This window comes from Nonlabens sp. (genome assembly GCF_018401815.1).
In the GTDB taxonomy this organism is placed as follows: domain Bacteria; phylum Bacteroidota; class Bacteroidia; order Flavobacteriales; family Flavobacteriaceae; genus Nonlabens.
In genome coordinates this window covers 230,686-461,371 of the sequence record NZ_JAGYKG010000002.1, presented here as the reverse complement: position 1 = coordinate 461,371, position 230,686 = coordinate 230,686, and the positions used below count along the sequence as shown (strand labels likewise).

The 230,686-nt window shown below is 37.3% G+C and carries 214 protein-coding genes, 1 tRNA gene, 1 other RNA gene and 1 riboswitch (1 of these 217 cut by a window edge); of the genes, 103 read left to right on the top strand and 113 right to left on the bottom strand.

The features are described 5' to 3' along the window. Positions 1-316: 316 nt before the first annotated feature. From KG732_RS06415 to KG732_RS06385, 7 genes are all read right to left on the bottom strand, one after another. Positions 317-640 carry a translation initiation factor gene (locus KG732_RS06415; protein WP_213521624.1) on the bottom strand — a complete coding sequence of 108 codons (324 nt, stop codon included), beginning with the start codon at positions 638-640 and terminating at the stop codon, positions 317-319. A gap of 24 nt (positions 641-664) precedes the next feature. Further along, positions 665-1,216, bottom strand: coding sequence for a mechanosensitive ion channel family protein (locus KG732_RS06410; RefSeq protein ID WP_213521623.1), 552 nt, complete (start codon positions 1,214-1,216; stop codon positions 665-667). Continuing rightward, positions 1,213-2,130: a septum formation inhibitor Maf gene (locus tag KG732_RS06405; protein WP_213521622.1), complete on the bottom strand. Its 918-nt coding sequence runs from the start codon at positions 2,128-2,130 to the stop codon at positions 1,213-1,215. The genes KG732_RS06410 and KG732_RS06405 overlap by 4 nt, the downstream gene beginning before the upstream one ends. A 157-nt stretch (positions 2,131-2,287) precedes the next feature. Then, positions 2,288-3,649 (bottom strand): hypothetical protein, encoded by a 1,362-nt coding sequence (locus KG732_RS06400; protein WP_213521621.1) that lies wholly within the window; start codon positions 3,647-3,649, stop codon positions 2,288-2,290. Positions 3,650-3,859: 210 nt separating this feature from the next. After that, positions 3,860-5,860 (bottom strand): excinuclease ABC subunit UvrB, encoded by a 2,001-nt coding sequence (gene uvrB, locus KG732_RS06395; RefSeq protein ID WP_213521620.1) that lies wholly within the window; start codon positions 5,858-5,860, stop codon positions 3,860-3,862. Positions 5,861-5,931: 71 nt separating this feature from the next. Further along, positions 5,932-8,856 (bottom strand): T9SS type B sorting domain-containing protein, encoded by a 2,925-nt coding sequence (locus KG732_RS06390; protein WP_367271483.1) that lies wholly within the window; start codon positions 8,854-8,856, stop codon positions 5,932-5,934. Between the two features lie 209 nt (positions 8,857-9,065). Continuing rightward, positions 9,066-10,127, bottom strand: coding sequence for a branched-chain amino acid aminotransferase (locus KG732_RS06385; protein ID WP_213521618.1), 1,062 nt, complete (start codon positions 10,125-10,127; stop codon positions 9,066-9,068). A gap of 86 nt (positions 10,128-10,213) precedes the next feature. On the opposite strand from KG732_RS06385, the gene KG732_RS06380 reads away from it, so the two are divergent. From KG732_RS06380 to KG732_RS06370, 3 genes are all read left to right on the top strand, one after another. Continuing rightward, positions 10,214-10,765 (top strand): DUF4920 domain-containing protein, encoded by a 552-nt coding sequence (locus KG732_RS06380; protein ID WP_213521617.1) that lies wholly within the window; start codon positions 10,214-10,216, stop codon positions 10,763-10,765. Continuing rightward, positions 10,766-11,446, top strand: coding sequence for a tRNA (5-methylaminomethyl-2-thiouridine)(34)-methyltransferase MnmD (gene mnmD / locus KG732_RS06375; RefSeq protein WP_213521616.1), 681 nt, complete (start codon positions 10,766-10,768; stop codon positions 11,444-11,446). It abuts the gene before it with no gap. A gap of 104 nt (positions 11,447-11,550) precedes the next feature. Further along, positions 11,551-13,008 (top strand): aminoacyl-histidine dipeptidase, encoded by a 1,458-nt coding sequence (locus KG732_RS06370; protein WP_213521615.1) that lies wholly within the window; start codon positions 11,551-11,553, stop codon positions 13,006-13,008. A 200-nt stretch (positions 13,009-13,208) separates the two neighbouring features. Here the strand turns inward: KG732_RS06370 and KG732_RS06365 are convergent, their stop codons facing one another. From KG732_RS06365 to KG732_RS06350, 4 genes are all read right to left on the bottom strand, one after another. Then, on the bottom strand, positions 13,209-13,967 hold the full coding sequence (locus KG732_RS06365) for an ABC transporter ATP-binding protein (protein WP_213521614.1): 759 nt from the start codon (positions 13,965-13,967) through the stop codon (positions 13,209-13,211). Then, positions 13,967-14,974: an iron ABC transporter permease gene (locus KG732_RS06360; RefSeq protein ID WP_213521613.1), complete on the bottom strand. Its 1,008-nt coding sequence runs from the start codon at positions 14,972-14,974 to the stop codon at positions 13,967-13,969. The genes KG732_RS06365 and KG732_RS06360 overlap by 1 nt, the downstream gene beginning before the upstream one ends. Positions 14,975-15,394: 420 nt before the next feature. Next, positions 15,395-16,582 (bottom strand): TIGR03862 family flavoprotein, encoded by a 1,188-nt coding sequence (locus KG732_RS06355; RefSeq protein ID WP_213521612.1) that lies wholly within the window; start codon positions 16,580-16,582, stop codon positions 15,395-15,397. Between the two features lie 57 nt (positions 16,583-16,639). Beyond that, the gene (locus KG732_RS06350; protein WP_213521611.1) at positions 16,640-17,797 is read right to left on the bottom strand and encodes an ABC transporter substrate-binding protein; all 1,158 of its coding nucleotides are present in this window, start codon (positions 17,795-17,797) and stop codon (positions 16,640-16,642) included. Positions 17,798-17,960: 163 nt separating this feature from the next. After that, positions 17,961-18,185: riboswitch (cobalamin riboswitch) on the top strand. Positions 18,186-18,347: 162 nt separating this feature from the next. Between KG732_RS06350 and KG732_RS06345 the strand changes: the two genes are divergently transcribed. After that, on the top strand, positions 18,348-20,306 hold the full coding sequence (locus KG732_RS06345; protein WP_213521610.1) for a TonB-dependent siderophore receptor: 1,959 nt from the start codon (positions 18,348-18,350) through the stop codon (positions 20,304-20,306). Positions 20,307-20,412: 106 nt separating this feature from the next. Here the strand turns inward: KG732_RS06345 and KG732_RS06340 are convergent, their stop codons facing one another. Continuing rightward, complete coding sequence (locus tag KG732_RS06340; RefSeq protein WP_366508891.1) at positions 20,413-20,634, bottom strand: hypothetical protein; 222 nt, start codon at positions 20,632-20,634, stop codon at positions 20,413-20,415. Positions 20,635-20,688: 54 nt separating this feature from the next. On the opposite strand from KG732_RS06340, the gene KG732_RS06335 reads away from it, so the two are divergent. Next, positions 20,689-21,084, top strand: coding sequence for a nucleoside triphosphate pyrophosphohydrolase family protein (locus tag KG732_RS06335; RefSeq protein WP_213521609.1), 396 nt, complete (start codon positions 20,689-20,691; stop codon positions 21,082-21,084). A 105-nt stretch (positions 21,085-21,189) separates the two neighbouring features. Here the strand turns inward: KG732_RS06335 and KG732_RS06330 are convergent, their stop codons facing one another. Together KG732_RS06330 and KG732_RS06325 are read right to left on the bottom strand one after the other, a co-directional pair. Continuing rightward, positions 21,190-24,876, bottom strand: coding sequence for a T9SS type B sorting domain-containing protein (locus tag KG732_RS06330; RefSeq protein ID WP_300980348.1), 3,687 nt, complete (start codon positions 24,874-24,876; stop codon positions 21,190-21,192). A gap of 38 nt (positions 24,877-24,914) precedes the next feature. Next, positions 24,915-26,147 carry an NAD(P)-dependent oxidoreductase gene (locus tag KG732_RS06325; RefSeq protein ID WP_213521608.1) on the bottom strand — a complete coding sequence of 411 codons (1,233 nt, stop codon included), beginning with the start codon at positions 26,145-26,147 and terminating at the stop codon, positions 24,915-24,917. 701 nt (positions 26,148-26,848) lie between these two features. On the opposite strand from KG732_RS06325, the gene KG732_RS06320 reads away from it, so the two are divergent. The 14 genes from KG732_RS06320 to KG732_RS06265 all read left to right on the top strand — a co-directional run bounded on the left by KG732_RS06320 (position 26,849) and on the right by KG732_RS06265 (position 40,163). After that, a complete protein-coding gene (locus tag KG732_RS06320; RefSeq protein ID WP_213521607.1) occupies positions 26,849-29,188 on the top strand; it encodes a T9SS type B sorting domain-containing protein in 2,340 nt (779 codons plus the stop codon). Between the two features lie 114 nt (positions 29,189-29,302). Continuing rightward, positions 29,303-29,701: a transfer-messenger RNA gene (ssrA, locus tag KG732_RS06315) on the top strand. Positions 29,702-29,874: 173 nt separating this feature from the next. After that, entirely contained in the window at positions 29,875-30,096 is a 222-nt protein-coding gene (locus tag KG732_RS06310; protein ID WP_213521606.1) for a hypothetical protein, read from the top strand. Between the two features lie 199 nt (positions 30,097-30,295). Beyond that, on the top strand, positions 30,296-30,511 hold the full coding sequence (locus KG732_RS06305; protein WP_213521605.1) for a hypothetical protein: 216 nt from the start codon (positions 30,296-30,298) through the stop codon (positions 30,509-30,511). Between the two features lie 414 nt (positions 30,512-30,925). Next, positions 30,926-32,458, top strand: coding sequence for a hypothetical protein (locus KG732_RS06300; protein WP_213521604.1), 1,533 nt, complete (start codon positions 30,926-30,928; stop codon positions 32,456-32,458). Positions 32,459-32,460: 2 nt separating this feature from the next. Continuing rightward, positions 32,461-33,399 carry a hypothetical protein gene (locus KG732_RS06295; RefSeq protein ID WP_213521603.1) on the top strand — a complete coding sequence of 313 codons (939 nt, stop codon included), beginning with the start codon at positions 32,461-32,463 and terminating at the stop codon, positions 33,397-33,399. Between the two features lie 11 nt (positions 33,400-33,410). Then, complete coding sequence (locus KG732_RS06290) at positions 33,411-35,123, top strand: Hsp70 family protein (RefSeq protein ID WP_300980346.1); 1,713 nt, start codon at positions 33,411-33,413, stop codon at positions 35,121-35,123. Further along, entirely contained in the window at positions 35,035-35,574 is a 540-nt protein-coding gene (locus KG732_RS13060; protein ID WP_300980345.1) for a hypothetical protein, read from the top strand. Before KG732_RS06290 ends, KG732_RS13060 begins: the two co-directional genes overlap by 89 nt. 53 nt (positions 35,575-35,627) lie before the next feature. Further along, complete coding sequence (locus KG732_RS13055) at positions 35,628-35,933, top strand: hypothetical protein (protein ID WP_300980344.1); 306 nt, start codon at positions 35,628-35,630, stop codon at positions 35,931-35,933. 12 nt (positions 35,934-35,945) lie between these two features. After that, complete coding sequence (locus tag KG732_RS06285; protein WP_213521602.1) at positions 35,946-36,275, top strand: hypothetical protein; 330 nt, start codon at positions 35,946-35,948, stop codon at positions 36,273-36,275. Positions 36,276-36,633: 358 nt separating this feature from the next. Beyond that, positions 36,634-38,406, top strand: a complete 1,773-nt coding sequence (locus KG732_RS06280; RefSeq protein ID WP_213521601.1) for an AAA family ATPase — start codon at positions 36,634-36,636, stop codon at positions 38,404-38,406. 2 nt (positions 38,407-38,408) lie between these two features. After that, positions 38,409-38,948, top strand: coding sequence for a hypothetical protein (locus KG732_RS06275; protein ID WP_213521600.1), 540 nt, complete (start codon positions 38,409-38,411; stop codon positions 38,946-38,948). Next, complete coding sequence (locus tag KG732_RS06270) at positions 38,938-39,246, top strand: DUF6804 family protein (RefSeq protein ID WP_213521599.1); 309 nt, start codon at positions 38,938-38,940, stop codon at positions 39,244-39,246. Before KG732_RS06275 ends, KG732_RS06270 begins: the two co-directional genes overlap by 11 nt. Before the next feature lie 275 nt (positions 39,247-39,521). Beyond that, complete coding sequence (locus tag KG732_RS06265; protein ID WP_213521598.1) at positions 39,522-40,163, top strand: hypothetical protein; 642 nt, start codon at positions 39,522-39,524, stop codon at positions 40,161-40,163. Positions 40,164-40,381: 218 nt separating this feature from the next. Here the strand turns inward: KG732_RS06265 and KG732_RS06260 are convergent, their stop codons facing one another. The 8 genes from KG732_RS06260 to KG732_RS06225 all read right to left on the bottom strand — a co-directional run bounded on the left by KG732_RS06260 (position 40,382) and on the right by KG732_RS06225 (position 52,440). Then, positions 40,382-42,883: a DUF4268 domain-containing protein gene (locus KG732_RS06260; protein WP_213521597.1), complete on the bottom strand. Its 2,502-nt coding sequence runs from the start codon at positions 42,881-42,883 to the stop codon at positions 40,382-40,384. A gap of 52 nt (positions 42,884-42,935) precedes the next feature. Beyond that, complete coding sequence (locus tag KG732_RS06255) at positions 42,936-43,784, bottom strand: DUF2971 domain-containing protein (RefSeq protein WP_213521596.1); 849 nt, start codon at positions 43,782-43,784, stop codon at positions 42,936-42,938. An 11-nt stretch (positions 43,785-43,795) separates the two neighbouring features. Next, on the bottom strand, positions 43,796-47,167 hold the full coding sequence (locus KG732_RS06250; protein ID WP_213521595.1) for an N-6 DNA methylase: 3,372 nt from the start codon (positions 47,165-47,167) through the stop codon (positions 43,796-43,798). A gap of 910 nt (positions 47,168-48,077) precedes the next feature. Further along, on the bottom strand, positions 48,078-49,385 hold the full coding sequence (locus KG732_RS06245) for a DUF5906 domain-containing protein (RefSeq protein WP_213521594.1): 1,308 nt from the start codon (positions 49,383-49,385) through the stop codon (positions 48,078-48,080). Further along, positions 49,382-49,717, bottom strand: coding sequence for a hypothetical protein (locus tag KG732_RS06240; protein ID WP_213521593.1), 336 nt, complete (start codon positions 49,715-49,717; stop codon positions 49,382-49,384). Before KG732_RS06240 ends, KG732_RS06245 begins: the two co-directional genes overlap by 4 nt. Beyond that, complete coding sequence (locus KG732_RS06235; protein WP_213521592.1) at positions 49,717-50,034, bottom strand: helix-turn-helix domain-containing protein; 318 nt, start codon at positions 50,032-50,034, stop codon at positions 49,717-49,719. The genes KG732_RS06240 and KG732_RS06235 overlap by 1 nt, the downstream gene beginning before the upstream one ends. A gap of 162 nt (positions 50,035-50,196) precedes the next feature. Continuing rightward, complete coding sequence (locus KG732_RS06230; protein WP_213521591.1) at positions 50,197-51,171, bottom strand: hypothetical protein; 975 nt, start codon at positions 51,169-51,171, stop codon at positions 50,197-50,199. A 36-nt stretch (positions 51,172-51,207) separates the two neighbouring features. Next, complete coding sequence (locus KG732_RS06225) at positions 51,208-52,440, bottom strand: tyrosine-type recombinase/integrase (RefSeq protein WP_213521590.1); 1,233 nt, start codon at positions 52,438-52,440, stop codon at positions 51,208-51,210. 632 nt (positions 52,441-53,072) lie between these two features. Here KG732_RS06225 and KG732_RS06220 point away from each other — a divergent pair. Both KG732_RS06220 and KG732_RS06215 read left to right on the top strand, forming a co-directional pair. Beyond that, positions 53,073-53,360, top strand: a complete 288-nt coding sequence (locus tag KG732_RS06220) for a helix-turn-helix transcriptional regulator (RefSeq protein WP_213521589.1) — start codon at positions 53,073-53,075, stop codon at positions 53,358-53,360. A 5-nt stretch (positions 53,361-53,365) separates the two neighbouring features. Next, positions 53,366-54,616: a type II toxin-antitoxin system HipA family toxin gene (locus tag KG732_RS06215; protein ID WP_213521588.1), complete on the top strand. Its 1,251-nt coding sequence runs from the start codon at positions 53,366-53,368 to the stop codon at positions 54,614-54,616. Between the two features lie 394 nt (positions 54,617-55,010). Here KG732_RS06215 and KG732_RS06210 read toward each other — a convergent pair whose 3' ends face one another. The 4 genes from KG732_RS06210 to KG732_RS06195 all read right to left on the bottom strand — a co-directional run bounded on the left by KG732_RS06210 (position 55,011) and on the right by KG732_RS06195 (position 61,859). Beyond that, entirely contained in the window at positions 55,011-56,480 is a 1,470-nt protein-coding gene (locus KG732_RS06210) for a restriction endonuclease subunit S (RefSeq protein ID WP_213521587.1), read from the bottom strand. After that, entirely contained in the window at positions 56,473-58,095 is a 1,623-nt protein-coding gene (locus KG732_RS06205; protein WP_213521586.1) for an N-6 DNA methylase, read from the bottom strand. Before KG732_RS06205 ends, KG732_RS06210 begins: the two co-directional genes overlap by 8 nt. Positions 58,096-58,262: 167 nt before the next feature. Beyond that, positions 58,263-58,610 carry a GIY-YIG nuclease family protein gene (locus KG732_RS06200; RefSeq protein ID WP_213521585.1) on the bottom strand — a complete coding sequence of 116 codons (348 nt, stop codon included), beginning with the start codon at positions 58,608-58,610 and terminating at the stop codon, positions 58,263-58,265. A gap of 141 nt (positions 58,611-58,751) precedes the next feature. Further along, positions 58,752-61,859 carry a type I restriction endonuclease gene (locus KG732_RS06195; RefSeq protein ID WP_213521584.1) on the bottom strand — a complete coding sequence of 1,036 codons (3,108 nt, stop codon included), beginning with the start codon at positions 61,857-61,859 and terminating at the stop codon, positions 58,752-58,754. 311 nt (positions 61,860-62,170) lie between these two features. Between KG732_RS06195 and KG732_RS06190 the strand changes: the two genes are divergently transcribed. Then, positions 62,171-63,073 carry an endonuclease/exonuclease/phosphatase family protein gene (locus tag KG732_RS06190; protein WP_300980343.1) on the top strand — a complete coding sequence of 301 codons (903 nt, stop codon included), beginning with the start codon at positions 62,171-62,173 and terminating at the stop codon, positions 63,071-63,073. Positions 63,074-63,267: 194 nt separating this feature from the next. Here KG732_RS06190 and KG732_RS06185 read toward each other — a convergent pair whose 3' ends face one another. Beyond that, a complete protein-coding gene (locus tag KG732_RS06185) occupies positions 63,268-63,972 on the bottom strand; it encodes a hypothetical protein (protein ID WP_213521583.1) in 705 nt (234 codons plus the stop codon). Positions 63,973-64,124: 152 nt separating this feature from the next. On the opposite strand from KG732_RS06185, the gene KG732_RS06180 reads away from it, so the two are divergent. From KG732_RS06180 to KG732_RS06150, 7 genes are all read left to right on the top strand, one after another. Beyond that, positions 64,125-64,310: a hypothetical protein gene (locus KG732_RS06180; RefSeq protein ID WP_213521582.1), complete on the top strand. Its 186-nt coding sequence runs from the start codon at positions 64,125-64,127 to the stop codon at positions 64,308-64,310. Positions 64,311-64,321: 11 nt separating this feature from the next. Further along, positions 64,322-64,498 (top strand): hypothetical protein, encoded by a 177-nt coding sequence (locus KG732_RS06175; RefSeq protein WP_213521755.1) that lies wholly within the window; start codon positions 64,322-64,324, stop codon positions 64,496-64,498. A gap of 35 nt (positions 64,499-64,533) precedes the next feature. Continuing rightward, entirely contained in the window at positions 64,534-66,165 is a 1,632-nt protein-coding gene (locus KG732_RS06170; RefSeq protein WP_213521581.1) for a tetratricopeptide repeat-containing sensor histidine kinase, read from the top strand. 591 nt (positions 66,166-66,756) lie between these two features. Continuing rightward, entirely contained in the window at positions 66,757-69,408 is a 2,652-nt protein-coding gene (locus tag KG732_RS06165; protein ID WP_213521580.1) for a cation-transporting P-type ATPase, read from the top strand. A gap of 254 nt (positions 69,409-69,662) precedes the next feature. Then, positions 69,663-70,481, top strand: coding sequence for a universal stress protein (locus KG732_RS06160; protein WP_213521579.1), 819 nt, complete (start codon positions 69,663-69,665; stop codon positions 70,479-70,481). A 284-nt stretch (positions 70,482-70,765) separates the two neighbouring features. Beyond that, the gene (locus KG732_RS06155) at positions 70,766-70,903 is read left to right on the top strand and encodes a hypothetical protein (protein ID WP_213521578.1); all 138 of its coding nucleotides are present in this window, start codon (positions 70,766-70,768) and stop codon (positions 70,901-70,903) included. Between the two features lie 50 nt (positions 70,904-70,953). Then, on the top strand, positions 70,954-71,682 hold the full coding sequence (locus KG732_RS06150) for a MauE/DoxX family redox-associated membrane protein (RefSeq protein ID WP_213521577.1): 729 nt from the start codon (positions 70,954-70,956) through the stop codon (positions 71,680-71,682). 105 nt (positions 71,683-71,787) lie between these two features. Here KG732_RS06150 and KG732_RS06145 read toward each other — a convergent pair whose 3' ends face one another. Continuing rightward, positions 71,788-72,327, bottom strand: coding sequence for a CopD family protein (locus tag KG732_RS06145; RefSeq protein WP_213521726.1), 540 nt, complete (start codon positions 72,325-72,327; stop codon positions 71,788-71,790). A 372-nt stretch (positions 72,328-72,699) separates the two neighbouring features. Here KG732_RS06145 and KG732_RS06140 point away from each other — a divergent pair, with 372 nt between their 5' ends. Beyond that, a complete protein-coding gene (locus KG732_RS06140; RefSeq protein ID WP_213521576.1) occupies positions 72,700-73,455 on the top strand; it encodes a patatin-like phospholipase family protein in 756 nt (251 codons plus the stop codon). 63 nt (positions 73,456-73,518) lie between these two features. Here the strand turns inward: KG732_RS06140 and KG732_RS06135 are convergent, their stop codons facing one another. From KG732_RS06135 to KG732_RS06120, 4 genes are all read right to left on the bottom strand, one after another. Beyond that, complete coding sequence (locus KG732_RS06135; protein ID WP_213521575.1) at positions 73,519-74,148, bottom strand: carbonic anhydrase family protein; 630 nt, start codon at positions 74,146-74,148, stop codon at positions 73,519-73,521. 23 nt (positions 74,149-74,171) lie between these two features. Continuing rightward, positions 74,172-75,764, bottom strand: a complete 1,593-nt coding sequence (locus KG732_RS06130) for a SulP family inorganic anion transporter (protein ID WP_213521574.1) — start codon at positions 75,762-75,764, stop codon at positions 74,172-74,174. A gap of 102 nt (positions 75,765-75,866) precedes the next feature. Continuing rightward, positions 75,867-76,193 carry a hypothetical protein gene (locus KG732_RS06125; protein ID WP_213521573.1) on the bottom strand — a complete coding sequence of 109 codons (327 nt, stop codon included), beginning with the start codon at positions 76,191-76,193 and terminating at the stop codon, positions 75,867-75,869. Between the two features lie 153 nt (positions 76,194-76,346). Further along, positions 76,347-76,868, bottom strand: a complete 522-nt coding sequence (locus tag KG732_RS06120) for an OmpH family outer membrane protein (RefSeq protein ID WP_213521572.1) — start codon at positions 76,866-76,868, stop codon at positions 76,347-76,349. A gap of 333 nt (positions 76,869-77,201) precedes the next feature. Here KG732_RS06120 and KG732_RS06115 point away from each other — a divergent pair, with 333 nt between their 5' ends. Beyond that, positions 77,202-78,098, top strand: coding sequence for a DUF6263 family protein (locus KG732_RS06115; RefSeq protein WP_213521571.1), 897 nt, complete (start codon positions 77,202-77,204; stop codon positions 78,096-78,098). A 59-nt stretch (positions 78,099-78,157) separates the two neighbouring features. Here the strand turns inward: KG732_RS06115 and KG732_RS06110 are convergent, their stop codons facing one another. Then, the gene (locus tag KG732_RS06110) at positions 78,158-79,507 is read right to left on the bottom strand and encodes a DEAD/DEAH box helicase (protein WP_213521570.1); all 1,350 of its coding nucleotides are present in this window, start codon (positions 79,505-79,507) and stop codon (positions 78,158-78,160) included. A 380-nt stretch (positions 79,508-79,887) separates the two neighbouring features. On the opposite strand from KG732_RS06110, the gene rlmF reads away from it, so the two are divergent. The 4 genes from rlmF (at position 79,888) to KG732_RS06090 (ending at position 83,595) form a co-directional block, all read left to right on the top strand. Beyond that, entirely contained in the window at positions 79,888-80,721 is an 834-nt protein-coding gene (gene rlmF, locus KG732_RS06105; protein ID WP_213521569.1) for a 23S rRNA (adenine(1618)-N(6))-methyltransferase RlmF, read from the top strand. A gap of 19 nt (positions 80,722-80,740) precedes the next feature. After that, entirely contained in the window at positions 80,741-82,084 is a 1,344-nt protein-coding gene (locus KG732_RS06100) for an AAA family ATPase (RefSeq protein ID WP_213521568.1), read from the top strand. Then, positions 82,084-83,337, top strand: a complete 1,254-nt coding sequence (locus tag KG732_RS06095; protein WP_213521567.1) for a tetratricopeptide repeat protein — start codon at positions 82,084-82,086, stop codon at positions 83,335-83,337. Before KG732_RS06100 ends, KG732_RS06095 begins: the two co-directional genes overlap by 1 nt. Positions 83,338-83,430: 93 nt before the next feature. Further along, positions 83,431-83,595: a Lacal_2735 family protein gene (locus tag KG732_RS06090; protein WP_213521566.1), complete on the top strand. Its 165-nt coding sequence runs from the start codon at positions 83,431-83,433 to the stop codon at positions 83,593-83,595. A 196-nt stretch (positions 83,596-83,791) separates the two neighbouring features. Here KG732_RS06090 and argS read toward each other — a convergent pair whose 3' ends face one another. Beyond that, positions 83,792-85,576 (bottom strand): arginine--tRNA ligase, encoded by a 1,785-nt coding sequence (gene argS, locus KG732_RS06085; RefSeq protein WP_213521565.1) that lies wholly within the window; start codon positions 85,574-85,576, stop codon positions 83,792-83,794. A gap of 123 nt (positions 85,577-85,699) precedes the next feature. On the opposite strand from argS, the gene KG732_RS06080 reads away from it, so the two are divergent. The 4 genes from KG732_RS06080 to KG732_RS06065 all read left to right on the top strand — a co-directional run bounded on the left by KG732_RS06080 (position 85,700) and on the right by KG732_RS06065 (position 92,444). Next, entirely contained in the window at positions 85,700-86,125 is a 426-nt protein-coding gene (locus KG732_RS06080; RefSeq protein ID WP_213521564.1) for a hypothetical protein, read from the top strand. A gap of 204 nt (positions 86,126-86,329) precedes the next feature. Further along, a complete protein-coding gene (locus KG732_RS06075; RefSeq protein WP_213521563.1) occupies positions 86,330-87,229 on the top strand; it encodes an ABC transporter ATP-binding protein in 900 nt (299 codons plus the stop codon). A gap of 2 nt (positions 87,230-87,231) precedes the next feature. Further along, positions 87,232-90,918 (top strand): M1 family aminopeptidase, encoded by a 3,687-nt coding sequence (locus tag KG732_RS06070; protein ID WP_213521562.1) that lies wholly within the window; start codon positions 87,232-87,234, stop codon positions 90,916-90,918. A 98-nt stretch (positions 90,919-91,016) separates the two neighbouring features. After that, positions 91,017-92,444, top strand: coding sequence for an SDR family oxidoreductase (locus KG732_RS06065; RefSeq protein WP_213521561.1), 1,428 nt, complete (start codon positions 91,017-91,019; stop codon positions 92,442-92,444). A gap of 82 nt (positions 92,445-92,526) precedes the next feature. Here the strand turns inward: KG732_RS06065 and ctlX are convergent, their stop codons facing one another. The 38 genes from ctlX to rpsL form a co-directional block, all read right to left on the bottom strand. Then, positions 92,527-93,456, bottom strand: a complete 930-nt coding sequence (gene ctlX / locus KG732_RS06060; RefSeq protein ID WP_213521560.1) for a citrulline utilization hydrolase CtlX — start codon at positions 93,454-93,456, stop codon at positions 92,527-92,529. After that, on the bottom strand, positions 93,457-94,377 hold the full coding sequence (locus tag KG732_RS06055) for a dimethylarginine dimethylaminohydrolase family protein (RefSeq protein ID WP_213521559.1): 921 nt from the start codon (positions 94,375-94,377) through the stop codon (positions 93,457-93,459). 163 nt (positions 94,378-94,540) lie between these two features. Further along, positions 94,541-95,827: a citrate synthase gene (locus KG732_RS06050; RefSeq protein ID WP_213521558.1), complete on the bottom strand. Its 1,287-nt coding sequence runs from the start codon at positions 95,825-95,827 to the stop codon at positions 94,541-94,543. A 261-nt stretch (positions 95,828-96,088) separates the two neighbouring features. Continuing rightward, positions 96,089-101,317, bottom strand: a complete 5,229-nt coding sequence (locus tag KG732_RS06045; protein WP_213521557.1) for a reprolysin-like metallopeptidase — start codon at positions 101,315-101,317, stop codon at positions 96,089-96,091. A 217-nt stretch (positions 101,318-101,534) separates the two neighbouring features. Then, positions 101,535-102,821, bottom strand: a complete 1,287-nt coding sequence (gene eno / locus KG732_RS06040) for a phosphopyruvate hydratase (RefSeq protein ID WP_213521556.1) — start codon at positions 102,819-102,821, stop codon at positions 101,535-101,537. After that, on the bottom strand, positions 102,818-103,936 hold the full coding sequence (carA, locus tag KG732_RS06035; protein WP_213521555.1) for a glutamine-hydrolyzing carbamoyl-phosphate synthase small subunit: 1,119 nt from the start codon (positions 103,934-103,936) through the stop codon (positions 102,818-102,820). Before carA ends, eno begins: the two co-directional genes overlap by 4 nt. An 84-nt stretch (positions 103,937-104,020) precedes the next feature. Further along, a complete protein-coding gene (gene rplQ / locus KG732_RS06030; protein ID WP_213521554.1) occupies positions 104,021-104,491 on the bottom strand; it encodes a 50S ribosomal protein L17 in 471 nt (156 codons plus the stop codon). Positions 104,492-104,521: 30 nt separating this feature from the next. Further along, a complete protein-coding gene (locus KG732_RS06025; RefSeq protein WP_213521553.1) occupies positions 104,522-105,514 on the bottom strand; it encodes a DNA-directed RNA polymerase subunit alpha in 993 nt (330 codons plus the stop codon). Between the two features lie 23 nt (positions 105,515-105,537). Further along, positions 105,538-106,143 carry a 30S ribosomal protein S4 gene (gene rpsD, locus KG732_RS06020; RefSeq protein WP_213521552.1) on the bottom strand — a complete coding sequence of 202 codons (606 nt, stop codon included), beginning with the start codon at positions 106,141-106,143 and terminating at the stop codon, positions 105,538-105,540. 84 nt (positions 106,144-106,227) lie between these two features. After that, positions 106,228-106,617, bottom strand: a complete 390-nt coding sequence (gene rpsK, locus KG732_RS06015) for a 30S ribosomal protein S11 (RefSeq protein ID WP_169933370.1) — start codon at positions 106,615-106,617, stop codon at positions 106,228-106,230. Positions 106,618-106,629: 12 nt separating this feature from the next. Next, the gene (rpsM, locus tag KG732_RS06010; RefSeq protein ID WP_213521551.1) at positions 106,630-107,004 is read right to left on the bottom strand and encodes a 30S ribosomal protein S13; all 375 of its coding nucleotides are present in this window, start codon (positions 107,002-107,004) and stop codon (positions 106,630-106,632) included. 3 nt (positions 107,005-107,007) lie between these two features. After that, positions 107,008-107,124 carry a type B 50S ribosomal protein L36 gene (gene ykgO / locus KG732_RS06005; protein ID WP_213521550.1) on the bottom strand — a complete coding sequence of 39 codons (117 nt, stop codon included), beginning with the start codon at positions 107,122-107,124 and terminating at the stop codon, positions 107,008-107,010. Between the two features lies 1 nt (position 107,125). Continuing rightward, on the bottom strand, positions 107,126-107,341 hold the full coding sequence (gene infA / locus KG732_RS06000) for a translation initiation factor IF-1 (protein WP_013549436.1): 216 nt from the start codon (positions 107,339-107,341) through the stop codon (positions 107,126-107,128). Continuing rightward, positions 107,341-108,675: a preprotein translocase subunit SecY gene (gene secY, locus KG732_RS05995; RefSeq protein WP_213521549.1), complete on the bottom strand. Its 1,335-nt coding sequence runs from the start codon at positions 108,673-108,675 to the stop codon at positions 107,341-107,343. Before secY ends, infA begins: the two co-directional genes overlap by 1 nt. A gap of 9 nt (positions 108,676-108,684) precedes the next feature. After that, on the bottom strand, positions 108,685-109,137 hold the full coding sequence (rplO, locus tag KG732_RS05990; protein ID WP_213521548.1) for a 50S ribosomal protein L15: 453 nt from the start codon (positions 109,135-109,137) through the stop codon (positions 108,685-108,687). Between the two features lie 11 nt (positions 109,138-109,148). Then, complete coding sequence (gene rpmD, locus KG732_RS05985; RefSeq protein ID WP_213521547.1) at positions 109,149-109,328, bottom strand: 50S ribosomal protein L30; 180 nt, start codon at positions 109,326-109,328, stop codon at positions 109,149-109,151. 8 nt (positions 109,329-109,336) lie between these two features. Continuing rightward, positions 109,337-109,861 (bottom strand): 30S ribosomal protein S5, encoded by a 525-nt coding sequence (gene rpsE, locus KG732_RS05980; RefSeq protein WP_213521546.1) that lies wholly within the window; start codon positions 109,859-109,861, stop codon positions 109,337-109,339. Positions 109,862-109,879: 18 nt separating this feature from the next. Beyond that, positions 109,880-110,227, bottom strand: a complete 348-nt coding sequence (gene rplR / locus KG732_RS05975) for a 50S ribosomal protein L18 (RefSeq protein WP_213521545.1) — start codon at positions 110,225-110,227, stop codon at positions 109,880-109,882. 12 nt (positions 110,228-110,239) lie between these two features. Next, positions 110,240-110,782, bottom strand: a complete 543-nt coding sequence (rplF, locus tag KG732_RS05970) for a 50S ribosomal protein L6 (protein WP_213521544.1) — start codon at positions 110,780-110,782, stop codon at positions 110,240-110,242. 9 nt (positions 110,783-110,791) lie between these two features. Next, positions 110,792-111,190 (bottom strand): 30S ribosomal protein S8, encoded by a 399-nt coding sequence (rpsH, locus tag KG732_RS05965; protein WP_213521543.1) that lies wholly within the window; start codon positions 111,188-111,190, stop codon positions 110,792-110,794. A gap of 18 nt (positions 111,191-111,208) precedes the next feature. Further along, a complete protein-coding gene (gene rpsN, locus KG732_RS05960; protein WP_101013351.1) occupies positions 111,209-111,478 on the bottom strand; it encodes a 30S ribosomal protein S14 in 270 nt (89 codons plus the stop codon). Between the two features lie 6 nt (positions 111,479-111,484). Further along, positions 111,485-112,036 carry a 50S ribosomal protein L5 gene (gene rplE / locus KG732_RS05955; RefSeq protein ID WP_213521542.1) on the bottom strand — a complete coding sequence of 184 codons (552 nt, stop codon included), beginning with the start codon at positions 112,034-112,036 and terminating at the stop codon, positions 111,485-111,487. A gap of 2 nt (positions 112,037-112,038) precedes the next feature. Further along, entirely contained in the window at positions 112,039-112,350 is a 312-nt protein-coding gene (gene rplX, locus KG732_RS05950) for a 50S ribosomal protein L24 (protein ID WP_213521541.1), read from the bottom strand. A 9-nt stretch (positions 112,351-112,359) separates the two neighbouring features. Next, positions 112,360-112,728 carry a 50S ribosomal protein L14 gene (gene rplN / locus KG732_RS05945; protein ID WP_101013348.1) on the bottom strand — a complete coding sequence of 123 codons (369 nt, stop codon included), beginning with the start codon at positions 112,726-112,728 and terminating at the stop codon, positions 112,360-112,362. Next, positions 112,728-112,985 carry a 30S ribosomal protein S17 gene (gene rpsQ, locus KG732_RS05940; protein WP_213521540.1) on the bottom strand — a complete coding sequence of 86 codons (258 nt, stop codon included), beginning with the start codon at positions 112,983-112,985 and terminating at the stop codon, positions 112,728-112,730. The genes rplN and rpsQ overlap by 1 nt, the downstream gene beginning before the upstream one ends. A gap of 7 nt (positions 112,986-112,992) precedes the next feature. Beyond that, positions 112,993-113,175: a 50S ribosomal protein L29 gene (gene rpmC, locus KG732_RS05935; RefSeq protein WP_104515656.1), complete on the bottom strand. Its 183-nt coding sequence runs from the start codon at positions 113,173-113,175 to the stop codon at positions 112,993-112,995. A gap of 9 nt (positions 113,176-113,184) precedes the next feature. Continuing rightward, a complete protein-coding gene (gene rplP / locus KG732_RS05930) occupies positions 113,185-113,604 on the bottom strand; it encodes a 50S ribosomal protein L16 (RefSeq protein ID WP_213521539.1) in 420 nt (139 codons plus the stop codon). 12 nt (positions 113,605-113,616) lie between these two features. Continuing rightward, entirely contained in the window at positions 113,617-114,342 is a 726-nt protein-coding gene (gene rpsC / locus KG732_RS05925; protein WP_213521538.1) for a 30S ribosomal protein S3, read from the bottom strand. Between the two features lie 7 nt (positions 114,343-114,349). Next, on the bottom strand, positions 114,350-114,760 hold the full coding sequence (rplV, locus tag KG732_RS05920) for a 50S ribosomal protein L22 (protein WP_213521537.1): 411 nt from the start codon (positions 114,758-114,760) through the stop codon (positions 114,350-114,352). Positions 114,761-114,768: 8 nt separating this feature from the next. Beyond that, a complete protein-coding gene (rpsS, locus tag KG732_RS05915) occupies positions 114,769-115,047 on the bottom strand; it encodes a 30S ribosomal protein S19 (protein WP_169933355.1) in 279 nt (92 codons plus the stop codon). A 3-nt stretch (positions 115,048-115,050) separates the two neighbouring features. Continuing rightward, positions 115,051-115,875, bottom strand: a complete 825-nt coding sequence (gene rplB / locus KG732_RS05910) for a 50S ribosomal protein L2 (protein ID WP_213521536.1) — start codon at positions 115,873-115,875, stop codon at positions 115,051-115,053. 13 nt (positions 115,876-115,888) lie between these two features. After that, the gene (gene rplW, locus KG732_RS05905; protein ID WP_213521535.1) at positions 115,889-116,179 is read right to left on the bottom strand and encodes a 50S ribosomal protein L23; all 291 of its coding nucleotides are present in this window, start codon (positions 116,177-116,179) and stop codon (positions 115,889-115,891) included. Positions 116,180-116,182: 3 nt separating this feature from the next. Continuing rightward, positions 116,183-116,812: a 50S ribosomal protein L4 gene (gene rplD, locus KG732_RS05900; protein WP_213521534.1), complete on the bottom strand. Its 630-nt coding sequence runs from the start codon at positions 116,810-116,812 to the stop codon at positions 116,183-116,185. Next, positions 116,812-117,429: a 50S ribosomal protein L3 gene (gene rplC, locus KG732_RS05895; RefSeq protein ID WP_213521533.1), complete on the bottom strand. Its 618-nt coding sequence runs from the start codon at positions 117,427-117,429 to the stop codon at positions 116,812-116,814. Before rplC ends, rplD begins: the two co-directional genes overlap by 1 nt. Positions 117,430-117,520: 91 nt before the next feature. Continuing rightward, entirely contained in the window at positions 117,521-117,826 is a 306-nt protein-coding gene (gene rpsJ / locus KG732_RS05890; RefSeq protein ID WP_008992279.1) for a 30S ribosomal protein S10, read from the bottom strand. A gap of 11 nt (positions 117,827-117,837) precedes the next feature. Then, positions 117,838-119,979 (bottom strand): elongation factor G, encoded by a 2,142-nt coding sequence (gene fusA / locus KG732_RS05885; protein WP_213521532.1) that lies wholly within the window; start codon positions 119,977-119,979, stop codon positions 117,838-117,840. A gap of 2 nt (positions 119,980-119,981) precedes the next feature. Continuing rightward, positions 119,982-120,458, bottom strand: a complete 477-nt coding sequence (gene rpsG / locus KG732_RS05880) for a 30S ribosomal protein S7 (RefSeq protein WP_213521531.1) — start codon at positions 120,456-120,458, stop codon at positions 119,982-119,984. A gap of 68 nt (positions 120,459-120,526) precedes the next feature. Continuing rightward, positions 120,527-120,901: a 30S ribosomal protein S12 gene (gene rpsL / locus KG732_RS05875; protein ID WP_006795815.1), complete on the bottom strand. Its 375-nt coding sequence runs from the start codon at positions 120,899-120,901 to the stop codon at positions 120,527-120,529. A 172-nt stretch (positions 120,902-121,073) separates the two neighbouring features. Here rpsL and KG732_RS13155 point away from each other — a divergent pair, with 172 nt between their 5' ends. The 5 genes from KG732_RS13155 (at position 121,074) to rlmB (ending at position 128,941) form a co-directional block, all read left to right on the top strand. Beyond that, positions 121,074-122,717 carry a BamA/TamA family outer membrane protein gene (locus KG732_RS13155; RefSeq protein ID WP_213521530.1) on the top strand — a complete coding sequence of 548 codons (1,644 nt, stop codon included), beginning with the start codon at positions 121,074-121,076 and terminating at the stop codon, positions 122,715-122,717. 117 nt (positions 122,718-122,834) lie between these two features. Continuing rightward, entirely contained in the window at positions 122,835-125,891 is a 3,057-nt protein-coding gene (locus KG732_RS05865; RefSeq protein ID WP_213521529.1) for a SusC/RagA family TonB-linked outer membrane protein, read from the top strand. 12 nt (positions 125,892-125,903) lie between these two features. Next, positions 125,904-127,367 carry a RagB/SusD family nutrient uptake outer membrane protein gene (locus KG732_RS05860; protein WP_213521528.1) on the top strand — a complete coding sequence of 488 codons (1,464 nt, stop codon included), beginning with the start codon at positions 125,904-125,906 and terminating at the stop codon, positions 127,365-127,367. Between the two features lie 20 nt (positions 127,368-127,387). Next, a complete protein-coding gene (locus KG732_RS05855) occupies positions 127,388-128,116 on the top strand; it encodes a hypothetical protein (RefSeq protein ID WP_213521527.1) in 729 nt (242 codons plus the stop codon). 90 nt (positions 128,117-128,206) lie between these two features. After that, positions 128,207-128,941, top strand: a complete 735-nt coding sequence (gene rlmB, locus KG732_RS05850; RefSeq protein ID WP_213521526.1) for a 23S rRNA (guanosine(2251)-2'-O)-methyltransferase RlmB — start codon at positions 128,207-128,209, stop codon at positions 128,939-128,941. Positions 128,942-128,946: 5 nt separating this feature from the next. Here the strand turns inward: rlmB and KG732_RS05845 are convergent, their stop codons facing one another. After that, entirely contained in the window at positions 128,947-129,624 is a 678-nt protein-coding gene (locus KG732_RS05845; protein ID WP_300980340.1) for a rhomboid family intramembrane serine protease, read from the bottom strand. A 117-nt stretch (positions 129,625-129,741) separates the two neighbouring features. Here KG732_RS05845 and KG732_RS05840 point away from each other — a divergent pair, with 117 nt between their 5' ends. Then, positions 129,742-131,034, top strand: a complete 1,293-nt coding sequence (locus tag KG732_RS05840; RefSeq protein ID WP_213521525.1) for a replication-associated recombination protein A — start codon at positions 129,742-129,744, stop codon at positions 131,032-131,034. Here the strand turns inward: KG732_RS05840 and KG732_RS05835 are convergent. The 6 genes from KG732_RS05835 to KG732_RS05810 all read right to left on the bottom strand — a co-directional run bounded on the left by KG732_RS05835 (position 131,016) and on the right by KG732_RS05810 (position 136,359). Further along, entirely contained in the window at positions 131,016-131,714 is a 699-nt protein-coding gene (locus KG732_RS05835; RefSeq protein WP_213521524.1) for a YjjG family noncanonical pyrimidine nucleotidase, read from the bottom strand. The two genes, KG732_RS05840 and KG732_RS05835, sit on opposite strands and share 19 nt — an antisense overlap. Continuing rightward, positions 131,698-133,011 (bottom strand): hypothetical protein, encoded by a 1,314-nt coding sequence (locus tag KG732_RS05830; protein ID WP_300980338.1) that lies wholly within the window; start codon positions 133,009-133,011, stop codon positions 131,698-131,700. Before KG732_RS05830 ends, KG732_RS05835 begins: the two co-directional genes overlap by 17 nt. Continuing rightward, positions 133,008-133,709, bottom strand: coding sequence for a DNA repair protein RadC (radC, locus tag KG732_RS05825; protein ID WP_213521523.1), 702 nt, complete (start codon positions 133,707-133,709; stop codon positions 133,008-133,010). Before radC ends, KG732_RS05830 begins: the two co-directional genes overlap by 4 nt. A 60-nt stretch (positions 133,710-133,769) precedes the next feature. Then, entirely contained in the window at positions 133,770-134,531 is a 762-nt protein-coding gene (gene yaaA / locus KG732_RS05820) for a peroxide stress protein YaaA (RefSeq protein ID WP_213521522.1), read from the bottom strand. Positions 134,532-134,741: 210 nt separating this feature from the next. After that, entirely contained in the window at positions 134,742-135,782 is a 1,041-nt protein-coding gene (locus KG732_RS05815) for an RluA family pseudouridine synthase (protein ID WP_213521521.1), read from the bottom strand. After that, positions 135,775-136,359, bottom strand: coding sequence for a PASTA domain-containing protein (locus KG732_RS05810; protein WP_213521520.1), 585 nt, complete (start codon positions 136,357-136,359; stop codon positions 135,775-135,777). The genes KG732_RS05815 and KG732_RS05810 overlap by 8 nt, the downstream gene beginning before the upstream one ends. 142 nt (positions 136,360-136,501) lie before the next feature. On the opposite strand from KG732_RS05810, the gene KG732_RS05805 reads away from it, so the two are divergent. From KG732_RS05805 to KG732_RS05790, 4 genes are all read left to right on the top strand, one after another. Continuing rightward, positions 136,502-137,485 (top strand): D-alanine--D-alanine ligase, encoded by a 984-nt coding sequence (locus KG732_RS05805; protein WP_213521519.1) that lies wholly within the window; start codon positions 136,502-136,504, stop codon positions 137,483-137,485. After that, positions 137,482-137,934: a pantetheine-phosphate adenylyltransferase gene (gene coaD / locus KG732_RS05800; protein ID WP_213521518.1), complete on the top strand. Its 453-nt coding sequence runs from the start codon at positions 137,482-137,484 to the stop codon at positions 137,932-137,934. Before KG732_RS05805 ends, coaD begins: the two co-directional genes overlap by 4 nt. Positions 137,935-138,168: 234 nt before the next feature. After that, complete coding sequence (locus KG732_RS05795) at positions 138,169-139,935, top strand: M14 family metallopeptidase (protein ID WP_213521517.1); 1,767 nt, start codon at positions 138,169-138,171, stop codon at positions 139,933-139,935. Beyond that, on the top strand, positions 139,932-140,753 hold the full coding sequence (locus KG732_RS05790) for a hypothetical protein (protein WP_213521516.1): 822 nt from the start codon (positions 139,932-139,934) through the stop codon (positions 140,751-140,753). The genes KG732_RS05795 and KG732_RS05790 overlap by 4 nt, the downstream gene beginning before the upstream one ends. Here KG732_RS05790 and KG732_RS05785 read toward each other — a convergent pair. Next, entirely contained in the window at positions 140,733-141,344 is a 612-nt protein-coding gene (locus KG732_RS05785) for an NUDIX hydrolase (RefSeq protein ID WP_366508895.1), read from the bottom strand. The two genes, KG732_RS05790 and KG732_RS05785, sit on opposite strands and share 21 nt — an antisense overlap. Positions 141,345-141,351: 7 nt before the next feature. On the opposite strand from KG732_RS05785, the gene pyrE reads away from it, so the two are divergent. Further along, positions 141,352-141,993: an orotate phosphoribosyltransferase gene (pyrE, locus tag KG732_RS05780; RefSeq protein WP_213521514.1), complete on the top strand. Its 642-nt coding sequence runs from the start codon at positions 141,352-141,354 to the stop codon at positions 141,991-141,993. A 9-nt stretch (positions 141,994-142,002) separates the two neighbouring features. Continuing rightward, a complete protein-coding gene (locus tag KG732_RS05775; protein ID WP_213521513.1) occupies positions 142,003-142,389 on the top strand; it encodes an SRPBCC family protein in 387 nt (128 codons plus the stop codon). Here the strand turns inward: KG732_RS05775 and KG732_RS05770 are convergent. Continuing rightward, positions 142,386-143,093, bottom strand: a complete 708-nt coding sequence (locus KG732_RS05770; protein ID WP_300980336.1) for a biotin--[acetyl-CoA-carboxylase] ligase — start codon at positions 143,091-143,093, stop codon at positions 142,386-142,388. The two genes, KG732_RS05775 and KG732_RS05770, sit on opposite strands and share 4 nt — an antisense overlap. 85 nt (positions 143,094-143,178) lie before the next feature. Here KG732_RS05770 and rsfS point away from each other — a divergent pair, with 85 nt between their 5' ends. The 6 genes from rsfS (at position 143,179) to KG732_RS05740 (ending at position 148,034) form a co-directional block, all read left to right on the top strand. Next, positions 143,179-143,550, top strand: coding sequence for a ribosome silencing factor (rsfS, locus tag KG732_RS05765; RefSeq protein ID WP_213521512.1), 372 nt, complete (start codon positions 143,179-143,181; stop codon positions 143,548-143,550). A gap of 67 nt (positions 143,551-143,617) precedes the next feature. After that, positions 143,618-145,588, top strand: coding sequence for an ATP-dependent zinc metalloprotease FtsH (gene ftsH, locus KG732_RS05760; RefSeq protein ID WP_300980361.1), 1,971 nt, complete (start codon positions 143,618-143,620; stop codon positions 145,586-145,588). Positions 145,589-145,651: 63 nt separating this feature from the next. Continuing rightward, positions 145,652-146,269 (top strand): LUD domain-containing protein, encoded by a 618-nt coding sequence (locus tag KG732_RS05755; protein ID WP_213521510.1) that lies wholly within the window; start codon positions 145,652-145,654, stop codon positions 146,267-146,269. 3 nt (positions 146,270-146,272) lie between these two features. Next, a complete protein-coding gene (locus KG732_RS05750) occupies positions 146,273-147,112 on the top strand; it encodes a phosphatidate cytidylyltransferase (protein WP_213521509.1) in 840 nt (279 codons plus the stop codon). Then, positions 147,102-147,755: a phosphatidylserine decarboxylase family protein gene (locus tag KG732_RS05745; protein ID WP_213521508.1), complete on the top strand. Its 654-nt coding sequence runs from the start codon at positions 147,102-147,104 to the stop codon at positions 147,753-147,755. Before KG732_RS05750 ends, KG732_RS05745 begins: the two co-directional genes overlap by 11 nt. Next, a complete protein-coding gene (locus KG732_RS05740) occupies positions 147,756-148,034 on the top strand; it encodes an acyl-CoA-binding protein (protein WP_213521507.1) in 279 nt (92 codons plus the stop codon). Between the two features lie 289 nt (positions 148,035-148,323). Here KG732_RS05740 and KG732_RS05735 read toward each other — a convergent pair whose 3' ends face one another. Beyond that, positions 148,324-150,954, bottom strand: a complete 2,631-nt coding sequence (locus tag KG732_RS05735) for a valine--tRNA ligase (protein WP_213521506.1) — start codon at positions 150,952-150,954, stop codon at positions 148,324-148,326. A 116-nt stretch (positions 150,955-151,070) separates the two neighbouring features. Here KG732_RS05735 and KG732_RS05730 point away from each other — a divergent pair, with 116 nt between their 5' ends. Beyond that, entirely contained in the window at positions 151,071-151,469 is a 399-nt protein-coding gene (locus KG732_RS05730; RefSeq protein WP_300980334.1) for a DUF1573 domain-containing protein, read from the top strand. On the opposite strand, the gene KG732_RS05725 is transcribed toward KG732_RS05730, so the two are convergent. Next, on the bottom strand, positions 151,470-152,762 hold the full coding sequence (locus tag KG732_RS05725; protein ID WP_213521504.1) for an aspartyl protease family protein: 1,293 nt from the start codon (positions 152,760-152,762) through the stop codon (positions 151,470-151,472). It abuts the gene before it with no gap. A gap of 130 nt (positions 152,763-152,892) precedes the next feature. Between KG732_RS05725 and KG732_RS05720 the strand changes: the two genes are divergently transcribed. The 6 genes from KG732_RS05720 (at position 152,893) to gap (ending at position 158,865) form a co-directional block, all read left to right on the top strand. After that, entirely contained in the window at positions 152,893-154,083 is a 1,191-nt protein-coding gene (locus tag KG732_RS05720; RefSeq protein WP_213521718.1) for a pyridoxal phosphate-dependent aminotransferase, read from the top strand. Further along, entirely contained in the window at positions 154,083-155,111 is a 1,029-nt protein-coding gene (murB, locus tag KG732_RS05715) for a UDP-N-acetylmuramate dehydrogenase (RefSeq protein ID WP_213521716.1), read from the top strand. The genes KG732_RS05720 and murB overlap by 1 nt, the downstream gene beginning before the upstream one ends. Positions 155,112-155,195: 84 nt before the next feature. Next, positions 155,196-155,399 (top strand): membrane or secreted protein, encoded by a 204-nt coding sequence (locus KG732_RS05710; protein ID WP_213521503.1) that lies wholly within the window; start codon positions 155,196-155,198, stop codon positions 155,397-155,399. A gap of 9 nt (positions 155,400-155,408) precedes the next feature. Continuing rightward, positions 155,409-156,518, top strand: a complete 1,110-nt coding sequence (locus KG732_RS05705; protein ID WP_213521502.1) for a glycosyltransferase — start codon at positions 155,409-155,411, stop codon at positions 156,516-156,518. Between the two features lie 46 nt (positions 156,519-156,564). Further along, positions 156,565-157,437, top strand: a complete 873-nt coding sequence (lipA, locus tag KG732_RS05700; protein ID WP_213521501.1) for a lipoyl synthase — start codon at positions 156,565-156,567, stop codon at positions 157,435-157,437. A 402-nt stretch (positions 157,438-157,839) separates the two neighbouring features. Further along, positions 157,840-158,865, top strand: a complete 1,026-nt coding sequence (gene gap / locus KG732_RS05695) for a type I glyceraldehyde-3-phosphate dehydrogenase (protein WP_213521500.1) — start codon at positions 157,840-157,842, stop codon at positions 158,863-158,865. 275 nt (positions 158,866-159,140) lie between these two features. On the opposite strand, the gene lpxK is transcribed toward gap, so the two are convergent. Next, positions 159,141-160,109, bottom strand: a complete 969-nt coding sequence (lpxK, locus tag KG732_RS05690; RefSeq protein WP_213521499.1) for a tetraacyldisaccharide 4'-kinase — start codon at positions 160,107-160,109, stop codon at positions 159,141-159,143. A gap of 47 nt (positions 160,110-160,156) precedes the next feature. Here lpxK and KG732_RS05685 point away from each other — a divergent pair, with 47 nt between their 5' ends. The 3 genes from KG732_RS05685 to msrA all read left to right on the top strand — a co-directional run bounded on the left by KG732_RS05685 (position 160,157) and on the right by msrA (position 162,805). Beyond that, positions 160,157-161,248, top strand: coding sequence for a Nif3-like dinuclear metal center hexameric protein (locus KG732_RS05685; protein ID WP_213521498.1), 1,092 nt, complete (start codon positions 160,157-160,159; stop codon positions 161,246-161,248). Positions 161,249-161,251: 3 nt separating this feature from the next. Then, positions 161,252-162,031, top strand: coding sequence for a C4-type zinc ribbon domain-containing protein (locus KG732_RS05680; protein WP_213521497.1), 780 nt, complete (start codon positions 161,252-161,254; stop codon positions 162,029-162,031). 156 nt (positions 162,032-162,187) lie between these two features. Beyond that, complete coding sequence (msrA, locus tag KG732_RS05675) at positions 162,188-162,805, top strand: peptide-methionine (S)-S-oxide reductase MsrA (RefSeq protein ID WP_300980360.1); 618 nt, start codon at positions 162,188-162,190, stop codon at positions 162,803-162,805. Here the strand turns inward: msrA and KG732_RS05670 are convergent. Beyond that, positions 162,802-164,139 carry an NRAMP family divalent metal transporter gene (locus KG732_RS05670; protein ID WP_213521495.1) on the bottom strand — a complete coding sequence of 446 codons (1,338 nt, stop codon included), beginning with the start codon at positions 164,137-164,139 and terminating at the stop codon, positions 162,802-162,804. The two genes, msrA and KG732_RS05670, sit on opposite strands and share 4 nt — an antisense overlap. 217 nt (positions 164,140-164,356) lie before the next feature. Between KG732_RS05670 and asnB the strand changes: the two genes are divergently transcribed. The 23 genes from asnB (at position 164,357) to KG732_RS05555 (ending at position 185,166) form a co-directional block, all read left to right on the top strand. Further along, the gene (gene asnB / locus KG732_RS05665; protein ID WP_213521494.1) at positions 164,357-166,018 is read left to right on the top strand and encodes an asparagine synthase B; all 1,662 of its coding nucleotides are present in this window, start codon (positions 164,357-164,359) and stop codon (positions 166,016-166,018) included. A 194-nt stretch (positions 166,019-166,212) separates the two neighbouring features. Then, positions 166,213-167,622 (top strand): anthranilate synthase component I family protein, encoded by a 1,410-nt coding sequence (locus KG732_RS05660; RefSeq protein ID WP_213521493.1) that lies wholly within the window; start codon positions 166,213-166,215, stop codon positions 167,620-167,622. Positions 167,623-167,626: 4 nt separating this feature from the next. Further along, on the top strand, positions 167,627-168,127 hold the full coding sequence (locus KG732_RS05655) for a hypothetical protein (protein ID WP_213521492.1): 501 nt from the start codon (positions 167,627-167,629) through the stop codon (positions 168,125-168,127). Continuing rightward, entirely contained in the window at positions 168,120-168,689 is a 570-nt protein-coding gene (locus KG732_RS05650) for an aminodeoxychorismate/anthranilate synthase component II (RefSeq protein ID WP_213521491.1), read from the top strand. The genes KG732_RS05655 and KG732_RS05650 overlap by 8 nt, the downstream gene beginning before the upstream one ends. A 1-nt stretch (position 168,690) precedes the next feature. Continuing rightward, positions 168,691-169,683, top strand: coding sequence for an anthranilate phosphoribosyltransferase (gene trpD, locus KG732_RS05645; RefSeq protein WP_213521490.1), 993 nt, complete (start codon positions 168,691-168,693; stop codon positions 169,681-169,683). Between the two features lie 64 nt (positions 169,684-169,747). Then, on the top strand, positions 169,748-170,551 hold the full coding sequence (gene trpC / locus KG732_RS05640) for an indole-3-glycerol phosphate synthase TrpC (protein ID WP_213521489.1): 804 nt from the start codon (positions 169,748-169,750) through the stop codon (positions 170,549-170,551). A gap of 17 nt (positions 170,552-170,568) precedes the next feature. Then, entirely contained in the window at positions 170,569-171,186 is a 618-nt protein-coding gene (locus KG732_RS05635; RefSeq protein WP_300980330.1) for a phosphoribosylanthranilate isomerase, read from the top strand. Beyond that, on the top strand, positions 171,183-172,352 hold the full coding sequence (gene trpB, locus KG732_RS05630; RefSeq protein ID WP_213521487.1) for a tryptophan synthase subunit beta: 1,170 nt from the start codon (positions 171,183-171,185) through the stop codon (positions 172,350-172,352). Before KG732_RS05635 ends, trpB begins: the two co-directional genes overlap by 4 nt. A 145-nt stretch (positions 172,353-172,497) precedes the next feature. Beyond that, the gene (gene trpA / locus KG732_RS05625) at positions 172,498-173,262 is read left to right on the top strand and encodes a tryptophan synthase subunit alpha (protein ID WP_213521486.1); all 765 of its coding nucleotides are present in this window, start codon (positions 172,498-172,500) and stop codon (positions 173,260-173,262) included. A gap of 301 nt (positions 173,263-173,563) precedes the next feature. Then, entirely contained in the window at positions 173,564-174,415 is an 852-nt protein-coding gene (gene hisG / locus KG732_RS05620) for an ATP phosphoribosyltransferase (protein ID WP_300980328.1), read from the top strand. Then, positions 174,415-175,710: a histidinol dehydrogenase gene (gene hisD / locus KG732_RS05615; protein ID WP_213521484.1), complete on the top strand. Its 1,296-nt coding sequence runs from the start codon at positions 174,415-174,417 to the stop codon at positions 175,708-175,710. The genes hisG and hisD overlap by 1 nt, the downstream gene beginning before the upstream one ends. Positions 175,711-175,745: 35 nt before the next feature. Further along, on the top strand, positions 175,746-176,900 hold the full coding sequence (locus KG732_RS05610; protein WP_213521483.1) for an aminotransferase class I/II-fold pyridoxal phosphate-dependent enzyme: 1,155 nt from the start codon (positions 175,746-175,748) through the stop codon (positions 176,898-176,900). Positions 176,901-176,939: 39 nt separating this feature from the next. Continuing rightward, the gene (gene hisB / locus KG732_RS05605) at positions 176,940-178,049 is read left to right on the top strand and encodes a bifunctional histidinol-phosphatase/imidazoleglycerol-phosphate dehydratase HisB (protein ID WP_213521482.1); all 1,110 of its coding nucleotides are present in this window, start codon (positions 176,940-176,942) and stop codon (positions 178,047-178,049) included. Beyond that, positions 178,046-178,729 carry an imidazole glycerol phosphate synthase subunit HisH gene (gene hisH / locus KG732_RS05600; RefSeq protein ID WP_213521481.1) on the top strand — a complete coding sequence of 228 codons (684 nt, stop codon included), beginning with the start codon at positions 178,046-178,048 and terminating at the stop codon, positions 178,727-178,729. Before hisB ends, hisH begins: the two co-directional genes overlap by 4 nt. Before the next feature lie 166 nt (positions 178,730-178,895). Next, positions 178,896-179,654, top strand: a complete 759-nt coding sequence (gene hisA / locus KG732_RS05595) for a 1-(5-phosphoribosyl)-5-[(5-phosphoribosylamino)methylideneamino]imidazole-4-carboxamide isomerase (protein WP_213521480.1) — start codon at positions 178,896-178,898, stop codon at positions 179,652-179,654. After that, the gene (locus tag KG732_RS05590) at positions 179,647-180,180 is read left to right on the top strand and encodes a GNAT family N-acetyltransferase (RefSeq protein WP_213521479.1); all 534 of its coding nucleotides are present in this window, start codon (positions 179,647-179,649) and stop codon (positions 180,178-180,180) included. Before hisA ends, KG732_RS05590 begins: the two co-directional genes overlap by 8 nt. Positions 180,181-180,300: 120 nt before the next feature. Then, the gene (gene hisF, locus KG732_RS05585) at positions 180,301-181,098 is read left to right on the top strand and encodes an imidazole glycerol phosphate synthase subunit HisF (RefSeq protein WP_213521478.1); all 798 of its coding nucleotides are present in this window, start codon (positions 180,301-180,303) and stop codon (positions 181,096-181,098) included. Between the two features lie 152 nt (positions 181,099-181,250). Further along, positions 181,251-181,541 carry a DUF6364 family protein gene (locus tag KG732_RS05580; RefSeq protein WP_213521477.1) on the top strand — a complete coding sequence of 97 codons (291 nt, stop codon included), beginning with the start codon at positions 181,251-181,253 and terminating at the stop codon, positions 181,539-181,541. Continuing rightward, positions 181,538-181,954, top strand: a complete 417-nt coding sequence (locus KG732_RS05575; protein ID WP_213521476.1) for a PIN domain-containing protein — start codon at positions 181,538-181,540, stop codon at positions 181,952-181,954. The genes KG732_RS05580 and KG732_RS05575 overlap by 4 nt, the downstream gene beginning before the upstream one ends. After that, positions 181,944-182,564, top strand: a complete 621-nt coding sequence (gene hisIE / locus KG732_RS05570) for a bifunctional phosphoribosyl-AMP cyclohydrolase/phosphoribosyl-ATP diphosphatase HisIE (protein ID WP_213521475.1) — start codon at positions 181,944-181,946, stop codon at positions 182,562-182,564. Before KG732_RS05575 ends, hisIE begins: the two co-directional genes overlap by 11 nt. Before the next feature lie 47 nt (positions 182,565-182,611). After that, on the top strand, positions 182,612-183,331 hold the full coding sequence (locus KG732_RS05565) for a hypothetical protein (RefSeq protein WP_213521474.1): 720 nt from the start codon (positions 182,612-182,614) through the stop codon (positions 183,329-183,331). Then, positions 183,306-183,953 (top strand): outer membrane beta-barrel protein, encoded by a 648-nt coding sequence (locus KG732_RS05560; RefSeq protein WP_213521473.1) that lies wholly within the window; start codon positions 183,306-183,308, stop codon positions 183,951-183,953. Before KG732_RS05565 ends, KG732_RS05560 begins: the two co-directional genes overlap by 26 nt. A 97-nt stretch (positions 183,954-184,050) precedes the next feature. Next, positions 184,051-185,166 carry an alkene reductase gene (locus KG732_RS05555; RefSeq protein WP_213521472.1) on the top strand — a complete coding sequence of 372 codons (1,116 nt, stop codon included), beginning with the start codon at positions 184,051-184,053 and terminating at the stop codon, positions 185,164-185,166. On the opposite strand, the gene KG732_RS05550 is transcribed toward KG732_RS05555, so the two are convergent. Further along, on the bottom strand, positions 185,156-185,719 hold the full coding sequence (locus tag KG732_RS05550; RefSeq protein ID WP_213521471.1) for a TetR/AcrR family transcriptional regulator: 564 nt from the start codon (positions 185,717-185,719) through the stop codon (positions 185,156-185,158). The two genes, KG732_RS05555 and KG732_RS05550, sit on opposite strands and share 11 nt — an antisense overlap. A gap of 180 nt (positions 185,720-185,899) precedes the next feature. Here KG732_RS05550 and KG732_RS05545 point away from each other — a divergent pair, with 180 nt between their 5' ends. Next, on the top strand, positions 185,900-187,552 hold the full coding sequence (locus KG732_RS05545) for an aromatic amino acid hydroxylase (protein WP_213521470.1): 1,653 nt from the start codon (positions 185,900-185,902) through the stop codon (positions 187,550-187,552). Positions 187,553-187,654: 102 nt separating this feature from the next. Here KG732_RS05545 and KG732_RS05540 read toward each other — a convergent pair whose 3' ends face one another. Next, the gene (locus KG732_RS05540; RefSeq protein ID WP_213521469.1) at positions 187,655-188,299 is read right to left on the bottom strand and encodes a histidine kinase; all 645 of its coding nucleotides are present in this window, start codon (positions 188,297-188,299) and stop codon (positions 187,655-187,657) included. 147 nt (positions 188,300-188,446) lie between these two features. Here KG732_RS05540 and KG732_RS05535 point away from each other — a divergent pair, with 147 nt between their 5' ends. Continuing rightward, positions 188,447-188,749, top strand: a complete 303-nt coding sequence (locus KG732_RS05535) for a rhodanese-like domain-containing protein (RefSeq protein ID WP_213521468.1) — start codon at positions 188,447-188,449, stop codon at positions 188,747-188,749. Positions 188,750-188,843: 94 nt separating this feature from the next. Further along, the gene (locus KG732_RS05530; protein ID WP_213521467.1) at positions 188,844-189,677 is read left to right on the top strand and encodes an AraC family transcriptional regulator; all 834 of its coding nucleotides are present in this window, start codon (positions 188,844-188,846) and stop codon (positions 189,675-189,677) included. A gap of 14 nt (positions 189,678-189,691) precedes the next feature. Here the strand turns inward: KG732_RS05530 and KG732_RS05525 are convergent, their stop codons facing one another. Continuing rightward, on the bottom strand, positions 189,692-190,153 hold the full coding sequence (locus tag KG732_RS05525; protein WP_213521466.1) for a pyridoxamine 5'-phosphate oxidase family protein: 462 nt from the start codon (positions 190,151-190,153) through the stop codon (positions 189,692-189,694). A 539-nt stretch (positions 190,154-190,692) separates the two neighbouring features. On the opposite strand from KG732_RS05525, the gene KG732_RS05520 reads away from it, so the two are divergent. The 3 genes from KG732_RS05520 to KG732_RS05510 all read left to right on the top strand — a co-directional run bounded on the left by KG732_RS05520 (position 190,693) and on the right by KG732_RS05510 (position 194,429). Then, positions 190,693-193,821 (top strand): glycosyl hydrolase, encoded by a 3,129-nt coding sequence (locus KG732_RS05520; RefSeq protein WP_213521465.1) that lies wholly within the window; start codon positions 190,693-190,695, stop codon positions 193,819-193,821. A gap of 3 nt (positions 193,822-193,824) precedes the next feature. Beyond that, the gene (locus KG732_RS05515; protein WP_213521464.1) at positions 193,825-194,286 is read left to right on the top strand and encodes a hypothetical protein; all 462 of its coding nucleotides are present in this window, start codon (positions 193,825-193,827) and stop codon (positions 194,284-194,286) included. Between the two features lie 66 nt (positions 194,287-194,352). Beyond that, positions 194,353-194,429: transfer RNA gene (locus tag KG732_RS05510), tRNA-Arg, on the top strand. A gap of 283 nt (positions 194,430-194,712) precedes the next feature. Here the strand turns inward: KG732_RS05510 and KG732_RS05505 are convergent. Then, on the bottom strand, positions 194,713-195,012 hold the full coding sequence (locus tag KG732_RS05505) for a TM2 domain-containing protein (RefSeq protein WP_213521463.1): 300 nt from the start codon (positions 195,010-195,012) through the stop codon (positions 194,713-194,715). A gap of 393 nt (positions 195,013-195,405) precedes the next feature. On the opposite strand from KG732_RS05505, the gene KG732_RS05500 reads away from it, so the two are divergent. After that, positions 195,406-196,449 carry a glycosyltransferase family 9 protein gene (locus tag KG732_RS05500; protein ID WP_213521462.1) on the top strand — a complete coding sequence of 348 codons (1,044 nt, stop codon included), beginning with the start codon at positions 195,406-195,408 and terminating at the stop codon, positions 196,447-196,449. A gap of 107 nt (positions 196,450-196,556) precedes the next feature. Here KG732_RS05500 and KG732_RS05495 read toward each other — a convergent pair whose 3' ends face one another. Further along, positions 196,557-197,516, bottom strand: coding sequence for a sodium-dependent bicarbonate transport family permease (locus tag KG732_RS05495; protein WP_213521461.1), 960 nt, complete (start codon positions 197,514-197,516; stop codon positions 196,557-196,559). A gap of 24 nt (positions 197,517-197,540) precedes the next feature. Continuing rightward, entirely contained in the window at positions 197,541-197,834 is a 294-nt protein-coding gene (locus KG732_RS05490; RefSeq protein WP_213521460.1) for a hypothetical protein, read from the bottom strand. A gap of 368 nt (positions 197,835-198,202) precedes the next feature. Between KG732_RS05490 and KG732_RS05485 the strand changes: the two genes are divergently transcribed. Next, positions 198,203-199,126, top strand: a complete 924-nt coding sequence (locus tag KG732_RS05485) for a LysR family transcriptional regulator (protein WP_213521459.1) — start codon at positions 198,203-198,205, stop codon at positions 199,124-199,126. Between the two features lie 134 nt (positions 199,127-199,260). Here KG732_RS05485 and KG732_RS05480 read toward each other — a convergent pair whose 3' ends face one another. From KG732_RS05480 to mraZ, 18 genes are all read right to left on the bottom strand, one after another. Further along, positions 199,261-201,663 (bottom strand): glycoside hydrolase family 31 protein, encoded by a 2,403-nt coding sequence (locus tag KG732_RS05480; protein ID WP_213521458.1) that lies wholly within the window; start codon positions 201,661-201,663, stop codon positions 199,261-199,263. Between the two features lie 378 nt (positions 201,664-202,041). Further along, positions 202,042-203,943 carry a 1,4-alpha-glucan branching protein GlgB gene (gene glgB, locus KG732_RS05475; RefSeq protein WP_213521457.1) on the bottom strand — a complete coding sequence of 634 codons (1,902 nt, stop codon included), beginning with the start codon at positions 203,941-203,943 and terminating at the stop codon, positions 202,042-202,044. 3 nt (positions 203,944-203,946) lie between these two features. Then, complete coding sequence (locus KG732_RS05470; RefSeq protein WP_213521456.1) at positions 203,947-205,212, bottom strand: glucose-1-phosphate adenylyltransferase; 1,266 nt, start codon at positions 205,210-205,212, stop codon at positions 203,947-203,949. Between the two features lie 2 nt (positions 205,213-205,214). Continuing rightward, on the bottom strand, positions 205,215-206,621 hold the full coding sequence (locus tag KG732_RS05465) for a glycogen synthase (RefSeq protein ID WP_213521455.1): 1,407 nt from the start codon (positions 206,619-206,621) through the stop codon (positions 205,215-205,217). 466 nt (positions 206,622-207,087) lie between these two features. Beyond that, complete coding sequence (locus tag KG732_RS05460; RefSeq protein WP_213521454.1) at positions 207,088-207,534, bottom strand: GatB/YqeY domain-containing protein; 447 nt, start codon at positions 207,532-207,534, stop codon at positions 207,088-207,090. 162 nt (positions 207,535-207,696) lie between these two features. Further along, positions 207,697-209,655: a cell division protein FtsZ gene (gene ftsZ, locus KG732_RS05455; RefSeq protein WP_213521453.1), complete on the bottom strand. Its 1,959-nt coding sequence runs from the start codon at positions 209,653-209,655 to the stop codon at positions 207,697-207,699. A gap of 86 nt (positions 209,656-209,741) precedes the next feature. Further along, positions 209,742-211,073 (bottom strand): cell division protein FtsA, encoded by a 1,332-nt coding sequence (gene ftsA, locus KG732_RS05450; protein ID WP_213521452.1) that lies wholly within the window; start codon positions 211,071-211,073, stop codon positions 209,742-209,744. Positions 211,074-211,077: 4 nt separating this feature from the next. Beyond that, on the bottom strand, positions 211,078-211,794 hold the full coding sequence (locus tag KG732_RS05445; RefSeq protein ID WP_292891500.1) for a cell division protein FtsQ/DivIB: 717 nt from the start codon (positions 211,792-211,794) through the stop codon (positions 211,078-211,080). Continuing rightward, positions 211,787-213,148 carry a UDP-N-acetylmuramate--L-alanine ligase gene (gene murC, locus KG732_RS05440; RefSeq protein ID WP_213521451.1) on the bottom strand — a complete coding sequence of 454 codons (1,362 nt, stop codon included), beginning with the start codon at positions 213,146-213,148 and terminating at the stop codon, positions 211,787-211,789. Before murC ends, KG732_RS05445 begins: the two co-directional genes overlap by 8 nt. After that, positions 213,145-214,230: an undecaprenyldiphospho-muramoylpentapeptide beta-N-acetylglucosaminyltransferase gene (gene murG / locus KG732_RS05435; RefSeq protein ID WP_213521450.1), complete on the bottom strand. Its 1,086-nt coding sequence runs from the start codon at positions 214,228-214,230 to the stop codon at positions 213,145-213,147. Before murG ends, murC begins: the two co-directional genes overlap by 4 nt. Beyond that, the gene (locus KG732_RS05430; protein WP_213521449.1) at positions 214,217-215,419 is read right to left on the bottom strand and encodes an FtsW/RodA/SpoVE family cell cycle protein; all 1,203 of its coding nucleotides are present in this window, start codon (positions 215,417-215,419) and stop codon (positions 214,217-214,219) included. The genes murG and KG732_RS05430 overlap by 14 nt, the downstream gene beginning before the upstream one ends. A gap of 1 nt (position 215,420) precedes the next feature. Then, a complete protein-coding gene (gene murD / locus KG732_RS05425; RefSeq protein WP_213521448.1) occupies positions 215,421-216,782 on the bottom strand; it encodes a UDP-N-acetylmuramoyl-L-alanine--D-glutamate ligase in 1,362 nt (453 codons plus the stop codon). After that, entirely contained in the window at positions 216,782-218,014 is a 1,233-nt protein-coding gene (mraY, locus tag KG732_RS05420; protein ID WP_213521447.1) for a phospho-N-acetylmuramoyl-pentapeptide-transferase, read from the bottom strand. The genes murD and mraY overlap by 1 nt, the downstream gene beginning before the upstream one ends. 1 nt (position 218,015) lies before the next feature. Further along, positions 218,016-219,482 (bottom strand): UDP-N-acetylmuramoyl-L-alanyl-D-glutamate--2,6-diaminopimelate ligase, encoded by a 1,467-nt coding sequence (locus KG732_RS05415; RefSeq protein ID WP_213521446.1) that lies wholly within the window; start codon positions 219,480-219,482, stop codon positions 218,016-218,018. Next, on the bottom strand, positions 219,479-221,470 hold the full coding sequence (locus KG732_RS05410) for a penicillin-binding protein (RefSeq protein ID WP_213521445.1): 1,992 nt from the start codon (positions 221,468-221,470) through the stop codon (positions 219,479-219,481). Before KG732_RS05410 ends, KG732_RS05415 begins: the two co-directional genes overlap by 4 nt. Further along, positions 221,457-221,786: an FtsL-like putative cell division protein gene (locus tag KG732_RS05405; RefSeq protein ID WP_213521444.1), complete on the bottom strand. Its 330-nt coding sequence runs from the start codon at positions 221,784-221,786 to the stop codon at positions 221,457-221,459. The genes KG732_RS05410 and KG732_RS05405 overlap by 14 nt, the downstream gene beginning before the upstream one ends. Beyond that, a complete protein-coding gene (rsmH, locus tag KG732_RS05400) occupies positions 221,787-222,704 on the bottom strand; it encodes a 16S rRNA (cytosine(1402)-N(4))-methyltransferase RsmH (protein ID WP_213521443.1) in 918 nt (305 codons plus the stop codon). Further along, positions 222,679-223,146, bottom strand: a complete 468-nt coding sequence (mraZ, locus tag KG732_RS05395) for a division/cell wall cluster transcriptional repressor MraZ (RefSeq protein WP_213521706.1) — start codon at positions 223,144-223,146, stop codon at positions 222,679-222,681. Before mraZ ends, rsmH begins: the two co-directional genes overlap by 26 nt. A gap of 296 nt (positions 223,147-223,442) precedes the next feature. On the opposite strand from mraZ, the gene KG732_RS05390 reads away from it, so the two are divergent. Further along, the gene (locus KG732_RS05390; protein WP_213521442.1) at positions 223,443-224,207 is read left to right on the top strand and encodes an alpha/beta hydrolase; all 765 of its coding nucleotides are present in this window, start codon (positions 223,443-223,445) and stop codon (positions 224,205-224,207) included. An 80-nt stretch (positions 224,208-224,287) separates the two neighbouring features. After that, on the top strand, positions 224,288-224,887 hold the full coding sequence (gene yihA, locus KG732_RS05385) for a ribosome biogenesis GTP-binding protein YihA/YsxC (RefSeq protein ID WP_213521441.1): 600 nt from the start codon (positions 224,288-224,290) through the stop codon (positions 224,885-224,887). 34 nt (positions 224,888-224,921) lie between these two features. Here yihA and KG732_RS05380 read toward each other — a convergent pair whose 3' ends face one another. The 3 genes from KG732_RS05380 to gldB all read right to left on the bottom strand — a co-directional run bounded on the left by KG732_RS05380 (position 224,922) and on the right by gldB (position 226,686). Further along, complete coding sequence (locus KG732_RS05380; protein ID WP_213521440.1) at positions 224,922-225,173, bottom strand: DUF3820 family protein; 252 nt, start codon at positions 225,171-225,173, stop codon at positions 224,922-224,924. Between the two features lie 191 nt (positions 225,174-225,364). Next, complete coding sequence (gene gldC / locus KG732_RS05375) at positions 225,365-225,709, bottom strand: gliding motility protein GldC (RefSeq protein ID WP_213521439.1); 345 nt, start codon at positions 225,707-225,709, stop codon at positions 225,365-225,367. Further along, positions 225,709-226,686 (bottom strand): gliding motility lipoprotein GldB, encoded by a 978-nt coding sequence (gldB, locus tag KG732_RS05370; protein ID WP_300980326.1) that lies wholly within the window; start codon positions 226,684-226,686, stop codon positions 225,709-225,711. The genes gldC and gldB overlap by 1 nt, the downstream gene beginning before the upstream one ends. Before the next feature lie 54 nt (positions 226,687-226,740). Between gldB and nadE the strand changes: the two genes are divergently transcribed. Continuing rightward, positions 226,741-227,535, top strand: coding sequence for an NAD(+) synthase (nadE, locus tag KG732_RS05365; RefSeq protein WP_213521438.1), 795 nt, complete (start codon positions 226,741-226,743; stop codon positions 227,533-227,535). 95 nt (positions 227,536-227,630) lie between these two features. Further along, complete coding sequence (locus KG732_RS05360; RefSeq protein ID WP_213521437.1) at positions 227,631-228,254, top strand: response regulator transcription factor; 624 nt, start codon at positions 227,631-227,633, stop codon at positions 228,252-228,254. Here KG732_RS05360 and dnaG read toward each other — a convergent pair. Beyond that, entirely contained in the window at positions 228,247-230,238 is a 1,992-nt protein-coding gene (dnaG, locus tag KG732_RS05355; protein ID WP_213521436.1) for a DNA primase, read from the bottom strand. The genes KG732_RS05360 and dnaG overlap by 8 nt on opposite strands. Before the next feature lie 410 nt (positions 230,239-230,648). On the opposite strand from dnaG, the gene KG732_RS05350 reads away from it, so the two are divergent. Beyond that, positions 230,649-230,686: the start of a hypothetical protein gene (locus KG732_RS05350; protein WP_213521435.1), read on the top strand. The gene runs 199 nt beyond the window's last position; the window shows 38 of its 237 coding nt (coding positions 1-38); the start codon lies at positions 230,649-230,651; its stop codon lies beyond the right edge, outside the window.

Sequence of the window (230,686 nt, the reverse complement as noted above, 5' to 3'; positions counted from 1 at the left end):
ACAGTCAAGTACGAAAAACCAGTTGCAGAACGAGTGAACGGAATACTCAAACAAGAAGAGTTTGATGTAGCAAAAAAAAAGTCAAATCTTTAGAAATAAAGAAAGAGACTGGTGAAGAGCTGTTGGTATTTACAATAATATAAGACCACATTTATCAAACTATACTAACACCACAGCGGATGCACGAACAGAATAAACTTAAAATGAAACAGTACAAATCAAAAAATCTCATTGAAGCTAGCTTCAATGAGATTTAAATAATAAATTTAATCTTTAATAATCTGTATCGTTTATTTAGGACTACACAGATTTTAGATTACCCACCAACTCGTTTTACTTTAAATCCCTTTTCTTTAAGCATTTCCATAATCCGATCGCGGTAATCACCTTGAATAATGACTTGGTCATTTTTAAAACTTCCACCAACACCCAGCTGGGTTTTTAATTCTTTAGCAAGAATTTTAAAGTCTTTACTAGCTCCTGTGTATCCATCAATCACTGTATTAATTTTTCCTTTGCGCTTTTCAAATTTACATTCCAAAGGTTGATCTTGTAGCCACAGATTACTTTTTTCTGGTTGCTCTTCTTCTTTAAAGTCGTGTTCTGGGAAAAGGTTTTTAAGTTGGTCACTTAAGTCCATCGAGTATTTCTTTTTATCTTTTAACTATATGGTTCGATCTACATCTTCCTCAGGAGTGTCAAATATAGATTCTTTTTTCTCGTGTAGTATAGAAACTCCTTTTTGAAGTAACATATTATTAGGATAAGTAATGATTTCGCCTTCATCTGTAATAAGTAAGGTGTAAAAACCTTTTATATCACTAATAATAGCGGTTACGGGTAGGTCTTTATCGTGGATACGGATGCGATCGCCTATTTTAAAGGGAAATGTAAAGTAGAGTATAAAGCTAGCGGTAATATTACTTAGTATGCTCCAGTTAGCAAATAAAGCCACACCTACAACAGCAAATGTAGATCCTAATGCGACCCAAAATCCTTCGGTTGCATAGCCCCAAACAAGTATAATGCTTATGGCGCAAATGCTCCACAAAACATAACCTGTATACCGGTTTAAATATTGCTTACGCAATTCTGATCTAGAAACTTTTTTGGAAAACTTTAAAGCGCTCCAGATAATAAAACGGTGAATAATAAAGGTACAAAGCAGTAATGACAGGGTAAGTATTACTTCTGATTTTAAAAAGAAATCGCTCATAATCCTAGGCTATCTCTCATGACAGCATCTTTATTTGAATTCTGTCTCCAATAAGGAGTTGTTATGGTTTTTTTAAGTGTTCCAGTAGAAACCATTGGAGTAGCGCCATCTTTATAACGATCCATCCAAGATAAAATTCGGAAAGGAAATTCTTTTTCTGTTTTAAAGGCTATGGTTCTTCCAAGTTCAATAAATTGGACACTGTATAAATACCCGTCTGTGATCTCGCTTAATTTAGCAACCACATCATAAGGTTTTGTTGGTATATGCTTTAATCTCAAGTATTCAGTGCTCGGTATCATTTGCAGTTCACCTACAGGCATTTCTTTTGGGTTTAACCTCAATTGAATGGCTAGCTGATTTTCGGTGAACACGTTAGCTACTTTAAACTTCTTATTGCCTTCACTTTGAAAATAGGAGTGAAGTATTACATCATAATGCGCTCCACCTTGATTGAGTTGCATGTAAGTATGTCCGCACCATTCTTGAATAGAAGTAGCAATTTTAACAGCATTATCTTTTTTATCAAGTGGTAAAAAAGTACTGCTCATAATACGGTACGGGTAGATCCCTGTATTAAAATTTCTAGTAGCATTTAGTTTGAGTACAGGTCTGTTGCTTGGTTGATTTTGATCTGCTTTGATCTGGTTATTTTTATCAAAAGGTTCTGTAACAAATATCATAACGGCTGATCCCTCTCTCATTTCTCCATATCTGGCTTGACTTAATTCATAGCTAGAGATTTCCGCAGTACCGCTATACCAATAATCTTTAAATTCTTGAGAGAGTTCTCGGTCTTCCAATTGTGCCGTAAGATCTTCACCGATGCTAGTTTTACCGTCTTTTTCTATAGAAACTTTGGTGTTACAGGATTGAACTACCAAAATAAGAGCAACTAGCCGAACATATTTCATGAAACAAAATTTTTTCAAAGATAAAAGTTATGATGTTAAAAAGTGTTATAATGAAGTTTAAAGCTGCATTATTCCCAACTACGAGACTTCTCTTTTTTATCAATACGTCAAAAGACTATTTTTTAAGACGGTCTTGACCTCTTTTGTTATAAGGATTTCATAGTTGATAAATAGTAAAATAATTTTTTTCACTACTCCCATCAAATGTGGCGAAATTATCATTGAATCTAAATTCTAGAAACTCTCCTGCATTGAGATGTATAATATCAGTCAACGACCTATTGATTCGATCTTGTGAGGTTGATCCAAAATTGGTATGTTGTTTTAGGTCTAAAGAAACAAGGCTTACCCCTTTGTAAATAGCCAATCCATGTGTTGAATCTCCATCAAAGTCATTAGAACTAACCTGAATACTTACCATGTAGTAACCAGTTTGAGCTGCGGTAAATCTATTAGTAGTAGTATCAAATTCATTTTTAGTATCAATTGGATCATGATCAAACGGAATTTTTAAATAATCACCCGGATTTGAAGATCCTGTAGATGATTGCCAAAGAGTTCCTAAATGGCCTCTTACAATGGATTTATTTGCCTCTAAATCCTCCCAGTTTGCTACGCCAGTTCCGTCAATAGTGAGGACTTGTCCTGCTGTACCAGATAAAGTTGGCATTTCATAGCCGTCACTGTCCTCTTCATTTCTTATTGCAAAACGATCTCCTCTAAAATAGCCCGAGTATGACGGGTCTGTAGTAGTTGTGCCGTGTTGAGCATAGGCGTAGATGGCATAATTAGTACCACGTGAATTAGCACTACCTATTTCAGAGCGTAAACCATAGTTAATACTGCTCGTTCCATTTGTTGTGCCAACATCATTATTGATTCCAGTTAATGAAGTTGTTGCAGATCCGCTGTCATACACTTTATTTTCAATTCCAATATGATCACCAATACCGTCACTAGAAACATCATTCTTTATACCGTATTTATTTCCTGTTGTACTACTGGTATTTTCAGAATATATAGCATAAGTTGCAGTAAGACTGGTACTTACATTGGAATTATCTATACGTAATGCCGTTCTTGTTGCTACGGGGTCTGTAGATTCAATTTCAATATTTAATTTACCGGTACTTAAGCTTCCCCCTATATTTATATTGCCTTCTCTCTGCACATTTTCAGTCGTATTAGTAGCGGGTACAAAAGTTCCAATTTTATAAAAGGCAGGTGTGTTTATTGCGTTATCTGAAAGATTTTGAAAAGATGAACCATTAAAAAAATAAAAACCTTCCGAGTCAGTGCCGCTTTCCAAATATAAAATGAGTCCTTTTTGGTCAGTTGTTGGTGTAGGAAGAACGGCTACTTTAGGAATAATAATTCCATTAAACTCTCCAGGTCCAAGTGTCGTTTTAGAAACTATTTCTAGATCAGAGGTCGGTGTTGAAGTTCCTATACCGACTTGGGCAAAAGAAATAGAACTAAAAAATGTACCAATAACGATGCTGTAATATGAATTGAACATGATAGTATAATTAGTTAACTAATACTACCACAAGGTACCTCTTAGAATAAGATATAACGTGTAACATTCTCATTATTAAGGTTTAAAACAATTTTAATCGATTATTAGAGCTTATAGTCTAAAAGAAACGTTGATCGGCTATAAAACTCGTCAAATCAATTATCATAACTCCTGGCATCATTTTAATATCAGGATACAGAAGTGCTGATTTTAAACGTCTTTCACTTTTTCTTGCATCATTTTAATTTGATCTCGCAGTCTTGCGGCTTCCATAAAGTCTAATTCTTTAGCCGCTTTTTCCATCATTTTACGAGTATTGCGTATTTTTTTCTCTAATTCTGCTTTAGATAAGTATCCCGCTTCTTCCTCTGCCGCTTTTAATGTAAGTACATCTTCCAAAGCATAAGCAGCTGCTTTTTTTTGATATAGAGCTGTTTCTAATTTTTTCTTTATTGCCATAGGCTTTAAACCATTTGTCTCATTATAGGCAATTTGTTTGGAACGACGGTAATCGGTTTGATCAATGGTTTTTTGCATGCTAGCGGTAATTTTATCTGCGTAAAGAATCGCAAGTCCATTAATATTACGTGCGGCACGTCCTATAGTTTGTGTAAGTGAACGTTGATTACGCAAAAAACCTTCCTTATCCGCATCCAAAATGGCAACCAAAGATACCTCTGGTAAATCGAGGCCTTCTCTTAATAAATTGACTCCTATTAATACATCAAAAATTCCATGGCGCAAGTCTGACAAAATTTCTACACGCTCTAAAGTGTCTACATCGCTGTGAATATAGCGGCACCTGACATTGATACGAGTTAGGTATTTGGTCAGTTCTTCTGCCATGCGTTTGGTAAGTGTGGTGATTAGTACGCGTTCGTCACGTTCTTCTCTCAATCGTATTTCTTCTACAAGATCATCTATTTGATTCTGACTTGGGCGCACTTCGATAACGGGATCTAATAGTCCTGTAGGTCTTATGATTTGTTCTACAACAACCCCTTCACTTTTAGCCAACTCATAATCTGCAGGTGTAGCACTTACGTAAAGAACTTGATTTTGCATCGCTTCAAATTCCTCAAATTTTAGTGGACGGTTGTCCATAGCAGCTGGCAGGCGAAACCCATAATCTACTAAATTCTCTTTTCGAGACCTATCCCCGCCATACATAGCGCCTACTTGAGGAACGCTCACATGACTTTCATCAATAATCATAAGAAAGTCTGCTGGAAAAAAGTCCAGTAAGCAAAAAGGTCTTGTACCGGGTTGACGACCGTCAAGATAACGACTGTAATTTTCAATACCAGAGCAGTAGCCCAGTTCTCTAATCATTTCTAAGTCAAATTCGGTTCTTTCTTGCAGTCGTTTAGCTTCTAATGGTTTTCCTATTTCTTTGAAGTAATCGATTTGTTTTACTAAGTCTTCTTGGATAGCATGTATGGCACCTTGTAGAATGTCTGGAGAAGTCACAAACATATTTGCTGGATAGATCGTAATTTGATCAAAGCGTTCTAATACGCTTCCATTCACTGGATCAAAACGCTCAATTTCTTCTATTTCATCTCCAAAAAAATGAATTCTAAATGCAGTATCTGCATAACTAGGATATACATCTAGGGTATCTCCTTTTATCCTAAAATTACCTCTATTAAATTCTGCAGTGGTTCTGGAGTATAAGGATTGCACTAATTTATGAAGTAATGCTGTTCTAGCAATTACCTCGTCTTTTTTGATTCTGACAACATTTTTTTGAAACTCGACAGGGTTTCCAATACCATACAGACAGGAAACTGAGGCAACTACTATAATATCCCTTCTTCCAGAAAGTAGGGAAGAAGTGGTACTCAATCGCATCTTTTCTATTTCTTCATTAATAGAAAGGTCTTTCTCAATATAAGTTCCTGAGGATGGTATAAATGCTTCCGGCTGATAATAATCATAATAGGAAACAAAATATTCCACTGCATTATTTGGAAAAAAGTCTTTAAATTCAGAATACAATTGAGCTGCTAATGTTTTGTTGTGACAAAGTACCAAGGTTGGTTTTTGCACACCTTGTATTACATTTGCAGCCGTAAAGGTCTTACCACTTCCAGTAACCCCCAGAAGTGTTTGATATTTTTCATTAGCTTCGATTCCACTGATAAGCTTTTTGATCGCTTGCGGTTGATCTCCAGTAGGAGAAAATTCTGATACAATATTAAATTCCATGAACGGTAAAAATAGGTTTTTTAGCATTCCGCTTTCGCGAAAGCGAGGTTAAAATAATACCAACTACTTGATTATCTTTTGAGAGAGAAATGCCCCTTAAAACTGCGGCCATCTATTAATTCCACCAAGTACCAATAATCAGTACTAGGCATCGGGTTACCTTGATACATTCCGTCCCATCCCGGTCCTAATGGACTTATTTGTTTTAAAAGTTTTCCAAAACGATCAAAAATATAAATCTGTGCATTGGGCTCAGTTTCAATCGCGGTTACTTGCCAGTAGTCGTGGAATCCGTCTTCATTAGGAGTGAAATAAGGTGGTGCAGCGATAATGGTTGCTGGGGCGGTTACTAGGTCGCAGCCATTTACATCTCGTATATAAACCGTGTAATAACCTGGCAGTAAATCGGTAAAAACGTTACTTTCTTGAAAAATAAAATTATCAATGCTGTATTCAAAGGGGCCATCTCCGATAACGGACACTTCAATGCGGTTAGATCTTAAAGTAAATTGCTCAACTTCTACCGCGACAATCTGAGTGGTCTGGAAATTGGTCACTGTTGTGGAGCTGCTATCTTCACAGCCGTTTTGATCTGTTATAAGCACGGTATAGGTTCCCTCATCAGTAATACGAATACTGGATGTAGTTGCTCCAGTATCCCACAAATAAGTGTCAAAACCCGGAGTTGCCTCAATAATTCCCTCTTCGTTGATACATTTGGAGAAGTCGGCAGTAGTAGTCACTATAGGTTTTGGAAACACTTCTAAACGCAATGGCTGTACATCATAACAAATGGCCAGGTCATTGTTCTCTAGGCGTATCCATATAACTTCTTGATTCATGGTATTCGTATAAGAAGTGTTTAAGGGATTGTCATCTAATTCTGCATCTTGTTGTGAGCTGTGAAAGGTGGTTATAAGATTTCCAGGTTGTGTATTTTGAATAGAGGTTATCAAAGAATTCAAATCAAAAACTTCTACTAAATCTCTAGATTCATCATCACAAATGCTCACATCATTTATCACAGGAATTAGGGGTTGTGCGATGACATGAAGATGAAAAGAAACAACTTCATAGCAAGTGGTGTTGTTCACATTTTCATAACGTATAAAGATTTCTTCTTGAGCCATAGTATTGTCATAAGGGGAGCTAATGGGGTTCTGTCTCACATCTGCTTCATTTTGAAACCTGTAAAAGGAATAGTTCACTAGCACAGGGTCTTGAGTCCCTAAACCTTGAATGGCTGCAAGATCTAAATCAAATGATTCTATCCCATCGTTACTAAAATCGTCACACAAGATCAAATCATCTACCATCAATGCTACAGGAAGTGCATGAATAATCACGTCAAAAGAGGTAGTTACAAAACAACCATTTGACAATCGACTATCGATTCTTAAAAAATAAGTGCCGCTAGCAACCTGATCGTTATCAGCTATGGAATTAAAATCAGTTACCGCATCTTGTAGACTAGAATGAATAGTGACTTCAAAGTTGTTAGGGTTTTGAACACCTAAGGCGTTAATTCTTGTAGCAGTAAAGTCTATGGGTGCGATGCCGTCATTGGAACTATCATCGCATATGCTTATGTTATTAACGGTATTAGTATAAGGAGTATCGACTATCTGCACAATGCGGCTGGAATTAAAAATACCTGTGGGAGTTGTCAAAACAAGATTCACCGTATAGGTTCCAGCATTGGTATAGATATGAGTAGGGTTGATCAGTGTAGAACTATTAGCTGCACCACTGGCAACATCTCCAAAATCCCAACTAACGGAGCTATTAGGACAAGTGGCTATTTCGTCTGCAATGAATTGTGTGGTGGTATTGCTACAACCTTCATTGACAGAAAATGATGGATTGAAAAACGCATTGTAAAAAGGAGGCAACCCTTCATTGCTATTTGTCCCTGGGGTTAATGACAGGCCGTTGTATTGAAAGTTACATAAGGCACCTATGTTATTAGGGTTGTTGATTACTGCAAGCCATTCTTGCTCATCTCGGGAGTAGTAGATCTTATTGTCAGGAGCAATTTGTAACGCACCACGTGCCACGTCATCAGTAGCATCGGCGGAATCACTTTGATAGATCACTATCGGATTGTTTTCAAAATTAGGGGTTGTGGTATTGTATTGTAACAACAGTCGTTCGGCAGCTACAAGACCACTTCCTAGTGTATTGAGATCCACATACACCAGTCTAGAGTCCAAGGAAAACTCTGTTCCATAAGCTTGATAGCCGGCAGGAAAATTCATCCTTACCGGATTATTGACGAAACCGGTACGGTTGTCAAAATCAAATAACCAGGCACCTACACCAGATTCATCTGGGATGCTCGTATCCACATATAATTGAGTCATCATGGCTACTTTTGAGCCATCAGGAGATACTTTTAAATAACCCCGCTTATCTGTAGTGCGAGTTGCCTGACTGAGAGAATTTACACTGGCAGACAAATCCATCCCATTGGGCGTTAGTTTAAAAGCGTAAAACTGATTAAAACTTAAACTACCTGGAATACTTTCAGCATAAGTGACGATCCATGCGTCTTGACCATTTGCTGCAACTGCTGCAAATAACTTTTCAGTACTGTTAGCTAATAAGTTGATGTTTTTTTGGGTAACAATAACATCCCCAGTCCCATTATTTAAATTCATGTCTACAACCGAATAATACAGGCCAGTGGTAGCACCTATGGAAATGGAAAACACATAATAGAGATCGGGGTTGTTAGGTAACGGAATCACAATTGCAGACTGTGTGCTGGAGGGGTTTCCAAATAATCCATTACCATTTGGCATTACTAGGTGATTGCGATCCCAGATGCTACTACCATCGGTATAAAAGAGTAAGCTACCGCAGGCGTCTGAAATAGCCGAGCAGCCTTCAATAGTATTTAATTGTCCTATGTTATTAGGTACAGGAACGCCGGTGTTAAAATCAATTCCAGCATTAGAACCAAAAAACCACCAATCGGCTTGATTTTGTGACACAACAGGAAGGGCTAGAAGCAGCAGAAAGATGGAAATAACTATTCTCACGCTTTAAAAATATAGAAAGAAATCAATACCGAGGCAATTATTCATTTGAATTCATTTTTCTAATAATAAATTCTTGCTATACTTATCGCGGGTATAACCTATATCATTAAAAATGCCTACTGAATAGCAGGCATTTTTAATGATATCATATATTCTGATATTTAGATTTGAACTCTCCAACCGTGACGGTCTTCTGCACGATTGTATTGAATATCTTTTAAGGCTTTTATAAGCTTAGTTGCATATGAATCCGTATCCACTGGAAGTTCGTATTGGAACTCTTCATGTTTATATCCTTTGATAGGAACAATTACCGCAGCAGTTCCGCTACCAAATATTTCTTTAAGTTCTCCATTTCTGGCAGCCTCATTTAATTCCTTAACAGAAACACGTCGTTCTTCAACAGGAATACCATGATCTTTGGCCATTTGTATCACACTTCTTCGGGTAACCCCGTTGAGAATACGGTCATTATGAGGAGCAGTGAGCAAGGTATCACCTATTCTTACAAATATGTTCATGGTACCAGCTTCCTCTAGGTATTCATGAGAAGCGGCATCGGTCCAAATAATTTGTTGATAACCTTCTTTAATAGCGAGGTTATTTGGATAGAAACTAGCGGCATAATTTCCTGCTGCTTTAGCGTATCCTACGCCACCATTGGCAGCTCTAGAAAATTCTGAAGCGATAACAACACGTACATCTCCCTTGTAATATGCAAATGCAGGCGACATGATGATCATAAATTTATACTCTGTTGAAGGTGCTGCGGCAACACCATTCTCACTAGCAATCATAAATGGCCTTAAATAAAGTGAAAGTCCTTCACCGTATCGCACCCATTCTTTATCAAGATTGATAAGATTCTTAAGTCCTTCGATAAAAATTTCTTTTGGAACTTCTGGCATCGCAAGACGTTTTGCACTTTCATTAAAACGCAACCAATTGTCTTCCGGTCTAAAAAGAAATACTTCACCATGAGCATCCTTAAAAGCTTTCATCCCTTCAAAAATAGCTTGGCCATAATGAAATACTTTACAACTAGGTTCTATTTGAATAGGCCCATAAGGTTTTATTTTTGCAGTACGCCACGCTCCGTTACTCCAGGTACATTCCAACATGTGGTCTGTAAAAGTTTTTCCAAAAGTTAAATTATCAAAATCAATAGTATTGATTTTGGATTTTTTTACCTTTTCTATAACGATTTCGTGAGTAGGTATCATGGTATTGTAGTTTTTTTGCAAAGATACTCCATAAGGACTACTATTATGTCCAAACGAATTCCTAAATTTGTTTAAATTATAAACTTATGAAACAGCTGATTACAGGAGTATTTGCTATCTTTTTACTGCTAGGATGCAAAGAACAAAAACAAGAAGAAGAAATGCCAGCCATTAATGACGAGCAAGTTCAAGAAATAGCTTACATGAATTACGGTGCAGAGTTTTCTAACAATGACGTGATTGATGCCATGGAATTAGGAGCTATGTATAAGACTATGAAAGTAGGTGATACTACTGCAGTAAAAGTAAAAGGAACGATCGCAGAAGTATGTGTAAATATGGGTTGTTGGATTAAAATGCCAGTAGGTGACGCTTCTGTGACAGTTAAATTTAAAGACTACGGTTTTTTTCTTCCTAAGAATGGTCAAGGAAAAGAAGTTATATTAAACGGTAACGCATTTAAGAATATCACACCTGTAAAAGAATTACGTCATTATGCTGAGGATGCTGGGAAATCTAAGGAAGAAATTGAAGCAATTACAGAAGAGGAAGTTACTTTAAGCTTTGTTGCCGATGGTGCTCTTGTAGAGAAGTTTGACAACCCAGATGTAGAAGTAGCTGCCAAAACAGAAGAATAAATGAAGCGTGAGATCATGATGACAGGAGATGGATCCAAAACTATTCACATGCCTGATCTCAATGAACAATACCATTCTAAACACGGCGCCTTGCAAGAGGCGCTTCATGTTTTTATACAAACCGGGTTGGAATATTTTTTAGATGTCTCGCTTTCGCGAAAGCGAAACTTCCAACAAGAACCTCTTCAGATTCTAGAATATGGTTTTGGAACTGGTCTTAATGCCATGCTTACCGCTCAACATTCATCTAAAATACCTGTAGTTTATAATGCAGTAGAAGCCTTCCCTATTTTAGAAGAAGAAGTGCTGTCGATGGATTACGGTGAGCTATTAAAAGATCAGCTATTATATGAAGTCATGCATCAGTCAGATTGGGAGAAACATCAAGAGATCACTTCTCATTTTACTTTGTTTAAAAAGCAAAAAGCTTTTGAAAAAATTGCAAATGAGGATGAATTTGATTTGATCTATTTTGATGCTTTTGGTCCGCGTACTCAACCAGAATTATGGACAGAAGCTATTTTTAATGCCGCTTACAAGGCGTTGAAGAGCGGTGGTGTGTTAACCACTTATTGTGCTGCTGGGCAAGTACGGCGCAATATGCAAACTGCAGGGTTTATGGTAGAGCGTTTGCCTGGACCTCCAGGAAAAAGAGAAATGCTCAGGGCGACAAAAAAATAAAGCATCCCTCTCTTAAATCAGCAATCAAATCAATAATCTTTTAGCAAATACTTAAGGCGGCTACCCTGGATGTACCGCTATATTTGTACAAATCATAAATTACTATGTCTAAAGAAGTAAGAGAACAACAACCACAACTATTATGGAAGCATTTTGCAGATTTAAATGCGGTTCCTCGGCCTTCTAAAAAAGAAGAACGTGTTCGTGCGTTTATGGTAGCGTTTGGTAAATCACATGACCTAGAAGTGATAGAAGATGCTATAGGTAACGTGATCATAAGAAAACCTGCTACTTCAGGAATGGAGGACCGCGAAAGCATCATCATGCAATCGCACTTAGATATGGTGCATCAAAAGAATAATGATACCGACTTTGATTTCTTAACTCAAGGAATTGATATGTTTGTTCAAGGAGATATCATCAAAGCTAGAGGAACTACTTTAGGAGCAGATAATGGTATAGGAGTCGCTGCAATCATGGCAGTACTTTCCTCAACAGATATTGCACATCCAGCAATAGAGGCTCTGTTTACGGTAGACGAAGAAACGGGCATGACCGGAGCAAAGGAATTGGATAAAACTATTCTGACTTCAAAGATCCTATTGAACCTAGATACAGAAGAAGACGACGAGATTGACATAGGTTGTGCAGGTGGAGTAGATGTTACTGCTACCAAAACCTACCCGCTAGAAGCTGTTGATGGGAATTATATATCAAAAAAAATTACCGTAAAAGGTCTTAATGGGGGTCATAGTGGTATGGACATCATAAAAGGATTGGGTAATGCCAATAAAATGATCACGCGTCTTGTGGATGCCATGCAAAAAAGAGGTGCAGTACATTTTCAATCTTTAAATGGAGGTAGCTTAAGGAATGCAATTCCGCGAGAAGCGGTAGCAGTAGTTAGTTTACGCAAAAGCGATTGGGAGCAAATGTGGAACACGTTTAACAGGTGTAAAGATGCGATTCAAGACGAGTATGCGGCTTTAGAAGAGCATCTTAGCATAGCTATAGAGGCTATTGAAAACGCTGAAGTGCTTACCGAAAGCGACAGCCGTGAGTTGGTATATTGCTTATTGGGAATTCATAATGGTGTATACCGTATGAGTCCAGATATTGATGGTCTTGTAGAAACTTCTAACAATTTAGCTCGTGTAACTTTAGAAAACGGGGAACTGCAGATTGCTTGTTTAACAAGGTCCTCGGTAAAAAGTTCTAAGACGGATCTTTCTTCTAGTATTGTGGCTGTAATGAAGCTTGCACAAATGGACGCCAAACTCTCAGGTGATTATCCAGGTTGGCAACCTAACGCCAACAGTACTATGTTAGATATTATCAAAGCAAAATATACAGAACTGTTCGATCATGAACCTAGAGTAGTAGCCTGTCACGCAGGACTTGAATGCGGTCTTTTAGGAGAGCGTTACCCGGGGCTAGACATGATTTCCTTTGGACCAAATATAAGAAGAGCACACAGTCCAGATGAGTATGTAGAAATCACATCAGTACAGAAGTTTTGGAAACTTCTTTTAGAAGTATTAAAAGAGATTCCTAAAGCTTAATTTTATTTATAGAAAACTCTAAAGCTCTTGAGAAATCAAGGGCTTTTTCTGTTACAACATTAAAACAGAAACTACAGCTCCAACGTGTATTCATTTGATCTCCCAGAAAATTTGCTAGAATTAATACTTATTAAAGAAAAATGATGGCTTCAAATTGGTCTTTAATCTAACACTGCGATCTAAGCAGTAAAGGAGATTTGTTATTCAAACCTAAAGGCCATCGTTCCATTCTCAAAAATCACATTTTTGGAAGGAAAAATAGTTTCTAATCGGTTAGAATTCTGAAAGTCAACGGTAGGTTGATGAGCTATGATACCTTTATGTATACTGACCACTTCATCGCTTAAGGACAAGGCAAGTTGTATTTCGTGTGTGGCATAAATAATCGTTTTCCCCTTTTTATGACAGTAATCTCTTAGTAGCAGTAGCAAATCGGCTTTGTGGTTGATATCTAAGTGGCTGGTGGGCTCGTCCATCAGCAGGTATACTGTGTCTTGAACGATAGCTCTAGCAATTAAAACTCGTTGCAATTGGCCATCACTCAAGGTTCCTGCTCTTCGGTTTTCTAGATCTTTAAGATCAAAATTCTCTAAGACGTCATTGATAATTTCATGATCTACATCACTAAGGGTACCTATATAATTGGTGTAAGGTGCACGACTTAATTCCAATAACTCTCGAACACTTAAGAAGAAGCTAAAGGCTCTTTCGGTGAGGACTATGGAGATAAATTTGGATCGTTCTAATGCGGTATAATTCTTCCAGTTTTTATTTTCTACGACCACCTTTCCGTTGATGAGGTGCTGCCCACTAGCTATGGCTCTTAGTAAAGTAGATTTTCCTGATCCGTTGGCACCTATAAGGGAGATGAGTTTCGCTTTCGCGAAAGCGAGATCTCCAGCATGCTCTGCCACAACGCAATGACCATATCCTACCTGTATGTTTTCTAGTTGAATCATTAAAAATGCAAATTACGTTTTCTCAGGATGAGCCAGATGATCAGTGGTGCTCCTAGCAATGAGGTAACAGCGTTAATAGGTAAGGAATAGTTTGAAAATGGCAGTTGTGATACCAGATCGCAAAAGAGTAGGAGTGTAGCCCCCAATAATAAGGTCGTAGGGATTAATATTTTATGGTTCACTGTTGGTAATATCAGTCGCGCCAAATGAGGTACCGCTAAACCTATAAATGCAATAGGCCCAGCAAAAGCAGTAATACTACCTGCGAGAATACTGGTGATGATAATGATGATCCAACGTGCTTTTTTAATGTTGATACCTAGACTAAACGCATAGCTTTCTCCTAATAACATGGCATTCAATGGCTTGATGATCCAAAGCAATAAGAGCATAGCAAGAATAAACAACAAACCTATAATAAGTAAATCATCCCAATTAATGCTTCCTAAACTCCCTAAAGACCAAAAAACATAACGCTGCAATTCTTCACTACTGCTGAAGTAACTTAAAATTCCTACTACAGCGCTACTCAAACTACCTACCATCAAACCAACGATCAACAGCCCCATCGTGTCTTTGATCCTAAGCGACATGAGAATAATCAATAACAATACGGCTAGACTTCCTATCACACTTGCTGTAATGATCCCAAAACTGGAAATAGTACCTATTCCTAATGCTGTTGCGCCCATTATGACAAGTGCTACCCCTAAGCCTCCACCACTAGAAATACCTAAAACAAATGGACCCGCCAGCGGATTTCTAAACAGTGTTTGCATGAGTAAGCCAGCAACGGCAAGTCCAGCACCAGTAAATACTGCCATGACCGCACGAGGCAATCTCAAATCGGTGATGATGTACCTCAGTGCGGTGCTTGTTTCTGGGTTTTCACGACCTAATAAGGCATCCACAACTTGTTGAGGTTCTATATATACAGTGCCTAGACAAATGTCTGCAATAAAGAAGACAAGGAGCAGGTTGCTGAGTATGATGAATTGTTTTTTCAAAAGATTATTATAATCTTATTCTTTAAATAAAAAACGAAGGTACGGCAGAAAGGAGAATTAGACTTTTTTATTAGAGGTATTGTTCCTAATTCAAGAGGTCATCTTTTTAAGAGGGAGACCTTTCAATTTAGAACGATGTCTTTTACTGCACATTTTAAATCACTACTCAGTTAAAATAAAAGTAGCCTATTAGCTCAATTATGGGATGCTATTACGGAAGTGTTTACGATGAGTTCACTCCTATCTAGTCTTTTGAATAATAAAAAATCATTTAAGTATAGTTGTATTCTTAAATAATGAATCCTATTTATATACCAGTGACAGATAAGTATAAGATGATACCTTTCGCGCAAGCGTTCTCATAAATCAGTCTCAAATTAAATTTTTTATGTCAAATAAGAATTTAAACCAATACTCGATTTAATGAATTTTATTTAAATAAGCAGCTAAATAAACCCCTGTACTTGCACAAGCTTGTAACAAATAGCCACCAGTAGGTGCGTCCCAATCCAACATTTCTCCAATACAAAATTGATGAGGTATTTTTTTAAGTTCAAAGTGGTCTGATAATGCTTTTAGATCAATGCCACCAACAGTAGAGATGGACTCGTCTAAACTTGTTGTACGGATCAAATCCAAAGAGAATTTTTTAATATTTTTTGCCAAAGATTTGGTGTTTAAATAAGTTTCTTTGGACAGGTATGTTTTTAATAGATCTATGGCGGGAGTGCTTAATTTGAGCTCTTTTTTTAGAATATCCGAAGTTGTTCCAAACCTTGATAATTGTATTTTAGAAAGCACGTTTTCTAAAGTTAAGGAGGGTTTAAAATCTATGTAAACACTAGCGAAGGAATTTACTTGAAATTGTTTTCTTATTTGTGGACTTAGTCCATAGATCGCGTTTCCTTCGATACCGTATGAGGTAATGACCGCTTCCCCCTTTTGTATCACAGTATTACAAGTAATAGTAATGTTCTTTAAGGGGGCACCTTCATTCTTCTTTATAAAATTAGTGTTCCAATTAATATGATAGCCACAATTGGATGCTTGAAATGCATTGGTTTTGATTCCTTTTTTTGAAAAGGTATCCAGCCAGCTACCATCAGATCCTGTAACTTTCCAGCTAGAACCTCCTAATGAAAACACGGTATAATTTGCCGAAATGGATTGATTATTAATGATCACATTTCCACAAGAATCCCAATCAGAAAAGGTGTGTTCATATTTTAAGATTACGTTCTTTTCTTTTAAGTGTTGGAGAATCGCATGAAGTACTTCAATAGGTTTGATCCCTTTTTTTGGATACACTCTTTTACTACTTCCTCTATAAGTTGGAATGCCTATTTGATCAAGCCAAATTCTAAAATCTGTATTGTTGAAATGACAAAGGGCATTAGTCAAAAAATCGTCTGGTGTATATTTATGGATTAATTCTTTTACGGCTTCTGAATGTGTAAGATTGAAACCTCCTTTTCCAGCAACTAAAAATTTACGACCAGACGTCTTATTTTTCTCATAAATAGTCACCGAAAATTTGTCAGCATCCAAAAATGCAGCTAATAAAAAAGCTGCTGGTCCACCACCTATAATTGCAACATTTTTTTTCATTAGGGAACATTCTAGTTATTAGAATTTTGAAATATCTTACGTAATTCTAGTTAGAGTTTAATCTTTTAGGGGTTTAAAGAAGTACAATTCATGATAGGGAAGTAGCTCTGGGTGCAATATTTTAACTAGGTCTTTTAAAACCAGATCTGGTCTCATACTGGCTTCTTCGTAATAAGTAACTCCCCCTTTAGCACCTATAGTAAGCGCATGAGTATATACTTGTTTGTTTTTAAAGGCATCAAACAGCGCATAGGATTGATTGTCTGCAAGCATTTTAGAATAACTGGTATATTGTGCTGGCGCGATCCAATAAGTGGCTTTACGACCATCCATCAGTACTTTTTCTATGTTATAGGCGAGTGAACCATTTCCTTCTGTTGTTGCATAAATATAGTCTGCTCCTGCATCCTTTAAAATTTGTCCTTGCCAGGAGTTTCCATAAGGCAAATACCATTGATCGTTCCAAGTTGCGCCACTCAGCACCTGAGGTCTTTTAGCCTTTTCTATAAGTTTTAAGGTGTTTAAATATTCTTTTTCTATAGCATTAAAAATGCTATCGGCTTGCTTCTCCTTGCCGTATAGTACTCCAAAAAGCTTGATCCACTCTGCTTTTCCTAATGGATGTTGTTCTACCCATTCTCCATTATATAGCACAGGAATTCCCGCCTCTTCTATTTTTTGATAGGTAGGGTTGCTGTCATTGATACTAAAACCCATCACTACGTCTGGCTCAAGAAGTAGGGTGCTTTCCACATTTATGAGTTGGTTGGTTCCTAGTTCTTTTACTTTTCCGGTTTTTATTAAAGCTCTTACTTCTGGAGCGCTGATATAATAAGTACCTGGAAAACCAATCAAGGATTTTTCTTCTCCTAAAAAGACTAATGGCGGGATATGAGTAGTTGATGTCAGGACGATACTTTCTATAGGAATTGAAATGGTTACTGCGGCTCCTGTTCCTTTAACTAATGCCCCTCTTTGATCTTTAACCAATTGAAAAGAATAGTTCACAACACTTTCTGGCCATGGATTCATTATGGTTACTTCGTAACCAGTATCGGTGCTTTGAATCTGAAAGCCATGAGCATAGTTCACTTCGATATCTTGGTAGACAGAACGATCAGATTTCTCTACAGTATTTTCGGTAATCTTGTTTTCATTTTTACAAGATGGTAAAAGTGAACAACTAATAAGAAGGTATAGTAACGTCTTTTTCATGAGACTTCAAAAGTAGTTATAATGAAGGGTTTGAATGGACTTCTTTCTGATTTTGATAAAATTCTTAAGCTTCCTAGTTTATAGATACTATTTAATAGTATTTTCGCAACTTAAAATATGGTTTTTTTAGCTGGGGTAAAATGCCGCTTTCTTTTATTGATTAAAAAAAGGAGGTGGATATCGCATTCATTTCGACACGAAAGCAAAAAAATTAAAAGGGAATCTAGTGCAATTCTAGAACTGTTCCCGCAACTGTAAACAAAATGTCTCTTAAAATAGAGGCAACCTATCTAAGATAGGATAAAATCAAAAAGGCCACTGAGTATAGGACTTGGGAAGGCGATTTTATTTTGAAGTCAGGAGACCTGCCAAATTTTCAATTAAATTATTGTTCATCTTCGGGATAGAGATAACGATGAGTTTATACTAATGGCTGGTTGCGTCCTGAATTAAATTTTGTACAGGCTGCACCGATACCTTGTAATAAGGGTTTCTACATCATTACTGTACCTGCTCCTCCAATCTTCTTCCCGAGACTAAAAACCTAAAAATGAAAAAACAAATCATCGCCTTTGGCGCTATGATCGTCTTAGTTGTGTCGGGAAATGCACAAGTGGATACTACAGCAACAAAACTGGAAGAAGTAATCGTTACGGCTTCGTCAAAATTTGACTTACAACGCAAAGACAGCGGTAAACCAGTTATTAAAATCACAAGAGCAGACATCGAAGCACAGCGGGCCTCGAGTATTGCCGACCTTCTAAATCAGTACGCTGGAATAGAAATTAACGGTGCTCGCAGTAATGCTGGGCAGAATCAAAGTTACTTTGTTAGAGGAGGGAATAGCCGTCAGGTTTCTTTCTTAATCGATGGTGCACAAGTAAATGACCCTAGCAATATCGCTGGTGATTTTGATTTAAGGTTAATAGATCTAGATCAAATTGAAGAAATCGAAATTTTAAAAGGAGCTGCGAGTACACTTTATGGAGCTAATGCAAGTACCGCTGTTATCAACATCAAATTGCGAAAAGCACCTACATCTGGAGTGAGAGTGAACCTAGCTTCCTTTGTTGGGACCAATAAAAGCAGCCAGCAAAACACTTCTGGAATAGATGAGTACAACAATAGTGTACAACTTCAAGGAACCGCAAAAAATGGTCTTACTTACGGAGTAGGATTCAATCATCAAAGCACTGACGGACTTAGTGCCGCAGAAAGTGCTGATGAAAATGAAGACTTTGATGCAGACCAATTTAACCGGATTAATCTTTTAGGTCGCATAGGTTATAACAATCATAAGGACTTCAAATTGAGCAGTTATTTGTCTTTTGATGAGTACGTAGCCGAATTTGATAATGGAGCCTTTGCAGATGGCGATAATGAGACCTATAGCCGCCAAATACGCTGGGGAACCAACATGAATTGGAAGTACTCCAAAAAAGGAGAACTGGTTTATGCAGACGTCAGTACCCATACTCGAAGGGATAACAGGAGTAATTCCCCCTCTCTTTTCAATGCTGATGGATATTCCTTAGACCTTTATAATAAATACACTTTTGATTTATCTGAAGATGCTAGTTTAAAAACCATTCTAGGCTTTAATTTCAATAATCAGACCTATGAAGATTTTAGTATCCCATTCGGTGGTACTTCATTCGTTCAAAATGCAACTACAGATGAGGTGAATTTCCAGATTTATGATCCTTATTTTAATGTAGTTTATTTGAGTGGTACTGGTTTTAATGTCAATGCAGGAGCACGCTACAACTTGCACAGTAATTATGATGGACAATTGGTTTACAACCTGAATCCATCCTATAGATTTAATGTTGGTGATCACATCTTTAAGGCTTATGCCAGCTTTAGTACGGCATATATTACTCCGTCATTATTCCAATTGTATGCTAGCGGTTTTGGAAATGAAGACTTAACAGCAGAAGAAAATGCCACTTTAGAAGCTGGAATTTCATGGAGTAAAGACCAGACAAGTATAGGGGTTAGTGTTTTCCAACGAGAAGAAAATAACCTAGTTCAGTTCGTTACCATTGACCCAGTCAATTTTATATCTCAATATCAAAATGTGCAGGAACAATTGACCGCTAGAGGAGTGGAAGTTATGGCGCAAACTCTTTTGTTTGATAAATGGAATTTAACAGCTAATTACTCCTTCATTGAAAGAGATAATGTGCCTCAATTGAGGCGTATTCCTAAACATAAATTGAATGCAAGTGCGAGAATTGAGGCTTTTGAAGGAGCTTTTTTAACGGCAAGATACCAATACAATCATCAGCGTGCTGATGCGTTTTTTGACCTGAACACGTTTAGTACGCAAAACGTAGCTTTAGAAAGCTATCAATTAGTAGACTTGGATGTGACTTATAAATTGAAATCTACAGAAGTTAGCTTTTTTCTAGGGGTGTCTAATGTACTTAATGAGGATTTTCAAGAAGTTGTAGGTTTTCAAACCCGAGGGCGAAATTATAAGATAGGTGTGCGTTTAGGATTTTAAGCTTAAAAAGGATAATAAATAATTAGATAGCAGAAAAGTGCTTCCTGTGGTGTTAAAAAATGAAATCAACATTCAAATAGGCATTGGAATAAATTTTAGCAGTTATTTATTTTTGTAACCCCAATTTAATAGCCACTAGTAGCAAGATAAAAGAAATGAATCCTATTAGAACCCAAAATACTCCTTTATAATTTTTCTGGTGTAAATTTTTATCTTTGAGATACATGAATGAAATAATCACAACAAAAACGATAAAAAAACCTATTCCAAAATAAATTTGACCGCTACTAAACATAGGATCTTTTACAACTAGTGGAAATATATTCATATAAAACTTATTTTTACAAAATTACAAACCAATACTAGCAATAGCACCATAGATATGAAGAAACAAATAGAAAGTGTTCATAAATTTCATACAGCCTTTAAACTTGGTATAAATAGCAATCCCATTGCACATATATCAGAGCGTCGCAATCAATTGAGATTTGAATTGATGAAAGAAGAAAACGAAGAGTACTTACAAGCTGCCCAAAACAACGACCTAGTTGAAGTGGCTGATGCCTTGGGAGATATGCTTTATATTCTTTGTGGAACGATTATAGAACACGGAATGCAGGATGTCATAGAAGATGTCTTTGATGAAATCCAGCAATCCAACATGTCAAAACTAGGCGCTGATGGGTTGCCTATCTATCGTGAAGATGGAAAAGTGCTCAAGGGGCCATCCTATTTCAAACCTAATTTTGAAAAAATACTCCAGAATGCCCTTCAATAAGTAGCGTTTTTTTCGCTTTCGCGAAAGCGAAGCACCTGCAGTTACAAATACAAAAGCGAGTTATTGAAAAATAACTCGCTTTTATTAGTTAAGAAATCTGCTGTATTATCGCTTTAAAGCAAAGTGACCTCGGAAACTTCTTCCGTCAGCTAGTTCTACTAAGTACCAGTAATCACTGGACGGCATAGGAGCTCCATTATAAGTTCCGTCCCATCCCTGACCGGTAGCGCTTACTTGTTTTAATAACTTACCGTAACGGTCAAAAATATAGATACTGGCATCAGGAATCATTTCTACCGCAATGACTTGCCAGGTATCGTGATACCCATCTTGATTAGGAGTAAAATAAGGAGGCCCACCTATAATGACAGCATCCATAGATACGGTACCGCAGCCGTTTTTATCTCGTACATAAATCGTGTAAAATCCTGGATACAGGTTATTAAATCGCTGGCTGTCTTGATAAACAAAGTCATCTAATGAGAATTCGTAATCACCGCTTCCAGTGACAATTGCTGTCAGTGTGTTGGTGTTGACTTCAAACTGTCCTACATCAATGCGTTCTATTACAGCTACATCAGAGGCTACAACACTTACTGTTGCGGTGCTGTCACAACCATCGCTGTTGGTCACCCTTACCGTATAATCGCCACTAGAGGCCACATCAATAGTTTGTGTGGTTTCTCCAGTAGACCACAGGTAGCTAGAGAATCCTGGACCTGCGTCAATGGTTTCGGGAACGCCTGCACAAATAGTATAAGGTCCTTGGTTAGCAATAACAGGTCGTGCAAATACTTCTATTCTAAAAGTAGATACATCATAACAATCTTGATTGGAGGCATTTTCGATTCTTGCATAGATGGTTTGTGATCTAGAAGTGTTGGTATAAGGGAAGCTCAATGCATTGGTGTCGTTATCTGCATCTGTTAGACTGCTGTGATAGGTCACATTGAAGTCTGTAGTGTTTTGACCGTTATAGATGGCCGCATCTTGTGAGCTGAAGTCAAATTCTTCAAAACCATCGTTGCTGATGTCATCACAACCTACCACATCAGTGGCAGTTCCCACTGTAGGCTGCTCACTTACGGTTAAGGTAAAACTAGTCGTATCAAAACAAATAGGATTGGAGATTGCTTCTATTCTTACAAAGATGGTCTCTGGTGTGCTGGTACTACTTGCATAAGCAGTATCGTTCATTATTTGATCTGTTCCCATTCCAGTCATCGCACCGTTTGATGTCGTGTGGTAGGTAATAGTATAATCACCAGCTGTTTGACCATTTAAAACCTCGCTGTTTGCCATACGTAAATCAAATACCTCAGAACCGTCATTTCCAGGATCATCACAAGTGATCCTATCCATCACTGGATTTGCCGTAGGTGTAGGACTGATCACAAATCTAAAAGTAGTGGTCGTGTAACAACTATCATTAGCTGCATTATCGATTCTGGCAAATAAATTAGGTGTAGTGCTATTCACCGCATAAGGGCTGGACAATGGACTTGCATTAGCATCAGCATCTGCTTGAGAGGCGTGATAGCTCACATTAAAATTAGGATTGGTCTGCCCGTTAAGGATGGCGCTATCAAACTGGGATAAGTTCACGTCTTCTGTTCCGTCGTTAGAAGGATCATCACACACAATAATATCTGCTGGAGTTCCTGCAAGTGGTAACGGATCTACAAAAAGGTCAACTACAGCCGTGTCATAACAATTGGTGTTGGCATTGGTTTGTATTCTTACAAAAACTGTTGCAGTACCACTGTTGTATAAGGTAGGTAACGGAGTCGCTCCACCTACAGATCCTAAATCGGCATCTGCTTGTGAGGTAAAGTACTCTATGCTAAAGTTAGCAGCGTTTTGAGTTCCTAACACTTGACTGTCTTGAGTACTCAGGTCAAAATCTTCCAGCCCGTCGTTACTAGCATCATCACAGATACGGTATTCGGCAACGTTATTAGCCACTGCTTGCTCGTTGAGAATGATGGTGATAGGTGTGGTATCAAAACAAGTGGGATTAACTGTATTGTCTATTCTAGCTACAATGGTTGTGGTACCGGTGGTAATGGTAAAAGGACTCGTTAGTCCTGGAGCGTCAGCATCTGCATCTGCTTGATTTAAATGATAAGACACTACAAAAGTAGGAGTGGTTGGTCCATTTAAAACATCAGCATCAAATTGTGTCAGCGTGATATCCTCCGTACCATCATTACTGGCATCATCACAAATGAGTAGATCTGCAGGAGCTGTTGCTACTGGGAAGTCATCTACTATGATATCAAATGATGTGGTGTCATAACAGCTGGTATTGGCAGTATTTTCTATACGCGCATACATGATTTGGCCAGCACTATTGTATAGGTTGTTCACAGGAGTCGCTCCACCTACAGATCCTAAATCGGCATCTGCTTGCGAGGTAAAGTATTCAATAGTAAAATCAGCTGGATTTTGAGTGAGCAGAATTTCTGGAGTTCTAGAGACCAGATCAAAGACTTCAGAATTGTCGTTAGACGGGTCATCACACAACCTGTAGGTCGTTACTGGATTGGCTGCTGGTTGTGTGCTGACACATAATTCAAAATCTGCAGTGTCATAACAAGTAGCGCTGATTACCGATTCCAAACGCGCATAAATACGCGTGCAAATGGTGGTATTGGTAAAACTAGATGGTAAGGGATTCATTTGAGAGTCTGCATCTGCTTGAGAGGTGTGATACGATACTTGATATTGTGTCGGATCCTGAGTTCCTAGTAGGCTTGCATCTAATTGAGACAAGTCATAAATAATAAGTCCATCATTAGAGGCGTCGTCACAAACAGCAACATCCTGTATTAGGCTTGCAGTAGGAGGCGTTCCTACAGCTACAATAAAATCATCTTGAATAACATTTCCACAACTATTAATAATATCTACCGAATAAGTAGTGGTTGTAGTAGGGTTAAAAGTAGGGTTGGCGATAGTAGGATCACTCACTCCAGTTACAGGGGTCCATAAGTAACTCAAACCACCATTAATAGTAACATCAACATTAGAAACCGTATCTCCAACACATATAGCGGTATCATTAAGACTGCCTATATCGTTTGCAAAAGATATATAATCAAAACACACCCGTTGTAGATTTGCAGCACCACCAGTAGAACCCGTAAAACCAAAATAAGTAAAGACACTACCTGCAAAAACCTGATTAATTAAATCCCCTGTATAAGAAAGTCTTAAGCTACAATCAAAGTAAACGCTCATTGTTTCTGTAGCGCCATTCCACTCGATACGCACCGCATGCTCTTGACCATCTTCTACATTATTGGAAGTGGCAGACGCTACAACAGGTCCTGCCAGATTTTGAGCAACACTGTGATTGTTTATTCCTGCCGAAACCATGGCGATATGATCAAAAGTAGGATCACCTAATTGTCCGTTTTGCCACGTATCAAACTCTACTGCAAAAGAATTGGGGATTCCTTCATATCCCATACCGCCACCTAAATTACCAATTACAGGAGTTGGATTATTTTTCATTACAAAAGTGAGTCCATCAGCTCCATTTGCATCATTAGTTCCTAGATAAATTCTAAACTCTATAATAAAATTGGTAAGCATATTGATCCTGTCTGGAGACCACATGGCACCAGACTGACCATTTAAATTAGGTGTAATTTGATAACAGTCATTTCCTTGAGCTGTTGTATTACCTATTAAACTGGGATTAAATTGGGCCGTAACTGGTAAGGCCAACAACATCAAGAACAGAGTTGCTGCAAGCGGTATATTTATTTTAGCATTCATTTTCATACTAAGGGGTAATTTAATTTTGTACTAGTTGTTGCATTCTAAAATTTAGTTTGCTCACCATACACATAATTATGAAGGTAGGCAAATCGTTCTGTTAGCGTTCCATCGCTAGTGGTCATTTGAGCGCGTTCTAAAACGCCATTTTTATCTCCATTAAAGAACGCAGGAATTACGTGTTTTCCAAACATTTCGCCAAATCCTTCACTGGCATCTTTAGGCAATTCACAAGGCAAATTATCTACTGCCATTACCGTTATAGATCCTGGGGTTTTAAAAGGAACCTCTTTTTCGCCTTGAGCGTCGTAACCGTAGATAGGATCTGCTATGGCGCTAGGCCTTATGGTAGAAGCAATAGGGCCATCAATATCACAACTCACATCTGCCACTAGGCTGATTTTAAAATCGGGTTGTTTGGCATCTTCTCGGGTAAAAAGATATGGAGCTTCATTGCCATAAAAATGGCCTGTAATTAACATATCTGATATTTTGGCATACTTGAAAAAATCACTTACCAGCAATTCTGGATGGTTATAGCACTCCGTTTTAGTAGGTCGGTAACCATCCTTACGAGTGTAATAATGATGCACATCTAAAACAGTAAATGTAGTCTGTAAATTTTGAAAATGATCTAACTGCAGGTATTCCTTAGGTTTCAACTCCTTTATCCCAAGCTTCTCCAGCACTTCTCTTATACCTCCAGCTACTTTACCATTCCCTGTCATTACAATATGAATAGCCGGTAATTTGGTTTTGATCTGTGTCAATTCTGCTTTTAGAGCTTCATAATCGGTCAAGTCTTGTACTTTAGGTAATTCAAATAAGCCGTCTCGCAGGCCTAGTGCTCGGAAACCGTTATAAGCCCCTACTATTCCTGCATACCTCCCAAAACCTATCAATCTGGCACCTTTATTATTTACAATGGCTTCATGATCATACAATTCAATTTTTTTATCTAAAACAGCTCTTAATAACGCCTTGTTATACGGTTGCATTTTAATGGTATGGGAAAAGAAAAAGTATTTTTTATTGGGAATTAAGGCTTCTATAGGCACTTCTTTTACGCCTATCATCACATCAGCATCGGTAACGTCTTCCATAACTGCTATCCCATGAGATTGATACTGGCTGTCTGGAAATATTCTTATGGGTGAGGATTCTACTATGAATTCCGCTTTCGCGAAAGCGAGACCTAAGCGGCTCAATTGCTCGGGAGTGAACACCACCCTTCGATCTGGCGGATTCTTCCTTTCTCTTATGATGGCAATTTTCATAGCAACTAATTAAAGCGGCAATATAAGGAAATAGACCTTTAAAATAAACCCTTAATTCATTGGTAGTTCTCAATAATATTTATACTAGTATTACCATTGATTGAACCTCATGCCATCTTGACCTGTAACATTTAAAGAATACCGTCTAGTTAATCTAGGAATTCTCTTGGCAAGTGCAGGATTAAAAATACTCATATGGCCTTATCATTTTCTAGATGAACGTATTTCAAAGAGTTGAGGCGAAAGAATATCGATTATTAAGGGTGTTATTACAGCGCTAGCATTGTAGCCCGAACGCTATGCCCATCGAGAGGGGCTATAACACTACCAATAGAGGTATCAAAGGCAGAGCGAGCTAGCCTTATCAAAGTGGTCACCGTGGGCTTAAGGTTGCCCTACAGTTCTTATTTTAAAAGACCCTGATCATTCTCGTGCGTTTTAAAATTAATCTCACCTACTGCTATACTTAATAGTTCGCTGTATTTTTTTCAAGCAAGACATTTCTAATTCTAAATACGTTGAAGAATCGATGATTTCTTACCATGCTGCACGAACGATTTATAAAGGTTCAAGTGATCATGCAATTCTTAAAAAATATAGGGTGCCATTTTAAAAATTAAGATTTTATTCGGTACAACTTCATGCCGGAGTACTTATATTGGCGACTTTATTTTCCTGTACTTTTTTAAACTTGTAATTTTTTGGATCAAAAGCTTAAATGTACTATCCTTCTTATCTACCTATGTAGTTGGATTCCATTCCAGTCTTCTGGACAAGCAGAGCGTAACAATTGGTATTTTGGAGCATTAGCCGGCGTTAGTTTTAATGGAGGAGGTTTATCTTCATTAAACGATAATGGGATCCTACGCCCTATAGCTTTTGGACAAATTCAAGGTCCTGATAATATTGCCGTAGTTAATGACCCAGCAGGAAACTTATTATTCTATACCGAAGGAAGAGTCTTTAAAAATAGACTTCAACAAAACATGCCAAGTACTCCAACAGACGAGTATGCCTTTAGAGAATCCCAACAAGTGGTTACTCGCAATCCTGCAAATCCCGATCAATACTACCTATTTGTAATTATCCAAGACGGCTTAATGATGCGATTGAGCTATACCATAGTAGACATGTCGCTAGACAATGGATTAGGTGATATCTTATTAGAAAGTGCTCATACGATTGTATTGAACAATGTAGGGCAACAGCTGACTACCGCACAACATGCTAATGGTAGAGATATTTGGGTAATCTGTCAAGGTGATGGCACCTTTAATTCGTTTTTAGTTTCCCCTGGTGGTGTTTCTAGCGTCGCCATTAGGTCTGCTACAGGATTGAGTCCAGTGGACGGGAATTTTAACAATTTTGGCGCCCTACAAACCTCACCTAATAATGAATTAATCGCAGGTGTTTTTCCTGATTTGGGGAAGGTGTTGCTTTTTGAGTTTGATAATCTCACTGGCCAACTCAACGTTATTCATGAAGACGAACCTGTTATTGCGCAACCCTTGCCGCTTACAGGGGTAGAATTTTCTTTAAATAGCGAGTTGCTTTATGTCACCCATAACACAGAAGGCATACGGCAATATGATTTGAGCGATTTAAGTCAAATACCGGATTTTATTACTATAACTCCTCAAACTGGCGGACTGGCATTTTCACATTTAAAACGAGGTCCAGACGGAAAAATATATATAAGCAATAGAGGAACTTCTTTTTTAGGAGCTGTGAACGAACCCAACACCCTAGGTTTGGGATGTGATTATCAGAGAAATGTATTTAACTTCTCATCAGGTGCCCACCTGCTCGACTTACCTACCTTTTTATTGCCAGAGCGTCCAGAAGGAATTTCGTTTCTAAATATTTGTTTAGGAGAAACCACTGAATTGAGATTTGGTACCGATTTTTTTTCTACTAATTACGAATGGGATTTAGGAAATGGGACAACAATTATGGGGAGTGACACCATCAACTACACCTATCCTGTAGCTGGAACTTATACGGTCACCGTGCAAGGTCGGGATCAATTTGGCTCCCCTACTTTTTCTGACAGTAAGGAGGTTAGTATATATGACTCCCCAAACATTGCTCCTATAGAAGATCTTTACAATTGCCTTGAAGACACTGCCATATTCTTTGTTTATATGGAGGATGAAATTTTAGATGGTTTAGATCCTAGTGTATTTCAAGTAAGTTTTTATTTAAATGAGGAAGAAGCATTAGTAAGAGACAACAATGTTATTGAATATACCCCAGAAATAGGTTCTCAAAGGATATGGGTACGTATGGACAACAGATTGAATTTTCAGTGCTATGACATTACTAGTTTTGATATTATCACACCTGAATTTTTTACCATAGCTATAGATACGGAACAATTTATATGCGAAAATTCTGCTCTTACTTTAAGAGCACCTGATGGTTTTGTGAGTTATGAATGGAATACAGGCAGCACCGATCAAGAAATAACTATTAACACTACAGGCGATTACAGACTTACGGTAGTTAAAGATCTGGGGAATTTTACCTGTGAGGCTTCTATTGGTATTGATGTTTCTCAAGCCCCACTTCCTGTTATAGAAATGATCAACATTACTGACTGGACGTCGACTTCCAATTCTATTGAAGTGATTATGGAAGAAGCAGGTAGGTATGAATATTCTTTAGACAACCTTGTTTTTCAACATTCTAACATCTTTACAGAGTTACCTATAGACGATTATCAAGTTTTTGTAAGAGATATAGCTTGTGAAGAGACCGTATTTAGCGAGGAATTATTTCTGTTGTATTACGACAAGTTTTTCACCCCAAACAATGATGGTTTTAATGATTACTGGCAAATATTCAATTCTAAAAGAGAGACAGGTTTGCGCATTAGTATATATAATCGCTATGGAAAGTTAATTGCCATTATTGATCCTCAAGGATCAGGATGGGACGGCACGTACAATGGGATAAATGTACCTTCTTCTGATTATTGGTTTCTGGTAGAGCGACCTAGCGGCAAATCTTATAATGGGCATTTTACTTTAAAAAGATAAAATACTTTTGGCATAGTTTTTACAGTAGGTTTTACGGCAGATGATTATCTTTGTGCTCCATATTTTCAACGATAAGAAACATGGATTTTTTTGACGAGGTCAAGGAAAACAACTGGGGTCGACTGGTTTTGACAGCGAGATCGAGTTAATTGTAAGCATGTAGAGCGCTGGGAAACAGCTCTTAAATCTCATTTTTCAACTTTTTTAAACGGCGAGAATAACTACGCCCTAGCTGCATAATCCGAATCACAGTAGGATAGTGCCTCGGTCTACTAGGTAGACAAGCAGGAAATCTCTCAGAAGCCTTGATTTACGGCGGCTGATTTTGAGATTTCGTAAAAGTAAATCTATTCTTAACAGGGCTTTGATGTTGAGGAGAAACTCAATTGGAGACAAGCGTTACTTTGGTAGTTTCTGACCGGTGTAACGACTGAAATCAAATGGAAACTAAACATGTAGAAGGCCGTTAAATCGCTCGTTTGGACGAGAGTTCGATTCTCTCCGACTCCACAAAAGCCTCTTAATCAATTGATTAAGAGGCTTTTGTATTTTTGGTTGACAATCCAGTTGACAATTTTATAGAATTGTTTATAACATAGATTATCATCTACCACTTCAACGTATCGTTTACAAGATAAGACACAAATTCAATTCTCTACCCTTATCTTAGATCCAAAGAAAAATTTATGTTAACAGCTGAATCTGTCTATCAAATAGCAAAAGAACTTTCTCAAAAAGAACTTATTTTGCTGAAAGCTAAAATAGATACCCATCTAAAAAGCGCTGAAACCTTATCTGATGTTTCCAATAAAAAGAAACAATATTCTAAATCAGAACTCAAAGAAATAATGATATATCGAATCTCAAATGGTTTAGATCTAAAAGATATTATGGATGAATTTGGTTAATTATGAATTTAATTACCTCAATCATAAATCCCTCCTCTACTAACAATTTTCTCATCATAATATTTCATAGTTTTCGTAGCTGATCTTACACCTACCTCTAGCATTGATTTAACATAATTATGTCTCCCCATTATTATTCCATGCTCATAGATTCATTCACTCGATTCTTTTCATCTTATTTTAGACCCAAAGAAAATTTATGTTAACCGCTGAATCTGTATATCAAATTGCTAAGGAGTTATCGGACAAGGAAATGGGGAAACTTCATAAAATGCTAACTACCGATGTCCAATTATATCAATCGCTTAAAAAAGTAAAAAAGAAACCTTCCATATCAATTTCTAGAATTGAAATACGAAGAAGATTACTGACACAAGTTTTTCATGTTGATTTGGATAAAGACATCAGGGAATGAGGAAACCCGTAACCTAAATTAAATGAATAGCATTTTATTTGTTGACCCAATGAACTGTTCAAAATTCCATCAACAACAAAACAGGTATAGAATACTTTAACGAATATCAAGAAGGTTTATTCCTTGTGATAACAAATTGGAAAGGCTCCTATCGCGAAAAGTTAACTTTACCCATATAATATAGTAGGATATGTATTACATTAGGGTTCATATAAATAGTTGTGCGGCATACAAGAAAAGCCTACCGCACAAACAGCACATTTGGTTTTTGCCGACACGCAAAGCCAACGCTGAAAAACCAAAAGAGCTGTTTTTTGCCAACGCTCGACCGAAAATTGAACAGAATACGGGAAACCGTATAAAAAGAAATAGAATGAATAGTATTTTTAGGAACACAAAGCCAACCGAAGAAATATGGAGTTAATACAAAATAACCCTTATCGAATTGCAGGTATTCTCTCAAACGCAACGACAAAGGAACTTGAAAAGCAAAAAGGGAAAATCAAAGCCTACACCAAGGTTGGAAAAGAAATCAAATCTGATTTTGACTTTCATATTCTCGGGAGTATTGACAGAACGGAAGATTCTGTAAACAAAGCATTTTCAAATGTTGAGCAAAGCCAAGACAAAGTAAATTATGCCTTGTTTTGGTTCTTGAATGCAAGTCCATTTGACAACACCGCAATTGAGTATCTGAAAAATGGTGATGAAGCAAAAGCACTTGAAATTTGGGAAAAAGTAACTACTGACAAGGATGTTAATTCCAAAAACTTCTCTGCATTCAACAATTTAGGTACCTACAAACTTTTAAGCAGGGATAAATCTGATATTAAAACAGGGATTGAAGCAAAAATTAAGCTCATTGAATCAGAATACTTTGAAAGATTCGTGCATTCTGTTGCAGATGAAACTTATACAATTGACAATCAAAAACAATCTGAAAAATTGATTGATGAATTGTTGACGCAATTCAAAAATCAATATTCAAGTTCGGAAACAATGCAATTGTTCAACGGATGCAACGGAACTACTCAAAAGTATCTATCCAAAAAATTTACAGAAGAACCATTACACAAAATCGAAAGCCAAATTGAAAGCTGCAAAAAGAAACGAAAAGCAGACAAAGTGAATGCTTATGAATTTGGTTTAAGGCTTTTCACAAATACAAAGGACGACTTATCACTTTTAAAATCATTAATTGGCACTAGCGACTTAAAATACAAGGCAATTGCTGACCAATTGGCAAATGAAATAATGCAATGTGGAATAGATTATTTCAATAAAAGTCAAGAAAATGATTCGAGTGTAGATTTCTTAAAGCAAGCCCAAGAATTAAATGAGACAGCGTTGTCAATTGCGGTTGGAAAGTTAACAAGAGATAGGGCAAAAGATAGTCTTGCCACTCTTGAAGAAATGAAAGACCGAGAGATAGGAAACGCAATTACGCTATTACAATCCATAAAAGATGCTTACGAATCGAACAAGGCAAAAATTGAGGCACAGGTACTAGCAATGCCATTAGGTTACAATCAAACAATTAATTGGACAAAAGTTAATAAAATGATTGAAGAATCCATTGATTGGAATAAAGTAGTGGATATGGTTCTTGAAACAATACCGAAATCCAATGTTGATAAAATCAAACAAGTGACTGATGCTAGTAGATTGGATAAATACAAGTCATTGGTTGACTTCTTAATTGGCAAATTAGGGTTTTCCCAAACCAATAAGGTAAAGTACTTAGCTTATTGGAGAACAGAAGACGCTCTATCTAATGCACAGCTTACAGCAAAGTCATTGCCTATTTGGGCTAAATGGGCAGGCGGGATTGCAGTATTCCTTTTATTGGTCGGATTGATTTGGGGAGAAGAAGGTTTGGAAGTAGTTTTTGGAATATCTGCTTTTTTAGGTGTAATGTTCCTAATAGGATGGTTAAGAAATTTATAATTATGAAAATATCAATTTTAATATCATTATTGGTTGTTACAACTAATCTTTTTGCTCAACAACAAGATTCAATTTTGATTCAGGAAATACCAACCATAAAAGACAACGTATTTCAGCAACGGCAGGAGATTGATGCTTTAACTAAAAAGCTAAACAACCAAAGTTATACAATTGGAAAACAAAGCCAGACTATCTCAACTTTGCAGGAGCAAAATACCAATCTCAATGCATCCATTGATAGTTTAAGCCAGCTCATCCAAACCAACAGCCAAAACATTGTAACCAATTCCAAAGAGCTTGGAACTAAAATCCAAGAAACAGGACAAAAAGCGGACACTCAAATAGCCCAATTGGACAGTAGTGTAGAGAAAAACAGACTGTATTGGATAATTGCAACTTTGGCGACACTTTTATTAGGAGGTTTGATTTATTGGTTGTTGGGCAAACGTATTAATTCAAGTAAAACAGATGTCGAGACCCAAATCAGAAATACCAAAGCCTCACTTGAAGAAGAAAGTGTGAAGTTGGATAATAAATTATTGGAAGTTTTAGAAACTCAACTAAAACTAAAACAGGAAGAAAGCAAATCACAACCAAATATATCTTCTGAAAAAGCAGACCATTCGTTAGCCTTGAAAGTTGCAGACGAAATTGTGCGAATGCAAAAGAACTTAATCCAAATGGATGAAAAAACCAAAGGATTAAAACAATTGAATTCTTCTGTACAACGTATTCAAGACAACTTTGCAGCAAATGGATATGAATTAGTCGAAATGTTGGGTAAAGAATATAATGAAGGGATGAAAGTAACAGCAAATTTCACACCAAGTGAGGATTTAGAAACAGGAAAACAAATTATTTCAAGAATTATTAAACCACAAGTAAACTTTAAAGGCGAGATGATACAAGCAGCTCAAATTGAAGTTAGTGTAGGAGAATAAAAAATATAAAAATGGCAAGAACAAAAATTGACTACGGAATTGATTTAGGAACAACCAATTCCGCAATTTCAAGAATGGAAAATGGTGATGCAACCATTAAAAAAACGGACACTTTAAAAGATACAATGCCGTCTTCGGTTTATATCAATAAGAAGAAAGCAATACAAGTTGGTGATAGCGCCTACAATGCTCTGAAACGAGATAAACTCAAAGCAATGAAAACTTGGAATGATTCTGATTCCAATTCTTATATCGAGTTTAAAAGAACAATGGGTAGTGATAAAGCTTATTCAAGTTCAAACCTTGGTAAAGACTTGACTTCTGAAGAATTATCAGCAGAAGTTCTAAAAACTTTGAAATCTTTTGTAAAAGATGAAAATGTAAATTCTATTGTTATTACAGTTCCAGCAGCTTTTAAAAATAACCAAAAAGAAGCAACAAGAGAAGCAGCAAAATTGGCAGGCTTCAATCATATTGAGTTGTTACAAGAGCCAGTTGCTGCATCAATGGCTTATGGTTTAGATTCAGACAAAAAAGATGGTTTTTGGCTGGTATTTGACTTTGGTGGAGGAACTTTTGATGCTGCACTTTTGAAAGTTGAAGAAGGAATAATGAAAGTGATTGATACCGAAGGAGACAACTATCTTGGCGGTAAAAATTTGGACTTTGCAATTGTAGATGAAATCATTCTCCCTTATATCGAAGACAATTTTGTGATTGATTCTGTTTTAGCAGACGATACAAAAAAACAAATTTTGCGAAACGCAATGAAATTTTTTGCGGAAGAAACCAAAGTTGCCCTTTCTTTTAACGAAACTCATAATATTTTATCTGATTTAGGAGACCTTGGTGAGGATGATGAAGGAGAAGAAATTGAATTAGATATAACAGTTACACAAGAAGACATTACAAAAGCTCTTTCGCCAGTTTTTCAAAAAGCAATTGATGTAAGCAAAAAACTGTTAGAGCGCAATAATTTAAAAGGCTCGTCTTTAGATTCACTAATTCTTGTTGGTGGTCCAACATTATCTCCTGTTTTAAGAAAAATGTTGGAACAACAAATTTGCAAACCCGACACAAGTGCAGACCCAATGACGGTAGTTTCAAAGGGTGCAGCCTTGTATGCATCAACGGTAGATGTTTCAGAAGAAGTAAGAGAGCAAACCAGAGACAAAACAAAGATTCAATTGGAAATAGCCAATGAATCATCAACGGTGGAAACCGAAGAATTTGTTCCTATCAAGATTTTAGCTGACAAAACCGAAGGAGAGATTCCTGAAAAGGTATTTGCAGAAGTTACCAGAGGCGACAAAGCTTGGTCAAGCGGAAAAGTTGAAATTAATACAATTGGTGAAGTTGTAGAAATCCAACTCAATGAAGGAAAAACTAACGTTTTTGAAGTGGTTCTGTTTGACGACAAAGGAAATATTTTAGAAAGTGAGCCATCAAGTTTCAGTGTTATTCAAGGTTCTAAAATTGGAAGTGCAACATTGCCTTACAATGTTGGTATTGAGCTAAAAGATAAAACAACAGGCAAAGTTCGTTTCAAAACAATCAAAGGTTTGGAAAAGAACCAATCTATACCAGCAATCGGTACTAGAAATGGATTGAAGACCCAAAAAAATTCGTCCAGGAATGGATTCCGACTTCATCAAAATTCCTGTTTACGAAGGCGAACACGCATCCGAAGGAACAAGAGCAATCTACAACGAACACGTTACTGATATTAAAATAAGTGGTGCCGATTTACCTTCACTTCTGCCCGAAAATAGTGATGTGGATTTGACAATAAATATTGACAGGTCAGAAAAAATAACGGTTACAGCCTACTTCCCTTATTTGGATTATTCAACCGACATTGAAGTTGACAGTACTCAAACATCAATCGAAACATCTTGGTTGGAAAATGAAATCAAAAAAGCAAAAGGAAGTATTGCGGAATTGAAAGAAGATGGTAACTCTGATAATGGTCAATTAGCCAAAGTTGAAGCAGAATTAGAGCAAATTGAAAAATCGTTTGAGAATAACAAAAATGATGTGGACGGCAAACAAGAAGTTCTGACCAATTTGAGAAAGTCTTTAAAAACAATTGATGAACTCAACGACACCACCGAGTGGCCAAAATTGGAAGAGAACATTAAAAGAAGAGTTTTATCGCCTAGAAAAAGTAAATAACGACTTAGGGGAATGAAAAAACCACGCAAGTTGTCAATCAGTTCCGTTCACAATTGGATGAAGTTATTCGTGCTAAAGATGTTAAACTTGGAAATGTTCTATTAGAGGAAATCGAAGGATTCTTTATTAAACTGACATTCATTTATCAGTTAATAGGATTTATAAGAAGCCATAACGAGAATTTCGGCTCATTCCATTGGAAAGATAGCGGTAGAGCAAGAACACTTTTAAACAACGGATTACAAATTATTGGAGAGAACCCAACTGTAGATGAACTACATCCAGTTGTCATTTCACTAATTGACTTATTGCCAAATGATGAACGACCAAGTGGTGATGATTCTGTATTGGTTGGATAAAAAGATAAGGATATGAGATTAAGAACTAAATTACTTCTACCGCTCTTTTCTTTAGCTATAATTATTTCTTCCTGTGAAAGTGATGCAGAAAGAAAACAGCGTTTAGCAAAAGAAGAACAGCAAAGAATTGAATTGGAAGAAAAGCGAAAAGCAGAAGAAGCTGAACGTGCATTTCAATTAGAGCAAGAACGCATTGAACAAGAAAAGCGTGAAGAAAAAGAGCGTATTGCTAGAGAAGTACGTCTTGAAAAGGAAAGAAAAGAAAAAGCCATCTATGATAAGTATATCAACAATTCTTTGGCTACAGGATCTACGCGTTCCTCATTCGCGTTATTATGGTAGCAATTTACTTGTAATGATTACGGCTGTTCACAATAAAAGTAAGAACGAGTAACTCTGATGATTGTTACCATAAAAGAATGATAAAGTTGTTAGACACGCCTACATTAATTCAGGAAGCAGTTTTACGTTCTCATTTCCAAATGGTACTTACTAAACATTTTTTTACTACGGTAAAGGTTGGAATCCTGAAAAGAAATGAAAGGCGGTGAAATGAAAGGTGTTTTTTTATTAATAACGAAAGTTTTGGAAAGGATGACCCAATAAATCTTTGAGCAATAATATTTTAGAGCATGAACTGATTTTACAAGAAAATGGAAACTTCAGTACCCGACCTAGTAACCCAGATGAAGCGTTGTAAATGAATAAGACACTTTACATATTATCTAAAGGTCAAAATATTGACGCAAAATATAAGGTAACGTTCTTCCTCAAAAAAGGAAGCTATGCCGAAACTTATCGTGTAAAAGGCCAAGAAGGGAAAACCAAATTATTGAAGCTATTTGCTTACTCAAAATTGCACAGAACTCAATTTGATACAAATGGTGACATTTTAGAGATTCAGGTTTTAAAGAATACCAAGCACCCAAATTTGGTTAAATACTCTGATAGTGGCACACTTCTTTTAGATGGTCAAAAATATGCCTACGCAATTCTTGATTTCATCAGTGGTGAAACCTTGGCGGACAAATTAAAAAGAGAACAATGCATTAATCCGTATGAAGCTAAAGACATCATTTCAGGCGTTTTGAACGGATTGAACTATTTGCATTCTCTTCAAAACCCAATTATTCACAACGACATTACAAATTTGAATGTGATGTTAGATTTATCAGGTAAAGTTGCGATTCCAAAAATCATCGACTTTGGATATGCTCGTTTTTTAAATCAATCGAATAAGGACTTTTTAAAGGAAGGTTTAAATCCATTTTACCAAGCCAATGAAGCCTTCAACAAAGTATTTTCAGTTCAAAGTGATGTGTTTTCGGTTGGTGCATTATACTATCACTTGTTAGAAGGATTGCCACCTTGGTTCGTTGAAATTTCAAAATACAAGTCGGATTCCATAAAGTTGGAAGATGCTGTTATTGAAGAACGAAAAAAGCCTTTAAAGTTTTCGTCAGTTACAGACCAACAAACCCAAAACATAATCAACAAAGCATTACAGCCAAATGCTGAAAGTCGTTTTAATAGTGTCAAAGACCTCATAAAATCAATAAACGGAGAAATGAAAGTGCAACAGCTTTCATCACCGCAAGAAGTGTCAAAACCGAAATTAAAGGAAATAAAAAAGGGTAAAGGATTTTCAGCAATCGCAGGAATGCAAGAACTGAAAGATACAATCCAACTTGATGTAATTGATGCTTTAAACGAAAAAGAACGTTATGCAGAGTATGGCTTGACCATTCCAAACGGAATGTTGCTTTATGGCCCACCAGGTTGTGGTAAAACGTTCTTTGCAGAACGAATGGCAGAAGAGATAGGGTTTAATTTCTATCAGTTAAAGCCATCTGATATTCAGAGTAAGTATGTTAACGAATCACAGGAAAAAATCAAAAACCTTTTTGATGAAGCTCGTGAAAATGCACCAAGTATCATTTTCATTGATGAGTTGGATGCAGTTGTTCCCAATCGTGACAACTCGAATGTAAATCATATGAATACAAGTGCTGTTAATGAGTTTTTGGCACAAATGAATAATTGCGGAGATGATGGCATTTTTATTATCGGAGCAACTAACAGACCTAATTCAATTGACCCAGCCATTTTGAGAGCAGGAAGATTGGACAAAGTAATTTATTTGCCACCACCTGACCTTGAAGCTCGTGAGTTAATGTTTAAACTTTACTTGGAAAAAAGACCAAGAGAAGTTGGTTTAAACTACTCTGAACTTGCAAAAGCAACAGAAAACTACGTTTCAAGTGATATAAAATTCCTTTGTGATGAAGCTTCAAGAAAAGCACTGAAAATGAAATCAAGAATTTCAAAGGAAATTTTACTTGATACCATAAACAATAATAAGCCTTCAATTAAACTAGATGAATTACACAGCTATATTGCTATAAGAGCGAAAATGGAAGGATTATCAGAAAATAATAATGACCGACCAAGAATCGGTTTTAAAAACAATTAGATATGGAAACATTACATTTCAATAAACTATTGCTAAAGACTGCTTTTTCGTGTATGGCTTGTGATGGCGATATTGACAAACGTGAGGTCAAACTTATTAAGCAATTACAAAAGGAACGTAAAACCTTTGGAGAAATTGACATCAATGCCGAATTAGACACTTTGTTACTTGCTATCAATAAAGACGGTCAACAATTTTTAAAAGATTATTTCAATGAGCTTACAACTACTGAATTAACAGAAGCAAATGAACTGAAACTTATTGAAGTTGCAATTGACACAATTAAAGCAGACGATAAAGTTGAATACAGCGAAATCAAGTTTTTTAAAGTTATTCGTTCAAAGCTGAAAATTGACAACGAGCCAATTCTTGAAAAACATCCAGATTTTGAAGACTATTTGGAACAAGATATTATTACTGATTCATACTTATCAAGGTTACAAGACGACTTTTTTGACACTCATATATCAAATGAATTTGAGTTGATAAGTGAAATTGATGATGACATTTTTGATAACCTTAAAGACAGAAATGAAGAATAGTGAAGTTTTGATAAAAATTGCTTTATCAATTCTGATGTTTTTGTGCCTGTTGGATATGCCCTACGGATTTTATCAATTTGTCCGTTTTGTTGCCCTAATTGGTTTCGGAATTTTAGCATACAAAGCAAATGAACAGAATCAGAAAACAGAAATGATTATTTACGGTGGACTTGCCCTACTCTTTCAACCCTTTTTTAAAATAGCACTTGGAAGAGAAATGTGGAACATAGTTGACGTAATTGTCGGAATTGGATTAATTGGAAGTTTGATTATGAATAGAACGAAAAGCCAACGCTAAAAGCCATACACATTTGCAATTCGCACCAGCCGACACACAAGCCAAAAATTGCAAAAGAGTATGTCTTTGCCAACGCTGACAGACGACCGAAAAAAAGTACGACCGCACAACAATGTGTATAAGCAATAGCGGGTTTGGTGCTAAATTTAAAGGAAATGAATATTAATAAAGGTAAGTGTTTAACCGAAAAGTTTGTGGTTTTTAATCCGCTACTGCTCATACACTAGTCCGTTTTAGCACCAACATGAAAAACTGCATTTGATAAAATGAAAAGAATGAAAACCACCACAGAAAAACTATTAAAAGAAATTAAAGAAAATGGTGGTATTTCGTCAATTATATCTAAAGTTTGCGATATAAAAAATGATTCTATAGAGGAGAACACTAGGACATTATTAAACTACGGCTGGTATATTTCTGGTCAGATGAAAATGAAAAAAACATCTGAAGTTATTGAATTAATCAAATCTGAAAAAACAGTAGAGGCAGAAAGTATTTTGATGAATTTCTTCAGGGAAAATTTGACAAAAATCGAAGAACAATTAATCACAAAACATTCAGACAGAAAACCCATATTTGAAGAGGCTTTTAATGCTTATAAATCTAATATGTTCTATTCTTCTACGATTCTTTTCTTATCTCAAGGAGATGGAATTATAGATGGGAAAATTTTTCATAATAGAAAGAATTTAGATAAACATTTGGACAAAGAAAAAAATCCAAACTTTGTGAGTCTTTTAAAAGAAGATAGTTCTTTAAATGTTCCATCAAATAAGATTAATAAATCGAAATATTTCAGCAAACTGAATAGACACTCTGTTATGCACGGAAAATCGACTGACTATGGAACAGAAATAAACAGTTTGAAAGCACTTTCACTTTGTTGTTTTGTTAGTGATTGGTATAATAGATACTAACAATAAATACTGCTGCTAACAACTAAGTTTTCGTCGGGTGCATAGCACCAACTATGAAAAATAGTGTTGAACGGAACCTGCTGGATTCATCAACTACTTTTATAAAATGTCCTATTGGGTATGTCGATTTTTAGTTAGGGTTATTCGAGGATAGATACAAGTTTAAGATAACGAAATGCCAACAATACAAAAACTCATTACAATGTCGATTATTGATCCTATCTAATTTTAAGAATAACAGGCTGTAATGCCTTTTCAAACCGAGGTAAGTAGTTGGTCAAAAACTCATTCATAGCTTTCCAATCATTTTCATCAAATAAGTTTACGTTTACTAATTCGTATTTAATCCTACTCATTTTATAATCAGCTAGTTCTTCCCATTCTAATTCATTACCGAATTTAGTTTCTATTGCCTCCTTTTGAGCGAATAACTTTCTAAAGTATTCTTTGTTTTTCTCTTTGCTGGAAGAAGATATTGTGAGTTCAATACGGGCATATTTACCAGTAACAACAAATGAGTAAGCTAGACCACTTATACCAGCTCCTGATGACAACCAATGATCTTTTGTAGCATTAACATTTGAAAACAGATCAGTGCCTTTGATTAATGGTAATAATTGTTTCCAATATTCTCTACGAATACCAAAACGATTTGGTACTTTATTTTTATCACTGTCAGCATATTTTATAAGCAATTCATCTTCAAGTTCAAATAGTGTAAGCAGCTTTTTAAGAGTGCTAAATTTTGAATTGCTATCAATATTAGATTCTATAAAATAACCGCTTAATAACTCTTGTGGCGCTCTAAAATCAGATGATAAGCGTGTCATTTTGAAAATATCTTTTGCTTCTAATAGTAATTGTGCATTCTTCTCATATAATTTTTCAATTACATAAAAATACATTCTGGCAATCACCTCTTCATCAATCTTGGTATTTTCAAATATGAAATACTCCAACTTTTTATGTGTTGGAGATTCTGCATTGTATAAATTTTGTTCCTCAGTATTTTCAGAAACTGGTATAATAACATTAGGATATTCCCATATTTTTAAAAATCTATTAAAAATCAAATTGAAACGTTCATTATAGTTAACAATATTCCATTGATCAACTGATTTAAGGTAGTTGTTTAACCAAAGGCGGCTGTAGTTATAACCTTGCTCTGCCCCTTCGCGATTCATTGTTTGCTTATCCAGAAAAGACTTGTTACTTAATGCTCCATTATTACCTGACAAAGTAAGGTTTGCTATTGTGTTCACATATTTCTCCTTAAACATGAAATAGTCATCTGGTGAAATAGCTTGGCTCCATTCACCATTAGGGTTTTGAGGGAATATGTGTTCTATGGTTATATTTTCATTTGATGTATTTACATATTCTCTGTTATTGAAGTTTTCTAACAACTCAAACATATAATTCCTATTCTTAGATTGAATATTATATAAGTCTTTGTCTTTTAATGCTGTTTTCAAATCTTCATCAGTAGGGAATTTTGCACTACCCCGCTTCGTTATTAATGCTAGAGCGACAGATTCATAATAATCTTCCGTATCAACTTCCGAATACAAAGTCATAAATATTTTATTCAAAGCATTTGTAGCTAATCCCACTACAAATCTTCTCCATGTGTACGACTGAATTAGTTTTAATATTTTAACCAAATCATCACTTGATAATAAACCATTTTCTGCATCTTCAAATACTTGCAAAAGGAAAGGGTAAGCTACATTTATCTCAAGCCTTGATATATATTCTAATTCACTACGAAGATTAGGATTCTGTACTGTTGATGGATTAATAAATTTTTTATAATGAACAGAAAGGGATTTAATATTTTCCAGTTCTTGCGTATAGGTTTCATCTTTTTCTTTGTACAATTTCTTAAACTCGATATATACCTTGTTCTTGTTAGGTATTTTCTTATTTCTTAAGGTTAAGTAGTCTCTTATATAATCAGAGACTAAGGACTTTTGTTTAATTAAGTCCCTAGCATTTTCTTCAATAGGATTCCAAACTTGTTGAAATACTTTATTCTGATTTTTAGGATCTAAATCCATTAATATGTAGTTCCTTATTAGGTCAGATTGTGATAGATCAAGACCTGTAGAGTTGAGACTTTCAAATATCCTTTGTGGGTCATCTTTTCCTCTTTCTAGAGATATTTCTACAAATATTAATCTTTTTAAACCATTCAGGATTGTGTTGAAATTTTCAGCACTTATGACACTTTTAAAATAGCTAAAGTTCTCAATTACATTTGAATAATGATTAAATACGTTTTCCGTTCCATTCATTATTGCTTTAAAAGCTAAAGAGTTGGTGTCTGTTTGCTTTAATTTAAGTTTGCTTGATTCGTTCTGTACATATTGGTTGGTTAAGAACATATTTAATAACCTATCTGCCTCGTTCAGCATGTCATTCTCTTTAGCAAAACGATATAACGCAACGTATATAATATTAATAGTGGTTAACCGCTGTTGACCATCTATTATGACAAGTTCCTTTACTTCACTTGTACTATAGGTACCTTCATGAATAAAAACAATACTACCTATAAAGTGTGTGCCTCTATCGTACTGTTCTACAGCTATAATGTCATTAATTAACTCTTTACACTCACTTGTAGTCCAATCGTAGTTACGTTGATATACAGGTATTACAAACTGTACGTTAGGTGATTGTAAAAAATTTGTAATAGGTAGTTCGTTTGCTTTCATATAAAGTTTATAATTGGTTTAGATAAACCATGTGATCGTTTTCTTTTAAAACTTAAATATCTCGATAAGGAATCTTACTTTCTCTTAAATGAATTTTACCTTTTTCGCTGTTAAGGCTTAAACTTTGTTGTTTTTGACTTAAAAAAAGAGCTAAAGATGTTTTCATCTTTTCTAAACTTAAACCAGGAGCTAAAACAATTTCCGTTAGATATTCAAAAGGTATTGAAATCTCTTTGTAAGGTTTTAATAAACGATCACCGGGATGGAATTTTAATTGCTTGATGTCTGCTATTTTATTTGGGATAATTAATCGATACTCCTTTTCATATTCATAACCTTTATCTTTTAAAATAGGAAGGTATTTAAAGTGCGTATCAAGTATGTTGGAATCAAAATCCCGCGTAAAACCAATACTATATGAATTTACCGATGTACAATTGTGAAGTGTTTCAATGTTTTTATCTAAGAAATTTTCGTAGTCAGAAGTATCATACTCACATTTATCAAATCTAGAATATTCTAATTCTGATAATTTAGTTCTATCAAATCCTAATGCAACTCCTTTTGACTTATTTGCATAGGTATTCCACATGGCTAGGCTATCCCAGCATTCAGAAAAAGAGATGATATGTGGATACATTTCATCAAAGTTTTCATTCCTAAAAAATGATATTCTTTTATCATTAAGTTTTTCAGATAAACCTTTTGATTTTAATCCTTTAGAATCATCACAAGCAATAAGCTTTTCTTTCATTAAATTTATTGCTATGAAATGTTCTGTATAGTCATTTAAAAAATCAATATGTGTGGCTCTCAAAGTAATAAATTGTGTACAAGCCTGATTAATAATATGATATAAAGTTTCTAAGGATGTGTAATGATATACTGTATTTTCTTGCATTTGTTCTAATACTAACTATTCTCCACAATCTGAATCTCTTCATCACTCAAACCATACAATTCATAAACCATTTGATCTATTTCTTTCTCGGTTTGATTGATTTGTGATTGTAATTCTAGTACTTCTTTTTTCTTTTTTTCAAAAAGCTCCATCCATTCAAACTCGTCTGTTTTAGTGAGTTCTGGAATTACATGAACAGGTGTCGATTCTCTTTTTTCTCCTTCATTTTCCCCGAGATCTAAAACCGCATCTTTTGCAGCTTGTCTATTTTGGGATTTTATCGCTTTATTCAACTCTTTTATAAAATCAACGAAATCTAACTCGTGCCAGTTTTGAAGCTTTTTGGAGAGTTTATCTAGATTTAAACTTGCCTGAAAGAAATTAGAGAATTTAGCTATTTGTTTCTCCATATTTTCTGTAATTATCAATACTTGACTTACTTTTTTTGAATCTATTGTTTGATCATATTCCTCAACAGGAATAGTAAACGGTTCTAAATATTTAGTTTTAAAATAAAAGTATCCACCGCCGTATTCTGCGCTCGTAGCTTTTATAAAAAACCAAAGAAGCATACTATTAAGTATACCTAATAATGGCATAGTTTTATAACCTTTTGCAGGTATTAAAAGATATCCGCCCGCATCTGCATAAACATCTGTAGCCTTGATAGTAAAATTCGGTGTGTTTTGTAATTGTGGCGTGATTATATAGTCTTGCTCAAAAATTGAAATTTCCCTTGATCTGTGTAGTGAATACCAATGTTTAGGATTGGTTTTATATCTAATCTTTTTTTCAATTAAATGATCTTTAAAATTGAGTAAATATTTATAAGTTAGAGGATATGATTTAGAAAAATGCTCTTCCTCAATTGGAACAGTTTTGCCTTCTAGTTCAACATGAGGATATATTAAGAATTTATCAGATTCAAGTGGTAAATAACGTTTTATGTTATTTCCTTTTAAAACCTTCTTCATTATTGAAGATTCCAAAATAACTTCTTTATTTAGCTCTTTAGAAAAACCTGTGAATAGATTATTTTTGATTACGCCATCTAACATAAACATATCGTCACCAGTTGTTATCAATCCCTGATAAATACCCTCACAAATATCTTTTAGTTTTGTGTGGGCTATAATTTTATTCATTATTTTCAATTTCTTAGCACCTAATAGAGACCAAGGCTTTTCAGAAATATCTGAATGCTGAATAGTATCAAATATTATTTTATCGGTAATTTTTTCTGAACAAGTTTGCGAATAATTAATAATTTTAGATTTCTTTGAAAGCGTTATTATGCATGTGTAAGTTGCTGCATCTGAGAAAACAAGTTCTGATCCAAAGTGAACTATTTCTGAAATCGCTTTGTTTTTTGCTAAATAATTTCGAATTCCTCGACCGAAATCCGATACAATGAATTTATGTGGCAATATAAAAGATACTAATCCGCTCGTGTTTATTAAGTGATGTGATTTTTCCATAAATAAAGCATACAAATCATATTTGCCAGTTGCCGATATGTAATATTTATTCAAATGATCTACCTGTTTAGGGTAATTTGCTTGAAGGGTTTGGATCCTCACATAAGGAGGATTCCCAATCACCACATCAAAACCACCTTTTGCGAAAACTTGTGGAAACTCTTCTTCCCATTTAAAAGCCTTGTCGCCAGCGACGGCTTTTACATCTATCAAACTGTTACCACATTTTATGTTGCTGCTCAAGTTGTTGAGTTTCCTGCGTGGTTGTGCTGTGCGTAACCAAAGAGATAATTTTGCAATCTCTACACTTTCTTCATTAAGATCTACTCCGTAGATGTTATTCTCTAGAATAGTGTTTTCTATGCCTGAAAGCGCAATACTGCCGCCTAAAAGTCGCACTTTTAGGTCGTCTATGTAATTGTGCTCTGTGATAAGAAAGTCTAGAGCTTGGTTTAAAAATGCACCACTACCACATGCTGGATCGCAAATCGTCAATTGTAATAACCATGCTCTGTAATCATCTAATACTTTAAGGAGATTTTCTAGCGTAGATTTATTACGGTTTTTACGACCTCGATAGTATTCTTCTTCATGAAAACCTAGCTCGGTTTTTTTCTCTTCACATAGTTTTCCTACAGTATTATCTACTATGTATTTAGTAATGTATTTAGGCGTGTAAAAAACACCATCTTTTTTACGCTTACTGGTTTGTTTATCAAAGTCATCACCGTCTATCTCAGCATTAACGCTTTCTATCTCATTTAATGAGTTTTCAAAAATATGACCCAATATATTGACATCTACCTGCGATTCAAAATCATAGGCAGCTATTTTCTTAGTGTGTTTTAATAAAAGCTCATCATTTATAACGATGTTATCGAGAATAACATCTGGTTTAAAAAGACCGCCATTATAGGCGAAAATCTCACTTATCCCATCACCGCTTTTTCGGCCTTGATCTAGATGGTTAAAATGAAGTTTAAAACGGTCATAAAGCGATTCTGTAACTCCTAGTTTGCTCACCGTTTCCCATTCTTTAATGGTTTTTAATGTATAATTGGGTTGCAACAATCCACGATCTTCAGCGAAAAAGATAAATAGAAATCGATCTATAAGTTTTTGCGACTTTTTAAATAGCGTTCGCTTTACGTTTTTTTCTAGTCTAATAAATTCATCATCAGTTTCCGTCGCTATATCATCTATGATTTCCTTTTCTACACTTTTATGTTGTGCGACGAGCAGCTTTAATGGTATCAAATTGTTTTTTGCGAGATCTTTCCACAACTCTCGTTTAAAGAGGGAGTAATCTTTGTAAAATGATTTAGTGATTTTCTCTTCTTCTACAAGAGATTCTTCTTTAATAGTTTTGGGAGTATGCTGTAATAACTGTTCTTTATTGATGCACAGGTATAGCAATTCAAACTGCTTTCGCGAAAGCGAGAACAAATCAAACTCTTCATGAGTAGAAGCATCATCTATATAAAACCGTAGTTTTTCAAAATTTGAGGTGATGACATAATTACAGCCCGTATTAAAATTTTTATAATCAAAGGCTTGTTTTCTAATACTTTCTAGATCCTTAGTCTTGGTACCTTTTAATTCTATCACAGCAGTAACGGTATCACCTTTAAGAATGGCACCATCTGCCTTGCGCGAGTTCCCCTCGTTTTTTTGTTCAGTAACTAGGTTGTGATTCTTATCAGGAAATAGTGTGTAACCCATTATTTTAACAAACAACTCGTTAAGAAATGTTGCCTGATACTGTTCTTCTTTGGCAGTTTTGATATTCTCTTGAATCTTAGGGTCTAGAAAATATGTTGCAAACTGTTTATAGGCTTTATCAACTGCTTTTTGATCTAATAAGGCAATATGGCTCTTAAGAACCGATGGTTGGAAAATGGACATGAGGTAACTTCTGGTTATAAAACCTAAAGTTACGATATGCAAACCACTGGTTACTTGCGGGAACCCGTATTTTATGAGGTTTTATTAACTAATGGTACAACTAAAAAGGAGAGAGTAGTATTTAACGGACTATTAAAATGAAGATCAACGTACCATTGAAACAAGGCAACAACAGTTCGTTGTTAACTAGTGGTTAACGGAGCAAACCTTGTTTAAATACGATAGTAATCAGCGATATAACCTAAGGTTAATCTTGAAAAACCTTTATTTATGAGCTTTTATTAGCTAATGGTACAACCTCAGGTTGCAACCTGAGGTTGTAATATTTTAAGTGTGATTTAAGAGAAAAAAAGGGTAGTTAACCTGAGGTTAAACCTGAGGTTGGTGTTCAACGGACTGTTAGAATGAAGAGCAACATAGCGTTGAAGAAAACATCAACAGCTCGTTGTTAACTAGTTGTTATCTTAGAAAACCTTGTTTAGACACGAGAGACATTAGCTATGTAACTACTGGCTAATTGCAAGAATCCTTTGTTTATGAGCTTTTATAACTAACCACGTCTTGTATAGTATGTCAAAAACCTTAGGTTATTGTATTACAACCTGAGGTTATATTGTTTTGAGCATAGTTTAAGAGAAAAAAAGGTCTTTAACCTGAGGTTAAATCTGAGGTTGGATTACTAGTTTTATTAGTTTTCTCACTAATACAATAATGAGTGTATGGTAACCAATGTTTGCAACCTGTGATTGGGAGCAATATATTATCATAGTGTTGTTGATGTGTTGACAATGATGTTGAATAACTATTTAGGCTAGTATTCGTAGGTAGTTGAGTGATCAACAATTATATCAACGCAAAATTCTCCAGTTGATATATCTGAAGAATAATTTATGCTTAATGTGATGCTTTTTCAACCTGTGTCGTCCATCTGTTGAATGTCTGTTGACTGGTTTATACAAGTAGGAATAGGGTTTTTATTAATTGTCAACACATCAACAATATAATCTGCTCTTGCAAAAGTGAAGAATCTACCCTTTGATTTCTCAGTTGCTGTAAAAGTTTGATCTACAACACTGATATGATGGTATTTTGAATAACTACTATTCCTAGCTTTCAACTCAAACTCTTTCCTAAGAATTTCACTTACTCTAGAACTAGTTACTTCTCGATAACCATTATAGATTAAGATGTCCACAATATCTTTAGCAGAGTATTGTAGTTCATCTACCTCATACATTTCAAACAATTCTGTAATAATAAAGTGAATCTCGTCATAGAGCGTACTTCTAGAGCCTTTAATTAATACTTCTAACGCCTTAGTATGTAATTGCTCTTTTGTAAACCACATTCTAGTTACTTTAGGATTTACAATTTTTCTAGTACTTAAAAAATGAGTGAAAGCAGGAAGTTCTTGTTTTAATTCCTCTAACATATTAGGGTTGCCGTAATTATTACGATTGCCATTTTCCTTTGACTTAACTACATTTTCTGAGATACTAAGGGGTTTTACCTTTCTTACCCAAAATCTCATTTCTTGATCATCAGTTTTTATAAAACCTTCTTCATCGTTAGCATTTAAGATTAGTTTACCGAAGTACATTTTTTCGTTTTTATCCTTTCCTTTAGCTTCTGACTTAATAGATTTTGCTGTTGCTAGTTGCTTTAGTTTTTCTGTATGATGTTTACCGTTGAGCATCACTTCATCAATAGCTATAATCAATTTATTTGCCCAATCTGAATTGAATCTACTATCAAAATCTGCATTAGAATTGATAGTCATATTCTTTTCAAATATGAGTTTCATCCAGTTTAAAAAAGTAGTTTTACCAGTTCCTTTCTCTTTACTCACCAGTGCTAAAACAGGTAAAGTCTGAGCAGGATAACGCCATAAAATTGTAAGGTAATCCAAAGCAAGAATATAATGTCCTTCAAAAATGTGCTTGAGGAACATTTCAGTTTTCTCATGAATGCCCTCGGCTTTTTTATGGCTAAGTTTTTCATATTCGTTGTAAAACGAATCAATCACCTCTTTATAATTATCATGAGAAGGAATTAAACAAAATCCATCATACTTAGGAATTTTCTTTAAAAATTCCTTTCCGTGATCTAACTCTAGTTCTGATCTACTCCAGTTTATGAGTTTTTCTAATTTATCACCGCTGTGCATAGGTTCAACTACTTTTTTATGGTATCGTGTGCCGATTCTTAGATACTTCATTCTAATATATATATTTTAAAGGTATACCTAAAGCAGAGAATCCCATTGGAGTCTTTTTGTTCTATACGTTCTCCTAGTATCCGATATTTTGGTGAGTGATTAGCATCTCTTTCAATAGCTTCATCAATAGTATTTTTTACTTGATTCCAATCCTGTATATTTTGTATACGCAGATGATCTCGCAGGTAACAAAATTCGTTTTTCATTTTTTCAAAACAAACCTCTAATGCTCTTTCGTTTTTAACATACAATGGTACTTTGGCAATGTATACACCTAATTGTTCCATACGATAGAAAATACCATCATATAGGTTGTTGCGCTCATGTCCCATTATCTTTGGTATTTTAAAGATTTCACTTCAGATAATGCTTTGTCAATGGACGCTGTGTCTATAAGAATGCGATTGCCTACTTTGTGAGCCAGAATAATCCCCCGCTTAATGTAGTTTCTTACTGTTAAGGTGCTAACTTTTAATCGCTTGGCAGCTTCATGTACGGTGGTGTGAGGTTCTTTAGAATCTATTGATTCTTTTTGAGAATAATACTCAACAGTAGCATCGTATGCACCCTTATAGGATGCGGATACGATCAAGTCTGTCATACTTGTTTCTAAGTTTATATCTTGTTTTTTCATGGTGGCAATTTCCAACCACAAAGCGATTTTTGAATTATGAAACTTATGTGAAATTCATAAGTGATAGATACTTATCATAATGACAATCAGTACTTTAAAACTTTATTTATATGACAACTATATGATTAGCGAATTTCAATATTATCTAGGATACTAATTCATCATTATCTAATAATATCAAGTGGTATTTATTAGATTACTTAGCTGTTTTCTTTTAGTAAAATCATAGTATTTACCATCAGCTTTTTTCCAAATGAAAACATTTTCAATAAAGTCTATATAATTATAATCATGATTAAAATGAATTTTGAAATCACTAAATATCATTCCTACAACTTTATTGGGGACATTGAGATGAGTAGAATCTAAATGAATTTTTTGATTTATTGGAATATTTTCAGAGTTTGCCGTTAGCAAAATCAAGAATTTATCAAACTCTATATCAATCAAACTATTCTTGTCAAACGCCTTATATAATTCTTGAACACTATCTTTAAAGTTATTTATATATGGACTGTTATCTTTATAACCCCTAGAAACGCCTTTAGTAAGTAATCTAACATGTAAATTGTTCATCATATCAGATAAGTTTATCCCCAACTCTTTAATCTTATCGCTGTTAATGTTATTTAAATCAAACAATAATCTAGTTAGCGGTTCCCAATCTGGATGTCTCTCTTGATTTAATTGATTCATTTCAGCCTCTGAATCATCATTGATTATAAAAGAATAAAAAAAATGTTTTTCATAATAGAGTTCTAAATCTATAAAAAACTCATCTAAATTAACCGCCTCACCATAATTTATGTGCCAATTAATAAGATATTTTTTTAAGTCCGAAATCAAGTTGCTCAATTCTGTCCCATAAGGCATTAAAATGTGACTATGCATTCCGATTCCTAATTGCTCCTTTAGTCTGAGAGCTTCAGAATAATCATTCAATAGTAATTCAACAAAAGAATTAGCTAACTGTATATTATTTACGTCAAGTTCTTTAAAATCATCAATAAAATCTTCTGTTCTTTTTTCAAATCTCTTTTCTGTATTTGCTAGTAAACCTTTCACTCTATCTTCAAAATTATCAAAATAATTAGGATATGTAGAAGCTAAGAGTTTTATACTTTCAGTGTAATAATCTAATATATATTGCATGCTTGATTGTTTAATTTTAATTAAAATAAAAGAGCTTTAAAAACTAATATCAAAAACAGCATCCACCGCTTCTTTCTTTTCATCACTATCTACTTGATAATAGGAGTTCAATGTTTTCATATCTTTATGACCAGTTATTTTAGAGATCAACTTATCACTTTTACCTTCTCGTTTCATCATGGTTATAAAAGTTCTACGAGCCGTATGGCTACTTACTCTTTTATGGAACGACATCCCTTCTCTTAACACTTCCTTTCCTCTAGTGGTTATCTTCTGCACTTGGTGAGTAAATCCTGCTTCTTCAAACACATCTTTTATATATACATTGTGCTTTTGATTTGCGATCATGGGTAAATGATAATCGTATTTTTCTAGGATATGTAAAGCTACTTTACCAAGAGGAATGGTACGCATTTCCTTTTCAGAACCTTTCTCTTCTTTTAAATGAAAAGTAGTACCTATTATATTTTGCTTTGAAATAAATTTCAACTCTCCGAATCGCATTCCAGTTACCGCAGCAAATACGAATATGTCACGAGTACGTTCTAAAGATTTCAGTTTGAACTTATGACTCATTAATTTCCCTAACTCTTCCTTATCAAGTACCACTTGATTGGTTATAACTCTTTCTTTCTTCTTAAACTTTTTAAACTCGTCATTATAAGTGTACTTCTTATCAAGTGACCAAAAAAGAAATGTCTTTACTAAACCTAAATTACGAGCATAGGTATTATTGATATGCTTCAAATCACCCATACAATAATCGGTGAACTTGCTGTGAAACTTATTATTGATACTTGCAAAACTTAGCTTGTATTTTTTATCTTTTTCAAAATTCTTGAGCATTCTTTTGATATTCTCATACCGTGTGATCGTCGCAGCAGACCAATCTTGATTCATTTTCTTTTCTGTCACAAATTCATCATAAATACCGAAGAAATCTTTAGATCCTGATTCTACTTTTTTGAACTCTTTTTGAAAGAATGATTTCAAACTATTGCTAGTAAAATCCTCTTTAGTCAACTTATGTCGTTCTTCTGCTTTCATAAAAGCCTCAGAATAACGATTCAGTTGCATCCTTAATGAATTTGCCCCTGGAAACTTAGCACGGGCATTTGGTCCCTTAGATTCCTTATTCCAGTATTTAGATAAGATGGTTTCACCAGTAGAGTAAACGAACTTTTTCTTTTCGTTTTTAAAGTAGCAAGAAAATAGAATTAGAGATCCAGAATCTGAACTAGGCGATTTGAGATAAAAAGTATGCGTCAAAACATTAATTATTTAAGTACGCAAAGTAAATCATTGAACCTAGATAACAGTATTCTAGTTGACAATTTAGTTGACAATTTTACTTTTACTAGCTATTATTTGAAGAAAAATGCCATGATAAAAAAAACCTAACTATCTGTTTAAATGGCTAATATATAACTTACTAGCATAAAGCGGTGGTAAATTGTTCGATTCTCTCCGACTCCACTTTAAAAAAACCACCAGCTAGCGCTCGGTGGTTTTTTTTTGTGCAGGTCGGGAGAATCACGGCCAGCGCTGCAACTCGCACATTGCTCTCGCAATGTCGTTCTCCGACTCCACTTTAAAAAAACCACCTGCTTCGGCTAGGTGGTTTTTTTATGCAGTCGGGAGAATCACGGCCAGCGCAACAACTCGCACATTGTTCTCGCAGTCGTTCTCCGACTCCACAACTTAAATTAAACCTCTTTAGATCAATGATTTAAAGAGGTTTTTTACTTTTCTTCAAAATTCATCAAAGAGTTGTCACTTATAGAGTTATAGGTTCGAACTTTTTATAGTTACACAATTAAAAACATAAGTCTTTTATATTTTTACAAGAATGACGCTTATTAAATACATTAATACTATATTTGTTGCAAATAAGCGACTTAATGAACTCTAAGAAAACAATACTTCTTCCTAAATATCAAAAGATGTTTGAGCAAATAGGTGAGAACATCAAACTTGCTAGAAAACGTAGAAAGCTTACTACACAACAAGTATCGGAACGTGCTGGGATTCACAGAGCTACACTTTATCGGATTGAAAAAGGCGATCCTGCCGTTTCCATAGGTTTATATTTTAATGTTTTTAGAGTCCTTAACCTTCAAGATGACTTTTTAAAATTAGCTAGTGACGACGAGTTCGGCAGAAAACTACAAGATCTTGATTTACTATAGAAACTATGGGAACGGGCAAATTTGACATATATGTGTATGCAGACTGGATAGGACTAGATGCTCCTTCTTTAGTTGGAGTTTTATCAGCTCATTTTGCCAAAAGTAAAAAGGCGTTCAGTTTTGAATACGATCGCGAGTGGCTTAAAAGTAAATCGCAACACTTACTCGATCCAGATCTTGATTTTTTCTCTGGCGCTCAATACCCAACAAATAAAGAGAATTTCGGTATTTTTCTAGACAGCATGCCAGACACTTGGGGAAAAACCTTAATGAAACGCAGAGCAGCTCAAGATGCTAGAGCTAAAGGTGAAAAAGCTAAAACACTTTATGAAATAGATTATTTATTAGGCGTTTATGATCAGAGTAGAATGGGTGCTTTACGTTTTAAAACTGATTTGAACGGACCTTTTATCAATAATGATGAGCACAGTCCTACTCCACCATGGTCCTCTTTAGGTGATTTACAAGAAGCCGTGAATCAATTAGAAAACGACGACCATAATGAAACCATTAGAAAATGGATTGCTGTTCTTATTGCCCCTGGTTCTTCATTAGGTGGCGCAAGACCTAAGGCTAATGTATTAGACAATGATAAAAACCTATGGATTGCAAAATTCCCATCTAAAACAGATACCATTGATAAAGCTGCATGGGAATATCTAGCTTATAAATTAGCTTTGAATGCTGGTATAAATATGGCAGAATCTAAGATTGAAAAAATCAGTGGAGCTTACCATACCTTTTTAACACGCAGGTTTGACAGAGAAAATAGTAAAAGGATTCATTTCGCATCTGCCATGACGATGACAGGTAATAGCGAAGATAGCATTAAAGGAACAACTCCTAGTTATTTAGAAATAGTGGAATTTATTGAAAATTATGGAGTAAATATAGAAACAAATCTGCACCAACTATGGCGACGTATCATTTTCAATATCGCTATATCAAATACAGATGATCATTTACGTAATCATGGTTTTATTTTAACAGACGAAGGTTGGATTCTGTCGCCAGCATACGATTTAAATCCTTCTATTGAAAAGAATGGCTTATCCCTTAATATAGACATGGATGATAATGCATTGGACTTTGGACTGGCAAAAAGTGTAGGTTCTTATTTCCGCATACGCGAAAGCGAAATGAAAACCATCATTCAGGAAGTTTCACAAGCAGTCAAAGGTTGGAAAACCATTGCAAAAAAAATAGGAATTAAAAATGCTGAAATAGAATTAATGTCTGGAGCTTTTAGGTATTGAAAATCTCACATCCCGATACTAACTGATTTTGAAATAATTAATGAAATATCCTCACTCAAAAAGTTCGAACTCTTTCGCTCCAACCCACTTTAAAAAAACCACCAGCTAAGGCTCGGCGGTTTTTATTGTGCAGTCGGGAGAATCACGGCCAGCGCTACATCTCGCACATTGCTCTCGCAATGTCGTTCTCCGACTCCATTTTAATAAACCTTAATTCATTAAATACATATTAGTTAGGGTTTTTTTATGCTTTAAATTGTACGATTAATGTACGGTAACTTGAAAAAAGGTTGATCAGTCAACTTCATACCCTTGTAAGTATTAATAAAAAAAGATTGTTTTTAAGGCTGCATTTGGTGCATTATGCTAAATCAATATATAGTCACCCCTTTTCTTAGGACAGTTCCCCAGCAACCCTACCCAAACCACCATCCACAAGACCTGCATCATTCGAGTTCGAGTTCAAATTCGAGTTCACTTGATCCTGATTAACATCGGGACTCCCTACGGTCGCCTGCCCATTCATTAACATAGGCAACAACCAGTCGCGCAACTCCGTGAGCTTTTGGTTTTGTTTTGCATTCACTACAATTTGTTCATGTAACGGATCAGCTAATTTCTTAAACTTATTTACAATTACTTGTGGAGGAATTGAAAGCTGGAGTCCAAAAAGCTCAGATTTAGTAATTGATCCGAATGTGGTCCCAGTTGCATTACTCCGGTCAAATACTTGTTTAAAATATTCCATTTGACTCCAAAGAAAAGAATTAGATCCTGATTTTTCATTTAGAGCAGCGAGCCCACGCCCTATGCAACAACTTTCCGTTGCTTGGTTTAAAGTACCGACAGGCGCCCTTACAGATAATAATATATCATTTTCCGAAGCCATGCGAGATGGCTCAGTTGTATACTTTCTAACTGTTGGAAATCTTGAACCAAAATCTGTTGAGCCTTGATAAAAAACTGTTCCTAATCCTTCCTCATTATAAGAACTTCCCGCAGGCGATTGACCCATTGTTATATTGGCGATATCCGATAGCACTCCACTTTCCCACCCATCAGGAATCTCACGCTTCAATTCCTCATTATAAACCATTTTACCGCCAGCCGATTTATAGCCTTTAACCGCTGTCATGTCGAGCGCAGTTGAGACAGGTTCTTTGTTCTCGAATTCTAAATCGTTCTCGCTTCTCGACTCCGCTCGAAGTGACGCGCTCGAACTGACACTTGATGTGGCGCTCGAACTGACATTTTCGGTTGTCATGTCGAGCGCAGTCGAGACAGGGAAATCAAATTGTACAAACCAATAATCGTACAGCGTTTTTGCCATAGATTCTAACTGCTGGTTGATCTGGTTGTTGAGTTCTATTTTAGCATCGAGATCGGAAAGGACTTTGGCGATTTGTTTTTGGGTTTTAATTTCTGGAAGCCAAATCTTTATTTGCTTTAAAACATTAAATGTTATTTGAGGAAATGAACCTATTCTATTTTCTGCCTTTCGTTGTAGGTAATTTACGGTTGACTCAGCTGTAAGGAATTGATATAGATAATCGTTATCTAACAACTCTGATTTATTTCTCAAAACCATGAGCTTAGTTGAAACGACATAGTCTTCGGGATTTTCCAATTCTTTAACGTAAGCGTATCGCCTATTCTTAGGTCGAATCTCACTGTAAAGAATATCGCCGTTTTTGATAGTCTTTTTTGCTTGCCCTTTTAAGTCTTTAACCTTAGAATAATGATTGATTAAAATTTTTCCTTCTGAAACATCTGATGTGTTTAAAAAAACTAATTCCTCTTTGTCAAATTTGTGAGTCTTAGAAATAGAATCAATTAACTCTCCTAGTTGAACGTAATCATTCATAACGCACACCTTTCAAATTCGACTGAATCTCTTTTTCCAGCTCTTTAGACTCGACAAAAAGGCTTTCTAGATTGGTTTCAAAGTCATTCATTTTGGTGGCGAACTCATCAGCAGTGATGTCTACGTATTCTATTTTTACTTCAAAGTATTGTCCTGCGCTTAGGCTGTAATTTTTGGCAGCGATTTCTTCATAAGAAACGACTACAGAAAAATCATCTATAGCTTTCTTATCAGTAAATGTCTGTATGACTTGATCTTCTTCTTCTGGGCTCAACACCGTTTTTTGGTTTTTACCTTCTTTCACCATCGTTCCTAGATTGCTGGCATCCAGAAGCACCACATCTTTGTCATTGTTTTTATCTATAAATAGGATGCTCACATTTGTTCCTGTAGTAGCAAAAATATTGCTGGGCATGCTCACCACGCCTGCGAGCATTTTATCTTCTACTAGTTTTTCTCTAATGCGTTTTTCAATACCTGATTGTGCGGTAATGAATCCTGTCGGTACTACGATAGCGGCTTTTCCCTTTCGCGAAAGCGAAAACATAATATGCTGTATAAATAAAGGATAGATCGCCATTTTGTCCTTGGCTTTTTTAGGCACATTAGGCAATCCTGCAAAAAAGCGGTCCTTGTTGGTAGAGGCGCCTAACTTCTCTAAATCATCACTAAAATCCAGTTTAAAAGGTGGATTAGACACGATATAGTCAAATTTGCGCAGCTGTTGTCCCTCTTTATGGTAAGGATCTGTCATGGTGTTGCCCTGTATCACGTTCCCTATACTGTGTACCAGACCGTTTAACACCAGGTTGAGTCGCAACAGGTTAGATGACTTTTGAGATATGTCTTGTGAATACACGGTACAGTTCTCAGGACCTATGGCATGTGCCAGATTCATCAATAAGGTTCCTGATCCTGCACTAGGGTCAAAAATAGAAACGCTTTGATCGCCTTGTGGTGAGAGAATGGTTGCCATTATCTTAGACACCGCATGAGGTGTATAATACTCGGCATACTTACCCCCACTATCACTGTTATAATCTTTAATCAGGTATTCAAATATGGTAGAGAAAAAGTCAAAACCTTGATTCATGATATTCTCAAAGTTGAACTCTACCAGTTTGTTGATGATCGCTTTCGCGAAAGCGTCACGTTTACTAGCAACGTACTTCTCTACCACCCCCTCAAAGAGTTGAAGTTTCTGTCCATCTTCTGTACTTACGGCAAACAGTGCATTGTTGCTTGCGGCAATATCGATTAAGGTATCGTCAAAACGTTTGGCAAAATCTGCCTCATTCTGCTGATTGAATAGAAAACCTAAGGTTTGGTCAGTTCTTAAAAAAGCCGCATTCACATTGAGTTTAATGCTCAACATCTGGTATTCTTTTTCAGGAATGGCTTCTAGCGCTTCTTGAAAGTTTTCAGCTTCTGCCAATTCTGGTCGCATTTTTTTTACTTCATGCGAGAACTTATCGTTTAAAAACTTATATAAAAAAGATTGCAATATGATATTGAACTCCCCAGCGGTATTCCCTAATCCTGCTCCAGCACATACGGCCTTAAGCGAGTCTATGAGTTCTTTGGTTTGTTGTTTAAAGTTAGTGTCTTGGGTCAATTTGTTTGTTGTTAGTTGTTGTTATTTAATGTTCTCGACTGCGAATCGTTCTCGACTGCGAATCGTTCTCGACTGCGCATCGTTCTCGACTGCGCATCGTTCTCGACTGCGCATCGTTCTCGACTGCGCATCGTTCTCGACTGCGCTCGAACTGACATTAGAATTTTTTATGTCACATCGAGCGCAGTCGAGATGTCGTCATCAGTTGGTTGATATTTACTATGCGTCATATTTCTACACTCTGATAAAATTTGTATCATATCATAATCTCCATTTGCTAAGGCTCTTTTCTTTGCTGCACTCCATTTTTTAATTTTCTTTTCAAAGTATATACAATGTCTTACATCTGTAAATCGCTCTTTGTAAATCAACTTTAAAGGTCGCCTTTTAAAAGTAAATGCTCGTGGGTTTTTACCTGATTCATGTTCTTCAAAGCGTCTTTTCAAATCATTAGTAATACCAGTATATAGCAAGTCATCTGCACATTCTAGGATATATAAGTGATAGTACTTCATTTTTTAGTTTCATTTGTCAAGTCGAGCGCAGCGATCACTGTCATGTCGAGCGCAGTCATCACTGTCATGTCGAGCGCAGTCATCACTGTCATGTCGAGCGCAGTCATCACTGTCATGTCGAGCGCAGTCGAGACAGGTTAATTACGCCGTTCTCCCATAATACTCATCCATATATTCTTTTACAATAATATCAGTAATAAAAAGTGCAGTTTCTAAATCAATATCAACATTGCCACCTCTATCAAATTCTTTAACGACCAGTCCTGCGATCACTCGGCCAAAATAAGCCTCGTTTTGCAAGGTATCGCTTCGGTTTAAAATCGTGACATCAGTTTCATCTTTTACACGTTGTAGTGCTTCTATAATCTCGTTTTTTAACTTAGACGGTTTTCCTGCCTCTAGCAATCGTTTTTGAATACGCACATATTTTTTATCGCCTTTATACTTATCGCGTAAGGTTTCATTAATACGGTTCAGTTCTTTAACTCTAGTATAGATCTTTTCAAGATCCATGATATTGCGACGCATCTCATCTTGAGAAACCTCGTTGATGTTCTTGCTATTAAAGAGTCTTTTTAACTCTTCATAGAGCGTGATGTATTCAGGATCTTTAGGGTCAAAATTACTAGCAAGTCCTTCTCGTGTGCGTTTTAATGTGTTTTTAAGTTGGTCCCCTAATATCAATTCTTCTTCTCCTACTTTATGAAAATCAAACATGATGTCCTCTAGGGCTAGGTTTAATAGATTCCCAACTTCTTCATTATTTTGCATCGCATCTTTTGCATTAAGCAATTGGTGCCTGTTAGACGCCTCAATGCGCAAATCACTCAATGTGGTAAAGTCCATGGACTCTAGTAAATCATATTCACCCACCAGTCGTATCATATTGTATAATACCCGCACATCTTCCAGTGCTTTCTTAAGTTCGGCTACTTTATCTACATCACTTATTTGATTGATTTGTTGAGAGAACACCTCACGATTGGAGAGGTTATAATCTGCCAGCACTTCCTTAGCAGCGACTATGCGTTCTCGCATCTCATCACGAGACATGAACAAGTTGCTGTAATGTTCTTCTTCTGTCCCCAGAACATCTTGCAGTTCGTCAAAGTAGTCTTTATTGGTCTTATCAAACTCTTTACTGATGTCAGCAAAATCTACTACATAACCATATTTATAACTTTTATAAGCACGGTTAACTCTGGTAAGCGCCTGCAATAAATTATGACTCTTGATGACTCTGGTTAAATAGAGTTTTTTTAACCTTTTAGCATCAAAACCTGTAAGCAACATGTTATATACAAAGAGAATATCTACATCGCCATCCTTAAAGGACTCTCGCCAAGCCTTCAACTCGTCTTTGCTTCCACTATTATGTAATATCAGTTCAGCTCTTTTTACTTTATGGCTGTCAGCAAGTTTAGTGATATAGCTCGTTGGTTCTTCGGCTGCTATTAGTAATCCGTTTGTTTCTTCTTCTTGTTCCGCTTTCGCGAAAGCGGAATCATTCAAAGCGTACTTATCATTAAATATCTGGTATAACAAGGTCGCCTGTTCACTGCTATCACATATGACCATAGCACCTATACTGCTGTCATTCTCTGTACGGCGCATTTTTTCAAAATCACGCACCATATAATCCAGTAGTGGCTCCACATAAGAAGGATGAGCAGTCACCAATTTCTTATTACCAGAACCTTTTTTAAATTCCAGTTCATCGAGCGCTTTCTGTAAGGTCGCTTTATATTCGGTTTCTATTTCCTCACGTATGAGTTTAAGCGTATAACCGTCTGCAATACTTTTATTGTAGTAATACTTATGAATATAATCGCCAAAAAGGTATTTGGAACTCAAAGTCTCCCCTATTAAAGGAGTTCCTGTAAGGCCTATTTTAATCGCGTTTTGATCGCTTTGCTGTAGATTAGCTAGAAAACTACCTTTAGGATTGTAGCTGCGGTGTACTTCGTCAAGGAAATAAACTCGTTGCACATTTATATCATAATCAGTAGAAGTAGTTGCATTAGGGTCGTCCTGAAATTTATGGATATTAACCACTGTAATTTCTCTTAATCCTTTATCATTATCTACAGCACCAGCTTTTTTTAAATCCTTTGCAAAGGCCTCGCGGCTGCTAACTTTATGAACTTTTAAACCACGCTTAGTAAATTCATCACTAGCTTGTATGGCAAGATCTATTCGATCCACAATAAAGTAGAACTTTGCGATGACACCTTGTTTTTGAAAATAGTCTGTAAGAAAGTGAGTATTGTAATACGCCAGTGCTGTTTTACCGCTTCCCTGCGTGTGCCAAATGATTCCTTTACGTATTCCTTCATCCAGTTTACTTTCAATAGCCTTAGTAGCAAACAACTGCGGATAACGCATGATGTGTTTTTGTAAACCGCTGGTTTCTTTTACATAAGCCAGTCCATATTGCAGGATAAAAGCGAGACGTTCTCGGGATAGCATGCTGGATAGCATCGCATTTGTAATCGTATCTGGTTTTTTATTATCGGCAAATTCTGGTATGTATTTAAGAGTCTGGTAGTTGTTATCCTTAAGAACTAGATCTTCATCTATAGCATCTTCTGGAAGCAATAGCTGCTGTAAATTTAAAACTGTTTCCTCTCTAAAATAATTGAATATAGGATTTCCATAAGATGCTGATGCATAATAAGCGCCTTGCCATGGCTCTATCTCATTATCATCATATTCCATATTATTCGAGAATATCATAAACTGAGTAAGGTTAACGAACTTTCGGAAACGCTTATTCTTAAAACGATCATTAATTCGCGATCGCTCTGCAATGACGCCATTTTTATTATTTGGCTTTTTGACCTCTATAAAAACTAAGGGCATCCCATTAATCAAACAAATCACATCTGGTCGGAAATTATCCTCCCCATTTTTATAAGTGAGCTCTGTACATACGTGAAAAGAGTTGTTGGAGAAGTTTTCAAAATCAATCAATTTTTTTCCAGAGGTAGCCATCAGTGATTCAAAGAATACTTTACCTAAATCCTCATTTTCTAAGGTAAGTGCTACTTCTTTATACCACCTTTTTATATCATCATTACTTAAGCCAGGATTGATACGCGCTATAGATTCTTTAAATATATCTGTAAAGATGTTATTCTCTTCATCATATACCGCATCTTTTAAAGATACATACTCATAACCCAACCTCATTAAATGCAGGATAGCTGGAATCTTTACTCTGGTATCTTCGTTATGATTTTTACTCATAGGCTTAAATAGGCTTTGCTTTTGCAAATAAAAAAAACCTAAATCACACACCTCTAGTTTTGTAAGAAAAAGCATTGATTTAGGGATTGTGAATATAAGGAATGAAATTTAATTTTGCTTATGGTCTTAGGCGTTTATCTAAGATGCTCGTGGTTTTTAAACACTAGATCTCAGAAAGCAGTCCGTAAATTGACTTTCCATTTTTCAGTCTAATAATACGATAAGAAAGGGATGTTGGTGTACGGCTTTCCGTAACTCAGATTAAATAACTTATAAATACCTTTGTTCTTCGGTTTCTTTACTAAATCAAGATGGGAGGCCAACTAATTATGTTAGTGCCGCTTTCGCGAAAGCGGCATACCTTTACAACCTATTCTTATAAAAAATCTAATATGAGTGTCAAGCAGCTATTCCTTTTTCTAACCTTATTTTTATGCCTGTCCCACCTCAGCCTAGCTCAAGAGGAGATCTCTTTGGTTTCTTGGAACATCAGAGATTTTGGCAAGACCAAGTCTGCCGAGGAGATCGAACGTATGGCAGAGATTTTAAGAGATTATGACATCATCGCTATTCAAGAAGTGGTGGCTGGTTATGGAGGCTCGCAAGCGGTGGCACGACTGGCTGACGAGTTGAACAGAAAAGGGAGTAACTGGGAGTATGCCATTAGCAATCCTACCAGCAGCCCTGCCTACAAGACCGAGAAATACGCTTTTTTATGGAAAACCAGTCAAGTAAAAGTGGTAGAAAAAGCAACGCTGCTCGGTGTTCTTAAAGATTGCGTATATCGAGAGCCTTATCAAATTAAATTTAAAGTGAAAGGTAACCTAGTTACTATTCTTAACTACCACGCAAGAAAACAAAAGGAGCTGCCAGAAGAAGAAGTGAGCTGTATAAGCGACTACATCATGCATCATCAAACAGAACACATCATTCTGGCGGGTGATTTTAACTTATCCATGGATCACCAAGCCTTTGAAAAATTAAAAGAAGCTCAGTACGATACTTGCGCTACTGCTGGCAGCACTTCCTTAAAAAGAACTTGTAAAGACAACGAGTACCTGCATCAACCTATGGATCACATCATTTATGATTCTCAAAAAAACGTGGTGACTGATTGTGGCGCTATAGATTTTGTTCAAGAATGTGACCGACTAGAAAGCAGTAGAATGCTATCCGACCACTTGCCGGTGTATATGAGATTTATATGGAAGTAAGCTACCCCCTATAAGCCCAGTAGGTACGCTTCTTTAAAGCGTCCAGATAGCAAATGAAATAAGGCCCACTCTATTTTTATAATTACCTAGGATGTACGGAATACCATCTTGGAGCAAACGCCACCCATACTTAATAAGAACACCGATATATCTATAGGTGTTTTTTTATGTGCAAAAATTCTTTAGGGATTCTTTCAAACATACTTATCAATCATGCAAGGGGTGATAGGTTTCAGGGTGTTACCAGTTTCAGGATGTAGGCCTAAGTCTGTAAAAACCTCCAATTCTTTGTCGCTGTTTTTCCCGTACCAAAACCTCACACTTTTATCCTGGTTAAAGAAAATAGTTGCACAAGTTACCTCCACTTTTTTAAAGGATAAGATCCTTTCTTCTTTATAAGGCTGTAGTTGCTTCACACTATACTTTTTTACATCAAAATCAACCTCTACATAATGATCTTCCTGCCATACCATCCAGCGCAGTCTAGTGGAATAGTTATATATAAATAGGGAGATCAAAACCAACGCACTTACTGCAACTGCCATCCTCACTGGTGTAAAAAACTTAGTGCCTCTTTTAGGTGCTAAAGGCTGTATTTCAGTTCCTTCTCCACTGATTCTTTTTACAAATTCCTGATAATTATCGCAATCCAAATAGTTACATAGCCCGTTGATTACCGCGAGCTGCTTGATACTGATATCCTCACTTGTATCGTTCAATTTTTCTGCAGCTCCTCGATACATCCTCAAACTCTTTTCCCCTAGATTGAAGCCTTTTTCCTCCTCCAGGTAGTCAGACAGTTCGGTGGCCATTTGAACTAAAGAAGGCTTTGTAACCCCTCTTTTTTTGATTTCTTTTTCCGCTTTAGCGAAAGCCTGCAACACTAAAATTTTATTCATATAGCTGATATTCAGATTCATAAACTCTGGAACTAATTAGGAACTCATTTTCCAAATACGTTCCTAAAACATTCCTACTCTTTTCCAACCATCCTAGAACACAAATCTTTCATTTGTCCAAGAATTGATAACCGCTTTACTCGCAATAAGGCTTGCGAATATTGATTCTGCCGTGGAGCTGCAACGTAACAAGAGATGAGCAATTGGGAAGTACTGATCTCTTTTACTTCTGCCTCTCCATACTTCCCAAAGAAGAGGACGCTCTTCAAAATCCAGCAGGTGCTGCTGTAAACAAATCTGAAAAAATTTCGGACAGCAGCACTAGTGCCAAATTTTAAACACCTCAAATATGAAAAAATTAGTAGTAGTAATCCTTATGCTCGCCGTTTATTTCTCTTTATTTTCTTGTACCCCAGAAAGTTTTACCGATCCTATAGAAGGCGTACAAGCTTGCTGTAAAAATGAAGGAGGCGTTGAAACACCACCTCCACCTCTACCTCCTCCTTCAGATAATAATGGTAATTAATCCTACATTTTAAATTTAGGTAGTATTTTAGAGGAATGAAAGCACCCCTTATTTCATTCCTCTTTTTTTGTCTTTTATTTCTTTTAAGCTATACATCAAAAGCTCAAGAAACCGATAGTTTAGCTTATTACTCCAGCAAAATTAACAACCCCTTACAACCTAATGACCTGGCTAAAGCGTATCAATTCTTTACACAGCTTAGGATAGATAATTCTGAAAAAAAAGAACATAGAACCAGGTTGATTTATGCGATTCAAAACCTGGCGCGCATTCAAATGCAATTGGGCTATAACTCTGAAAGTGAGCTCTTACATCTAGAATGCATCGACCTTTTAACTGAGCTTGAAAATAAAACCGACTGGACCAAGTCCTGTTATACTACTTCCATTAGTGAGCTCGGCATAATTTATAGGGAAAGAAAGGATTATTCACAATCATTAGCTCTTTATGATGAAGCCTTAACCACCGCCAGCTTGCCTGTTGATATAGCGATCCTGTTGAATAACAAGGGATATGTCTACGAATTCAAAAACGAACTAGAAACCGCTTTGTCTTTTTATAAAGCCGCCTATAGCAAAGCCATAGAAAGTGCTAATACGGTAGAGATCGCTAGAACATTAAATAATTTGAGTTTTATTCAATCCCAACTCCATATACCCAAAGCAGAAAAAGGGTTGTTAGAGGCTTTAGACTTAAGATTAAAGGATAAATACCCCAATGGATTGATATCGAGTTACAACCGCTTGACTCGTTTTTATAAAGAAGCCAATGACAGCTTAAATATGAAAAAATATTCTGATAAGTTTCTTGAAATAGCTCGTATAACCAAAGTTCCTGAGCTTTTACAAAGCGCGCTGCGATTAAAAGTAGAATCTGGAGAATCTGAATACGCTTTAGCCTACATTGCGCTAAATGACAGTCTTAATAACCTGCAAGAAGAGCAACGCAATAATTTTAATTATTACGTTTATCAATACGATAAAAAAGAAAAAGACTTTCAAGATAGTCAACTCGATAAGGAGCGACTTCTTTACCTCTTGTTGTTTATAGCTTTAGCTTCCCTATCTATTTATTTTATCTTATCCTATCAACACAAAAAAGAAAAATTACAGGAAGTCTATAATACGGAAACTCGCATCTCTAGAACGATTCACGACGAGGTTGCCAATGATGTTTATCATGTAATGACCCAACTACAGACCGGTTCCAACAGCAGTATAGAATTATTAGACACCCTAGAAAACATTTATAAGAGAACCAGAGATATTTCAAAACAAAATAGTGCTATAGATCTCAACACTCCTTATACAGAGTTGCTTAGCGACCTTTTTTTAAGTTACCAAAATGAACAGATAACTATCCTAACCAAAGGGCTTCAACTCATGGATTGGAAAAACTTGAAAAATATTCAAAAATCTGGTCTTTATAGAGTGTTTCAGGAACTCTTAACCAACATGAGAAAACACAGCGAGGCTAGTTTTGTGTTCATCAACTTTAGCTCTATGGGAAATTCGATGACCATCACTTATAAAGATAATGGTGTGGGAACCACTCTTGTAAAAGGAAATGGCATTCACAATATAGAAAATCGGATGCATTCCATTTACGGTAACATTACTTTTGAATCCGAAATAGGGCACGGTTTTAAATCAACCATTAGAATTTAAAAGTCCATTTTAGCAGGTGATTGTGTTCTAGTAGTTGAGAATCTATTGATTTTAGCACCCTTAGAACATAATAGGAGCATTCCAACCGCTTCGATAGTCGGATGCCTAAAGTCGCCTATGTGAACGCTATTCCCTCATTAATATAAAAAAACAAGTCATGTTGTTCCATTCTATAAATCCAATGGACAAAACATCAATTGAAAAGCAGTCCCACTTGTGATAGCATCAATTTGCGGAAGGGATTTGAAGTAGTACTGTTGCTTGTAATGATTACTTGATCCAGGTCAGGCTTACGCAACAGAACTACATCAGCGTTTTGAAAAGGAATTATTTATTGGTAGACTCCTAAAACAGATGTTGCATTCGTCTCCTGCCTAAATAACCCCTGCCACAGGGATGTTTTTTTATCCAATCCGTTAACTATATAGTTTTTACAACAAGAGAATCGTAGCCAATAGATGAAAAAACAACTGTGTTTTTTTCAGATTAAGAGGGGTAAGTGTTATTTTAGTAGTGATGCAACTATTTTAAATACAAGTATTTACAAAAAATAGCTGTACCCATACAAGGACTCCAATAAGGTAACATAAAATGGAAAATGAAAACAACACCTATCCCATACCATTTCCTCATTCTGAGGACCTAGAAAAAATTACTCAACTTTTTCAAACGAATCGACAAAGCGGCCTAACAGGGCAACAAGTAGAACAAGGAATTAAAAATTACGGTTCCAATAGCTATAAAGAACAACAACAAAAAAGCATCTTTTTGGTCCTTCTTACCCAATTTAGAAGCCCGATCGTTTTATTATTGGTAGTAGCTGCCAGCCTTTCCTTTTTTTATGAACATTGGCTGGAGGGATTTTCCGTTATTGCGGTACTATTTATTACCGCGGCCTTAGGTTTTTTCATGGAGTTACAGGCACGCAGATCCATGAATGCTTTAAAACAGATGGATGTGAACATTTCAAAAGTTATTCGAGACTACAAAATAGCCGAAGTACCCTCTGAAAATCTAGTGCCAGGTGATATTGTGCTTTTAGAGGCTGGGGATATTGTACCTGCTGACGCTCGTATATTTGAAGTTCATCAATTAGAAGCAGATGAATCTGCTTTGACAGGAGAGTCGTTACCGGTAACCAAAAAGCTGGCGTCCCTTGAAAAAAACACTGCTATAGCCGAACAGGCTAACATGCTTTTTAAAGGCACAGCGATTGTAAATGGCAATGCCAAAGCCATTATAATTGGTACAGGAATTCACACGGAATTGGGCAACATCACCTCCCTAGTAGAAGCTGCAGCACAAAGTAGTACTCCTTTAGAAAAAAAACTACAGGACCTCACAAAAAAACTAATTTGGATCACAAGTATATTTGCTTCCATTTTTGTTATCACAGGAATTCTTCAAGGTAAGGAGCTCTATCTTATTATTGAAACAGCATTAGCACTAGCTGTGGCAGCTATTCCTGAAGGATTACCAATAGTAGCCACCATTGCATTGACCTATGGAATGCTGCGTATGGCCAAAAAAAATGTGCTGATCAAAAGATTAGCGGCTGTAGAAACTCTAGGGGGCATCACCACCATTTTTACTGATAAAACGGGAACACTGACGGAAAATAAGATTAAAGTCAGCGATCTTTATGTTTTTGAAGAATCCATAGCTGTAGAAAAAAATAAAATATGCAGTGACCACAACCAAGTTATTGTGGACCAGCTGCTACTAATCTCCACCTTATGTAACAATGCAGTAATCCAGAATGTAGGAATTCATAAAAAAGAACTGGGGGACCCCATAGAAATTGCACTGTTGCAATTTGTAGCTGATAACAACATCGATTCTGATCAACTCAACAAACAGTATCCACGTGTGACAGAGGAAGCTTTTAGCTCTGAAACTAAAGTAATGGGAACCTTGCATAAAAATGGCAGTACCAACTTTGTAGCCGCTAAAGGAGCTGTAGAAGTGCTTATAGAAAAATGCAGTACGTTTAGTAAGGAAAAGAAGGTAGAAAAATTAACCAAAAAAGAGAAAGAACTATTTTTACAAAGAGCAGAAGAACTACAGGCACAAGGCACACGAGTACTTGCTTTCGCCTTCAAAGAAGCTACAGATATTCCCAGCCATAAGTTTTTGCAGGATTTAACTTTTGCTGGTTTTATTGGATTTTTAGACCCTCCAAGAATAGAAGTAATAGAGGCCTTAGAATCTTGCCGGGATGCCGGTATAAAAGTAATCATGATTACCGGCGACCATCCTGCAACTGCACTTCACATCGCCGAAAAGATACAATTATCCAATAAAAAAAATATTGTTATTACTGGCGAGGAATTGAAAGGCTCCCCATCCAAAAACAGATTATTTGCTGCCACCATATTTGCAAGGGTTGACCCAAAACAAAAGTTAGATATGGTGAGCCTTTATCAAAAAAAAGGGGATGTTGTCGCCATGACTGGAGACGGTATCAATGATGCTCCAGCTTTAAAAAAAGCAGATATCGGTATTGCGATGGGGTTGAGGGGAACGCAGGTGGCAAAAGAAACCGCAGAGATGGTACTGAAAGATGATTCGTTTAGTTCTATTGTTTCAGCTATTGAACAAGGTAGGGCCATCTTTCAAAATATTAAAAAATTTTTAGTGTATTTGCTTTCCTGTAACTTGTCTGAAATTTTTATTGTCTTTGGTTATGGCTTGCTCAATTTCTCTTTCTCCATTCTCCCCATGCAGATTCTTTTTCTCAATTTAGTAACTGATATTTTCCCTGCACTAGCTTTGGGAATGGGAAAAGGCAATGAACTCACCATGAAAAATCAGCCGCGTCGTCCTGGTCAGGGCATTATTGTTAAAAAGGATTGGATCAGCATTATCATTTACGCCATTTTAATGGCCTTCCCTATTATGGGAGTTAGTTGGTATTGCCGTTATTACCTGAACTACGAGCTAAAGGTATGTAACAACATTACCTTCTTTAGCCTAGCACTAACGCAATTATGGCAAGTATTCAATCTGCCCTCAAATACAATATCATTTATTAAAAATGAAGTTTCCAGCAATCCATTTGTTTGGTACGCTTTGGCGCTTTGTATACTTATAATGGGTGTTTTTTACCAACTAGACCCATTAAATGAAATTCTTGGCCTTGTAAAAATAGACACCATTGTTTGGCTCTTGATCGTTGGAACCAGTTTGACACCTGTTGTATTCATTCAATTTTTAAAAAGAGTCTTAAAAGTCATTGACTAACTAGTATGTTTTAGTAATCACTGAACCTAACCCATCTATTGGAGCCACTATAGTAACTTTTTAAGAGCTTTCTTTATCAGGTATTCTTTAAATCGACTAAAATGTACCAATGAATACATCCAATACGTAATTTAGGGAAGTGCTTCAAGAAGTTCTCTTGACAAAGAAGATATAAAGCAACCCATCATGAATATCAATACCATTTAGAGGAGATTGGTTGTAGAATGAATTAAATTTAGACCAAACTATACCTCATGAACAACATTATCATTCCAGTAGACTTTTCAAAATATTCGGAATACGCTTTAGAGATAGGCGCCTTGCTAGCTAAAAAACACAACGCAACTCTACATGTGCTGCACATGCTCGAATTGTCAGACTCATTGATCACTCAATCGGATAGTGACAACAAGAATGAAATGATGTTTCTATTAGCTCTTTCTCAAAAGAAATTTAAACCGTTTTTAGATAAAGATTACTTAGAAGGAGTTGAAGTAAAAACCATGATCAAACACCACAAAGTATATAAAGAGGTAGATGAGTTGGCTCAGGATATTGATGCCGACCTAATTATTATGGGATCGCATGGTCTAATGGCACACGAAGGTATCTTTGCTGGATCAAATGCTGAAAAAATGGTTAGAAACAGCACCACTCCTGTCCTCACTGTAAAATCAAAGCCTAAAAACTTCAGCCTTAATAAGGTAGTTTTTGCAACAGATCTGACCGAAGAAAGTGTAACATCGTACAAAAAAGCTGTTCAACTATTTTCAACTTTAGGAAGTAAGTTACATGTGGTTTATATCAATAGACCTCATAGCGACTATATCAGCTCGAAAGAATTTAAAGAACTGACCACCCAATATGCTGCTGCCGGTGGTACTGATCAGGTAGCGTTTATTTCTGACTATACGGTGGAAGACGGATTATTACAATATGCCGAAGAGACTCACGCCGACTGCATCGCGGTAAGCACTCATGCAAGAAAAGGGCTTTTACACTTCTTTAAAGGAAGCATCACTGAAGATATCGCCAATCATTCCTCCCTTCCAGTAATGAGCTTTAAGATTTAATCAATAAAAATGCTGCGTTAACGATCGATTAAAAAAAGAATCTAAAATAATTATAAGCCTTCTTCCTATTGATTTTTTGTTCAACTACACCAGCTCATGGGACATGACTTAACCCATACCCTGATTGTCGTTAAGCTCCTCTTATATGATAAAACTAGGAGAAAAAACAAGTTAAATTCAATGGAGGCGTCCCTCAAAGGATTCTATTTTTTTTAAAGGAGAATAGGATATCTTTGAACTGGCTTAAAGATGTCAAAGTGCGTAGGTATAAAAGCCTTAGGTAAATGAAAAAAGGGTATGTTCAACAAGAGACATGTTTAAATGATAGGCTTATCGATAGAAGGATGTTAACCTTTACCTTTGCAGCAACTACTATATCTACCTGTATTACAACACCACAAGAACCTCCTGTAGCCAGTTAAATAGACTCACCTTTGAGTTTAGTTTTTAAATTTTATCTGCCAAAGAACTAATGAAACATACGTATCAAATAGCTGGAATGACCTGTAATGGCTGCCGCAGTGATGTGGAGAAAAGACTCAATGCTATCCCTAGTGTAAAGGAAGCCATGGTTACATTAGAAAATGAGCAAGCTGTAATTCTTATGGCTACTCATACAGGTATTAAAACCTTGCAAGAAGCATTGCCTAAGAAGTACGTCATTACGGCAATGACAGCAACAGAAGTGGCAGATTCCAGCTCGGGTCACAGCCCGACCATTAAAATGGAGACGTCTAAATGGGTGCAACTACTGCCCCTATTTCTTATAATAGGTTACTTATCGGTTGCAACGGTATTGCTCAACTATCAAAGAGAACACTGGGACGAAGCCATGCTGGATTTTATGGGCTTGTTCTTTATTGTTTTTAGCTTTTTTAAAATGCTAGACCTAAAAGGCTTTTCAATAAGTTTTGCTAGGTATGATCCCTTAGCTAAAATAACCTCAGTTTATGCTTGGGGGTATCCGTTCCTAGAAACCGCACTTGGATTGATGTTTTTGATGCGATTTGAAATAGATATAGCACTTATAGCTACGTTGATCCTTCTAGGAATCACTACTATTGGTGTGACTAAAACACTACTAGATAAAAAATCCATTTCCTGCGCTTGCTTAGGAACAGCTCTAAAATTACCCATGACGGAAGCAACCTTTATAGAAAACGCCATCATGATCCTTATGGCCATTTTCATGTTATTTTAAAGATTCTAAGGAGGCCTTTTTTGGTTGATCAGCTACCCTTTTTAATAGAGGAGTTAACTTTTAATCTCGCTTTCGCGAAAGCGGTAGTATTAATGCCTGATGCCCCTAATTTCTATCTCTAAACCTTTTGTAAAGCTTAAAAAGGAGCATCAAGATAACGGCAAAAACGAAAAGCCCTATCAGACCGTAAATCCAATTGATCGCACTCTTAACGATAACTAAAAAAACTACTGCAAACAAAATAAGGGTAGCACCTTCATTATAGATGCGCATGCCGTTAGAGGTCCATTTCACCACATCCTTTTGCAATTCCTTTTGTATAAAATGAGTTTTAATATGATAGATAATGAGAAGCAATACAAAGCCTAATTTAACTTGCATCCAAGCAGCCTGTAACCAGTAAGGGTTTAAGATGAGTAACCATACCGCAAAAACTGTAGTAAGAATAGCACTGGGCCAGGTAATGATATACCACAGCCTACTCGTCATGATCTTTAGCTGTTGAAGTAAAATGCTTTTTTCTGGCTCCGGCTTTGTATGTGCCTCGATCTGGTACACCAATAATCTTGGGATATAAAAGAGTCCAGCAAACCAAGTAACTACAAAAATGAGGTGCAGGGATTTTACATAAGGATAAAAGTCAATTTCCATAAAAGTGGTAACGTAAAGTATAAACACTAAGTGAGTCCACAAATTTAGGCATTAAATAACAAGATGCTGCAGCTCCATTTCTTTATTACAAAACATGAATGCTAATTCTAAATAAGTCTGGAAGTCACCAAGGTCATTCTTTATTTTTTTATCCTTTTAAAAAAAGCCATATGAAAATGGAGCAAGATTGTCCATCGCTTCTAGTTACTATCACCTTATAAACGCTATATTGTGGGTTGAGCATACCAAATGAAATCAGGTGTAGAAATGTTAGATCTAAAAAGTCACCCAACACGGGACGTCGCACCATTTTTTATTGATGAAAAACAGCCGTGCCACAGGATTAAAGAATAAGGAAGAAAAAAAATGAAAATAGGTTTAGCACTTTCGGGAGGTGGGGTAAGAGGTGTCGCACATGCTGGAGTCATAAAGGCTCTTCAAGAGCATGGTATTCTCATCAATCAAATCTCTGGAACAAGTGCTGGAGCCTTGGTAGGTGCTCTTTATGCCAAAGGAATAGAAATGGAAGAAATCTTTCATTTTTTTGAAAAGTCCACCCTTTTCGATCCTAGAAAAATCGCCTTTAAACAAGCTGGATTTATCAAATCTTCTGTTTTTACAGAACACTTAGCTTCCTATATCCCTGAAAATAGTTTTGACTCCTTAGAAATCCCACTAACGGTCGCAGCCACTGATCTTAATGCTGGAAAACTCAAAATATTTAAAGAGGGTGATTTGTACCTACCCATTCTGGCAAGCGCTGCTTTTCCAGGAATATTCACGCCAGTAGAAATTGAAGAAAATACTTATGTAGACGGAGGTGTTTTAAATAACTTCCCTATCAACTTATTAGAGGCTTGTGATCTTAAAATAGGCAGCTACCTGAACAAGGTGGATCTTTCAAAGCAAAAGTTCAAACACTCCTACGATGTCGCGGGTAGAGCTTATACCATCAATCAATACCAGCAGGACAAAGCAAAGTTTAGTCAATGTGATTTATTGATAGAACCTGATTTATTTAACTATGGTTTGTTCAGTTTTAATGCTATGAAAGATATTTTTCAAATAGGATATGAAACAGCCTCTCAAGGTTTAAAAAACACAACTATTTTTGATGAATAGCAAGCAACAAAGCCCTCCATTAAATGGAGGGCTTTGTTATTGTAAATCAAAATACAGCTGCTTTTAACTATAAAATTCAACAGCCCCAGTAGCAATATCATACATAGCTCCTATGATTTTAATATCTCCGTCCTCTTCCATCTCATTTAAAACTGGGCTTTCTTTGCGTATTCTATCAATAGTAAGCAGTATGTTTTTTGCAGAAACAGCATCCACAAAATCTAAATTTTTAGAGGTACGTAACGCTTCTTCCTTAGGCTCGATCACTGCATATACCGCAGGTTCAATCTTCTGAATAAGCTTAGTGAGATTTCCTAATCTGGCATGATCACAAGCCCCTTTTATAGCGCCGCAGCTGGTATGCCCTAAAACGACCACAAGCTTGGTACCGGCAAGTTTACAAGCAAACTCCATACTTCCTAAAATATCTTCATTTACAAAATTACCCGCGATACGAGCACTAAATATATCACCTAGACCTTGATCAAAAACCAACTCTGCTGATACACGAGAGTCGATACAACTAAGAATAGTCGCAAAAGGAAATTGACCATCACGGGTATCGTTTATTTGTTGTAATAAATTTCGGTTTGCTTTTAAGTTGTTGAGAAATCGCTCGTTACCTTCAATTAAAAACTGCAGCGCCTTCTCAGGCGTCATGGTAGCTTGTGATTCTTTAGTATGTACTTTCATTTAATTTTCTTTAAAATTTAATTTTACTTTTTAGACCTCCTTTTGAAGAATTCAGAAAAACTCTCTGGGTTCTCTTCTATACCCAGCTCAGAAATTAACAGGATATTGATTTCTCTATTAGCTGCTTTTTCTCTGAAATCATCTAGTATCTCAATCACATCGTGATCTAAATAATTGGTTTTGGTAACATCCAGTTCCAGATAGGTATTTCTGGGTAAGTGATCCAATTCTTTTAAAATAGTGGCCTTATTAAAAAAGGTGACTTCTTCTGCAAGGCTCATTTTAACTTTGTGCTTGCCTGTTTCATCACTTTCAGTGGCATGAAGGAAATGAGAGTTTTGATAACTTTGAAAAAGGGTGATCATAATTCCTATGGCCAGACCTACTCCTACCCCCAATAAAAAGTTGATTTGCAGTAATACAACCGTTACAATAAAAGGAATAAACTGTCGCCATCCTACTGTCCACATTTCTTTAAAAACACTTGGTTTTGCCAGCTTATAACCCACTATAAGCAATATGGCCGCGAGCACCGACAGCGGTATTTTATTCATTAAGGCTGGAATAATAATAATAGATCCCAATAATAAAAAACCGTGTAAAACAGTACTCATCTTTGTCTTTCCCCCAGACTGTATGTTGGCACTACTTCTCACAATCACTTGGGTAATAGGTAACCCACCTATAAATCCAGAGGCCATATTACCTACTCCTTGTGCTATCAATTCTTTATTGGTAGGTGCAACTCTTTTTAAAGGGTCTAATTTATCTGTAGCCTCAACCGATAGTAATGTTTCTAGAGAGGCCACTAAAGCAATGGTAAATGCAGTAATAAGCACATCTACATTACCTATTTGACTGAAATCCGGAAATCTAAATTGACCTACAAACGAATCAAAGTTCTCTGGAATAGGAACGTTTACTAAGTGTTCATCAGAAATATTCCAATAGGATAAATCGCTGGTAAACATATAGTAGATAATCCCAACCGCTACTGCAACTAGTGGACCTTGAATAACTTCAAATAGTTTTGATTTACCACTTAGAACATTGCTCCATAAAAGTAAAATTGCCAGTGCGATACAACCAATCAACGTAGCTCCTGGACTGATGTACGCTCCTATGTTTACGATCTCACTAAAGGTCGTTTCTCCATCAATCTGAAAATAATCCATATCGCCTTGTGGATCATTATCTAATCCAAAAAAGTGTGGGATTTGCTTCAGAAATATGATAATACCTATACCGGTGAGCATCCCTTTGATCACTGAAGAAGGAAAATAGTATCCTATAATCCCCAACTTTAATAAACCAAAAACAATTTGAATTGCTCCACTCACTACCACAGCAACTAAAAAGATTTCAAAACTTCCTAAATCTGTAATAGCCGTGGCTACTATAGCAGCCAGACCGGCAGCTGGACCACTTACTCCTAATTGAGAGCCACTTAAAGCTCCTACTACTATACCTCCTATTATTCCTGCAATAAGTCCTGCAAAAGGTGGTGCACCACTAGCTAATGCTATACCTAAACACAACGGCAAGGCGACAAAAAACACAACAATACTTGCTGGTATGTCTTTTTTTAAATTTTTAAACGGGTTTGATGAATTCATAAAATGGAATATCGTCCCTATAACTACAGGGAAATGAAGAATCAATTTGACTACAAATTAATACTTTGATGAAAAAAATTTGAAAATACTCTCGTGTTACTTCTAGGAAATGAATTCAGGAGGCGGAACCAATATCTCCTGAGAGCAATCAGACCAAAGATGTGGAATGAAATGAACCAAATGTACTTCAACAAAAGCAGCGTTTTTGGATTCAAAAAAGAATAACTCAGTAATCGTTTTTTGGTTTTCTAACTCGGTGTCTGTGTATTCTTCTTGATCAGATGATCCTTCTATATCAGTTTCCAAAATAGATACGTCATATTCCGTATTTAGACATACCTCAATAACAGGCTGGCCTAAAAATAAAGCAGCGATAAGCAACACAATTATGTTCCCTATTAAATGATGAGTTGCTAAAAAGTTTTTCAATGGAATTACTGCTTGTGATATATAAACAAATATAATGATTCCTATAAATGAATCTTATAGATCACGACTTTTTTATAAAAACTTTAGTTCACTACACCACAAAAAAAAATCACTCCGCTAGAAGTGATTTTTTTAAATAGTAAGGGTTACGTCTTATTCTTCAGGTATAGCGATACCTAATTCTAAAGCTACTGCTTTACTGATATTGGCATCTTCTGTCGCATAAGATACAGCGCTAATATCTACTATAATCTTATATCCTCTGGAAAGAGCTACTTTTTTAATAGCTTCGTTAAGTTTCTGAGAAAGAGGAGCCAACAATTTGTTTTGCTTCTCCCCTAGCTTTAACTCCGCTAGTTTTTTGCTGTTCATCAATTCATTCTCTAAAGCCGTAGCCTGAGACTTGTAGATCTCTAACTCTGCATTAAAAGCCGCTTCATCCGTCGCTGTCTGACGTAATTCTTGCACTTTAGCCTGAAGCTCAGCCATTTTTTCTTTTACATTGTTCTCGGCCTTCTGATCATCAGCTTTTAATGAAGCTGCTAGTTTGCTGATTTCCTGTTGTGCTGTTTGAAATTCTGGCACAGATTGTAAAAGAGCTTCAGAAGCTACATAACCTGTTTGTGCCATTGCCGTTCCTGCTGCAAGGAATACTACTAAAAGTAATTTTTTCATTTTTTATTTAAATTAAGGTGTGCAAGATAGTTAAGTTCGTTTAGATTTTAAGGCTTATACCCTGATCACTTTTCAACTTTTAAACCTCTTTTCTACCATTTAGTGTTAATTAGTGTTAGGATTACTTTTTATCTCGCTTTCGCGAAAGCAGCACACTACTAATTGGTAAAACTAGTTAGACCTCCTTAAGGGAGCAAGAACGCCTTAGATAAAATTTTTATACTGAAAATACCAAGAATAGCCCTGTTTTCAACCTTTACGTAACGTTAGAAAATCGTTAAAGTCACCTGTAAATCATTTGATGACCTTACATTTACCACTCAACCAAAAACTATGAAAAAGACTTTATTATTGATCGCTATATGTTGTGTCATGATCACAACAGCTCAATACGATATGGTTTACCAACTTGAAAAAGGTGGCGTTTACCCACAAAATCTAGTGGTTACTAGTGAACAAAATCAAGTTATTAACGGCCAGACTCAAGACATTACGACTGTCATTTCTACAGCGTCTGATTTTGTAGTTACCGATATTAAGGATGGTATTTATTCCATCGATATCATTGTTAAAAAGATGTCCAATAACACTAAAACCGCCATGGGAACTGAAACCATGTCTTCTGACGGAGCTGCTTCTAACCCAATGAATCAGATGTTTAAAAATATGATTAAAGACCCTATTAAAATTACCATGAACAATAAGGGCGTCCTATTAAGTTTTGATAATAGCGCGCAACTTGTGGGACTAACAGAGGGTATGGAATTGCCAGAAATGCAATTGCTGCAGATTGAAGGGGCTATGAAAAAAGAAATGAGTGCCGAAAAGCAATTAGATAGCTACCATAAAATTACTCAACTATTACCGAAAGAAGAGGTCAATATAGGTGATACTTGGGTTCAAGAAACTACTATTAACTCCATAGCTACTTTTAAATCAACCACCACATACCTCTTAGAAGCTGTAACAGATGAGTCGTACATCATCACCTCTTCTGCTATGGTAACAACCCCAAAAGATGCCACTACCGACTTAATGGGGATGAAAGCAAAGTATGATTTGTCTGGCCCTTTAAAAGCAAGTTACACCATAGATAAAAAAACCGGCTGGATCAAAAATGCTCGTATGGAGCAACGTCTAGATGGAGCGGTACTGATTGAAAAATCTGAAACCATGCCTCAAGAATTAAAAATGACCATGAGCACTACCACCACAACGCTTATTGAGTAAGCGGTATACCGCATCAAAAAAGCCGTTTAAGAAATGTTTCTTAAACGGCTTTTTTATGCTTATTTCTTATGGCGCCTATTCGCTCCTTTATCACCTCGAGTTTTAGGTTTTTTATACTTCGCTGCTATAATGCGGCGGTAACTACCGCCTTCATTGGTCTTAGAATTTTTCTCACTTCTATCGTGAAAAGCAGCACCTCGCTCGTCTTCGATCGCTTTATGCGGATTAAACATCTCGCGCACTATAGGTTTCTCTTCAGGCGTTTTTTGCTTGGAGACCTCTACTTCTTCAGGAAAAGCCAGTTCAGGAATCTTATAATTCATGAGTCCCTCTATCCTTTCTTTATCATCTTTTTCTTTCTCTGTGTAAAAAAGAATAGACCTACCCCTTTCTTCGGCACGACCCGTTCTTCCGATACGATGCATGTAGTTTTCTGGAAATGCTGGCACATCTAAATTGATAACATGAGAGATTTTATCCAGATCCAGACCACGAGCCATAACATCTGTAGCTACTAAAATGCGGCTTTCCCCCTTATCAAAAAGCTCAATAGATCGCAATCTATAATTTTGTGTCTTGTTGGAGTGAATAACAGAAATCTCGCTTCCGTAATGAGGACTCATCACTTCTTGAAGTCTATCGGCACTCTTTTTATTTCCTACAAAGACCAGTACTTTATGAAATTGCTCTTGATCACTTACTAAGTGCATGAGCAAATTTGCTTTGGTGTAGAAGTTTTCTACGGCATAACAAGACTGTTCTATATTTTCTAATCGCGTACCAGAAACTGCAATGGAAATCTTATCTGGGTTATAAAAATATACTTTTATAAAATCTTCTATTTGAGCGGTCATTGTTGCTGAGAACATGATGTTTTGACGTCGCTTAGGCAAATGATCAAAAATATTAGTCAGCTGAAATCTAAAACCTAGATCAAGCATCACATCTACCTCATCGATCACCACCTTTTTACAGTTTTTAAAGTTAACCGTCTGACTCACGATAAGGTCATATAATCGCCCAGGTGTAGCTACAAGAACGTCAACACCTTCTGCATAGGCTTTCTTTTGAGTATTGATATTGACCCCTCCGTAGATTCCCAATACTTTTAAATTCATATATTTAGAATACTCTTTGATGTTTTCTGTTACTTGCACTACCAGTTCTCTAGTAGGAACTAGAACTAACACTCTAGGATCATCAATCTGTGCGTATTTTAACTCGTGTAACAATGGCAGCATGTAACCCAAAGTTTTACCAGTTCCTGTTTGCGCGATTCCTATCATATCACGTCCAGAAAGAATGACTGGAAAAGCCTCCTCTTGAATAGGTGTCATGGTCTCAAAACCCAATTCTTCTAACCCGTTCTGCAAGGGCGTTTTGAGGTTCAGATCAACAAAGCTTTTCATAATCGAACATTTTTGCAAAGATACGTCTTTAAGATGACCATTATTAAACCCACCTACTTGTTAAAAATTGAAGTGCAACAACCCTAAAATCGCTTTTGCTGCAGCATAACTTAAAAACCAATACCGATACCCCCTTATTGACGGCTATTTAACGCCTTATAATTACGGATCTTCCAATTCCCACTTCTAGAAAGCCTTTGCTTGTAGGCCTTAAATTCACTGTAAATTAAAATGAACGTATACTCCCTCAAGTGTTAAAAGGTTGGTAAGGATGTTGAGTATGCACCCCTGCAAAATACCTTGGTCGATAACGCGGCAAAAAGGAACTTTTAAAGCTATAAAATCATCGAAAACAGCGCACTAAAAAGTATCTTTGCAGCATGCATTTAAGAAACATACACAGGTACGGTTACGACTTTCAAAAACTAATAGCTACGCATCCAGAATTAGGAAATCATCTTGTTGAAAGTCCTGCTGGTGCTGCGACTATTGATTTTAGTGACGCGGCTTCTATTTTGGAATTCAACACCGCTTTATTAAAACAACATTATAAAGTCACCTATTGGAAACTTCCAGAAGGTTCTCTTTACCCACCTATCCCTGGTCGTGCAGACTATATACACCATTTGGCAGATCTTGTTGGAAAGGGAAGTAAAGATGGCTTGGACATAGGTTGTGGCGCCAGTGCTATCTATCCTATTTTAGGGAATTCGATTTACGACTGGAAGATGGTAGGCTGTGATGTAGAGGATGAGAGTGTTGCTTTTGCGAAAAAAAATACCTCCAAAATGGACTCGATAGAAATACGCCATCAAATCGATAAAGGTCATATCTTTAAAGGGGTCATTCGAGAAGGAGAACGCTACGATTTCACCATGTGCAACCCACCCTTTTATGGGAGTGAAGAAGAAGCGGTAAAGGCTAACCTGTCCAAACAGAGAAAGCTAGGTACTTATGAAGAGCGACGCAACTTTGCTGGTCATGCTCACGAGCTTTGGTGTAACGGTGGGGAAGCCCTTTTTATCAAGCGCATGATTAAAGAATCCGTTGCTTATAAAGCTCAAATAGGATGGTTTACTTGTCTGCTTTCGCGTAAGCAACACCTAAAAAAACCCTTAAAGCAATTGGAAAAACTTCAGGCAGAAGTGAAAGTGATAGAAATGGCTACAGGAAACAAAGAGTCTCGATTTGTGGCATGGAGGTTTAAAAGTTAGAAAAGATTGAAGAAGAGAAATGGACGATAAGACAATTCAAAATTTACGAGAAGCTCTGGAGTTCTCTCCAGACAATATTCCTTTAAGGTTGCACCTTGCAGAATCCCTGCGTCTGGCAAACATGCTGGAAGAAGCCGAGGAAGAATACGAGATTATTTTACAATACCAGGCAGAGCCTAAGGCGAGAATAGGACTGGCACTTATTTCTTATAAACAGAAAAACTATTCTAAAGCCATTGTGATTTTAGAAAGTCTGATCCAAGAAGGAAATAAGGATCTCGATACGCATTTATTTTATACCAGGTCTTTAGTGCGATCTAACGATATAGAACAAGCTATAGATGCTTATCAAGACTTACTAAAATACCATCCTGAATTTAGTGATGACGAATTGGATAAGGAATTGAGGTTGCCTTCTAACGGCGCTGGAGATGACTACGATGAGGACGACGATTACGATGATGATTATGACGACGGATTTAATGAATCCAGTATTTTTATAGAAAAACCAGAAATCAGTTTTAAGGATGTAGGTGGCATGGAAAATGTCAAGCGAGAGATCGACCTTAAAATTGTGCAACCCCTACTACATCCAGAAATTTATAAAGCCTACGGTAAGAAAATAGGTGGTGGAATTCTACTGTACGGTCCTCCAGGATGTGGTAAAACCTATATTGCAAAAGCCACGGCTGGACAAATTAATGCCAAATTCATATCCTTAAACCTCAACGATATTCTGGATATGTGGATTGGTAATTCAGAAAAAAACCTACACCGTATTTTTGAAGTAGCCAGAAACAACACCCCTTGTGTTCTTTTTATTGACGAGATCGATGCACTAGGTGCCAGCCGTAGTGACATGAAACAAAGTGCGGGTAAAAACCTGATCAATCAGTTTTTACAAGAACTGGATGGTATTTCTAACGATAACGAAGGCTTATTAGTTTTAGGAGCCACGAATATGCCTTGGCATCTGGATACGGCATTCCGCCGTCCCGGAAGGTTTGACCGCATCCTTTTTGTACCCCCACCAGATGCTCCAGCACGGGAAGCTATTTTTGATCTAAAGCTAGAAGAAAAACCCACTACAGCTATAGACACAAAAGCACTGGCAAAAAAAGCTTTAGAGTACTCGGGTGCTGATATAGAAGCCGTGATCGATATCGCTATAGAAAATAAACTAGAAGACGCGATCAAGTCTGGTGTACCTCAACCACTGACGACTAAAGACCTTTTAAGATCCTTAAAACAACACAAACCCAGCACCAAAGAATGGTTTGTCACTGCCAAAAACTTTGCAGTGTATGCTAATGAATCTGGGCTATATGATGATATACTTCATTACTTAAAAATCAAAAAGTAATGACTGAAGCTTTATACGAAAGAGCCTATTTACTCTATCAACAAAGAAGGTATTCTCAGTCGGAAGACATTCTCAACCAAGCGCTGACTCAAGACCCCAACGACATCTCTTGTTTGCATCTTCTTGCCGAGGTCAACCTTGCTCAAGGCGACCCTAAAAAAGCAAAGCACTTTATTGATATCGCCATAGGGCTCGCTCCATCCATGGCCCAACTGTACGCTACTAAAGCGAAAATTATGTTGGATGTAGAGCGGTATGATGAAGCTGAAGAATTACTTAAAGAAGCTATAAGCCTGAATGCTCAAGAACCACAAAATTATGCCATGCTGGCTCATGTTTCGCTTTCGCGAAAGCGGTATAAAGACGCAGAGCAACTCGCCGAAAAAGCATTATCTCTAGATCCAGCTAACCTGCTTGCACTCAATGTAAAAAGCACTTCCCAACTCAAGCAAAATAAAAGAGCTGCCTCAGAAGAAACTTTAAAAGGTGCCTTGGGGGAAAACCCGGAAGATTCTTATACGCATACCAATTACGGTTGGAACAAACTGGAGATGGGCGATCACAAAGCAGCTTTAGAACATTTTAAAGAAGCCTTAAAGTACGACCCTAATAATTCTTATGCCCAAGCCGGGATGATGCAAGCTTTGCAAGCCCGATATTTTGTGTACAGATGGTTCTTGAAATATCAGTTTTGGCTGGGGAATATGGGCGCCAAATACCAGTGGTTTTTTATCATTGGATTTTATTTGGGAACTCGAGCCATTAGCTATGCAGCAGAAACAGTTCCCGCGTTAGAACCTTTTCTTACTCCAGTAGTAGTTCTTCTGGCTTTAATTGCCTTGAGCACGTGGGTGATAGGTCCTGTGTCCCAATTGCTATTCAGCTTTAATAAATATGCCAAGTTCCTGTTGAGTAAAAAAGAAAAACAAGCTGTTATTTTTACAGCTGTATGCATACTTATCTCCTTTTCGGGTGTGGCAGGATACCTACTCCTGGACGATTTCAGATTCTTAATGCTCGCTATAGCCGGACTTATTTTAATGATTCCGTGGAGCATGTTTTACATGGAAACTAAACCTGCTTTAATGATGCCGCTCGCTGCTGGAATCATGACACTGATCGCAGGAATTGCTCTTTACATTAGCTTTACTACAGAAGACGTTATGAATGTTTTTGTGACTGCCTTTTTGATCAGCTTTTTTGCTTTTCAATGGTTTGCAAATGCGGTGAGCATCAAAAGAAGTAATATTTGAGAATTAGGAACCTAACTTTCAGGAACTCTTTAGGGAGTGACAAGTTTTACGGAAAGTTGTTGGTATATTCTCGACTACTTAAAAAAGATTATAATGTTCGGATTATTCAAAAAGAAAAGTGAGATGGAAAAATTGCAAGAGCAATATCAAAAACTCATGAAAGAATACCACAGCCTTTCTACTACAGACCGCACGGCAAGTGATAAAGCCTACGCTGCTGCCGATGTGATTGCCAAAAAAATGGATGCGCTGAACTAAGATTTTAGTCGCTGTTTTCAATTCTCTTTTTCATTAGAAGGTCCGCTGTATCCAAAATGGATCACAGACATATTTCAGTGCTGTCACTTTGCTAGCATTTAAAAATGTGCTCTGAATTTTTCTGGAGGTAACCACCTATGGCATTCCAAAAGTTTTTCCTATAAAGACTCACCAACTCACCAGCTCAAAGACTAGCTTACATTTGCTCAGGAACTTCGATTCCCAATAAGGCACAAGCGCTTTTTACAACCGCTGCAGTTTTATAACACAACAACAAACGGAATTGCTTGAAGTCGGCATTTTCTTCTTCTACAATCTTAGGAACATTTTGATAAAAGGAATTGAATTCTTTGACCAGTTCGTACACATAATTTGCTATTAGCGCTGGACTGTATTTATCTGCCGCGCTCTGAATCACTTCTGGAAACTGTTGCAAAGACATGATTACTGCCGTGTCCTTGTCTGTCAATTCTAAATTGGTCGCGCTATTTAATTGGCTCGAATCAAATCCAGATTTCTGTAAAATAGATTGGATACGCGCGTGTGTATATTGAATAAACGGGCCTGTATTCCCTTGAAAATCTACTGATTCCACCGGATCAAACAGCATGCTTCTTTTAGGGTCTACTTTCAGCATAAAATACTTTAAAGCTCCTAATCCGATCATGTTGTAGAGTCGTTCTTTCTCCTGTTCAGAAAGCCCTTCTAGTTTCCCTTGTTCTTGCGCGATGGCTTTAGCAGTGGATGTCATTTCTTCCATCAACTCATCGGCATCAACTACAGTTCCTTCACGGGATTTCATTTTTCCAGAAGGAAGCTCTACCATTCCATAACTTAGGTGGAACAAGTTCTCTGCCCAATCAAAACCTAGTTTCTTTAGGATAAGAAACAATACTTTAAAGTGATAATCCTGCTCATTACCTACGGTATACACCATAGAATTAATGTCGTGATCTTTTACACGTTGTATAGCAGTTCCTATATCTTGGGTCATATACACCGAGGTGCCATCACTGCGCAGTACGATTTTTCGATCCAGTCCATCTTCGGTAAGGTCGATCCATACCGATCCATCAGGGTCTTTTTCAAACACCCCTTTGTCGAGCCCCTGTTGTACAACATCTTTACCTAACAAATAGGTATTGCTTTCGTAATACAAGCTATCAAAATCAACTCCTAAATTATGGTAGGTAGTTTTAAAACCGTCATAGACCCATGAGTTCATTTTTTCCCAAAGGGCTACTACCTCAGCATCACCTTGCTCCCATTTTTGAAGCATTTGTTGAGCTGCTAATAACGATGGAGCTTCTTTTTTTGCTTCTTCTTCGGTCTTGCCTTTTGAAATAAGCACGGCTATCTCTTTTTTATATTCTTGATCAAACTTAACGTAGTAGTTTCCTACTAGTTGATCTCCTTTTAAACCTGTAGACTCTGGTGTCTCTCCATTAGCGTATTGCTCCCAAGCCAGCATGGATTTACAAATGTGAATACCCCGATCGTTGATGATCTGTGTTTTATTGACTTTACGACCCGTAGCCTTAATAATACTAGCTACCGAATAACCTAACAGGTTATTTCTAACATGACCTAAGTGAAGTGGCTTGTTGGTATTGGGCGAACTGTATTCTACCATTACTCCGGGTTGACTTGCATCTACTTCAACTGTGCCATACTTCTCATTACTAAGTATGCGATTAAAATCGGTCAAGAAGGCTGTGGAGGAGACGCTAATATTCAAGAACCCTTTAATAACTTCGATATCGGTGATCAAGTCTGTATGTTCTTTTAGATAAATTCCAATTTGCTCACCTATTGCGGCTGGATTGCCTTTAATATGACGCAACATAGGAAATACCATAATGGTATAGTCTCCGTTTTGATCCTTTCGCGTAAGCGTAATCTCCACATCTTGCAGCTTAATAGAAAAAATAGATAGTACAGCTTCCTTCGTAGCCTGTTCTAGTTGTTGAAACAGCGTCATAAGTAAAAAATTTAAGCCCGCAAAGATAAGTATTATGAAAGGCTTTAGAGATTCAACGAACTAATTGGATCAAGCATTTGATTTTACTGAACTAATAACTGATCCAAGAACCCTACTTTTTTTATGCTGCATAACGTCTCTTATAACAACCCAAAAATTGATCGAGAAATTTCTAAGGAAGTAGGTGCCGTTCTCACCTTAAAAGAACGCTGGAAAATAAAAGGATCTGGATCCCCTAAGCTGTTGATCAATTCTTGCAGCATACAGATTCACAATTTAATGGTACTGGATAACAATGCCAATTCCTGCAATATCGAGATACGTGAAAAAGGAATCGTTCTTAGGTTCCGATCTTTATTAGAGACCTATGCACTACCAATCCCGTATTACAAACTTACGATCTACAAAGGTCGCGCTCAAGAATACAGTATTCACAGAGATAATTACTTTGTAAAAGTAAAAGCCGACCACAAACGCATTCATAAATTTTTTGAAAAGTTATCTCAATTAAAACTAGATCAAGGATTTGAATTTATTGATGATTTATAAAATTGTCAACTAGCAAAAATTAAAATTACTTTTATAGCATTGAAGATTACATTCTTCCTTTTTAAAACGTACCGTGTAGAACATGCTTTTTTTTGAATTTCACCTTTCCCTTTGGGCTGTGTGTGGTTTTTAACTTTTGTGCTATAAAGGTGTAACAAATTATGAAGAAGAGGTACTAACGTTGCAACCCTAAAATCCCATCACATGATTCTTAGCTTAAAGAATGTTTCCAAGACGTATTCTAATGGTGTAAAAGCACTTGATGATGTATCCATAGATATCCATGCAGGAATGTTTGGCCTATTAGGTCCTAACGGTGCTGGTAAATCTTCTCTGATGAGAACCATAGCTACGTTGCAGTCTCCTGATTCGGGCAGCATACATTTAGATGGTTTAGACATTTTAAACAACAAGATTGAGTTTAGAAAAACCTTAGGTTATTTGCCACAAGAATTTGGTGTATACCCTAAAATGAGTGCGAATGATTTGCTGCATTACTTTGCCAGTCTAAAAGGCGTTACCAGTAAATCAGAGCGCAATGCTATTGTAGCCAAAGCTCTAGAGGTTACCAACCTAACCGATGTTCAACACAAACATGTCGCAGGATATTCTGGAGGGATGAAGCAACGTTTTGGTATCGCTCAACTTTTATTGAACGACCCTCAATTAATCATTGTTGATGAACCTACCGCAGGACTTGATCCAGCAGAGCGCCACCGTTTCCTCAACGTATTACGGGAAATAGGAACCAACCACATCGTTATTTTCTCTACTCATATTGTAGATGATGTCAAGGAATTATGTACCGATATGGCCATATTGAACGGCGGGAAGATCCTGGCTCAAGCAACTCCTAAGCAAATGGTGGCTGCGCTTACAGGTAAAATTTGGACCACAACGGTAGCTAGAGATGCCATCGAACAACTGCAAAAAGACTTTAATGTCATTTCTTCTAATTATAATGAGGATAATACATTAAATGTTCGGGTTTTTGGGGAACAAAGCCCTGGTGAATCTTTCACAAAAGCACCAGCTTCGTTAGAAGATGTTTACTTCACCACCCTTAGTAATGATCAACTCATTGCCGAAACAGAAAAAGCCTAAATATGTTCTCTACTATATATTTACACGAGATAACAACTTGGTTCAAGAAACCACTTTTTTACCTATATACAGCCGTACTTTTTCTATTGTCTGTCACTATTTCTGCTATTGCGGTGGGTGTTTTTGACAGTGATAATGTGACTGTAACAAGTGCTATTCAACTTAATGGTGCTGTAGGAATCTACGGTTTGTTGGGCTTTTTTGCAATACTGTCTTATTTGCTTATTCCTTCGATTATAGGTGGCACCATGCAAAGAGATTTTAATAACAACATGCATCAAGTGTTGTACTCTTATCCACTAACTAAATGGAATTATCTCTTAGCCAAATTTAGTGCTGGAATGTCAATAAGCATTATAGTGGTTATTGCAAGCCTGCTCGGTATTACGTTAGGCTTTTACCTGCCTGGAGCAAATGAAGAGTTAGTAGGCCCTTTCAAGATCATGAATTACCTTCAACCATTTTTGATTTACATCATTCCTAATATATTTTTTTATGGGGCTATTGTATTCGCTATAACTGCATTTTTACGAAATGTGAATATAGGATTTATGTTGGTATTGGTGATCATCATCCTTCAGATCGCGGCTCAAAGCAGCGTACCAACAATGGATGACTCCTACTGGGTAGAATTGTTAGAACCTACAGGAGATAGTGCAACTTATGCACAAATCAAATACTGGACACCTGAAGAACAGAGCACACAATTGATTCTCTTAGAAGGAACCTTATTATACAACCGCTTGATATGGTTAGGAATTTCATTAATGGTATTCGTTGGAGTTCTATTTGGCTTCAATTTCTCTCAAAATCCTTCAAGCCTTTCTCTTACTAGGAAAAAATCACAACGTGTCATTAAGAAGAATTTCGGCACCATAGAAAAAGTAATCATGCCTCGTGTTAAGCAAGATTTATCATTTTTGGGACAGCTTAAAACTTCGTGGATTATTTCAAAATCAGATACTTCCTATATCGTTAAAGGATGGCCATTTATCATCATTGGTTGTGTAGCGTTTGCTTTTTCATTGCTCACAATGTTGATTACAGGACAACAATACGGAACAGATATTTTACCTAAAACATGGGTAATGCTGCAGTTTGCAGGTGGTATTTTTAGCACTTTCGCTTATTTATTAATCTATTTATACAGTGGTTTGATTATGGACCGTGCAAAAGCAGCACACATCAATCAACTCGTAGATGTAACACCTACTAAAAACTGGAGCATGTTGCTCTCTAAATTTATAGCGCTGTTATTTATGGTAGCTACCCTCCTGGTTATTGTTATCTTGAGTGGTGTGATCATACAGTTTTATAACGGATTTTTTGAGGTGGAGTTGCCTTTATACCTCTTTGATTTATACGTAATTAATATATGGGATTTCATTCCATGGATACTAATGTCCTTACTCATCCATACCTTAATTAAAAATAAGTGGGTAGGCTTAATTGTTTTATTAGTGCTGGCTTTAGGAGTACCTGCATTATTAAATGCGCTAGGTGTTGAGCAAGGTCAGTTTATATTCAATCAAGGTGCAGGAGCTCCAAGCCCAAGTGATATGAATGGTTATGGTGATGGACTCGCCCGTTATTTTACTTACAGAGTCTATTGGATTTTATTGAGTACGGCATTATTTTCGCTTTCGATAGTATTCTACCGTAGAGGTATGAATACCAATATTAAAGAACGTGTCGCTTTCGCGAAAGCGAGATTATCCAAACCAATAATAACCATATTAAGCATTTCTTTGATAGGGTTCTTTGCTATAGGGGGGTATATATGGAAGGTCAACAATATAGATAATGAGCAAACTTCAGGAAAAGAACAAGAAGTAAAACGCGTCAACTACGAAAAAGAGCTAAGCAAATTTGCAACAGCACCTCAACCCCGTCTAGTAGCCGTAACTACCTTTATGGACGTTTTCCCAGATACTAGAGATTTTAAAGCGGGTGCGACCTACACCTTAGTAAATCAAACATCCCTTGCCATAGATACCCTACATGTCAACTATCCCGACCGCCCAACTGCAATTGATCTAGATAGAACGACTAAAATTGTTTATGATCAAAAAGATTACTTCTATAGGATGTATCAATTGGAAAAACCTTTGCAGCCTGGTGATACCTTAATTATGAAGTTTACAACTGAGAATAAGCCTAATACCTTCTTTAACAATAATTCTCCGGTTGTTCATAATGGAACTTTCATCAACAACAGTATATTTCCATCTTTAGGGTACGACGAGCAAGGCGAAATACGCAATACACAAATACGAGAGAAGTACAACTTGCCTCCTAAAGACCGCTTACCTGATCCCGATGCTCCTGGCGCTAGAGACAACAATTACATAGGCGGTAATAGTGATTGGATCGATTTTGAAGCTACTGTGAGCACTTCAAGCGACCAGATTGCTATTGCACCAGGTTACCTAATTAAAGAATGGGAAGAAGGTGGAAGAAAATACTTTCACTATAAAATGGACTCTAAAATCTTAAACTTCTACGCTTTTTTAAGTGGTCGCTACGATGTAAGAAGAGAGGAACACGACGGAATAAAACTTGAAATCTATTACCATCCCGATCATATTTACAACATAGATCGCATGATGAATGGTTTAAAAAATGGATTAGATTATTATAACGATAACTACACCCCGTATCAACATAAACAAGTGCGTATTATTGAATTCCCTAGAACTGGTGGAGGCTTTGCTCAAGCCTTTCCAAATACCATTCCTTTTAGTGAAGCTATAGGTTTTATTGCAGACGTAGATGATGATGACAATGATAATGTAGATTATCCTTTTAGTGTCACGGCTCATGAATTGGCACATCAATGGTGGGCGCATCAGGTCATAGGTGCCAACGCAAAAGGAGCAACGCTTTTATCAGAAAGTTTATCGGAGTACAGTTCATTGAAAGTTTTAGAAAAAACCAACGGAAAAGAACAAATGCGCAAATTTCTTAAAGTGTCCATGGATGGCTATCTTTTAGGAAGAACCTTTGAGCAAATAAAAGAAAACCCCTTGATGTACAATGAAAATCAACAATACATTCATTATCAAAAAGGTTCTTTAGTGCTTTACGCCATGAGCGATTATCTCGGAGAAAAAAAATTCAATAATGTCATCAAGAGATTTGCCGAAAAGTATCAGTTCCAAGGTGCGCCTTATCCTGTAGCTACAGAATTTGTAGATGACATTAGAGCCGTAACACCAGACTCTTTGCAATATCTAATTACTGATATGTTTGAAACCATAACTTTATATGATAACAAAGTAAAAAAAGCAAGTTATACCGAATTAGAAAATGGCAAATATCTGGTAACTATAGATGCGATAGTTAGTAAGTATAGGTCTGACGAAAAAGGGAAATCTGTTTATAAGAATGCAGCAGGTAAGAGTATTTCTTATACTCCTGAAGGAAAAAATAAAGCCCTAAACTCATTACCCCTAGCTGATTATATTGAGGTTGGGGTTTTCGGTAAAGAAGAGGAGAAAACAGGAATAGCAAAAGTACTTTATTTAAAGAAAATAAAAATAACTGATATTTCTAATACTTTTGAGATCGAAGTAGACGATCTACCTGTTGAGGCGGGAATAGATCCTTACAATAAACTTATCGATAGAAGTAGTGATGACAATCGCTCTATTTTAAACAAAAAAATAAGGATCCTTAAACAACAATAAGAAATTATCACATTGTCTAAAACGCTATCTTCTAGATGGCGTTTTTGTTTTAACAAACTTATACCTTAGTTACAGCATTTGTATGCTATCTTTAACTTATGAAAGTATTACTTACAGGAGCAAACGGTTATATAGGCGTGCGCCTTCTCTATGAATTATTAAAAGAAGATCACGAAGTTGTTTGTGCGGTACGCAGTGCTGCAAGACTTTCTGTACCTCAAGAGATCAAAGACCAAATTGAAATTATAGAAATTGATTTTCTCAAATCGCCTGGAGATCACGCGCTACCTAAGGATATTGATGCCGCTTATTATTTGATCCATTCTATGTCTTCTAGTACGGATCATTTTGATCAAATGGAAGCTGATAGTGCCCATCGTTTTGTGGAGCTGATTCAGCAAACCAATTGTCAACAGGTCATTTATCTATCTGGGATTGTCAATGAAGCACAGCTAAGCAAACACTTGCTTTCGCGAAAGCGAGTAGAAGACATACTCTATACCGGTAATTTTCATTTGACCGTATTACGAGCAGGAATCATCGTAGGTAGCGGTAGCTCCTCTTTTGAAATTGTACGAGATCTTTGTGAAAAACTACCCGTAATGGTTACTCCAAAATGGGTCAATACTAAAACACATCCAATTGCGATACGCAATGTCATGAGTTTTTTAATGGGTGTTTTAGGGAGAGAAGATTGTTACGATCAGAGCTTTGACATAGGCGGAAAAAGCATACTGACCTATAAAGAAATGATGTTAGGATACGCTAGAAATAGGGGTTTAAAACTCTATATTTTTACTGTTCCAATTATGACTCCTAAACTGAGTAGTTACTGGTTGTATTTTGTAACTAGTACCAGTTATAAGTTGGCTCAAAATCTGGTCGACAGTATGGCGATCGAAGTAATTGCCTCAACAAATAGTTTAGCAGAAAGATTAGGTATTGAACTGTACAACTATCAAGAAGCACTGGATATGGCATTTGCAAAAATAGAGCAAAACCAAGTGGTAAGTAGCTGGAAAGACTCGATGGTGAGCAGCAGATTTAAACGCAGTCTCAATAAATATAAAAAGGTGCCTAGCTATGGATGCCTAAAGGATGCACAGCAACTAGAAACCTCAGATGCTGCAGCCGCTTTAGAGCGTATCTGGTCTATAGGTGGCAAAAACGGGTATTACTACGCTACTTTTTTATGGAAAATACGCGGTGCAGTAGATAAGCTTATTGGTGGTGTCGGATTAAGACGCGGTCGCACAAATGCAGACAAAATATACGCTGGAGATGCGCTGGATTTTTGGCGTGTACTTGTGGCAGATAAAGAAGAGAAAAGACTGCTGCTTTTTGCAGAGATGAGGGTACCTGGTGAAGCCTGGCTAGAATTTGAAATCGATAAAAACAACGTGGTGCATCAAACAGCTACCTTTAGACCTCGAGGTATTTGGGGTAGATTGTACTGGTATTCGATGCTGCCTTTTCACTATTTTATTTTTTCTGGAATGATCAGGCATATAGCGACCGGAAAATAATACCTACAAGAATAACGCATACCAACACTGTGCTCTCTAAAAAAGGCAGCATTAATGCTGCCTTTTTTAGAGAGGTATTAAGTTATGCCTTAGGTAAAAAGACCTCTGCCATCATACATCTTACCGAGCCACCACCTAATGTTTCTATGGTTGCAATAGAAGGATGAAGGATCTCGTTGTGCTTTTCTAATTTGGCAATTTGAGAAGCTGTAAGCGACTTATAAGCGCTATCACTCATTACTAGAAGGCGCTCCCCTTTATCATTGTGTACCTGGATCATATTACCCGCATAGGCCTCAACTTGATTTTCGGTAATAACAATGACTTCTTTACCGTCTTCTTTAAGGTGTTTCAGCACATTTTTAGCCTCTTTTTTATCATCTATACAGTCCAAGCAAATCACTGCGTAATTTTCTCCTAGAGCCATCATGACATTGGTGTGATAAATAGGCAGTCTTTTGTCTTCTACGCTTTGATAAGCGGTGAAAATTACTGGAGTGTATTCAAAATCCTCACAGAATTCGATCATCAGCTCTTCATCTGCTCTTGGTGAGATGCTGCAATATGCTTTGCGATTTACTCGGTCGAGCAATAAACTACCAGTACCTTCGAGAAAGTAACCTTCCTCCTCAGCACTGCTGTAATCAATGACATTGTTGATTTGAAAACCTTCTGCCTCCATCAATTCTATGGCATCTGGTCTTCTTTCTCGACGTCTGTTTTCTGCAAACATGGGATATAAGGCAATATCTCCATTTTCATGAGTAGAGATCCAGTTGTTTGGAAATATAGAGTCTGGAGTATCAAATTCTATCTGATCTTGTACAATTAAAACACGTATCCCTTTTTCTTCTAAAGCTGCTGCAAAAGCATCAAATTCATCTTGTGCTTTTTTATTAGGATCTAGGATCCTAATTTTACCATCTTGGTAATAATTATTTACAGCAGTTTCTTCGTTCAACCGAAACTGCACCGGGCGAACCATTAAAATAGTGTCGGTAATCTGTCTCATCTAGTCTCTAATTAAGGGTAAAGTAGAACATCTCAAAAGTCCTTCTTGTTTGGAAATCTCTGCATAAGGAACTTCTTCTACAGTTATTCCATGGCTGCGCAACCAAGCGTTTAATCTGGTAAAATTCTTTTCTGACACCACCACATCTGGAGCTATAGAAAAAATATTTGAATTCATGTGATACATCTCTTCTTGAGTAATTTCAAAACAGTTTTCACGTCCGAAGAATGCTACTAAATACTGGTATTCTTCTTCTATTAAAAAGCCGTTTTTGTGTATGATGCACTTGCCATCTCCTACTGGTTGAAAACAACAATCTAAGTGCAAGGCGTTATTATAAGGATCTAAATTATCTTTTCTCAAATCAAAAGAAACTACCTTTTTGTGAGGAAAGCTATCTTTAAGCCACTGTACTCCTTCGACATTGGTGCGGGCGATAATATGGTCTTTATAATCCTCTCCTCTATAGGTCCCAACAAATATATGATCGCCGTATAGCATGACGTCACCGCCTTCTATGTGCACTTCTTCTGGTGGTCGTATTACGTAATTAGGATCCATTTGATCAACTATATACTGAATAGCATCCAGTTCTTCTTCTCGATCAGGAAGAATATTTGCTTTTACAAATATATGGTCAATGACAAAACCTATATCTCTAGTAAAGATTTGGTTGCAATCTTCTAGTTGTTCTGGTCTAAAGACTTGAACATCATACTTTTCAAAAACGGCTGCTACAGCTTCCATCTCGTTGATCATGTCTTCATTTGTAGGATAGGTTCCCGCAATGATATGTTCGCGAGACTTAGGATCGTAAGCATCGTCTACAGATGGGACCGGACCATTGCTGCGTGCGGTTCCCAAAACGACACTTCTCAGCCGTGAAGTCTCGTCAGTTACATGAAGGTTTATTTTTTCCATTTTGCTAATTTAGTAATAAAAATATCCTGTTCATTTTGGCTTTACAGAATAAAATGAACAGATATGTGTTCAACCTTTTAATATAGACTCCAAATAAAAACTCCTAAAAAGCAAGCTTTTCAGGAGTTGTATAAGTCATCTTTTTTTTAAGAAATACAAGGATTTACCTGTTTGAAACTTCTTTGAATGCTCTGTGTTTTTCACCGGTATATACTTGACGTGGTCTTCCTATAGGTTCTTTGTTTTCTCGCATTTCTTTCCATTGTGCAATCCAACCTGGTAAACGACCCAATGCAAACATTACCGTAAACATCTCTACTGGAATCCCCATAGCACGGTAAATAATACCAGAATAGAAATCTACATTAGGATATAATTTACGGTCTACAAAATAAGGGTCATTCAAGGCTTCTTTTTCAAGACCTTTAGCAATTTCTAGGATGGGATCTTCTACACCTAATTTTTCTAGAACATCGTCTGCTGCTACTTTAATAATCTTTGCACGTGGATCAAAGTTTTTATATACTCTATGGCCGAATCCCATTAAACGGAAAGGATCATTTTTATCCTTTGCTTTGGCCATGTATTTCTTAGTATCACCGCCATCTTCTTTTATCGCTTCAAGCATTTCAAGAACGGCTTGGTTTGCACCACCGTGAAGTGGGCCCCAAAGTGCCGAAATACCAGCGCTTAAACTTGCGAAAAGACCTGCATGTGAAGAACCTACCATACGTACAGTGCTGGTAGAACAGTTTTGCTCGTGATCAGCATGAAGGATTAATAATTTATCTAGTGCATTAGAAACCACAGGGTCTATTTTGTATTCCGAATTAGGTCTTTTAAACATCATTTTAAGAATGTTATCTACATACCCTAAACTATCATCTCCATAATCAAGTGGTTGTCCTGTGCGTTTTCTTAATGCCCATGCCACAAGAACTGGAAACTTACCCATGATATTCACTATAGCATTATACATGTCTTCTTTGCTGTCGGCATTTACAGAAGCAGGATTAAAAGCAATCAGCGCGCTGGTCAATGAAGAAAGCACTCCCATAGGGTGAGCAGATTTAGGAAAACCATCAAGAATTTTCTTTATATCTTCATCTACATGAGATTTTGTCTTAATATCAGAATGAAATTTATTCAACTCCGCCTCAGTAGGTAATTCTCCAAAAATCAATAAATAGGCCACTTCGAGGAAATCGGCTTTATCAGCTAACTCTTCTATTGAGTACCCTCTATATCTCAGGACTCCCTCTTCTCCATTAAGAAAAGTGACTGCACTGGTACAACTTCCCGTATTTTTATAACCAGGATCAATTGTAGTAAGTCCACCAGTGGCACTTCTCAACGTTTTTATATCTATTGCCTTTTCACCTTCTGAGCCAGTAATTACAGGAAATTCATACTTCTTGCCCTCAAACTCTAATGTCGCCTTGTCTGCCATGTTACATTTTGGATTTTTATTTGCGAAAATACTGCACAACCATTGATTTTCATAGATTTTAGGATATGAAGTTCCATACTTTAATAAAATATTTAGTTTTAATAAACGGATAGTGTAATTTAAAACTTGAAAAGCCATCAAATTGACAAGAGCAGGTTGGAATTTCGCTTTCGCGAAAGCGAGATAAGCTGCTATTTAAAAACAAAACGACGACCAAAAAGTCGCCGTAATGCCATTTGCAAGATCCAAAACTAGCAACTATTATTTTACGATAAGTTGTACCGTAGCACTCTCTTCTCTTGTACTAACTTTTAATAAGTAGACCCCTGAACGGAGAACAACTGAAGGTTTGATCCTTTGTATATCTGTAAAAAAAGTAACCCTCTCATAAATATTCTGACCTAAGGCATTGTACATGCTCAGTTGCACCTCTTTACCAAGAAGGTACGTACTCGACACTTGGAAGCTATTATTCTCTATAGGATTAGGATAAACTGCTATAGAATTGATCAAGCTATTTTCTTCTACACTTAAGGTACCATCAGCATACTCTATTAAAAATCTATTATTCATACTTCCAGAAGCGCCTACACTAAAACTTAGGGCATTATGACCATCTTGTAATAGCCTTCGCGTTCCTAACTCTTGATCCACTAATATGGCAGTCAAACCCGCATTCAATGCAACTTCTAGATCCATAATATAAGAGTTACTTCTATAGTTAGAAAGGTAAATTGGGGTGATGTCGCCATCCATTGGCAGCTGCCGCCTTTCAATACTTAATTGGTCTGAACCAGTTGTAAAAGCAAGTGTTTCGTCTAGATTCACAAATTTTACTGCATCTTCTTGCGTGACGCTGTTGCTGAAACTACTTCCATATTGCATAGTTGCTTGATCAATCAGCTCTATGCCACTGGCATCTTTTAGCGAGATAGTGATGAAGTGATTTTGATGATACGCACCAAATACTGGAGTAATAGGCTGATCAACAGCTTTATGACTTTCTTTAAAAGTCCAACCAGAAACTCCTGTGGCAGGAACAAATACCGACTGCCCTGGTTGTAAAAACTTATTAGCAGCACTTGATCCTGGAAAAGCAGTACCATTAAGTGTTGACATATCTACGGTGGCATAAGCACCACGTGTGTTAAGTGTGGGATCCCAGACATAAACAAAGTTGGTATTTAAACCAGAAGTAGCAACGTCATTTAAAACGTTCTTAAAGTCAACAGCTGCCTGATAGGGATTAGAAACCATCGCAAACCCCCCATTTACAGTGGAATACGACCTTGAATAATCTCCTGTGTGAACTGAACCACTTGCTCTTAAAATGGTCACAGAAGGCTGCGCATTATTGTTTGTTAAATCTGTTGTGCGGTCACCTCTTACCATGATCCTTAAAGGAGCACCGATAACCAGTTGCTCTATATTGGTATTAGGGACCACGCTCCAAGTATAATTATCGTTATCAAATGTATATAAGGAATAGGCTCCTGAAGCATTGACGTCAAAACCGTTTGACGCACTAGGCCCTGTAATATGTGTTCCTAAGCCGGCAACTACTGCTCCATTTTCTTGCCAGTTCTCTCTAATCGTACCTGTCGAATTTACAGAAGAAGCTAGAAATCTAAAAGCACGTTTGGCAGGTATATAACGCTCTACTCTAACGCTACCGTTTATAGTTGCTGCACTAGCATCATCTAACTGCCCCGTTGTAGTGGCATTACTTTTAAATACGATAGTGTTAGTTGTGTTTAACACAGATGCTTGAGGCCTTAACACATAGTAAATATTGGTAAGGGCACCAAAACTTACTCCAGTAGGGTTGTTGACTTCTAAAATATGCAGCTCTAATGATCCCGCACCACTTATGCTTTGAGCCGAAGACCCGTTTAATCTCAAGGTACCCTGAGTACCATCTAGTTCTCCTACTACACTTAGATTTCCATTTACAGTAAGCACTGCGTTTGATGCTATAGAAAGTACCCCTGCCGTCACGGAAAGATCATTAATAGTGGCATCTACAGCAACAGGTGCCGTACCTGATACGACTTGCGCATTTAAACTTCCAGTTTCAGCATGAGGAGCAAATGGTGTCCAAACCCCAGCATCATAGATGAGCGTAGGATCTTCAATGTTAATAGTAAACACCTTCCCTAGCAAGACTGTATTGGCATTACCTAGGACGCTATACCCAAAGGAATCAGCGCTCACCAATTCTAAGGAAGTATGTACATATTGAATGCGATTGTTATCTATATCTCCTTGAGTAAAGGTATCACCTATATTTAGATCTACTCCATTAAGCTGGATTTGTCCAAAGTCCACATCATTGGTAACTACATAAACCAAGTTGGCAGCAGTAAAGCCTGCTTGTACTGATCTCAGTGAGCTATTATTAATCACATTAGTAGCGTTAAAGCTGGTGGTTAAACCCAAGTTTAAATCAGTTTCAATATCATTTACATATTGTAATCTTCCACAAACCGTTACCGAGAATTGATTGAATGTACCACCCGTACCAGCTGTTCTATCGGTCGCGAGCAACACCCATTCTCCTAAAGCACTTGCATCATTAAACCTAGTAAATGCTTGACCTGGTCGTTGATTACCCGTTAAAGCTCCTGTATAACCGGGCGCACAACCAAAATTTTGTGTGCCATCATCACTTACGACCAGATCAAAATTAACTCCGCTTGCACACTCTCTGTTGTATACTTCAGCAAACCTGCCTGTAGGAGCACTCAATTGCATTTTAATATGTCCTGTATCTCCGTGAGTGGCATTCATATAATAACTGAGTTTAGTGACCTCTATATCATCCGTAACTACCACTTTTGCAGCAACTGCATTGATACTGGTATTCCATTCGTCTTGTCGGTTTGCCGGTTGGGCTGTGTTCTCATAAGTTTCATTGTCGTAGGTGGTACAGACCTCTTGAGCGGTTTGAAATAAACTGATGGACGCCACTGTTCCAGAGGTACAATCATTAGAAGGAGTCACTCTCCAATAGTAGATGGCGCTATGCACCAGCGTTGTAGGCTGGTAGCTGTTTTGAAAAAAAACGGTATGGGACTCCGTGATGATTGAAAAATCACTATTCTCCGAAATCTCTACTAAATAACTAGAGGCACTGGCAAGATCCTCCCATTGAAGTAAAGGATTGGCTACTTGGTTTGCTGCCCCATTTACTGGAGCAATTTGTAAGATATTTCCTACTAAATTATCAAATAATTTAAAAGTTAGGTTTTTAGATAGGGTCACCGATGTGGATTGTGCTGCTACACTAAAATCATACTGATTAGCAGCTACAGCTGCGGTACCAGAGATACTAATGCTCACTGTGGCATCGGCAGTGGTAGAACTTGGTGTAAAGGTGGCTGTTAAGCCTGCTGGCAAACCTAGGGCACTAAAAGTAACACTTTCATTAAAGTCTGGTGCTGCATTGTATTCAAAAGTAGTAGTACCATCACTAGGCTGACAAACTGAAAAATCATCAGTTGTAGCTGTTAGTTCAAAGGAACCCTCTTTGATCTCAAAGGTTCCGTTGTTGACATTGTAAAAGTAATTTCCAACAGCTTCAACCAGGATTCTAGCATGAACGGTTTTAGCTCCAGTAGGTATGGTAACATTTACAGTACCTGAGTTAGGTACATTACTGGCTAACATTATTGGATAAGTATATCCGCCGTCTAGTGATAATTTTACATTTACTTGCTCTGCTAAGGCCGGCTGATTCGTATTTGCAACATCCCATGCAACTGTTTTGGTCTCTCCTTCATGCCAAATATCAGTTGCCACTGGTGCATTCACTCTGAAAGGACCAGCAGCTGTAGTAGGTTTCACAATTACTTCTGCTTGATCTGTTTGCCCTCCATTAAAGTTGTTGTCATAGATAGTAGCAACAAACGTCATCTCTCTAGTTACTGAAGAAAGTGTTTCCCAGATATCATCAGCTCCATTCAACACTTCCTCAAGATTAGGAAAATATCTAGTAGGATCAGTAGTGGCAAATTTCGATCTGAACATAGGTCCACTAGTACTCGAACTTAACGGAGGCTGGGTGGCCCCGGTTGCTGCGGCAGCACCAGTATCTAATTGATCCCAGCGATAGGTGTAAACCTCACCCGCATCTGGAGGAACGCTAGAACTTGCAGTTAACTTAAAAGGAGTAGCTATAGGCATGAATTTCTCTACTAAGTTTTGTGCATCAGGAGCCGTAGGATTATTAGAACCTAATGAAATCTGATCGTCACATGTATCTAATGCCATTGTAGCATGCATCTCTTGCAAACTAATCGCATGAAAATAAGCATCTGAATTATCTTGCACGTTAGGAGCACAAATACCTGCATATCCCATAATGGTAGAAGCACTTCCGGTTTCATAAGGTTGAGAAGAAGGACTACCTCCAAAACATCCATTGTAAAAGGTATGAGAAGCACCAAACTGGTGGCCTATCTCATGAGATACATAATCTATATCAAAAGGATCAAACTCTGGAGTTACAATACCAGTCACTCCTCTTCCTTTATTAAAATTATTACATCTAGAAGCGCTAGCAATTCCGCCACCACCAGTTGAGAATACATGACCTATATCATAAGCTGCACTACCTATTTGACCATTAATTATAGAAGTGTTTACACCTATCATTTGACCGCCACTATAGTTATCATATGGATCGGTATTTGAATCTGTATAAATTAAACTGCCATTATTACCTACCAAAGTGAATCTAATAGACATTTCTTTTTCAAATACAGAGTTGACTCTAGTAATTGTAGTTACTATACCGGCAATAGCGTCAGCTACAGCACTGCCATTTCCGGCATTTCCGTCGTCATGATAGGCTGTATACTCGGCAGTTGCTGCTACTGCTAATCTATAAGTTCTCAACTGTCTATCTCTAAAAGCTTTGGTTTCCATACCTGTAAACGAAGAGGTATTTAATAGATGCATGCCATCATCTACCCCACAACTGAAATCATCATCAGCGGCTCTAGAAAGATCTTTTCGATCGTAAGACATGATAATATTAGGAACACTCTTAGCATAAGGGTCCATGTAACTAATGTTCTCGCCGGTAATTAAACCTCTAAAGCCTTGAGGAGTTAAAGTGAAATAGATGGTGTTTAATGGGTTTTGCTGGCTTTTCCCTACATAAGATTTTATGTTTGGGTATTGAACTTGTAATTCCTTCGAAACCGTTCCCGAATTATAAACGCTGAAAGTTTCAAAGGTATCGGTTGCAGTAGGGAAGTCTATAGCTATTCCATTTGATGCCGAAAAACGGTCTTGGGCAACTACTAATTTATCAGTTAACGCCTGTGTGTTCAATCTAACTAAGTGGTAGGCCGACGGCTGAACCCCTCTTTCTTCAGAAGTTACTTTTGCTACCTCTTGTTGATCAACTGATTCCCAGATCACTTGAGCGGTATTAAAAAAGGGAAATAGTAAAAGACAAGTAAAAAATAGAATTCGATTCATCTAAATATGTTTTTATAACATAAATAAACAACTCTTTAACGTTGATTTAAAAATATTTTATATAATTCGTACTATTTAATGACAAAATGTGTTTTTAATCGATTAATTTATTTTTTAAATCGGTATTTTATAATCGTTTATTAAACAACAAAGCCATCTATTTCTAGACGGCTTTGTTGTGTGGCGCTTTCGCGAAAGCGAAATTCCTAAAAGGCTATTACAATTGAAACGCCTTTCTACCTGGATAATAAGCAGCATCTGCCAGCTCTTCTTCAATACGCAACAACTGATTGTATTTTGCCATACGATCAGAACGTGAAGCAGAACCTGTTTTGATTTGACCTGTAGCTAATGCTACGGCAAGATCTGCAATGGTATTATCTTCTGTTTCTCCACTGCGATGCGACATTACTGAGGTATAACCAGCTTTATGGGCCATAGTTACTGCTGCAATTGTTTCTGTAAGGGTCCCTATTTGATTGACCTTAATAAGAATAGAATTTGCAATATGGTTTTCAATTCCTCTAGATAAGCGTTCTACGTTGGTCACAAAAAGGTCATCACCTACTAGCTGTACTTTGTGGCCTGCTTTTTCTGTTAAGATTTTCCATCCGTCCCAATCGTTTTCATCCATACCATCTTCAATAGAAATAATAGGATATTTATCTGCTAATTCAGCAAGATAAGCCGCTTGTTCTTCAGATGATCTGATGACCCCTGAAGCTCCTTCAAATTTTGTATAGTCGTATTTACCGTCTACAAAAAATTCTGCAGCAGCGCAATCTAAAGCAATCATTATTTGTTTACCTGGCTCGTATCCGGCATTTTTGATGGCTAGTAATATGGTATCTAAAGCATCTTCTGTACCGTCTAATTTAGGCGCAAAACCACCCTCATCACCTACTGCTGTACTCAAACCTCTATCGTGAAGTACTTTTTTCAAATGATGAAAAATCTCTGTACCCATTTGCAAAGCATGAGAAAAGCTATCAGCTTCCACTGGCATCACCATAAATTCTTGAAACGCTATAGGAGCATCACTATGTGAGCCTCCATTTATGATATTCATCATAGGAACTGGAAGCATACAAGCGCTCATTCCTCCAATGTATTTATACAACGGTTGGTTGAGTTCCAATGCGGCTGCTTTTGCACAAGCTAAAGAAACTCCTAGAATCGCGTTTGCTCCTAACTTTGCTTTGTTAGGTGTACCGTCTAAATCAATCATTAATTGATCGATGTAAGCTTGTTCAAAAACAGATGTTCCTAAAAGCTCTTCAGCGATAACTGTATTGACATTAATTACTGCTTTACTTACCCCCTTACCCATATAAGATGTTCCACCATCTCTCAATTCGACTGCCTCATGTTCTCCCGTAGATGCCCCTGAAGGCACAGCGGCTCTACCCATAATCCCGTTGGATGTAAATACATCAACTTCGACGGTTGGGTTGCCTCTTGAATCAAATATTTGTCTGGCGTGTACTTCTATAATTGTGCTCATGCGGAAACTTTTTTGTTTGTTTGGATTAAATTAATAAATTGATCAAATAAGTAGGTAGCGTCATTAGGACCTGGGCCTGCTTCTGGATGATATTGAACAGAGAAACACGGCTTAGTTAGGTGTTTGATACCTGCTACAGTATTGTCATTTAAATGATAATGTGTGATTTTAATATGTGCATTTTGTTCTGTCTCTTCTCTATTGATGGCAAAACCATGGTTCTGAGAAGTAATTTCCCCTTTACCAGTTGCTACGTTCATAATAGGATGATTGATACCTCTGTGCCCATTATGCATTTTAAAGGTTGAGATACCATTAGCCAAGGCAATAATTTGATGACCTAAACAAATTCCGAATAAAGGAAAACCTGCATCAATGATATCTTTAGCAGTTTGAATAGCTGTTGTTAATGGAGCTGGATCACCAGGACCATTGGATAGAAAATAGCCATCTGGCTCAAAGGTTTTCATTTCTTCAAAAGAAGAATTATAAGGAAAAACCTTGATATACACGCCTCTATCTGCTAAGTTGCGCAAAATATTCTTTTTGATTCCCAAATCCAAGGCAGCTACTTTGATACTGGAATTTTGATCACCAAAATAATAAGGCTCCTTACAAGAAACCTTAGAAGCAAGCTCCAAACCTTTCATAGAAGGAACTCGAGATAACTGTAACTTTAATTTTTCCATATCTTCTAACTCTGAAGAAATGATAGCGTTTTGGGCGCCATGATCTCTGATATAAGAAACCAAGGCACGCGTATCTACGTCTGATAAAATCACTAACTTTTGCTTTTCAAGTAGCGTAAGCAAATCCCCATCAGCTGATACACGTGAAAATATTTCAGAAAAGTTTTTACAAACCAAACCTGCTATTTTAACAGAATCCGACTCCTCGTCTGTAGACACTACACCGTAATTACCGATGTGAGCATTAGTCGTCACCATTAGCTGTCCGTAATAAGACGGATCAGTAAAGATTTCTTGATAACCTGTAGTTCCTGTATTAAAACATATTTCTCCAGTGGCTGTACCACCAGTTCCTACTGCCTTTCCGTGGAAAATGGTACCATCTTCCAACAAAATAATGGCCTCTTTTTTTTCTAGATATCCCATAATCAATTTATATTCAAAAATAATTTAAAAAAAAAGGACCAATGAAATATTCATTGATCCTTTTTCTACAACTTATAAAGAAAATTATTCTTCTTCATTTGTTTTTGTTTCAGCAACTGGAGCATCAGCTGTTGATTTACTTTTTCGACTACGACGGGTCGTTGCTTTTTTAGCACCAACTTCTAACTTATACGTCTCATTAAAGTCTACTAGCTCGATCATTGCCATATCAGCATTATCACCAAGTCTATTTCCCATTTTAATGATTCTTGTATACCCACCTGGACGATCTCCCACCTTGGAAGCTACATCTCTAAAAAGCTCAGTTACTGCTTCCTTACTTCTAAGTTTAGCAAAAACTAACCTTCTATTATGAGTAGTATCTTCTTTTGATTTAGTGATCAGGGGCTCTACAAATTGTTTAAGAGCCTTTGCTTTTGCTACAGTAGTATTAATACGTTTGTGCTCAATAAGAGAACAACTCATATTAGACAACATTGCCTTACGGTGTGCTGTCTTTCTACTTAAATGATTTACTTTTTTTCCGTGCTTCATTTTCTGTTATATTCTTGAACTAGGATCAACCTAGTCACGGTCTAATTTATATTTTGCTAAGTCCATACCAAAGTTTAAGCTTTTGATATTTACTAATTCTTCCAACTCCGTTAGCGATTTCTTACCAAAATTTCTGAATTTCATCAAGTCATTTTTATTGTAAGAAACTAAATCGCCAAGTGTTTCCACTTCGGCAGCCTTAAGACAATTTAAAGCTCTTACTGAGAGCTCCATGTCTACTAACTTAGTTTTTAGAAGCTGACGCATATGAAGACTTTCTTCATCATAGGTTTCTGTCTGAGCTATTTCATCTGCCTCCAAAGTAATTCTCTCATCAGAGAACAGCATAAAGTGGTGGATTAATGTTTTAGCAGCCTCTGTAAGAGCATGCTTTGGATGAATACTACCGTCAGTAACGATTTCAAAAACTAACTTTTCAAAATCAGTTTTTTGCTCGACACGATAATTTTCAATGCTATACTTCACATTTTTGATAGGCGTAAAAATAGAATCTATTGCGATAGTGCCTATGGCAGCATTAGTATTCTTATTCTCTTCCGCAGGAACATATCCACGTCCCTTTTCTATGGTTAATTCTAGGTTCAAGCTGACACTGCTTTCCGTGTTACAAATAAGCATTTCGGGATTCAACACTTGAAATCCAGAGATGTGCTTTTGTAAATCACCAGCAGTAAATTGATCTTTACCTGAGAAGGATACATTTACTACTTCGCTATCTACTTCGTCGATCTGTCTTCTGAAACGCACTTGTTTGAAATTTAAAATAATTTCAGTTACGTCTTCCACGACACCTTCGATGGTAGAAAATTCATGATCTACACCTTCTATACGTATGGAGGTAATTGCAAATCCTTCTAATGAAGATAAAAGTACTCTTCTAAGTGCATTACCAACGGTGAGTCCGTAACCTGGTTCCAAAGGTCTGAATTCGAATTTTCCTTCGAAATCAGTTGAATCAATCATGATTACTTTATCCGGCTTTTGGAAATTTAATATTGCCATAAGATTACTTAATGAGTTGGTTATTATTTAGAGTACAATTCTACGATCAATTGTTCTTTGATGTTTTCTGGGATTTGTAAACGTTCAGGAACACTTACAAAAGCACCTTTCAAAGAAGCCTTATTGAAAGTAATAAAATCATAAACACGATCATTAGACGACAAAGCGTTATCTATAGCAGAAAGTGATTTTGATTTTTCACGAACAGCGACTTCATCGCCAGGTTTTAACTGGTAAGATGGAATATTCACTAATTGTCCATTTACAGTAATATGTCTGTGCGACACCAGTTGTCTTGAACCTCTACGAGTTCTAGCCAACCCCATTCTGTAGACTACATTGTCTAGGCGGGATTCACACAATTGAAGCAAAACTTCACCAGTAATACCTGTACTACGAACCGCCTTTTCAAACATAAGTCTGAATTGCTTTTCTAGAATACCATAGGTATATTTAGCTTTTTGTTTTTCTTTTAACTGAACTGCATATTCAGATTCTTTTCCACGACGTCTTGCGTTACCGTGCATACCTGGAGGATAGTTTTTCTTCTCCAAAGCTTTACTAGGGCCAAAAATTGGTTCTCTGAATCTACGAGCAATTTTTGCCTTAGGACCTCTATATCTTGCCATTTTTATAAATTTTGTGAGTGGTGTATCATGAATTCAGGTCTATATCCTTCAATGATCTTATAACTACTCGATATTAAAATTAAATTAAACTCTTCTTCTTTTTGGTGGACGACAACCATTGTGTGGTAACGGTGTAACGTCAATAATTTCGGTTACTTCAATACCTGCATTGTGAATCGAACGTATAGCACTTTCACGACCATTACCTGGACCCTTCACATATGCCTTAATTTTACGTAAACCGGCTTCGTGAGCTACTTTAGAACAATCCTCAGCTGCCAACTGTGCAGCATAGGGTGTATTCTTTTTTGAACCACGGAAGCCCATTTTCCCAGCAGATGACCAAGAGATCACCTCACCTTTCTTGTTTGTAAGCGAAATCAATATGTTATTGAACGATGAAGAAATGTGAGCTTCCCCAACACTATCAACGATTACTTTGCGCTTTTTAGCTACTGTTTTAGACTTTGCCATATCAGTTACTTATTATTTAGTTGCTTTCTTTTTGTTAGCAACAGTCTTACGTTTTCCTTTGCGTGTACGAGAATTATTCTTAGTACGTTGTCCTCTTAATGGAAGACCAGATCTGTGACGAACACCTCTATAACATCCTATGTCCATAAGACGTTTGATGTTAACTTGAGTTTCAGATCTCAATTCACCCTCTATGGTAAATTCACCAATAGCTGCACGAATTTTTCCAATCTCGTCATCATCCCAGTCGTTAACTTTTTTATCAAGGCTAACACCACTAGCAATAAGAACATCCTTTGCACGATTCCTACCTACACCGTAAATGTAAGTTAATGCTATTTCTCCACGTTTATTTTTAGGTATATCTACCCCTGCAATTCTAGCCATAGCTTAACCTTGTCTTTGTTTAAATTTAGGATTCTTTTTGTTAATGACGTATAGACGCCCTTTACGACGAACTATCTTACAGTCAACACTTCTCTTTTTAATTGACGCTCTTACTTTCATGTTAGTATCTATAAGTGATCCTTGCTTTCGATAAATCGTAAGGACTCATTTCTAATTTAACTTTATCTCCAGGTAATAATTTAATATAGTGCATACGCATCTTACCCGATATATGCGCAGTCACAACATGACCATTTTCCAATTCTACTCTAAACATAGCGTTTGAGAGAGCTTCTATGATGGAACCATCTTGTTCTATTGCTGATTGTTTTGCCATTATGCTACCGCTTTTCTATTCTTACCCGTCTTTATTAAACCGTCATAATGACGATTGAGAAGATAAGAGTTAATTTGTTGCATCGTGTCAATTGCTACACCTACCATAATTAAAAGGGACGTACCCCCATAAAATAATGCCCAAGACTGTGTAACACCCATTAGGGAAATTACCGCAGGGAAAATAGCAACTGCAGCTAGAAACAATGAACCAGGCAGCGTAATTTGTGACATAATGCGATCTAAATATTCAGAAGTTTCCGTACCTGGACGAATTCCAGGAATAAAACCACCATTGCGCTTTAAATCGTCTGCCATTTTATTAGTAGGAACCGTAATTGCGGTATAAAAATAGGTAAATACTATTATTAGCAAGGCAAAGGTTAAGTTGTACCAAAATCCAAAAATATCACTGTAGGCCGTGCCAATTGACTTTGCCCACGAAGAGTCCATTTGACCGATAGCCGAAGGAACAAACATTATCGCTTGCGCAAAGATAATAGGCATTACTCCAGAAGCGTTTAATTTTAACGGAATATACTGACGAGATCCAAAAACATTTTTCTCATACCCTCCTGTTGCAGATCTTCTCGCATATTGAACTGGGATCTTTCTAACACCCATGACAAGCATGATACAGGAAGCTATTACCAGTAACCAAATAACCAACTCAACTATAATCAGAAACCAACTACCAACTCCGTCAATACGGGAACCTACTTCCTGTATAAAGGCTTGTGGTAACGTGGCAATAATTCCCACCATAATTAATAATGAAATACCATTTCCGATACCCTTATCGGTAATTTTTTCTCCAAGCCACATAGCAAAAACACAACCTGTGACCAAAATAATGGTACTTAATAGTAAGAACAGCGTTTGTTGATCTTGCATCATAAATGCAGACTCAGGAACACCGAGAGAACCTAAAGAAAGCATGTAGCTAGGTGCTTGAATAAGACAAATACCTATGGTAAGCCATCTAGTAATTTGATTGATTTTCTTTCTGCCAGACTCCCCTTCCTTTTGAAGTTTTTGTAAATAAGGAATAGCGATACCCATTAATTGAACAACAATACTAGCAGAAATATAAGGCATGATACCCAGAGCAAAGACAGAGGCTTTAGCAAAAGCACCACCCGTAAAAGCATTAAGAATACCACCTATACCATCTTTAAAATTAGAGGCTAAACCGACCAATTGAGTTGAATCAATACCAGGTAATGTAATTTGAGCACCAAATCGATATACCAATAGTAAACTAAAGGTCATTATGATGCGATCCCTCAGCTCCTCTATCTTCCAGATATTTTTTAAATTATCAATTAACTTCATCTAAAAGAATTAAACTGTTTGTACTTGACCACCTACTTTTTCTATAGCAGCTTTAGCAGTTGCAGTGAATTTGTGAGCAGAAATAGTGACTGCAGCTTTAATATCACCACGACCTAATATCTTAACCAAGTCCTTCTTATGCACCAATCGTTCTGCAATTAAATCATCAATTGAGATCGTATCTGTGAAACGTCCAGCTTCATAATAAGCCTGGATGACATCCAAGTTTACTCCAGCATACTCTTTTCTGTTGATATTGGTGAAACCAAATTTAGGAACACGACGTTGAAGTGGCATTTGACCACCTTCAAAACCTACCTTTTTGGAATAACCCGACCTAGATTTTGCTCCTTTGTGACCACGAGTAGCGGTACCACCTTTACCAGATCCTTGACCACGACCAATAATCTTGGCAGCATTCTTAACAGAACCTTCAGCTGGTTTTAAATTATGTAAACCCATTATAATATTTTTTAAGCCTTCTCTACAGAGACTAAATGTTGAACTTTAGCTATCATACCTTGTATCACAGAAGTATCTTCATGCTCTACAACCTGATTCATCTTTCTTAAACCTAGAGACTCTAGTGTTCTTTTTTGTCTTGCCGTCCTATTGATGGCACTACGTACTTTCTTTACCTTTAATATAGCCATGACAATAATTATCCGTTAAAAACTTTATCTAATGAAATACCTCTTTGCTTGGCTACGGTCTCCGCGTTACGCAATTGTAGTAGCGCGTCAAAAGTAGCTTTCACTACGTTATGAGGATTGGAAGATCCTTGGTTCTTACTAAGAACATCGTGAACACCTACAGCCTCAAGAACCGCTCTAATAGCACCACCAGCTATCACCCCGGTACCAGCAGATGCAGGCATCAATAAAACCTTGGCACCACCAAACTTTCCTTTTTGCTCATGAGGTATAGTTCCTTTTCTCAAAGGAATACGAACTAGATTCTTCTTAGCGTCCTCAACCGATTTCGATATTGCCTCAGAAACTTCTTTAGACTTACCTAAACCGTGACCTACAACACCATTTTCATCACCAACAACCACAATTGCTGAAAATCCAAAGGCACGACCACCTTTTGTTACTTTAGTAACACGTTGAACACCTACTAAACGATCCTTAAGCTCAAGGCCACCTGGCTTTACCGTTTCTACGTTTTTATATTTTTGGTACATTATATTAAATGTTTCAAATTAAAATTTAAGACCACCTTCACGAGCTCCCTCTGCAAGAGACAGAACACGACCGTGATACAAATAACCGCCTCTATCAAAAGAAACCGTTTCCACACCAGCAGCTATAGCTTTCTCAGCAACAGCCTTACCCACTTCTTTAGCAGCTTCTGCCTTAGGACTGTTGGACTTAAGCTCACGTGATGAGGCCGATGCGATGGTCACTCCATCTACATCATTAATTACCTGAGCATAAATTTCTTTATTGCTTCTAAAAACAGATAACCTAGGACGGCTTGCCGTTCCATTAACCGTTTTACGAATACGCTTACGGATTTTTATTCTTCTAGCTGACTTTGAAATTGCCATAATAAATATAAATTATGCTGATTTACCAGCTTTTCTTCTAATTATTTCTCCTACAAACTTAACACCTTTTCCTTTATAAGGTTCTGGTGGACGGAAACCTCTGATCTTTGCGGCTACTTGCCCAACCAACTGCTTATCAAAAGAAGTCAATTTGATAACTGGATTTTTTCCCTTATCGGACACTGTTTCAATTTGCACCTCAGGGGCAATATTAAGAACAATGTTATGTGAAAAACCTAAAGCCAATTCTAGCTTTTGACCTTGACTAGATGCTCTATAACCAACACCTACAAGTTCCAATTGTTTGGTCCAACCAGTGGAAACACCTTGCACCATATTATCTATTAACGACCTGTAAAGACCATGTTTGGCTCTGTGATCCTTGGCATCTGAAGGACGACTAACAACTACATGCCCTTCGCCAACCTCGATACTAACATCTGCGTAAGGTTGTACTAACCTTCCAAGCTTACCTTCAACGATGATTTCCTTATTTTCTACTTTTACCGATACACCAGCAGGTATAGCCACCGGATTCTTTCCTATTCTAGACATAACTGTATATTAATAAACGTAACAAAGAACTTCACCACCAACATTTTCTGAGCGAGCTTGTTTGTCTGTCATAACACCCCTTGAGGTAGATATGATAGCAATTCCAAGACCGTTAAGAATACGTGGCAACTCGCTAGCACCAGAATACTTTCGTAAACCTGGTTTAGAGAGACGCTGTAAATCTTTAATAACGGATTCTTTAGTGTCTCGATCGTATTTTAAAGCGATCTTTATATTTTGTTGAGCCGAAGTCTCTTCAAACTTATAGCTAAGAATATAACCTTGATCAAATAAGATTTTAGTTATTTCTTTTTTTACTTTAGATGCAGGTATATCAACTACTCTGTGATTTGCTCTAACGGCATTCCTTATTCTAGTTAGATAATCTGCGATTGGATCTGTATTCATAATTATATCTTTAAGCTATTACCAACTAGCCTTTTTAACGCCAGGAATTAAACCTTGATTAGCCATTTGTCGAAACATTACACGTGAAACACCGAACTGTCTCATGTACCCTTTAGGCCGACCAGTTAACTTACATCGATTGTGTAAACGAACAGGAGAAGCATTTTTTGGAAGCTTTTGTAACTCTTCGTAATCACCTGCTTCTTTTAAAGCTTTTCTCTTAGCGGCATATTTATCCACTATTGCTTGACGCTTGCGCTCACGCGCTTTCATTGATTCTTTTGCCATCTCTAATTAGTTCTTTTTAAAAGGTAAGCCCAACTCTGCAAGAAGTGATTTTGCTTCTTTATCAGTATCAGCACTGGTTACAAATGTAATATCCATACCAGAAATTTTATTGACCTTATCTATATTAATTTCAGGAAAGATAATTTGCTCCGTTATACCTAAGTTATAATTACCTCTACCATCAAATCCATCTGCTTTTATTCCTTGAAAATCTCTTACCCTTGGTAGGGCAACAGTTACAAAACGGTCTAAAAATTCATACATGCGATCCCCTCGTAACGTTACTTTAACACCAATAGGCATTCCCTTACGTAATTTGAACGATGCTACATCTTTCTTTGAGAGTGTAGCAACCGCTTTTTGACCAGTGATTGTTGTAAACTCCTCTAAAGCATAATCAATCAATTTCTTATCAGCGACAGCACCACCTACTCCGCGACTAAGCACAATTTTCTGTAGCTTAGGAATTTCCATAACATTTTTGTATGAAAACTCTGCCTGTAACGCTCCTGCAATACGCTCTTTATATTCTCCCTTAAGTCTTGGTAAATACGACATGATTATATAACTTCTTTAGTTGTTTTAGCAATACGTACATTTTTACCATCCTTTGATTCATAACCAATTTTGGTACTCTTTCCATTCTTATCAATCAAAGAAAGGTTAGAGACATGTAACGCAGCTTCTTTTTCTTTTATACCACCCTGAGGATTAGTTGCACTAGGCTTCTCGTGTTTAGAAACCATATTAACCCCCTCAACGATAGCCTTATTTTTTACAATAAATACTTTAGAGACCTTACCCTCAGAACCTTTGTGTTCTCCAGCGATTACTCTTACTGTATCTCCTGTTTTAATTTTTAACTTTGCCATAATTTTTTATTATAGAACTTCTGGAGCTAGTGAAACAATTTTCATGAACTGTCGATCACGTAGTTCACGTGCAACAGGTCCAAAAACACGAGTCCCTCTCATGTCAGAAGTTGGGTTTAATAAAACACAAGCATTGTCGTCAAAACGGATATAAGAACCATCTGGTCTTCTAACCTCTTTTTTAGTACGAACAACGACTGCAGTTGAAACTGCACCCTTCTTAATATTACCATTAGGAGTAGATTCCTTAACAGAAACAACAATTTTGTCCCCTACAGAAGCATACCTCCTTTTAGTTCCACCCAGTACACGAATACAAAGAACTTCCTTTGCACCAGTATTGTCGGCTACTTTTAATCTAGATTCTTGTTGTACCATTACTTAGCTCTTTCTAATATTTCTACTAATCTCCAGTTCTTAGACTTACTCAAAGGTCGAGTTTCCATAATTCGTACGGTATCGCCTTCATTGCACTCATTGTTTTCATCATGAGCCACATATTTTTTTGTCTTTAGAACAAACTTTCCATACATAGGGTGTTTTTGTCTTTTGACTTCAGTAACGACAATGCTTTTATCCATCTTATTACTTTTAACAACTCCTACACGTTCTTTTCTTAAATTTCTAGTCTCCATAGTAGCACTATTTATTATTGATCGCCGTCTTGATTCTCGCAATAGTCTTACGCAGTTTAGTAATCTGTGAAGGATTATCTAATGGTGACATACTATGAGTTCTTTTTAAATCTCCGTAAGCAACTTGTGACTCCACAAGTTTATCTTTTAATTCCTCTAGGGAATATCCTTTAACTTCTGATTGTTTCATGACTCAAATCTATTCTTGATAATCGCGAGCGACTATGAATTTAGTTTTAACTGGTAGTTTTTGTGCCGCAAGACGCAAAGCTTCTTGTGCAACAGCATGAGGTACACCAGAAATTTCAAAAAGAATTCTACCTGGTTTAACAACAGCTGCCCAATACTCGACATTACCCTTACCTTTACCCATACGAACCTCAAGAGGCTTCTTAGTAATAGGTTTATCTGGAAATATCTTGATCCATAAAGAACCCTCTCTCTTCATATAACGAGTAGCCGCAATACGCGCTGCCTCAATTTGTCTTGAGTTAATGAAATTAGAATCTAACGATTTAATCCCAAAAGTCCCGTAGGCTAGCTGGTTACCGCGTCCGGAATCACCTTTCATGCGACCCTTTTGCTGTTTTCTAAATTTTGTTTTTCTAGGTTGTAACATTTCTAGCTATTATTATTTTCTGCGACGACGATTACCACCACGAGGGTCAGCACCACCACCATTATTTCCTTGTTGTTTCTTCGCAAGTCCTACAAGAGGAGAAAGATCACGTTTACCATAAACCTCTCCTTTCATAATCCATACCTTCACTCCTATTCTACCGTACGTAGTGTGCGACTCCACTAAAGCGTAGTCAATATCAGCACGAAAGGTAGAAAGCGGTATACGACCATCTTTAAATGACTCCGATCTCGCCATCTCAGCACCATTCAATCGACCTGAAATTTGAACTTTAATACCTTCTGCATTCATTCTCATAGCAGCAGTAATAGCCATCTTGATAGCACGTCTGTAAGAGATGCGATTTTCGATCTGTCTTGCGATGCTAGACCCTACTAAATGAGCATCTAATTCCGGTCTTTTGATTTCATGAATGTTAATTTGAACATCTTTACCAGATATTTTTTTCAACTCTTCTTTCAAACGATCTACTTCAGAACCACCTTTACCGATAATAATACCAGGTCGTGCCGTAGTAATAGTAACCGTAACTAGTTTCAGGGTACGCTCGATAATAATACGAGATACGCTGGCTTTTGATAAACGAGCGTGAATATACTTGCGTATTTTATCATCCTCTGCTAACTTATCTCCATAGTCATTTCCACCATACCAGTTAGATTCCCACCCGCGGATGATACCTAAACGATTTCCTATTGGATTTGTTTTCTGTCCCATAAATATATTAGTTAGCCTCTACGGTATTAGTTTGACCTAACACAAGAGTAACGTGGTTTGATCTTTTTCTTATTCTATGCGCTCTACCCTGTGGAGCAGGTCGCAATCTCTTTAACATGGCACCACCATCAACTCTTATCTCTTTGATAAAAAGTCCAGCCTCAGTAACATCGGCATCTTCGTTTTTGGCTTGCCAATTAGCAATCGCACTAAGTACCAGTTTATCCAGTCTTCTAGCCGCCTCTTTAGAAGAAAACTTGAGAATGCTTAACGCATCTTCTACCTTCTTGCCTCGGATAATATCGGCTACCAATCTCATTTTACGAGGTGAAGTAGGGCAATTATTAAGCTTTGCAAAAGCAATTTTACTTCTCTCTTCCTTTAGCTTTTCAGCCGTTTGTCTTTTACGAACTCCCATAGCTTAGCTTATTTTTTACCTTTGTTCTTTGCACCACCGTGACCTCTATAAGATCTAGTAGGTGAAAATTCACCAAGTTTGTGTCCCACCATGTTCTCTGTAACAAACACAGGAACAAACTGACGTCCATTGTGAACAGCGATTGTTTGACCGACAAAATCTGGTGTGATCATAGATGCACGTGACCAAGTTTTGATAACAGTTTTCTTTCCAGACTCAATGTTTTGAGCCACCTTAGATTCAAGTTTATGAAATACGTAAGGTCCTTTTTTAAGTGAACGAGCCATAATTTATTTCTTTCTACGTTCTATTATATATTGAGTACTTGCTTTATTCTTGTCACGTGTGCGATACCCTTTAGCAGGTATACCATTACGTGATCTTGGATGACCTCCAGAAGACTTACCTTCTCCACCACCCATTGGGTGATCAACAGGGTTCATCACTACTGGACGAGTTCTAGGTCGTCTACCTAACCATCTAGATCGTCCCGCTTTACCACCAACTACTAATTGATGATCACTGTTAGAGACGGCACCTATAGTGGCCAGACATTCTTGCAAAATCAATCTGATTTCACCAGAAGGCATTTTAATTGTAGCGTATTTACCATCTCTGGCCATCAATTGAGAAAAAGCACCGGCACTACGAGCAATAACAGCCCCTTGTCCTGGACGTAATTCAATACAACTAATGATAGAACCCAAAGGAATTTGAGAAAGCTTCATAGCATTTCCAACTTCCGGTGTGGCAGTTTCACCAGAAACAATGTTCTGACCAACTTTAAGACCATTAGGAGCTACGATATAACGCTTTTCCCCATCTTGGTAATTCACTAGCGCTATAAAAGCAGTACGGTTTGGATCGTACTCGATACTAGCAACTGTTGCAGGAACACCATGATGATTTCTTTTGAAATCGATAATACGGTAGCGTCTTTTGTGACCACCACCTTTGTAACGCATCGTCATACGACCACTAGCATTACGACCACCTGAACGTTTTATCGGAGCGAGTAAACTCTTCTCCGGCTTATCAGTTGTAATGGCGTCGTAGCCATTAACAACTCTAAATCGCTGTCCAGGAGTTACAGGTTTTAATTTTCTTACTGACATTAGTGTCTTTTAATTATAGATTACTATAAAGATCAATGGTTTCACCATCTTTAAGTTGTACAAACGCTTTTTTACGAGCACTAGTTTTACCAACTTGAATCCCTGATTTAGTATATTTAGTATTGCGATTAATACGAGTATTCATCGTTCTTACTTTTAGAACAGTTACCCCATAGGTCGCTTCTACTTCCTTTTTGATTTGAACTTTATTAGCCTTAGAAGACACTTCAAAACCGTAACGATTTAGAAGCTCACTATCTCTAGTTGCCTTCTCAGTAATAATAGGTTTTATTAAAATGCTCATGACTTATTTACTTAAAGTTTCTTGAATACCTTCTAGAGAACCTTCTAAAAGTATTAGATTTGTAGCGTTTAAAATCTTGTAAGTGCTTAATTCTGAGTTGGTTATAACATCAGAGCCCTTCAAATTTCGCGAAGACAAATATACATTATTATTTGATCCACCCAACACAAATAGAGATTTTTTATTATTTAGTCCTAAACCTTCTAATACTTCAATAAAATCCTTTGTTCTCGGCGCATCAAAATTGAAGTTCTCCACTACTCTAAGAGCGCCTTCTGCCATCTTCTGGCTTAACGCACTTCTACGTGCTAATCTCTTCTGACCCTTATTCAATTTGAATGAATAACTGCGCGGTACTGGACCAAATATACGACCACCACCTCTAAAAATAGGAGACTTGATAGAACCCGCACGAGCGGTACCCGTTCCTTTTTGTTTCTTGATCTTACGAGTACTTCCAGTAATTTCCGCACGTTGCTTGGCTTTATGCGTACCTTGACGTTGATTTGCCAAATACTGCTTTACATCTAAATAAATAGCATGCTCACTAGGCTCGATACCGTAAATATCATCAGATAACTCAACCTGACGGCCAGTTTCTTTTCCTTTTAAATCTAATACTACTATCTTCATTATTTCTGTACGATTACATAAGAGTTTTTATGACCAGGTATACAACCCTTCACCACTAAAAGATTCTTTTCAGAAACTACTTTTAATACTCTTAAATTTTGAACTTTTACTTTTTCGTTACCCATCTGACCAGCCATGCGCATTCCTTTAAAAACGCGAGCAGGATAAGATGCCGCACCGATAGAACCAGGAGCTCTTAAACGGTTGTGTTGACCGTGTGTCGCTTGTCCAACTCCACCAAAACCGTGACGCTTCACAACACCCTGAAAACCTTTACCTTTTGACGTTCCCGCCACATCGACAAATTCACCTTCTGTGAACATATCTACAGTGATCAAATCACCCAAATGGTACTCCTTATCAAAACGTTTGAATTCAGCAACTTTTCTCTTGACACCAGTTCCAGCTTTTTTAAAGTGCCCTTGAGCAGCTTTAGAAGCATTCTTGTCTGATTTGTCATCGAAACCTAATTGCAACGCAGAATATCCATCTACCTCTTCAGTTCTGACTTGGGTAACCACGCAAGGACCTGCCTCTATGATCGTACATGGCATGTTCTTGCCATTTTCGTCATAAATACTAGTCATTCCGATTTTTCTTCCTATTAACCCAGACATATTTATATAATTAATTGTTATTTAAACTTTTTAAAAAATACCGCTTTCGCGAAAGCGCTACTTATCAATTTTTTTTGCTTCAATAAGATGATTACACCTTGATCTCTACTTCTACTCCACTAGGAAGTTCTAGCTTCATAAGCGCATCAATAGTCTTTGATGAAGAACTATAAATGTCAAGAAGCCTCTTGTAGGAGCTTAATTGAAACTGCTCACGTGATTTCTTATTTACGTGAGGGGATCTTAATACTGTAAATATTTTTTTATGTGTTGGAAGTGGAATTGGTCCAGTGACAACAGCACCTGTACTTTTTACAGTTTTAACGATTTTTTCAGCAGATTTATCTACCAGATTATAATCGTAAGACTTGAGTTTAATTCTGATTTTTTGACTCATCGTTTGAAATATTAATTATTACCTTTTGTTGCTTTGATTACTTCTTCACTAATATTAGAAGGAGTTTCAGCATAATGTGAAAATGACATTGTAGATGTTGCACGACCTGACGAAAGTGTACGTAACGTAGTTACATAACCAAACATCTCAGACAACGGCACATCAGCTTTAACCACCTTAGCGCCATTACGGTCACTCATATCATTCACTTGACCACGACGACGGTTCAGGTCACCAACGATATCACCCATATTTTCTTCTGGAGTAATTACCTCAAGTTTCATAATAGGCTCAAGAATTACAGCACCTGCAGACTTTGCAGAAGCTTTATAACCCATTTTAGCAGCAAGTTCAAATGATAATGCATCAGAATCCACAGCGTGGAACGATCCATCAGTCAATGTTACTCTCATACTATCCATCTCAAACCCAGCAAGAGGACCTGCCTTCATTGATTCTCTAAAACCTTTTTCAATGGCAGGGATAAACTCCTTAGGAACATTACCACCTTTGATCTTGTTTATAAATTGAAGACCTTCAACTATTTTTCCGTCTTCATTAGGTTGAGCCGGTTCAATAGTAAATACAATATCTCCAAATTTTCCACGACCACCAGATTGCTTTTTATACGTTTCTCTGTGATCAGCAGATCTTGTAATCGCTTCTTTATACTCCACTTGTGGAGCACCTTGGTTAAGCTCTACCTTAAACTCGCGACGCATACGGTCAACGATAATATCTAAGTGCAACTCACCCATTCCAGAAATGATCGTTTGACCTGAAGCCTCATCAGTTCTTACTTGGAACGTAGGATCTTCTTCGGCAAGTTTTGCTAAAGCCATACCCATTTTATCTACATCTGCCTTAGTTTTTGGTTCTACTGCAATACCTATAACTGGGTCTGGAAAGTCCATTGATTCCAAAACAATAGGGTGTTTTTCATCAGTCATGGTATCACCCGTCTTGATATCCTTAAATCCTACTGCTGCTCCTATATCACCTGCTTCGATAAAATCGATCGCATTTTGTTTATTAGAATGCATTTGATAAATACGAGAAATACGTTCCTTTTTACCTGAACGGTTGTTAAGGATATAAGAACCTGCATCTAGACGTCCAGAATAAGCACGGAAAAAAGCCAAACGACCAACAAAAGGATCGGTAGCAATTTTAAATGCAAGAGCAGCAAAAGGCTCTTTAACATCTGGCTTTCTTAACTCTTTCTTTTCAGTATCAGGATTCACACCCCAAATACCTTCTTTGTCTGTAGGAGCCGGTAAATAACGACACACCGCATCTAATAGAAACTGAACCCCTTTATTTTTAAATGCAGAACCACAAATCATCGGAATAATAGACATATCCATTACGGCAGCACGAAGAGCAGCATGCACTTCATCTTCCGTAATAGAGTCTTCATCCTCCATATATTTCTCTAGCAAGTTCTCATCGTATGCAGCTACCTCTTCGATAAGCATTCCACGATATTTTCTTGCTTCTTCTTTCAAATCTTCAGGTATAGCGATCACATCAAATGTCGCTCCCTGAGTATCATCATGCCATACAATAGCACGATTCTTAACGAGGTCAATGATGCCTTTGAACTCCTCTTCATCACCAATGTTTAAAACGATTGGCACTGCATTGGATTTCAACATATCCTTTACTTGCTGACATACAGCGAGAAAGTTAGACCCTTGACGGTCCATTTTATTTACAAAACCTATACGTGGCACTTTATAGTTATCAGCAAGTCTCCAGTTAGTTTCTGACTGTGGCTCAACACCATCAACCGCACTAAACAAAAACACTAACCCGTCTAACACACGTAACGATCTATTCACCTCTACTGTAAAGTCAACGTGACCAGGAGTGTCGATGATATTAAAATGATAGTCATTGGTATCCGGCAAAGGTTCTGCATTTTCCATAGGGAATTTCCACGTACAAGTGGTAGCAGCAGAAGTAATGGTAATACCACGTTCTTGCTCTTGCTCCATCCAGTCCATAGTAGCTGCTCCATCGTGCACCTCACCTATCTTATGGCTTACTCCTGTATAAAAAAGAATACGCTCTGTCGTAGTGGTTTTACCGGCATCAATATGCGCGGCAATACCAATATTTCTTGTGTATTTTAAATCTCTTTGTGCCATTTTTAGAATCTAAAGTGTGAAAATGCTTTATTTGCTTCAGCCATCTTGTGCGTATCCACTTTTTTCTTTACAGCAGCACCCTCTTCCTTAGCCGCGGCTAAAATTTCAGAAGCCAATCGCACAGAAAAAGATTTTTCATTACGTTTACGAGAGTAACTAATCAACCACTTCATAGCCGTAGAAATTTTTCTATCTGGTCTAATTTGCATTGGAATTTGAAAAGTCGCACCACCTACTCGGCGGGAACGTACCTCTACGTGTGGCATAACGTTAGATAACGCATCTTTCCACACTTCTAGAGCAGTCTTTTCTTCATCTTGATTTTTTTCTTCTACGATATCCATGGCATCATAGAAAAGTTTAAAAGCTGTTGACTTTTTTCCGTGTAACATCATCATGTTAACAAAACGGGTCACTAGCTGGTCTTTAAAGCGTGGATCCGGAAGGATAGGACGCTTCTTGGCCTGTCTTTTTCTCATTTCTTCTTGTTGAAATTGTTAATTAAAAAAATACGAACAGCGTTTGTTCTTACTTTTTAAAATTTAGTTTACTTCTTAGGGCGTTTTGCACCGTACTTAGATCTTCGTTGTGTCCGGCCTGCAACACCTGCGGTGTCCAGTGCTCCTCGCACAATGTGGTATCTAACTCCCGGTAAATCCTTTACCCTTCCACCTCTAACCAATACTATCGAGTGCTCTTGTAGATTGTGTCCTTCTCCTGGAATGTAGGCATTTACTTCCTTACCATTGGTAAGTCTAACACGAGCTACCTTTCTCATTGCTGAGTTAGGTTTCTTTGGTGTTGTGGTGTAAACACGAGTACATACTCCACGACGTTGAGGACATGAATCTAAAGCAGCCGATTTACTCTTCTTGGTTATTTTGGCTCTTCCTTTACGTACTAATTGTGAAATCGTTGGCATATTGTTTTACGCTAATAAATTAATCCCTTTTTTAAGGGTCGGCAAAGGTATGAATAAATTTGACTTATTCAAACCTCAGTCTCAAATATTTAGTATATCTTTTTTTTAAGTACAAGAAATGAGCAATTTTATTCGTTTATTCATAGGTTTAAGCCTTAATAACAAAACTAAAGTGAAACATACTTGCGTCCTTATTATATACATGCTATTCTTTAATAACGTAAAGAGTCAAACCAACCGCCTACAAATAGCTTTTAAAAAAACAGCGACTAGTTCCATAGATTCTTTGGTGCTCCTTACTTCAAACGACAACAATAACCATTATACCGACAGCATCAAGGCATCCCTTTTGAAACAAGGATACCTCAACCTTCTTATAACGAAGCGCCATGAAATCAATGACAGCTTGCAGCAAGTACACCTAATAAGTAACCGGAAATATTCACATATTGAAATTAAAAAAGATACCCTACTAGGGTTGTATCCCACTGTAGCGTTATCGCTTTCGCGAAAGCGAAACGTTATTCCAATAAGCGAAATAGAAGGTTATTTATCTCAACTTCATAATCGCATCAAAGAAGAAGGCTATCCGTTTACAAAAATTCAACTAACTCATTTTAAATTCAAACAAAATGACACGTTAGAAGCATTATTAACCATCACTCAAAAAAAGAAAAGGTTCTTAAATCGCATTGCAGTTAGAGGATATGAACAGTTTCCAACCAATACTTTACAACACTTTATCAAAAAAAAGAACATTTACAATGACAAAACGATCGCAAGACTAGAAAAAAGCATTAAAAACATGCCCTTTGTAAAAAAAACAAGAGAGTCGGAAGTATTGTTCAAACAAGACAGTACAACAGTGTTTATTTACTTAGAGAAAATAAAAACAAATAGTATGGATGGCTTAATAGGCTTTAATAATTCAAACAATGGAACACTAGAATTAAATGGATATGCCCATCTGCAACTTCAAAATAACCTAAACCGAGCTGAAACCTTTCTTCTAGAATACAGAAACGACAATGGAGATCAAACACAATTTTCCACCAGTATAGACCTACCTTATTTATGGAACACCTCCTTGGGAGTTAACTCTAGGCTTCAAATACAAAGGCGTGATAGCACATACCAAAGAACCTTTATAAGCGCAGGACTATTTTACAAACCTAATTGGAGCAGCACATTAGGACTCCATTACATGAGCACCACCTCTACCGCAACTGGACAAGAAGCCAATGCAGCGGATTTTTCAAAAAATGGTATAGAACTGAGAGCAGGAATTAAAAAGCAAACTACCGACCTATTGATGCCTGAAAACATAATGTTTACAACGCATATTGGAATAAACGAGAGGAGTATAGGAAATGACATTGAAAGTCAATGGAGCATACACGCCACCTTTTTAAAATTATGGAATCTGAATTACAGAAGTAACTTTGTAGGAACATTAACCAGCAACTACTTAAATTCCAATAATATCCAATTCAACGAACTTTTCCAGTTTGGTGGTCTAGAGAGTATTAGAGGATTTAACCAAAACAGCATAGACAGCTCGTTCTACACCACACTGGCAACTGAGTATAGATACCGTTTAAATGATCAATTATACCTGCACAGCATATTAGATATGGGTATTTTTGAGAATTTTAACAGTAAAAAGATGGATAAACTATACAGCTTTGGCGGTGGAATAGCAATTTTAACAGAAGCTGGTATTTTAAATTTAAGCATCGCAAACGGCCGTTTTGAAGATGCTAAAGTGTCTCTATCCAGCACAATAGCTCACATTAACCTAAAAATAAACTTCTAGAATGTTAGCTTACTGTTAAGCTTATTTAAACAAATAGTGTAAATAGAGTCCATAAAAGTTGTTTTATTAACTTCTTTTTTTGATTTTTGGCATTGGCTAATTCAAATAAATCTAAACATGAAAACAAAATTAAATGGAATTTTAACGCTTTTACTAGCGTTAGTTGTGCAAGTAGCTTTTGCGCAGCAAACCGTTACCGGTAAGGTAACTGATTCAGAAGGTGGTCTCTTTGGGGCTGTCGTCTCTGTAAAAGGAGGAAGTGCTAATACCACGACCGACTTTGATGGAAATTACTCGATCCAAGCTAATCCAGAAGACACATTAGTATTTACTTATTCTGGTTACGACCAAGTAATGATCCTAGTGGGTAATCAAACTGTTATAAATACGGTAATGAAAACTTCTCTAGATCAAGTGGTCGTTATCGGGTATAGAACTACAACCGCTGTAAAAAGTAGTGTAGCCTCTAGTGTGGTAACTGACAAAACGATTAAGAATAGACCAAATGCAAACATTTTGCAAACTCTATCTGGTCAAGTAGCTGGTTTGAATATCAATACCACAAGTGGACAGCCAGGAGGTGACTCTACTATCAACTTAAGAGGTATTGGTACTATCAACGGGAATGGAGAACCATTGTTTATTATTGATGGTGCTTTTGTAGATGAAGACAACTTTCGTAGTTTAAATCCACAAGACATAAAGACAGTTAGTGTTCTTAGAGATGCTGCGGCAACCGCAATTTACGGAAACCGTGGTGCAAATGGAGTAGTTGTGATTGAAACTAGTCAAGGAAATTTTGACTCTCCATTAGAAGTTTCATTTAACTCGTTAACTACGTTTACTACATTACAAGACAACGACTACGGAATGATGAATTCTCAGCAACTACTTACTCTTGAAAGAGAAAGAGGCGTTGGTTTTGGTGGTGGTGTTTATCAAGGTACAGGTACTGCTTTAACAGATGCTGAGATTGCTAATGCTCCTTCAAATGACTGGAGAGAAGATTTCTTTAGAACTGGAGTAACTCAAAACAATACCGTAAGTCTTTCTTCTGGTGGTAAAAACTCACGACAGTTCACCTCTTTTGGTTATTTTGATCAAGAAGGTATCCTAGTGCAGTCAAGACTAAAGAGGTTCAACTTAAGAACGAATGTTTCTGGACGTACCGATAATGATAAATTTAACTATAAGTTGAATTTAACTGCTAACTATTCTGATAGTCAGGAACCAAATAGTATTGGATCTGGAGCGATCAACAGGAATTACGTATTAGCAGGATTTTCAGGTGTGCCATGGTTAACTCCTAACAATTATACCAATGGAGCAGCTTTATTAAGTCCTTTACTTTTTGCTAATACTCCTTTATTCCTTTTAGACCGTCTACAGACGTATAATAGAAAAGTAGAAGAGATAAAAGTAGTAGGAAGTTTAAACCTTAACTATAAGATCACTGATGATATTTCCTTAAACAGTACCTCAGGTATTGATTATCAGAACGCAGTATTAACTCGCGCTGAGGGTTCAAACTCTTTTAATGCTTTATTATTTGGTGGTGGTGCAAATCCTACTGCAGGTTTTCAACAAGGATCTACAGTTAGAGAATTCACATTCAACCAAACAACTTCTTTGAACTACAATAAAGTATTTGCTGAAAAACACAGTTTAAACGTAGGTGTATATACAGAATATTTTAAAGCGCATCTAAGAGGTTTTAACTATTTCGCAAATGGACTTGATGCTAGGACTTTCGCCTTTGGTGATGGTTCAGGTTTTGTAAGTGACCAACCTACCAATGATTTCTTTGTAGATACTATAGGTGCTGATAACAACAACTCTGGTTTATTCTCCTACTTTGGTAGTTTAGATTACAGTTATGACGACAAATACGGAATCTCTGGAACGGTTAGGCGTGATGCCTCATCAAGATTTGAAGGAGATAACAAATGGGGTTCTTTTTACGCCGTTTCTGCTTTCTGGAACATTCATAAAGAAAATTTCTTCGGTGAAGATTCGGATATCAATTTCTTGAAGTTAAGAGCTTCTTATGGTGAAGTGGGTAACCAATACGTAAACCTTGGGAACAACTTTGGCATTTTCGGCCCTAGTGCACAATTCACAGATTTAGGTCTTTTTAGAGATACCTTTGGTACAGGATCTGGTTATGCTGGACTTCAAACTGTTGGTGTATCTAACTTTGGTCTTAGCGGACTAAGATGGGAAACAACCAAAGAATTTAACGTAGGTTTGGATTTTGAAGCCTTTGAATCTAGATTAAGAGGAAGTTTAGATATGTACTATAGAGATACCACTGACTTGTTTACTAGCACAAACATATCAGCTGTAGCTGGAACTAATGGTTACACACTTCCAGGAAACTTTGGAATAATGACAAATAAAGGAATCGACTTATCTGTTAACTATGATGTAATAAGAAAAACAGAAAAAGGTGGATTTGCTTTAACAGTAGGTGCTGTTGCAAACGTTAATAAAAACATCATTAGAGATTTAAACACTGACGATTCCAATTCTATTATTGGTACCGGTAGAGAAGGTAACAGAGTATTTGAATACTATACGATCAGATACGCGGGTGTGAACCCAGCAAACGGTAATCTTTTATTCTTAGATGCTAATGGTGACTTAACTGAAAGCCCTAACCCGGACACTGACCGTGTGTGGTTAAATAAAGATTTGTTCCCAGAATTCACTGGAAGTTTTACTGTGAATATGGAATACAAGAATTTCTATTTAAATACGCAATGGAACTTTGCTACTGGACTGGATCGTTTTGACAATGACTTGGCAAACGTACAGGACCCAACTAGTTTAGGTCAGTTTAACGTTTCTACAGACTTGTTGGATGCATGGACACCTGACAACAGAAATACCGCAATACCATCATTGGACGCTACAAATATCAACACTTTTGCAAGTACCAGATATTTACAGTCTGCTGATTATTTAAATTTGAGATTTGTAACTTTAGGTTATAACTTTGACCAAGATGTTCTTTCTAAATTAGGGGTAAGTAGGTTAAATGTTTTCTTAAATGCAGAAAACATTCTTACTTTTTCAAAGTGGAGAGGATATGACCCATTAGCACAAACAAACGGATCAAGAGGATTCCCTACGCCAGTACAGTTCTCTATAGGTCTTGAATTAGGAATTTAATAAAAAAAAATAATGATGAAAAATATTAAAATAGTTTTTGGTTTAGCATTGGCCAGCTTAGTTTTTAGCTGTGAGGATGCAACTGATATTAGACAACCTGGTGTACTTGATGCATCTTCGGCTATACAGTCGGTAGATGACATGGAAGACGCCCTAATAAACGCCTATACAGGCATGTTTGTTACTGCAGAAATGCACTTTACTTCAGTTTTTACTGATGAAATAAGAATTGGATATGATAGTGGTGGACAAGGTCAATCATTATATCGATTTAACCTTGCCTCTAATAACTCTGGTCCTTCTAACGTATGGAGAAACAATTATTCAAGCATCAGAAGAGCCAATTTAGTGATTGAAGCTGCAAATAGTGTTGACGCAACTGGAGATGAAGCTAGAAGAGATAATATTGTTGGTCAAGCTCACGCAATAAGAGCATGGCAGCACCTTCAACTAGCAAGTCTTTATATAGTTGATATGTCAGATGACGCATCTTTAGGTGTGCCTGTTGTAGATTTTGTAACGGGAACTGATTATACAGCTCTTAGAAGCACTACTGGTGATACTTTTTCCTTAATCTATAACGACTTGGATACAGCAGTATCGTTGATTTCTGCAAATTCAGGTACTATATTTTTTAGTAAAGACGCTGCTAGAGCATTAAAAGCTCGAGCTGCTGCATATCGTGAAGATTATGCTACCGCTGCTCCAATAGCTCAATCATTAGCTAATAGCTACCCACTTGCTGGGACAGTAGCCTATGAAAACGTATTTAGAGATACGGACAATTCTGAAGTGATCATGAAGTTAGAAAGAACGATCAATGATGCTTTTGATGGACAAGGCAATACTGGTGATTCCTCCAACGGTGGATGGGCTGGAGCCAAATACGCCTTTACTGGACCTGGTGTTACTGGATCTCCTTATTACGAAGTGGCTACCGCATTGTACAATGCATTTGACGCAAATGATGTAAGAAGAGGAGTGAATGCGGAAGCTTACGAACCATTGCCTGCGGCAGGACGTAATGTGTACACCGTCAACAAATACAGAGGTTCACAAGGTAGACCTCTTATGAATGATCACAAGATATTGAGATCTTCTGAGATGGTTCTTATTCTTGCAGAAGCAAGAGCTCAGGCTAATGATCCAGCTGGTGCAGCAGGATTTGTTGATCAAATAAGAGATGCTCGTTTTGGTTCAGATCAAACGGCACCTTCTTACGGAAGTCAATCTGAGGCTTTTGGTGGAATTCTTGATGAAAGAAGATTAGAGTTTGCTTTTGAAGGTCATCGATATAAAGACCTTAGAAGGTTAGGAGCTAAAGGAAATAGAACCGTTGATAGAGATGCAGGAGACTGTACTCCATTCGGAGCTTGTACCATTGCTATCAATGATGATAGATTTACATGGCCATTGCCACTAGCGGAATTTAACGGAAACCCAGCGTTGAGAGCTCAACAAAATCCTGGATATTAATAAATTTAATACGTATTAAAATGAAAAAAATATTTATAACATTTAGCATAGTTGCATCAATCCTATTTACTAGTTGTGAGTATGATGCAGTTGTGTACGAAGGAACAGCTGTAGGTTTGAATGAAAGCTCTGCACAAGTTTCTGTTCCAGATACTGGATCTTCCGAAACATTTGCTGTGACTATAACGTCACCATCTAGTGAGGCAAGAACTTTTGGACTACAATATGTAGGAGATGCTCCTGCAGCAGGTGGTGTTACTTTAGGTAGCATCAACGTACCTGCCAATTCTTATGAAGGGACTGCAACTGTAGACTTTGATTTTAATGCTATCAACCTAGCAGATGGTGAAACTGACAGCTTTTCTATTAAAGCAACAAGTGAAACTACTGATGTGTTTGGTACTGTATTAGAAATCGAATACTTCAAAGCAGTGGTTTGTAACGATGCTACATTTACTATCAATACGGATTTGTGGGCTGATGAAACTGGTTTTTCCATTACTGACGATGCAACAGGAAACGTGGTTTACACGATGCCTGCATTGGCTAGAGGGGTGCAAACTTTCACAGCTGATGTTTTCTTAGCTGACGGATGTTATACTGCTACAATTACTGACTCTTATGGAGATGGCCAAGTAGACGGTACGGTAACTGGAAACTATGAAATCACTTGTTCTATATTGACATTTGCCTCAGGTGGTGGTAGCTTTGGAGCTTCTCAAAGTAGATCATTCTGTGTGAATCAATAATTATTGATTTCTCACAAAAATTTAAAACCCAAGCTTAGGCTTGGGTTTTTTTTTGCGCTAAACTCAACTAATTACACCTACATTTGCAACATGGAAAAGACTACATACATTTACGGGATCAGAGCAATCATTGAAGCCATAGAAAGCGATAAAGAAATTTCTAAAATCTACCTTCTTAAAGAAGCTGACGGGGTTTTAATGCACCAACTTCAAAACACCGCACGTAAAAATAACATTGCCGTTTCTTATGTTCCTAGTGAAAAACTAGACCATATTGCCAAAGGAGGGAATCACCAAGGAGCTGCAGCGAGTATATCTCCTGTAGATTTTCATGATCTAGAAAGCATTCTTGAAAATACCGATCTAGAAACGAATCCGCTTTTCTTGTTACTTGACGGAATAACAGATGTACGTAACTTTGGTGCTATTATACGAACTGCTGAGTGCACAGGTGTAAAAGCCATTATTGTATCCGAAAAAGGAAGTGCCCCTGTAAATGCGGCAACAATCAAAACAAGTGCTGGTGCCGTTTTTAACATGCCTATTTGTAAGGTAAACCACATCAAAGATGCTGTTTTTCTTTTACAAGCCTATGGAATACAAACCGCTGGAGCTAGTGAAAAAGCTACACAGTTGTTGTACGATATCGATTTAAACATTCCCCTTGCTCTTGTAATGGGTAGTGAAGACCGAGGTATCAACCCTTCTACTTTGAAAACGCTCGACCACATAGTGAAACTTCCTATGCAAGGTGATATTGCTTCTCTTAATGTATCGGTTGCTTGTGGAGCTATGCTTTATGAAGTCGTACGACAAAAGTTGTAGCGCACCTACTCCTCTTCATCTATAGATTCAATAAAGTTACCATTCTCGTCAAAATGACGCATAAATGGATCTTCCTCTTCTTTATACTGCTCACTTTCCCAAACATACTTTCTCTTTTCAGGAAGCTTATTGCGAGTGACTATAGCGAGAAACAAACCTGCAATGGCACCACTTAAATGACCCTCCCAAGAAATACCTTCTTTAATGGGCAAGACATACCAAATCAAACTACCGTAAAAGAAAGCTACTAAAAAACTTAAGGAGAGTAATTTATAATGACCTGTAAACACCCCTTTAAAAAACAAAAAGGCCGTCAACATATACACCACCCCACTGGCTCCTATATGGTAAGAAGGCCTTCCTAAAAACCAAGTGAAAACTCCAGTTAACAACATTCCTCCCACCAATACCCATAAACTCACTCTTCTATAAAAAAAGCTAAGTGCCATAATAAGAATAAAACAAGGAAGCGAATTACTCCATAAATGATTTAATCCAGAATGTATAAAAGGACTAAAAAAGACTCCTTGTAGACCAGAAAATTGCTGGGGACGTATCCCATTGTCCGTAAATCTAAAGTGAAATTTCACTTCTAGCCAGTACACCAGCCACATTACAAAGACAAAGATCACCGCCGGCACAACGGTAAACCCATCAAACTTAAAATATTCTGAATCTTTCATTAGTAAGTAGGTATCAAATAATAAGCCACTACAAATAAACGAAATCCTGTCATGACATCAGTGCAAATGACAGGAACTTAAATTGGACCTAAGAAAAAGAACCTTTAATTTAGCCCTATGCAATACACACCACTAGCAGAACGCATCCGACCTACTAATCTCGATGAGTATTTGAGCCAACAACATCTTGTAGGCGACAAAGGTAGCTTGAGACAACATATTCTAAATGGTACCACTCCATCCCTGATCTTGTGGGGCCCACCAGGAACTGGAAAAACAACTCTTGCTAACATTATTGCCCAACAGAGCAAACGCCCTTTCTACTCCCTTAGTGCGATCAACAGCGGTGTCAAAGACATACGTGAGGTGATCGAGAAAGCAAAGAATTCAGGAGGCCTATTTACAGCAAAGAATCCGATATTGTTTATTGATGAGATCCATAGGTTCAGTAAATCGCAACAAGATTCCCTTTTGGGGGCTGTAGAAAAAGGCTGGGTAACTCTCATAGGCGCCACGACAGAGAATCCAAGTTTTGAGGTTATCCCGGCACTTTTATCTCGTTGTCAGGTATATGTATTAGACGCTTTCGCGAAAGCGGACTTAGAAAACTTACTGCGTAGAGCTATTGAAATGGATGAAGTCTTATCTAAAAAAGATATTGACATTCAAGAAACAGAAGCACTCATAAGAATAAGCGGTGGTGATGCACGCAAACTATTAAATGTTTTTGAACTGGTAGTGAATTCTCAAACCACCGATAAAATAATCATCACCAATAAGCTGGTATTCTCACAAGTACAGGCTAATCCGGCACGATACGATAAAACTGGAGAGCAACATTACGACATCATCAGTGCTTTTATCAAGTCCATACGAGGCAGCGATCCCAACGCCAGTGTTTACTGGCTGGCTAGAATGATTGAAGGAGGTGAGGACTTAAAATTCATAGCCCGTAGAATGTTGATATTGGCATCTGAAGATATAGGAAACGCAAATCCTACGGCTCTTGTCATGGCAAACAATACCTTTCAAGCGGTTGCTACCATTGGTTACCCCGAATCGCGTATTATTTTAAGTCAGTGCGCTATTTATCTAGCGACTTCTTTAAAAAGTAATGCGAGTTATATAGCCATAGGCAATGCACAGCGGCTCGTAAAAGAAACTGGAGACCTGTCCATACCATTAGGGCTAAGAAACGCGCCTACAAAGCTTATGCAGGAGTTGGGATATGGTGAAGAGTACAAATATGCACACGATCATCCTGGAAATTTTGCGCACTACGATTTTTTACCCGCTGAGATCAGTAAAACAATAATCTACGAACCTGGCAATAACCCTAGAGAAAATGCACAAAAGGAATTTTTACAAAAACGATGGAAAGGCCATTACGACTATGACAATAAGGGGTAGATATCCCTAAGGTGGCGCACACATATTTCATCTTCTGGAACTACCTCATCTTTTATTTGAAACCAGATCGTGGATAGCCCGATACTTTGGGCTCCTTTGATATCGGCCTCATAGCTGTCTCCTATCATCAGACTATTTGCCACTTTTGCATCAGCCATTTGCAGGGCTTTATGAAAAATTTCTGGTGCCGGTTTCTTCATTCCTGCTGCTTCGGCAGTTAAGACTACATCAAAATACTTCTCTAAGCCAGAGTTCTTGATTTTATTTTGCTGGACACCATTAAATCCATTAGTAATCAAGTGAAGTCGGTAAGTGCCATGAAGCTGATCTAACAGCTCCAAACACCCCTCAAAAAGGTGGTTGTATTTGGGGAGGTACTCCATATATAAATCTGCAAAGAGATGGATTTTCTCGTCTTCTACAGCATAATTACAAGTGTCAAAAGCAGTTTTTAACCTTTGATATCGCAAGTTTTCCTTAGAAATCTTATTCTCCCTAAACATGCGCCAAAACTGCAAATTCAATGGTTCATAAATTTCAATGAACTTATCCAGCTCTAAAGTGAGTTGATGCTCTTCAAATATCTGTTTATAGGCCAACTTACTATTCAGATCAAAATCCCAAAGGGTGTGATCTAAATCAAAAAAGATGTGTTCTATATTGTTAAACTTCTTTGTCATATATATATTCTAAGATGGTAGTCGCATGACTTTTTAAACCTTGCTCAAATTGAGCATAATCATACATGACTATAAAATGGCCTGACACCTCTTCTACTCTTCTTTTTAATTGTTGTACTATTTGTTTCTGACCATTGAGCATATTGCTAGAAATGCTTTTGTAATGCAAGGCATAAGAATAAATAAGCAATGGAGTTTGCACTTCATAATCCAGGTCATAAAAGTAAAATGGATGACTGGTACTTGCTCTAAAACCAGGCATGGTTTCGTAACCCATACTGTAATCTTCTAATTTTTCTAAATCTACCAGTCGTTTGTAATGTCCTGGAGTAGCAATCTTAGAGTAAGCTGCCATAGTTTTACTCAGTGGCCTATTCGATATTTGTTCAAACTTCTTCCCTTGTGCCTTCACTTCATTATCATCACAAAAAAAAGTATACCGCAACCCTATATCGACATAATCCCCTATTTCTTTTATTGCTTCTCTATACTTTATGGACCTATGACTTATACCATTATCGGTAAGGTTGTATCTTCCTAGGTGAAAGAAAAAGATCATATGTTCTGTTGCTTTAAATGTTTTCCTCCCATGTTTCCATCTAGCTCTCATGGAATGAATCAAATACTGATAATTGTTATAAGGATCCATTTTTAAACCTAAAAGAACTAAGATCTGATTCCATAAGTAGCGCACTTTAAATCGTTTGATATGGCCGTATAACATGATGGCGTTATCGATCACACCGCGTCCTTGATACTTAAAAAACGAAGATACCTCAATAGTTACGGTAGTTTTGAGCTGCAATTCCCGTTTAATGCTCGTATCAAAATTCCTGTTTAAAAGAATGAGTAATTTTCTCACCCACAGATCTACCAAGGGCATTAAAATAAACCCTCCTTTAACAGCAGTACTTTCTTTAGCACTATACCTGCCTAAGTCGTCTTTTACCTGTGGTAAATATTCTTCATATCTGGTGATTAAATAAAAGGCGGCCGAAAAAATATCAAAGGGTATGTCACTGCGCTCTGGAGCCTTGAAAAAGATTGGAAGCTCCTCCCACAAATGAAATTCAATGTCGTGATTGTCGATACCAATTTCATCGAGGAGACCATAAGACCAAATAAATAACTCCTCTCCTAATGGTTTAGGCCCATAACTAAATTTTACACCCGAATGACTAACAAACTCACTCACCGATGAGGTACATCTAAAATCATGTACCATCAACCGACGAAACACATGTTTGAAGATATACTCTTTCCTAGAAGTGATGGTAGCACAGTAAATTAAGATCATGATAGCTGTCCTTCGTCTGCAAAACTAAAATAGCTTTGTTGTGTTATAATTAAATGGTCGAGTATTTTAATATCAAGTAATTTACCTGCTGCTACTAATTTATGAGTAAGGGATTGATCTTGAACACTAGGCTGTAAAGAACCACTGGGATGATTGTGTGTTAATACCATAGCCACTGCACCTGCTTCTAGAGCCTTTTTGAATACCAGTCGAGTATCTACTAGCGTGCCGGTAATACCGCCTATGCTGATGTTCTTTTTCTCCAACACTTTGTGAGCGTTGTCTAGCAGCAAGACCCAAAACTCTTCATGAGGCAAATCTCCGATTATAGGTTGCATTATTCTAAAAGCATCGGTACTGGATGTGATTTTGGGGAGTATTGCTGGCATTTCCATAGCACGGCGTTTACCTAATTCCATTGCTGCCAGAATGCTAATGGCTTTCGCCTCTCCTATCCCTTTGTATTTCATGAGTTCCTTCAGGCTCTTTTTTCCTAAAACATCTAATGAATTTTGAGAATCGCTTATAATGATGCGACTTAACGCCACGGCACTCATTTTATGGGTACCGCTCCCTATTAAAATTGCGATTAATTCTGCTTCAGAAAGTGAAGAACTGCCTTTGTGCAAAAGCTTCTCTCTTGGCCTATCATTGAGCGACCAATCTTTAATAGAAAAATGAGCGTTTTCTTCCTTCATGCCGAAAGATAAAACTTAAACCTATGAAACGCTACACTAGTTCCAAAATTTTGTTAGGTCTTACCTTACAAAGACAGGCTCGTTTTCGTTGACCGTCTCTTGTTCTGAAAATTGGTAATCATCCTTAGCAAAGGCTTGAATCCCTTCTAAAGAATTGATTGTATTCTCAATTAAATACCTAGCCATACTACCACGGGCTTTTTTAGCAAAGAAAGAGATCACTTTAAGCTTGCCGTTTTTATAATCTTTAAAAACCGGAGTGATTAATATTCCCTCCTGATTCTTTTTATCTATTGCTTTAAAGTATTCGTTACTGGCTAAATTGACTAGTAACTCCTCTTTTTTCATCTCCTTATTTAAGGCAGGTGTAATCTTATCTTTCCAATATTCATATAGGTTTTTATTATTTCCAATAGGTAAAGATGTTCCCATTTCTAGTCGGTAAGGCTGTAACAAGTCCAGCGGCCGTAAATAACCATACATCCCCGACAGTATACGTATACTGTCTTGGGCATGATCTAAAATAGTTGTAGGTAAACTATAAGCGTCTAAGCCTGTGTAGACATCTCCTGCAAAAGCATAGATCGCAGGTCGTGCATTTTCGTTGGTAAAGTCCTTTTGAAAATTCTTGTAGCGTTGGAAATTTAAATCAGCTAGCTGATCTGAAATATGCATCAACTCCCCTACTTCCTTTTTGCTCATACGCTCTAACTTTGCATTTATTTGCGCTGCATCTTCTGCAAATAAAGGTTGTGTTCCTCTGGAGGTAGGCAATTTAGTTTCGTAATCCAATGATTTTGCTGGAGAAAGTAAGATTTTCATAGACTGTATTTTGATCGTAAAAATACTATCGAAAATCTAATCTTGCTCTCAAAATCTAGTTAAGTTGCTTATATCACTAGGAACTTTCTCGATCTTGACAAGCACCGAGATGCCTATTCGCGACGCCGGCATATGAAATTAGCATTCATAAAAACTAGGAGTAAAATTACTTGGTATTTTGCTTTCGCCTCGAGCGGTCTCAAGACCTGCTTACATATCTTTAGAATTAGTAGCATAAACACGCCACTTATCAATACATTCTACCATATCCTGTGGCACATCGCAGGTAAAACTCATCCATTCTTTAGTATGTGGATGCTCAAAGCCCAAAGTTCTAGCATGCAACGCCTGACGAGGCAGTACTTTAAAGCAATTATCTACAAATTGCTTGTATTTAGTAAAGTTAGTTCCTTTAAGAATTCTATCGCCACCATAACGCTCGTCATTAAAAAGCGTGTGACCTATATACTTCATGTGCACTCGTATCTGGTGCGTGCGCCCAGTCTCTAAGCGACAACTTATAACCGTCACATAACCTAGATCTTCCTCTACTTTATAATGAGTTATGGCAGGCTTCCCTTTATCTGCATCGTCATCTAACCATACGGTGTTTTGAAGGCGGTTTTTAGGATGGCGCCCTATGTTGCCCTCTACGGTTCCAGAAGGCTCTGTAAAATTGCCCCAAACGATGGCTATATACTCTCTCTCACTAGTTTTGGCAGCAAATTGAGCAGACAGATAGGCCATTGCTTCTTCCGTTTTGGCGACAACTAGCAAACCACTAGTATCTTTATCAATTCTATGAACGAGTCCAGGGCGATTGCTCGAGTTGTTAGGAAGGTTTTCGAAATGATGAATCAATGCATTGATTAAGGTTCCTGAATAATTTCCGTGACCAGGATGCACAACCATCCCCGCAGGTTTATTGACCACGACTAAATGGTCATCTTCATAAATTATATCTAAAGATATAGCTTCTGCTACCAATAGTGACTCGTGTGGTGGATGGTCAAAGGACACTCTGATATCATCGTGAGCTTTTACTTTGTAGTTGGATTTTACAATTTCTCCATTAACCGTGACAGCACCCTCCTTAATACCTTGCTGAACTTTAGAACGCGTAGCATTCTCAATAAAATTCATTAAATATTTATCCACACGTAGTGGATCTTGCCCACTACTTGCTACAAAATGATAATGCTCGTGTTTTTCTTGATCGTCGAGGTCTTCTTGGTCCAACTCTTTATTCATTATTTGTAGGTTGTGCTATTGCTGCTGGGTTATTACCGTCTGCTAATACTAAATCTATGGTAGATGTTTTACTCAGTTGTGACCCTGGCACCAAGGTTGCCCCTTTATAACGCATTTCTAAAACGGTGTTTTCAGCAATATTAGGCTTATAAGTGATCTGTCCAATTTTAAATCCTAATGCTTCTAAGGTAGGAATCGCTTGTCTTCTGGTTTTATAAATTAAGTTAGGTACGGTTACTTTTCCGTAACCTGATGCGTTTAATTTGATATAAATCTGTCTGTTTTCTTTTACAAATTTACCTGCTCGTGGATCTTGCTCAATCACTGTTCTAGGCTTATAAGCAGGGTTGTAGCTCGCACTATCGATGATTTTACGGCGCAAATCCAACACTTCTAACTGCTCGTCTACTTGTGTTAGCGAAAGTTTTTCTAGATTAGGGACTTTTATTTTCTGGTCGTGGTTGGTGTACCAATCCAGCCAAAATAAATAAGCAAAACATAGGGCTATAGTGACCACAGCAGCTATAACTACTTGAACCCAAAAAGTTTTAGTAAAAATGAATCTGAAGAAATTCATAGAATTAAAAGGTTTTTTTAAGGTGAAAAACTGCTGTTTTTCTTAAACCATTAATATATTCGGCAAAGATAAGGATAGAATAGGTTCCTAGAACGACAACTTTTCTAACTTTGTTGTTTACGCTTAAGCGAAAAATCAACTTATGAAAAACATTGCTGTATTAATGGGTGGCTATTCCCACGAATGGGAAATATCCATGAAGAGTGGTGCTGTCATTGCAGAAAACCTCGATTCTGACTTGTATCATATCTATACTGTCGCTATTTTAAAAGAGGGTTGGTATTACAAAGACGCCGCTGGAAAGCGGCATGAAATTAATAAAAATGACTTTAGTTTATCTATAGAGGGCAAAAAAGTCACTTTTGACTGTTGTTACAATACCATACATGGAACTCCTGGAGAGGACGGCATCCTACAAGCAATGCTAGAACTTTTACATATTCCACAAACCTCTTGCGATTATTATCAAAGTGCCATCACTTTTAATAAAAGAGATTGTATCGCCATACTTAAGCCTTGGAACATTACTACCGCAAAACATATGTACTTCAATCAAGGAGATCGTATTGATGCCGAAGTAATTGCAAGAAACATAGGCTTGCCTTGTTTTGTAAAAGCTAATCGCAGTGGCAGCAGTTTTGGCGTTTCTAAAGTTTATACAGTTCAAGATATGGATGCGGCATTGGAAAATGCTTTTGCTGTTGACAATGAAATTATTATCGAGTCCTTTCTCGATGGCGTAGAAGTGTCTGTAGGGGCTTATCAAATTGATAAGGACATAAAAATATTATTACCTACGGAAATCGTGAGCGAAAATGATTTCTTTGATTATGAAGCAAAATATCAAGGTAAATCACAAGAAATAACTCCAGCACGCATAAGTAAAGAGCACACCAATGCAGTTCAAGAAATTACAAGACGTATTTATCAAGTTTTGAAATTAAAAGGTCTTGCCAGAGCCGACTTTATTTTTCACAATAATATTCCTCATTTTATTGAAGTAAACACAAATCCAGGAATGAGTGAGGAAAGTATCATACCTCAACAAATTAAAGCTTCGGGAGGTACTATGAAAAATGTATTCACTCAAATTATTGAAAACACCATTAAACAACACAACTCATGAAAAGAGCCGTTTTTCCAGGAAGTTTTGACCCTATAACTTTAGGCCACTATGATATTATAGAAAGAGGATTAGGGCTCTTTGATGAAATTATAATAGCTATAGGAATTAATGCCGATAAAAAATATATGTTTTCCCTAGAAGATCGCAAAAGCTTTATAGAAGAAGCTTTTGGTAAGAACCACAAAATAAAAGTGATGACCTATTCTGGGTTGACTATTGAGTTTTGCAAAGAACAACATGCGGCCTTTATACTTAGGGGCCTGCGCAATCCAGCCGACTTTGAATTTGAAAAGGCTATCGCACATACCAACAGAAAACTCTCTGAAATTGAAACCGTATTTTTACTCACCAGTTCAGGAAAAAGTTATATTTCTTCTTCCATAGTTAGAGATGTGATCAGAAACAATGGTGATTACACCAGTTTAGTTCCTGATACGGTAAGGATATAGGTTACTTTAGGGTGGAGAAAAAAAGTTTAGAGATTGGAAGTTAGAAGTTATAAGTTATAAGTTAGAAAAGAACGATTTTCTATTCATCAATCTACTCCACTATTAACCAAAGTTTTAAAAAGCTAAACTGTTTGAACTTATTAATAGAAACAAAGACTTCTTGAAATGCAAGATGCTCACATTACCAAAGAGCTATCTATAAATGAATAAAGTACAGCAACCTAAACATATAAAATGAACAAATTTTTTATCCTATTAGTTACTGCCTTTTTATTATTTTCTTGTGGGACGGATAGTAAAGAGCAAGCTGTTCAAGCTATTAAAGATGCTCAAGAATATCTTACGCCTTTTGAAAATGGAAATGGAAATCAAACGGCTACCTATGAAGAAGTTATTGCTTTTTATAAAAAGTTAGCTGCAGACTTTGCAAGTATACAATTAGAAGAGATAGGACTTACTGATAGTGGAAAGCCTTTGCATCTTATCAGCTTTTCAAAAAAGTCCATTGACTGGAGCAGTGCTAACGAGGACAAAATTAAAATTTTGATCAATAACGGAATTCACCCAGGAGAAAGTGACGGTATAGATGCTAGCCTGATGCTCTTAAGAGATCTTGCTACTGGGAAAGTAAACGCTCCTGATAATTTGATTTTTAGCGCTATTGCTATTTATAATGTAGGGGGTTCTTTAAACCGCAATACCTCCACTCGTACCAATCAAAACGGTCCAGAATCCTACGGTTTTAGAGGTAATGCACGTAATTATGACTTGAATAGAGACTTTATAAAGGCAGACTCCCGCAACGCCTTAGCATTTTATAAAATATACCACAAAATCAATCCAGATATTTTTATTGATAATCACGTGAGCAATGGAGCTGATTATCAATACACGCTAACGCACCTGTTCACACAACACAACAAGTTGGGAAATGCGGCAGGCGATTACCTTCACTCAAAGCTACAGCCAGAATTAGAAAATCGACTTGCAGCAAGAGACTTAGCCATTACCCCCTATGTAAATGTTTTTAATTCTTCACCTGAGAATGGTTTTTCTCAATTTATGGATTACCCGAGATACTCTACAGGTTATACCAGTTTGTGGAACACACTAGGAATGATGGTTGAAACGCATATGTTAAAGCCTTATAAAGACCGTGTATTGGGCACTCAAGCCATCATGGAAGAAATGATTGTTATAGGTTCTGAAAACGTTTCAGAAATCAAACAAGCTCGTGCTGATTCTTTTACTGCTTATAAAGCTGCTACCTCTTATGCATTGAACTATTCCATTGATAATTCTATAGCCGACACCTTAAACTTTTTAGGTTATGAAGCGGTCATTGGTAAAAATGAATTGACGGGAAACAACTTGATGACTTATGATCGCAATCAACCTTTTACTAAAAAAACAGCTTATCAAAATTACTTCAAAGCAATCGATAGTGTTTCCATTCCAGATTATTATGTAGTACCTCAAAGCCAATGGAAAATCATCGAATTGATGCGGCACAATCACATACAGATGGAGTTATTACCAAAAGACACCACTTTAAATGTTACAAAATACCGGATTGCTAACTATAAAACTGCTACAAGTGCATACGAAGGACATTATCCTCACTCTAATGTACAAGTGGAAGAGGAGGTTATAGTATTAGGCTTTCGCGAAAGCGATATCATCATCCCAACCCGTCAACCTGGTATACGATATATTATAGAAACGCTTGAGCCTGCTGGACAAGACTCTTTTTTCAAATGGAATTATTTTGACACTATACTTCAACAAAAAGAGGGCTTTTCTAGTTATGTCTTTGAATCTACTGCTCAAAAAATTTTAAGTGAGGACAACGATTTGAAAAAAGAATTTGACTCGTTGAAAATAGCAAATAAAGACTTTAGAGAAAGTAATTACCAACAACTGGACTGGATCCATAAACGCAGTCCTAACTATGAAAAAGCGCATTTAACTTACCCTATTTATAAATGGAACAAAAAATGAATAAAATCCTATTAATTATTAGTTGCATCATATTAGTATCTTGTCAAAACAAAAAAAATACAATTGATGAATCTCCAATCACTGAGATAAAAGTGGCGGGCTCCATTTCCTATGAGCTCTTAGAAAAAGACCTCACATGCAACGGGAAGAATTATTCATATTCCATACCTAATTTCAATTCAAAAACGCCCGCCGATAAGGTTCTAAATCATGCGATTACGGGCCTGATAACAAGAGACTTTATAGATGTTACTTATGCCCAAGGAACGCCGCTAAAAGATCTTTTTGACACCTTTACCAGCAGAAGAGAGCAGGTTGTATGTAGGGAGCAAAAGAACGAAGGACTTCTAGATGTAACTACTGTTTTTGTTTCTGATGTAGAAAAGTTTACCAGCTATGAATTAGAATATACCCGAGCTAATGAAAAAGGAAGACTTTTAAAGACCTACCTCAAACCAGAGTTGAAAGAAATTCATTTAAGCGATCTTATTCCAGAAAGTAAACAAGGGGATGTGAAAATAATTTTTGATGCTAACTTACAACAAGCCGTGGCAAATCTTATAACTGATATTCCCTCTGGGGACTTACAAAATAAATTTATAGAGCACGTACGCAATACGGCATTTCAATTTGACCCTAAAGACTTTGAAAGCAGCGGTCTTGCTTTTCAATTTAACAGTGAAATTTCCAAAAACTTGAGGCTGTCCAAGAAAGTGAATTTGCCTAGAGAATTTGACTTTTTAAATCGAACAGTAATCGTAGAGATAGATGCCTACCAGTTGACTCATTATTTAGATCTATCGCACATCATCAACTAACATGTCGTCTGGAAAAAGCTCTCTAATGTTAGCATAAGAATCCTTTAAAGCCAAAATCGCCATTTCTTTATTGATCCATACCGCTTTGTCAATCCCTTCTTTCTTCTGTGGTTTCAGCTTTTTATGAAAGTCTGTTTCCATGATGAACCAGTGGGTCAACTTTAATTTAAGTTTTCCTTTTCTAGAAAAAGTGTGATAGGTATGTCCTAAGTAATCGGTGATTTGAAGCCCCCTTACTCCAGTTTCTTCTTCTACTTCTCGTATAGAAGTTTGTTCTATGGTCTCGCCGTTTTCTGCTTTTCCTTTAGGCAAGTCCCATTTTCCGTTTCGGTGTATAAAAAGAAAATCATTATCTCGATTCAACACCAAGCCTCCACCTGCAATAACCATAGGCAATAGCTTATGAAGTCTTTTTAAAAGCTTGGATTCATTTTTAGAATATAAAACCACATCAGTGATTTCTTTATTTTCGATTTGTTGAACAAGTTCTTTAAAGTTTACCTTTTTAATATTGAAGGTATTATGATTTTTGAAAGTGTTTTTATCAGAGGTAACAATTATAGCAACCTCTTTCACAAAAACTTTATACATTTGCCCCATGGTTAGAGATAAGAAAATAGCAATAAAAACTGCTGAGTTATTATTGCAAATTAAAGCAATAAAATTGCAACCACAAGAACCTTTTACATGGGCAAGTGGATGGAAATCTCCTATTTACTGTGATAATCGAGTAACACTCTCTTATCCAGAGGTTAGAAATTTCTTAAAAGAACAACTAGCAACGCAGCTTGAAGCGCTTTATGGCAAACCAGACGTAATCGCTGGAGTTGCAACAGGGGCGATAGGAATAGGAATGCTAGTTGCTGACTTCATGAACCTTCCTTTCATTTATGTGAGGCCAGAGGCTAAAAATCACGGCCGCCAGAATCAGATAGAAGGACATTTAGATAAAGGACAAAAAGTTGTGGTTGTTGAGGACCTTATCAGTACTGGTAAAAGCAGCCTTAATGCAGTAGACGCTCTTCAAGAAGCCGGCGCTGATGTAAAAGGTATGCTAGCGCTATTTTCTTATGGCTTTGAGTTTGCTGTAGAGAATTTTAAAAAGTTCGACTTGGAATTAACTACGTTAAGTGACTACGACCACCTTATCGACCAAGCCACTCAAGCTGGTCATTTTAAGGAAGATCAAATAGAATTATTAAAAAGCTGGAGAAAAGATCCTAGCAACTGGAACGTTTAATTCAATATTATGAATCTAGAAAGTCGAGTAGCAAAAACACAAAAAAAACCTGAAGAATTATATAATTTCCTGATTCAGGTAGACAATTTTAAAAACCTAATGCCGGAGGACACTAAGTTTGAATTAAAAGGGGAAGACAAGTTCCTTTTTGGGCTTAAAGGAATGCCCGAAATAGCACTAGCGCTGACCGATAAGACTCCTTATTCACAAGTGGTGTTAGGATCTACAAGCGATAAACTTGCTTTTACGCTTACTTGCGACATTAGTGAATCTGAAAGTGGATCTGAAGCACAATTAGTATTTAATGGAGAGTTCAATGCCATGATGGCCATGATGATCAAAGGACCTATCAATAAATTTTTAGAACAATTGGCTAACGGATTAGAAAAGATCTAATACACCCATTCCAACTCTTTAAGTTCAAAGGCATTCAACTGATCATTAACTTGTAATAAAAGTTTTCCGTCTGGATCAGTGCCTTTAACAATCCCCTGAAAAAATCCTTTTGAAGATTTAAAGGAAGTCATCTGGTTGTATTTATAAAGATACCTGTGATACTCTTGGGTGACTCTTAATGGGTCGCGCAAATTGGTTTGAAGTAAGTTTAAAAAACCGATAAGCAAGCGTTCTAAATCAAATGCGCTACCTGTTATATTCTTTAAAGAAATAGCTCTAGGTAAATTTTCAAAAGTTTCTTGATTTACATTTAGGCCAATACCCACTACCGAAGAGGTTAAGAGTTTTCCAGAAAAATTATTTTCAATAAGAATTCCAGCGAGTTTGTGATGAACTGACAAGATGTCGTTAGGCCATTTAATAGTTGCTTGAACTTGTAATTCTTTTTTTAACCACTCCACTAAAGTGACTGACAGTAGCTTATTTATTAAAAAAGGGGTTAGATTTTGTATATTTTCGGTCAATAAAATACTGAACGTCAGATTTTTACCTTTTTCAGAAATCCATGTCGTTCCTTGTTGTCCTTTACCATTAGTTTGTTCCATTGTGTAGAGGGTGGTTAGATGCGGCAATGCGCTTTCGCGAAAGCGAGATTTCAACTCCTCATTGGTAGATGTAGTGGCATGTAATTTGACTATGTTCAAAATGAAGATTTATTCGTTAGTTTATAGGTAATTTAATAAACCTAGATCAAAAAAAGAATAAATTTGTGAATACAAAAAATATTTAATGATAAAAGATACCGTTTCTACCGATTCGCTTATTACACAAATTATAACTGGAATAGAGGATGTAAAAGGAAATAACATAACCATACTTGATTTACGAGAATTAGAAAACACTGTAACCAGCTATTTCATTATATGCAACGGTACTTCCAATACGCAAGTAAATGCTATTGTAAACTCCGTGCAAAGAAATGTCAGTAAACAACTACGTGAAAACGCTTGGCACGTAGAAGGCACTGATCAAGCAGAGTGGGTTCTTATGGACTATGTGAACGTGGTAGTCCATGTATTTCAAAAACATATAAGAGAATATTACGACCTGGAAGAATTGTGGGGTGATGCAAAATTTACCTCTATAGAAAGTACTTATTAATTAAGATCACATACAAAAGATGTCAGAAAAAAATAATAAACAACAGGATAAAAGGAAGCCTAATCTAATGCCTGGTCAAGGAAAACCTAAATTTAGTATTTGGTGGATTGTTGTTCCTATTGCTTTACTTTTTGTAGGGTATAATTTATTGAGTAATAACTTTAATCAGACTAAAAAACTAACCTATAACGAGTTTTTTGAGGCTATTGAAAATCGAGAAGTAGACAGTATCGTAGTTATAAGTAACAGAGGGGAAGCCCAAATTTACATGACTAAAGATGCTCTTGCCCTATCCAAATACAAACCTAGTACTAAAACACCTTCATTCAGCGGGGTGAAATTACCTAACTACACGGTAGAATTTGGTGATGCAACATCTTTTGAAGAGCAATTAAAACAAGCTATTAATACTTCGAGCCCACAAACAAGACTTGTTTTTGATAGAGAAGATGAAGGTCTTACCGACTTATTAATTTCCATTCTTCCTTTTGTATTCATAATTGGTATTTGGTTGTTTTTAATGAAGCGCATGAGCGGTGGTGGAGCTGGCGGTGGCGGCGGTCAAATTTTTAATATCGGAAAGTCAAAAGCAAAGTTATTTGATCAAAAGACTGATATTAAAACCACATTTAAAGATGTTGCTGGACTGGAAGGAGCAAAAGAAGAGGTGCAAGAGATCGTAGATTTTCTTAAAAATCCTGAAAAATATACCTCATTAGGTGGAAAGATACCAAAAGGAGCCTTATTAGTTGGTTCTCCAGGGACTGGTAAAACACTCCTAGCAAAAGCTGTTGCTGGAGAAGCAAAGGTGCCTTTTTTCTCTTTGAGTGGATCAGACTTTGTTGAAATGTTTGTGGGTGTAGGTGCCAGTCGAGTACGTGATTTATTCAAACAAGCAAAAGAAAAATCTCCTGCCATCATTTTTATCGATGAAATAGACGCCATAGGACGAGCAAGAGGAAAGTCTAACATGTCTGGCTCTAATGACGAGAGGGAAAATACATTGAACCAACTGCTTACCGAGATGGATGGTTTTGGAACCAATACTAATGTTATTGTACTAGCTGCAACCAATCGTGCCGATATACTAGACAAGGCATTGATGCGTGCTGGACGTTTTGACAGACAAATCTATGTCGACTTGCCAGACGTAAGAGAACGAGAGGAAATTTTTGAAGTTCACCTAAGACCTTTAAAAAAGGTAGAGAACGAATTAGAAACGGCATTCTTAGCAAAACAAACACCTGGATTCTCTGGGGCCGATATTGCAAATGTTTGTAATGAAGCTGCTCTTATAGCCGCTAGAAAGGGTAAAAAAGCAGTAGGAAAACAAGATTTCCTCGATGCAGTAGACCGTATCGTAGGGGGACTTGAGAAAAAAAATAAATTAATCACCCCTTCTGAAAAGAAAACAATTGCTTATCATGAAGCTGGTCATGCCACTGTAAGCTGGATGACAGAACACGCTGCCCCTCTAATTAAAGTAACTATTGTCCCTAGAGGACAATCTTTGGGTGCCGCATGGTACTTGCCTGAAGAAAGACAAATCGTGCGTCCAGAGCAAATGTTGGATGAGATGTGTGCCACCATGGGAGGCCGAGCTGCAGAAAAAGTGATCTTCAATAATATCTCTACTGGTGCGTTAAGTGACCTTGAAAAAGTTACCAAGCAAGCTCGTGCTATGGTTACCATTTATGGCCTTAATGAAAAAGTAGGAAATATTACCTATTATGATTCTAGCGGTCAACAGGAATATTCGATGACTAAACCTTATAGTGAACAAACAGCGGTTATTATCGATGAAGAAATTTCTAAGATTATTGAACAACAATATCATCGAGCTATAAAAATTCTAGAAGAAAATAAAGATAAATTAACACAACTTGCTGAAATTCTTTTGGAAAAAGAGGTGATTTTTAAAGATGATTTAGAAAAAATATTTGGAAAACGCCCTTTTATCAAAGAGCAAGCGGTATCCTTAAAATCCTCTACTCGACCAATTCTAAATGAAACTTTAAAGACTGATGAGGAAGAATAGTTTGCTAGCATTGATTTAAGTAACTATCTTTACGGTTGTTCAATAAAATGCTATGCACAGGCAATGAGTATATTTAAACGATTTTTTAAGAAATCTTCTGATTCTGAACCTAATATGGGCTATGATGAAGAGCGTTCTAAATATATGCCCGATGAAAAACCACCGTTAGACGAAGAATTTATTCATAACTTTCAGCATCAAGGAGGAAGATTTCTTTATGCTATTGATGAAAAGGAGATCCAGCAACATTTTGAAGACATTCTTGTTGAACATGATTATTTTGAAAAAGACGTGCTTTGTTTTGATCAACCACTTACAAAACGCTTTGAAGGTTTTAATTTAAACTACTCTCCTACTAATTTTCATGGGGAGTTCTTTTTAGGCACATGTGAATATATCATTTCAAATAATGGCGCCATTCTTTTTTCATCTAGACAAATAAAAGAAACTAAACCAGCAGAACTCCCTAAAACTTATGTCATTCTAGCAAGCACTAGTCAGATAGTAGAATCCATTGGAGAAGGTTTGAGGGGCATTAAGCAAAATAGTCAAGGACACATCCCAACAAACATCACAACGCTCAAGAACTTTAAAGAAACCGCTCCTAAACAAGAAAAAGATTTAATGAATTACGGAGCTCCTAATAAAAGACTTTATCTACTACTTTTAGAAGACCTATAAAAAATGAGAGAATTAATTACTCGTTCCATTTCTGGAATCGTTTATGTATCTCTTGTGGTATTAAGCGCCTTATTTTCAAGAGATGTCTTTATTATTTTATTTTGTGCCTTTGCCTTTATTTGCCTGTTGGAATTAATGCCAATGATTAGGTTAAGACAATGGTTTATCTATCCTATACTTCCTATTGCATATTATTTCTTAGTATGGAAAAGCGTATCCATGGAATTTATTTATTTCCTCCTAACAGCTACCTTATTGGTCAACATATACCTTATAAGAGATCTGGTTCTAGTGGATAGGATTGCACTTTTTAATACTAAGAAACACGTCATAGCATTGCTCTATTTGATAGGAAGCAGTCTGTTTTTAGCTTTAATCCCAGACGTCGTGGCGAAGACCAACTTTGTTCAGGATTCATTTCAAGAAGAACTGATCATAGGGATCTTTGTTATTATATGGACCAATGATAGTTTTGCATACCTCTTTGGTAAAAATTTTGGAAAACACAAACTCATGAAACGCATCTCCCCAAAAAAAACCATTGAAGGCTTTGTTGGAGGTTTAGTTATGGCCATTGCTGCTGGTGCCGGACTTTTTTATTATTTAAAATCCATAGGAATTATTAACTACAGTGTTTGGGACTGGATGATCATAGCCTGTGTCGTAGCTTTTTTTGGCACCATAGGAGATTTAATTCAAAGTAAAATAAAACGACAAGCAGAAGTGAAAGATAGCGGTAGTATTATGCCTGGTCATGGTGGGATTTTCGATCGCATGGACAGTATTATATTTGCAGCTCCATTTGCTTACGCCACTTTTCTAATTATCAATTATGTTTCATAAAGAAGGAAACCAAAGTATCTTAATTGCATGTGTACTTACTGTAATTTTAATGAGTACCATATGGCTCGTATCCATTCCTCAATGGATGCAAATAAGCCTGTCTGCTATCACTATAACGTTGCTCTTTATCATACTGCAATTCTTTAGAAACCCTAAAAGAAATACTATTTTAAGTGACTCTACCGTCGTTTCTCCAGTAGACGGAAAAGTAGTAGTCATAGAAAAAGTTACGGATAATGAGTACTTCAAAGGAGAGCGCTTAATGATATCTGTATTCATGTCTCCTATCAATGTACATGTGACCAGATACCCTATTTCTGGCATAATAGCTTACAGCAAGTACCATCCCGGCAAGTACCTTGTGGCATGGCACCCTAAGGCTAGCGAAGAGAACGAACGCACTACTGTTGTTATCAATCACAAGAATAATAATATACAAGTGATGTACCGACAGATTGCTGGAGCACTTGCAAAGCGCATTGTTAACTATGCCCAAGAAAATGATACGATTATACAAGGGAATGATAGCGGTTTTATTAAATTTGGTAGTCGCGTGGATGTTTATCTACCGGTAGACACGCTAATCAGCGTAAAATTAAACCAGAAGGTAAAAGGAGGAGAAAGCATACTGGCTACTTTTTAGATGACAGAAAAAGAACTTGATATTGATTTTAATAAGGCTTTCGCGAAAGCGTCCTCTGAAGAACAATCTTTAGTGCCACCAGACCTGCAACTACATTTGTATGCCTATTACAAGAGGGCTATTAATGAACCTTACGTGAGCAACCGCAGTTTTGAATCAAACGATTTGAGAAGTGCCTTTAAAATGAATGCTCTTATTCAGGTGCAATCCCTATCTAAATCCGAAGCAAAAAAAAGGTACATAGAGATCGTTGAAAAACTCTATCCTAAACCTTGGTAAGCTATCCTAATCGCGATTGGATGAAGTTATACATATAGACAAGAACCCATATTAAAAAAGCCTCCTAAGAGTACTCTTAGGAGGCTTTTTTAATTACATACAAGGCGTTAGTTAATCCTTTTTTCTAAGAATATAAATCGCGAGTGCTGTTAAACATAAAACAGCAGCACCTAAAATAATTACTATAGTTACAAATGGATTCATAATTTGTTTTTGTTTCTTAAAATATAATTCATAAACACTCCAAAGCTACTAGAAGTGTCGATCTATAGCTCTCAAGTTTCCAGAATTACTTTAAAGCCTTCATACTTGCCTCAATCGTTTCGATCTTTGCTAGAGTGTCGGCTTCTTTTTTCTTTTCTATGGCCACCACTTGTTCTGGCGCACTGCCTACAAAGCGCTCGTTACTAAGCTTCTTTTGGACCCCTATTAAAAAGCCTTTGGCTCTTTTGAGCTCAGCTTCTAGTTTTTCTAACTCTGCAGCCACATCCATGTTCCCTTCTAAAGGTATGAAGTATTCATTAGATCGTACTCGATAACTGGCAGCTCCAGCGACTTGCTCAGAAATTATCTCAACACTAATAACATTACCCATTTTTTGAATCAATGAGTTGTATTTTGTATCTAAATCTTCATTATTAATGGCCTTCAACTCGATCTGGTTTTTAAAAGCGATTTGCTTTTCTTTACGCACCGTTCTTATCCCTGATATCACCTCTTGTACGAGTTCAAAATCAGTTAATACTGTTTGATCTGAAGTTCCTCCTTCTGGCCATGTATTGATACATAACGCTTCTTCTACCTTACGATTAGAAATACTTTGCCATATTTCCTCTGTTATAAATGGAGTAAATGGATGCATCAATCTCATGTTATCTTCTAATAACGCAATAACCTCAGCAAGGGTTTTTGGATCAATAGGCTGCTGGTATTCTGGTTTGATAATTTCTAATAACCACCCACAAAAGTCATCATAGATCAATTTATAAGAAGTCATCAACACATCGCTAATTCTATATTTGGAATAGTGATCCTCAATTTCTGACAATACTTGATTAAAACGACTGGTATACCACGCAATTCCTTGAGCAGCATGTTGCGGCTGTTCTAGTGATTTGTCCACTTGCCATCCTTTTATGAGCCTAAAGGCATTCCACATTTTATTTACAAAGCCTTTACCTTGCTGGCAAAGATCTTCATCAAACATAATATCATTTCCTGCTGCAGCACTTAGTAACAATCCAACACGCACACCATCAGCACCATACTCCTCTAATAAGTTTAACGCATCTGGCGAATTCCCTAAAGACTTGGACATCTTACGACGTTGCTTGTCTCTAACTAATCCAGTGAGGTAGACTTTATCAAAAGGCCTTTCACCGCGTAATTCATAACCCGCAACAATCATACGAGCCACCCAAAAGAATAAAATATCTGGCCCGGTAACTAGGTCACGAGTAGGATAATAGTAATTGATCTCTTCGTTTTCTGGTTCTAAAATACCGTTGAACACACTTATAGGCCACAGCCAACTCGAGAACCAAGTATCGAGAACATCATTTTCTTGACGTAAATCTTCTGGTAGTAAGTTGTTGTTATTAGTTCGCTTTCGCGAAAGCGCAACAGCCTCATCAAGACTAGTCGCTACAACAAAATCATCTTTTCCATCACCGTAATAGTAAGCAGGAATGCGTTGTCCCCACATTAATTGTCTCGAGATATTCCAGTCGCGTACGTTTTCCATCCAATGGAAATAGGTGCTTTTAAATTTAGGTGGCAACAACTCTACAATATCTTCCTTAACAGCTTTTATAGCAGGCTTTGCCAATTCGTCCATTTTCAGAAACCACTGGTCAGATAGTCGAGGTTCAATAACCGCATTAGTGCGCTCACTGGTTCCTACTTTATGAACATGGTCTTCTTTCTTTATAAGAAAACCACGGTCTTCTAATTCCTTAGAAATTTCTTTACGCACTACAAACCGGTCTTTGCCTTCATAATGCAACCCAAAGCTATTTAACGTAGCGTCTTCATTAAAAATATCGATCACCTCTAGATGATGCGTCTCTCCTATTATTTTATCATTTTCATCGTGTGCAGGGGTTATTTTTAAAGCTCCTGTACCGAATTCCATATCCACATAAGGATCTGCAATTACGGGAATCTCGCGATTTACTATAGGCACAATAACTGTTTTACCTACCAAGCTCGTGTAGCGCTCATCATCTGGATGTACACAAATTGCGGTATCCCCCAGAATGGTTTCTGGACGAGTAGTAGCAATACTAACAAAATCTTCGCTTCCTTTAAGTTGATATTTTAAATGGTATAAATGTCCATTACGCTCTTCATAAATAACTTCTTCATCGCTTAACGTTGTCTTTGCTTCTGGATCCCAGTTGACCATACGGTAACCGCGGTAAATCAATCCTTTGTTGTACAAATCAATAAACACCTTTATCACCGATGCAGACATATCGTCATCTAAGGTAAACTTTGTACGAGACCAATCGCAACTCGCTCCTAATTTCTTAAGTTGCTCGAGAATAATACCACCGTATTCATCGGTCCAGTCCCAAGCGTGTTGTAAGAACTCTTCACGGGTCAAGTCGTTTTTGTCAATTCCTTGATCTTTCAACTTCTTGACTACCTTAGCCTCGGTAGCAATAGAAGCATGATCTGTCCCAGGAACCCAACAAGCATTATATCCTTTAAGGCGTGCACGACGTATCAACACGTCTTGGATAGTGTTGTTGAGCATGTGCCCCATATGCAAAACTCCAGTCACATTAGGTGGCGGAATTACTATCGTATAACTTTCTCTTTCATCTGGTATGGATGTGAAAAAATCATTTTCTATCCAGTAATTGTACCATTTCTCTTCGGTAGTTTTGGAATCGTATTTTGACGCTAAGGACATGTTTGGCTTAGTTTTTGAAATTCATCGACAAAAGTACTATTTACTTAAAATATAAGCAGCATGAACCAGCACTTTAAGATGGATAGTTTACTTTTATTGACTTAAATAAATTAATGATGAAGAATTTACTCATAATTTTATTTACAGGATTGCTAGCTACTGGAGCAGTAGGACAAAGCAACCCTGCACAAGACCCTCTTACCACTATAGAATTTGAATCTACCACATTGGACTACGGTAAAATAGAGAAAGGAAGTGATGGTATTAGATCGTTTACTTTTAAAAACACCGGAAACCATCCATTGATCATCTACAAGATTTATTCTTCGTGTAACTGTGACATTCTATCCAAGCCTGAAAAGCCTGTAGCTCCGAGAGAAATCGCAGAAATTAAAATTAAATATGCAACCCATAAAATTGGACCTATTGTAAAAACAATTACGGTGTATGCCAATATTGACAAAAACCCAATTCCATTGAGACTAAAAGGTGAAGTGATACCAAAAAACAACTAATTACAAGACCAGAGGAATATTCACAATTTCTACTTTAACTATTTTATCCCCTCTTTTAATTCTAATTTTCAATTTCTTGTAGGGATTTTTAAAGAATAGCTCGGTAACTTTATTTAAAGTAAGCTCTTTCTGACTGTAACTATTGATACCAATAATTTGGTCTCCCACCATTACTCCTGCCTTATCAGCAGGAGAGCCTTCTCTAATATAATCTACAAATATTTTAGGAACGTATTCATAACTTAATTGAACTCTAGGGGAAAGATCAATACTGGTAACTGTGCTGGTTGAATTACCATAACCTATTTTATTCGGAATAAATTTTTCTCCTACATAGGTGGTAAATAAATCCAAGTCTCCTTTTTGCACCCCTATGCCACTCATGTTGTAATAAAAACCCTCGTCAAAACTCTTATTGGGAATCATTATAATGCTTGCATTTGGATAATCCAAAACTACATCAAACCTCCTTAATAGCTCTCCTCCTAGGCTTCCATCATGCGAAAAACTTGTTTTTTTACTACTGTGATATTCTTTATACGGATAGGACACCGCCACATTATTTAATGTAGAATTAAACAATTTCAAAGATTGAACCTTTGTCCTAAGTCCATATATATCTCCATTTATTCCAAAACCTAAATAATCCTCAAAACTGTTTTTAAAAACCACATCCTTCCCTACTTCGTTTAACACCCACAATGCATCACCACTCCCAGTATCTATAAGCAATTCATAATCACCTTTTACCAAATCATTATCAAGATAACTATTTATAAAAAGCCTATTGCCCTTTAGGTTAAGATCAAATTGTTCTGCCCTTCGTAAATAATTTGGTAAGTCCTCAAAATGATTATAGACTTTGATATAAGAATCTTGATAATCGATATGAGAAATAAAATTCTTTAAAAAATCAACACTTAATAAACCGTGTACCTCTATGTCCAATTTAGGTGACATGTCTATATCTGTATCACTTAGAACTAAAACCTCTGCATCCTTATTTAAAATATGCTTCCCCACTTCAATAAAGTTGCCAAGGGAGTGATAGGCTTTTAATGATTTTTTTTTACCATATCCGTTGACTTGAATGTACCTGCCTTTTTTAATACGCAAAGAGTCAATACCTCTTAGATTAAAAATGATCGTTTTAGTTGCTCCAGTATCTAAAATAAAATTAAAATCAACATCATTGACCTTAACAGGAACAATGATTAAATTGGAATAAGATTCAAATGAAATTTTCTCTTGTTCAATTCCCGGCGCCAACAAAAACCCCTCTTGTGCATTCATTATTTGAGGAATACTGCAAATACAGGCTATTATCAACAACAAGCTTTTCATCACACATAAATATAAGGTATTGTCAAAGTCTTTTGTCTATCCTTACGCAAGTATTACCTTTGCCATTCAAAAAGTTACTATGCCACAAATCTCTAAAAAAGGACAAAGTATGCCCTCTTCTCCAGTAAGGAAATTGGTTCCTTATGCCGAAGCTGCCGCCGCTCGCGGAATACACATATATCCACTTAATATTGGTCAACCTGATATAAAAACACCAAAGCATGCAATCAATGCTGTTAAAAATGCAGACATGGAGGTGCTTTCTTATAGTCACAGTGCAGGAAATCAATCCTATAGAGATAAACTTGCCCTGTACTACAATAAAAATAATATGCATATCACCAGTGAGAATATCATTGTTTCTACTGGTGGCAGTGAGGCGTTACTCTTTGCTATGGGAAGTATTTGTGACTATGGAGATGAAGTGATTATTCCAGAACCATTTTATGCTAATTACAATGGCTTTGCTACAGCAAGCGGTGTTACTGTAAAACCTATTTCAACTCATATAGACAACAACTTTTCTTTACCAGCTATAAGCGAATTTGAAAAACTGATAACAAATAAAACAAAAGCCATTCTTATCTGTAACCCAGGGAACCCTACAGGATACTTATACACACCAGAAGAAATGGATCAGTTATCTGCTCTTGTAAAGAAGCACGATTTGTTCCTCGTTTCCGATGAAGTATATAGAGAATTTGCTTACGATGGACGCGAGCATATATCGGTGATGCATATGCCAGGACTTGAAGAGCATGCCATTATGATTGATTCTGTTTCTAAACGCTACAGTATGTGCGGTGCTCGAATAGGCTGCATGGTTTCCAAGAACAAAGAAGTGATGGCTACTGCAATGAAGTTTGCTCAGGCCAGACTTAGTCCTCCTACTTTTGCACAAATAGCTGCCGAAGCTGCCCTAGACACTCCACAAGAATATTTTGATGAAGTCATCACGGAATATATAGAACGTCGTGATATTCTTATAGCAGGTCTTAAAAAAATAGAAGGAGTTCAAGTAGCAAATCCAGGAGGCGCTTTTTATTGTGTTGCTCAACTTCCAGTAGAAGATACAGACATTTTTGCACAATGGCTACTAGAAGAATTTGAGCTTGATGGTGAGACCATAATGGTAGCTCCAGCTGCAGGATTTTACAGCACGCCTGGAATGGGTAAAAACCAAATAAGAATCGCTTATGTTCTTGAAAAAGAATCGCTTAAAAAATCTATTCGTATTTTAGAGCAAGCTTTGAAGGCCTACAAGGGATGATCGTCATCAAACATCATTTCCCTTTAAAGGAGCACAATACTTTTGGTATTTCCGCTTTCGCGAAAGCGTACACAGCACCAGCATCCGTACAAGAATTAAAAGAAGCCTTAGGTTATTATCACGATCAGGACATTTTTCTACTAGGCGGTGGAAGTAATATGTTGCTTATCAATGATGTTCAACAACCAGTTATTCACGTTCTTTTAAAAGGAATAGAGGTTACAAAAAGCACAGAAAACCATATTTATGTAAATGTTATGGCAGGAGAAAACTGGCATGACTTTGTGCTTTATTGTATTGAAAAAAACTTTGCAGGTATAGAAAACCTATCCCTTATTCCCGGTAATGTGGGCACATCCCCTATTCAAAATATAGGTGCATATGGGGTGGAGCTCCAAGACAGTTTTGACAGCTGCAACGTCATTGATATTAAAACACTAGAAGAAAAAACACTTTCTTTAGCCGATTGTAAATTTGGTTATCGAGATTCCATATTTAAAAATGAGGCTGCTGGTAAGTATGTGATTACCTCAGTAACTTTTAAACTTACCAACCTTAACAAGACGGATGACTACCAACTTAAAACTGGCTACGGTGATCTGAAAGAAGAGCTGAACCGACTGGGTGGTGACCCAAGCATTCAAAAAGTATCTCAAGCTGTGATCCACATAAGAAGTTCTAAATTACCTGACCCTAAAATATTAGGTAATAGCGGTAGCTTTTTTAAGAACCCCGTTATTAAACGATCTGTATATGAAGACCTGTTAAGAATGCATTCAGCAATGCCTTCCTATCAGGTAGATGAAGAGCATGTAAAAGTTCCTGCTGGCTGGCTTATAGATCAGTCTGGGTTTAAAGGAAAAAGGTATGGAGACGCTGGTGTTCATGACAAGCAAGCGCTCGTATTAGTGAACCACGGCAAGGCTACTGGAAAAGAAATCCTGGAGGTAGCCCATAAGGTTCAAAATGCAGTATATGATCTTTATGGAATAAAGATCGACACTGAAGTTAATTTAATTGATCACTAAATAGTACCAATAAAAAACCAAGTGATAATTTATAGTTCTTGATTGTAAACCCTTGACTCTAATACGTATCTTTGCCTTATGGATTTGAAACTTATACTTATATCATTTGTCCTTCTATCACTCGCTTTTGCGGGTATCGCCATAAAAATATGGAGTAAAAAGGACGGTAAATTTGCGGGAACTTGTGCCAGTCAAAATCCGTATCTTAACAAAAATGGAGATGCCTGTGGCATGTGCGGAAAATTACCCGAAGAACAAGATTGTAACAACAATCAAGCAAAAGCCTAATTGCTATTTATGGAAATAGGTGCTCTCTTCTATGTTTTGGCAGGCTTTGCTATTTTGAATTCTGCGTTCCATATTTTTTTATCAAAAGTTGCTTACTACAAAGAACCCGAAGCACAAGGAAGCTTAAAAAAAGCAGTCTCTGTAATTGTTTGTTCCAAAAACGAGCAAGAAAATTTAAAAGTATTAATTCCTAAATTATTAGAACAAGACCATCCCAACTTTGAAATCATTTTAATAAATGACGCCAGTCATGATGACACCAAAAATGTCATTGAGGATTTCAGAGTAAAGGACCAACGCATCAAAATGGTAGATGTGGTCAATAACGAAAGCTTCTGGGGGAATAAGAAATACGCATTAACCTTAGGGATTAAGAAAGCGGTTAACGATCACTTAGTTTTTATTGATGCTGACTGCACTCCAAACAGTTCCCAATGGCTGTCCATAATGTCTAAACATTTTACAACAGATATAAAAATTGTTTTGGGATATAGCGGCTATAAAAAAGTTAACGATTCCCTACTCAATAAACTGATCCGATATGAAACGGTCTTGACCGCAATTCAATATTTCAGTTATGCGTTACATGGCAACCCATATATGGGCGTAGGCCGCAATCTAGCCTATACAGCGACTCGATTTTATGAAGTAAATGGTTTTATGGATCACATGAGAATACTCGGTGGAGATGACGATTTGTTTGTCAACCAAGCTGCGAACTCTGAAAACACTACCGTATCTTTAAATGAGGATTCCTTTACCAGCAGCCAGCCTAAGACGAACTGGTCTTCCTGGTGGAAACAGAAAAAAAGACATATCAATACAGCGTCGCATTACAAAAAAACCCATAAGCGTTCACTTGGTTTATTTTACATCTCTCAAATCGGATTTTTTATTTCGGTGATTTTGGGCTTGTTTTTTGGCCTTAACTGGATACTTATTGTATCCGTAATATTGGTGCGATATGTGGTATTTTGGGTGGTAATGAGCAAAGGCTTTTCACGTTTTCGCGAAAGCGATATCATCATGTTACTTCCCGTATTGGAATTAATTTTATTGGGTATTCAAATGGCACTATTTATTTCTAACATGGTGCATCGACCAAAACAATGGAACTAGTTAGTAATCCTTATTGATACGACTACATTATCATTAACTTTGTATTATGGAAGCAGTAAAAACATCAGAGGCACCAACTCAGAAAAAACCAAAATGGTTGCGAGTTAAATTACCAGTAGGCCAAAAATATAAAGAGTTAAGAAGTACCGTAGAAAAGTATGACTTACATACTATTTGTACTTCAGGTAGCTGTCCTAACATGGGAGAATGCTGGACCGAAGGAACAGCAACTTTTATGATTTTAGGAAATACATGTACGCGCTCTTGTGGCTTTTGTGGGGTAAAAACTGGCCGTCCGGATACCGTGGACTGGGCAGAACCAGAGAAAGTAGCGCGCAGCATTAAATTAATGGGCATCAAACACGGTGTGATAACCAGTGTAGATCGTGACGATTTAAAAGATATGGGATCCATTATCTGGAAAGAAACGGTCGCTGCGATAAGACGTATGAATCCAGAAACAACCTTAGAAACACTGATTCCAGATTTTCAAGGGAATACCAGAAACATAGACCGAATCGTAGAAGCAAATCCAGAAGTAGTTTCTCACAATATGGAGACGGTAAGACGACTTACTCGTGAGGTACGTATACAGGCTAAATACGATACCAGCTTAGAAGTGCTTAGATACTTAAAACAACAAGGCATTAAACGCACCAAATCGGGCATCATGCTAGGACTAGGGGAACTTGAAGAAGAGGTAATACAAACCATGAAAGATCTTAGAGATAACAATGTAGACATAGTTACCATAGGTCAGTATTTACAACCTTCTAAAAAACACTTGCCTGTAAAAGAATTTATCACTCCAGAACAATTTAAAAAATATGAAACTATAGGCCTAGAAATGGGCTTTAGACACGTAGAAAGTGGTGCCTTAGTAAGAAGTTCTTATAAAGCGCATAAGCATATCTTGTAAGCTATTTATAACCTTATAAATCCTTTAAAAACTAAGGATCAAATGACTATAGAGAAGCCATAGAACACATTGATTATTACCCTGTAGTGGGTGAAAATAAAAAAGCCCTCTAATTTATATATGGAATGAACTTCTTTTTGAAATCAGCGTATTGAAATACAACGACAAATAACACCACATATTACAAAAAGAATTAAACGATCAAATGCTGCGTTTAAGAATTAAAGTACAGCCTGCTCCAATAAGTAACAACTCTCTTCAATCTTTATTGGGAATGGCACTTTCTTTTTTTACCCATTTTAATATCTTTTTCAGGTTCTTAATAGCCAAGAGCGCAGGTCTATTGATCTATTCCTATTTAAACAAAAAACAAAGAATCATCAAAACCTCTTTAAACGATACATGGTAAAAATAAAAGTAGGCATCAACGGATTTGGGCGCATAGGACGTACTTTTTTAAGGAATGTTTTTAACCATCCACAAATGGAAGTAGTGGCTATCAACGATCTCGCTTCTAATGAAGTTATGGCGCATCTGTTAAAATACGATTCCATTCACGGTGTCCTCGATGCTGAGGTGAGCTTTGATGAAAACTCTATAAGCATTAATAAACATCAAATATCCTTTACACATTGCAGTGATCTCAATGATCTCAAATGGAAAAATGTAGATATAGTTATTGAAGCCACTGGAAAGTTTAAAACTAGGCCTGAACTACAAAAACATATAGACGCTGGAGCTTCTAAAGTAATTTTGAGCGCTCCTCCTATTGAGGACGATATAAAAACAGTGGTGTTAAGTGTTAATGAGCACATTTTGACTGACGAAGACCTTATTTTTTCCAACGCGAGTTGTACCACAAATAACGCAGCACCTCTCATTAAAGTAATGAATGAACTTTGCGGTGTAGAACAAGCCTATATCACCACAGTACACAGTTATACTTCAGACCAAAGCCTGCACGATCAGCCACATAAAGATTTACGCAGAGCACGTGCTGCAGGGCAATCTATAGTTCCCACTACAACTGGAGCGGCAAAGGCACTGACTAAAATATTCCCTGAATTGAGTAACGTAATAGGGGGCTGTGGCATACGCGTACCTGTTCCTAACGGAAGCCTTACCGACTTAACGATCAATGTAAAAAAAGATGTGAGTGTTCAGGAAATTAATGAGGCGTTTTACGCTTTCGCGAAAGCGAATCCTAACACCTTTTCCTACACTACTATTCCGCTTGTTTCCATAGACATATCAGGAAGTCCTTACTCCTGTATTTATGATTCTCAAATGACTAGTGTTATAGGCAGAATGGTAAAGATCATAGGCTGGTACGATAATGAAAGTGGGTATGCTAACCGACTGAAAGATATGGTACTGCACACACAAAAATTAAGTTCTAAGAACAACATATCGACCACCTTTAACTAAAGCATGTTAATGTCCTGTTTTAAATAACTGAATATATTTGTAATTATCAACTTCCGTTTTGTCTCTTTGTCTCCTACAAAACATTATTTTTTTTACTCCAGTTTTGGGGATACCTGACGCTTACTACAGAAAAAAAATGATGCCTCAAAACCTATAAATAAAAAAGGATCTCAAAAGAAATTTTACGAGATAGGGCTTGATGACATCATCCTCTAGCCTTTTAAAATTTACCAATTCTTTAAAAAACACAAAAGGCATTCACAAATTGCGAAATTTTATAAGAGCGGTTCCTTACCCACAAATTCTGTTTGAATAGGCAAATAGTAAAGATTTTTAAGTGCATACTTTTTCAATCTCATAAAATCCTTTTCTGTTGTGATGACTATTTTTTTGTTCCTAATAGTTTCAACTTCTTGCAACGAAAAATGATGATGATCACTATACTGTAAGTGTTCTAGTGTCAGGAAATTTTTTAAATACTTTAAAAGAGGTTTTGGATTTGCGATCCCTGTGACAACGGTGACCTGTTTACCCTTGAGTTCATTGATGGAAAGGCCATGATCTTGACCTTGAAGAGTTTTTGAATACGTTATGTAAGAAAAACATAGCTGTTGATTTGGAATCAGGTTCAGTTTTGTCTTAATTAGCTGTATTTCATGATTAGAAATATCCGGCGGACATTTAGTAACGATAATGGTTTGTGCCCGACGGGCTCCCTTACTAGATTCTCTTAAATTACCAGCAGGAAGCACATGGTCATCTACGTACAACAGGTCATATCTAGTCAATAAAACATAATGATGGGCTTTTACATATCTGTGTTGGAAGGCGTCATCAAGTAATATAACTTCTAACCGATGTTCTTTAAGAAGCCTTTCAATTCCTTCAACTCTTTTTTCACAAACCGCACTTACAATTAAGTCTTTAAATTTTCTTTTTATTTGTAGCGGCTCATCTCCTGCTTTCTCTGGTGAATCATTTTCAGAAATCTCCAAATAGCCAGAAGTAGTTCTACCATACCCCCGACTCAATACACCTATCTTTTTGCCCGTAAAATGTTTGATAAAAAACTCAATCATAGGGGTCTTGCCTGTTCCTCCAGTACTCAGATTACCAACAGCTATAATAGGAACCTCGTATTCCTTTTGCTTTAGAATCCCCTTATCAAAAGCATAATTTCGCAAGGAAGTGATCCCGTCATAAAAAACAGAAAAAGGATATAATAAAAGTCGTAACTCTTGCATGAGTTCAAAAGTAGGTTAATTTTACAACAGACATAAACATTACTATTATGAAGATTAAAGATGTTATAGCACATCTAGAAGTACTTGCTCCAAGATTTTATGCAGAAGACTTTGATAATACCGGGCTACTGACCGGAGAAAAAACCACCGATGTAACAGGGATCTTAGTAACACTAGATTGTTTAGAAAATGTAGTTGATGAAGCGATTGAAAACAAGTGTAACCTTATAGTAAGTTTTCATCCGATTATATTTTCTGGTTTAAAACACTTGCAGCCTAATGACTATGTGCGCAAGGCTGTTGTAAAGGCTATTAAGAACGATATCGCCATTTACGCAACACATACCGCTTTAGACCTTGCAAAGGGCGGGGTGAGTTATAGGATGGCTCAAGAAATGGGACTGAAGAATGTTACCACATTAATTCCCAAGACCCAACTCATTAAAAAACTAGTTACTTACATACCCACGGACGATTTTGAAAAGGTGAAAGAGGCTCTTTTTACAGCTGGAGCCGGAGCATTAGGCAATTATTCAGAATGTAGTTTTTCTAGCATTGGTCAAGGTACTTTTAGAGGAAATGAAATGAGTAATCCTCAACTAGGGGAGGCATTAAAAAGAAATACGGTTTCAGAAAAGGAACTTTCTATGACCTATTTACCCCATTTAGAAGCTGCCGTAAAAGCTGCCTTAATAAATTCTCATCCTTATGAAGAGGTCTCTTTTGAGATTTCCACCTTAGAAAACAGTTATCAAAACATCGGAATGGGGGTTATTGGTGAATTACCAAAAGCCGTATCGATAGAGGATTTTTTAATAAAAACAAAGTCTGTGTTCCAAACTGGGGTTGTAAAACATTCCTTTTCACAAAAGAAAACCATCAAAAAAGTCGCTTTATTAGGGGGCTCAGGAGCATTTGCAATAAAACATGCCATGCAATCTGAAGCAGATGCCTACATCACTGCCGATCTAAAATACCACGATTTTTTTCAAGGTCAAGACCTCTTATTATGTGATGTAGGACATTATGAGAGCGAGCAGTTTACAAAAAACCTTTTACATGAATATCTTAAAGAAAAATTTAGTAATTTTGCAGTCCTTTGTGCACAAGCGCGAACAAACCCAGTTAATTATTTTTAAAAGATGGCAAAAAAGACCGAGGCTACTGTAGAAGATAAGTTAAGAGAACTTTACAACCTACAATTAATCGACTCTAGAATTGATGAAATACGCAACGTGCGTGGTGAATTACCTCTAGAAGTACAAGATCTTGAAGATGAAGTAGAAGGATTAAAAACTCGATTGTCTAAATTAGACGCTCATTCTGATGACCTTATTGAAAAAATTAGGTCCAAAAAGAATTTGATCGAGGAGTCTAAAGCTCTTGTTACTAAATATACAGATCAACAAAAAAATGTGCGTAACAACCGCGAGTTCAACTCTCTTTCTAAAGAAATAGAATTTCAAGAACTAGAAGTGGAGCTTGCTGAAAAGCACATACGTGAATTCAAAGCGCAAATCGAACAACAAAAAGAAGTGATCGACAAAAGCAAGGAACGCCTTGATGAAAGAGCTAACCACTTAAAACACAAAAAATCTGAACTTGCAGAGATTCTTAAAGAAACTCAAAAAGAAGAAGAAACACTTATGAAAATGAGTGACGATTACTCCCAGTCAATAGAAGAAAGATTGATCAAAGCGTACACTCGAATAAGAACAAGTGTGAAAAATGGCCTAGCCGTTGTCCCTATTGAAAGAGGTGCCTCGGGTGGTTCTTATTTTACCATTCCACCTCAAGTACAAGTGGAAATTGCAAGTCGCAAAAAAATAATCACTGACGAACACTCAGGAAGGATTCTTGTCGACGCAGCTTTAGCTTATGAACAAGTAGAGCAAATGGATAAAGTATTTGCTAAAATATAGCAGCGATTTATTGTATTGAAAAATCCCTTTATCTACTCTGATAAAGGGATTTTGTTATTTAACCCTTTTTTAATACTCTTCTCGTTATTCTCAGCATATTTTTATACCTACAATAACATAGATATGAAAATAATACCGTTCTTCACGCTGCTGCTCATGGCATCAACATGCGCTGATTCAGACAAAGGGATTGAACAAGCAATAAATACTGAACCAATACAAGTGCCTTCTCAAAATGGCATGCAACGCGCCTACTTTGCCAGTGGGTGTTTTTGGTGTGTAGAAGAAATATACGAAGGTGTAAAAGGTGTCAATGAATCTATATCTGGCTATTCTGGAGGGCATACAAAAAACCCAACCTATGAAGACAGCAATACTGGTAAAACTGGTCATGCTGAAGCTAATGAGGTCGTTTATGACCCACAAGTCGTTTCTTTTAAAACACTGGTAGACGTTTATTTTGCCTCACAAAATATCGAGCAATTGAATGGACAAGGACCAGATAACGGTTCTCAATACAGGAGCATCCTTTTTTATCAAAATGATAATGAAAAAAAGATTATTGAAGCTAAAATCGCTGCGCTTACTCAAGAAGGATTTAAGGTGGCTGCTGAAGTGAAGCCGTTTATTAAGTTTTGGAGAGCCGAAGATTATCACCAAGATTATGCTCAACTACATCCTTCTCAAGCCTATATAAGAGGTGTTTCTATACCTAGATTTAAAAAGTTTGCAGCAAAAATGCCCGAGCTGATTAAAGATAGTGTCAAGCACTAATCAACCATTCCAAAATAGTACCCCATATACACAAGTGACAAAATGCTCAAAGTAACGATTCCCAAAAGAGAAATTGCCCTCATGATAAATTTAGGTCGATGCTCTTCCGGGAATTTTTTTCTTGTTACCAATCTATAATTTAAAGTGGCAACAATAGGTGCAAATAGAAAAGACAGAACAGTAGCAATATCTACGAGTAACAGAAAACCTTTAGGGTTACCACTTAACCCATAACAAAGACTAAAACCTCCCAAAGCAGTAACACTTAAAGCAGCTAGATGCCACTTTTCATCAGTTACTACACCTGCTTTGAAAAGCACCTCGCTAGTTCTTTTTAAGGCCCTAGAATACCCGTCTAAAACGCCTAGACTTGTACCGTACATGATACAAAAAGCAGCAGTTGCAATAACATAATACGACCATTCTCCCATGGCAGCAGTAAATAAATGAATAACTTGATTAGCAAACCCTGCACTTCCCGAAATAATAACCGTATCCGTTCCATACACTAAATAAGAACCCAATGTGAGAAACATCACTGCAAGAACCGCACTGATCCAATAACCTAAAGCAAATTCACGAGTTGCCTCTTTGACAGAAGATTGATAACCAGAGGCTTTTTGCTTCTCCAGCGTCCAAAGGCTGTTCCATGTACTTAAATCTACCGCTGTAGGCATCCATCCCATAAGTGCAATAGCGAAAGGAAGGGTGCCAATAGACCATATTTCAGGAGCTTCAAATTGATCTGATGGCGCAGCCGATCCTTTATAAAGAACAAGAATAAAAGAAATGGCCACGCCTAAAATCATTACCAAACCAACTAATTTAATAAAACCATCCAAAAATTGATACTTCCCCCAGGCAAGTATCAAGAAAGAAGACCCTATAATCAATAGAAGAGGTAACAACCTATAAGCAGTTTCATGGAGCTGAAACAGTTCCTGCATAAAAACAGCAGTCACTTGAAAAACTGCTGCACTCACAAAAAACAAGCTCACCACCATCACCAAAAAATAAGTGAGAATAGCCCATTTACCTAAGCTCCTATAACCGTCGATAAGGCTCTCACCTGTTCCTGCTGCATAACGGGTTCCGTACTCAAAAAATGGGTATTTTAAAATATTAATACCCACTATCACCAGTAAAAAACCAAATCCATATATCATTCCAGCACGAGTGCTTTGCACCAAGTGACTGACTCCTATAGCAGTACTCGCAAATAGCAAGCCTGGACCTAAAACCTTGAAGAATCGATTCATATAAGCAATATAAAAATATTTTGAGGAGTTGGTTAAATTTCGCTTTCGCGAAAGCGAAATTAAAGCTCCATTCATTTCAACACGAAAGCGTTATAGTTACATATTATAGTTTTAAATTAATGAATCTGTTGATTATAAACGATTTTTAATTATGTTTGTCTCGTTATGTCAATAAATAATAATTTCAGAACTAATAATAATCCTTAGCTAATGTAGGGTAGTCTCTGATATTTAAAATATTCAAAAGGTCTACTTCTCAAGTAGGCCTTTTTTCATTTAAAAAATTAAAATTATGTGTGGTATTGTAGGAATGTTTCGGCTGAAGAAAGACAGTCAAGAGCAGCGAGAAAAAATCTTAGAGTTATCTAAAAAATTAAGACACAGAGGTCCAGATTGGTCAGGAATCTATTGTGGGGATCATGCGATCCTGGCTCATGAGAGATTAACTATTGTAGACCCGCAATCTGGAGGGCAACCCCTTTACAGTCCTGACGGAAAAGTTGTTTTGGCAGTAAACGGCGAAATTTATAACCATCAAAACATACGTGATCAATACCCCAATTATGATTTTAAAACAAAATCTGACTGTGAGGTCATTCTTGCTTTATACCAGGATAAAGGAGTTGATTTTATGGATGAGCTCACCGGTATGTACGGTTTTGCGCTTTATGATATAGAAAAAGATGTTTACTTGTGCGCAAGAGATCATCAAGGAATGATCCCTCTGTATTACGGTTATGATGAGCTAGGTCAGTTTTACGTCGCTAGCGAGCTCAAAGCACTGGAGGGAACTTGTAACCAGATCGCTCCATTCCCTCCGGGACATTATTATTATAGTGACACTGTTGCGTTTACTAAATGGTACGACAGGGACTGGAAAGATTATGATGCCGTTAAAAACAATACAAGCTCTGTAGCCGATTTAAAAAAAGCAATGGAAGAAAGTGTTCACAGACATTTAATGAGCGACGTACCCTACGGCGTATTGCTCTCTGGAGGCCTAGACAGCTCTATTGTTAGTGCTGTTGCAAAAAAATACGCTTCTAAACGAGTAGAATCTGGCGACCATGCAGATGCCTGGTGGCCCCAATTGCACTCTTTTGCTATAGGATTAGAAGGAAGCCCTGACCTTGCTGCTGCACAAGTAGTTGCAGACCATATAGGTACCGTACACCACAGTGTGAATTTTACTATTCAAGAAGGACTCGATGCGATCAAAGACGTCGTTTATTTCTTAGAAACCTATGATGTAACTACCATCAGAGCCTCTACTCCTATGTATTTACTCGCAAGAGTAATTAAATCAATGGGAATTAAAATGGTGCTTTCTGGAGAGGGAAGTGATGAACTATTTGGAGGCTATTTATATTTCCACAAAGCTCCCAATGCAGAAGAGTTCCACAAAGAAACTGTACGCAAACTGGATACCCTGCACCTTTATGACAACCTAAGAGCAAATAAATCTTTGGCGGCATGGGGAATTGAAGGCAGAGTACCCTTTTTAGATAAAGAGTTTATGGATGTGGCCATGCGTGTCAACCCTAAAGATAAAATGTGTGGAAATGGCAAAATGGAAAAACACCTATTACGAGAAGCATTTGAAGATGACCTTCCTACAAGCGTCGCTTGGAGACAAAAAGAACAGTTCAGTGATGGCGTGGGGTACAGCTGGATCGATACTTTAAAAGAAGTAGTTGAAAATGTGGTAACAGATGAGATGATGGAAGCTGCTCCTTTTAAATTTAAGATCAATCCGCCGCAAAGCAAGGAAGAATATTATTACCGCAGTATCTTCTCTGAGCACTTTCCTAGCGATGCCGCTGCCAACTGTGTACCTTCCTTAAAATCAGTAGCTTGCTCTACACCGATTGCCTTGGAATGGGATGAAGCATTTAAGCATATGAATGATCCCTCTGGACGTGCAATAAGTGGCGTTCACGACAAAGGTTATTAAAATCATCTAAAATAGTTGCGCCTTTCAATTACCGTGATTACTTTTGACACATAATGAAAAGAACTAATCATACATGGTGGTGGAATTATACAGCTCAACAGCCGTAAAGTTGCCCGTATGTTTTTAATAAACTTAAAAGGTCTACTTAACGGTAGGCCTTTTTTCTTTTAACTAGTATGGAACCCTCATTAAGAATGAATCACATTCAAGACACCTTTACACCTCGCAGTACACAACAAGTCATCCTTGCAGATACGCTTACTCCTGTTGCTATCTACATGAGGTTACGCGATCGCTATCCCAATAGTATTCTTTTGGAGAGCAATGAATATGGACAACGCAGCAATAGTTATTCTTTTATATGTTGTAATCCAGTAGCCACTTTTGAGGTAAATAAGAAAGCAATTAAATCGAGTTTCCCAGACCACTCCTTCACATCACAAGAATATTCATCTGCTTTTGACCTCACTTCTGGATTGAATGAATTTAAAAACTCATTTGCTCAAGTTGAAAATGAGTTTCCTTTTCCGACCAATGGTCTTTTTGGCTACCTAAGTTATGATGCGGTACAACTATTTGAAGAACTGGAATTTCGCTTTCGCGAAAACGAAACCGACAATATCCCTCTCGCTCATTACCAAGTGTTTCAAAATGTAATGGCTTTTGATCACTACCATAACCAGTTGTATGTTTTTGATCATTCTTATGCTAATCATGAATGCAAACTAGAAGAGCTACTAGCGGTCATTAATCATAGGGATGTAGCTCACTACAGTTTTAAGTGTACCGAAGAGGAGACTTCAGAAATGAAAGATGATGATTTTAGAGAACTGGTAAGGAAAGGAAAAGAGCACTGCCATAGAGGTGACGTTTTTCAAATCGTGCTCTCTAGAAGGTTTGAACAAGCCTTTCAAGGAGATGATTTTAATGTGTACCGACAGTTGCGAGCCATTAATCCTAGCCCGTATTTATTTTATTTTGATTACGGTGATTTTAGAATATTTGGGTCTTCTCCAGAAGCACAATTACTAATTTCTGGAACCAAAGCCAGTATTCAACCTATTGCAGGAACTTATAAAAGAACTGGAAACGATACCGCTGATTTAAAAGCTGCAGAGGAATTAAAAAAGGATCCCAAAGAAGCAGCAGAACATATGATGCTGGTAGATCTCGCCCGAAATGACTTGAGTCGCCATGCAAAAAATGTGGTGGTAGAGGATTATCAAAATATTCACTTTTATTCTCATGTTATTCATATGGTAAGTAAAGTCAGTGGCCTCATAAATGAAAAGGATAAAATTCAACTTATTGGTGATACCTTTCCAGCGGGTACCTTAAGTGGCGCCCCTAAATTCAGGGCCATGCAATTGATCGATCACTATGAACAATCTTCGAGAGAATTTTATGGGGGCGCTTTAGGTTATTTAGGATTTGATGGTAATTTTAACCACGCCATTATCATTAGAAGTATCTTATCAAGAAAAAACAAACTGCTATTTAGAGCGGGAGCCGGTGTTGTAGTAGAAAGCAATATAGAAAACGAAACTCAAGAAGTCTATCATAAAACCAATGCACTGAGAAGTGCTATAAACAAAGCAAATTAAAATTATGAAAACAATTAAAATAGTAAGTGGCATTTTATTTATTTCAACAATACTTTTTTCTTGTCAAACGGATAAGAAAGACCTTATTGATGTCAAAATTATCGAAAAAGATGGCCTAGAAAACATGACGTACCTCCCCCATTTGGAGTTTAAAGAAATAAAAGATAGCGCACTATTCCTTTTTGATGAGAAAGATTACTACCGAATTTTTACAAGCGAAATAAAAGTGACCCTGCCTATTTATCAAAATGATATTATAAAAGTAAGGGTTTTTACTAGAAGCCAATTTGTTGACAACAGAAATGAATATGGATTTTTAGTTCGAACGTACAGTAAAGATGGCAAAATTAAAGATGAAATGGTGATCGCATCTACCATAGGTGATCTAAGCTGTGAAGGGAAAATAACTTCTGACCTTAGGATTGTCACCTATTGCCCTGAAGGTGAAAAAACAATTGCCCAAATTGAAAAAGATGGGTCAATAAAAACCTTAGAAAATGAGTAAGAATATCTTATTAATAGATAACTACGATTCTTTTACGTACAATCTTGTTCACTACTTAGAGGAATTGGGCACGCAACTTACGGTGGTGCGCAATGACAAAATCACCCCTCAAGAATGTGAATCCTATGACGCTATCGTGCTTTCTCCAGGACCGGGAATCCCAAGTGAAGCGGGCAATCTGATATCGATTATTCATCATATGAAAGATAAAAAACCTCTTTTAGGGATTTGCCTAGGACATCAAGCCATTACCGAGGTCTTTGGCGGGAAAATCATCAATCTTGAAAAAGTATATCATGGGGTTGCTACGCAAATGTCACATTATGGAAATGAAATTTTTAACGATATAGATGCAGACTTTGAAGCGGGTCGTTACCATTCGTGGGCTGCTGAAAATGATAGCTTTCCTGCTGTTTTAGAAATCACTGCCACCGATCAACAAGGACAGATTATGGCATTAAAGCACAAAGAATTACCTATATATGGCTTACAATTCCATCCAGAAAGTATCATGACACCTCAAGGAAAAACCATGCTGAAGAACTTTATAGCAACCTTATAGAATGAAGGATATCTTAAATGAATTGTTTCATCACGGCACACTTTCAAGAAAAGCGGCTTATGATATACTGACAGCCATTACCAGCGGCACGGTTAACGATGCACAAATAGCAGCTTTCCTTACTGTTTATGGAATGCGCAGTATCACCGTACAAGAGCTCGCTGGATTTAGAGATGCCATGCTAGAGCAAGCAAATCTCATTGATTTAAAAGAGTTCCATCCTATAGATTTATGTGGCACTGGCGGTGATGGAAAAAACTCTTTTAACATAAGCACAATCGCTAGTTTTGTTACTGCTGGAGCAGGTATTCCCGTAGCAAAACACGGTAACTACGGTGTGAGTTCAGTAAGTGGCTCGTCAAATGTAATGGAACACTTAGGATTTGTTTTTTCCAATGATCATGATGTTTTAAAAAAGCAAATTAGCGCAGCAAACATTACATTTTTACACGCACCACTTTTTCATCCAGCGATGAAAGCAGTTGCACCCATTAGAAAACAACTAGGTGTGAAAACTTTTTTCAATATGCTAGGACCTTTAGTCAATCCAGCAAAACCAAAATTACAAAGCGTAGGTGTTTTCAATTTACAACTTGCCCGCAACTATGAATACCTTTTTCAATCGGAAACTGATAAAAAATATGCCATTATACACGCACATGAAGGCTATGATGAAGTCAGTCTTACTGGCAAAGTGAGACTTGCTAGAAATAATGGGGTAAGCGATTTATCTCCTGTAGATTTTGGCATGCATCTTTTAAATCCATCTGATATTTACGGTGGAGAAACCGTTGAAGACGCTGCTCATATTTTTATGAATGTTCTTAATAATAAAGCTACTGCTCCTCAAAAAAATGTAGTGATCGCAAATGCTGCAACAGCTATTTCAGTGGCAAAAGATATAGAAATTATAGAAGCAGTAGCACTAGCTAGAACATCTTTGGAATCTGGGAAAGCTCTGGAAAGCTTTAAAAAACTAATGGAACTCAACTAGTAACGGCCTAACGCATTTTGTAAAACAATCAAGGGGGGAAGCTGTTCTACCCAAAAAACAAAACATGGAAGACATCCTTAAAAAAATAATTGCTCAAACCACTCAAGATCTAAAAGCTAGAAAGAAAACGACCTCTCTTTCTGAGTTAAGAGACATGCCCGCCTATTCCAGAAAAGTAATTTCATTGTACCAAAGCCTAAAAAACGGCAGCGGTATTATAGCCGAACACAAAAGACAAAGCCCTAGCAAAGGTTCTTTTAAATGTCCTAGGAGCCTTGAAGAAGTCGTAAAGGGGTATGAAAAGGCTGGAGCAAGTGCCATAAGCTGTTTGACCGATCAGCCCTTTTTTGGCGGCACATTACAAGATTTAATCAATGCTAGAGCTGTATTGAACATTCCAATATTGCGTAAAGATTTCATGATAGATTTATATCAAGTTCATGAAGCAAAAGCATTTGGTGCAGACGCTATTCTTCTTATAGCAGCCTGTTTGAATAACGAAGAGCTTAAGACGATGTCGTTAGAGGCGATGAATTTAGGATTGGAGATTCTTTATGAAGTGCACGATTTAGAAGAACTCACTAGAATAAAAGAGGTTACAGATGCATTTGCTATTGAAAAATATGTGATAGGTGTCAACAATCGAGATTTGAAACGATTCCAAACAGATATTCAAAACAGTAACAACCTATTACCTCACTTTCCTCCAGGTGTTATCGCCATATCAGAAAGTGGCATTTCAAATCCAGAAGTGGTGAAGGAACTTAGGACTTTAGGCTTTCAAGGCTTTTTAATAGGTGAAAACTTTATGAAAACAGAGCAGCCTGGAGCAAGTTGTGAGCAATTTATAAAAGCGATCAACTCATGATGATTAAAGTATGCGGTATGCGCGACATAGAAAACATCAACCAGTTACAGGAATTGGACATAGACTTCATGGGGCTTATACGTTACCCAAAATCCAAGAGGTTTGTCTCTGATGAGCAAAGAGAAAAAATAGCTCAACAAACCATGAACAAAGGAACGGTCGGTGTTTATGTAAACGAAACCTTTGAAAACATCCTTCAAGATATCATCCCTTTAGAATTAGATGTTATTCAATTACACGGCGATGAAGATGTCGCTTTCGCGAAAGCCTTACTAGAAATAGATCTTAAAATATTTAAAGCCTTTCAAATCACAGAAGGTTTTGATTTTGATGGTTTAACAGAGTGGCAAGAGCTCGCAAAAACCTATCAAGGAAAATTATTCTTTTTGTTTGACACAGCAACGCCAGATTATGGTGGTAGTGGCAAGAAATTTAATTGGCTTATTCTCGACTCCTATAAAGGAGAAGTTCCCTTTTTATTAAGTGGAGGCATTTCAAAAAGTGATGCTGAACCCATTAAAAAAATAAACCACAAAATGTTTTTAGGAGTAGATCTCAACTCAAAATTTGAGTCAGATCCTGGTCTTAAAAACATAGCAGAATTAAAAACATTCATAGAAAAACTAAGAAAATGAGCTATCAAGTAGATGAAAAAGGATTTTATGGAGAGTTCGGTGGTGCATTCATTCCAGAATTGCTCTATCCTAATATTGAAGAACTTCAAGAAAATTATCTGGAGATTGAAAAATCACCAGAGTTTCAAAAAGAGTTTCATCAATTGCTTAAAGATTACGTAGGTCGGCCTACACCACTCTTCCTAGCAAAACGGTTATCAGCTAAGTATGGTGCCGAAATCTGGTTAAAACGAGAAGATTTATGTCACACTGGTGCACATAAAATTAACAATACCATTGGACAGATCCTACTTGCTGAACAACTAGGCAAGAAAAGAATCATTGCAGAGACAGGTGCCGGACAACACGGTGTAGCCACTGCTACGGTTTGTGCGTTAAAGGGCCTGGAGTGTATCGTCTACATGGGTGAAAAAGACATCAAACGTCAAGCGCCTAATGTTGCCCGTATGAAAATGCTAGGAGCAACAGTACGACCTGCTACCAGTGGTTCTAAAACTTTAAAGGATGCTACTAACGAAGCCATGCGCGACTGGATCAACAACCCAGAAAACACCCATTATATCATAGGTTCTGTAGTGGGACCACATCCATATCCAGATATGGTAGCTCGTTACCAATCGGTTATTTCTCAAGAGATCAAAAACCAAATGCAAGGCTTGCCAGATTATGTAATTGCCTGTGTGGGTGGTGGATCAAATGCCATGGGTGCTTTTTATCATTTTCTAGATGATCAAGAAGTACAGTTAATAGGTGTAGAAGCCGCTGGTCTAGGTATTCATACCAATAAAACAGCAGCTACCTTGACCTTAGGAACTCCGGGGGTATTACACGCCAGTCGTTCGATCATGATGCAAGATAAAGATGGACAGGTGGTCGAGCCGCACAGTATTTCTGCTGGATTAGATTACCCTGGAATAGGTCCTGCTCATGCTTGGTTAAAAGTATCTGAACGGGCACGATATATGGCAGTAACTGATGCCGATGCGCTTATCGCAGCCGTAGAAGTAAGCCGTATGGAAGGAATTATTCCTGCTTTAGAAACCGCTCATGCCTTTTCGGTATTGAAAGACTTGGAGTTAAAACCTACCGACCGAGTAGTGATCAACTTATCTGGTCGTGGTGATAAGGATATGAACACCTATATGGAGGAGTTGAATTTGCTTTAAATTTTTATCCTTTCTAAAAACCTAATTTCTTCCTTAGGTGAAGGAAGAACAAACACATCAATCCATCGCAGGTGATCCTTTCAAAAAGGTCACTGACTTCATCCTGAATCCATGTAATGAGCAGGTAAAAAAAGAGGAATGCATTATGAAAAACAAACTCACAGAATTGCTCCAAAACAAGCCTGAAGGCTTATTAAATATATTCTATACCGCTGGATATCCTCAATTAGAAGATACCACTACCCTACTAACTGCCTTAGAATATTCTAAAGTAGACCTAGTGGAAATAGGAATACCATTTAGTGACCCATTAGCTGATGGCCCTACTATCCAAGAAAGTAGTAAAATTGCTCTAGAAAACGGTATGTCTATAGAGAAATTATTTTCTCAATTAGAAAAGCATACGGTAAAAGTACCTTTGCTGTTAATGGGGTATTGGAACCCCGTAATGCAATACGGGTTGGAAGCATTTTGCAAGCGCTGTCATGAGGTTGGAGTAGATGGTTTGATCGTACCTGACTTACCCATGTCCATTTACCAGACCGAATTTAAAGAAGTGTTTGAAAAATACCACATCAGCAATATATTTTTAGTAACTCCGCAAACATCAGATAAGCGTATTCGAGAAATAGATAAAAACTCTAACGGGTTTATCTACGCTGTAAGCTCTGCAAGTACGACAGGTTCTAAAACCGACTTTTCTGCAGCGGCAGACTATTTAGGTAAACTCAAGGGAATGAACCTTAACACTCCTATTCTTACAGGTTTTAACATCAAAAACAAACAAAACTTTCAAGACGCCTGTGAGTATGTGAACGGTGCTATTATAGGAAGTGAGTTTATCAGACAGATAACCGATGTAGAAGACATTTCTCATGCAGCTGCAACTTTTGTTGCCTCCATCAAATAATTCAAAAAGTCGATCAACGGGGGTGTTATTTAAAATTGAGTTAAAACCTACCAATAAAATAGGATAAACTTTAAATATTCACTTTTCAGACTTATGTTTGCACTCTAATGAAAAATAAAAACCTATACCATCATCATTCTTTTACTTACCATCAGGCGAGGTAAAAAGGTATGGATGTATTTCAAACATATTTAAAAACCGTCTGTTTCAGACGGTTTTTTTTGTTTTCTTAAATTAGAAAACCTTAACATATCTGTATACAGCTTAAACAACATTCTCCTATAGAATGGCAACAAAAATTATGATCAGAATAGCAGTACAAAAATCAGGAAGACTATCCGATAAATCTTTGCAACTTTTAAAAGATTGCGGAATCAAATTTGACAATGGTGGTCGCAAATTATCTACTCAAGCAAAAAATTTTCCTATGGAAATTCTTTTCTTACGTGATGATGATATTCCACAATATGTAGCAAATGGAGTTGCAGATTTAGGAATTCTGGGACTGAACGAAGTAGAAGAAAAAAATCAAAAAGTAGAGGTGATCAAACAACTAGGCTTTGCTGGTTGTAGGCTGTGCCTGGCCGTTCCAAAAGAGGTGACTTATACAGGTCTGGAATGGTTCCATGGTAAAAAAGTAGCCAGTAGCTATACGACCATCGTAAAAAAGTTCTTTGCCGATAAAGGTATCAATGCGACTACCGAAGAAATAGGCGGGTCTGTAGAAATTGCTCCAGGAATAGGGCTGGCCGAAGGTATTTGTGATATCGTTTCTACGGGTTCTACCCTGCTCATGAATGGACTTAAAGAAGTAGAAACAGTGATGTATAGTGAAGCTGTTTTAATTTCTAATCCCAACCTGAACTCCGAGAAAAACGACTTGTTAGGCAAATTGCTATTCAGAATAGAAGCGGTTCAAAATGCTCAAAAAAACAAGTACATTTTACTTAACGCACCTAATGATAAGATTGATGAAATATCAGCACTTTTACCTGGTATGAAAAGCCCAACAGTCTTACCACTAGCTGAGGAAGGCTGGTCAAGTTTACATTCTGTTATTGAAGAAAATGACTTTTGGAATGTGATTGATCGGTTAAAAGAGGCTGGTGCGCAAGGAATATTAGTAAGTCCAATTGAAAAATTAATTGCCTAATGAAAATTATTTCTAATCCAGACTATTCGCAACAACAGCAATTATTAGAACGTCCTCAACAAGAACGCGCTCAAATGGAGACTGCTGTAAAAGACATCATTCAATTGGTTAGAGATAATGGTGACCAGGCCTTATTTGCTTTTGCAGAGAAATTTGACAAAGCAACACTTAGTGTTCTTAGAGTTACGGAAAAAGAAATTGAAAAAGCGAGCGAACAAATTGCTCCAGAATTGAAAGCAGCTATTCAAACGGCTTATCAAAATATTTACAAATTTCACGAAGCTAATTACACAAAGGAGTATCCGGTTATAGAAACCATGCCCGGAATGACCTGCTGGAGAAAATCCTTACCTATTCAAAAAGTAGGCTTGTATATCCCTGGTGGCTCTGCTCCTCTTTTTTCAACGGTTTTAATGTTGGCGATTCCTGCCAAAATAGCTGGTAATAAAAAAGTCGTTTTATGCAGTCCGACTGATGCTCTTGGCGCCATCAACCCTGCTGTATTGTACACCGCAAACCTTTGTGGAGTAACGGAGATCTATAAAGCTGGTGGAGCGCAAGCTATCGCTGCAATGACTTATGGAACGGAGAGTATTCCCGCAGTAGATAAAATTTTTGGACCTGGAAATGCCTTCGTCACTAAAGCCAAAGAACTGGCTCAACAACAAGGGGTAGCCATCGATATGCCCGCTGGACCGTCAGAAGTGTTAATCATCGCTGACAAAGATGCCAATCCAGCATTTGTAGCTTCTGATCTTCTTGCCCAGGCAGAACATGGACCAGATTCTCAGGTCATCCTTTTAACAGACTCATTGAGTTTAAGCGAGGCTGTGAATACCGCATTAGAAATACAACTAAGCACGCTTTCGCGAAAGCAAACAGCAGAAAAAGCTATTGAGAACAGCAAAACTATAGTCTTAGAAAACATAGAAGAATGCATCAATTGGTCGGATGCCTATGCACCAGAGCACTTGATTATAAATACTGTAAATGCTGACGAAGTAGCAGAACAAATTCAAGTAGCTGGTTCAATTTTTATAGGTTCTTATACCTGTGAAAGTTTAGGAGATTATGCCAGCGGAACCAATCATACCCTGCCTACTTATGGATATGCCCGCAATTACAGTGGTGTGTCGGTGGATAGTTTTGTAAATAAGGTTACTTATCAAAAAGCCACCGCTCAAGGTATCAAAAACTTAGGCCCAGCCGTTGAGCAAATGGCAGCTGCAGAAGGTCTTGACGCACATAAAAATGCGGTGTCTATTCGATTAAAGAGCATTGAGAATAACAAATAAAAGATTCTGCATCAACTGCGGAACGACACAATAGAATGAAATTTAACTTAGAAAACATAGTCCGTAAGAATATCTGGAATTTGCAGCCGTATTCTAGTGCGCGTAGCGAATTTAACCTGTATGGTAATGGGAAAAAAGAGTTGACCTTACTGGATGCAAATGAGAATCCTAAAGGAGATTTGAATAGGTACCCAGACCCATTGCAGTCTTCGATTAAAGAAGAACTCGCAAAACAGAAAAATATTGCTACAAGCCAAATTTTTGTTGGTAATGGGAGCGACGAGGCCATTGATTTATTGTACCGTATTTTCTGTGAACCAGGAAAAGACAGCGTTATTACCTGCCCTCCTACTTATGGAATGTATGAAGTGAGTGCCGCAATTAACAATATAGAAGTAGTTCAAATTGATTTAAGTAAATCTTTTGAACTTGATCTCGACGGAATCATGAACAGTCCTGCTTTTGGAACATCAAAATTACTATGGATTTGTTCTCCTAATAACCCTACAGGAAATGCACTTCTTAAAGCCGATTTAAAGCACGACTGGGAAGCACAAAACTACACCCGTGGCGGAATGATGGACATGCCATTTGCACCAGAGTTTGAAGCTGAAATGCTAGAAAATCAACGCCAATTGGATCGGTTATTTGGTGCTTTTAATGGTATTATAGTCGTTGACGAAGCCTATCAAGATTTTACAGAGAATAGGAGTTTTATTAATAGATTAGAAGATTATCCCAATCTAGTAGTGTTACAAACCATGTCTAAAGCTCATGGACTCGCTGGAGCACGAGTGGGTTTTGCCTTTGCCTCAACAGAAATTATAGAGCTGTTCAATAGAACAAAGCCTCCTTATAATGTAAATGAACTCTCACAGAAAGCTGTTTTAGCAAGGCTACTGCAATTTGATCAAACTCAAAATGACATCCAAGAAATCATCACTAACAGAGATGTTCTTGCTGAACATTTAAAAAGTTTTGACTTTATCAAAGAAGTCTATCCCAGTGAAGCAAACTTCTTACTAGCACAAGTAGAAAACGCTACTGAAGTTTATAATTACCTGCGCGATAACGAGGTGATCATACGCAATCGCAGCAGTCAGATAGCCGATACATTGAGATTTACAGTAGGAACCAGAAAAGAATGTGAAGAAGTGATTCAAGCGTTAAGCGCATTTAAAAAGAATTAGAATAATTAAAACCGAAGCCATTCCACAAAGGCTTGACCTATGAAAAAAGTATTATTTATAGACCGAGATGGTACGATTGTAAAAGAACCACCAGTAGATTATCAACTGGACAGTTATGAGAAGCTGGAGTTTTTGCCTATGGCGATCACTCAATTGCACCGCATCGCTAGAGAACTGGATTATGAACTCGTCATGGTAACTAATCAAGATGGTTTGGGAACAGATAGTTTTCCTGAAGATACCTTCTGGCCCGTTCATAATTTAATGATGAATGTCTTAGAAAATGAGGGCGTCCACTTTAGTGACGTATTGATAGACCGCTCTTTTCCGGAACAAAATGCGCCTACTCGCAAGCCAGAAACTGGTTTAATGACTCATTACATTAAAGGTAATTACGACTTGAAGAATAGTTTTGTTATCGGTGATCGCAACAGCGATATGCAGCTTGCAAAAAATCTAGGTTGTAAAGGGATTCAATTACCATCGATTACGGATACTACAGAATTTGAAGATGAGTTGGTTGTTTTAAAAACGGATTCTTGGAAAGAGGTTTTTGAATTTCTACGTGGTCAACCTCGTAAAGTGCAGGTGACTCGTAAAACCAATGAAACTGATATCAACATTGTTTTGAACCTGGATGGCTCTGGAAACGGAACCATTGATACCGGATTAAAATTTTACGATCACATGCTGGAGCAATTGCAACGTCATGGATCGCTAGATTTGGACATTAAGGTAACCGGTGATTTAGAAATAGACGAGCACCACACTATAGAAGATACGGCGATTGCTTTAGGTGACGCTTTCGCGAAAGCTTTATCCTCAAAAAAAGGAATCAATAGATATGGCTTTTTACTGCCTATGGACGACTCCCTAGCACAAGTGGGAATAGACTTTGGTGGACGACCATGGATTGTTTGGGAAGCCGATTTTAAACGCGAATATGTGGGCGATATGCCTACAGAATTGTTCTTTCACTTCTTTAAATCATTCAGCGATGCCGCAAAATGCAACCTGAACATGAAAGTAGAAGGAGCTAACGAACACCACAAAATCGAGTCCCTTTTCAAAGCATTTGCTAAGGCTATAAAAATGGCCGTAAAACAAACTGGCGACGGTAAATTACCCAGCACAAAAGGAACTTTATGATTGCGATTGTAAAATATAATGCAGGTAATATAGGTAGCGTAACGAACGCGCTGCATCGCTTATGCATTGAAAACAAAGTTACTGATGATCCTGCAGAATTACAGGCGGCAGACAAGGTGATCTTTCCAGGCGTAGGTGAAGCTGGAACAGCCATGAAATACTTGCGAGAACGCGGACTGGACAAGGTCATAAAAGAATTAAAACAACCTGTATTAGGAATTTGTCTGGGAATGCAATTGATGTGCCATCACAGTGAAGAAGGGAATACCGATTGTTTAGGCATTTTTGATTCACCGGTTAAATTATTCCGCCCTTCGAGAGCTCTTCGACAAGCTCCAAGTGGCAACTCTCAAGGCGAAAAAGTACCGCATATGGGATGGAATTTCTTAAACACTGACGATCAGTTAGAGCATAACGAATCTGATCCTAGCGAAAATCTAAAATCAGGAATCCTGGATCCGAGATCGCTCCTGATGCAAGGCCTAGCAAAGCAAGCAGATGTGTACTATGTGCATTCATACTATGCTGAAATTTGTGAGCATACGATTGGGATTTGTAATTATATCCTACCTTTTAGCAGTATGTTGCAAAAGGATAACTTTTATGCCACTCAATTTCACCCAGAGAAAAGTGCTGGGGTGGGTGAGCAGATTTTAAAGAATTTTATAAGCCTACCCTAAATCCCTTCCTAGGGAAGGGACATCTAAACTTTAAAAATAAAAATTAGATCGTATATCATATTAAAAGAGCCCCAGGCAAGTTGAATAGTTTAAATAAATATGGAGCATGAGTCATAGTCATTCGTCATTCGTCACGAGCGAAGAGAGCAGTCATAAGTCGCGCAGCATGCGTATCATACCAGCAATAGATATCATAGACGGTAAATGCGTGCGCCTTTCACAAGGTGATTACAACCAAAAAACGGTTTATAACGAGGACCCTCTGGAGGTGGCTAAAGAATTTGAGGCCAACGGGATTATACACCTGCACTTAGTAGATCTGGATGGTGCCAAAAGCAGCCATGTGGTGAATTGGAAAATATTAGAGCGTATCGCTAGTCAGACTGGTTTGCAGATTGATTTTGGCGGTGGCGTAAAAACCGATGAAGATATCAACGTGGTATTTGAAAGTGGTGCAAAACAAGTTACTGGCGGCAGTATTGCCGTTAAAGATGCCGCTAGATTTGAAGGGTGGATTTCCAACTATGGAAGTGATAAAATCATCTTGGGTGCTGATGCAAAAGACGGCATGATTGCAACACATGGATGGTTAGAAAGTAGTGAATTAGAAGTGGTTTCCTTTATAACCGAATGGAACAAAAAAGGAATCGAATACATCATTTGTACCGATATTGCAAAAGACGGCATGCTGGCTGGAGCTAGTTACGAGCTGTATGAGAAGATTCTCGAGTTAAATAAACATAGCGAGGGCGCAAAGGAGATACCACATCAAGTTCGCAATGAGATCAAATTAATCGCTTCTGGTGGTGTTGCGGTGGTGGATGATTTACATCGCTTACGCGAAATGGGGTGTGAAGGAGCTATTGTTGGTAAAGCATTTTATGAAGGCAGGATATCCTTTAAAGAATTGAGAGAATTTGTATAGCGACCGGCTGACCTATCAACTTTTAAAAGTAAGTGATCTGCAAGAATTTCATGCCTTGCATAGCATCCCTGAAGTAGATCAATTCAATACCATGGGAATACCTGGAAGTATAGAAGTCTCTCAGCAATTACTAAATGACGCCATTAAAGAACAAAAGAAAAAAGAGGTCAACAAACTCACCTATTCCATCAAATTGAAAGAGACTAAGGATTTTATTGGGATTTGCGGTATCATAAAGAGCTCTAAAAAATATGCTAAAGCAGAATTGTGGATGAAGTTTCATCCTAAGTTCTGGAATAATGGTTATGCTACGGAGACCGTTCAGACACTTTTAAAAGCCTGTTTTGAAGAACACCAACTTCATAGAGTTGAAGCTGGATGTGCCATTGAAAATCAGGCTTCCAAACGAGTGCTAGAAAAAGGTGGCTTTGTTGTAGAAGGAATACAAAGAAAAAATTTGCCTTTAAAAAGTGGCTGGAGTGATAATTATGAGTTTGGAATTTTAGAGGAAGATTGGAATAAATAATTACCGTAAAAACGGGAAGCTAGCTGGTTGACAAACTGGTTTAAAATATAATATTAACCGATTCCGCTCTTCAGCGGAAGGACAAAAAAAGTTTCCCTTTTGGGAAATGTTTGCAAGACAATGGCGCTAAAAAAAAGAATCATACCATGCCTTGATATCAAGGACGGACGCACTGTAAAGGGGATTAACTTTGTTGGATTAAGAGATGCTGGTGATCCTGTAGCTCTTGCTCAACAATATGCAGATCAAGGAGCTGATGAGTTGTGTTTTCTAGATATTACAGCAACTATTGAAAAACGAGATACGCTCGTACCATTAGTAAAAGAAATAGCCGCTGTTTTAAACATTCCATTTACAGTAGGAGGCGGTATTAATGACGTGGCCCTGGCTAAAGAAATCATTAAAGCTGGAGCCGATAAAGTTGCGATCAATAGTGCTGCCGTTAAACGACCTGAATTAATTAGTGAACTAGCGGCAGAACTAGGAAGTCAATGCGTTGTAGTTGCGGTGGATACCAAACGTATCGAAATAAATGATCCTACAGAATCATCACTCAACGGCTTTACAAACAAAGTTTTTGTAGCCGGAGGGCGTATAGAAACAGCTTTAGAAACCATTGCTTGGTGCGAAGAAATAGAACGCCTAGGTGCTGGGGAAATTTTGTTAACCAGTATGGATCATGACGGCACTAAAAACGGATTTGCATTAGAATTGACTGATTTGATTTCCAGGAAATTGAACATTCCTATAATTGCCTCAGGAGGTGGTGGCACAGCAGCTCATTTTGAAGAGTTATTTAAAGATACCGAAGCTAGTGCTGGACTGGCCGCGAGTATATTCCACTTTGGAGAATTGCCAGTTCCTGAGTTGAAAAAGCAGTTGGTTGAAGCTGGAGTTGAGGTGCGAGTTGTCGAATAGTTAATTAGAATTAAGATAGATCAAGGCGATTCTGCTCTGTAGCGGAATGACAAATTACAGGCCGTCTTGCGACGGCTTCTCAAGATAAATAGAACAAAGGTGTACGTGTTCTAATTAATTTTAATACGTACATTTGTATAAAAGTGAATATCATGGATGCAAAGCTAACTTTAAAACTAGATAAGGAGATCATCAAGCTAGCAAAGGAATATGTTGCACAACAAGGCACAAGTCTTTCTAAATTTATTGAAGATTATTTGCGTCATAAAATCCAATCAGAACAAAATAATTATAAGATTTCTATACATCCAGCACTTAAAGCAATGGAAACTGGAGTGGATTATATTAAATTAAATAACTTAAAAAACAGAAATCTTAAAGAAGAAAAAGATGCTATTTATGATAGTAAATTAGAAGATTATTTAAAATTAACAGAAGAATGAAAATCTTCTTAGATGCAAATATCTTAATAGATATTATGCTAGAAAGAGAGCCTTTTTATGCACCTGCAGTTGCTTTTATAACATTTTGTATCTCTCAAGAATATAAAATTACCACCAACTCGTTATGTATCTCAAACGCCTTCTATTTGAGTCAGAAATTAATTAGAAACAACAAAATCACTAAAAATAAAATTAACACGATCAACTCTATATGCAGCATCATACCCATGAACCAAAGCCAGTTAAACATGGCATTAGAATCTGATTTTATTGATTTTGAAGATTCCCTGCATAATGCCTGTGCCATTCACAATGATTGCACACATATTATTACACGAGACAAAAAAGGGTTCAAAAACTCAAAACTTAAAGTATTCACACCATCTTTATTCTTAAAACTATATGGAGCCTAATTTTAGCAAAAACAACGATAAATTACTACCAGTCATCATTCAAGATGCAACGAGCAAAAAAGTCTTGATGCTGGGCTATATGAATAAAGAAGCCTTTGCAAAAACACAAGCTGAAAACAGAGTGACTTTTTACTCGCGTAGCAAGCAGCGACTTTGGACTAAAGGAGAGTCCTCTAACAACTTTCTAGATGTAGTAGCTATTGAAATAGACTGTGATCAAGATGCGATTTTGATTCATGCCAACGCTTATGGGCCTACTTGTCATATAGGAACTGTAAGTTGTTTTGATGCTGTTACTGAAACTCGCTTTCGCGAAAGCGAAACAGAAAAGGCTTTCACTATCAATGATTTAGAAAAAATAATCCAGCAGCGTATTGATGATAAAGTAGAAAGTTCTTACACCTATTCTTTGATTCAAAAAGGCATTAATAAAGTCGCTCAAAAAGTAGGCGAAGAAGCAGTTGAAACAGTTATAGATGCCATTAATGGGAAAGAAGAAGACTTTATCTACGAGGCTGGCGATTTGATGTATCACTATCTCGTTTTACTCAAAGCAAAAGGATTCTCACTAGCAGATATTGAGAAAGAACTGGCTAAAAGGCATTCCTAAAAACAATAATAAGTAGGAGATTTGCGTTAGTATAGAAATATGATCCTATGAAAAAAGACGTTTTTTATTACCTTTTCGTTTTGATTGTATGCACTATAACTTCCTGTAGCTCTGAAAGTTCGTCTCCAGCTGCAGAATACAGCGCTCAAAATCGAGCCTATGTTCAAGGTAAAATAATCTACCCCTCGGGCCAACCGGTTATAAACGAAGAAATAGAAATTCTAGCCGTTCAAAACAAGCTTTTACTAGGTACTTCCATCACAGATACTAATGGCGAATTTGATGCAATCCTCTTAGAAACTGGACTTAGAAGTTTTGATGCATTTCCAGGAGATCTTAGAAGTGGCGATAATGGTTTTCTTGTACGCCTTAAAGATCCTAGTTACCAACACTCTTTTGTATTTGCATTTGCAGACTATCAATACAACCAAGATTACATTTTTCCTGAAGTTACTATTACGCAAGGTGTGCCTGTTACTGTCAATTTTATAGATCAAAACTCGACCAACCTACTTGAAAACGTAAGACTATTTTACACAAATTCTGAGTGTTTAGAGTATTATAGGGATTATGAAAACAGAACCCGATCCAACGAGTGTCATCAAGAATTTAGTCAAATGAAAGAGGATGGAATTAACAGCATGACCACAAATAATGATGTGCTACTAAATACTCAAATACGGGTCTCCTATACAGTAGACGGCATCCAACAAGAGCAATTATTTCTAATCAATCAAGAAGATGCGGTATTTACTATTAATTATTAGTCTTTCCCTACTCAGCTACCATTCTATAGCTCAAGAAGTTGTGGATTCACTTGATACGAAGTGGAAGGAATCAGAAATAAAACAACAATTTCATTTGAAAGCAGGTTTTCAAACCGACTTTAGTTTAGGTGAAAGTTATATTTCTAGTGCAGACTCGCCTGCATTGGGATTTAATATTCAGGCCGATTGGCAATTTTATAAATCGTTTCAATTGGGGTTAGGTATGTTCAACACCTATCATAAAAATTTAGATAGTAGTGTTTCTGGCCTAGTGGAACAAATAAATTTGACTGGAACCTCTATAGGCATAGGTTATTTAATTCCATTAAGTGAGATCTGGTCCGTATCGCCACATATAAAATATGCAGCTATTAAGTTAAATCAGAAAACAGCCTATCAAAATAAAGAGTTGGAAGAAAATGCCGATATGATCATTGTTGGAGCTAGCATCAACTATCAGTTGAACAACAATATTTCCAGTTTTATAGATGTAGAATTCCGTCAACTTTATTATGATATTGACCCTAGCCCGCAACTACAAGAGTTGTATGATAACGATCATTTTCTTACACTGTCTATAGGTTTGCGCTATAGCTTTTTTTCCAAGAAAAGCTTATTTTAATAGGTATCAGAAGTGCTTTTACTATAAATAAAATACAATTAACGCAGTCTTGACTCCTTTTACTTGTACCTACAATATCTTTGCGTAAAAGAAAATTATGACTGATCAACAACCCTTATTAAAGCCAATAACCATAGGTGCCGTAGCATTAAAAAATAGAGTCGTTATGGCTCCATTAACGAGATGCAGAGCAACAAACGAACATCAAGCACCAGATCAAAAACATATAGATTACTATACACAACGTGCAGGAGCTGGACTCATCATCACTGAAGGTAGTGAAGTCTCCAAAAAAGCAAGAGGTTATCCTTTTGTGGCAGGAATTTTCAATGAGGCGCAAGTGGAAGGATGGAAAAAAGTAGTAGACAGTGTGCATAAGGCAGATGGCAAGATATTTTTGCAACTGTGGCACGTGGGTCGTACTTCTTTACCAGACTATCACAACGGAGAACTTCCATGGGCACCAAGTGCGGTAAATCCAGAAATAGAACTTAGAAACGCCTTAGGTGAAAAGAAACAAACTGTTGCGCCACACGCGATGACTATTGAAGAAATTCATCAAACGGTTAAAGAATTTGGTCAAGCAGCTGCCAATGCAAAAAAAGCAGGATTTGACGGTGTAGAAATCCACAGTTCTAATGGTTACCTGATACATCAATTCTTTAACAATAAATCCAATTTAAGAACTGATGAGTACGGTGGTAGTCCTGAAAATAAAGCTCGATTCTTTTTTGAAGTTCTTGATGCTATAAAAGAATCCTTTCCTGAAAACAGGATAGGCTGTCGTTTAAACCCTTCTTTGAATGGTGTATTTGGGATTTATGCTACTCCAGATACCATTCCGTTTTTTGATTACCTCATCAATCGCTTGAACGATCACGATCTTGCTTATGTACATTTATCAGAACCTTTTACAGATGTGAGTGATATCAAATTTCTAGAAAGTCATATTGCAAGACATTACAGACCCATTTATAAAGGCAATCTTATGATCAATAATCAATTTGATCAGGACTCTGGAAATAACGTTATAGAAGAAGGAACTGCAGATTTGGTTGCTTTTGGAAAGCTATTTATTTCCAATCCAGATTTACCTCATCGATTGGAATTGAACGCTCCACTGACCGCTTGGAATCAAGATACCTTCTACTCCCAAGGTCGTGAAGGGTATACCGACTACCCAACATTAGAAGAAGAAAAAGCTAAGAGCTAATACCCTTAAGCAATAGTTGCGGCAACTCTTTTTTAAGGTCGGCTACTTCGGTAGTCGACTTTTTTGGTATCCATAAATAGATGGATCTCAAAGTGCTTAAGAGGTTAAAAAGCATGGTATCCACACTCATTTCTTTAAACTCTCCAGTAGCGATACCGCTTTGTAGAATTTTTTTAAAATCGAGTTCATAATTCTTTCTCAGCTGAATGTATTCCTGGTATTGCTCACCTTCTAGATGCATCCAGTCGGTATTTAAAACGGCCAATGCGTTGGTGTATTCAAGTGCTATTTTTATGTGTAATAAGATGAGCTGTTCCGCTTTCGCGAAAGCGGAATGATCATTCTCCTCTACAGCATCCATACCCGCAGTAAACTCTTGAGCTACCTCGAGTATCAAGGTAGCGAGAATCTCTTGTTTTCCAGAAATATGGTTGTATAAACTGGCCGCTTTCATATCCATAGCGGCAGCTAGATCCCTCATGGTCACAGCGCTATAACCTCGATCTTTAAACAATTGGGCAGCCGTATTTAGAATTTGTTTTTTGCGAGACATAAGATGCAAATATAAGAGATGTAGTCGGTTACTTTTCTATTTTAGAAGAAGACCTAGCATGATCTAACTCATCGACCTAGTTACCACATGCTCCTCGGATTGCTTAAAATTAATTAAAATTCAGTGTTCTGTAAGTGTACTAATTAGTTTTAGCCTAGCTTTGAACTTTATCTTGTTACCATGCTAGAGAATATAGAAACCAATCCGCTTATCGAGCGATTACCGCCTCATCTTAAGCAATTTATAAAGCCTCAAAACTATGAGCTTTATACGTATCAAGATCAAGCTGTGTGGCGTCATGTCATGCGCAAAAATGTGCAATTTTTAAGTCAAGTAGCTCATGGTTCTTACCTGGCTGGATTAAAGAAAACCGGTATTTCTATAGATCATATTCCGTCCATGTATGGAATGAATCGCATTTTAAAAGAAATAGGTTGGGCAGCTGTTGCTGTAGATGGGTTTATTCCACCAGCCGCATTTATGGAATTTCAAGCCTATAAAATTCTAGTAATCGCAGCCGATATTAGAAAGCTGGACAACATAGAATACACACCAGCACCAGATATTATTCATGAAGCAGCTGGGCACGCACCTATTATTGCCAGTCCGGATTATGCAGAATATTTAAGACGTTTTGGCGAGATAGGTAGCAAGGCTATTTCTAGCGCACACGACCATGAAATGTATGAAGCAGTACGTAACATTTCTATTCTTAAAGAAGTGCGAAGTGAAAAGAAAGATGCCAAATTAGATCAACAAATCGCAGCCGCAGAGGCTGAAATAGAGCGCCTTCAACATAAAAAAGTAACCCCTAGCGAAATGTCGCTTATCAGAAACCTGCACTGGTGGACGGTAGAATACGGGCTGGTAGGAACGCTGGAACGTCCAAAACTATACGGAGCTGGTTTACTATCTAGTATAGGGGAAAGTAAAAGTTGTCTGGAACCTGAAGTAGAGAAAAGACCTTATTCCATTGATGCCGCTTATCAAGATTTTGATATTACTAGAAAACAACCTCATCTTTATGTGACTCCTAATTTTGCGCATCTAAGTGAAGTCTTAGAAGAATTTGCAAACACCATGGCAGTGCGTAAAGGTGGACATCGCGGTTTACAAAAACTGATTAACTCTAAGTCTTTAGGAACTATAGAGATCAGCACTGGACTCCAAGTAAGCGGTGTTTTTACACGCATGATTACAAATGATGACAATGATGTGGTGTATTTTGAAACCTCTGGACCTAGTGCGCTGGCTTATCGAGAAAAAGAACTTATAGGTCATGGAACAGCTACACATCAACAAGGATTCTTATCACCGTTAGGAAAGCTTAAAGGCATCAATCTAGCCATAGAAGATATGGGACCACGAGATTTACAAGCTTATAATTTCTATGATAACGAGCGCATTGAATTCACCTATGAAAGCGGTATTAAAGTAGAAGGGCTCAACGTCACCGGTCAACGTAACGTAAATGGTAAATTAATGCTGATTCAATTTACTGATTGTACGGTAAGTTATAGGGATGAGGTTCTTTTTTCACCAGCAGATGGTCTATTGAACCTTGCCGTAGGAAAAGAAATAACAAGTGCTTATGCCGGTCCTGCCGACTATTACAGTTTTGACCAAGTATATCACGAGAGTGAGGTCAAAACGATCAAATCTATTTTTACTAAAGAACAAATTGCTATTCAAGGACTTTACGAGAAGGTACGTCATTACAGAGAAGAGGATAAAATCAACAAACCATTATTAGAAAAATTAAAAACTCAAGTACAAACGGATTATCCTGAGCAGTGGTTGTTAATTGAAGAAATTGAAGAGTTGATCAATTAGTCGAAATGAGCCCCCTGCACCTTATGCAACCACTATTTTAATTGAACCATTGTATTATTTTATTACTGGTGTTATAGCCTACTGCTATACATTTCATCACTATTAAATAGGTAGTTCTACATTGACTATGGTACCGTTGCCTATGCTGCTAGTGAATTTCAAATCACCTTTCAATTTTTGAGTTGCTTTTAAAATAGTTTGAATGCCTTTACCATCTGCGATTTCTTTTCGATCATAGCCTACTCCATTGTCGTGTGTGATGATGTTACATTTCCTATGTCCTACCGATGCGATACTAAAAACAAAACTGGCTTGAGAATGCGTGATGGCATTGTGCAAACCTTCGTTGATGATCGCAAGCAGTTGTAACACTTCTTTAGGCTCAAAACTGAGAAGTTCTTTTTCAGGATAGTTGATTTTATAAGCCAACTCATTTGCAATGCGTTGTGCATAATGCCTTTGAAGAAGTCTAGTGCCCTGTTCGATGTCTTTTAAAGTAAAGTGGTTTTTAGTGGCTGCAAATTGATAAAGCAATGTTTCCGCCTCCGTTTTGGGTAGGTTGTTTTCCGATGGCTTATGAGCTAATTCCTTTAGTATTTGGTCCCGTTGAAGTTGACGTCTGTTTTGCTCTTGTCCTCTTTGCTGTCGCCTGTCATTTTGCTCCTCTCTATCTGCTGCTGCTAAGAAGTAAATAATCACCAGCCCTAAAAGAAGACCAATAAAAATATTTCCTATAATTCCTTCCATGATTCTAAAATAAGCATTAAAATGAGATGATTTATAAGTCTTTTGTTTCAGGTCTTTTTTCTACTTAAATTCCAGCAAACTTCCCATAACATTTCACTACTTTGTCAGTAAGTAATGAAAAAACAAACGTCTTAAAAATAAAAAAATATGTTCGGGTTATTTAACAACAAGAAAAAAGAGATGATTCAAAAGTACCTTAAGGAAGGTGCTTTATTACTAGACGTGCGTACCTCCTCAGAATTTAATGGAAATCATATCGAAGGTTCTAAAAACATCCCTGTTCAGGCCATCGACCAGAAAATAAACAGTTTGGATAAAAACAAACCTGTGATCGTGTATTGCGCCATGGGTGGAAGAAGTAATATCGCCGCTGCAAAACTAAAGGCAAAAGGCTTTAAAGTAGTGAATGCTGGCGGAATAGGCTCCATGAGAAAACACCTCAAGTCTTAAGGCTCCATATAGCCTCCTAAAGGTTGTTTTTATATAGAGGCGACCTTTTAAAGTGACTTTAAAATTAGTTGTATATTCTTCCTACATTTAGCTTATGAAATTAGATCATCATAATATTAAAGAGGGTGGTAGGTTTATTGTTACTAGTTTTCAATGTGGCACATCCTTGCAACTCCTTCAAGAAAAAGGATTGTATAAAATCATATGGTGTACCGAAGGGGAAGAGCGTTTAATCATAGATGGCTATGAAGTAGTTCTTAAAAACAATCAGGTGTTATTTTGTGTGCCCGAAAATAGAATAGTTTTTCCTGAACACACGAATACATTAATCGCTTTTATATTTAACCGGGAATTTTACTGCATTCAACACAACGATGCTGAAGTTTCTTGTATGGGGCTTTTATTTTACGGTTCTTCAACCGCACCTGTTATTGAACTAAATGAAAAAGATCAACGTAGTTTTAACGCGATGCTGGTGTTATTCCAAGAAGAGTTGGCCACTAAAGATCCCATTCAAGGAGAGATGTTGCGCACCCTTTTAAAACGCATGTTGATCACCTCAACTCGATTGATTAAACTACAAACTAATCAGGCAGATCTATCAGTAAAACAGGTAGAACTTATTAGAAAATTTAATATTTTAGTAGAGCAGCATTTTAAAGAAAAACATCAAGTTGTTGACTATGCCGACTTGCTTTTTAAATCACCTAAAACACTTTCTAATTTCTTTAAAAAACACGGTGCAAACTCCCCCTTAAAAATCATCAATGAACGCATTGCCGCCGAAGCAAAAAGCCTGCTTTTGTACTCTGATAAAAGTGTTGAAGAAATCTCTTATGAACTAGGCTATAACGAGCCTAGTCATTTTTCCAAATTTTTTAAAACTCAAGTTGGTGTTTCACCAATGTTATTTAGGAAACAAGAATAAATAAACCCAGGTATTTATAGTTGAAACTCTCTTCTTTTACCAGTAATTACATCTATTTTAATAGTAAATACGACAGGTATGTCATCGTCATATATTTTACTAGAAAATTGATTGATAAAATCTAAATTTCGGTGTTCTTGGTTCCAGATTATATTTTTTACTCCTGATGAAAACTGATGAAGTATCGCTTTAGCATCGCTTCCGTTATGCTCTTCATAACTGCCTTGCACTAAAACCGATTCCCACCTTTTAACAGAATCTATCACCGACACATACAAAGACACCGTATTCTTTTTTCTTAAAGCTTTTGTTTTATGCCCGTTACCAGAATAACAGATAATATTGTTGTGTTCTTCATTATAAAAATAGGTGATGGGAACAATAAAAAGTTGGTTATTACATAGGTAACCTAAGTGACCTATATAATTTGTCTTAAGTAGTAAGGATTTTTGACTATTGTTTAAGCTTATAATCATTCTTATTATTTGAATTTAAAAGTAAGGAAGCCTGACCTAGCAAGAAATGACATTTATCATTCTCCTTAGAGAATACCGATCCGATTTAGGAAAAAGCAGCTCATCTGTTCTCAAAAAAAAGTCAAAATAGTAACAGCTTTGATTCCTTATCCTGATTACTCCTATGCATATAAAGCATTAATGGTATGGAGGTAGTGCGCATAAAACATTAAAATATCCTATAAAATAGAAGCTCTTACACTTTCAAAAGAGCCTTGCTTTATGAAGGTATCCTTATAAATTCAAAAATAAAATTACTTATCTAGTTTATAGACAGGCATCCAAAAAAGGTTTTGTTAAGCTTGATTTCACTTTCCCTTAAACATCTACACATAGAGATCACTAATAGCAATTGCGCCTTTCTCATTAAATCCTTTTGTAAATGACTGCAATTCAATTAGCAGCAACCAAATCAGTTGTAAGTAGGAAGAACTCTTCCTTTACATTTCTCTTTCCTAAATTCAAATTCATCCATTATCTTTAGAGAAAATTATCTGACCATGAATAAGCTGTATTACCTCCTGTTTGTTTTTACTATTCTCGCTTTCGCGAAAGCGGAATCACAACAATTACCCGAGCTGCCAGAAGAGCAAAAATTATATGAATCACAAGAATTCAGATTGCTAGGGCCCTTCCGCGGCGGAAGAAGTGCCGCAGTGACTGGAGTTCCAGGAGCACCTAACTTGTTCTATTTTGGTAGTACGGGTGGTGGTGTATGGAAGACCCTGGATGGTGGACGCACTTGGAGCAATATCTCTGATGGCTTTTTTGGTGGTTCTATAGGAGCCGTAAGTGTGGCACCTAGTGATCATAATGTAATTTATGTAGGGGGTGGAGAAAAAACAGTACGTGGAAATGTATCCAGCGGTTATGGATTATGGAAGACAGAAGATGCTGGAAAAACATGGACTGCTGCTGGGTTACCACAAAGCCGTCACGTCCCGCGTATTGCCATTGATCCAAATGACCACAATACCGTTTATGCAGCAGTTTTAGGAAATATCTATACCCCTACTGCCGAGCGCGGTGTTTATAAAAGTACTGATGGAGGTAAGTCGTGGAGAAAAACATTGTTTGCTAACGATATGGCCGGTGCTGTAGATTTAATCATCGATCCTAGTAATGCTCGAGTACTGTATGCGAGTACGTGGAGGGTACAACGCACCCCTTATAGCCTGTCTAGTGGCGGAGATGGTAGTGCACTATGGAAAAGTACGGACTATGGGGAGACTTGGAAGGAAATTTCAACTAATGAAGGCTTTGCCAAAGGAACTCTAGGAATTATGGGAATTACCGTTTCTCCGGTAAGTTCAGACCGGGTCTATGCTATTGTAGAAAATAAAGATCAAGGAGGTTTATACCGCAGTGATGATGCTGGGTTGACTTGGAAAAAAACAAATGATGATAGAAGCCTACGACAGCGTGCTTGGTATTACTCTCGTATTTATGCAGATACAAAAGACGTCGATAAATTATACGTAGTGAACGTGAACTACCATAAAAGTACCGATGGTGGAAAAAACTTTAGCAGTGCCCGAGCACCGCATGGAGATCACCACGATTTATGGATCGCACCAGAAGATCCTAATCGCATAATTATGGGAGATGACGGTGGTGCACAAATCACTTATGACGGTGGAGAAACCTGGAGCACCTATCACAACCAGCCTACCGCCCAATATTACAGAGTCACCACAGACGATTCTTTCCCTTACCGCATCTATGTGGCACAACAAGATAATGGAACCATTAGAATACCCCACCGCACCACTGGCCGCAGTATCACTGATAGCGACTGGGAAGAAACAGCTGGTGGAGAAAGCGCACACATAGCTGTAGATCCTAAAAATAACGACATCGTATACGGTGGTAGTTATGGCGGTTTCTTGACCCGATACAATCACCAAACTAAATCCCAACGAGCTGTTAATGTATGGCCAGACAACCCAATGGGACATGGTGCCGAAGGAATGAAATACCGTTTCCAATGGAACTTCCCTATTTTATTCTCCAAACATGAACCTAATAAGCTTTATGCTTTTTCAAACAACGTTCACGTCACTACAAATGAAGGTCAAAGTTGGGAAACCATCTCACCAGATTTAACAAGAAATGATCCTACTAAACTCGTTTCTAGTGGAGGCCCTATTACACAAGACAATACCGGAGTGGAGTACTACTGTACCATTTTTGCAGCAGCCGAAAGTCCGCTAAATGCTGGCGAACTTTGGGTAGGAAGTGATGATGGGTTGATTCACCTTTCTAAAGATGCTGGAAAAAACTGGGTCAACATCACTCCTAAGGGAATGCCAGAATGGGCGCAGATCAACAGCATAGAACCTAGTCGCTACGATGCAGCAACTTGCTATGTAGCTGCAACTAGGTACAAACTAGGTGATTTTAATCCGTATCTATACAAAACAACAGATTACGGAAAGTCATGGAAAAAAATAACCGATGGCATTCCTACAGAGCATTTTACTAGAGTCGTACGTGAAGACGATCAAGTACCAGGAATGCTTTATGCAGGTACCGAAACTGGTTTATACCTATCAACTAATGATGGAAAATCATGGAAATCCTTTCAACTGAATTTACCAATTGTTCCAGTAACGGATTTGGCTGTAAAAGACAACAACTTAATTATCGCTACACAAGGAAGAAGTTTATGGATTCATGATGATCTAGGATTGGTTAGAGATGCTTTTAGTAGCTCGCTTTCGCGAAAGCAAAACACCAACCAACTCTTTCAACCTAAAACAGCTTATCGCATGGACGGAAATGGAAAAGCTGGGTCACTTACCGCTGGAGCAAATCATCCTGCTGGGGTACAAGTACATTACTACTTGCCTCAAGTAACTGATAAAGACAGTATTTCGCTTTCGTTCTACGATTCAAAAGAGCAGCTGATTAAAACTTACGCTACTTATGATCAAAAGAATAAATTGGAAGTTCAAAAAGGAGCCAATTCCTTTAATTGGGATACGGTTTATGAAGGTGCTGAAAAACTACCAGGAATGATATTGTGGTGGGCCGACCTTTCTGGTGCTCAAGCTGTACCTGGAACTTATAAAGTGGAACTGATCGTCAATGGCCAAAAGCAATCCCAACCTATTCACATTATCGCTACTCCTACTAGTGAAGCTAGCGAGGCCGATATGCAAGCACAATTTAACTTTGTAAGTGAGATCAACGCTACCGTAGATAAAGCACACAAGTCCATCAAAAATATACGCTCCTTTAATAAAAAGCTGAGTGCCTTTGAAGAATTATATGCCGGTAGAGAAGAACAAGGAATTAAGGACATGATTGCGATGTCTAAAGAAATGAAAAAGAAATTTGATGCTGTAGAAAAAGCCTTGTACCAGACTCAAAACCGCAGCGGTCAAGACCCATTAAATTTCCCTATACGATTGACCAACAAACTAGCTCATTTAAATAGCCTTGCACAAATGGGTGACTTTGCTCCTACCTCTCAAAGCATAGAGGTTAAAAACGAACTCACTACCGAAATTGAAAAGCAATTGGCTGTATTTGATAGCGTATTGAATTCTGATATTAAAAAGTTTAATGAGGAGTTTAATCAACTGGAGTTGGATTATTTGGTTATAGATAAGGAAAAGAACTAAGCCATGGATGAACTAAGCGGTTATTGGGAAGGGTATTACATCTATGGATTAGGTTACGATTTGCCCTTTTTTGGTAAAAAAGTAAAGCTATTTGCTCACTTAGAGTTTAAAGATGGTCAAATAACCGGACAACACACCGAAGAAAAAGGCCCTTTCTCTACAGGTAAAACAGTCCAATTGGTTGGCTTTTGGGAGGAAGAAATGGTTTCCTTAAGAGTTCATTACGACACTAATGAAGTAATGTTAGAAGATAAATTCACTGCAGAGAATTTGAATCACCACGTTGAGATCACTTACGATGGTTCCTTGGATATGGACAAGAAAGCCATATGCGGTTTATGGTATATAGAACATGAAATTGATGGCGAACTGGATATAGAAATCCCTCCTGCCGAAGGCTTGTGGATGTTGAGAAAAGCTAAGAAACCAGTGAGCGATTTTGATTATTCCTTATTAGGCCTTTAATTTTAATATTAAAAGTGTTTTTTATGGGGAAAAGAAACAAGAGGCAGCTATATTTGCATAAGAATCGGCTACGTAGCTCAGCTGAATAGAGCACTGGATTTCGGCTCCAGCGGTCACAGGTTTGAATCCTGTCGTAGTCACCATCACTCACAACTGCGTTGTGGATTTAAACATAAGAACCTTGACAAGCTCGCTTGATCAAGGTTTGTTGTTTTAAGACACCAGACTTGCAAAGGCTGGCAGTTGTATTTGCAAAAGGGACTTCACTCAGGATCAATAAAGTTCATCCTGTCGTAGTCACCATCACTCACAACTGCTTTATGAGGCACAACATAAAACCCTTGACGAGCTCGCTTGTCAAGGGTTTTATGTTGTAAAATACAAAGATGATCATTAAATATTCCCCATTTACAACTATTGGTCGTCCTATTTTTTATTGCCATTAGCGGCAGCTATCATTGCGATATTTTTAGCGTGCTGGTCATCGTTCTCTTTTTTTTCAATTACTTCAATTTGTCGGAAAATTTCAGCGTTGAAGTTGTTAACTTTTCCTGACATTGTGAATAGGTCAATTAATGTCCAGATTCCAAAACCACCGAGTGTAAACCAATACAAAAGTTGTATTCCCCATTTTCCTAGATAAGCATAGTGTGCTCCTAATAAAAACAAAAAGAGGTATGCGGTTCCTGTTGATTTTACTTTCGATTGTAAATAATGTTTGCTCATTACGTCATCATTTAATTAGCGCCTACTTCAGTTGTTATGGACTTGTTCAGCATATTCCGTCCTTTTGTGTTGATGTTTTTGTTTTTCTTGTAGCCATAGCACCTGGTATCAGCCTTTACCACACCGAGCACAAAATTTAGACCCTATAGACACGTATTTTATACGAATTTTCTTACATAATGATCTGGTTCAAAAGTAAGTGTTCGAAACTTAGTAAACGTATGGGAATCCGTAAAGACTGCTTATTTTTAAAAAAACCTCGCTTTCGCGAAAGCGAGTTAGGGCGTATAGTGAGATCTCAATTGTTTTACCGCCTTTAAACCTCTCAACATTATCTTAGATAGTGTCTAATAATACTGTTAAATTTACAACATTAGAAAATTGTAGTAACCCATGAAAGTCCCCAAGACAATAGATAGGTTGAGAAGAAACTTATTTCGATCCATTACTCGACAAATAGGCAGCAAAACAAAGAAACAAGATCTCAGCAACATAGATCTGAATAAAATCAAAAAGGTATTGATCATACGTCCCAACCATAGATTGGGAAACCTTTTACTCACAACTCCACTTGTTCAAGAAATCACTACTACCTTTCCCAATGCTACTATTGATTTTTTAGCCAAAGGAACTCTAGCCCCAATTGTTTTTAAAAACTACGAGAACCTAACTAATTTTATACTTCTTCACAAAAGGCCTTTTGACAATATTTTAAGTTACGTGTCTATCTGGTTAAACATGCCATTTCAGAAATATGACCTGATCATCAATACCGTTAAATGTTCTTCATCAGGTAAATTACTCACTAAAATTACTCGTGCTCGTTATAAGATTTATGAATATAAGGAAGATGAAAACACAACGTCCCAAACTATACATCATGCAAAAGAAGCTGTTATCGCTATGCGTACTGCACTGTATGGATCTGGACATGCCAAGGTGACTCGAGCGGTGCCTATGTTAGATATTAAATGCAGCCATAAAGAGCTAAGAAAAGGTAAGGATATTTTAGAGTCTTTAATGGGACCAACTCAAAACATCATCGCTATTTTCACATTTGCTACAGGCGATAAGTGTTATTCTAAAAAATGGTGGGCTACATTTTATCAGCACTTATTAATTACGTTTCCTGATCATCAAATTGTAGAAATTTTACCTTACGAAAATGTTTCTCAAATTGATTTTAGAGCTACTTCTTTTTACAGCAAAGACATCAATGAGATGGCTTCAGTGATGGCTTCTTGCAAGATCTTTATAGGTGCCGATAGCGGTATTATGCACCTTGCTTGTGCCTCTGGCGTGCCTACATTGGGACTGTTTAGTGGCCGAATGGAACAATTTCGTCCCTATGGGAAAAAGAATAATGCGGTAGATGTTTCTTCAACAAGTATGGACTACTGGACAGAAAAAATTAAAGGCATTCTAAGCCCAACTTAAAAATCACCTCAAAGAGGTTGAAAAGGAAGGGTGTAACAAGGACTCCAAACCAAAAGTAACCGTAGAAAAAACAGGTTTAAAATCTCATCCAAAAAGCCGTATGCCCCTTACTGTATCAGGTACAAGTACAACGGAAGTCCAATGGTAATGTTTAAAGGGAATGTTATAGCCAACGCCATGGGTAGGTAAAGGCTGGGGTTAGCCTTAGGGGCGGCAATTCTCATCGCTGCAGGAACCGCAATATAAGAGGCACTAGCTGCCAAAATAGATATGAGCAATCGGTCTCCTGTTTCGCTTATCAAATAACCAGATAGAAGCGCTACTGCACAGCCATTTACTAGAGGTACGAGAATAGAAAAAACTAATGCAAACCATCCTTTCTTAATAAGGACTCCTATTTTCTTACCACTAGTGATTCCCATATCCAATAAAAACACAGCTAGAAACCCCTTAAAAAGATCAGTGGTAAAGGGTTCTATACCCGCGGCTTGTGCATCGCTAGCAATATAACCAATGAGCAAACTTCCTAAAATTAAAAGCACACTACCATTTGTTAGCGCATGTCTAACAAGGCCAAGTATTTTACTCCTAGAACGTTCTTCTTTTTTAGAACAAAAGCTCATTAATAACACCCCAACAATTATCGAAGGTGCTTCCATTAAGGCCATAACGGCAACCATATGCCCACCAAATGGTATGCCCTCCATTTCTAAGTAACTTATAGCGGTAACAAAGGTCACCGCGCTTACAGATCCGTAAGCAGCGGCAATGGCCCCTGCATTCTCGATAGAAAATTTAAGCCTGAGAATAAAAAACGTATATAACGGAACAATGATCGCTAATCCAATTCCCATAAAAACAGCCCAATAAATATCAGCTGTAAATACACTGTGAGCAAGCTCTTGACCCCCCTTAAAACCAATGGCAAATAATAAATAAAGAGATATGAACTTTGAAGAATTTTTAGGAATCTCAAGATCACTTTTGACTTGGGAAGCAAATAAACCTAAAATAAAAAATAGCAGCGCGGGGTTTGACAAATTGTCTGTCAAGAGATGTAAATCCATAAAAAATATTTGGGATGGTATTAATTAGTCAATAACCTCTATTTCAAGAATTCCGTTAATTTTGATCTTCTTACCCGTCAATCGAGCCTCACGACATAGCTGCTTCAGTTCCTTTCTGTCGGCAGTTAGCTCGATAACACGACTGTCATCATAACCCGTGTCACTGTTAATGTTGCCTTCAGATAAGGAAAGCCGGTGTAATTTGTGAAAATTAATTTTTTCTTCTATTAGATTACTTACAATATCTGAGGCTTCTGAGGCTGTGAATACGCCGTCTACCAGCTGTACTTTATTTATAACTTCCTTAATGGTTTTCATTTTAAATTAATTTTTGTTGTTATTTTAGATAACATACCAATGAAAAGAATCAAAAGAACTATGCCTATGGGCAATAGCAAATAAGATAACATGGAGTGACCTTGAATTAAACAGACGGCAGTCACCACAATATATGCACTACTCAAAATAACTATACCCAGATACCTCATAACTTGAGTGATGGGGTACAAATAGATAGTTGCCAACCGGTTAAATGAATCGTCAGTTGTTAAAGAGCTTTCTGAAGTATCTTTTGAATTAATTTGATGCGACATGTGTTGTCTTTTTAATTAGTGACACTGCAAATATGCAAACATACACTCATTAATTTTTATTTATATTTGTAATGAAGTTCATAAGAATTAATTATGCATTATACCTTACATCAGCTACAGATATTTCTTCAAATTGTAGAAAAACGGAGTATTACCAAAGCTTCTGAGGCTTTGTTTCTTACCCAGCCAGCAGTTTCTATTCAACTCAAAAAGTTTCAAGATCAGTTTCCTATTCCTTTAACAGAGGTGATCGGACGCCAGCTTTATGTGACTGATTTCGGTAAAGAGATTGCCGATGTTGCCTTACGTATTCTCGAAGAAGTACAAGTTATCGATTATAAGACCAATCAATATCAAGGCAAACTAGCGGGTAAACTAAAACTATCTATTGTTTCCACCGGAAAATACGTAATGCCTTACTTTCTTTCTGGATTTTTAAACCAACATACAAGCGTAGAATTCTCTATGGATGTGACTAATAAAAAAAATGTCATTCATGATCTAGAAGAGAATAAAGTAGATTTTGCTTTAGTATCTGTATTGCCTGATCATCTTGATCTAGATACTTTGCCTCTGATGAAAAACGAATTATACCTTGTCGGCAGCTCTGATAGGGAAAAAAACAGGAAAGGAAAAAAAGAGTTGATTTTTTCAGAAGAGCCTTTGTTGTATAGAGAGCAGGGATCTGCCACTAGGAATGCCATGGAAAATTTTATTCAAGGGAAAAATCTGCTTGCCAACAAAAAAATAGAATTAACTTCTAATGAAGCTCTCAAGCAGGCAGTAATTGCTGGTATAGGTTATTCTATCATGCCTATGATTGGCATTAGAAATGCTGTAGAAAAAGGGGATATCAGCGTTATTCCTTACAAAGGACTGCCCATACAAACACAATGGAACCTCATCTGGTTAAAGAAGAAAAAACTATCCCCAGCCGCGATTGCCTTTAAAGAATACCTCTTAAAGAATAAAGATCATATTACCTCAAAATATTTTGATTGGGTGGTATCCGATTAAATAAAATAATATCAGGTCATTTAGAAATGTTGTTCCGCTTTCGCGAAAGCGGAACAACAAAAATACCGAACAAAAATAGTTGTAAAATAACAGAAACTTCTGTATATCTGTTCTGCTATTAAGACTAGGGAATGTTAATTCCCTACAATATGCAACTCTCCAAAATTCTTATCCACATATAGGGTTTGAGTTTTTGGATCGTATTTCAATTCTTTAAATGAAACTTTTACATTATCTACTTCAATATAGTTAATTTCAAATGGTAATCCTATAAAGTTAAACCGCAGGGTTTCATATTCTGTTGCATACTTTCCGTCTTTATATTGAGAGATGATGACTTCCTTTTCCTTGCCTTTAAAACTTAGATTTCTAAGACTAAAACGGCCTTTTTTGTAATCATAACCATCTGCTGCATCTTCATAAACAATAGACTTTTCTGTGCCTATGGTATAATACACGTCTAAAGTTAAAAAATCTATTTTCTTCTCACCAACATACTGCATAACTGGATATCTCGGAATAATGGAGCCTGTTTTAACAAATAAAGGAATCTCATCGATATCGGCATCCACCCAGGCCTCTTTTCCACCAGTAATCGTTTCACGAGTCCAAAAGTTGCACCATTCTCCTCGAGGTATGTACATTCTGCGACCTTTTGCATTAGGCTCTAATATGGGGCAAACCAGGATTTGATTTCCGAAAATAAATTCGTCATTTCTATAGTGTGTTTGTGCATCCTCTTGATCATATAATACCAGAGATTTCAACATCGGAGTTCCTTCTTCGGCATATTGCCAAAAGGCCGTGTAAAGGTATGGAAGTAACTTATAGCGCAGTTCAATAAATTTTCTAGTGATATTTGTCACGTCTTCATCAAATGTCCACGGTTCTTGATCTCCGTGATCACCACTAGAATGCACACGACAAAAAGGGTGAAAAACACCAAGTGCTATCCACCTAACAAAAAGCTCCCCTGTAGGCTGCTCTGCAAAACCACCTATATCAGATCCTGTAAAAGACATTCCTGATAGCGCCATGCGTTGTGCTTGAAGATTTGCGATGCTTAAATGTTCCCAAGTGGCTACGTTATCACCAAACCAGCTGGAAGTGTAACGCTGTGTTCCTGAATAAGCCGATCTTGTAATCACAAACGGACGTTTAGGATATATATATTTTTTAACGCCTTCATAAGTCGCACGAGCCATTTGCGCACCATAGACATTGTGGGCTTTTCTGTGAGAGCAAGGATGCCCATCAAAATCATGACGCACATCATTTGGGAAGGTCTTATTAGGAACTTCCATCACTGCCGGCTCATTCATATCATTCCAGATTCCGGCAAGTCCATTATCTGCAATCAGCCCTTTGAATAAATCTGCCCACCAAGTTCTTACTTTAGGGTTGGTATAATCTGGAAAATAACATTCTCCAGGCCACACCTTTCCTTTCATATAAGGACCATCAGCACGTTTACAGAAGTAATCGTTTTCCATAGCTTCTTTATAGACATAATAGTCTGGGTCCACCTTGATTCCTGGATCTATAATCGCGATGGTCTTAAACCCATCTTCTCTTAGGTCGCTAATCATCTTTGTAGGGTTAGGAAACTTCTCCTTATCCCAAGTAAAACAGCGGAAGCCGTCCATATAGTCAATATCCAAATAAATCGCATCACAAGGAATTTGTAACTCTCGAAATTTTGAAGTGATTTCCCTTACATTGCTTTCTGGATAGTAACTCCATTTACACTGGTGGAAACCAAGCGCCCACAAAGGAGGCAATTCTGGTTTACCGGTAAGCTCAGTATAACCACTAACTACGCTATTCAAGTCTGGGCCATAAATAAAATAATAATCCATAGTTCCCCCTTGTGCCCAGAAGCTGGTGACATGATGCCGCTCTTGTGCAAAATCAAAGAAGGATCTGAAGGTATTGTCAAAGAAAATCCCGTAGGCAATTTTGTTTTGAAGCCCTATGTAAAAAGGGATGTTCTTATAGAGTGGGTCGGTGTGTTTACCAAAAGCATACTGATCTGTCCCCCACATTTCAAACCTTTTGGCACGCAAATTATTATCTGCTGGCTTATCGCCAAGACCGTAATAACTCTCACCAGGTTGTGCTTTTTTGGACATCTTAACTACCTCACCGCCATACTCATAACTCTCCTCATAGTGAAAGCCTAATTCATCTTCACAAATAATTTTTCCGGTCAAATCAAAAATGCGCGATTTTAAATCTGCTTTTGCAATATGACAAACGATCTTTGAAGTAATAATTTCGTAATAATTATTTTTTTCAACAACACTTAACTTATTATACCCTCTATTACTAGTGGCCTCAACTGCATATGAAAAATCCTTTTCAAGTTTTCCACCCGTTCCATATTTAAAACGTATCAAGCTGTCCCGAAAGATTTGTACCCGCAAGATCACCCCATTATCGGCATAAAAGGTCAAGGTATCTACGACATGATCAAAAGAGGTTAATTTACCTGGAAACACATTGCCTTGACTGTATAATTCTGTATTTGTAATCATAAAATGATGAAATTCAATATTTTAAGGATAATCTTTAACTCCTACTCCTAAAATCTAAATTATGAAAAATATTGATGAATCAGGTTGTTAAATAGCAGATAGTTACTCCCGCTTAGTCCTTGTGGATTTGACAAAATAAGGACTTAGAATTATGAGATTCACAACAATCGATAATATCCATCATTCAAAATTGAAATTTGCATAAGGCTTTTGCTTACGAACCAAGGTTATAAGGCGGTTTCCCTATAAAAATATACTCCATCAACATAAAAGACTGCTTAAAAGCAGGTCAAAGCGATGTAATTGACTTCTCGAACCGCATTCAAGGAAAAGGAAAAAATGAAGTGCTATGGGCAGTCCTCTTGACATATGGCACCCTTATGAGATTCCATAAACCAAAACTCCTAAAGGCGGCAATTGCAACGCGACAGATTGCTTTCTATTTTGCCACTCTTTTTCTTGAGGAGTAAGGGACTTTTTAACTTTAAAGTTGGAGCCACCATATTTAGAATCATCACTATTAAACAGCAATTTATACTTCTTATTAGTAGGTAATCCTATGCGGTAATGATCTCTTGCCACGGGGGTCATATGACATACCACAACAAGATGAGATTTTCGCCCTTTCCTGATATAACTGATCACAGAATTTTGGTGATCTTCATAAGAAATCCATTCAAAGCCGTCGCTACTAAATTGCTTCTCGTACAAGGCCTTTTCATTTTTATAAAGTTGGTTCAAGTCTTTCACCAGTTCTTGAATACCTTGATGAGGTGCGTATTGAGTCAGGTGCCAATCGAGGCTTCTGTTAAAATCCCATTCCTCATGTTGTCCAAATTCAGATCCCATCATCATCAATTTAGCTCCTGGATGCGTGAACATATAAGAAAATAGCACCCTCAGATTTGCAAATTTCTGCCATTCGTCTCCTGGCATTCTTCCCAGTATAGTGCTTTTACCGTAAACCACTTCGTCATGAGATAAGGGCAACATAAAATTCTCTGTAAAGGCATAGGTCATCGAGAAGGTCAAGTCGTCTTGATGATGACACCGGTAAATAGGTTCTTTTTTGAAATACTCCAATGTATCGTGCATCCATCCCATCATCCATTTCATCCCAAAACCCAGTCCTCCTTCTGAAGTAGGCGTGCTTACCATAGGAAAACTCGTGCTTTCCTCAGCAATAGTTTGAGTATCTGGATAATTAAGATAAACAGCTTCGTTCATTTCTTTTAGAAAGGCAATAGCCTCAAGATTTTCTCTTCCGCCGTAACCATTGGGTTCCCACTCTCCTTCTTCTCTGGAGTAATCTAAAAACAGCATACTGGCAACCGCATCCACTCTCAATCCATCAATATGATAGTGATCCAGCCAAAAAAGTGCATTAGAAATCAGAAAGCTTTTTACTTCATTGCGGCCATAATTAAAGATCAAGGATTTCCAGTCGGGATGGTAGCCTCTTTTTTTATCAGGATGCTCGTACAAATGTGTCCCGTCAAAATAACCTAAGCCATGTGCATCTTCAGGAAAATGTGAAGGCACCCAGTCTAATATAACTCCCAGACCTGCATTGTGACAAGCGTTGACCAGCTCTTGGAATTCTTCTGGATAACCAAATCTTGCTGTAGGGGCAAAATAGCCGGTGATTTGATAGCCCCAAGAAGGATCGTAAGGGAACTCCATGACTGGCATGAACTCGATATGAGTGAATTGCATCTCTTTCGCGTAAGCTACCAAATCCAACGACAGCTCGTGGTAACTCAAACTCCTATCTTCCTCTATCTTGCGTTTCCAACTGCCTAAATGAACCTCATATACCGAGATGGGGGCATCAAGCGCGTTGTTTTTCTTGCGCGACTTCATCCATTTATGATCATTCCATTTGGGTTGGTAATCATATACCACACTAGCCGTACGAGGTGGATGTTCATAACGACGTGCGTAGGGATCGGCCTTTTCTGTTACCCTATCGTTATGTGAAGAGTGTATTTTATATTTATAGGTCGCACCGTGTTTTACTCCCGCAATAAAACCTTCCCAAATACCACTACTGTCCCACCTGACAAAGAGTTGGTGTTCATTTTCTGTCCAAAAATTAAAGTCTCCAATCACAGAAACACTTTTGGCACTAGGTGCCCAAACCGCAAAATAAGTTCCTTCTACTCCACCAAGTGTTATGACGTGAGAACCAAATTTCTCATACAATCGATAATGCTTACCGCTTTTGAACAAATCGATGTCAAAATCTGTAAAACGACTGTGTGCTCTTACCTCAACCATGATTTAAAGTGAAAATCCTTGAGGAATAACGGCGTCTTTTTTGATCACTACAATACCATCTTTTACGACAAAATACTCAGTTTCTTGATCTTTTAAATGCGACCCTCCATTGATTTTTACGTCATCTCCGATACGTACATTTTTATCAATAATCGTGTTTTTAATATAACATCGGTCTCCAATTCCAGCGAGAATTTTAATATGTGATTTTTCAATTTTTTCTAAGGATTCATATTCATCATTACCCATCATGTAGGTATTGATTACTGTAGAGTCTTTTCCTATTCTAGAGCGTATTCCTATAACTGAACGTTCAATTTTGGCTGCTTGAATAATACAACCCTCGGCAATAACCGCCTTTTGTAAATGAGTGTCTGATATTTTTGAAGTAGGCAGCAATCGGGCATTGGTAAAAATACGTTGTTTGTCGTCATAAAGATTGAACTCTGGAATATCGTCAGTAAGACCTAAGTTAGCTTCAAAAAACGACTCTATATTTCCTATATCTGTCCAGTATCCTTCAAATTGATAGCTTAGTATTTTATGTTTCCCAATAGCTTGAGGTATGATTTCTTTACCAAAATCAATAGTACTTGTATCGTTCATAAGCGCTATTAATAGGTCTTTATTAAAAATATAGATCCCCATGCTGGCCAAGTAATTTTTACCCTGCTTTTTCATTTCATCACTTACCTGACTGGTCCAATCTGGCAATAAACTTGCTGTTGGTTTTTCAATAAATGAAGTAATGTTGTTGTCCTGATTTGTTTTAAGAATACCAAAAGAAGGTGCGTCCTTCTCATTTACAGGAATGGTCGCAAGAGATATGTCTACACCTCCATCTATATGAGCCTGGAGCATTTCATTAAAATCCATTTGATACAATTGATCCCCGGATAGAATTAACACATATTCAAAATTGTGTCTTAAAACATGGTGCATGCTTTGTCTAACGGCATCGGCAGTACCCTGAAACCAGCCTTTGTTATCTGGAGTTTGCTCAGCAGCAAGAACATCGACAAATGCCGAACTAAAGAAACTAAAATGGTAGGTATTCTTAATATGTCTGTTTAATGAAGCAGAATTAAATTGTGTCAATACATACATTCTCTTCAAACCAGAATTGATGCAATTAGAAATGGGGATATCAACCAATCGGTATTTCCCAGCTATATTTACTGCAGGCTTACTTCTTGTTTCAGTTAGTGGATAAAGTCTGGTTCCTTGCCCTCCACCTAATATGATACTTAAAACTTTGTCATTCATCATAATCAGTAGGTTAATGAGTTATAGAGTTGTATATAGATTTTCGCAGATCGATCCCAAGAATGGTCTATGTTCATGATCTGTTTTCTTAATTTCTTAATTGTTAGCTGATCTTTATAAAGAGAGGTAGCTCTTTTTACAGAGGATACAATTTGCTCCACCGTCGTATCCTCGTGCATCAGTCCAAAACCGCCATCTCCTATGTCCACTATCGTATCTTTTAAACCACCTACAGCACTAACAATGGGAATGGTTCCATACCTTAAGGAATACATCTGGTTGAGGCCACAAGGCTCAACTCGAGAAGGCATAAGTAAAAAATCTGCTCCTGCATAGGCGATGTGTGCTAGTTTTTCATCATAACCTATATAGGAGTTGTATTGGCCCTCAAATTTTTCATTTAAGGCCTTTAATTGTTCTTCCGTTTTAGGATCTCCAGAACCTAATAACAAAATGGAACTATTTTTATGATTCAAGACTTGATCAAAGACTTCTGGAAAGAGATCAGAGCCCTTCTCATAAACCAGCCTACCTATAAAGACAAATAAGGGTTGATTCATATCTAGGTGATAAGTATCACATAACCATTTCTTATTGGCCTTTTTTCCACGTGTATAGGTGGTTACTGAATAGTTCTTTATAAGATAAGAATCGGTGGCCGTATCCCAAACTTGTGTATCTATACCATTGAGAATGCCTACACATTTGGCAGACTCATGACTTAGTAAACCTTCGAGGCCATTGGCGTGGTGTTTTAGTTCTTCCATATAACTAGGAGAAACGGTGTTCACACGCCAGGCACATTTAATACCACATGCTAGTGGGTTGATATAGCCATCCCAATCTAACAATCCGGTGTGCTCAGGTTGAAATGCAGGGATCCATCCTATATGTTCGTGAGAAAAGCCTCCTTGATACTGCGCATTGTGAATGCTCAAGACCGAAGCGATGTTTTTAAACAACTTAAAATCATAACAATAGTACATCATAAAAGGAATTAGTCCCGTATGATGATCGTGGCAATGAATCACATCTGGCAGACTCTTTTGTGTGCCTAACCATTGCAACGCAGCAATTTGAAAGGCAGTAAATCTTTTGGAATCATCAACAGAATATACATAGTCCTTAAAAAGCAATGATGGAATATCAATTAAGTAAAGCGGAAAACCCAAGTCTGTACCAACAAGCTCGAGCACATGGAAATCATACGTCTGTTGTGCCAATTTAACCACCCCTTTTCCTTTATTAATAAAAGAGTTGGTTCTTGTATAAGCTAAGTCATAAAAAGGCATGATGACACTCGTATTTTCACCTTGAACATTTTGAAATTTAGGCAGTGCTCCCACGACATCCGCAAGCCCACCTACTTTGGCTACTGGATAACACTCGGCACTGATATGAATAATATTCATAAATAGATGAATTTGTTTGCGCTATAAAAATTAAATCATTTTCCCTTACAATACCTTACATTACAATAAAAGTGTCCCGCAGGCAAATTTACTTGATGATCTATGTTACCCTTGTTAGGGTTCTCCAAATATTGATTAATCATCTTTTTCAAAACTGAAGTTTGATCAACAGTCATTACCTCTCTTTGCTTTTCCTGATTGCTTAAATAACTTTGAATAAGTAAGACTCTCAGAATACACCAAGTCGTCAAAATATCACGACTTTCTGCTTAAAGATGGCACTTAAATATACATTATATTTTTAGAAACCGTGTTTTTTTTATGGAGCTATTGCTAAAGAATACGTCAGCAACAATCTTACATAGAGCCACTTTAGACATCATTAAACCTAATTATGACCTTATTGGTGCTAAATAAAATGGCTGCAATCTTAGTGCAGCCATCTGAAATTGAACGAGTGATCGGCTTAGGTAAGTTGCGCTTTAACAGCAGCACTGATACTTCTCCCATCTGCTTTTCCTGCTAGTTCTTTATTTGCCATTCCCATGACTTTACCCATATCTTTCATGCCTAAAGCGCCTGTGTTAGCAATAATAGCAGTTACTGCTTTTGTTATTTCTTCTTCACTCATCTGTTCTGGTAAAAACTGCTCTAATACTGCTGCTTGAGCGAGTTCTGGCTCTGAAAGGTCTTCTCTATGTTGCTCTGAGAATATACGGGCGCTATCCTTGCGTTGTTTTACTAACTTTTGAACCAGCTTAACTTCCTCTTCATCCGTCAGTTCCTCGCTAGTGCCTGATGTTTTAGCTAATAAAATCTCGCTTTTTACGGCTCTTAATGCTGCAAGCGCTGTTTGATCTTTTGCTTTCATAGCCTCTTTGATGGCAGTCATAATTTCTTTCTCTAAACTCATATTCTTATTTTTTAGGTGTTGGTAATGCTCCTTAAATGGAACTGTAGGATTATTGCGTCTGCGCACACTGATACAAAAATTAAAAATACCATTTTGTAAAACATAAAAAAACCCAGATACCATTACAGTATTTGGGCGGTTGTTATTTTATAGCCACTATCACTAGTCTACATTATCGTGTAAAAAAGAATTGTTATTAGATCGCAATTGGATCTCGTCATTCTCATTTGTAGAAAGTGTGGTTCTCGATCGATCTCTTTCTTCAGGTAATTGATCCAGTTCTACACCATGCCTTAAATAGGCTGGTTGTTTTTCTATCTCTTCTATACGGTGGGAACTTTTAAACTTAAAATTATAAGCGTGCATCTTACGCTTGCGTTCTTCTGCCCTAAGCACTAAAGCCTCATTAAGTGGCAAGTCAGTAGGATCTACCTCTTTACGCGCCTCTTGATCGATAGGTTGAGGTGTTTGCTCCACTTCTTTTATCAGGATTTTTATTTCTGGTTCGGTGCTTACTTTAACTTTAGGCTCTCGAGGTCTTGCAGCATTCAATTGATCTTCAACTTCCAAATAATCTTCTAAAGAGTACTTTTTTTCACCTTCGTCAGAAAACTCTGTTACAGGAACTACATTAATAGGATCGTTTACTTCAATATCTTCCAGATAATGGGTAGTGGTTGGGACCTCTTTTTGTTCCAATTGAGCTGATAAAGGCATGTCAAAATCTAAGAAAAACTGATCCTTTTCTTCTTCCTCTGTAATTTCTGGGGTGACCTCCTTATTAACTACCTCTTTAATGATGAATTCCTGAGCTTGATCCAAGACTTCTTCATAGATCACGTTGAGGTTTTGTATAAATTCTGTAGTAGGAATGAATACGTTTTCCTCTGCTACAGGAACCATAGTTTCCTCCACCTCTTCATCACCTAATTCATGAACGATTATTAACTGCTCGGCAGGCTCTGAAGCTTGTTCCGCTTTCGCGAAAGCGAGATGTTCTTCTACCTCTTCGTCCAGATCCATAATCAACGTTCCAGGAATTACATTGACGGAGGTTTCTTCTAAAATCGCAGTAGCACGTTGCTCCTCTTCTAGTGTATGGATAATACGCTTGGCTTCTGTATTTGATATCTCATTTTGCTGTTCTACATCAAATCCAGTGGCGATAACAGTGATGGAAATTGCGTTACCTAAGGCTTCGTCTTCTCCTACACCCATAATGATGTTTGCCACTCCGCCAGCTTCATTTTGTATGTGTTCATTTATTTCACCGATTTCATCAATAGTAATTTCTTCTGTACCAGAGACGATCAATAGCAACACGTTGGTAGCACCATCGATTTTATTATCATTCAACAAAGGAGAGTCTAATGCCTTAAGAATTCCTTCTTGAGCTCGGTTAGAGCCGGATGCTTGTGCGCTTCCCATAATAGCCGTACCGCTATTTGCGAGTACTGTTCTTGCGTCATGTAAATCAATGTTTTGGGTGTAGTGATTTGTGATCACCTCAGCAATACCTTTTGAGGCAGTAGCAAGTACCTCATCAGCTTTAGAGAATCCTGCTTTAAAACCTAAGTTTCCATAAACATCTCTCAATTTATTGTTATTGATAATGATCAGAGAGTCTACACTTTTACGGAATTTTTCTATTCCTTTTTGTGCCTGCTCATTGCGTACTTTTCCTTCAAACTGAAAAGGTGTTGTGACAATACCTACGGTAAGAATGTCCATATCGCGGGCAATTTGTGCAATTACTGGAGCAGCTCCTGTTCCAGTTCCTCCACCCATTCCAGCGGTAATGAATACCATTTTGGTATTAGAATCTAAAAGCGCTCTAACGTCTTGTATACTTTCTTGAGCTGCGCGTTCTCCTACTTCAGGATTTGCCCCAGCTCCTAAACCTTCCGTTAGGGTTACTCCTAGTTGTATTTTGTTAGGTACAGGACTGTTTTCAAGGGCTTGTGAATCTGTGTTACAGATGACAAAATCTACTCCTTTAATTCCTTGCTGGTACATGTGCTTGATGGCATTGCTACCACCTCCACCTACCCCGATGACTTTGATGACGTTTGATTTGTTTTTAGGCAAATCAAAGGCGATGCTGTTAAATTCTTCACTCATAATATGGCTACTTTATGGTTTAAGCTTTGTGGTGGTTTCACCACGATATTCTTATTTAGTGTTGCAAGCGAGTAGTCTAAACTGAATTACTCTGCTTTGTCAAGAAACTCTTTAAACTTGGTTGCCCAAGCATCAAAAATTCCCTTCTTTTTTATTTCTTCAGAAATAGTTGAAGCTTCTTCTTCTGTTTCTTCGACTTCTTCTATTGGTTGCTCTAGAACTGGTTCTTCTACTGCTTTTTCTTCATCTTGATCAAAGTGTCCTTCCAGACCTTTCATTACCAAACCTACTGCTGTTGCAAACAATGGACTGGTACTTTCTGTATCGCTATCCCCAGCGAGGTGCTCATTGGGGTAGCCTATTCTGCTAGGCATTCCTGTCACATACTCTGCTAGTTGTTTAATATGTTTTAACTGGCTACCTCCTCCAGTCAAAACTACTCCTGCAATCAATTGCTTTTTAGGCTCGTCATGACCGTAGTTTTTAATCTCTACAAAAACCGTTTCTAAAATCTCAATCACACGAGCGTGAATGATCTTACTCAAATTTTTAAGTGTGATTTCCTTAGGCTCGCGACCTCTTAATCCAGGAATGGAGACTATTTCGTTTTCTTTATTCTCACCAGGCCATGCACTACCAAATTTTGTTTTGAGCAGCTCTGCATGTTTTTCTATGATGGAACAACCTTCCTTAATGTCTTGAGTAATGATGTTTCCTCCTTGAGGAATTACGGCTGTATGGCGTATAATTCCGTCTTTAAAAATAGCAAGGTCTGTTGTTCCCCCACCTATATCAATTAAAGCAACACCAGCTTCTTTTTCTTCTTGACTCAAAACTGCATCTGCACTTGCAAGTGGCTCTAGGGTAATTGTCTTTAATTCCAGATCGGCACTTTTTACACATCTATAAATATTGCGTATGGAAGCTACCTGTCCCACAACCACATGAAAATTGGCTTCCAAACGACCTCCGTACATTCCTACAGGTTCCTTTACGTCTGACTGACCATCAATTTTATATTCTTGAGGGAGCACGTGAATAATTTCCTCTCCAGGAAGCATGACTAATTTAAAGACCTGATTACAAAGGGTTGCAATATCTTCTTGATTAATAACCACTTCACTATCTGCTCTAGTAATGTAATCACTGTGTTGCAAACTTCGTATGTGCTGTCCTGCAATCCCTACAGTCACCTCTTTTATTTTAATCCCGCTTACTGCTTCTGCCTGGCTTACCGCCTGTTGTATAGAAGTTATGGTTTGAGTAATATTGTTGACCACCCCGCGGTGTACCCCCAAACTTTTTGACCTTCCCACACCTAGAATCTCAAGTTTACCGTATTCATTTTTACGACCGATCATAGCTACAATCTTAGTAGTACCTATATCCAGCCCTACTGCATATTCTTGTTGTTCCATTTTCCTACTTTTTTATTACTACTACTTGATTGTCAAATCGCAAATCTATTGACTGGATCTCGCTCCATGCGGTATCCTTTTGCATCTTTGCAAGAAAGGCTTTGTAATTCATCATCTTATGCTCTAGTTTCTCTACTTTTCCTAACCTTACTTTAAAATCAAAAGCTCTTACCTCTAGGCTTACCTCGTCTTGTTTATCAAAGACTATTTGAGTAAAAGACGCTTTTAACAACGCATCATTTTTAATAAAATTGATCAACTCAAAAGCTTTATTCTGCACGCTCTTGCTGTACCCATAAATCAACGGAACATTAACGGTATGCTCTTTGGACAGCGGCATGATTAAATTATCTTGATCGAGATAAGCATTTGTTTGACCCATAATCCTTGCAATAGGTTTTCTAGGTTGTACAACCGCTTTTAGCAATCCATCGATAGAAACAGAAACTTCTGCATCTCTGATCATTACATTTTGAACAAGTCGCTCTTCACTCTTCTTCAAATCTAAATTTTCTATGATCAGGTTCTTAACCGTATCATTATTTTGTATCAACAATTTATTAACGTTTTTTTCAGAAATCAACGGATCGCTATAGTCTGTAAACGTGATGCTTATGTCTTTTAGTTTTCTGTTCTTATACCTACTCGACGCAAATGCGTAAAGGCTTATTACCAAGGAGATAGCCAGCAACAACTTTATGATGTTCTTTAAGTTATGCATCGCTCCATTTTTTAGTAAGTTGATTGATCTCTACCCCAATATCCCCAGCACCTAGCATCACGACAACTCTTATATGCATTTCCTTTATAAATTCTTCGAGATCTTTCTTCTCTATCACTCTAACTACCTCTGGTGCATTTTCTAAAGATGTTATTTTTTGACACAAGAGTTCTGAATGAATTCCATCAATCGGAAGTTCTCTTGCTGGATAGATCGCTAACAAGCCCACTTTATCAAACTGAGATAATGCTAGCGCAAATTCGTCCATAAAATCACGTGTTCTAGAGAATAAATGCGGTTGAAACACCACTAATTTTTTCTCTTTTGGATACATTTCTGTAATAGCTTGAAACACGGCCTTGATTTCTGCAGGGTGATGTGCATAGTCGTCTATCAATACCCTATTTGGGGTATCCATACGATACGTAAACCTGCGCTCAACTCCAGGAAAAGAGGCCAAAGCTAGCTGGAGTTTTCCTGCATCTACTCCGTATTCTAAAGCTACCGCCATAGCCATAAGTGCATTACTCAGGTTGTGCCTGCCAGGTAATTTTAAATAGCAATTTTCTAAAATACCTTTAGGGGTTTTCAAGTCAAAATGATACGCACCGTCTATAATCACTTCGTGAAGCGCTTGATAGTCCCCAGAGTCAAGCCCTATCTGAAGTCCTTTTAGATCTAAGTTTTCATTGATCAACAAGGTTTTCCCTTTTAATAAAGCCGCAAAATCATGAAAGGTCTTTTCAAAAGTCGCTGCATCCCCATAAATATCCAGATGATCTGCATCCATAGCAGTAATCCCAGCAATATCCGGATCCAATTGCATAAAAGAACGGTCAAATTCGTCTGCTTCAACAACCATAACATCTGTTCCAGAACAAATGTAATTGGTGTGGTATTCTTCTAAAATCCCCCCTAAAAATGCAGTTACTTTAATATCACTTTTGTAGAGCAAATGAGCCAGCATCGCGCTAGTAGTTGTTTTCCCATGGGTTCCAGCTATGGCTAGACAGGTCATGGTTCTAGAGATCTGACCTAGAAGTTGTGCACGTTTAATAGTGGTCACCCCGCTTTCGCGAAAGCGGACTAATTCTCCAAAGTCAACCGGTACCGCTGGGGTATAAATAACTTGTGCCGTTTGTGCGTTTTTGAATTCCTTAGGGATCATTTCAAAATGGTCTACATAATGAATAGCAATACCCTCTGCCTCTAATTTTTCAGTTAATGAAGTAGCCACCCGATCGTAGCCGGCTACTTTTTTACCTTGTTCATTTAGGTAACGAGCCAGCGCACTCATCCCTATTCCACCAATCCCGATAAAATAAAAATGTGATAGGTGTTCTAACTCTTTCATTGGAGTAATTGCTCTAATTGGTTAACAATAGATGTTGTAGCGTCTGGAAGCGCTTGCTTTTTTATGTTTTCAGAAAGTTTTTTCTGTAATTCTAGATCAGCATATAAGCCTTCCCAAATTGTGGTGAAATACTGATCAAGATCTTCTTCTTTAATCATCAAGGCAGCGTTTTGCGCTGTTATGGCTTGTGCGTTTTTAGTCTGATGATCTTCAGCCACATGAGGTGACGGAATAAAAATGACCGGCTTACCAGCTATACAAAGCTCTGAAATCGAACCAGCTCCAGCACGCGAGATGATAAAATCTGCTGCGGCGTATGCGAAATCCATTCTGTTTAAAAAGGCGTGAACTTGCACACCTTCTTGGTTTCTAGTTTGGTACTCTTCATAATAGAATTTTCCGCATTGCCAAATAATTTGCACGTCCTCCTTTAATACGTGCAATTGACTTTCAATCAATTGATTCACTCTTCTTGCTCCCAAGCTTCCACCAAGTACCAATAAGGTTTTTTTAAGGGGATCTAAATGAAAGTGAGCTATTGCTTCATCTCTTAAATGAGCACTATCCAACAAATCCTGGCGTACCGGGTTGCCTGTCAAAACGATTTTTTCTTTTGGAAAAAACTTTTCTAGACCAGTACTGGCGACACAAATTTTATGGACTCTTTTACTCAGTAATTTATTAGTGATTCCTGGATAGGAATTTTGTTCTTGAATTAAAGTTGGGATTTTCATTTGATGCGCCATAAAAAGAAGCGGCCCACTGGCAAAACCTCCTGTTCCTACAGCTACATCTGGTTGGAATTTTCCAATAATTTGGAATGCGTCATAAAGACTCTTGATCACTTGAAAAGGAAAAGCCAAATTTTTAAGAGAGAAGCTTCTTTGAATTCCACTGATCCACAAACCTTTGATTTGATACCCTGCGGCTGGTACTTTTTCCATTTCCATGCGATCCTTTGCTCCCACAAATAATATCTCACAGTCGGCCCATCTTTTCCGACATTCATTTGCAATAGCAATAGCCGGGTAGATATGTCCACCGGTTCCTCCACCTGATATGATTATTTTATATGGCTTCACTGAGTACCTCTAAAGGATTCATTTCTTCTTCAGTTACTTTTTCTTGGGCAATAGCCTCTTCACGTTTTGCACTGACGCTTAACACAATTCCTATGGCCATACAAGTCATTAATATAGCAGTACCCCCGCTGCTTATCAATGGTAAGGTTTGCCCTGTCACTGGAATTAAATTAACCGCTACCGCCATATTTGTCAATGCTTGAAAAACAATAGGGAATCCTACTCCAATAACCAATAACTGACCAAAAACCGAGCTGGCCTTGGTGGAGATGATGATCAACCGAAATAAGAAAAACAGGTATAAGGCCAGTATAAACAGACCTCCTATCATCCCAAATTCTTCTAGTATAATGGCATAAATAAAATCACTTGCCGACTGCGGTAAGACATGTTTTGTAGCACTTTTTCCTGGGCCTACTCCAGCGATATAGCCGTTTGCAATGGCTGTTTTTGCCCGTTCTACTTGATAAGTAGTGTCGGCATCTCCTTCACCACCAAATGTGGCAATACGAGATACCCAGGTATCCACACGGTTGGGGAAAACTCCGGGAAAAGCTTTTGCTGTAAGCATAAACAAGCTCAATGCTACAAAACCGATTCCTACAATCCCCAATAAATATTTAATAGGGTAGCCCCCCACAAAACAAGTCATGAGTATCATGCTAAAAATGAGGACTCCTGTAGATAAGTTAAAAGGCACAATAAGAGCTAATATGATTCCTACTGGCACCCATAATGGTATGAAAGACTGCTTAAAAGTGACCTCTTTATCTTTAATAGCTGCAAGATATTTTGCTACGTATGCCATCAATACTACAAAAGCAAAAGTGCTGGTTTGAAACTTCATACCTATTACAGGAACAGTCATCCACCTGCTCGCACTGGCACCCCCCATAACTGTGCCTTGCATTGCTGTATAAATGAGTAACAAAATGACTACTGGAAGCAGTAAAACACTCAACCCTTTAAAATAGCGGTAAGGGATCTTATGCACCGAGTATAAAATACCTAATCCAATAACTACATGACCAAAATGCTTTACCAAATACTGCGTGGTATTACCTGTTCCCTTTCCTAAATAGGCAAGATTTGCACTTGCACTATACACAGGAAGGAAGGAAAACACCAGTAAAATAATTACCAGCGCCCATAAAAAGGAATCTCCAGATATGTAGCTTTTAATTTTCAATTTACAATCCTCTTACTGCATGTTTAAATTGTCGTCCTCGGTCTTCATAGTTCTTAAAAAGATCAAAACTAGCGCATGCCGGACTTAACAAAACCGTGTCGCCTGCTTGAGCTAACTTGTATGCCACTCTTACTGCATCTTCCATGTTAGTGGTTTCCACCATATGTTCTACACAATTGCCAAAAGCCTCCACGATCTTGGAATTGTCTTCTCCGAGACATACAATCGCTTTAACGTTGCGATTCACCAGACTGTATAATTGCGAATAATCGTTTCCTTTATCCACACCACCTACAATCCATACCGTGGGTTGCTCCATGCTGTCCAGGGCATAATACGTGGCATTTACATTAGTTGCTTTGGAATCATTGATGTATTGAACTTTATTAATTTTCAATACTTTTTCTAGACGGTGTTCTACTCCTTCAAAGGAAGTAAGACTTTGTCTGATGGTTTCTTTTCTTATCTGTAGCAGTTTTGAAGCGGTGGAAGCCGCCATAGCGTTTGCAGTATTGTGTCTCCCTTTAATTGATAATTGCTCTATAGGCATAGTAAATGTTGAGTTATGGGTGTGAATATGAATCTGATGGTTATGTAAAAAAGCTCCTGTTTCTAATTTCCTTTCCATAGAAAAAGGAATGAGCTGTGCTTTAATATCTAATTGTTTTATGGAGTCGGTAATGGCTTGATCATCTGCATTATAAATGAGGTAATCGTTCTCATCTTGGTTCATGGTGATACGCATTTTACTGGCTACATAATTTTCAAATTTGTAATCGTATCGGTCCAGGTGATCCGGGGTGATGTTCAAAATAATAGCTATATGCGGTTTAAAAGTGCTAATACCGTCCAGCTGAAAACTACTTACTTCTAATAATCTGTTTGCCGATCTTCCTTCTGCCACTTGCTGTGCAAAACTTTTTCCAATGTTACCTCCTGTGGTGTGATCAAGTTGAGCGACCTTAAGGATGTGATCGATTAAACTGGTTACCGTAGTTTTTCCGTTAGAGCCTGTGATCGCAATAATATTTTCATCAGTGAAACTAGCGGCAAATTCAATTTCTGATACCACTTCAATTCCTTTGGTTTTAATCGCTATAATTAGTGCCGCGTTATCAGGAATTCCAGGGCTTTTTACTACTAAGGAAGCGTTGAGGATGTTCTCTATCGTATGCCCTCCTGATTCATAGGAAATAGCTTGTTCTTGTAAAGCTTTCGCGAAAGCGGGACCTAAAACACCCGCATCACTTAAAAAAACATCATAGCCTTTTTGAGCACCTAATACAGCGGCGCCTAGGCCACTAATTCCTCCTCCGAGGACGACGAGACGTTTATTACTGGTATGTGGTTGTAACTCACTCATTAACGAACTTTTAGGGTTACAATACTGATAATAGCGAGCAATATGCCTACGATCCAAAACCGCACAACGATCTTGCTTTCGTGAATACCTCGTTTTTGATAGTGATGGTGTAATGGAGACATAAGAAAAATTCTTCTTCCCTCTCCGTGTCTCTTTTTAGTGTATTTGAACCAACTTACCTGCATTACTACAGAAAGGTTTTCCATTAAGAAAATCCCGCAAAGAATAGGGATCAACAATTCTTTTCTAGTCGCAATAGCCAGCACAGCGATAATGCCTCCTATGGTAAGACTTCCTGTATCACCCATAAAAACTTGTGCTGGAAAAGTGTTGTACCAAAGAAAGCCCACTAATGCCCCAGCAAATGCGGTGACAAATACCACCATCTCTCCAGAGTTAGGGATGTACATCACATTGAGGTAATTGGAGAAAATAATATTCCCAGAAATCCATGCAAATAACGCCAGAGTAATGACTACTATAACACTAGTTCCTGCGGCGAGCCCATCAATTCCATCGGTAAGATTAGCCCCATTAGAAACAGCAGTTACGATAATAATAACCACAGGTATAAACACCAACCAGGCCCAATTGGCAAGACTAGGATCGATCCAATCAATTACATTGGCATAATCCAACTCATTATCTTTTACAAAAGGGATCGTTGTTTTTGTGGATTTTATTGCAGCGCCAAATTCAACTGGAATATTTTGAGAAACGAGCTCTTGTTTATTTGTAGTTGGTACAATTTTTTCCTTAATGGTTATCCCATCGTGGAAGAACATGATAGAACCAATAATAGCACCTAAGCCCACCTGGCCTATCACCTTGAAAACCCCTTTTAAACCACCTTTATCTTTTTTGAAAATCTTGATATAATCGTCTGTAAAACCGATCAATCCCATCCAGATCGTGGTGATGATTAGCATGACTACGTATATATTATCGATCTGGCATAAAAGGAACGCTGGGATCAAGGTTGCCAAAATAATGATGATCCCACCCATTGTAGGTGTACCAGCTTTTTGTGCTTGGCCTGCCAGACCTAAGTCGCGTACCGTTTCCCCAACCTGCTGTTTTTGTAAAAAGTTGATGATGCGCTTACCATAAATAGTCGAAAAAGCTAGCGAAAGAACAAATGCAATAGCCGCTCTAAAGGTGATGAAGCCAAAAAGGGAGGCTCCCGGCATATTAAATTCCTCTTCTAGATATTTGAATATATAATATAACATCTTATTTGTTGAGTTGGTTAAGAAATTCTGCTATTAATTTTCGATCATCAAAGTCGGTCCTTAAACCTTGAATCTCCTGATAAGTTTCATGACCCTTACCTGCAATAAGGATGATATCATTTTGGTCTGCCATTTTTGCAGCAGCTTTTATGGCTTGCTTGCGGTTTAAAATGGTAATTGTTTTTTTAAAGTCTTGTGGTTGTACCCCTGCTTCCATATCGTCAAGAATCTTCTGAGGATCTTCGGTGCGCGGGTTATCACTTGTGAAAATAACTTGATCGCTCAGCGCTGCAGCTATATGAGCCATCTTAGGTCTTTTAGTCACGTCTCGATCTCCACCACAGCCAATAACGGTAATCACTTTTTCATTTCTTGTACGTATAGAATTGATGGTTTCCAAAACATTTTTAAGTGCGTCTGGAGTATGCGCATAGTCTACTATTGCTGTAATTCTTTTTTCAACCGTAGTAAAATATTGAAATCTTCCAGAGACTCCTTCTAACTGAGAAATCGCCTCAAGCACCTCCATTTCTTCTAATCCTAATTCTATCGCACAAGCATAAATAGCCAAAACATTGTAGGCATTGAACTGACCTATCATCTTGGACCAAACTTCATGTTTGTTGATTTTCAGCAACAAACCACCAAATTGGTTTTCTATGACTTGGGCACGGTAATCGGTATAGGTTTTTAAGGCATACCCCAACTTTCTAGCCTTAGTATTTTGAAGCATCATCACTCCGTTCTTATCGTCTAGATTAGTTAACACAAAAGCCTTTTTAGGCAATTCATCAAAGAACCTCTTCTTAACATCTCTATATTCAGCAAAGCTGTTGTGATAATCAAGATGATCGTGGGAAAGGTTGGTAAAAATTCCTCCTGCAAATTCTAGCCCAGCAACACGTTCTTGAGCTATTCCATGGCTGCTTACCTCCATAAAACAGTAATCCACTCCAACCGCCACCATAGCTGCAAGATGCTTATTAATAGTCAATGGGTCTGGTGTCGTATGCGTTGTAGGAACAACTTTATCATCAATCAAAATCTCTACCGTAGAAATCAATCCCGTTTTAAAACCCAATTTTTTAAATAATTGATATAGTAAGGACGTAGTAGTGGTTTTACCATTGGTACCGGTAACACCAACTAATTTTAACTGTCTTGAAGGGTTCTGATAAAAGTTAGCCGCTACTAAGGCTAGTGCATTATGAGCATTTGCTACTTTTATATAGGTCACCTCTTTCTCTTGGTAATCTGGAAGTTCTTCTAGGATGATCGCCTTTGCTCCTGCAGAAACTGCTTTTTCAATGTACTCATGACCGTCAACAGCTGTGCCTTTAAGTGCAACAAAAACATCTGCTTTTTGAATCGCCCTGGAATCAAATTGAATCTTATTGACCTGCACATTTGTAGTACCTATAACTACGTCCAGACTTACCTTATACAATAGGTCTTTAAGCATCATCATAATAATGTGAGAGTTAGTTGATGTGTAGAAGACAGTTTTGCCCCTGGTTGTAAACTTTGAGAACGTACTTTTCCAGAGCCTATAAGAACTACTTTAGCTCCCAGGTTTTCGACTATTGCAAGAGCATCCATAGCCTCCATTCCTATTAAATTGGGCATTTTATGAACAGCTGTTTCCCCTTGTTGATGTATGGTTTTTAAGTAAGTGTTAGTTGATCTTGCCATTGGTTCAGGAATGGATTTTTGTAGTTCTACCTCATCTAGTAATGGGTTGTTAGCATAAATCTTTTGTGCAATCTTTTTAAAAACTGGTCCAGCGACAATGTTTCCGTAGTATCCTTTTTTAGTATTTGGTTGGTGTATCACTACAATACAACTGTACTTTGGCTTATCTGCTGGGAAGTATCCAGCAAAAGAAGCGATATAATTTCCAGGGCTTTTCCAGTACTCTGCCTGACAGGTTCCTGTTTTACCCGCCATAGAGAAGTTAGTGCTATAGAGATTATCTGCTGTCCCTCTTTTTACCACATTCTCCATCATTACCTTTACTTTATTGATGGTATTCTGAGAACAGATGGCTGGATTTATGATTTCTCTGTCAAATTGTTCAATCAATCGTTCCTTAGACTTCACTTCTCTTATAAGTCGAGGCTTCACCATCACACCATTGTTAGCTACTGCGTTGTAAAAAGTCAAGGTTTGAAGTGGCGTTAATTGCACCCCATAACCAAATCCCATCCATGGTAAAGAAAGACCACTCCAGTGGGCATCGTCTGGATGTGGAATCATAGGAACGCCTTCCCCTTTAATAGGAAGGTCTAATTTTTTATTGAGATTCATGCTGTACAAGCGATTCACATAATCATCAGGATGTGATTTATAATTGTTTTGAATCATTTGTACCAATGCCGTATTTGAAGAAACCTCAAAGGCTTTTGCGACACTTATTTTCCCATAACCACCCTGTTTTGAATCCCTCACATTACGGCCGTAATAGGAAATTTTCCCCCCTTGTGTATCAAAAACAGTACTGGTATCTACTACTTTATCTTCTAAAGCCGCAATAACACTCATTAATTTAAAGGTAGAACCTGGCTCATGAGATTCCCAAACCGCATAGTTTCTCTTTTCAAAATACTTACCACTTTCTCCTCTACCTAGATTAGAAAGTGCTTTGATCTCTCCAGAAGCTACTTCCATAACCACGGCAGTACCGTGATCTGCTTCAAAATACTCCAACTGTTCTAATAAGGCGTGATGCGCCACATCTTGCATATTAACATCTATAGTGGTATACACATCATAACCATCATTAGGGTTGATCTCATTCTCACTTGAAATAGGCTTCCATTGATTTTTTCCTATTTTTTGCTCTAAACGCACTCCATCACTTCCTCTTAAATAAGGAGCAAAAGCACCTTCTAAACCTACAGGCGCACTTCCATCACGGTCATAGCCTACAATGCGCTCAGCCATTTTTCCCAAAGGATGTTCCCGAACGATTCTTTTTTCAATAATAAGCCCCCCTCGGTAAGGACCCATACCAAATAAAGGAAACTCTCGTATTTCTTTATAATCTCCATAATTTAGGTTTTTTGCGATAAGCATATAGCGATTGCGATTGCTGTGAGCTTTTCTTAATTTCTGGAGGTAATAATCTGTTGAAGTTTCAAATTTAGTTGCCAATGCCTTTGCCAATGCGGCTATATTGTCATTAAAATCTCGGTTGGATGGTGCCAAGGCATCAAAACGAATATCGTATTTACTGATAGAAGTCGCCAGTAACTGGCCATTAGCATCGAACAAATTTCCCCTTGTAGAAGGAATGATATCATTTCTAAATATGCGCTGTTCCGCTTTTCTCCTATAAGCATCACCATCAATAAATTGAATGTTGATAATTTGCACAACCACTAGCACCGCCACAATAACAAAAATGGCACCAACCAAGTACATTTTATTTAATATGTTTTTACTAGTTGTCGCCATTGTTATTCTTTATGATGATGATCTTCTGCGGCGGATTTTGAGCCGGAGCAATTCCTTTACTTTTGATTTTTAGCGCTACAGTAGATTCCATTTGCAAGAACATCAACCTTCTTTCTAAATCGGTATACTCACTATGTAGCTCTGTCACTTGCTCCTTAAGAGCAGCTAATTGATGCACCTTCTTCTCGTAACTATGACCGGTGTAAATCATGATAATGGCTAGAAAAGGAGCAAACAGAATAAACCGCCAGTTTTTAAAAGCGTCATCATTAGTCAAAAAACTCCCTTTTAATATGTCATAGATTTTAGCAGCCATCTATTCTCTTTTTATTTTCTCTGCAATACGCAGCTTAGCACTTCTCGCGCGGTTATTTTCCTTAATCTCTTCTCGAGAAGGAACGATCATCTTACCTATTCTTTTAAAAGGCACGCTGGACCTACCAAAAACATCTTTCTCTGGCTCTCCTTCAAAAAGTCCATTCCTCATAAATCTTTTTACAGGTCGGTCTTCCAAGGAGTGATAAGAAATCACACTCAGCCTGCCACCTATTTTTAATAGCTCTTCTGACTGTATTAAAAAATCGTACAGCACTTCCAGCTCCTTATTTACTTCAATGCGTATGGCTTGAAACACTTGAGCCAGTAGTTTATGTGCTATACGCTCTGGAACTAAAGGAGCACAAATCTCCTTAAGGTCTGCAACGGTAATGATTTCAGATTCTTGTCTTGCAGCTACAATGCGTTGTGCCAGCTTAAGGGCTATACGCAATTCTCCATAGTTCTTAAAAATTCTAACAAGATCCTCTTCCGTGTATTGGTTCAGTACAACAACCGCGTTTAGATCTTGATCTTGGTTCATACGCATATCCAATCGCGCATCAAACCTAGTAGAAAACCCTCTGGCAGCTTCATCAAATTGATGGGAACTCACCCCTAAATCTGCCAAAATTCCATCTACTTCTTTTATTCCATAAAGCCTTAAAAAGCGCTTCATATAACCAAAGTTCTGAGGAATCAACATAAAACGATCGTCATCAATCGCGTTCTGTACAGCGTCTATATCTTGATCAAAAGCAAATAGCCTTCCTTCAGGACCTAATCGAGCAAGTATTTCTCTAGAGTGTCCACCCCCTCCAAAAGTTACATCCACATATACCCCAGACGGATGGATGTTCAATCCACCAACAGCTTCTTTTAAAAGAACTGGATTATGATAAGAGATCGGTGGTGTCATTTCCCATTACTTCTTCAGCGAGATCAGCAAAGTCATCTAGCGAGTCATCAATGGCCGCTTCATACCTTTCCTTATCCCAGATTTCTAATATATTTACCGCACTTGAAACGGTAACTTCTTTTGTGATTCCTGCAATGGTGATGAGGTCTTTAGGAATGAGCAGTCGCCCATTGGCATCCACCTCAACAGTTTTAACTCCAGCGGTAAAACGGCGTATGAAATCATTGTGCTTTCTATTGAATCGATTTAAACCATTCAATTTTTCCATCATTTTATTCCACTCCACTAACGGATACAATTCCAAGCAAGGTTGAAAAACCGCCCTTTTAAGAACAAAACCTTCTTGCATGACAGGTGTCAACTGCTTCTTTAAAGCAGCTGGCATCATAAAGCGCCCTTTGGAGTCGGTTTTACACTCGTATGTTCCTATAAAATTGATCACTGGATATAACTGTTTTACGCTTTGTTGAATCAAAAATAAGGAAATTAATACCACTTTTTACCACAATTTCCCACTTTGTTGATAAATCCTTGTTTTTTTGAATAACTCCCCTAGTTATTAACAATTTAAGCACGCCTGTAAGGCCTCATGCGTTAGTATAAGTTTCGCTTTCGCGAAAGCGAAATAAAAAATGCTTACTATTGCTTCAAAGGAAACATTTGCTTTAAAGATCGCATCTAGAAAACATTGTTTTTCCTATACCCAAAACCATTATATTTGCCACTTAGAATTACCATATGACGCACGATTTTATCAAAGACGGTAAATTTGAGTATTACACGACTGGAGAAGGTACCCCTATCATCATATTACATGGTTTGATGGGTGGGCTCAGTAATTTTCAAGGTGTCATCGATTATTTCCCTTCTAAAGGATATCAAGTAGTCGTGCCTTCTTTACCTTTGTATTCAACACCATTAATTACGACTAGCGTCGGAACCTTTGCAAAACACATCAATGCTTTTATCAATCATATGGGGTGGGATGAAGTGATCTTGTTAGGTAATTCTCTAGGTGGACATATAGGACTTGTTACTACAAAGATGTTTCCCGAAAAAATTAAAGCACTGGTCATCACTGGAAGTTCGGGACTTTACGAAAGTGCTATGGGAGAAAGCTATCCAAAAAAAGGTGATTATGAATACATCAAAGCAAAAAGTCAGGATGTTTTTTATGATCCTGCGGTGGCTACACAAGAACTAGTAGATGAAGTTTTTGCGACGGTAAACGACCGTAATAAATTACTTAAAACGCTGGCTATCGCCAAGAGTGCTATACGTCATAATATGTCTAAAGACCTTCCCTATATGACCACACCCACTTGTATTATTTGGGGAAAACAAGACGGAGTTACACCGCCTAAAGTCGCTGTAGAGTTTCATGAAAAACTACCTAATAGTGACCTTTATTGGGTGGACAAATGTGGCCATGCTGCTATGATGGAACACCCAGACGAATTCAACGAGATTTTAAATAGCTGGTTGGAAAAAAGGGGTCTTTGATTAAAAGATCAAATCGTTCCACTAACTTCCCTTTAAAGAAATTCCCCTACTGCTTACCCTCAAACTAGTATCTTTGTTACATGAATATCACGAGCGCAGAATTTATTATATCCAATCAAGACGTATCTAAATGTCCTAATTCTGGAATTCCAGAATATGCATTTATAGGTAGGTCTAACGTGGGGAAGTCTTCATTGATCAACATGTTAGTGAATCAAAAAAGTCTTGCTAAAACTTCTGGAAGACCAGGAAAAACACAATTGATCAATCACTTCTTGATCAACAAGTCATGGCATCTGGTGGATTTACCTGGTTATGGCTACGCACGAGTTTCCAAATCTAGCAAAGCAAAATTTCAAAAATTTATTACCAAGTATTTTGAAAAACGCGAGCAGTTGGTATGCGGATTTGTACTGGTAGACGTAAGACATGATCCACAACCTATAGATGTGGAATTTATGGAGTGGTTAGGTGAAAGCGCCATTCCTTTTAGCATCATTTTTACAAAAGCAGATAAATTAAAACCCAAAGCATTAGAACGCAATGTGGAGGCTTATAAAAAGTTTTTACTGGAAGGAATATGGGAAGAAGTGCCTCCTTATTTCGTTACCAGTGCTTCTAACAATCAAGGTAAAGAAGAATTGCTGAATTATATAGGTCAAATCAATGAGTCGTTATAGGTATTATTTGAATAGTGAATAGTGAATAGTGAATTTAAAAAACAGGCCGGTCATTCACCGTGTTTCTGCGTATTTCTCTTAACATGCCCTCTATACCGTTGACCTTCATATCAAAAACAGACTGCATATAGGCTCCTAATTTACCAGCAGGAAAACCTTGCCGTCTGAACCAGATGTAATAAGACTCAGGCACTTCACTTAAGAACTTACCCTTATGAGCGCCAAAAGGCATTTTATACCAGGCCATCTCTATGAGTAGGTGGTGATCAAAAAGGGGTTCTTCCATTTGTTCAGAGTTCAGAGTTCAGAGTTCAGAGTTCAGAGTTCAGAGTTCAGTAATTTTTTAAAATTCTCACCAACTAAAAACTACAATACTTAATAATTATCAAATGTTACCAAATTAGAATCTAGTAATCAGATAGTCTAAACAACTATTATAACGGAAGTTCTACTAAAACTGAGACTGAGACTGTACATCTACTCGCCTTCCTTCAAATTCAATTTCTCTGCAAAATAATCACAAAAATCAATCATGGTATCGCGCATCTTATCATCATTAGTGGCACGGTGGTAGGTATCGGCCATAGAGACAAGGGTTTGATGAAAGAAAACACGCATTTCATCTACTGGCATATCCTTGGTCCATAAGTCTATCCTAAAAGACTCTTTCTCTGCACTATCCCACATGGAGACCATCATGGCTTTTGCCTCTGCCGCGTCTACACCACCATCTGGGGCGCTCCACCTGATGTGTTCTGGAACTCGATTTTCATCCAGTTCTATTCCGATTTTTATGGTAGATCTAATTTTTTTATCTGACATTACAGTAAAGGTTTGTATTTAGAACGTTTAAAAATTTCTTCGCCACTTAAGTCGATCATGGTTTTCAGTTCCACTTGATTATTTTCCATAAATGACTTCACCATTCGGTATCCTATATATCGGCCCACTCCACCAGGAGTTTGTTGATCTACCTCTAAATAAAACTTTGAAAATGGCGCTGGCAGTATGAACCTGGAAAGCAACTTAGAATCCGCATCATACAGCAACTCATTAGCTATAAAATAACGCCACATTTGAGATTCATTTTCTCTTGCAAACACATATTTCTCTGGTGCGTAATTCAACAACTGATCACCTGTAGCTTTAGGAGCAAATAGGTGTTGAACATAGTGAAGCTTCCCGTGGTAAATCATACTTCCTAGCAAACTGCGATCCATGCTAGGCTCCACAAAAAGTGTCGCATATGCCAAAGCCACGTCTGCTGGAAGTTGTTCTCGATTTAAATTCTCCCGCTGGTAGTTATTGATTCCTGCATACAATTCGTGGTCCTTACCTAGATAAGTATCTATAGAGATGATCAATTGGTCAGCTGTAGGAATCACCTTCTGACGGTAATTTACATCAGAAAGCACAGTTAAGATGGGAGTGGCCTTAAATTCTGGAAAATAGTAAATGACATGTCGCATGACATCCTTTATGTCACGTTCCATTTCTTGATAATTAAAATCAGCATTCTTAACTGCATTTTCTAATGCGTTGTGAATGGTATCTTTTCCTGTTAATTTTAAAATCCACAGGCTATCTGGAACTCTAGGCGGAAAAAAGAGAGGGAATTTTTCTTTTAAACTGGGAAGATCGGCGGCATTTGCCATGGCAAACTCTTTGTGGAACGTGATCAAATCAACATCCACTTGTATGTTGGCAATCTCTTCTTCGACTTTATGAATAGAAGTGCATGAAGTCATCGCTTTCGCGAAAGCGAGAATAATAAAAAACTTAAATAAATGCATCTTCATACTCTTATAACTCGGTATATTTATATTTATTTTTAAGCTTGCAAAAATACGATTATGAAAGTTGAAAAAGTAACAGATCACATAGTAAAATGGCTGAAAGATTACGCCTTCAAAGCTGGGGTCAAAGGTTATGTCGTAGGAGTAAGTGGTGGAGTGGACAGCGCCGTTACCTCTACCCTCTGCGCTATGACTGGTCTAGAAGTCCTGTGTGTAGAAATGCCTATTCACCAACATCACGATCATGTTACTAGAGCTCAAGAACATATCATACAATTAAAACACCGTTTTAAAAATATAGACGACGTAAGAAGTGACCTCACACCGGTGTTTACTATTTTTAAAAATCAAATGCCTAGGGTTTCCGACAGTCCTCAAGTAGCGCTAGCCTTAGGCAATACTAGAGCACGGCTAAGAATGACCACCTTATATTACCATGCAGGAGTACGTGCATTACTTGTAGCTGGAACGGGGAATAAAGTAGAAGACTTTGGCGTTGGTTTCTACACCAAATACGGCGATGGTGGTGTAGACGTCAGTCCTATTGCCGATTTATTAAAAAGCGAAGTTTATACCATCGCAACATATTTAAAGGTTCCTGAAAGCATTCTAAAAGCGTCCCCAAGTGATGGATTGTATGGTTCAGAACGCACAGATGAGGACCAAATAGGAGCGAGTTATGATGAATTAGAACGAGCTATGGACCAAGCTAATAAAAACATTGATATAGCGACATTAAGTGCTAGAGAACAAGAAGTCTATCGCATCTACTCCTCTTTTAATAAAAAAAATCAACACAAAATAAAACCTATTCCAGTGTGTACGATCCCAACAGATTTATTACAAATTTAGTAGTTAATTAACTGTTTTGTAAGGTAATACGTACAATAAAAACCGTAAAAATAGGTTGTAAAGAGATTATATTTGTAATCCCCTATTTGTGCGACATGAACATTATTATTGCAGATCACCATCCAGTTTTCCGAAGAGGAATTAGGAGCATGATGAAAGATCATAAGGAATTTAGCTTCAAAGAAAAAATAGACGATGGCAACGAGCTTATCTCAAGTATTGAGCTTTGCAATCCAGACCTATTAATCTTAGAAGTAGACTTACCGAATACCCGAGGTATGGCTACGATAAGAGAACTGAGAACTCATTTTCCAGATTTAAAAGTTCTGATATTGAGCTGCCATCCAGAAGAGATGTATGCGGTAAGTGCCATAAAAGCAGGGGCTGACGGGTACATCTCAAAAACTCGATCCTTAAAAGATATTAAAAAATCACTTTTGAGTATTGCTAAAGGGGAAACCTATCTTTCTGAGGAGATAAAATTCCAATTGCAGCATTCCAACCAAAAAGAAATTCTTAACTTTAAAAAATTATCTACTCGCGAGATAGAGGTCTTAAACTTTCTTTCTAAAGGCCGTCGCAACAAAGAAATTGCCGAAGCACTTGCTATCAATGAAAAAACAGTAAGCACCTACAAAACCAGATTGCTTAAAAAATTAAAGGTTGATAACATAGCAGATTTGATACACCAGTCTCGTTTGCTTCAAATTGCTAATTGAACCTACTCCAACCACCTGAAGGAATTACCGTTCTATTTTTTACATCAATTTTCCTGCGCAAAATATTGTAATTATTGATTTGCTCTAAAGCTCCAACATTCTCTATGTCAGGATCATTTGCTGCAATAATGGTATTAATTTTATGGACGATATCAAAAAGTAAGAGTTGTCTTAAGTGATATAATACTTGACTGGTGTATTGAGAGATCGTTTGATCTTTTTGAACAGGAAAAATTTTATGCCTCTCCCAATCGTGCAAATGATACTTTTCATCAGACATGGAAATATCGGCTATAGTATGGGCATATTCCCCGTCAAAAGTAGAGACGATAAGTTGTGTATCAATTTCCTGTTCCAGCAGTAACACGTCAATGATCCTGGTATATATCACCTGAAAATCTGGATTGGCAAATTTGATTTCATCGGCCTGTAAATCCATATAGATTTTTTCATAAACACGATGTTTTGTTTTTACGGTTTCGTATTCTACCTCCACTCCACTAGCATCTTGAAGGTATTCATCTTCAAAGAGTTCATCTTTACCTCCATACAAAATCAAAATAGTAATGATGGAACGCTCTAAAAGGGCTCTTCTATCTACATGTACCATTGCTTCAGAAGCTTCGACTTTGGTTAAGGGTTGCGGTGCTTGTGCCCTACTGTCTTTTTTCTTTTGTTCATTAAAACTAGCATTACGCACTTGCGCAAGGGTGGAGAACAAGACCTCTTCTCCTATATCCAGAATAGCGGCACTTTCTCTAACGTATATTTCTCTAGAAATATCATCAGGTATTTTGGCAATACTATTTACAATATCCCGTATCATTCCCGCCTTTTTAATAGGGTCGCCGGCAGCTTCTTTTTTGAGTAGGTTGGATTTAAAAGAAATAAAATCTTGAGCATTATGAATTAAAAACTCATTAATTTCAGATGTCGTATGAGATTTTGCAAAGGAATCAGGATCTTCTCCATCAGGAAAAGTACAAACACGCACGTTCATTCCTGCTTCTAAAATAAGGTCTGTTCCTCTTATAGCTGCGCGTATTCCTGCCGCATCACCATCGTAAAGTACGGTGATGTTTTTGGTCAAACGTTGTATCAAACGTATTTGTTGACTGGTTAACGCCGTTCCAGAACTAGATACTACATTACTTACACCAGCCTGATGCAATTGAATCACATCGGTATACCCCTCTACCAGGTAACACAGATCTTCCTTAGCTATAGATTGCTTTGCCTCATAGATACCATAAAGCACGTTGGATTTATCATAGATCTCACTTTGAGGCGAGTTCAAATACTTAGCTGCTTTCTTTTCATTGTTGAGAATACGTCCTCCAAAGCCCAGAACCCTTCCAGAAAGACTGCGTATAGGAAACATCACACGACCTTTAAATCGGTCAAATTGCTTTTCTTCCTTTACAATAGAAACACCAGTTTTATCGAGAAAATTTAATTGATATCCCGCTTTGATTGCCGCATCTGTAAAGGCACTCCATTGATCTGGATTGTACCCTAGCTGAAAGTACTCTATAGTTTCATCTGTAAAACCCCGCTCTTTAAAATAACTGTATCCTATTGCTTTTCCTTCTTCTGTTTGGAGTTGGCTTTGAAACCATTCGGCTGCAAATTTAGAAACGAGAAACATGGATTCCTTTTCGTCTAGCGCTTGTTTTTGCTCCTCTGACTGTTCGGTCTCTTCTACTTCTATATTGTATTTTTTAGCCAGCCACTTGATGGCTTCTGGAAAGGTAAAATGTTCGTGTTCCATGATAAAGGTCACTGCATTACCTCCTTTTCCAGAACTAAAATCCTTCCAGATTTGTTTTACTGGGGACACCATAAAACTAGGAGAACGCTCTTCAGTAAAAGGACTCAATCCTTTGAAATTAGCACCTGATTTTTTTAACTGTACAAAGTCCCCGATCACCTCTTCTACACGAGCGGCGTCAAATACGGCATCTACAGTTGTTCTTGAAATCATGTTGCTTATTCTAGATATAAAAATACGTATTTATACCAAATCTAGTGCTCTAAAATACGGCTTAAAAAAGCCCTTGTTTTCTCAGGAGCTTTTTAAAGTTAGTAGTGCGGACAGAACTCGAACTAGCGACCTTAAATTATGAGTTGGAATACCCTACCCAAAAAGTTCCTTTTAACCCGCTAAGTAATCAAAACCGTATACGGTACCGTGTACGCTTGTTAGGTTACAATATTAAGCAAACCGAAGGTTGAACCAAGGGTTGAAATTAAAAAAATATGAATCAACGATTTCTAACTAATAAGCATCAATTCAACCGCTTTAAAAAGTAATGTACTGCAAGAGCGCTTCGGTGAGTCAAAAAAGCTGGTGCTGCTGAAAAGCCTAAAGACATTTTTGAGTAGGTCTGTTTTATGAATGTTTACACAGCAAAACTGGATCCTATTAACTG

What these genes read in the sequence shown, in the direction of transcription:
- KG732_RS06415 (WP_213521624.1), bottom strand. Translation starts at nt 640, where the DNA reads ATGGACTTAAGTGACCAACTTAAAAACCTTTTCCCAGAACACGACTTT.
- KG732_RS06410 (WP_213521623.1), bottom strand. Translation starts at nt 1,216, where the DNA reads ATGAGCGATTTCTTTTTAAAATCAGAAGTAATACTTACCCTGTCATTA.
- KG732_RS06405 (WP_213521622.1), bottom strand. Translation starts at nt 2,130, where the DNA reads ATGAAATATGTTCGGCTAGTTGCTCTTATTTTGGTAGTTCAATCCTGT.
- KG732_RS06400 (WP_213521621.1), bottom strand. Translation starts at nt 3,649, where the DNA reads ATGTTCAATTCATATTACAGCATCGTTATTGGTACATTTTTTAGTTCT.
- uvrB (WP_213521620.1), bottom strand. Translation starts at nt 5,860, where the DNA reads ATGGAATTTAATATTGTATCAGAATTTTCTCCTACTGGAGATCAACCG.
- KG732_RS06385 (WP_213521618.1), bottom strand. Translation starts at nt 10,127, where the DNA reads ATGATACCTACTCACGAAATCGTTATAGAAAAGGTAAAAAAATCCAAA.
- KG732_RS06380 (WP_213521617.1), top strand. Translation starts at nt 10,214, where the DNA reads ATGAAACAGCTGATTACAGGAGTATTTGCTATCTTTTTACTGCTAGGA.
- mnmD (WP_213521616.1), top strand. Translation starts at nt 10,766, where the DNA reads ATGAAGCGTGAGATCATGATGACAGGAGATGGATCCAAAACTATTCAC.
- KG732_RS06370 (WP_213521615.1), top strand. Translation starts at nt 11,551, where the DNA reads ATGTCTAAAGAAGTAAGAGAACAACAACCACAACTATTATGGAAGCAT.
- KG732_RS06365 (WP_213521614.1), bottom strand. Translation starts at nt 13,967, where the DNA reads ATGATTCAACTAGAAAACATACAGGTAGGATATGGTCATTGCGTTGTG.
- KG732_RS06355 (WP_213521612.1), bottom strand. Translation starts at nt 16,582, where the DNA reads ATGAAAAAAAATGTTGCAATTATAGGTGGTGGACCAGCAGCTTTTTTA.
- KG732_RS06350 (WP_213521611.1), bottom strand. Translation starts at nt 17,797, where the DNA reads ATGAAAAAGACGTTACTATACCTTCTTATTAGTTGTTCACTTTTACCA.
- KG732_RS06345 (WP_213521610.1), top strand. Translation starts at nt 18,348, where the DNA reads ATGAAAAAACAAATCATCGCCTTTGGCGCTATGATCGTCTTAGTTGTG.
- KG732_RS06340 (WP_366508891.1), bottom strand. Translation starts at nt 20,634, where the DNA reads ATGAATATATTTCCACTAGTTGTAAAAGATCCTATGTTTAGTAGCGGT.
- KG732_RS06335 (WP_213521609.1), top strand. Translation starts at nt 20,689, where the DNA reads ATGAAGAAACAAATAGAAAGTGTTCATAAATTTCATACAGCCTTTAAA.
- KG732_RS06330 (WP_300980348.1), bottom strand. Translation starts at nt 24,876, where the DNA reads ATGAAAATGAATGCTAAAATAAATATACCGCTTGCAGCAACTCTGTTC.
- KG732_RS06325 (WP_213521608.1), bottom strand. Translation starts at nt 26,147, where the DNA reads ATGAAAATTGCCATCATAAGAGAAAGGAAGAATCCGCCAGATCGAAGG.
- KG732_RS06310 (WP_213521606.1), top strand. Translation starts at nt 29,875, where the DNA reads ATGTTAACAGCTGAATCTGTCTATCAAATAGCAAAAGAACTTTCTCAA.
- KG732_RS06305 (WP_213521605.1), top strand. Translation starts at nt 30,296, where the DNA reads ATGTTAACCGCTGAATCTGTATATCAAATTGCTAAGGAGTTATCGGAC.
- KG732_RS06300 (WP_213521604.1), top strand. Translation starts at nt 30,926, where the DNA reads ATGGAGTTAATACAAAATAACCCTTATCGAATTGCAGGTATTCTCTCA.
- KG732_RS06295 (WP_213521603.1), top strand. Translation starts at nt 32,461, where the DNA reads ATGAAAATATCAATTTTAATATCATTATTGGTTGTTACAACTAATCTT.
- KG732_RS06290 (WP_300980346.1), top strand. Translation starts at nt 33,411, where the DNA reads ATGGCAAGAACAAAAATTGACTACGGAATTGATTTAGGAACAACCAAT.
- KG732_RS13060 (WP_300980345.1), top strand. Translation starts at nt 35,035, where the DNA reads ATGGATTCCGACTTCATCAAAATTCCTGTTTACGAAGGCGAACACGCA.
- KG732_RS06285 (WP_213521602.1), top strand. Translation starts at nt 35,946, where the DNA reads ATGAGATTAAGAACTAAATTACTTCTACCGCTCTTTTCTTTAGCTATA.
- KG732_RS06280 (WP_213521601.1), top strand. Translation starts at nt 36,634, where the DNA reads ATGAATAAGACACTTTACATATTATCTAAAGGTCAAAATATTGACGCA.
- KG732_RS06275 (WP_213521600.1), top strand. Translation starts at nt 38,409, where the DNA reads ATGGAAACATTACATTTCAATAAACTATTGCTAAAGACTGCTTTTTCG.
- KG732_RS06270 (WP_213521599.1), top strand. Translation starts at nt 38,938, where the DNA reads ATGAAGAATAGTGAAGTTTTGATAAAAATTGCTTTATCAATTCTGATG.
- KG732_RS06265 (WP_213521598.1), top strand. Translation starts at nt 39,522, where the DNA reads ATGAAAACCACCACAGAAAAACTATTAAAAGAAATTAAAGAAAATGGT.
- KG732_RS06260 (WP_213521597.1), bottom strand. Translation starts at nt 42,883, where the DNA reads ATGAAAGCAAACGAACTACCTATTACAAATTTTTTACAATCACCTAAC.
- KG732_RS06255 (WP_213521596.1), bottom strand. Translation starts at nt 43,784, where the DNA reads ATGCAAGAAAATACAGTATATCATTACACATCCTTAGAAACTTTATAT.
- KG732_RS06250 (WP_213521595.1), bottom strand. Translation starts at nt 47,167, where the DNA reads ATGTCCATTTTCCAACCATCGGTTCTTAAGAGCCATATTGCCTTATTA.
- KG732_RS06245 (WP_213521594.1), bottom strand. Translation starts at nt 49,385, where the DNA reads ATGAAGTATCTAAGAATCGGCACACGATACCATAAAAAAGTAGTTGAA.
- KG732_RS06240 (WP_213521593.1), bottom strand. Translation starts at nt 49,717, where the DNA reads ATGGGACATGAGCGCAACAACCTATATGATGGTATTTTCTATCGTATG.
- KG732_RS06230 (WP_213521591.1), bottom strand. Translation starts at nt 51,171, where the DNA reads ATGCAATATATATTAGATTATTACACTGAAAGTATAAAACTCTTAGCT.
- KG732_RS06220 (WP_213521589.1), top strand. Translation starts at nt 53,073, where the DNA reads ATGAACTCTAAGAAAACAATACTTCTTCCTAAATATCAAAAGATGTTT.
- KG732_RS06215 (WP_213521588.1), top strand. Translation starts at nt 53,366, where the DNA reads ATGGGAACGGGCAAATTTGACATATATGTGTATGCAGACTGGATAGGA.
- KG732_RS06210 (WP_213521587.1), bottom strand. Translation starts at nt 56,480, where the DNA reads ATGAATGATTACGTTCAACTAGGAGAGTTAATTGATTCTATTTCTAAG.
- KG732_RS06200 (WP_213521585.1), bottom strand. Translation starts at nt 58,610, where the DNA reads ATGAAGTACTATCACTTATATATCCTAGAATGTGCAGATGACTTGCTA.
- KG732_RS06195 (WP_213521584.1), bottom strand. Translation starts at nt 61,859, where the DNA reads ATGAGTAAAAATCATAACGAAGATACCAGAGTAAAGATTCCAGCTATC.
- KG732_RS06190 (WP_300980343.1), top strand. Translation starts at nt 62,171, where the DNA reads ATGGGAGGCCAACTAATTATGTTAGTGCCGCTTTCGCGAAAGCGGCAT.
- KG732_RS06185 (WP_213521583.1), bottom strand. Translation starts at nt 63,972, where the DNA reads ATGAATAAAATTTTAGTGTTGCAGGCTTTCGCTAAAGCGGAAAAAGAA.
- KG732_RS06175 (WP_213521755.1), top strand. Translation starts at nt 64,322, where the DNA reads ATGAAAAAATTAGTAGTAGTAATCCTTATGCTCGCCGTTTATTTCTCT.
- KG732_RS06170 (WP_213521581.1), top strand. Translation starts at nt 64,534, where the DNA reads ATGAAAGCACCCCTTATTTCATTCCTCTTTTTTTGTCTTTTATTTCTT.
- KG732_RS06165 (WP_213521580.1), top strand. Translation starts at nt 66,757, where the DNA reads ATGGAAAATGAAAACAACACCTATCCCATACCATTTCCTCATTCTGAG.
- KG732_RS06160 (WP_213521579.1), top strand. Translation starts at nt 69,663, where the DNA reads ATGAACAACATTATCATTCCAGTAGACTTTTCAAAATATTCGGAATAC.
- KG732_RS06155 (WP_213521578.1), top strand. Translation starts at nt 70,766, where the DNA reads ATGAAAAAAGGGTATGTTCAACAAGAGACATGTTTAAATGATAGGCTT.
- KG732_RS06150 (WP_213521577.1), top strand. Translation starts at nt 70,954, where the DNA reads ATGAAACATACGTATCAAATAGCTGGAATGACCTGTAATGGCTGCCGC.
- KG732_RS06140 (WP_213521576.1), top strand. Translation starts at nt 72,700, where the DNA reads ATGAAAATAGGTTTAGCACTTTCGGGAGGTGGGGTAAGAGGTGTCGCA.
- KG732_RS06135 (WP_213521575.1), bottom strand. Translation starts at nt 74,148, where the DNA reads ATGAAAGTACATACTAAAGAATCACAAGCTACCATGACGCCTGAGAAG.
- KG732_RS06130 (WP_213521574.1), bottom strand. Translation starts at nt 75,764, where the DNA reads ATGAATTCATCAAACCCGTTTAAAAATTTAAAAAAAGACATACCAGCA.
- KG732_RS06120 (WP_213521572.1), bottom strand. Translation starts at nt 76,868, where the DNA reads ATGAAAAAATTACTTTTAGTAGTATTCCTTGCAGCAGGAACGGCAATG.
- KG732_RS06115 (WP_213521571.1), top strand. Translation starts at nt 77,202, where the DNA reads ATGAAAAAGACTTTATTATTGATCGCTATATGTTGTGTCATGATCACA.
- KG732_RS06110 (WP_213521570.1), bottom strand. Translation starts at nt 79,507, where the DNA reads ATGAAAAGCTTTGTTGATCTGAACCTCAAAACGCCCTTGCAGAACGGG.
- rlmF (WP_213521569.1), top strand. Translation starts at nt 79,888, where the DNA reads ATGCATTTAAGAAACATACACAGGTACGGTTACGACTTTCAAAAACTA.
- KG732_RS06100 (WP_213521568.1), top strand. Translation starts at nt 80,741, where the DNA reads ATGGACGATAAGACAATTCAAAATTTACGAGAAGCTCTGGAGTTCTCT.
- KG732_RS06095 (WP_213521567.1), top strand. Translation starts at nt 82,084, where the DNA reads ATGACTGAAGCTTTATACGAAAGAGCCTATTTACTCTATCAACAAAGA.
- KG732_RS06090 (WP_213521566.1), top strand. Translation starts at nt 83,431, where the DNA reads ATGTTCGGATTATTCAAAAAGAAAAGTGAGATGGAAAAATTGCAAGAG.
- argS (WP_213521565.1), bottom strand. Translation starts at nt 85,576, where the DNA reads ATGACGCTGTTTCAACAACTAGAACAGGCTACGAAGGAAGCTGTACTA.
- KG732_RS06080 (WP_213521564.1), top strand. Translation starts at nt 85,700, where the DNA reads ATGCTGCATAACGTCTCTTATAACAACCCAAAAATTGATCGAGAAATT.
- KG732_RS06075 (WP_213521563.1), top strand. Translation starts at nt 86,330, where the DNA reads ATGATTCTTAGCTTAAAGAATGTTTCCAAGACGTATTCTAATGGTGTA.
- KG732_RS06070 (WP_213521562.1), top strand. Translation starts at nt 87,232, where the DNA reads ATGTTCTCTACTATATATTTACACGAGATAACAACTTGGTTCAAGAAA.
- KG732_RS06065 (WP_213521561.1), top strand. Translation starts at nt 91,017, where the DNA reads ATGAAAGTATTACTTACAGGAGCAAACGGTTATATAGGCGTGCGCCTT.
- ctlX (WP_213521560.1), bottom strand. Translation starts at nt 93,456, where the DNA reads ATGAGACAGATTACCGACACTATTTTAATGGTTCGCCCGGTGCAGTTT.
- KG732_RS06055 (WP_213521559.1), bottom strand. Translation starts at nt 94,377, where the DNA reads ATGGAAAAAATAAACCTTCATGTAACTGACGAGACTTCACGGCTGAGA.
- KG732_RS06050 (WP_213521558.1), bottom strand. Translation starts at nt 95,827, where the DNA reads ATGGCAGACAAGGCGACATTAGAGTTTGAGGGCAAGAAGTATGAATTT.
- KG732_RS06045 (WP_213521557.1), bottom strand. Translation starts at nt 101,317, where the DNA reads ATGAATCGAATTCTATTTTTTACTTGTCTTTTACTATTTCCCTTTTTT.
- eno (WP_213521556.1), bottom strand. Translation starts at nt 102,821, where the DNA reads ATGAGCACAATTATAGAAGTACACGCCAGACAAATATTTGATTCAAGA.
- carA (WP_213521555.1), bottom strand. Translation starts at nt 103,936, where the DNA reads ATGGGATATCTAGAAAAAAAAGAGGCCATTATTTTGTTGGAAGATGGT.
- rplQ (WP_213521554.1), bottom strand. Translation starts at nt 104,491, where the DNA reads ATGAAGCACGGAAAAAAAGTAAATCATTTAAGTAGAAAGACAGCACAC.
- KG732_RS06025 (WP_213521553.1), bottom strand. Translation starts at nt 105,514, where the DNA reads ATGGCAATATTAAATTTCCAAAAGCCGGATAAAGTAATCATGATTGAT.
- rpsD (WP_213521552.1), bottom strand. Translation starts at nt 106,143, where the DNA reads ATGGCAAGATATAGAGGTCCTAAGGCAAAAATTGCTCGTAGATTCAGA.
- rpsK (WP_169933370.1), bottom strand. Translation starts at nt 106,617, where the DNA reads ATGGCAAAGTCTAAAACAGTAGCTAAAAAGCGCAAAGTAATCGTTGAT.
- rpsM (WP_213521551.1), bottom strand. Translation starts at nt 107,004, where the DNA reads ATGGCTAGAATTGCAGGGGTAGATATACCTAAAAATAAACGTGGAGAA.
- ykgO (WP_213521550.1), bottom strand. Translation starts at nt 107,124, where the DNA reads ATGAAAGTAAGAGCGTCAATTAAAAAGAGAAGTGTTGACTGTAAGATA.
- infA (WP_013549436.1), bottom strand. Translation starts at nt 107,341, where the DNA reads ATGGCAAAACAATCAGCAATAGAACAAGATGGTTCCATCATAGAAGCT.
- secY (WP_213521549.1), bottom strand. Translation starts at nt 108,675, where the DNA reads ATGAAGTTAATTGATAATTTAAAAAATATCTGGAAGATAGAGGAGCTG.
- rplO (WP_213521548.1), bottom strand. Translation starts at nt 109,137, where the DNA reads ATGGGTTTACATAATTTAAAACCAGCTGAAGGTTCTGTTAAGAATGCT.
- rpmD (WP_213521547.1), bottom strand. Translation starts at nt 109,328, where the DNA reads ATGGCTATATTAAAGGTAAAGAAAGTACGTAGTGCCATCAATAGGACG.
- rpsE (WP_213521546.1), bottom strand. Translation starts at nt 109,861, where the DNA reads ATGTACCAAAAATATAAAAACGTAGAAACGGTAAAGCCAGGTGGCCTT.
- rplR (WP_213521545.1), bottom strand. Translation starts at nt 110,227, where the DNA reads ATGGCAATTTCAAAGTCAGCTAGAAGAATAAAAATCCGTAAGCGTATT.
- rplF (WP_213521544.1), bottom strand. Translation starts at nt 110,782, where the DNA reads ATGTCTAGAATAGGAAAGAATCCGGTGGCTATACCTGCTGGTGTATCG.
- rpsH (WP_213521543.1), bottom strand. Translation starts at nt 111,190, where the DNA reads ATGAATACAGATCCAATCGCAGATTATCTAACTAGAATAAGGAATGCC.
- rpsN (WP_101013351.1), bottom strand. Translation starts at nt 111,478, where the DNA reads ATGGCAAAAGAATCAATGAAAGCGCGTGAGCGCAAGCGTCAAGCAATA.
- rplE (WP_213521542.1), bottom strand. Translation starts at nt 112,036, where the DNA reads ATGTCGTATTTACCAAGACTTAAGGGAGAATATAAAGAGCGTATTGCA.
- rplX (WP_213521541.1), bottom strand. Translation starts at nt 112,350, where the DNA reads ATGGCAAAGTTAAAAATTAAAACAGGAGATACAGTAAGAGTAATCGCT.
- rplN (WP_101013348.1), bottom strand. Translation starts at nt 112,728, where the DNA reads ATGGTACAACAAGAATCTAGATTAAAAGTAGCCGACAATACTGGTGCA.
- rpsQ (WP_213521540.1), bottom strand. Translation starts at nt 112,985, where the DNA reads ATGGAGACTAGAAATTTAAGAAAAGAACGTGTAGGAGTTGTTAAAAGT.
- rpmC (WP_104515656.1), bottom strand. Translation starts at nt 113,175, where the DNA reads ATGAAACAATCAGAAGTTAAAGGATATTCCCTAGAGGAATTAAAAGAT.
- rplP (WP_213521539.1), bottom strand. Translation starts at nt 113,604, where the DNA reads ATGTTACAACCTAGAAAAACAAAATTTAGAAAACAGCAAAAGGGTCGC.
- rpsC (WP_213521538.1), bottom strand. Translation starts at nt 114,342, where the DNA reads ATGGGACAGAAAACAAATCCAATAGGAAATCGTTTAGGTATCATCCGC.
- rplV (WP_213521537.1), bottom strand. Translation starts at nt 114,760, where the DNA reads ATGGGAGTTCGTAAAAGACAAACGGCTGAAAAGCTAAAGGAAGAGAGA.
- rpsS (WP_169933355.1), bottom strand. Translation starts at nt 115,047, where the DNA reads ATGGCTCGTTCACTTAAAAAAGGACCTTACGTATTTCATAAACTTGAA.
- rplB (WP_213521536.1), bottom strand. Translation starts at nt 115,875, where the DNA reads ATGTCAGTAAGAAAATTAAAACCTGTAACTCCTGGACAGCGATTTAGA.
- rplW (WP_213521535.1), bottom strand. Translation starts at nt 116,179, where the DNA reads ATGAGCATTTTAATAAAACCTATTATTACTGAGAAGGCAACTAGAGAT.
- rplD (WP_213521534.1), bottom strand. Translation starts at nt 116,812, where the DNA reads ATGAAGATAGTAGTATTAGATTTAAAAGGAAAAGAAACTGGCCGTCAG.
- rplC (WP_213521533.1), bottom strand. Translation starts at nt 117,429, where the DNA reads ATGTCTGGGTTAATAGGAAGAAAAATCGGAATGACTAGTATTTATGAC.
- rpsJ (WP_008992279.1), bottom strand. Translation starts at nt 117,826, where the DNA reads ATGAGTCAAAAAATCAGAATTAAACTCAAGTCTTACGATTATAATCTG.
- fusA (WP_213521532.1), bottom strand. Translation starts at nt 119,979, where the DNA reads ATGGCACAAAGAGATTTAAAATACACAAGAAATATTGGTATTGCCGCG.
- rpsG (WP_213521531.1), bottom strand. Translation starts at nt 120,458, where the DNA reads ATGAGAAAAAGACAGGCCAAGAAGCGTCCTATCCTTCCGGATCCACGC.
- rpsL (WP_006795815.1), bottom strand. Translation starts at nt 120,901, where the DNA reads ATGCCAACGATTTCACAATTAGTACGTAAAGGAAGAGCCAAAATAACC.
- KG732_RS05865 (WP_213521529.1), top strand. Translation starts at nt 122,835, where the DNA reads ATGAAAACAAAATTAAATGGAATTTTAACGCTTTTACTAGCGTTAGTT.
- KG732_RS05860 (WP_213521528.1), top strand. Translation starts at nt 125,904, where the DNA reads ATGATGAAAAATATTAAAATAGTTTTTGGTTTAGCATTGGCCAGCTTA.
- KG732_RS05855 (WP_213521527.1), top strand. Translation starts at nt 127,388, where the DNA reads ATGAAAAAAATATTTATAACATTTAGCATAGTTGCATCAATCCTATTT.
- rlmB (WP_213521526.1), top strand. Translation starts at nt 128,207, where the DNA reads ATGGAAAAGACTACATACATTTACGGGATCAGAGCAATCATTGAAGCC.
- KG732_RS05845 (WP_300980340.1), bottom strand. Translation starts at nt 129,624, where the DNA reads ATGAAAGATTCAGAATATTTTAAGTTTGATGGGTTTACCGTTGTGCCG.
- KG732_RS05840 (WP_213521525.1), top strand. Translation starts at nt 129,742, where the DNA reads ATGCAATACACACCACTAGCAGAACGCATCCGACCTACTAATCTCGAT.
- KG732_RS05835 (WP_213521524.1), bottom strand. Translation starts at nt 131,714, where the DNA reads ATGACAAAGAAGTTTAACAATATAGAACACATCTTTTTTGATTTAGAT.
- KG732_RS05830 (WP_300980338.1), bottom strand. Translation starts at nt 133,011, where the DNA reads ATGATCTTAATTTACTGTGCTACCATCACTTCTAGGAAAGAGTATATC.
- radC (WP_213521523.1), bottom strand. Translation starts at nt 133,709, where the DNA reads ATGAAGGAAGAAAACGCTCATTTTTCTATTAAAGATTGGTCGCTCAAT.
- yaaA (WP_213521522.1), bottom strand. Translation starts at nt 134,531, where the DNA reads ATGAAAATCTTACTTTCTCCAGCAAAATCATTGGATTACGAAACTAAA.
- KG732_RS05815 (WP_213521521.1), bottom strand. Translation starts at nt 135,782, where the DNA reads ATGAATAAAGAGTTGGACCAAGAAGACCTCGACGATCAAGAAAAACAC.
- KG732_RS05810 (WP_213521520.1), bottom strand. Translation starts at nt 136,359, where the DNA reads ATGAATTTCTTCAGATTCATTTTTACTAAAACTTTTTGGGTTCAAGTA.
- KG732_RS05805 (WP_213521519.1), top strand. Translation starts at nt 136,502, where the DNA reads ATGAAAAACATTGCTGTATTAATGGGTGGCTATTCCCACGAATGGGAA.
- coaD (WP_213521518.1), top strand. Translation starts at nt 137,482, where the DNA reads ATGAAAAGAGCCGTTTTTCCAGGAAGTTTTGACCCTATAACTTTAGGC.
- KG732_RS05795 (WP_213521517.1), top strand. Translation starts at nt 138,169, where the DNA reads ATGAACAAATTTTTTATCCTATTAGTTACTGCCTTTTTATTATTTTCT.
- KG732_RS05790 (WP_213521516.1), top strand. Translation starts at nt 139,932, where the DNA reads ATGAATAAAATCCTATTAATTATTAGTTGCATCATATTAGTATCTTGT.
- KG732_RS05785 (WP_366508895.1), bottom strand. Translation starts at nt 141,344, where the DNA reads ATGTATAAAGTTTTTGTGAAAGAGGTTGCTATAATTGTTACCTCTGAT.
- pyrE (WP_213521514.1), top strand. Translation starts at nt 141,352, where the DNA reads ATGGTTAGAGATAAGAAAATAGCAATAAAAACTGCTGAGTTATTATTG.
- KG732_RS05775 (WP_213521513.1), top strand. Translation starts at nt 142,003, where the DNA reads ATGAATCTAGAAAGTCGAGTAGCAAAAACACAAAAAAAACCTGAAGAA.
- rsfS (WP_213521512.1), top strand. Translation starts at nt 143,179, where the DNA reads ATGATAAAAGATACCGTTTCTACCGATTCGCTTATTACACAAATTATA.
- ftsH (WP_300980361.1), top strand. Translation starts at nt 143,618, where the DNA reads ATGCCTGGTCAAGGAAAACCTAAATTTAGTATTTGGTGGATTGTTGTT.
- KG732_RS05755 (WP_213521510.1), top strand. Translation starts at nt 145,652, where the DNA reads ATGAGTATATTTAAACGATTTTTTAAGAAATCTTCTGATTCTGAACCT.
- KG732_RS05750 (WP_213521509.1), top strand. Translation starts at nt 146,273, where the DNA reads ATGAGAGAATTAATTACTCGTTCCATTTCTGGAATCGTTTATGTATCT.
- KG732_RS05745 (WP_213521508.1), top strand. Translation starts at nt 147,102, where the DNA reads ATGTTTCATAAAGAAGGAAACCAAAGTATCTTAATTGCATGTGTACTT.
- KG732_RS05740 (WP_213521507.1), top strand. Translation starts at nt 147,756, where the DNA reads ATGACAGAAAAAGAACTTGATATTGATTTTAATAAGGCTTTCGCGAAA.
- KG732_RS05735 (WP_213521506.1), bottom strand. Translation starts at nt 150,954, where the DNA reads ATGTCCTTAGCGTCAAAATACGATTCCAAAACTACCGAAGAGAAATGG.
- KG732_RS05730 (WP_300980334.1), top strand. Translation starts at nt 151,071, where the DNA reads ATGAAGAATTTACTCATAATTTTATTTACAGGATTGCTAGCTACTGGA.
- KG732_RS05725 (WP_213521504.1), bottom strand. Translation starts at nt 152,762, where the DNA reads ATGAATGCACAAGAGGGGTTTTTGTTGGCGCCGGGAATTGAACAAGAG.
- KG732_RS05720 (WP_213521718.1), top strand. Translation starts at nt 152,893, where the DNA reads ATGCCACAAATCTCTAAAAAAGGACAAAGTATGCCCTCTTCTCCAGTA.
- KG732_RS05705 (WP_213521502.1), top strand. Translation starts at nt 155,409, where the DNA reads ATGGAAATAGGTGCTCTCTTCTATGTTTTGGCAGGCTTTGCTATTTTG.
- lipA (WP_213521501.1), top strand. Translation starts at nt 156,565, where the DNA reads ATGGAAGCAGTAAAAACATCAGAGGCACCAACTCAGAAAAAACCAAAA.
- gap (WP_213521500.1), top strand. Translation starts at nt 157,840, where the DNA reads ATGGTAAAAATAAAAGTAGGCATCAACGGATTTGGGCGCATAGGACGT.
- lpxK (WP_213521499.1), bottom strand. Translation starts at nt 160,109, where the DNA reads ATGCAAGAGTTACGACTTTTATTATATCCTTTTTCTGTTTTTTATGAC.
- KG732_RS05685 (WP_213521498.1), top strand. Translation starts at nt 160,157, where the DNA reads ATGAAGATTAAAGATGTTATAGCACATCTAGAAGTACTTGCTCCAAGA.
- KG732_RS05680 (WP_213521497.1), top strand. Translation starts at nt 161,252, where the DNA reads ATGGCAAAAAAGACCGAGGCTACTGTAGAAGATAAGTTAAGAGAACTT.
- msrA (WP_300980360.1), top strand. Translation starts at nt 162,188, where the DNA reads ATGGCATCAACATGCGCTGATTCAGACAAAGGGATTGAACAAGCAATA.
- KG732_RS05670 (WP_213521495.1), bottom strand. Translation starts at nt 164,139, where the DNA reads ATGAATGGAGCTTTAATTTCGCTTTCGCGAAAGCGAAATTTAACCAAC.
- asnB (WP_213521494.1), top strand. Translation starts at nt 164,357, where the DNA reads ATGTGTGGTATTGTAGGAATGTTTCGGCTGAAGAAAGACAGTCAAGAG.
- KG732_RS05660 (WP_213521493.1), top strand. Translation starts at nt 166,213, where the DNA reads ATGAATCACATTCAAGACACCTTTACACCTCGCAGTACACAACAAGTC.
- KG732_RS05655 (WP_213521492.1), top strand. Translation starts at nt 167,627, where the DNA reads ATGAAAACAATTAAAATAGTAAGTGGCATTTTATTTATTTCAACAATA.
- KG732_RS05650 (WP_213521491.1), top strand. Translation starts at nt 168,120, where the DNA reads ATGAGTAAGAATATCTTATTAATAGATAACTACGATTCTTTTACGTAC.
- trpD (WP_213521490.1), top strand. Translation starts at nt 168,691, where the DNA reads ATGAAGGATATCTTAAATGAATTGTTTCATCACGGCACACTTTCAAGA.
- trpC (WP_213521489.1), top strand. Translation starts at nt 169,748, where the DNA reads ATGGAAGACATCCTTAAAAAAATAATTGCTCAAACCACTCAAGATCTA.
- KG732_RS05635 (WP_300980330.1), top strand. Translation starts at nt 170,569, where the DNA reads ATGCGCGACATAGAAAACATCAACCAGTTACAGGAATTGGACATAGAC.
- trpB (WP_213521487.1), top strand. Translation starts at nt 171,183, where the DNA reads ATGAGCTATCAAGTAGATGAAAAAGGATTTTATGGAGAGTTCGGTGGT.
- trpA (WP_213521486.1), top strand. Translation starts at nt 172,498, where the DNA reads ATGAAAAACAAACTCACAGAATTGCTCCAAAACAAGCCTGAAGGCTTA.
- hisG (WP_300980328.1), top strand. Translation starts at nt 173,564, where the DNA reads ATGATCAGAATAGCAGTACAAAAATCAGGAAGACTATCCGATAAATCT.
- hisD (WP_213521484.1), top strand. Translation starts at nt 174,415, where the DNA reads ATGAAAATTATTTCTAATCCAGACTATTCGCAACAACAGCAATTATTA.
- KG732_RS05610 (WP_213521483.1), top strand. Translation starts at nt 175,746, where the DNA reads ATGAAATTTAACTTAGAAAACATAGTCCGTAAGAATATCTGGAATTTG.
- hisB (WP_213521482.1), top strand. Translation starts at nt 176,940, where the DNA reads ATGAAAAAAGTATTATTTATAGACCGAGATGGTACGATTGTAAAAGAA.
- hisH (WP_213521481.1), top strand. Translation starts at nt 178,046, where the DNA reads ATGATTGCGATTGTAAAATATAATGCAGGTAATATAGGTAGCGTAACG.
- hisA (WP_213521480.1), top strand. Translation starts at nt 178,896, where the DNA reads ATGCGTATCATACCAGCAATAGATATCATAGACGGTAAATGCGTGCGC.
- hisF (WP_213521478.1), top strand. Translation starts at nt 180,301, where the DNA reads ATGGCGCTAAAAAAAAGAATCATACCATGCCTTGATATCAAGGACGGA.
- KG732_RS05580 (WP_213521477.1), top strand. Translation starts at nt 181,251, where the DNA reads ATGGATGCAAAGCTAACTTTAAAACTAGATAAGGAGATCATCAAGCTA.
- KG732_RS05575 (WP_213521476.1), top strand. Translation starts at nt 181,538, where the DNA reads ATGAAAATCTTCTTAGATGCAAATATCTTAATAGATATTATGCTAGAA.
- hisIE (WP_213521475.1), top strand. Translation starts at nt 181,944, where the DNA reads ATGGAGCCTAATTTTAGCAAAAACAACGATAAATTACTACCAGTCATC.
- KG732_RS05565 (WP_213521474.1), top strand. Translation starts at nt 182,612, where the DNA reads ATGAAAAAAGACGTTTTTTATTACCTTTTCGTTTTGATTGTATGCACT.
- KG732_RS05560 (WP_213521473.1), top strand. Translation starts at nt 183,306, where the DNA reads ATGCGGTATTTACTATTAATTATTAGTCTTTCCCTACTCAGCTACCAT.
- KG732_RS05555 (WP_213521472.1), top strand. Translation starts at nt 184,051, where the DNA reads ATGACTGATCAACAACCCTTATTAAAGCCAATAACCATAGGTGCCGTA.
- KG732_RS05550 (WP_213521471.1), bottom strand. Translation starts at nt 185,719, where the DNA reads ATGTCTCGCAAAAAACAAATTCTAAATACGGCTGCCCAATTGTTTAAA.
- KG732_RS05545 (WP_213521470.1), top strand. Translation starts at nt 185,900, where the DNA reads ATGCTAGAGAATATAGAAACCAATCCGCTTATCGAGCGATTACCGCCT.
- KG732_RS05540 (WP_213521469.1), bottom strand. Translation starts at nt 188,299, where the DNA reads ATGGAAGGAATTATAGGAAATATTTTTATTGGTCTTCTTTTAGGGCTG.
- KG732_RS05535 (WP_213521468.1), top strand. Translation starts at nt 188,447, where the DNA reads ATGTTCGGGTTATTTAACAACAAGAAAAAAGAGATGATTCAAAAGTAC.
- KG732_RS05530 (WP_213521467.1), top strand. Translation starts at nt 188,844, where the DNA reads ATGAAATTAGATCATCATAATATTAAAGAGGGTGGTAGGTTTATTGTT.
- KG732_RS05525 (WP_213521466.1), bottom strand. Translation starts at nt 190,153, where the DNA reads ATGATTATAAGCTTAAACAATAGTCAAAAATCCTTACTACTTAAGACA.
- KG732_RS05520 (WP_213521465.1), top strand. Translation starts at nt 190,693, where the DNA reads ATGAATAAGCTGTATTACCTCCTGTTTGTTTTTACTATTCTCGCTTTC.
- KG732_RS05515 (WP_213521464.1), top strand. Translation starts at nt 193,825, where the DNA reads ATGGATGAACTAAGCGGTTATTGGGAAGGGTATTACATCTATGGATTA.
- KG732_RS05505 (WP_213521463.1), bottom strand. Translation starts at nt 195,012, where the DNA reads ATGAGCAAACATTATTTACAATCGAAAGTAAAATCAACAGGAACCGCA.
- KG732_RS05500 (WP_213521462.1), top strand. Translation starts at nt 195,406, where the DNA reads ATGAAAGTCCCCAAGACAATAGATAGGTTGAGAAGAAACTTATTTCGA.
- KG732_RS05495 (WP_213521461.1), bottom strand. Translation starts at nt 197,516, where the DNA reads ATGGATTTACATCTCTTGACAGACAATTTGTCAAACCCCGCGCTGCTA.
- KG732_RS05490 (WP_213521460.1), bottom strand. Translation starts at nt 197,834, where the DNA reads ATGAAAACCATTAAGGAAGTTATAAATAAAGTACAGCTGGTAGACGGC.
- KG732_RS05485 (WP_213521459.1), top strand. Translation starts at nt 198,203, where the DNA reads ATGCATTATACCTTACATCAGCTACAGATATTTCTTCAAATTGTAGAA.
- KG732_RS05480 (WP_213521458.1), bottom strand. Translation starts at nt 201,663, where the DNA reads ATGATTACAAATACAGAATTATACAGTCAAGGCAATGTGTTTCCAGGT.
- glgB (WP_213521457.1), bottom strand. Translation starts at nt 203,943, where the DNA reads ATGGTTGAGGTAAGAGCACACAGTCGTTTTACAGATTTTGACATCGAT.
- KG732_RS05470 (WP_213521456.1), bottom strand. Translation starts at nt 205,212, where the DNA reads ATGATGAATGACAAAGTTTTAAGTATCATATTAGGTGGAGGGCAAGGA.
- KG732_RS05465 (WP_213521455.1), bottom strand. Translation starts at nt 206,621, where the DNA reads ATGAATATTATTCATATCAGTGCCGAGTGTTATCCAGTAGCCAAAGTA.
- KG732_RS05460 (WP_213521454.1), bottom strand. Translation starts at nt 207,534, where the DNA reads ATGAGTTTAGAGAAAGAAATTATGACTGCCATCAAAGAGGCTATGAAA.
- ftsZ (WP_213521453.1), bottom strand. Translation starts at nt 209,655, where the DNA reads ATGAGTGAAGAATTTAACAGCATCGCCTTTGATTTGCCTAAAAACAAA.
- ftsA (WP_213521452.1), bottom strand. Translation starts at nt 211,073, where the DNA reads ATGGAACAACAAGAATATGCAGTAGGGCTGGATATAGGTACTACTAAG.
- KG732_RS05445 (WP_292891500.1), bottom strand. Translation starts at nt 211,794, where the DNA reads ATGCATAACTTAAAGAACATCATAAAGTTGTTGCTGGCTATCTCCTTG.
- murC (WP_213521451.1), bottom strand. Translation starts at nt 213,148, where the DNA reads ATGAAAGAGTTAGAACACCTATCACATTTTTATTTTATCGGGATTGGT.
- murD (WP_213521448.1), bottom strand. Translation starts at nt 216,782, where the DNA reads ATGAGTGAGTTACAACCACATACCAGTAATAAACGTCTCGTCGTCCTC.
- mraY (WP_213521447.1), bottom strand. Translation starts at nt 218,014, where the DNA reads ATGTTATATTATATATTCAAATATCTAGAAGAGGAATTTAATATGCCG.
- KG732_RS05415 (WP_213521446.1), bottom strand. Translation starts at nt 219,482, where the DNA reads ATGATGATGCTTAAAGACCTATTGTATAAGGTAAGTCTGGACGTAGTT.
- KG732_RS05410 (WP_213521445.1), bottom strand. Translation starts at nt 221,470, where the DNA reads ATGGCGACAACTAGTAAAAACATATTAAATAAAATGTACTTGGTTGGT.
- KG732_RS05405 (WP_213521444.1), bottom strand. Translation starts at nt 221,786, where the DNA reads ATGGCTGCTAAAATCTATGACATATTAAAAGGGAGTTTTTTGACTAAT.
- rsmH (WP_213521443.1), bottom strand. Translation starts at nt 222,704, where the DNA reads ATGACACCACCGATCTCTTATCATAATCCAGTTCTTTTAAAAGAAGCT.
- KG732_RS05390 (WP_213521442.1), top strand. Translation starts at nt 223,443, where the DNA reads ATGACGCACGATTTTATCAAAGACGGTAAATTTGAGTATTACACGACT.
- yihA (WP_213521441.1), top strand. Translation starts at nt 224,288, where the DNA reads ATGAATATCACGAGCGCAGAATTTATTATATCCAATCAAGACGTATCT.
- KG732_RS05380 (WP_213521440.1), bottom strand. Translation starts at nt 225,173, where the DNA reads ATGGAAGAACCCCTTTTTGATCACCACCTACTCATAGAGATGGCCTGG.
- gldC (WP_213521439.1), bottom strand. Translation starts at nt 225,709, where the DNA reads ATGTCAGATAAAAAAATTAGATCTACCATAAAAATCGGAATAGAACTG.
- gldB (WP_300980326.1), bottom strand. Translation starts at nt 226,686, where the DNA reads ATGAAGATGCATTTATTTAAGTTTTTTATTATTCTCGCTTTCGCGAAA.
- nadE (WP_213521438.1), top strand. Translation starts at nt 226,741, where the DNA reads ATGAAAGTTGAAAAAGTAACAGATCACATAGTAAAATGGCTGAAAGAT.
- KG732_RS05360 (WP_213521437.1), top strand. Translation starts at nt 227,631, where the DNA reads ATGAACATTATTATTGCAGATCACCATCCAGTTTTCCGAAGAGGAATT.
- dnaG (WP_213521436.1), bottom strand. Translation starts at nt 230,238, where the DNA reads ATGATTTCAAGAACAACTGTAGATGCCGTATTTGACGCCGCTCGTGTA.